Origin of the sequence: Rheinheimera riviphila (assembly GCF_004005945.1) — a bacterium.
Classification (GTDB): domain Bacteria; phylum Pseudomonadota; class Gammaproteobacteria; order Enterobacterales; family Alteromonadaceae; genus Pararheinheimera; species Pararheinheimera riviphila.
Genome location: NZ_SACS01000001.1, coordinates 230,686 through 461,371 on the forward strand (window position 1 = coordinate 230,686; position 230,686 = coordinate 461,371).

Here is a 230,686-nt window from a genome sequence, read left to right on the forward strand (position 1 = left end):
TCGGCACGCCAGGTGAACCCCATTACAGCAACGTCGGCGCGGAACTGGCCAGTCTGGCGCTGGAGCAGCAGCTTGGCGAACCTTTTGCCAGTTGGTCAACGCGGGAAATTTTCGCACCATTGCAGCTGAAAAATACCAGTTGGCCAGCGCTGGATACCAGCGGCCTGGCGACGACCACCGAGCTGGCACCAGCACAGCTATACATCCCGGCCGGCGATGAGTTACTGCCATTGCCACGCTACAGTTCATCCGATTTTTACGCCGGTTCTTTGCATAGCTCGGCGCATGATTTAGCGCGTTACCTGGCCGCCATCGCCAGCAAAACCCCGCAATATCCGCTGCCTGGTTTTACTGCCGCGAAACAACAAACCGTGCTTGGGCTTAATGTTCCCCGCGTGCCTGGTGCGGAATTTCCGGGCTTGTTCTGGCATAAATCCGGCGATTTTGTTGGTCACACCGGGCTTTTTGTCGGCGCCAACAGCCTGATGTATTACAACTCCGCCACCGAAACCGGACTGGTGCTGCTGCTTAATAGCGATGGTCAGTATTGGTTAGCGCCGGATCCGGCAAAAACCCAAGCTTATGAAATCGCTTTGTATCAGTTGGCCGGGCAACTTTACCGCCATGCGTTAGCGCTTTAACCCAGCCACTCACCTTTTACCACAGGATTTTTGTATGCAAACTCAATGTTTTTTCACCACCGGCGCGGCGTTACCGAAATCGTTCCGGTTGTCTTTGGTGGTAGCTTGTCTGGCGTTGTCGCAGCCGCTGCAAGCCGCAGCGAGTGCCGAAGAACCAACGATTGAACCCGCTCTTGAATCCAATATCGAGCGCCTCAGTGTGCAGGGCAAAAAACTTGATTCGGATACCGAACCGACCGCTGCCACGGTGCAGCTACTTTCGGTGGCGGGACTGCTCAACGATCCGCTATCAGCAGTGTTCAGTTTACCGGGTGTGGTGTATGCCGATGGCGATTATGGTGGCGCGCCAGCAGTGCGTGGCTCGTCACCGGGCGACAATGCGTTTTTAATTGACGGACTGCCGGCCGGCTACCTGTTCCATATTTTCGGCAACAGCATCCTCAATGAAAATTTGCTGCAGGATTTTCAGCTCCATCCGGCAGCTTTTGGCGCCGAATACGGCAATGCCACCGGCGGCGTGTTTGCCGCTAAGCTGCGCAATCCAAGGCAGCAGGATATCGGTGGTATTGCCGATCTAAGTTTTATGCAATCGGGTTTGCTCATCGAAGGCGCTGTCACCGAGACGCAGGCGTTTTATACGTCGTACCGGCAAAGCAATCTGCAGTATTTTTTCAAAAAAGGCGATGAGCTGGACGACGATGTCACCTTATACCAGCCGCCAACCAGCTCCGATTATCAGGCGCGCTATTTGTGGCAACCAAACGAGCAGCATCAATTCACGCTGACGGCAGCCGGTGCCCGTGATGAAGCGCGGGCGAATATCGCGAAAAACGCCGAACAAGGCAGAACAGATCCGGATACCATCGGCGATGCTTATATCCACACCCGTTTTGACAGTCAACTGGCGCAATATCAGTATCAGCTGCCGGGTGTTTATCAGCTGCAACTGAGTCTGCAGCAGCTTGACGATCAACAACAAACCGGTTTTGGTGCCGGTCAGTTTATCCGTTATCAAGACAAAACCCGCACCGTGCAGCTGCTGAACCAATGGCAATATCATCTCGATCACCAGCTGCACTTTGGCGTGGAAACCCAGCAGCGCCAGCTGGACTACCGATTTGATGTTGTCCCCTATTATTGCACCGATCATCAACCGGACTGCTTTGCGCAGCGCGGTGAGCGCATTCAGGATTTTGGCGACATCAACTATCGCAGCGATAGCGTTTTTGTCACCGAAAAATGGCAATTATCGCCGGCCTGGAACTGGCAATTAGGTGTTCGGCTGGAGCAACAGGACTATCAGCAACGCGTGTTGCCACAAGGAGAAAAACAACGGTTGGTGTTGCCGCGCAGTCAATTGAGTTTTGCCGCCACCGATCAGCTGGAATTACTGCTCAAAGCAGGTCGTTACAGCAGATTTGGTGATATCGACAGCGTGCTGCCGAAAACCGGTAATCCGGAATTATTGCAACCCAAGGCTGACCATCTGGCGTTTGGCGCCAATTATCAGCTGAATAATCACTGGTCACTGAGCGCTGAAACCTATCTGAAAAAACTCAGTCGCTTGCCGCTGGCATTAACTGAACAGGATGCCGATCAGGCAAAACACTATAGCAACGACACTTCTGGCAAGGCTTATGGCGTGGAATTGTTGTTACGCAAAACGCCAGAAAGTAAAACAGCGGGCGACTTTGACGGCTGGGCATCACTGAGCTGGTCTAAAGCAGATCGCACCGATGAGCGGCGGCAAATCACCACCGAGTATTATCTGGATACGCCGCTGATTGCCAATCTGGTGCTGAACTATCAACTTAGTGAGCGCTGGAAACTGGGCGGGCGGCTGACGGTGCGCTCCGGCGCCAAATACAGTGCGATTGTCGGCAGCAAACCCAACCCTTATAACCCAGGTTACCGGGTGGCTGTCTATGGTGAACACAATGCTGAAACACTACCGCTGTATCACCGGCTGGACTTACAGGCTGACTATGACAGCACGTTGTTTGGTTTACCGGCCACTTACAGCTATGCCATTTTAAATGTACTGAACCGGCGCAATATTTCCGGTTATTACCTGATGGCAGGCAAAGAGGATCAGGCGCAAAGTTATCAAATTCAAGCCGATGAAAATATTGGGATTTTTCCATCAATTGGCATCAAAGTGAAATTCTGAGTTGTTGTTGGTGTGGTCGCAAGTGGCAGCGAATGACACCAACAATATAAAAAATTACACTTTTTAAACATCTACTGCCGAGGCTTAACAGGTATCATTTGCCCGGCATTGATCCAACGGCATACACGCCGCAACTACAACGTGAACGGGAAAGTCGTCGATGGGTACATCGTTACACCAAAAGGTTCCTGCATGAATACGCTTAGCCGGTGGCTGTTTGGTTTGATCATCAGCACTTGCAGTGGTGTAACCCAAGCGGACACGTCTATAGCAGAACGTTGGTTCGAAGACCTCGAAGGCACGTTGTATCTAGGCGTTGGCAAAGGTTATCACCATACGTTGGTGCCTGGTTTGGATCAGGAGCAGGACATTAACCAGGGCCTGTTGTTTGTAGTCACCGGTGAACTGACCTGGGGTAATTTTTTTATCGAAACGCCGATGCACCGCCGGGGAGCGCATGTTTACAGCGCTTCCGTTGGCTATCGTTTTTATCAGCACCAAGAACACAGCTGGGATCTGATCGCCAGCAATTACAATGTCTGGATCCCGGATAATAAAGTCAGCCAAGCGAACCCACAGCTGGCGGGCCTGCAGATCCGTAATAACGATTCGCTGAATTCGCTGCGCTATCAATATCAGGCCAAACAACATGTCATAGGCGTCGAAGCCGGGCTGGATCTGGTTAGCCATCATGGTGCTATTGGCCGGATCAGCTACAGCTATTTGTTACCATGGCGCAATCTGGACCTGTATCTGAATGCCGCTTTGACCGTCGAACCGGCCAAAGTCGTGAATTATTATTATGGCGTTGCCCCCGTCGAAGCGACAGCGGATCTACCGCAGTACCGCGCTGGCGCCGGCCTTAAAACCCATCTTGGCGTGTCGGCGATTTATCCACTGGCCGAACACTGGCAACTGGACGGCAGTATTGGGGTGAACCTGTTCAGCAGCAGTTATCTGGACAGCCCGCTGGTCAGCCGCTCGCATGAACAAGTCACCATTCTGATGGTGCGTTATGTGTTTTAGCCGTCAGTGCTGCTGGATACTGCTGATCAGTGCCCTATTGCTGCATTGTACCGGCGTTGGCGCGACCGAAGCCGTTGCCGTGGTGCTTAAAATGACCCCGGATACCTGTGTCAGTCTGCAACAAGGCCGCACTTGCTACAGTAAAGTGACCGCCCGCTGGCACAGTAATCAACCGCTGGACTTGTGTCTGGCGATCGACGATCAGGTGCTGCAATGCTGGAAACAACAGCAACAAGGCCAGCATCAGTTTGAATTTGCCGCGGCCTCAACCAGCGTGGTGCGTTTGCTGCAAGATCAACAGCCGCTGGCGCAGGCGCAGATCGAAGTCAATTGGGTGCACAAAGCATCCAGAGCCAAGCGGCACTGGCGCTTGTTTTAGGAGTCGACATGAGCGGTTACGGCAGGGTGTTATTGGTTGAAGATGATTTGTCGCTGGCCAGTTGGGTGACCGATTACCTGCAACAAAAAGGCTATCAGGTGATTCATCATAGCCGCGGCGACACGGTCATGCCTGCGATGGCGCAACTGCAGGTCGACGTGATTTTACTCGATTTAATGTTGCCGGGGATCAATGGCCTGGAGCTGTGTCGTTTGTTACGCCAGCAGTACGCCCTGCCCATTCTGATGTTGACCGCACAAGGCGAAGAAATGGATGAAGTGCTGGGCTTACAGCTGGGCGCCACCGATTATCTGATCAAACCGGTACGGCCCAGAGTGTTGCTGGCCAGAATTGAAGCGGCGCTGCGTAACCGGGTGCCGGTGACTGAACCGGCCGTGCTGCCGCAAACCAGGTTGCAATTTGCGCAGCTGGACATTTGTGCCGAAGCGCAGCGGGTGTTGTTGTTTGGCGAAGAAGTGGTGCTTACCAGCGCCGAATTTAGTTTGTTATGGTTTCTGGCGAGCCGTGCCGGTCAGATCTGTAGCCGCGATCAGGTGTTTCTGGCGCTCAAAGGCCGCGAACACGACGGACTCGATCGGCGTTTTGATGTGATGGTGTCGGTGCTGCGGAAAAAGCTGGCCGATGACGCCACTAATCCCAAACGGATCAAAACGGTGTGGGGCAAAGGGTATTTGTTTGTCGCTGACGGCTGGCAACAGCGATGAGCTGCCACATCAAGCCAAGCTGGATAAAACAAAGCCGGATAAAACTAGCATGCTGAAACTGTCGTTAAGTCTGATGCTGTCGGCGATTTGTGCCTTGTTTTTGCTGGGCGGCTTGCTGGATCAACTGGCCGGCCCGGCAGAACCTGCCGCCAGCTCCGATCAGCAATTAATGCCGCTATTAGTGCAGCAACTGGCACTGGCGGCTGATCAACAAAGTGCCGAAAAATTAGAAGATTGGGTCACTCAACAAGCCACAGCCTGGCAGCTACCGATCCGGCTGGAAAGCGCAGCAAACCTGGCGTTACCTTCTGAATTACAACAACAATTACACCAACCTGCCGGTTTACAACTGGCGGCAGCTGATCATCATTATGTGCTCAAAGCCTTAAATGCTCATCCCGACTGGCTGCTCCGTCTGCAATGGCCCTTTCAGCCCGACACGCATCCGGCAGACTTGTGGCTGACGTTGTCGTTGTACGGCGGAATTTGTTTGATCATGTTGTTCTGGCTGCTGCCACTGACCCGGCGCTTATGGTTACTGAATCAAACCACGGCGCAATTTGGCCAGGGCGATTTAACCGCGCGGCTGGCGCCTTCGGCCTGGTCTTATATTCCGGCACTGGAGCAAAGCTTTAATCAGATGGCAGCACAAATCACCCAGCTGCTGGCCGACAACCAATTGCTGGCGAGTTCGTTGTCGCATGACCTTCGCACACCGCTGGCTTGTTTTCGGTTTGGTCTGGACGCAGCGCTGGAATGTGCTGATCCGAAGCAAAAAGACTATTACTTGCGCCGGCTGGAACAAGATTTAGACCGGATGGAAGCGATGGTGAATGCCTTTTTAGAATACGCCAGCATGTCACGCCAACAGCAACAGCTGAGTTTTAGCAAAGTCGAACTGCGCAGCTGCTGTCGTCAGGTGGCGGAACAATGCCAGCCGCTGCTGCAGCGGCAACAGCTGGAGTTACGGTTGAATCTGACCGGCAGTGATATCTGGCTGGAACAAGCCAATCTGCATTATTTGCAACGGGCATTGTTAAATGTGCTGCACAATGCCTGTCGATTTGCCAATCACACACTGGCGCTGCAAATTGAACTGCACCATGGCGAAGCCTGGATTTTAATCAGCGATGACGGACCTGGCATTGCGCCGGATGATGCTGAGCGGATTTTTCAGCCGTTTGTCCGGCTGGATCAGACCAGCGACACCGTGGCATCAACCCAATTTGGGCTTGGCTTGGCGATAGTGCAGCGGATTGTCAGTTGGCATCAAGGGCAGGTCAGTGTGCAGCAGGCGGAAACGGGCGGCGCTTGTTTTGTGCTGAAGCTGCCGTTACAGCGCCAAGCCCAGTCCTGACATGTGATGGTGTCATCGTAACCACTGCTGCAACAAAGCCACCCGTTGTGGCCGTTGGAACAGCTGATACAGCTCCAGCCACTGCTGTACGCTCATCCAGGGAATGCCTTGTCGTCTTTGCAATTGCGACTCATCAAAGGGCCAGCTGATGAGCTCACCAGCGTCGAGCACGGCAATGTCCGCCATCAAATCAAGTTGGGTGCCGTCAGCAGCAACAAAACAAGCGAAACAACGGCTTTGGTACCGCGGATGGGGCGCGACTGCCACCTGGTGCAGCGTGCGGCTTAACATCGTGGAAATCGAGTTAAAATCGCTGGCAGCACAGACCAAATCCACATCCCGCGCCTGGCTTAACAAACCAAGTTCACACAACAATAAACTGCCGCCAACGCCAAAGCGGAACTGCTGCAGCTCGGGCAGCAGCTGTGTTAGCAAGGTAAAAGCTGGCAGCTTTGCAAGCAGATGCTGTGGGTCTGTTGCAAGCTGACTGTCATCTGCTGTGGATGTCTCCATTCGTCCTGCTCCAATCGTTCTAATAGAAAAGCCGCACGTATGCGGCTTCGTCATCAATGATCGTTATTCGTTGTACGCCATTAAGGCTTATGCTGACCAGGCTTTTTCTTATTCGCCAGATTAGCCCGCGCCTTTAACAACCGTTCACGTTTGTAGGTCTGATGCGGTGTTAAATTGCTACGACGTTCCGCAAATGGGTTTTCGCCACCGCGGAATTCAACGCGAACCGGCGTTCCCATCATCTGCAAGGATTTACGGAAATAGTTCATCAGATAACGTTTATACGAATCTGGTAAATCTTCCACCTGATTACCGTGAATGACAATCAGCGGCGGGTTATAACCACCGGCGTGGGCATATTTCAGCTTCACGCGACGGCCTTTCACCAAAGGCGGTTGGTGATCTTCCTGCGCCATAGTCATGATTTTAGTCAAAAGCGCTGTACTGACGCGGCGGGTGGCCGAATCAAAAGCTTCTTCCACTGATTCAAATAAATTACCGACCCCAGAGCCATGCAAAGCAGAGATAAAATGCAAGCGAGCGAAGTCGATAAAACCTAACCGGCGGTCCAGTTCACGTTTCACTTCATCTTTGATGCTGTCGTTCAGGCCATCCCATTTGTTGACGGCGATCACCAACGAACGGCCGGAATTAAGCACAAAACCTAAAATGCTTAAATCCTGATCAGAAATGCCTTGCTGCGCGTCCAGCACCAAAATCACCACATTGGCATCTTCAATCGCCTGCAGCGTTTTGACTACTGAGAATTTTTCCACTACATCGTCAATTTTGCCGCGACGACGCACACCAGCGGTGTCTATCAGGGTGTATTTACGATCGCCCCGCTCCATCGGAATATAAATCGAATCGCGGGTGGTGCCTGGCATATCAAACACGATAACGCGTTCTTCACCCAGGATCCGGTTGGTCAAAGTCGATTTACCAACATTCGGCCGGCCAACAATGGCCAGTTTGATGTGTAAATCACGCGCTAGTTTTTCAGCGTCTTCATCCACCGGTTCCAGCGGTTCACCGGCTTCATAAGCTGCTAAACGGGCAGCTTGTGACTCAGATAACAACGGCACCAACGCCTGTTGCAGCAGATTCGTCACGCCTCGGCCATGTGCCGCGGCGATTGGGTACACTTCACCAATGCCTAAACTATAAAAATCGGCAATGGCGGTATCGGCATCTAAACCATCGGTTTTATTTGCAACAACAAACACTTTTTTGTTGATGCGGCGAATATGATTGGCAATGGCGCTATCGGCTCCGTTCACACCGGTACGGGCATCCACCATAAACAGCACGATATCGGCTTCATCGATGGCGCGCAGCGACTGCTCGGCCATTTCCAGTTCAATGCCTTCTTCACTGCCGTCGATACCACCGGTATCGACCACAATAAATTCCAGACCTTCATAATCAACCGAGCCGTATTTACGGTCCCGGGTTAACCCTGGAAAATCCGCCACTAAAGCATCGCGGGTGCGGGTAAGACGGTTAAATAATGTAGATTTGCCGACATTTGGACGGCCAACCAGGGCGACTACCGGTAACATGGAATTTCCTCAATCTTCTAGAGTGAACCAAGATGGTTCATTTGACCTTAGGGTCACATCAAACAGTATGTACCCTCAGTTTTTGCAGCTGCAATGACTGATGGGTATACCCGTCATCCTTGAAGATGCGGGGTTGTTGGCCTCCATCACGAACCCCAGTCACATAGGACTACTATGCTCCTGGGGCTTCGTTCAGTTGCCGCCTACCCGCATCTTCAATGATTTTGGGTATACCAGCGTTCTGAAAAACACTGGGCTACAAACTAAAAAAACAGGCCTGCGAACAGGCCTGTTTCTGCACTTATTTCGGGCAGGCCTTATTCAGGCAAATTCAGCAAGGTGAGCTCACCGTTGCGACTTTGCAGTAATAAATATTCGCTGGTTGCAACAGCTTCGGCATAAAAGCCTGAACTGTCAAACTCGTGACGTGCCAGATACTCGCCATTGGTTTTGTCAAACCAGTGCAGATTACCTTCGGCATCACCCACCACCAGATATTTTTTGTATACCGTTGGTGCGGTGACAAAATGACGATGTAACACCAGTTGCGCCCAGGTTTCGAGGCCGCTACGGGCATCAATAGCGTACATTTTACCCACAGAATCAACCAGGTACAGCACATCATCTTCCAGAGTCATAGCGCGGAAACTGGCGTATTCACGCTTCCACACTTCACGGCCGGTACGTAAATCAAGTGCCACTAACTGACCGTTGTAGGCGATGGCAAATACTTTTCCATCATGCACAATCGGCGTTGCGTCGACGTCGATGATCCGGGCTAAATCAGTTGCACCTTTGGCCAGTGCCACAGGTTCTTCCCAAGCCGGTACACCTTTATCAGAAATCAGCGCCCCAACTTTACCGTTGCCGGTGCCAAAAACCACACCACCGTTGGCGGCCGCGACCTGGCTGATGCCACGCAAAGTTAACAGGCCATTTTCGGTTTCGTGCATCCAGCGTTGTTCGCCGGTATCAGGTTGCAGCGCGAAAATACGGCCACCACCGGTGCTGACCAACACTAAACCTTCGGCCGCTACCGGTGCCGCCAATACTTCGCCACCCACTTTCACCGACCAGACTTTCTCGCCGGTTAATGGATTCAGCGCAACCACCACACCGTCTTCAGTACCAACCAGCACTTTGTCGAAACCGACCGAGACTGCACCACCAATTTTCGCAGAACGACCATTCCACCAATGACTCCAACCACCAAACAGCGGCGCATCGTCACCATCGCGTAAATCAATCGACCATAACTCGCTGCCACTGCTTAAATCAAAAGCTGCCACTTCACCATCACGGCTAGCTGCAAAGACTTTATTGTCAAAAATGGCCGGTTTGAGCTGCACATCATAATGATCGATGCCATCACCAACTGAGCTACTCCAGACTTCCTGCGGTTCCACTTTATTCGTGATTTCCGGCAGCGTTGGCTCGTCATCTTCTTTGGAAGAACAAGCTGAAAGGGCTAACAGCAGAAGTACCGCTACGCCGACAGGTTTTACCGATAACTTCACATCAACCTCTTAACTGGCAACATGGGCCAGTTCGTTCAATTTCACTTGTAACAGCGGATTTTTACCGTCTTCGACAGCAGCTAAAGCGGCTTGATATGCGGCTTTGGCTTTGGCTTCGTCACCAGACTTCAGCAACACATCACCTTTTAACTCTTGCTGCTGTGCAGTAAAGCTTGTTGGTAAAGTGGCGTTTAAAGTGCTAAGAGCAGCGTCAAAATTGCCTTGCTCAGTTTGAACCCGCGCCAACCGCAGTGTGGCAACGGCGATGATTTCAGGAGTTTTGGTATTGGCAACAACCCAGGACAACTGCTTTTCAGCCACGCCATAATCTTTGGCCAGCACAGCTTCTTTCGCCGCCAACAACGCGGTCAGCACGGCATAAGAACTGCCTGGATTTGCTTCAATAAAGGTTTGGGCTTCAATCAGCCAGGCCGGTTTATCAGTACCTTCTGCCCCGACTTTTTCAATCAAAGCGGCATATTGTGAAGATTGGCCCTCAATAGAGGCAACTTGTTGTGACTGGTAATAGCGAAAGCCATATAAACCGGCTAAACCAATCACCACACCGGCGATAATAGAGACGCCATTTTGTTTCCAGAAACGCTTAATCGCTTCGACTTGTTGTTCTTCGGTATTGTAAATTTCCATCGTTTACTCCGTTACGACTGCAAAAGCACGGTGGCTAAATCAGCGATGTCGACTGTAGTTTGTGGTTTTTCGGCACGCAGCCATTTTAAGGTCAGCTGGCCAGCGGCAAGTTCAGTGTCACCGAGCAACAACCCAATTTCTGCACCGGACTTATCGGCGCGCTTCAGTTGTTTTTTCAGGTTTCCGCCACCGCAGTGCAGCACAATTCGCTTGCCTGGCAAGATGTTGCGCAGCTGTTCGGCAATCGAAACTGCAGCAAGTTCCGCAGCTTCGCCAAGCGGCATCAGATAAAGGTCTGCATTGTTGCTGACTGCGGGCACTAAGTCCAGACTTTGCAGCAATAACACCAGCCGTTCCATGCCCATGGCAAAGCCGACGGCCGGCGTCGCTTTGCCGCCCAGCTGTTCGACTAAACCATCATAACGACCACCGGCGCATACGGTGCCCTGTGATCCTAAGTTGGTGGTCACCCACTCAAATACAGTACGGTTGTAATAATCCAGACCCCGCACCAAACGCGGATTAATCTCAAAACTAATGCCAGCGGCCGTTAACCGCTGCTTTAAACCGGTTAAATGCGCGGCAGATTCTTCATCTAAATGATCCAGCAGTTGTGGCGCGTTGGCCAGCATTTCCGCCATTGCCGGGTTTTTACTGTCTAACACCCGCAACGGATTGCTGTACAGACGGCGCTGACTATCTTCATCCAGCAGCTCTTTGTGCTGTTCCAGATAAGCCACTAATAAATCACGGTAAGCAGCGCGCGCCGCGTTCGAACCCAGCGAATTAAGCTCAAGCTTTACAAAAGGCGTTAAGCCGAGTTTTTGCCACAATCTCGCAGTCAGTACGATGACTTCAGCATCAATGTCCGGGCCCTGCATGCCAAAAACTTCCAGACCAAACTGGTGAAACTGGCGATAACGGCCTTTTTGCGGCCGCTCGTGGCGGAACATCGGCCCCATATACCACAACCGTTGTTCCTGGTTATACAGCAAACCGTTTTGATTGGCAGCGCGTACACAAACAGCGGTGCCTTCTGGTCTTAACGTCAGGCTGTCACCATTGCGATCGGCAAAAGTGTACATTTCTTTTTCAACGATATCGGTCACTTCGCCAATGGAGCGTTTGAACAATTCGGTCATTTCGACAATCGGAAAGCGGATTTCTTCATATCCATAACTGGCAACAATGCTACGCAGCTGCTGTTCCAGATATTGCCAGACCGGCGTTTCCTGCGGCAGACAATCGTTCATCCCGCGGATGGCTTGAATTTCTTTAGACACTTTAACTGACTCTTATTTAACTGTTTTTTAGCGGCTCCGGTTCACCGGATCCTATATTGACCGATAAGGTCATGCGCTTTTACTTAGGCCTACTAACCCAACTCAGTCAACTTGTTTGATATCAATCAGTTGCTTTTGCTGCGCCAAATACAAACGCACTTGTTGCTCTAACTGTTCGGCGACACTTTCGTTGTCGATGCGCAGCTTTTGCCGCTCACCTTTCAGATAAAAACCACTTTTACGATTGGCGCCAGCCACCCCTAAATCGGAGATCAGGGCTTCGCCCGGGCCATTCACCACGCACCCTATCACAGATACGGTCAGCGGATCGATGACATCTTCCAGCCGTTGCTCCAACTCGTTCATGGTTTTGATCACATCAAATTCTTGCCGCGAACAGCTGGGGCAAGCAATAAAATTGATGCCACGCGAACGAATACGCAGCGACTTTAAAATATCAAACGCCACTTTCACTTCTTCAACCGGATCGGCCGCCAGCGAAATCCGAATGGTATCGCCAATGCCTTCGGCCAGCAGCATGCCGAGACCAATGGCAGATTTGACCGAACCCGAACGCAAACCACCGGCTTCGGTAATGCCTAAATGCAGTGGTTGTTCAATTTGTTTGGCCAGCAAGCGATACGCACCAACGGCTAAAAACACGTCGGAGGCTTTAACACTGACTTTAAAATTATGAAAATTCAGCCGGTCCAGAATTTCAACATGGCGCATCGCCGATTCGACCAAAGCTTCCGGGGTTGGTTCGCCATATTTCTCTTGTAAATCAGCTTCTAACGAACCGCCGTTGACGCCAATCCGGATTGGAATATTTTTATCCCGCGCTGCATCGACCACGGCGCGAATGCGATCTTCACGGCCGATATTGCCCGGGTTAATCCGTAAACAATCGACACCATATTCGGCGACTTTTAACGCGATGCGATAATCAAAATGAATGTCCGCCACCAGCGGAATGGGCGATTGCAGTTTGATCAGCTTAAAAGCTTCGGCCGCTTCCATCGTTGGTACCGACACCCGGACCAAATCGGCACCGGCGTTGGCGATGGCCTGAATTTGCGCCAGTGTGGCGGCAACGTCCGTGGTTTTGGTGTTGGTCATCGACTGCACGGCAATCGGCGCATCGCCACCAATCAATACATTACCGACACTAATTTGTTTCGACTTACGGCGGATAATTGGACTTTCTGAAAACATGTTAAGGCTGTCCATCTAAAGTTAAACGTGCGACTTGTCCGGCTTTATAGCCCGACAAATCAACAGCTGTTTGATTCAGCTGTAGGCTAGCGGCCGCAGCATTGCCAAGCGTGACACTGATTGGTAATTGCCCGGTTAACTGCAACGATTGCCCAGCCGACTGAATGCCATACGCCAGACGCTTGCCGGACGCATCCTGCACTGTGACCCAGCATTCAGCGCTGAAGGTAAGTTGTAACTGTGCCGTGCTGCCTGCGACCGGCGGTTCGGTTGATGCTGCAGGTGCGTTAGCGGTGAGCTGGGTTGTTGTCACAGGCTCGGCAGTTGGTCCGGTGCTGGTTGCCAGATCCGCCTGTTGGGCGGTGTTTGCAGCAACTTCAGTTGTTTGCAGCTGGCTGGTCACTGTTGGACCGGTAACTGCTGAATTGTTTGTCGGCGGCAACGTTGTTTCTATTGTTGCCGTAGGTTCCGTTGTCACCGCAGCCGGCTCATCCGCAGGGCTTTTTTGTTTTGCCGTAGGCGATGTTACTTCGGCTGATGAAGTCGTCAATTCGGAGTCAACTGGCTGGGTACTGACATCGTCGGCCTGGGCGGTATGACTTGATGGTAAAGTCGTTTGCAAAGCGGCAGGCTCGCCACTGACCCGATATTCCGGAACCACCGATACCGGTTGCGAATCCAGCCAATGGGTTTGCCAGAACCAGACTAAAAACAATCCAATCAGCAACACCACCAGCAAATAAGTGGCCAGCATAAAACGGTTGTCCACCGCATCGAGGCGGTTTTTCTTCGAGAAACTGTGCATCGGCTTGGCTTGATTGCGCAGGTAAGCCGTCTGCAATTCGAAATTTTGGAGAATTTCGCTTTCCGACAACTTCAACAGTCGGGCATAAGCCCGTAAATAACCACGCATAAAAGTCACCGAAACGGCCGGATCCCATTGTTCAGCTTCAATTTGCTCAATCTGACTGACTTTCAGCCGCAGATGAGTCGCCACATCAGCGGTGGTCAGCCCTTTTAATTCGCGGCTTTGCTTTAAGAGTGCGCCAACACTATCGGCTTGTGCTTCTGCTGTTTTACTCATAATGATGGTAGTGCCGGATCCCTGAGATAAATGGTTTGGCCAATCGACAGCGGTTGATCTGCGGTCATATTGTTCCACTTCAATAGCGTATCAAGTTTGATGTTGTATTTATAGGAAATACTGAACCAGGATTCGCCGTCAGCCACCTGATAGGAAGCTGGCGCTGGCTCGGTGGAATTTGCTAGCTGCGATTTCTTCGGTCCACTTTGTACTGCGTCTGCAGCAGCCGATAACCGTAACTCCTGCCCCATGACAATCAGTGCTGCATCGTCGAGTTGATTCAATTCCTGCAATTCGGGCACCGATAACCGGTAACGACTGGCAATATTGTACAAAGTGTCACCGGCGCCAACCTTGTGGGTCAGAACCTCTGTGCTTGCGGCTGCTTCTGTCTGTGCGACCTGCTCCGGATCCGGCAAGCTGCTTTGAGCCTGACTCGCCACATCATCAGCCACTGTTGCTGTATTTGTTGCTGCAACTTCTGGCTCTGAAATTTCACCGGTTGCGGCTGATTCTGTCGGTAAAACAACGGCGGTAGTCGGCTGTTCTTCCGGTAAGGTCGCCACGGGCGTCAAGGCGGCAGTCACTTCCGAAGAAGTCTGCAGATTTTCGGCTTCTGCGGGTAAATCTGACATTTCGTCGCGTGGCCGCTGTTGCTCCGCAGTTTCAGTCACTTGACTTGCGAAAGTCGGTACTGGCGCTGCAGCAACTGCCAAAGACGTGGCAGCTGCACCAGCAGACGAAGACTTACGTTTTACAATCTTCATTTTAGGTTTGTCGGGCATATCGACTTGATCAGCGGGCGTGGTTAGCAACGTGGCTTTGTACGCTTGCTTCATTTGTTCTGGCTTGCTCTGGCTAAAGTCACTGCTCAGTAACATCGCCGCTTCGCTGCTGCCCGGATAAACGGACAACAGGAATTTCTCAGCAGTTTGTTGTTCAACAGCATCACCACTATGATAAGCCACCAAATAGCGAATTAAAGTCGCTTCCGGCGATACCTGCCCCATCTGATGTAACCGGGCTTGCCATTTTTTCGCTTCGGTTAAATTGCCCATGGCGTATTCAATCACCGCCATATTGTAAAGTGATGAGGTACGGTTACTGTTGTGTTGTAACGACTGACGCAAAAACTGTTGATAACGCAGGTAATCTTTTTGGGCTAAAGCGCAAAAGGCCAGGTTTTCATAGCTGTCGGCGACCCGGATATAGCCCGGTCGCTTAATTGCAGCTTGCAGTAATTCTTCGGCTTCAGTGTACTTATTGATTTGACAGAGGAAAGAGCCAAAGTTGTTGTAGGTATCGGCATTGTTGCTGTCTTTACGCAACGAAGCGCGGTAAGCATCTTCCGCTTGATCAAGTTCGCCAACTTGCTGGAAATAATAGGCTAAGGCATTGTCGACGTCTGACATGTCGGGGGCCAACTGCTTGGCTTTTTCCAGATTGTACTTGGCTTGTGACGTGTCGCCACGCTGCAAATAATTGAGCCCCAAAGACATCCGGGTCCGGGCTGCTTCTTTCATATCGGTGCGCGGGCTGCCCACCCGATCGGTATCGACGACGGTCGATTCCGACACACAGCCACTGAGCAACGTCAGACAGAACACACTGGCAACAACCAACTTATTTTGCATTTTGATGCGAAAATCCTTGTAGTTATCGGACAATTTTTACAGCAATTTCCTCGCCTTTCAGCTGCTTTTTCGCCAGACGTTTGGTGCGGTCAATCACATCACCAACCAACTGACCACAGGCGGCATCAATATCGTCACCACGGGTTTTGCGAACCATCACGGTGTAACCGTGCTCCTGCAACACCTTGTTAAAACGGTCGATCCTGGAATTACTGGACCGCTTGTAAGGTGAACCCGGGTAAGGGTTAAACGGGATCAGGTTAATTTTTGACGGTGTATCCCGCAAGGCATGAGCCAGTTCATGTGCCTGTTCCATGCTGTCATTGATCCCGTCCAGCATCACATATTCAACTGTTACTTTATCATTGGCTCTGGAGTCTTGCACATAACGCTTGGCCGAGGCGAGAAATTCTTCCATCGGGTACTTTTTATTAACAGGAACCAGCTGATCACGCAACTCATTATTCGGCGCATGTAACGAAATGGCCAAGGCGACATCGATTTTATCTTTCAGTAAATCAAGGGCCGGCACCACACCTGAGGTACTTAAAGTGACGCGGCGTTTCGACAGGCCAAAACCATAATCTTCCATCATCAGATCCATGGCCGGCACCACATTGTTCAGATTCAGCAGGGGCTCACCCATGCCCATCATCACCACGTTCGTCACAGGCTTGACGCCGGTGTCGCCGTAAGAGCCAATAATCTGCCCCACCCGCCACACCTGGCCAATAATTTCCGACACCGTCAGATTGCGGTTAAAGCCCTGCTGCGCAGTGGAGCAGAAAGTACAATCCAGCGCACAACCGACCTGCGATGAAACACATAAAGTACGGCGATCTTTTTCCGGGATCCAAACGGTTTCAACTTCCTGGCCGCCTTTGAGTCCCATCACAAACTTGATCGTGCCATCAGCACTGTCCTGACGCGTCACCACAACAGGGGCTTCAATCACGCAGTTGCGTTTTAATTTTTCACGCAGGTCTTTGTTAATATTGGTCATTTTGTCGAAGTCGTCGACACAGAAATGGTAAATCCACTTCATCAACTGATCGGCACGGAAGGCTTTTTCGCCCAGCGATACCAACAGTTCTTTCATCTGTTCGCGTGTTAAATCTAACAGATTCACTTTGTTATCAACTGTGGACATTTCTGGGCACTCCTCGGGCAACTTCAAACGTACTAAGACTGGATTTTGTTTGGTCCATCAGGCTATTGAGACAAACAAAATACAACCGGGTTCATTGGGTACAAATAGACAGAAAGGGGGCTAAGCCCCCTTTGCAGTATATACCCTTCATCCTTGAAAATTCGGGGTTGTTGGCCGCCTTCGTTCACCCCAGTCACTTAGAACAGCTAAGCTCCTGGGGATTCACTCAGTTGCCGCCTACCCGAATCTTCAATGATTTTGGGTATAAACCCACATCCTTTGAAATTGCAGGGCTGTGGGTCGTTGCTGCGTTTCACTTCAGCTTATCGTGTACGGGCACACAGCTCAGCATCAGTGAAGAAAAACGCGATTTCACGGGCAGCAGAAGCAGCAGCGTCTGAACCGTGAACAGCGTTTTCGTCGATGCTGGCAGCATAATCGCCACGCAGAGTGCCGGCAGCAGCATCTTTAGGATTGGTCGCGCCCATGATTTCGCGGTTTTTACGCACGGCATCTTCACCTTCAAGAACCTGAACCATTACCGGGCCAGATGTCATGAAAGATACTAATGCATTGAAGAAAGGACGTTCTTTGTGTTCGCCGTAGAAGCCTTCAGCTTGTTCACGGCTCAGGTGCAGCATTTTTGCAGCGACGATACGCAGGCCTGCAGATTCGAAACGGTGGTAGATTGCACCGATGTGGTTTTTGGCAACTGCGTCAGGTTTTACGATTGAAAAAGTACGTTCTAAGGCCATCGAAGACTCCATTAATAACTGGTTAAAATTTAGCGGCCGCGAATTATACGCTATTGCCAGACAAATGCCTATTTCTCAAAATAACATTTCTGGCTGCCACTTCGCGCCAGCATATATCTTGCTGCAGGCAAATGACAAAGTGACGACAGCCAGAGCGCCAAGGCGTTTGGCTTTTCGCAATTCAGATTTGATTGCACTCAGATTTAATTGCACTCAGATTTAATTGCACTTCAGGCGGGCAAAAAAAGGAGCTGCAAGCAGCTCCGATTTAAGGATTATCTTGAAAGTAACATTCGGGTTTAGAATTTAGCCAGCACTTTGACCGTGCCATCAACCGCGGCAGCATCGATATAACCAATAGCCGCAGCATCGGCAGCAACAGCTGCTTTCATTTCCGCATCAGAGGTTAACTCTTTGGGCGGTGTGCCCTTGCCGGTAAAAACTAATTTTGACCAATACGCTTTCATCTGACTGGACGATTTACTCAGTACTTTACTGTCAAATTCACCACGGGCTGGAGCAGATTCTGCCAAATTCAAAGGTGTGGCTTTGCTGCCATTATTAAAGGTTGTGCCACGGCCAGTGAACAGCCTGGTAATCTCAGCCTGATCAACAGTCGCAGCGTTAGACGGGTGAACAATGACTGCAACTTCGGCCATCGCAGAAGTTACGGTCATTGCTGTGGTCAGGGTCATCACTTTTAACCAGTTCATGGTTGTCTCCAATACTTAAAATACTAAATCTATACCCAGAGTGATAGCCTTGCTGTCACCCGCGACTTGTCCACCATTAAAACCATCATCGGTGACATCGTCGAATTGAAATTTAAACGCCGCCGAACTGTGGAAATCCCAGCGCACCCCCACACTGGTGGTGCTGTGAACTTCACCTTCGGAATCAAAATCGGCATAGGAAATATAAGGGGTCCATTGCTCTATCCGGTAACCTGCTGAAATCAGGTAGGTATCAAAATCACCACCATCCAGCGTCAGCCGATTCACTTCCGACAACAATAGCCAGTTGTTGTAATCGATGTTGGCAGAGAATCCGGCGAAGTTGCCGCGTCTGGTATCTTTACCGTTCCATAATACCGGTACACCATCTCGATACCGTTGATTCTCATAAGTCATATAAGTGAAACGCAAATCCAGCCAATCGCGGTTAAAGCTCAGCACACCACCGATAATATCTTTCCAGATTTCCCGGATCGGTGTAGAGCCAAAAAACTCCGACAACAATTTGTTTTCACCGTCGTCTTCCCTACCGGTATAGAGATTGCCCGACATCGCCCAATCGCCAAGCTGGTAATTAAACTGCGCATTGACGCCGGTATAATTAAAAATTTGCCAGGTGTAGTTGTCCGCGGCTGGGCGCACCCACAAATAAGCGTAACTGACATCAAAGAAATCAGAATAATAATACAGCGGTAAACGTTTTTTACCGGCCTGAATGGTCCAGTGTTCGTTCAGCTCGTAAGAGACATAAGCCCATTCAAAACCAGCTTCAAAATCGTCAGCACCACGACCCACCAGCTGCACAGTGGCGGTGAGGCCTTCTGTTAAGTCAGCGGTCATTTGCAAACCAAATTTCGAATCCGGTTTAAATGTCCATTCATCTTCATACACACCGACGGTTGGATAATTCGCCAGAAAAGTCGGGCCTAAGCCAAACTCCGGCACACCGGTACCGCTGGTCAGTTTCCCACCCATCACCGATGCAAATCCGGAAATATTCACCTCTGCCTGCACTGAATGACTGCACAAAGCCGCAATTGCAGTCACGAGCAATACCTTCTTCATATCTTCTCCTCAGTCTCGTCAATCAGCGGTTGAAAGCCGGGTTTCAAATACCCGTTATCCTTGAAGATTCGGGGTATAACCTTAGAAGACTAAGTCCACACCGATGGCAATCAGGCTGTCTTTTTGGTTGGTCATATTATTTTCGGACGACGTCAGTTCTACTTTAAACGCTGCGGCAGGATGGAAGTCATAGCGCATACCGACATTCCAGCTGGTATTTTCAAATTCCTGTCCCATCACAATCGAAGCAATAGGCAGCAATAACGGGAAGTTCGCCGGTAGCCCAGCGTAAATTTCTGGCTTGGCATCGTCTTCGTCTTTTTCGTATGAAATGTAAGGGGTCAGACTATCAAAGCGATGACCCAATGAAACATAATAAGAATCCTGATTGGCGTAGAAGGTATCTTTGACTTTGACATGGGTGTATTCCGCCACCATTAACCAGTCGTTGCGGTCATAGTTCATCCCCAAACCAAAAAAGCTGCCATCATCTTCATCAAAATCAATGGCCTTCACGATTGAGTTCAAACCTACCCCATTTAACGCATTAAACAGCGGGTTAAACACCGGCGCATCAACGGTGACAGCACCGACCAGATAGGCCACTCGCACCGACAACCAATCCTGACTCAGCTCCCAGCTGGCACCCATAATGTTGTTAATCTGCGCTGGCGCTTTGGTGCCTTGCAGCGTGACTTCACCATCATAAGCACCAAACACCAGCTGAATATTGGATTGCATATCGCGGATGGTGCCAGAGTGATACAACGACACACCTTCAATGGTATCAAAGCCTAAGTCATAAACACTTTGTGGTGTGCGCAACCAGTCGTAGGCGTACCCGACATCACGGAAATCCGAGTATTTGTAGAACGGAGTACGTAAACGGCCAGCATTTAAGCGCCAGGCGTCATCCAGTTGATAAGTTAAAAAAGCCCATTCAAATTCAGCATCAAAATCGTTATTGCCGCGGGCCATCAGTTGGGCAGTTACAGAAAGTTTTTCACCGAGATCAGATTGAAATTGCACCGCAAACAAACTTTCGTTTTTGAAATCAATTTCATCGGTATAACCGTAAAGCGAATCGCCACTGCCTGCTTTACCGGCCTTGATCGAGGCAAAACCATTAATGTTCACCTCGGCCTTTGCTGCTGTACTACACAAAGCTACAGCGACCATGGTCGCTAAAAACGTTTTTTTCATCAGAACATCTCCAGTCACTTAAGGCTTTACTCTCACTAGCGTAGCCAACGAGTTTAAAAAAACCAGCGAATTCAAAACTATAAATTTAGTTCCCGACTCGGCTGAAATATTTGGGGGCGGGACTTTATATTAACTTTCAGAGGTTTACAACAATTTGAGCGGATAAAAACAACAACGCCGAATAAATGCTCCCGACATTTTCAGCACGCCCGTTATCCATGGACATAGAAGCGGGCCTATACAAAAAAACCAGCCATGGCGGCTGGTTTTGGAATATCAAGAAAAACATCAAGTTAAAACAGGTACATCAAATATACCTGCAACTTATCAGCGGTTTTAACGAGAAAAACGACTGATATTGGTCACGCACTTAATGCCCTTCGCTGACCATATTGACAGTGTATTTTGGAATTTCCACCACCAGATCTTCATCAGCAATACGCGCCTGACAACCTAAACGTGATTCCGGCTCCAGACCCCAGGCTTTATCCAGCATGTCTTCTTCGAGCTCGTCACTTTCATTCAGGCTGCGAAAACCTTCCCGCACAATGATATGGCAAGTGGTACAGGCACAGGATTTTTCGCAGGCATGTTCAATCGAAATGCCATTACGCAGTGCAACATCCAGCACGGTTTCGCCTTTTTCGGCTTTGAGCGCAGCACCGTCCGGACAGAGCTCAGCATGGGGTAAAAAGATAATTTGTGGCATGTTACACCTCGTCGACTTTATGCCCTTGCAGGGCTTGCCGGATTGAATTGTCCATCCGGCGGGCGGCAAACTCGTCGGTGATATGATTGGTTTTATCAATAGCCGCTTTAATCGCAGCGGTATCGTCGCCCTGACTGACGACTTTAAGCGCTGATAACGCTTGTTCGATGTCCAGTAACTCGGCCGAACCCAGCAAATGCGCGTCGGCGGAAATAGCGGCACTGACTGCTTCCCACACCCGACTCGCTTCAACCTGCTGTTCACGCAGTAAACGTTGTTGCATGTCGTGCTTGGCATACTGCATCGAGCTTTGGATCATCGTGGCGACCTGGTCGTCCGATAAACCATAAGAAGGTTTCACCTGAATACTGGCTGTCACACCGCTCGACTTCTCTTGCGCTGTGACGCTGAGTAAACCATCGGCATCGACCTGGAATGTCACCCGGATATGCGCACCACCGGCAGCCATTGGCGGAATGTCAGTCAGATTAAACTTCGCCAGTGAGCGGCAATGATCAACCAACTCGCGCTCGCCTTGCAGCACATGCAATGACATCGCGGTCTGACCGTCTTTAAAGGTGGTAAATTCCTGCGCCCGCGCCACCGGAATAATGGTGTTGCGTGGAATAATTTTCTCAACCAAGCCGCCCATGGTTTCTAAACCAAGCGACAGTGGGATCACATCCAGCAATAAAGTGTCGGTGTCGGATTTATTGCCAACCAGCACATTGGCCTGGATGGCAGCGCCAATGGCGACCACTTTATCCGGATCAATTGAGGTTAACGGCTCAGCGGCAAAAAACTCGCCGACCGCCGTGCGCACTAAAGGCACTCGCGTCGAACCGCCGACCATCACCACTTTCGCCACTTCATCGGCGTTTAAACCGGCGTCACGTAAGGTTTGTTTACAGGCGCGGATAGTTTTACGCACCAACGGCTGAATTAAACTGTCGAATTGTTCGCGGCTTAAACTGAGCGCTAACGTGCCGTTGGCAGTTGGTAACTCAAATGCGTAGCTGTCGTGCGCAGAAAGTTGTTCTTTAATCTGCCGCGCCAATTGCAGATGCTGACGCAGGCTTTGATGTGATAATTGTGCTTCACCGCTTTGTTGCTGCAGCCATTGCACGACAGCGTGATCAAAATCATCACCACCGAGCGCCGAATCACCACCGGTGGCCAGTACTTCAAACACACCGCGCTTTAAACGCAAAATAGAAATATCAAAGGTGCCGCCACCTAAGTCATACACGGCAACCACACCTTCCTGACCGGAATCCAGGCCATAAGCCAGCGCAGCAGCGGTCGGCTCGTTCAATAACCGCAGCACATTTAAACCAGCCAGTTTAGCGGCATCTTTGGTGGCTTGACGCTGCGCATCATCAAAATATGCGGGTACCGTGATGACCACACCCATCAGCTCGCCACCTAAGGTTTGGCTCGCGGTATCGGCCAGCGTGGCCAGAATTTCGGCGGAAATTTCGACCGGGTTTTTCACGCCTTGGGCGGTATCAATCGCCACCAGACCTTGCTGATCCACCAATAAATACGGCAGTTGTTGCGCTTGCGCCACAGTTTCAGCATAACCACGGCCCATCAGGCGTTTCACCGAAAAAATACTGTTATGCGGATCGGCAATGGCCGCAGCAATAGCCGCTTTACCAACTACCACTTTATCTGCCAGGTACTGCACTACCGACGGCAACATGTCGTCACCGGCGGCGTTTTGCAAGGTCCGCGCCTCGCCACTGCGCACAGTAGCAACCAGCGAATTGGTGGTGCCGAGGTCAATACCTGCAGCGAGCTTATGTTGATGCGGCGCGGCGCTTTGGCCAGGTTCAGCGATTTGTAATAAAGCCATAGTGGGATTTAATCTTGTAGTTGCTGTTCGATTAACTCCAGCTCATGCTGCAGTTTAAAGAAAAATTTAAGTTTGCGGATTATATCAGCCGCTTGCAGATCCTGCTCGTGGTGATTGGCTTCCAGCGCTTGCGCCAGTAGCTTAAGCAGGACATTTTTCTGCTGTTGGATTTGTTGTTCAGCTTCGTCAATGAGTGCGTATGGATCAGAAGAATGCAGAATATCGCCCAGCAATTCGCGCAGTTCCATTTGTTGCATCAGAAAGCCGGTATCGGTGAAGCTACGCTGTTCATGGCTGATTTTCACGCCACGCAGCGCCAGTAAATGCTCGGCTCGAAGCAAAGGCTGTTTCAGGCTGTGATAAGCGTCATTGATATTGGCAGCTTGTTGCACCGCGAGTAATCGATCACGCTCGGAACCCGCGGCAAAGTTGTCCGGATGAAAATTCCGTTGCAGTTCTAAATAGCGGGTACCAAGCTCAGTCAGATCAAGATCAAACTGCGCCGGCACCTGAAACAGCTGGAAATAATTCATCGAACCGCCAAATCAGACCGTAAAACTTTCGCCGCAACCACATTCGCCATTGACGTTCGGGTTATTAAATTGAAACCCTTCGTTCAGGCCTTCTTTGACAAAATCCAGCTGAGTGCCGTCGATATAGACCAGGCTTTTGCCATCGACAATCAATTTCAGATCGTCATGGTCAAACACCTGATCGTCGTCGTTCAGTTCGTCGACAAACTCCAGCACATAAGCAAGGCCAGAGCAGCCGGTGGTTTTCACGCCAACCCGCAAACCTAAACCTTTGCCGCGGTTGGTCAGAAAGCTGCGAACCCGATCGGCAGCAGCTGCAGTCATCGAAATCGCCATAACTACTTAGCTCCCGTGACGAGATTTATAGTCAGCAATCGCCGCTTTAATGGCATCTTCCGCCAGAATTGAGCAGTGAATTTTCACCGGTGGTAACGCCAGTTCCTGCGCGATATCGGTGTTTTTAATCAATGCTGCTTCGTCCAGGCTTTTGCCTTTGACCCATTCAGTCACTAAGGAGCTGGAAGCGATCGCACTGCCACAGCCGTAAGTCTTGAACTTGGCATCTTCGATAATGCCGTCAGCACTGACTTTGATTTGCAGTTTCATCACATCGCCGCACGCCGGAGCGCCAACCATGCCGGTAGCAACAGTCGGGTCATCTTTGGCAAAAGCGCCAACGTTACGTGGATTTTCGTAGTGATCTATTACTTTTTCGCTATAAGCCATGATTTGTTACCTCGTTCAACTGCACTACTCCCTTATACCCGTCATCTTTGAAGATGCAGGTATAAGTAGAGCGCCAAAGGGTGGTCGATTAAAAATTAATGCGCCACCCAGGCTACTGTATTTAAATCCACACCATCTTTGTACATGTCCCACAGCGGCGACATGGCTCGAAGCTTATCAATGGCTTCGTGCACAATTTTAATGGTGTGATCAATCTGTTGTTCGGTAGTGAAACGACCGATGCTGAAACGAATGGAGCTATGCGCTAATTCGTCAGTCAGACCTAAAGCCCGCAATACGTAAGAAGGTTCTAAACTGGCTGAAGTACAAGCGGAGCCAGACGACACGGCGATATCTTTCAGCGCCATAATCAACGACTCACCTTCGACATAGTTAAAGCTGATATTGGTAATACCTGGGACCCGATGGGTGGCATCACCATTTAAAAACACTTGTTCGATGTCCTGAATGCCATCCCACAACCGCTGACGCAAGGTGGCAAAACGGGCATTTTCAGCCGCCATTTCCAGTTTAGCAATCCGGAATGCTTCGCCCATCGCGACGATTTGATGCGTAGGTAAAGTACCTGAACGCATGCCACGTTCATGGCCGCCACCGTGGGTTTGGGCTTCTAACCGGATCCGTGGTTTACGACGCACATACAAGGCACCGATGCCTTTAGGGCCATAAATTTTATGCGCAGAAAACGACATTAAATCGACTTTTAACGCTTGTAAGTCGATCTCAACTTTGCCTGCGGCCTGGGCTGAATCGACATGGAACACCGTACCGTTGGCACGGCATAACTCGCCAATCGCCGCGATATCCTGAATCACACCGATTTCGTTGTTGACGAACATCACGCTCACGACAGTGGTATCCGGACGCATGGCGGCTTTGAGTTTATCTAAATCTAATAAACCGCTGGCTTCAACTTCTAAATAGGTCACTTCAAAACCTTCGCGCTCTAAGGCACGCATGGTGTCTAAAGTGGCTTTATGTTCGGTTTTGCAGGTAATTAAGTGTTTACCCTTTTTGTGGTAAAACTGCGCGGCGCCTTTGATGGCTAAGTTGTTGGATTCAGTCGCGCCTGAAGTAAAAACGATTTCGCGTGGATCGGCATTGATGAGGTCAGCAATCTGACTGCGGGCAATTTCCACCGCTTCTTCAGCTTGCCAGCCGAAACGGTGTGAGCGTGATGCCGGGTTACCAAAGTCACCATCCATCGTCAGGAATTGCATCATTTTTTCGGCCACACGCGGGTCAACCGGGGTGGTAGCGGCGTAATCTAAATAAATCGGTAACTTCATGCTCTGCTCCGTCTGCAGCCTACAGCTGGCAGCTGACTTCAATTTCAGTTTCAGGGTTCTTTAATTTGCGGTTGTCCTGCCGCTTGGCCACGCTTTGAATTTCATTCTGGCTGACCAATTCACCCAAAGTGATCTGGGTTAAAAAATCTTCAATCCGGGTACTCAAGTCGCTCCACAGGGTGTGGGTCAGGCATTTGGCGCCGCCCTGACAATCCGATTTCCCCTGACAGCGGGTTGCATCAACAGATTCGTCCACTGCACTGATCACTTCGGATACCGAAATTTCAGCGGCTGGACGACCCAACTGATAACCACCACCAGGTCCGCGGACACTGCTGACTAAACCATGTTTACGTAACCGGGCAAATAATTGTTCAAGATAAGATAAGGAAATTTCCTGTCGCGCCGAAATGTCGGCCAGTGGCACCGGCCCGGCGTTGGTATGTAAAGCAACATCCAACATGGCTGTCACGGCATACCGTCCCTTTGATGTTAACCGCATCTGATCTCCACTTCACTTCGACCACAGAATGGCGCAAATTGTACATTCCTGACTGATTTAGTCAAGTATTAAAGCCGAGTAAAACACTCAGGTATTATTTACAATGACTCTTCAATCGCGTCGTGGTCAAATGGTCGGATCAAACTCTTCATGGGCTTTTTTGCGTTGTTCCGCTGCTTCGCGCTCAGCTGCTAAAAAAGCTTCATCAATGATATTCATTGTCGGCACCGCATCACAGACATTGCCGCCAAGCTGGTTCACACTCTGGCATAACTCAGCCACTTTATTATCGAGGCAATGGATGTGATCCAGCATCCGGCCGATGGCATTGGCGACCGGATCCGGGTTATCGCTGGCGACGGCATAAGCATCAAAGCCAAATTTTTTCGCGAGGTTCTGCCGTTCTTCACTGACATGCGAATCTTGTTTGGCGACTATTCTTCCGGGGATCCCCACCACAGTAGCGCCAGGTGGCACGTCTTTCACCACCACCGCATTCGAGCCAATCCGCGCATTTTCGCCGACATACAATGGACCTAATACTTTGGCGCCGGCGCCGATGACCACATTGTTGCCCAAAGTCGGATGGCGTTTGCCCGGATTCCAGCTGGTGCCGCCTAAAGTCACGCCATGGTACAACGTGACGTCATCGCCGATTTCAGCAGTTTCGCCAATCACCACGCCCATGCCATGGTCGATAAAAAACCGGCGGCCAATTTTGGCGCCTGGGTGAATTTCGACCCCGGTTAACCAGCGGGCGATGGTACTTAAAAAACGTGCCAGCCATTTCCAGCCCGCGCGCCACAAGCGGTGATTCATCCGGTGCCACCAGATGGCGTGCAATCCCGGATAGTTAGTCAACACTTCAAAAGCACTACGCGCCGCCGGATCGCGGTCAAATACACTACGAATATCTTCTTTAATGCCAGCAAACATACAATGTCCTTGTGCCCAAAAGGCCTGCGCCACTAGATTACTCGGTTGGATTGTCCAGCTTATGCTTACGCTGCATCGAGGTTAAAATGCCACGTAAGATATTTAATTCAGCATCTTCCGGCCGCGCCCGGGTAAACAACCGCTTTAATTTGGTCATCACGACACCTGGATGTTGTTTGATGATAAAACCGGTGTCGTTGAGAGTTTGTTCTAAATGCTGATAAAAACGCTCCATCTGTTCGGAGCTTGGGTATATCGTGTCGTCAGCGGCAACGGTCTGCGGTTTGGCCGCTAACGCAGCGACCCGCACTTCGTACGTGACAATTTGCACCGCCATCGCCAGATTCAAAGAACTGTATTCGGGATTCGCAGGAATGCAGACGTGGAAATTACACAGTTGCAGCTCTTCATTACTTAAACCACTACTTTCGCGGCCGAATACCAGCGCCACCGGTTTTTGCTGAGCTTCAATCACCGCCTTTTCACCACATTCGCGCGGCTCCAGCATCGGCCAGGATAAAGTGCGGGAACGGGCACTGGCGCCAACAATCAGGCCACAATCACTAATTGCGTCTTCCAGTTTTTCCACAACTTTAGCATTGGCCAGTACTTCGCTGGCGCCTGCTGATAGTGCATATGCCTGACCATCTGGCAGCTCTTTGGGCGACACCAGCCATAACTGGCTTAAACCCATGGTTTTCATCGCCCGGGCTACCGAACCAATATTGCCGGTGTGCGTGGTACCAACCAATACAATACGGATTTGATCTAACATGATGTAGGCGCTCCGGAGCTGCATCGCGCGACAAATGCATAGTTTTTGACATAGCTTTTTAAAAAAGTGCGGCATTTTAGCATAAGCAAATGCCAACTGTGCAGCAAAATCAGCAGTCTGGACTGCTATAACAATGCAAATCCCACGACTATACCGCTTGGCCGGCGATTCGACGCATTTCACAATCTATTTTTGGTGGCTGGTCGTACCTAAGGCGGCAAATATCAGTTTACGACTGCAAAGCGCAGTCAGGTTTGCTAAACTAGCGCCGCTCTGTTTCAGAGCCTCTTTTCAACAATAAGGATTAAACGCATGAAAGCTTTGACCCCGTTCGTTGTACTCTCCACGTTATTATTCTCTGCAGCACCGGCCGTCGCCGCCACTGCCAACGAAGCCGCCATTCAGGCAGCAGTTAATCATCCGGTGCGTAGCGCCGCCAACAAAGCCCGTGACGTGCATCGTCATCCGGTTGAAACTTTAAGTTTTTTTGAAGTCACCCCAAAAAGCACTGTTGTTGAAGTGTCTCCAGGCGGTGGCTGGTATACCGAAATTCTGGCGCCGTTATTAAAAGCCGAAGGCAAATATTACGCCGCCCATCAACCGGCTGATTCAACATCTGAATATGCCAAAAAATCATTGGCCGCTTATCAGGCTAAATTAGCTGCTGATCCGGTATTTAGCAGTGTGACCGTCACTGGTTTTGCCGCCGACAAAGCATATGAAATTGCCCCTGCCGGTTCTGCCGATGTAGTGGTGACTTTCCGTAACCTGCACAACTGGTATATGCAAAAAGGCGAAGAAAGCCTGCTGACCGCCTATAAAAGCTTTTACGCCGCGCTGAAACCAGGTGGCGTGTTAGGTGTAGTTGAACACCGTCTGCCAGAAGCCAAAGCAGCTGGCGATTGGACCAAATCTGGTTATATGCCACAAAGCCTGGCGGTGAAAGTCGCGTTGCAAGCCGGTTTTGTGCTGGAAGGCACCAGCGAAGTGAACGCCAATCCAAAAGATACCGCTGATCACCCGGAAGGTGTTTGGACGTTACCGCCAGTGTTGGCGTTAAAAGAAAAAGACAAAGCTAAATATCAGGCGATTGGCGAAAGCGACCGGATGACGTTGAAATTCCGTAAGCCTAAAGCTTAATCATTTGATGCTGCGTAATTCGTAAACTTAAAGCTTAATAAGTGGATCCTTCAATGAAAGTTCTTGTGATAGGCGGCGGTGGCCGCGAACACGCTCTGGCGTGGAAAGCTGCACAATCGCCAAACGTCAGCCAGGTGTTCGTGGCGCCGGGTAATGCCGGTACTGCGCTGGAATCCAATCTGCAAAACGTCGCAATTGCTGCTGACGATGTGCCGGCGCTGTTAGCGTTTGCGCAGCAAGAGCAGATTGCGCTGACCATTGTTGGCCCGGAAGCGCCATTAGCACGTGGCGTGGTGGATAGTTTCCGCGCTCAGGGCTTGGCGATTTTTGGCCCGACTAAAGCAGCAGCACAGCTGGAAAGTTCCAAAGCTTTTGCCAAAGACTTCCTGGCCCGCCACCAGATCCCAACCGCCAGTTACGGTACTTTCAGCGATGTATCTGATGCTAAAGCTTATGTCGCCGAACAAGGCACACCAATCGTGATCAAGGCCGATGGTTTAGCGGCAGGTAAAGGCGTGATTATCGCCCAGACCGAAGCTGAAGCTTTTGCGGCGATTGAAGATATGTTGTCCGGCAACAAGTTTGGCGATGCCGGCAGCCGCGTGGTGATTGAAGAGTTTTTAGTCGGCGAAGAAGCGTCTTTTATTGTGATGGTCGATGGCAAAAACGCTTTGGCTTTTGCTTCTAGTCAGGATCATAAAGCACGCGACGACGCCGACAAAGGCCCGAACACCGGTGGTATGGGCGCATATTCGCCAGCCCCGGTGGTAACACCAGCGGTGCATGATTGGGTGATGTCACAGGTGATTTATCCAACAGTGAATGGCATGGCAGCTGAAGGTACTGTTTATACTGGCTTTTTGTACGCCGGTTTAATGGTAGCGCCAAACGGCACCTGCAAAGTACTGGAATTTAACTGCCGTTTTGGCGATCCGGAAACCCAACCGATTATGCTGCGCTTGCAGTCTGATTTGGTGGAACTGTGCCAAAACGCCGTTGATGGCAAGCTTGATCAAACCCAGATCCAGTTCGACAGCCGCGCTGCTGTGGGTGTGGTGTTGGCAGCAGGTGGCTACCCGGATGATTATCGCAAAGGTGATGTCATTTCAGGTCTGCCACAAGCGGATAACCTGGAAGCTAAAGTGTTTCATGCCGGTACCAAACTTGACGATGGCAAAGTGCTGACCGCCGGTGGCCGGGTGCTTTGTGCCACGGCTTTAGGCGCGAATGTCACTGCAGCGCAACAAGCGGCCTATCAGCTGGTTGACCAAATTCACTGGGACGGTGTGTTTAGCCGTCGGGATATTGGGTATCGGGCTATTGCGCGCGAGCAACAAGCCTAAACAAACTGATAACGACTGGCCGGATCCAAAGTTCGGCCAGCTTATTTCTAAGCTGTTCTGCCCCGCCCCACTTGCCAAAAACCTGAACTTGATTAAGCTGGTTCGCATATTCGCTATTCACTCTTCTGTTCCTGTCAGGAAATTCCGATGCAAACACTCAAATTCCACTGCCTGGTTTTACCTTTTGCTGTCAGTTTATTGTCATGGCAAGTTGCTGCCAGTTGCACCACCGATTTTACCCCAGTGTCACAAATTCAGGGCGATGGCACCCAAAGCCCGCTTACCGGCAAAACCCTGACCACCCAGGGTGTAGTGCTCGGCACGATTTATCCGGGCAGCAAACAACCGTCATTACTGATCCAAAGCCTGAAGGCTGATAGCAATCCAACGACTGCTGAAGCTTTAATGATTGCCGACAGTCAGTTAGCTGCGCTGTATCAACCAGGTCAGTTGCTGCAACTCACTGGCACCGTGCGCGAACTTGGTAAAATGACCGCGCTCACTAACATAACCGCCAGCGCAATTTGTGCCGAACAACAGCCTTTGCCAAAACTGCAACTGCAGCTGCCGGTCAAACAACTCACCGACTGGGAAGCGTTAGAGGGTCAATATCTGGTGTTTCCGCAAACGCTGGTCGTCAACGACAGTTATCCGTTGGCGCGTTACGGTGAAATTCTGTTGGCTGATCGGCGGTTGATGGTCGCCACTGAAGTCACAAAACCGGGCGCAGAAGCGCAGGCTTTTGAAAAACAACAACAGCTGCATGAAATTTGGTTGGATGACCACAGCATCAGGCAAAATCCAGAGCCGATCCCGTTCCCAACCGGTGGTTTATCGGCTGAGAAATCAGTGCGGGTTGGCGATGAAGTACGTGGCATTGAAGGCTTTTTAGTGCAAACCAAAGCCGGTTATCGTTTGTTGCCAACCAAAGCACCGGAGTTTAATAGCGCCAATCCACGGAGCAACACGCCAACAGCCAAACCTGAGGGAGCACTGCGGGTTGCCAGTTTTAACGTGCTGAACTTTTTCACCGGCGCCGGGCAAACGCCACAATTTCCGACCAAACGTGGCGCCAGCAATGCCGACGAACTGGTACGCCAGCAAGGCAAAATGATCGCAGCGTTAAGTGCGATGGATGCGGATATTATTGGTTTACTGGAAGTTGAGAACAACGGCTATGCCGCTGATGGCGCTTTAGCCACCATAGTGCGGCTGCTGAATGAAAAGCTCGGCAGCACGAAATTTGCTTTTGTGGAGACTGCTGAAAAACCGGGTACTGACCAAATTAAAGTGGCACTGATTTACCGTATCGCCAGCGTCAAACCTGTCGGGCAACCGGCCATTAATTTAACCGGGCCTTTTGTGCGCGGCAGCCGTGCGCCACTGGCACAAAGTTTTGTGCATCAGGGTTCGAGCACTGAGTTGTTGGTGAGCGTTAATCACTTTAAATCTAAAGGCAGTTGCCCGAAATTACCTGGCGCGGACAACGATAACAACGATGGTCAGTCGTGCTGGAATGCGGCACGGGTTATCGCCGCCAAAACGCTGGCCAGCTGGTTAGCCACGCAACCAACCGGACAAAAAACGACCCATCAGCTGGTGATTGGTGATTTAAATGCCTATCGGCTAGAAGATCCGGTCACCACGCTGGAACAAGCGGGTTGGCAGCATTTGCCTGGTGCCGAGCCAAAAACTGCGGCAGCGCATTGGTCTTATGTCTACAAAGGCCGCTCGGGCAGTTTGGATCACGCGTTAGCGACAAAAACTCTGGCGGAAAAACTGGTGCAGTTTGAACATTGGCATATCAACGCCGATGAACCGGCGGTGCTGGATTACAATACCGAGCACAAGTCAAAAGCACAGCAGAAAAACTTATATGCACCAACACCGTTCCGGTCTTCAGATCACGATCCGCTGGTGATGGATTTTAAGTTTTAAGGCTGAGCAAGTTATGCGGCGTACTAGCCTTTGGCTGAGTACGCCCTACAATTTTTACATTTTAAAACAATGTGTTAAACGTATTAAGCCCTGTAGAGCGGACTCGGCCGAAGGCTAGTCCGCCAATAACACAGCATCAAACATAGTTTGATGACTCAACCACTCACCGTCAACACAGCCCGCACCATCATTGTCACCAAACAACCAACACCGATACTCCAAACCATCGAACGCAATAACGCTTTATCCATTAAATACAATAAGATGTACCCAACACGGCACGACACAAACCCCCAGGCCAAACCCTGCATCACGCCATCATAGTTGCCGGCAATCACACAGCTGAGTAACGCCGCCAGAAACAGCTGCAAGGCCTCAAAGCTATTGTAATGGGCTCCAGTAGCACGTTGGCCCAGCCCTTCCAATTTCGCTTGTTGCGCCCGTGGATGGTGATTGTCATATCCACCCAACTGATGCATGGCTTTAGCGACCGGAATTTTTGCCAGATAGGGCAACAACGCAACTACTAATAACGCCAGTAATAACGCGCTCATGGTTTCACCGCTGCAGGCTGACAGACAAAGGCCAGCTGTTTTTGATCAATACTGAAACTAAAACGGCTGATACTGCCGTCACAGTGCTCGCTTAAATCCAGCCAGCGCTGCCAACGTTTGTCACCGGGCTGCCAGCTGTGAAGTTTCTGTCCGGCTGACGCGATGAGTAAATCCCGGTTCCACCAGCGAAAATCCTGCGCAGTTTCCGGCAATAACACCAGCTGCGCGCTCTGCTGCATGTTCTGGGTTTCATACATTTTGAGCGCTAGCCGCTCGCCTTTACGTTCACTGAAATAGCCTTCGTTGGTGCCAGGACGCCAGGCCAAACCACGACCGATATTGCGCGCCAAGGTGGTGAGATCGCCGTTGCTGTTACGATAGGCTATTTGATGATCTGCTTCATCTTTGCCCAGAATAAACAGCAATACATCATCGGCCGGTCCCCAGGCGTGATAACCCACGCCAACCACTTCGGGCAACATCACTGCTGGCTCGCCGGTCACTGGTAACCGCCATAACCGTTGTTTGCCATCCGCTTCCACCACCACCGCCGACAATGCTTGATCGGCTGGCAGCACCGTTGGCGAATATTCGCTTAATGCTGTGTTTTGAAACAAATCGAGGGTGCCGGTTTTAATATCGTAGCGGGCAATGTCCATCTGACTTTTCTCACCACTGCCCTGCTGCGAGGTGAAGTACAACTGAGTACCGGTCAGATTAAAGGCCGGTTGATTGTGGTAACCGACATTGGCATTTACTTTTTTGACGTTGGCGATTTTGCCATCCAGCAAATCGGCCAGATACACATCATAAGTTGGGATTGCGGTTGGCGCTGGTGTCGGAACAGCCGCCGGAACAGCTGCAGTCGTAGCGGTCTGGGCGCAAGCGTTACTGCACAAAGCGGCAACGAAAATAAATACAGAACAATGAGTTAAAGCTGACATCTGACGTCCTATCCAATGAGCCGGTGGCGACACCACCGAAAAGCGGTTGCGGAACTTTCACTTTATCCTTTATGGTAGGTTCAGGGCAATTATAGATAAGAGCAAAAATGTCAGATAAAAATCCAATTATTGCCGTGACCGGTTCCAGTGGTGCGGGCACCAGCACCACCACCAATTCTTTTTCGCATATTTTCAGAAGCTTAGGCATTGATGCCGCTTTGGTCGAAGGCGATTGTTTTCACCGTTTCAGCCGTCCGGAAATGGATGTCGCGGTGCGAAAAGCCAAAGAACAAGGCAAGTACATCAGCTATTTTGGCGCTGAGGCCAACGACTTTGGCGCACTGGAAAATTGCTTTGCCCATTATGCCGAACATGGCATTTCCAAAGTCCGACGTTATTTGCATACCTTTGATGAAGCCGTACCCTATAACCAACTGCCGGGCACTTTTACGCCATGGCAGGATTTGCGGCCTGATACCGATTTATTGTTTTATGAAGGCCTGCACGGTGGCGTGGTCACCGAAGACAATAATGTGGCGCAGCATGTTGATTTGCTGATCGGCATGGTGCCGATCGTGAACTTAGAGTGGATCCAGAAAATCATCCGCGACACGTCAGAGCGTGGCCATTCGCGCGAAGCGGTACAAGCCAGCATCGTGCGCAGCATGGACGATTACATTAACCACATTACGCCGCAGTTTTCCCGTACCCATATCAATTTCCAGCGCGTGCCAACAGTGGATACGTCGAACCCATTCAGTGCTAAGGATATTCCATCCCTGGATGAAAGTTTTGTGGTGATCCGCTTTCGTGGCATCAAACACGTCGATTTCCCCTATTACCTGCAAATGATCAACGGCTCTTTTATGTCGCGGGTCAATACGTTGGTAGTCCCGGGAGGCAAGATGGGGTTGGCGATGGAGCTGATTTTAACACCGCTGATTGAAGAATTAATGCTAAAACGCCGTCAGGCGCGTGGGCAGATTAACTGGCTGGAATAACGTTTTTCGGGCTGAAAATGTCGGTCAGGATTTAAAAAGTTCGCTTTGCAACACGCAAAGCGAACCTTTAAGGTACTGCAAAGCTTTTTGGTTAAGCCCAGTTCAGAATGACTTTCCCAGACTGTCCAGAACACATAATCTCAAAACCCTGCTGGAAATCGGCCATTGGCATTTCGTGGGTGATGATTGGGGTTAAATCTAAACCGGACTGAATTAAACTGGCCATTTTATACCAGGTTTCAAACATCTCGCGGCCATAAATGCCTTTGATAATCAAACCTTTAAAAATGACTTTATTCCAGTCCACCGCCATATCTGAAGGTGGAATACCGAGCATGGCAATTTTGCCGCCATGGTTCATGGTATCGAGCATTAAGCGGAATGCTGAAGGCACACCCGACATTTCCAGACCGACATCAAAACCTTCGGTCATGCCAAGCTCAGCCATCACTGTTTTTAAATCTTCTTTACTGACATCAACTGTGCGGGTGGCACCCATTTTTTTCGCCAGTTCCAGTCGGAACGGGTTCACATCGGTGATCACCACATGCCGGGCACCAACATGACGCGCCACTGCAGCCGCCATAATACCGATCGGGCCAGCGCCGCTGATCAGTACATCTTCGCCAACCAAATCAAACGACAGCGCCGTGTGTACCGCATTACCGAACGGGTCAAAAATAGCAGCGATGCTGTCCGGAATATTGTCCGGAATTTTAAATACGTTAAAGGCCGGGATCACCAGATATTCAGCAAAACTGCCCTGCCGATTGACACCAACACCAATGGTATTACGGCATAAATGCACCCGGCCTGCGCGGCAGTTACGACAATGGCCACAGACTAAATGGCCTTCGCCGGACACCCGGTCGCCGATCACAAAACCACGCACTTCCGACCCCATGCCGACCACTTCGCCAACATATTCATGGCCAACCACCATACCGTGCGGAATAGTGTTTTGCGCCCATTCGTCCCATTTAAAAATATGGACGTCGGTGCCACAAATGGCAGTTTTGCGGATTTTAATCAGCACATCGTTCGGGCCAACTTCCGGCATCGGCACTTCAGTTTGCCAAATACCCGGTTCTGCTTTTAATTTCGCTAATGCTTTCATGCTGTTACCTCAGGCGATGACGCCCATATCTTTACCGATCCGAATAAAAGCGTCGATGGCTTTATCCAGCTGTGCTTTGCTGTGTGCAGCAGAAATCTGGGTGCGGATACGCGCCTGACCTTTTGGCACCACTGGGAACGAGAAACCAACCACATAAATGCCTTGCTCCAGCATGCGACGGGCGAACTCTGACGCCACTTTGGCATCGCCCAACATCACCGGAATAATGGCGTGATCTTTACCCGCCAGGGTAAAACCGGCAGCCGACATTTTTTCGCGGAAATAGGCGGCGTTATCCCACAGCTTAGCGCGTAGATCATCACCTTGCGCCAGCATTTCCAGCACTTTAATCGACGCCGTGACAATCGAAGGTGCCAGACTGTTCGAAAACAAATACGGGCGTGAACGCTGACGCAGCCATTCAATCACTTCTTTTTTACCTGAAGTATAACCACCAGAGGCACCGCCTAATGCTTTACCAAGGGTGCCGGTAATGATGTCAACGCGTTCTAATACATCGCAATATTCGTGAGTACCGCGGCCTTTTTTACCTACAAAACCAACGGCATGGCTGTCATCAACCATCACCAGTGCGTTGTATTTGTCGGCGAGATCGCACACTGATTTTAAGTCTGCAATCACCCCATCCATTGAAAACACGCCATCGGTAGCAATCAATTTATAACGAGCGCCGTCGGCATCCGCTTGTTGTAACTGTGCTTCTAACTCGGCCATGTTGTTGTTGGCGTAGCGGTAGCGTTTGGCTTTACACAAGCGTACGCCATCGATGATTGAAGCATGATTCAGCGCATCAGAAATCACCGCATCTTCAGCACCTAAAATGGTTTCAAACAAACCACCGTTGGCGTCAAAACAGCTGGAATACAGAATGGTATCTTCGGTGCCTAAAAATTCACTGATTTTTGCTTCGAGTTGTTTGTGAATGTCCTGAGTACCGCAGATAAACCGCACCGAGGCGACGCCAAAACCATGGCTGTCGAGACCTTGTTGCGCGGCTTGAATTAACTCGTTGGAATTAGCCAAACCTAAGTAGTTGTTCGCACAGAAGTTTAAAACTTGCTGACCAGCAACGGTCACGTCTGAAAATTGTTGTGAAGTGATAATACGCTCGGCTTTGTATAAACCTTCGTTTTTCACGTCATCGATTTGTTGTTGGATATGACTAAGGAAAGAGGTGGTACGCATAAAGCCCTCCTGTAGGGGGTTAAGGCTATACCCGTCATCCTTGAAGATGCGGGGTAAATTAGATAAAAACGCGGCCATTGTAATAGTGAAAGCAGTTGAAAGCAGCGCTTTTTTTCGTCTTTACGGCAGATTACCAAGATGGTCAGAGCAGCACCGGCGCGAATGGTCGTGACGGTGCGGTCTGAAATTTGTCAGTTCAGCATCATTTGACCGGCAAGGTGCTGATAATGCTGCTGCAGTTTCTGAATGCGCGGCATCGCCTGGTCGGTGGCATAAGGTTTAAATAACAACAACACCTTTAACACGCCCTGATAAGCTTGTTGTTGATCAATAGCGGCATGTGGCGCCTGGGTTTTTAAATAACTGATCCAAAACGTCACCACCAGTTTGATGGTATGGGCAAAAGTCGGAATATCCTGCTCATCAATCGCAATCACTTCTGCCTGTTTTAACGCCTGCAGTACCGAAATCACTTTGTTCAGCACGCCCTTTTGCACCAGCAGATAATCCTGTTGTAAAGCTTGATCGCGCGCCAGAATATCCGGCAGATTGGCGTAGAAAAAATGAAAACGCCACATCAGTTCAAACACCACATCTAAGTATTGCGCCAACGCATCCAAGGCTTCTGAAGCACGGCTGGGCGGCTGAATTCGATTATCCAGCAGCTTGGCGTACTCTTTGAAAATATGCCGGACTATGTCTTCTTTATTACGAAAGTGGTAATACAAATTACCGGGGCTGATGCCAAGATGGGCTGCAATATGATTGGTGGTGATCTGCCGTTCGCCCTGCTGATTAAACAGTTCAATACTGGCCTGCAGAATTTTGTCTTTGGTGCGTAGCTTCTTGTCCATAACCGGCATGGGCTTATTTTTTTATGAATTATTTTGATATAGTAACGCCAAACCGATGAAAAACTCTAGAGCACAGTTAGCCGACCTCCGGCCCGGTGCTTTTTTCGCCACAGGGATAACGACAACCATATGAAAAACAAGGCGATTTACCCAGGAACTTTCGACCCACTGACCAATGGCCACGCCGATTTAGTGGTGCGCGCCGCCCGTATTTTTGATGAAGTGATTCTGGCTGTAGCCTCAAACCCCAGTAAACAACCATTATTCAGTCTGGCCGAGCGGGTGTCTTTGGCCGAACAGGCGTTTGTCGATTACCCCAATGTGCGGGTGCTTGGTTTTTCTGGTTTATTGGCGCAATTTGCCAAAGATCAAAACGCGCAAATTTTATTGCGGGGCGTGCGGGCGGTGGCGGACTTTGAGTACGAGTTTCAGCTAGCCAGCATGAACCGGCAACTGAACCCGGATTTAGATAGTTTATTTATGACGCCATCGGAGAAAAATACTTTTATTTCCTCGACTTTAGTCAAAGAAGTGGCCAAACATGGCGGCGATGTGTCGCGTTTTGTGCCTGCCCATGTTGAAACTGCCTTGAAGTTAAAATTAACCCCATGAAAAAACTTGCTGCACTCTGCCTGCTGTCGCTTGCGCCAACCGCTTTTGCCACGCCTTGGCTGGATACTTCCGATAATTATCTGCGCCAGTCTCTGCAAACCTTGGCACAAGCTGGTTTGCTGACCGGCCCCATCAATACTTACCCTATTATGTGGAAAAACATCGCCATTGATTTGAATAAAATTGATGTCAATCAGGTGGAACCACAGCTGCGTTTTGCGGTGCTGCATTTGAAGTCGGCACTGGATACCAATCGCGCCACCCACAGCCGAGGTGTTAAATTAAGCTATAACTCGCACGACACCCATGTGCAGAGTTTTGGCGAGCAGTATTTTGAAAAGGCGGCGATCACCCTCTTTAATGAAGTTCAGGGAGACAACTGGGCCGGACGCTTGCAACTGACTTACCGTGATGAATTTGCCACAGCAACACCTATCACTGGCGTTACCGCAGAAAGCCAGAAATTGGTCGCTGACGGTAGTTACGTGGCCGGAATTTGGGGCAACTGGGTGTTGGCTTTGGATCAAGATTCTGTCTGGTGGGGGCCGGGTCAACAAAGCAGTTTGTTGTTAAGCAACAACGCAAGACCCATTGCTGCAGTGCGATTAAGCCGTCACAGCTGGCAAGCAGATACGCGGCCATGGCTGCAATGGTTAGGCCCATGGAATATCACCACTTTTGTCGGCCAGGACGCCGAAATGGAAAAGCTATTTTCCAGTGATGAGCCTAATAACACCAAATACTGGGGCGGTCGCGCCACCATTCGGCCCTGGCCTGCAGTGGAACTTGGCCTCAGCCGTGTGATCCAATGGGGCGGCACCGGGCGCAGTAATTCCTTTACCACCTTATGGGATTTAGTCAGTTACGACAAAACCGATGAAATTCCGGCCGATCAACGTGCCGCTTTGGATTTAAGTTATCACCTGCAGGCTTTTGGCTGGCCACTGACCGCTTACGCCGAAATAGCCGATGACGACAACCAATCCGGTCTGCCCGACAAAGCACTGTCTTTATTTGGCGTGCGCAGTTATTGGGGCGAGCAAAACGCCATTCATACCCTGAACCTGGAATATTCCGACACTTTCCTCGATTGTGAAAACAGCCTGCAGCGCGGCAATTGCGCCTATCAGGGTGAAGTGTTTCCACAAGGTTATCGTCGGTTTGAGCGGGTGATCGGCAGTGGTTATGGCGCGGATGCCAGAGTACTCAGTGCCGGTTATCAGTATCAGACGTTGGGCGGCATCAGCTGGTCCGGGCATCTGTATCGTGCTGCTTTTTATGATGAAAAGCTACCGGGGCAACTGGCATCTGACGCAGTATGGCAGCTAAAAATGGAACATCGCCGGCCGATGATGAAAGGCTTATTAAGCATTCAGCTGCGGTTAGCGGAAAAATCTGACTTCAGGCCAGAGTTTGACCAAAGCTTTAGTGTGGCGGGCAGCTGGGAATACCGGTATTGATTGCCAGATCAACATGGGTACTAGGATACTGCTCTTATCTCACAAAGCGAGCGTCAGCTGGATATACCCAAAATCATTGAAGTTGCAGGTAGGCGACAAGTGAGCGAGACCCCAGGAGCATAGTTGTCCTATGTGACTGGGGCGAGTGAGCGAAGGCAACAACCCTGCGGCTTCAAGGATGCCGGGTATAAAAGTTATAGCTTAATAAAAATCTTCTTCCGATACAGCACCAGCGACACCAGCCAGAATAACAGTACGTGCAACAGCGCAAACACCAACGACGCTAACTTTTCCGGCAATACAGTTGCCAGCAAATCAAACCCGAACTGATACACTGACAGCGCCTGCCCTGCTTGTTGCCAGACCAGGAATTCGCTAATGATCACCGCCCAAATCCAGGACAACATATAAATAAACAATGGGTTAGAACCATAAATCCGTAGTGGTTCCGCCACAGCGCGCCAGCCTTTGATGTCGACCAGCCACACCATCAGTGCCAATAACCACACCAGCAAACCACCACTGAGCGCGACATAACTGCCGGTCCACAAGGCTTTGTTAATCGGGCAATAATAACTGCTGCCAAGCGCTAACAATACCAGCACGGCGCCGACCGCCAATAACCAGCGCAAGCCTTGTTGCTGATTGCGATCAGTAAGTCCTGCCGCGACCCAATAGCCGAGCAACACATTCACCACCGCCGGCAGGCAACTTAAAATGCCTTCCGGATCAAACGCGATGCCAAAACCCTGATACAAATGGGCGGCGCCAAAGACAGCTAAATCGAGTTGCCGGACAATATTGCCTTCCAGGCTGTATGGATCGGCACCCAGTTGCAGCAACAGCCAATAACCAACGAGCAACGCCGCTGCGACTAAGGGTAATTTCAGCTGCAGCGCACCCGCTGCGTTATTGCCGCGTCTGAGCATCAAAATCAGCAACGCTGCCGCGGCATAACACACCGCAATCCGCTGTAATACGCCCATCACCCGCAGGGTGGCAAACTCCTGCCCCCAGAACCAATTAAGGAACACACCGCATAAAAACATCAGCGCACTACGTTTGAAAATTTTAAGCACCGTCGCCCGGTCGAGACTGGCGTGTTTAAAGGCGTAAAACATCGCGGCGCCCACCACAAATAAAAACCCCGGAAACACAATGTCAGCGAAGGTAAAACCATGCCAGGGTGCATGTAACAACGGGCTATACACATGCGACCAGGAACCCGGTGTATTGACCAGGATCATCAGCGCAATGGCTAAACCACGCAGCGCATCAAGCGCGACAAAACGAACAGGTTGTTGCATCAGAAACTCCGGAAATTTGCAGTCAGCCAAAGCGAAAACGCCAGTGCGGACACACTGGCGTTGATAGAGACATCAGTTAAAAAATCTTTTACCACTGACGGATTTTATGACCTTTAAAGGCATAAAACAGGATAAATGCATAACAAGGCAACATCACCCAATAAGCCAGTTGTGAGTCACCTGAACTATGGGCGAAATAACCATAGACCAAGGGTAATAATGCGCCACCGGCAATGCCCATGATCAACAAGGCAGAAGCGGTTGCGGTGAATTTACCTAGACCTTCCAGCGCCAAAGGCCAAACTGCAGGCCACACCAACGCATTGGCAAAACCTAACAAAGCTAAAAATACAATGGTATCCGGCACTGTTGGTACACCTAACCAACCGAATAAAACTGCAGAAAGCTGATGACTTTCTGCCGAACCAAACATCACGCCTAAGGTAAACAGCATGCCAAAAATGGCCGAGCCCTGCAGCGCCTGTGATTGTGATAAGTACTTTGGAATGCAGCTCACACCAACCAGATAACCCAGCACCATAAAGGCCATCGTATAAGAGGTCAGTGCGCCAAAATTCGCCACATTTAGGTTCTGACCATACAAACCAATGGTATCGCCGGCAATCACTTCAACCCCAACATAAACAAATAAGGCGACAACGCCGAGCACCAGTTGCGGGAAATGCAGTACCGAAGTTTGGCTCTGAGTCCCTGCGGCAACAGTGTCATTTTCCAGCTCTGGTTCAGGTAACGGCGAAAACTTCACAAAGGCCATCAGCACCACCAGTGCAATGGTCATATACACGTACGGCACCACCAGACGATTGGATAATTCAGCGATCCGACCGGCTTTTTCTGTATCGCTTAATGCGGCCAGTGCTGCCGGGGTGAATTGATCCATACCAGTCAGGATCACCGCCGTAAAGACTAACGGCACCACAAAACCGGCACCTTTATTCACCAGCCCCATAATACTGATGCGAAAGGCAGCACTTTCCCGTGGTCCAATACAGACAATATAAGGGTTCGAAGCGGTTTGCAGAATGGTCAGGCCGGTGCCTAAAGTGAACAAAGCGATTAAAAACAAGCCGTAATAACTGGTTTGCGCCGCCGGAATAAATAACACCGCACCAACCGCCATAATGCCTAGTCCGGCCACCATGCCATTTTTGTAACCGATCCGGTTCAGCAGCATCGACATCGGTAGCGCCATCACCACATAAGCGATATAAAACGCAAAAGTCACCAATAGTGCCTGGAACTCGTTCAGTTCACAGACAATTTTTAAGAATGGGATCAACGACCCATTAAGCCAGGTGACGAAGCCGAACACAAAAAACAAAGTGCCGATGATGACCATCGGCAGCAAGGTATTTTTACCCTGCTCTTTTTGAATTACCATTTCCATTTCAACCTCTGTTGCTTGAGTTGTTGTTATTGTTATCTGGTGCTCGTTGTCGGCGCCAGTATTTTGTCTTGCAAAAAATATTCGAAATCTACAACTGTAATTCGCCACCAATCCAACATTGTTGGGTCACTCCGGCGTCATCCAGCAACACCAAATCAGCACGATAGCCCGGCGCAATCCGGCCCATGGTGCTCGCTTGGCCAATAAATTCAGCCGGATATAAACTTGCCATTCGCAGCGCTTCGCCCTGCTCAACACCAAGTTCAGTTACCGCATATTGCACCGCGCCCGCCATATCCAATACCGAACCGGCCAGCTGGCCACTTTCGGCGGTTAACTTATTGCCGCTGCGTGTGACTTTGCCATCAAAAAATGCAAATTCAGTATCGGTGGTACCTACCGGTGACATCGCATCCGTCACGATGATTAACTTACCACGTGGTTTGGAGGCCAGCGCCAGTTTGGCCGCGGTTGGATGGACATGGTGACCGTCGAAAATAATGCCACACCAGGTGTCAGGATCCGCCAGCGCCACCCCAACCATACCGGGCTCGCGTGACGTCAGCGGCGACATGGCGTTATATAAATGGGTAAAACCAGTAGCGCCTGCGGCAATTGCGGCTTCCACCACGGCACCTTCAGCATTGGAATGGCCAAGGCAAACAATCACATTCAGTGCCACCAACTGCGAAATTTGCGCCGGGGAGATATTTTCCGGCGCTACAGTCACCATTTTTACGCCAAGATCAGTACGGGCATAAATTGCCAGTTCCTGCTCCGACAAAGGCCGGATATGCGCCACCGGATGTACGCCTTTTTTTGGCACCGATAAATGCGGGCCTTCAAAATGCACACCGAGCACGCCAGGCAATTTGCTAGCGATGGCGCTGGCGATGACATCAGCGGTTTGTTGCATCACAGCGACTGAGTCGGTGATCACTGTTGGTAACAATGCAGTACTGCCAAAACCGGCGTGCGCTTTGACCATAGTGCGCAAAGTTTGTAAGGTCGGTGCGGTATTAAATAAAGCGCCACCGCCACCGTTGACCTGCACATCGATAAAGCCCGGCACCAGCGTCAGATTTTGCACTTCGTTGACGTTGGCGGCTGTGACCGAGTGAATCAAACCATTGCTGAAACTGACCCGCACATTGTGTTGCCAGTTTTCACCATCAAATAACTTCGCGACCGCAATCTGTTCTGTACTCACGCTATTTCCTGTTAGTTCTGCTGTTTTGGGCTTGCGAATGAATCAATCACTTCAAAAGCATTCGAAAGACAAAATACACTCTTCATAAATATTTGAAAAGCCATTCCACCAACATCAAACCGTTTTCGTCACCTTGTTTAACCCCGGTGGTGCATCCGGATTCACACCACGACTCCGTGCTACCGCCTCTACATCCAGATAGAATCGTTGTAACACTAATAAAGGTAACACTCGCGGATGCGTCACTAAAGCACCGTGATCTAAATGTACCAGACTGGCACCCCGGCTTTGTACTTCATTAATTTGTGCTTTGTGTGCGGCATAAGCTTCGTCGTGCACTGTCACATCAATAATGGCGAATTGATCTTTGACCAGTGTTACCGGGCCATGCAAAAACTCGGCGCTGGAAAAAGCTTCGGCATGAATGCCACAGACTTCCTTTAGTTTTAGCGCAATTTCGCGGGCGATGGCATAACCAGGACCACGACCCAGCACCACACCATGCTTCACATTCGCCACACCTTCAGGTGTCAGCTGCGCCGGTAACGCTTGTGCCTGTAACAGCAGTTCTGGCAACGCATTCACAGCACTTAATAATTCTGGCTGCTCTGACCAAACAGCAACCAACTGCAATAAGGCGCTTAAAGTGGCGAGATAGCTTTTTGTCGCCGCCACCGCTTTTTCCGGGCCGACAAATAACGGCACCACAAAATCAGCTTGTTCCGCTAAAGGCGACGTTGTGTCGTTCACTAAAGCCACCACCATCGCGCCGGCCGCTTTGGCCATTGCCACTTGCGCCAGAATATCCGGGCTACGACCGGATTGTGAAATCACCAGCACCAAGGCGTCCGCAAGTTGCAGTTGTTTGTTGTAAACGCTGGCTATCGATGGCGCCGAGTGCACGACCGGTAAACCAATTTCAATTTCAATCAGATACTTGGCAAATACACCGGCGTGATCAGAAGATCCACGGCCGACCATATACACAAACTTTGGTGCACGTTGGTTGATCTGGCTGACAATAGCGGCGATGGTGCTGCTGTTAGCAGCGAGCTGCTCGCGAATACGGGCCGGGGCTTCAGCGGCTTCTTGCGCCATAATAGTCGGGGTCATTTGCTGTTACTCACTTCTTCAGTTAACGATTGCCGTTTTGGCGGAATTTAATAAAGCTTGTTGCTGACGGGCATACCAGATAGCACCAAATTCCGGTGCTGCCAGCGCTGGCGTGATCTGCTGCTGCACGGCGGCATCAAGATATGGCACTACTTTATAAGCCAGACCACCAATCATCGAAAATCGAGGTGGCTTTAGTTCAAACAGTTTCAGCGCGATTTGATTAATAAAAGCAGCGCCTTGTTGTACCACTTTCAACGCCGTCGCATCACCTTGCTCGGCAGCAGTAAACACCAGTGGCGCATAACGGGCATACACAGTCGGGGTTGCGTGCATAAAATGGCTGACGATATCGAGTGTCGCGCTGGTACCGATGGCTTCAGCCAGTAAATCGCTGAGTAAAGTGGGCGCAATCAGCTGATCTTTGCTGAGCAGAACCTGATGCACCAGTTGCATGCCAAACCAGGCACCGCTGCCATTATCGCCATATGGGAAACCGTGGCCGCCGATATCCAGCAACTTGCCTTTGACATCCGCCAGACCACAGGAACCGGTGCCGGCGATAATCACCGCACCATCAGCGCCATCATGCGCGCCGATACAAGCAATGTGTAAATCACTGGTTAGATGAAATGCGGCAAATGGATGTTGCCATTCGGAAAATAACTTGAAGTACTGTGGCATATTGACGCCGGCCAGACCCGCGCCGACGATCAGTCGCGACATGTCGTTAAACGTCATGCCTGCGGCAGTTAAGGCTTGTTGAGTGGCGGTTAAAATGGAATCAGTTGCCACTTTCATCCCGCGCAAAGGATTCGCAGGCCCACCCAGACCTTCGCCTAATAGTTGATTGTCAGCAGTGACCAACACCACGCGACACTTACTGCCACCACCGTCAATGCCAAGATATAAAGGCCCCTGTTGCCCTGAACTGTTACTCATCCACCAACCTCTTTGCATCACTGCTGCTCTTGCCAGTACGCTGTGATTTTTTTACTTGCGTACCAGTGCTGGAAAAATGTACATTACCTGAATTGACAGCGTTGTCATTTTTCAGTTCAGCATATAATAATTTTGACAAATAACAAGACCCTTGTTTAAAAATCAAACTGAAAAATGTAATAAAACTACAGAAAATTATAAATAACTGTCTGATTTCAGCAACTTATCAATTCAACTTTGATTGATTTTGCAGCACACTGCGCGCTAGGTCGGATATTTAAAACAGCCAGGGTTGAAAAAAACGCTGGCAATTGTCACAGGGGATGTTTTGATGAATACAGCACTAACGCGCTTCGCAGCGCTGTTCGCCCTTTTCCAAAGCCCGTTGCTTCTGGCACAGAATTTTACCGGACAACAGCAACTACAGCAGTTCGCCAGCAAGGCCAAACTGGAATTCGCAATTGAAAGTAACTTTCACACCGGCGGACCTGTCGGGCTTATCAAGCTGCAAAATAGTTCTGACATCGCCCTAGCTCCGGGACGCGGCAACTGGCAGATTTATATCCATGCCATCCGGAAATTAACTGATGCCGTCCCGTCTGGCCTGCAGATTGAACATGTGCAAGGTGATTTACACCGGATAACGGCCACTAGCGGATTTAAAGGCCTGGCTGCAGGTCAGCAGCTGGAACTGCGATTTATCGCTTCATCGTCACTGATCAGTTTCTCCGATTTTATGCCACGCGCTTTTATCGTGGCGGGCTCGTTGCAACCGGAGTTGTTCGCCAATACCGACAGCGAACAGCTGAGCCAGTTTGTCGCGCCCTTTGCTAAACCGGAACAACAGTTACGCTATGCCAAACCGAAACCGGATTTATATCCAATCGCCACTGCCAGCAGCCGCTTTTCGCAAAACCAGCTGGTGAACGAAGGCGATCTGACCAGCCAGGCCGTGCAAGACCGCATCATGCCAACACCGAAAAAAGCGGTCTATGCCAAAGGCCGTACCGAGGTGAACAGCAATTGGCAGATCAATTTCCAAGGGCGTTTAACCACTGAAGCCACTTATTTACAGCAACAGCTGGCCGCCGCGGGTCTCACTCTAAAAAGCCAAAGTGGCGTCAACGAGCAACATCAGCAGAAAATTGTGCTGATGGTCGACCCAAAAATCTCCGGCGCCGAACGTTATCAGCTGGATATTAATGCCGACAGTATTCTGATCCGCGGTTCCGACAATGCCGGTGCCTTTTATGGTTTGCAGTCATTGCTGAGTTTAATTCCGGTGCAGCTAAGTAAGGGCGTTGCCAGTTTACCCAGAGTGTCGGTGGATGATGCGCCACGCTATCGTTGGCGCGGTATGCATTACGATATGGCGCGTAACTTTCATGGCAAAGACGTGACGTTGCGGCTGATTGAACAAATGGCCCGCTACAAACTGAATAAACTGCACCTGCATCTGACTGAAGATGAAGGCTGGCGACTGGAAATTCCGGGGCTGCCAGAACTTACTGAAATTGGCGCCAAACGTTGTTTTGATTTAACCGAGCAACGGTGTCTGTTGACGCAGCTCGGCACCGGGCCACATGCCTCGGGCTCTGGTAATGGCTATTACAGCACCGCTGATTTTATTGAAATTCTGAAGTTTGCGGCTGCCCGTCATATTGAAATTGTGCCGGAAATTGATATGCCTGGCCACGCCCGCGCCGCCATCAAGTCGATGGAAGCAAGGTATAAAAAATTGCTGGCACAAGGTAAAACCGAAGAAGCCCGCCGTTATTTACTGAGCGATCCAGCCGACAAATCCAAGTATATGACGGTCCAAAGTTACACCGACAACTCGGTCAATGTCTGCATGGAATCCAGCTATGCCTTTATTGATAAAGTGGTGTACGAACTGCAACAAATGTATCGTCAGGCCGGCATTAAGCTTAATACCTATCATATGGGTGGCGATGAAGTGGGTGTTGGATCCTGGGAAGGCTCGCCTGCCTGTCAGGCGTTATTCGCTAAAAACCTACCTGCAGTTGCCGGCGTTGCCGATCTGAAACCTTATTTCGTCAGCCGCGTCGCTGCGATGCTGCATAGTCGGCAACTGGCATTGGCAGGCTGGGAAGATGGTTTGATGTACGACAAGCTGAATACCTTTAACCGCGACCAGTTCGCCAATAATCAAGTGATCGCCAACGTCTGGGACAATATCTGGGAATTCGGCGTCGGCGACCGTGCGAACCGGTTGGCCAATGCCGGTTATCAGGTGATTTTGTCGCATGGCACCCATTTGTATTTTGATCATCCACAAGAAGCACATCCGGAAGAGCGTGGTTATTACTGGGCAACCCGTTATAGCGACAACGCCAGAGTCTTCGGTTATATGCCAGATGAACTTTATGCCAACGCCGACAAAACCCGTGATGGCGAAGTCATTACCGATTTGGAAGCTCTGATTGGACGCGCTTTACCGGCATTGGAAAAACCGGAAAACATTATTGGGATGCAAGGGCAGTTGTGGTCAGAAACGGTTCGCACCGCCACGCAGCTGGAACAGATGATATATCCACGGTTGTTGCCGTTGGCCGAACGCGCCTGGCATCAGGCTAGTTGGGAAGGTGCAACGGCCGATAGCAAAAGACGCGACGCGGACTGGCAACATTTCGCCCGGGTCATGGCGCAACGTGAATTACCAAAATTGAGCAAAGCCGGTGTTAGCTATTATCTACCACCGCCGGGCGCAGTGGTGATTGACGATGAACTCAAAGCCAATAGCTCGATGCCCGGACTCAGCATTGAATACAGTCTGGATCAAGGGCAGAGTTGGTTGCCGTATGCGGTCAGTGCGACAGAAGGTATTAAAGTAAAATCTAACGCCTTAGCTGGCGGCAAAGTTTGGCTGCGGACTAAAAGTGCATCCGGAGACGTGAGCCGGGTGACGACGACGGACTAACTTAGCCGCCTGACTAACTTAACTGACTGTAGCGCACTGTCCAATCCGGTTATTGCCGGATTGGACAGTGAAAGTTCGGGAAGTTTTTTGTCACCCGATGCTGCTAAAGCCCGGTATGACCAAGAATTTGCGACATCACTGCTGTTGCCCGTTGGGCGGTATGGCCGGTCGACGGATGTTGTCTCTGCCCTGCCAGCTGCCGCGCGATATTTTCCACATGAAATTGTTGAATGTGTGGCGGATGATCAATCTGCAACGAGGTGGTATTGGTCGCAGTTTTTAACACCAGCGGCTGCTCATCAAACACCGAAAACCGAATGCTACCTAGACTACCAATAATTTCGACGTCATCACGTCGGCTATCCGCAGCAAAATTCCAGAAACCACTGCCGCTGGTCTGACTGCCATCTGCCTGCCTTGCAAACAGCCAACAAGCAGTCACCGCATCTTCAGCGGCATATAAACCTTGCTGATTCAGCGCTATGCCTTGCACCTGCGTGATATCACCGAGTAAATACATGAATAAATCAAGGCCATGGCTTGCCAGATCCACAAAATAGCCACCTCCAGCCTGCGCCGGATCGGTACGCCAATTCGTTTGTCCGTTTTGATCGGCGATATTTGGCTGTCGGCTAAAAGCCCAATGAACATGCCGCACAGCACCAATCAGTCCTTGTTGCAACCATTGTTGAACCTGCACAAACCTCGGCAACGAGCGCCGGTAATAAGCGACAAATAGCGGCTGCCCTGCTTGTTCAAAAGCAGCCACCATTTGCGCACATTCGGTTTCATCAAGCGCCATCGGCTTTTCAACACAACAGATTTTACCGGCAGCAGCTACTTTTAGCGCATAAAACAAATGGCTGTCCGGTGGTGTCGCGATATAAACCGCATCAATTTCAGGATGTTGGATCAATTCATCAGCATCGCTGAACCACAATGGTACCTGATGACGCCGGGCATAATCTGCAGCTTTAACCGCATCACGGCGCATCACCGCGTGCAGCGAAAAACCTGCTGCTTGCTGATAAGCCGGGCCACTTTTGACTTCAGTGACATTACCACACCCAATTATTCCCCAACGGATTGTCGACTTTGGCATCTTGTTGCTCTTTTTTTGCTATTTATTGCTGATCTTTGTAGTTGCTGCTGTTACTGCTAAATAGATTTCACAATTCTATATTATCGGGAATTGCGCAGGATCGGAAAAAAAATCCAGCACATATCCGCAGCCATAAAAATAAGATCATCAATTTATAATAAAAATATTAAATAAAAAATTATCAACTCAAAGAATATAGATAGTGACTCAAACACAATTATTGAATTTAGATAGATAATATAAAAATGAGAAATAAAAAAACAGGACACAATAAATGTATCCTGTAAAGACCCTTGGATAAGGATTGGCAAATAAAACACAACATCCGTGTCAGCTGGCAGAGATTGTTACCAACTACCAATAACAATCGCTGTAGGGAGATAGAAAATGAACTGACTCCAGCACTTCAGCCCATCCGACAACAGAATAGTAACGATAAATGACAACGTTGTCATCATGTTTTTTGTATTTTTTTTCAGCAACATTGACCCGCATGCGGACATCAGCGTCGTCGAACGACACCTAATAAAGAACAACTGTAAAAACATAATCTATACATTTGATAAATATAAAGAATTTATCAAATGTATATCATTAACCGCCTCCAGTTTTGCTCTACGCTTGCCCTCGGCCAAAACCATTGCCTGCGCAAAACCGCGCATTTATAAAACAGGAGATTGTATGATGTTAAAAAGCATTGCTATCGCTACTTTATTATTCAGTACCGGCGCGATAGCCGCAGATAAAACAACCAGTATGAGCGTCGAAGAATTCCAGCAAAGCCATGTTATTCAAAATTGTGGTTATTGGGTCGAGCGGGAGATCGAAGTTTGTGATGAGCGGGTCGTCTATGACAATGAAGCTTACAAACAATGTAACTACAACCGGACTTACACCACCAGCCCCAGTATGTTTCCAACAACGTACAGCATCAGCATGGCGGTCAATGCACAATGTTACAACGACAAAACGCTGGGGGTTCCGGGCCACACTCCGCATGCGGTCTATGCTCTGAGCGGCGAAGAAATTAAATATCGCCAGGTCAGCCGAACTGAACGTTACAACTGCCGCATCGAAACCAGAATGGTTTGGGTACCGGGAAATCCAAGAACTTGTGGCAATCCGGATTACTAACATCGGATTTCAATAAAAAAGGGGGCCCCCTGCTTCGCCCCCCTTTGTTCTATCGATGATTCGTTCACAAATCACTTGCAAACGAATGTTTTCCAAGCAACTAAACTACCGCTGTCACGCCGTTTTTAAGATGTTTATCCCGCTCTTTGCTGTGCCGCTTGTTTTAATGCATCCAGCCAGGCCCGGTGTGGCATAAATTCACGACTGGCGCCGGCCACCAACTGCTGATTACTCTGCAATAATTCCTCGCTGCGCCTGATTTCATAAGGCGTTAACGGTTGTAGTTGGGTCTGGAACTTCATGCCATAAAGCACATACAAAAAGTTTTTCTCGTTGAATAAATCAAAACGGCTGAAAAAATCACTTTGTTGTGGCGGACGCAATTTAAACATCGCCAGCCGGTTTTTTAATTGCGCCGAGAGCTTTGATTCATCGCGGTTGTCTTGCCAGAACGCTGAGTCCTGACGATCCGACAGAAAATAATGCAATTTGATAAAGTCGACCACGCCGTCCCAGACATAACGCAGCACTTGATTGTAATAAGGCTGGCAAACTGTGACATCGGCGAGATGACGAGGGAAATGCCGTGCCAATAACTCAGCGGCAAAATCAGTCACCAGAATAGACGTCGCTTCCAATGGCTCGACGAACCCCTGCGCCAAGCCTAAAGCAACACAGTTGCCGAGCCAGAATTGTTCGCGATAACCAATCGGCATCGGAATTTGCCGTGGGGCAAAAGTGGCCGGATCCAGCCCCAAATAACTAGCAAATTCACGCCGTGCTTCATCGTCAGACATATGTTTACTGGAATACACAAAACCGGTGCCGCGGCGGCTGGTGAGCGGAATATCCCAGATCCAGCCTGCGGCATGCGCGGTCGCTGTGGTGTAAGGTGGCAGTGACTGGCCATCAGTCAGTGGAATTTGTTGCACCAGCGCCCGATCGGTCAGCAGTTCATCGGCCTTACTGATAAAAGGAACTTTTAAAGTTTTATCAATCAGGATGGAGGCAAACCCACTGCAATCAACATAAAAATCAAAATGCAGCTGGTCGCCGTTGCTGGTATTCAGGCAACGGATCAACCCTTGTTCGTCAGTTTCTGCGCCGGTCACGGTGGCAATCTGATGCACAACCCGAAAACGTTGTTTGGCGTTTTTTGCCAACAAGGCAGCAAATTTCAGCGCATTAAAATGATAAGCGTAGGCCAGCGGCCCCTGATATTCGGCTGAACTGCGTTGTTTTGGCGCCAGCCCAAGTTCAGCAATCCGCGCCTGAATGCCGATATCGTCAAACGGCAATTTGTCTTGCTGCGTCAGCCAATACGGCGAAATATCAAAACCCGCCGGATAGGGGCTGTCAAAAGGATGGTAATAGTGATTGTCGCCGTGAGTTTCCTTGTCCAGCCAATCGACAAACTTAATGCCTTGCTTAAAAGTTGTGTCACATTGCAGCAATAATTCAGCTTCAGAAATGCCAAACCGTTCCAGGCCTTTCATGACATAAGGCACGGTGCCTTCACCCACACCAATTGTTGGCACATCGGCCGATTCAATCACGGTGATTTGCACCTCCGGATCGGCGCGTAGTTCATGGCCTAAATGATTGGCCGCTAACCAGCCCGCAGTGCCGGCGCCGACAATGGCAATTTTTTTAATTTTCATCTGCAAGTACCAACTATAAAAACATTTGCCAGGATCAAAGCTGCGTTTGCCAAATGCCCGGCTCAACCTGTCGGGTACAACTGGCGCGCAGTCATTAATACGACAACTTCACCAACCTCTGGTATTGAGCGACAAACGCAGTATTTCACATTTTGTTCAGATAAAAAAACCAGCCGAAGCTGGTTTTTTTTCAAGGAAACTTAGCTTAGAAGCTGTAGTTTACACCCAGTTTGTAGGTGGTTTCGCCTTTGAATGACCAGGTTGGAAAACCGTCCTGCAACGCAGGTTTCACTTCAGTACCAACAGCAGCAGCACCGTACTGCACATCGTCTTCAGCCGTCATGTTGACAATTTCCAGACGCACTTTGGCGTAGTCGGTCACGTTCCAGCCCAAAGTCAGGTCCAGCGTGCCGAAATCGTCGTGCATGCGGTTACCGTAATATTTACCGTATTCACGCACCATGTACTCTGAACGCCAGTTATACGCCAGACGCGCTGAGTATTCATGGTCTTCCCAGAAGCCAACGAGGTTAGCACTGTGTTTGGAAGATTCAGTAAATACCGACAGACGGTCGGTGTAAACTTCAGCCGGTGCATCAGCTTCGGCAAAAGTGTAGTTGCTTGCAATACCAAAACCGTTACCAAATGCATGGTTCAGCTGTAACTCGATACCATCAATAGTACCGCCACCAGCGTTCACATAAGTGTTGACGGTCCAGTTATCAGCAGGCACCAGCAGGTCGTTGTTCACCGCACCGATTTTCTGGTTGAACTTGGTATTCGCAACGATGAAGTTGCTGATATCTTTAACAAAATAGGTCGCAGATACCATGTTGCTCGGGCCGTAGTAATATTCAAGGCTTAAGTCAGCCTGTGAAGATTTCATTGGATCCAGGCCTGGGTTACCAAAGGTAATTTGCTCGTTGCCACGACGGTCATCCGGATAACCAGAGATACTAGCCGTGAACAAGGTGTCATAGGTCGGACGGGTAATGGCCTGACCTGCAGACAAACGCAACATCACATCAGCAGCTAAATCGAAAGTCACGTTGAAGCTTGGTAATACGTCGCTGTAATCACCATTTACTTGCTCGATATTTGCGCTCCAGCCGGTGTTCACGCCCAGACCATCGGATGAAACACCATCGATGACATGGCCTGAAGATTTGACTTCAGTGCTGATGTAACGCAGACCAAAGTTACCGCGGAAACCTTCACCGGCAAATGAGAACATGCCGTAAAGTGACGTGTTATCTTCGGCGATTTTGCCATAACCAGGACGGCTGTAACCGAACTTGCTGACCAGCGAATTGGTCGCGTTGATCATCGCATTCACATCACCTTTCGGGATGGTATAACCGGCATAACCTAAATCCATAGTGCCGTTGTACAGGTCACTGGTTTTAAATTCATTTTTCTTACTTGGGTCGTAAATGGCACGGTATTCAGAACGCTCGAATTCGTGGCTGGTAAAACGCACGCCAGTTTCGAATTTGTTCAGCACGCCAAGGTCCAGATCGTAATCGGCATCTAACTGCAGATATTGTTCTTCATCTGAGTTCGGGCCGCGGGTACCAGTCCAGGTAGAGGTGCCAACCGTGGTATCCAGTTGCGCCTGACTGAAGCTCATATCACGGCCGTTGATAGCAATCTGATTACCAGTCGCATCAACCTGACCCGCCCATTTCACCTGGCCAAACTTGTCACCCCACCAACCGTAACCAAAGTTAGCAGTCATTTCGGTGCCGCCTTCCGCTTTGGTGCTACCGGCCAGACCTGTTAAGGTAAAACCGTCGCCGGAATATTTGGCATTAAACTCGAACGAGTCTGAGGTCATTTCGCCTAAACGTGCCCAGTTCTGGAAGAACACTTTTGATGCACGGCTGTCTGGCGTATTGCTCACCACACAGACACCAGCGGCGTTGAATTTAGTACAGTTCGATGGACCGTCACCCCAATCGGTGTCGGTATTGATGTACATGTTGGCACCGAGGCTATCAGCACCCAGTGTCATCGTCATCAAGTGTGCGCCAAGCTCAATTTTATCGTTCGGGCGGAACTGGAACGTAGCATCCAGTGCTTCGCGGGTTTGTTCCTGCAGGAAGCTTGACGGCTGGATCGATGAACGATTGCCCCAGTCCAGATCGGCTTCAGTACCACGACGTAAATATTCGCGGTCAACATAAGCAGCAGAAACTAATACACCGAAGGTTTCATCAGCATTTTTCCAGCTGTATAAGCCAGAAAGTTCAGGCGCCACATTTTCGTTGACGCTGCCGTACTCGCCTTTCACCGACACAAATGCAGTGTTTGCAAACATGTCCAGCGGCTTACGGGTTTTAACGATAACAGTACCACCGATACCGCCTTCAACCAGGTTTGCCTGAGTTGACTTGTACACTTCCATGCCACCGATCAGTTCTGGTGGCAGTAATGAATAGTTAAATGAACGGTCGATGTTCATTTGGTCGTACCAACCAGTTGATGCAACGTTCTGACCGTTTAAGGTGGTCAAAGTCATCAATGGATCAGTACCACGGATCGTGACCGAGCTGCCCTGACCAAAAGTACGGCCGACCGTAACACCGGCAATACGGCCCAGCGCCTGACCGACGTCAGAATCCGGTAATTGACCGATGTCTTCTGCAGAAACCGCGTCAACCACAGCGTCAGCGAAACGTTTGGTGTTGAGTGAATCGCTCAGTGAGCGGCGGATACCACGGACTTCGATAACTTCAACGTTTTGTTCTTTGGCACCATCATTCGCTGCGGCAGCTTGCTGAGCAAAGGCTGGCATTGTTAATGCTGCAACCCCTGCTACTAAACCGAGCTTAACTGCCAATGCACATTTATTCATTTTAGTGTGCGACATGAGCTTCTCCCATTCCTGTTTCTTATCGTGTGCGATGTGTTTTTTGTTGTCCTGCAATGACAGCGTTGTCATTGAAATTCAACATACACAAAAAGATTTTGATTTGCAAACCCCTTTCGTTGAAATTTTAGCCGAATTTTCAGGTCTGTGATCTGAGTCATCCCTCGGTATTTATGAATTTTCTAATTTAGGTTTGAGATTTCATGGTGCGACATAAATTACAAATTATTGATTTAATTGAAAATAATATTCATTACAAAATCATGTATGCGCTTACTGCTTAATTTTTGATAAATAAATAATTGCCGTCCGGACAAAAAAGATGTATCCCTAAGTTTAAATTTCCTTACAAATTGACCATCGCTGTCATTTGTCCCAGGAGCTAAGGCCATAACAGAAAAAATAATAGCCTGAATCAGCCATTTAAGCTCCGCTGCCACGTCACATTTTGTTTAGGGTAAAACGGATGAAAATAACCATTAATGACGTTGCCAAATTGGCCGGAGTTTCGATCAAGACCGTGTCCAGGGTGATGAACAATGAGCCTTCGGTAAAGCAGGCAACGCTCGATAAAGTGACGGCGGCCATCAGCCAGCTGAACTATCAACCGAATGCAGCAGCCCGGAATTTGGCGAGTACCCGCTCTTATAGCATCGGTTACATTTATGACAACCCAAACGCCTATTATGTGATTGATATGCAAAAGGGTTTATTGGAAGCCTGTCGCAAACACGGCTACGAATTACTGATCCACCCAACCAACGCCAAGTCAGTTGGCATTGTGCAGGAAGTGATTGATTTAGTGCAGCATGCGCGTTTAGCCGGCATTGTGCTGACGCCACCGTTTTCCGAAATGCCGGAAATCGCCGAAGCCCTCGACAGTATTGGCGTGGACTTTGTGCGGATCATCTCTGGCTCGACCCCATCGCCAAAATTAACCAACTGCGTGCTGGTCGACGACTTCACCGCGGCCTTTAAAATTACCAATCATTTACTGGAATTGGGTCACACCGACATCGCCTTTTTATGCGGTGATGAAGAGCACAGTTCCAGTGGTGAACGGTTGGCTGGCTTCAAAGCAGCGCTGACTAAACGCGGTATTCAGGCGAATCCGAAATATATTGTGCCGGGTAGTTATTCGTTTGAATCGGGTGTTAAAGGCGCGAAGACCTTGCTGGCGTTAGGGCACAAGCCGACCGCCATTTTTGCCTGTAACGATGAAATCGCCGCTGGCGCCTTATTCAGCGCGCGGTTGTCGAATGTGGAAATTCCGCAGCAGTTGTCGATTGTTGGTTTCGAGAACAGCCCGTTCTCGCGCCAGACCTGGCCGCCACTGACCACGGCGCATCAGCCCAACAGCACTATTGCGTTGCAGGCAGCCGAATTGCTGTTCCGCCATGCCAGGCCTGGGGTACATCTGGCCAACACCGAACAACAGCCGGTATTTATTCCGGAATTGTTGGTACGGGAATCGACAGCCGTTTGTCCGGCGACTCGCAACTAAACGACATGCAACCAACCTGCGAACGTTCTCTTCAATCGTTGCCAGCCTGACAGCGCGAGCCAAAAATAATGCTGCACCGACAAAAAAGCCCCGCTGAATGAGCCAGGCGGGGCTTTTTTAATGTGCAGAGTTAACGCGCGTTACGGCGCAACCATCTGCATCATCAGAGCGGACAAGTACCCACCATAAGTGCCCAAGGCATAACCAAGCACCGCCAGCAACACGCCAACCGGGGCTAAAGCCGGGTGGAAGGCTGCCGCTACGATTGGCGCTGAAGCAGCACCACCGATATTCGACTGACTACCAACCGCCATATAAAACGCCGGCGCTTTGAGTAAACGTAACATGCCAAACATCAATAAGCCGTGGAAGCTGATCCAGACAAAGCCCGCCAGGAACATCACCGGATAATCCATCACTGCGGTAATATCCATATGCATACCAATGGTCGCGACCAGCACATACACCAGCACTGAGCCTACTTTTGACGCGCCGACCGATTCCAATTCGCGCACTTTAGTGAAGGACAGCAACAAGCCAAAAGTCGTCGCTAACACCACAATCCAGAAGAAGTTGCTGGTCAGGCTATACATTGCCAGTTCCGGGGCATTTGTTTTGATATAAGGCACAATATAATCAGTCATCCAATGCGCCAGACCTGACAGACCAAAACCAACTGCCAGCAGTTTAATCAAATCGGCGGTGGTTGGATTACGTGAATTTTCTGCCTGATATTTTTCGATTTTAATTTTTAATGCTTCAATCGCGGTGGTGTCGGCGCCATTGGCTTTATCGATACGATTGGCGTTGGCCGCCATCCACAGCAAAATCGCCATCCAGCAGTTCGCAACAACCACATCAACGGTGATCATCACCGAGAAAATCTCACCGCTCGGCTGGAACACTTCTTTCATCGCCGCCTGGTTGGCGCTACCACCGATCCAGCTACCGGCAATCGTGGCCATACCACGCCATGCTGCATCGGCGCCTTCGCCACCCATTTGTTCCGGGAAAATACTGCCGACTGTCGCCAGCGCCAACGGGCCACCAAAAATAACGCCAATGGTGCCGGTTAAAAACAGCGCCAGCGCCTTAGGACCAAGACCCATAATGGCTTTAAAATCAATACTTAAAGTAAAGAGAATCAAACACACTGGTAACAAATAGGCTGACGCCATTTTGTACAGCTGCGAGCTGTCACCATCAATAATGCCAAAGGTATTAAACAACGACGGGATGAAATAACACAGCAGCACCGAAGGCACATATTTATAAAACTTCTGCCAACCTGGATGGCTGCTTTGACTGGTATGAAACACAAAACCGAGCGTCAGGGCGAGTAAGCCCAGCACCACGGCATCATTGGTAATTAAAGCGGTTGATTGCATCAGCAGATCCCCAACTGTTATTCGTGGACAAGGTTAACGTCGCAATGCAGCATCTTGGAAACTTAACCAGCTCACTGCAACTGTGGCAGTGAAATGTGGCTTAACGCAGTTTTTCTCAGGCTAAAATCGCTTGGTTGACCTAACTAATATTTTTTTATTTGAACGCAATCTAGCATAGAACTTGGCTTTGGCAAAGCTGGTCGGCCAGTTTGACGCTCTGATGCTATTTTTTTGTGATAAGCGGTAAAAGTATAGGTTAACTCAGCTGAAATTTAGGTATGTTCAGCCCGACATTTGTACAGCTGGTTAAAATCGCACCACAGCAACAAGGTCGATTACAGCCTTGGACATAGCACTAAAGTAGCGTTGCACCTCGCCCTTGCCATCACTAGCATCGATGGACATCAACGCGACGAAAGCTTAGGTCCCGAGTCGCGATCCAGTTAGTAATAAGGAAATCCAAATGAAAGTGTTAATTACCGGTGGCGGTGGTGGCATCGGTTTTGCGGTCGCGACCGAATTTGCCAAGGCGGGTTACGAAGTCATGCTGGCGGATTTAAATGCTGAACTGGTTCACAGTAAAGTGGCAGAGCTGACGGCAAACGGCCACCAAGCCAGCGCTGTGCTGCTGGATTTAAATTCACAACAATCGATTGAACAAACCGCAGCCGCTGTCGGCGCTGTTGATGTGCTGATTAACAATGCCGGCATTCAACATGTTGCCAGACTGGAAGATTTCCCGGAACAAAAATGGCAACAACTGCTGCAAGTGATGCTGACCGGTCCGGCCATGCTCAGCAAAGCGTTACTGCCCGGTATGCGTGAGCGTAATTTTGGTCGGATCATCAATATTGGTTCTATTCATGCGCTGGTTGCTTCACCGTTTAAATCGGCTTATGTCGCGGCCAAACATGGTTTATTGGGTTTTAGCAAAGTCGTGGCGCTGGAAAACGGCGATATCAACTTCACCATTAATACTATTTGCCCGGCTTATGTCCGCACACCATTGGTGGAATCGCAAATTGCCGCACAGTGCAAAGAGCACAATCTCACCGAGCAGCAGGTGATTGAGCAAATTATGCTGGCGCCAATGCCACAAAAAGCCTTTATTGGCGTGGATGAAATTGCGGCCACTGCATTGTTCTTATGCCAGCCGGCAACCCGCCATATGACAGCGCAAACGCTGGTGCTGGACGGCGGCTGGACAGCCCGCTGACAATCCTGAAAAACTCAGGCACAATCAGGTACTTCTTTACATGATACAAGCGCCGCCGATGATTTTATCGCAGGGTCATATTGGCCTCGGCACCATTGCTGCTTTGTCACTGTTGTACCTGGTGGTGCTGTACAGCGTTGGTCGGCTGGGTCGGCGTATTACCGGCCATCATCCGCTGGCGCCTTGGGTTTTTAGTTTCGCGTTAGCCATTTATTGCACGTCGTGGGCTTTTTATGGCGTGACGGCGCAAGCAGCGGTGAATGGTTGGTGGATCCCACCGACTTATATCGGGTCCTTACTGCTGTTCTGGTTTGGCTTTGGCCTGATCGCCCGCATTGCGATTGCTTGTCGTCGTTATCGCATTACTTCCGTCGCCGACTTTATCGCCACCCGCTTTGGCCATTCGCGCTTACTTGCCGTACTCACCACGCTGATTGTGCTCACTGCCGTCATTCCTTACATTGCTTTGCAGCTGCAAGCGGTGTCGACCAGCATCAACGCGCTGGTGGTCAGGGGCGACAATCTGCATTGGTATCAGGACACCGGCCTGTACGTCAGTTTATGGCTGGCAGTCTTTGCGATGTTGTTTGTGGGCCGCAGCGCCAAAGCGCATCAACCCAATCCCGGATTGATGACCGCCATCGCCTTCGAATCTTTGGTGAAACTGCTGGCACTACTCAGCGTCGGTATTTTTGTCTGTTGGGGTTTGTTTGACGGGATCGGCAGCATTTTCAGTCAGGCGGCAACCCATCAGGCGGTGAATCAATTACAACAACAAGCCTTGCCAACATCGGTGTATTGGATCCACGTGCTACTGGGGTTTGTGGCGACTTTATGTTTACCACGGCAGTTTCACGTTAATTTTGTCGAAATTCAGCACTTACGCCATCTGCATTTATCGCGGCTGGTGTTTCCAATTTATTTATTACTGATGAGCGTGTTTACGCTGCCAATCGCACTGGCCGGTCTGATGTTATTAGGACCAGACGCCAATATTGATTTAGTGGTGCTGCAGTTGCCGTTATCGGCCAACCGCACCGATATGGCGCTATTGGCTTACTTGGGTGGGTTTTCCGCCGCCACCAGTATGGTGATTGTCGCCACCGTAGTGCTGGGCATAATGATCACCAACGATTTACTGACACCGTTGATTTATCGCCAACAACAACCAGTCGACGGCAGCCCAAGGATCAAAATCGCCACCTTACGCCGGATCTCGATGCTGACGGTGCTGGCGCTGGGGTATTTGTATTACCGCTGGATTGGCACTGAAACCGGTTTAGCCCAGCTGGGACTGATGGCGTTTGCGCTGATCGCACAGTTATCACCGGCACTGATTTTGGGCCTTACCAGCCGTAAAGTAAATCGACAGGGCGCCATCGCTGGTTTAAGCAGTGGCGCTATGCTGTGGGCTTATATTTTGTTGCTGCCTGAATTAGCGCGTGCCGGTTTACTCAATTGGGACTGGCTGACGCAAGGCCCGTTTGCGGTCAGCTGGTTGGCACCCACGGCGCTGTTTGGCGGCCAGTTCGATAATGTCAGCCTTGGTGTGTTGCTCAGTCTATCGGTGAATGTCGCGATGTTGCTGTTGGTCAGTCAGCTGAGTAATACCCGTGTTGGCGAATGGCTGGAAAGTGGCCGTTTTTTACGCCGGTCGCTGAAAACTGAAATTGTGCCGGTGCCACAGTTGACGGTGCAGGATTGTTATTTGTTGGTGCGCCGTTTTGCCGGTGAGCGCGAAGCACGGCAGTTGTTGCAACGGTATCTGAAAACCAGCGATCCGGCACTGGATAAACTGGCGGCACCGAATTTATTGCAAGGGGTTGAGCGTTCACTGGCAGCGGTGGTTGGTGGGGCTTCGATGCGGCTGCTACTCAATGCAGCCAGCAAAAACAGTCAGTTACCGCTCGAATCCGTCGCGCGTTTTGTCGATGAAGCCAGTCAGGTATTTTTGTTTAATCAGGCGCTCTTGCGTGCCACCATCGACAATATCAGTATGGGCATCAGTGTCGTTGATGCTGATTTACGCATTCTGGCCTGGAATCAGCGTTATCTGGAAATGTTCGCTTACCCACCTGGTTTGGTCGAAGTTGGTAAACCAGTGGCGGAGCTTATTCGTTATAACGCCGAACGTGGCTGGTTTACCCAGGCAGCAACCCCAGGCGCCGCAGCGGAGCCGATGTTAGATCCACAGGCGATGTCGCAGGAAATCAATAAAAGGCTGAACTTTTTACGCCAGGGTAGCAGCTATAAATTTCAGCGCCGTCAGCCCGATGGCCGGGTGTTTGAGATGCAAGGCAACCCGCTGCCGGGTGGTGGTTTTGTCACCACCTACAGCGATGTCAGCTCCTTTATTGAAGTACAGCAAGAGCTAGAGCAAAGTAATGACACGCTGGAGCAACGGGTACTGAGCCGCACCAGCGAGCTGGAACTCCTCAACCAGCAACTGGCCCAAGCCAAGCAACAACTGGAAGAACAAACCACCAGCAAAAACCGTTTTTTCGCCGCCGCCAGCCATGATTTGTTACAACCGTTTAATGCAGCCGCGCTGTTTTGTGGTTTGATCCGCGAACAAGCAAATGACGACAATGTGCGTGATTTAAGTAAAAATCTGGCCGCCTCTTTAAATTCGGCTGAAGAACTACTGGCAAGTATTCTGGAACTCACCAAGTTGGATTCAGGTGTGGTGCGGGCGCAACCAGGGCCTGTCGCGCTGCGGCAAATTCTGGATCAAATTGCCCGCGAAGCCGCGTTATTGGCCGGTGACAAAGGCCTGCAATTTCACTACCGGCCAAGTCAGCTTAATGTGCTGACCGATGAGCGGCTATTAAGGCGGGTGGTACAGAATCTGGTCAGTAACGCCATTCGCTACACCAACTCCGGTAAAATTCTGCTGGGCGTGCGGCGCTGCCGGGATGCAACAGGCAAACCGGCTTTGCGGATAGAGGTCCATGACACCGGCGTCGGCATTGACGAAGCAGTACAAGGGCAGATTTTCCAGGAATTTCAGCAAGGTCCACAAGCCGATCACAAAGGGCTAGGCATTGGACTCGCAATCAGTCAACGCATCAGCTTGTTGCTGCAACATCCGCTGACCTTAACATCGACGCTGGGGCGTGGTAGTTGTTTTGCCGTAGAGCTGCCAATCACCACCCAACAAACCAGCACGCCGCAAAGCACACGCTTGCCGGAACCTGGCGCGAACTTCGCTGGTAAACGGATTTTGCTATTGGATAACGAACCGCAACTGTTAAACGCTGTGGCCGAATTGCTGCGCAGCTGGCAATGTGAAGTGTTGGCGATGAGTCAGCCCAGCGAGGCCATTGCGTTATTGCAACAAGGCCCGGCTCCGGATTTACTACTGTTTGATTATCATCTGGACCAAGGCGCTACCGGCGTCGAGGTTGCTACGCAGCTACAGCAACATTTTGGCGTGCAATGCCCGGTCGTGATCCACTCGGCCGATCAACAACAACAAACCCGCGATCACGCGCTCAATGCCGGTTTTCACTTTATGCTCAAACCGCTAAAAGCAGCGACGTTAAAAAGATTGCTGCAACGGCTGTTGCGCTAATGAAGATGGACATATACCCGTCATCCTTGAAGATTCGGGGTTGTTGCCTTCGCTCGTTCGCCCCAGTCACATAGGACAACTATGCTCCTGGGGTCTCACTCTCTCGTCGCCTACCCGAATCTTCAATGATTTTGGGTATATACCCAAGCAACCTGAAGATGCGTTTTCAGCGCTGCGTCACGGAAGCGAATGTCGCACAGTACCGCAACTTCCTTCGGACGGGCAATTTCAAAGTTCCAATTAAAAAAAATAACTAGACGTAATCCACAAGGAACCTAACAATATCGCGTTGAAGTCAGTGAAAATTTCTGTTTCGCAACGAACGATGCGGCAATCAATCATTTAATCTTTGAGCTGACGTGTACCCAATTATCAGCAACCGGGATCCTCCATGCGCCATGATATTCAGGGACTGCGGGCCATCGCAGTACTGGCAGTAGTCATTTTTCATATCGTCCCTTATAGCCTGACCGGCGGGTATCTGGGTGTTGATATGTTCTTTGTTATTTCCGGTTACGTGATCAGTCTGAAAATACACAACGAAGTAAAACTACAAAAATTTCACCTGCTGGATTTTTACCTACATCGGTTGAAACGATTGCTACCGGCCTTATTCGTGCTATTAGTCGTTACAACAATGTTGGCTCTAATCATTTTGCTACCGTTTGAACTTCGGCAATTTTCGATGAATTTGGTGGGGTCACTTTTTTTCGTCACCAATTTTATGCTGATGACTCAGGATGGTTATTTTGATCAGTCTTCCGAAAACAACCCATTATTGCATTTATGGTCATTAGCTGTTGAAGAACATTATTACCTGTTTTTCCCACTGTTTTTTATCTGGCTGCTGAGAAAACCGATCTATGCTCAAGTTTTATTGCTGCTGTTACTGACCTTTATTTTCTTTGCTGCCGGAGTATGGTGGGTTTTCTTCGACCGGGATGTAGCATTTTATTTATCACCATTGCGGTTTTATCAGTTTTTAGCAGGTGTGATCTGTGCTTGCTACCTCCCCGCTTTGACTACTCCGTCTAAATTCCGATCGGCTCTGGCAATCAGTAGTCTCGTTACTCTGGTCGCTTGTTTCTGGTTTTACAATAAAGCGACGCCATCCCCTGGCTGGCCATCGTTAATCCCCACGATTGCAACAATGCTGCTGCTTTACTGCGCACATCAAAGTGCAATTCTGAATCTGCTGCTAAGTAACCGGATGATGGTCATTTTAGGAAACGCTTCATACTCCATTTATCTGTGGCACTGGCCAATTATCGTTTATTACAAGCTCGCCATCACGGCACAAATCAACTTGGCAAAAGTGTTCCTGCTGCTATTTCTGTCAATCTTCGTCGGTTATTTAAGCTGGTATTTCATCGAACAACCATTTCGCAATCGTGGACGGCTTGCCGGTAAACACCTTTATCGAGCCCCAAGAGTCATCGGGTGCTGTTGTTTCGCTGCACTCTTTGTGCTGGCCTTTCTGATCTATCTGCAGCAAGGTTTTCCGCAACGATTCAGCGCAGAACAAGTGCGGTTTGCGTCTTTCCTGAATTACGACAGTAGCGACTACCGGCGTCAGCAGTGTTTTTTAACCAACGCGTCCACCAGCTTTTTAGAATTTAATACTGAAAGCTGTCTGACATTATCCGATGAAAAACCTAATGTGTTGCTGGTCGGTGACAGCCACTCCGCTCATCTTTATAGTGCGTTCCAACAACTTTTCCCACAGGTCAATGTACTCCAGGTTTCTGCATCGGGCTGTAAACCACTGATCCCCCTTACAGGCCGGAAACATTGCGTCGGCCTGATGGAGTGGTTATATCATCAACAGCTAAATTCAGGGTTGTCTGTTGATGGCATCGTGTTAGCGGCCTTGTGGAACAAAGATGATCTACAAAAAATGCAGCAGACGGTAACATTGTTAAAAACCTATGCACCAGTATTTGTCGTAGGTCCAAGTATTCAGTATTCACAGGCGTTACCAAGACTATTGAGTAATTACCCTCCGGTGCAACTTGCACAACAATTCAGTAATTATCAAAAAATAAAGCGGCTAGATAGTGATTATCAGGCTGAAATTCCAGCGATGGGAGCGGGTTACATATCGCTCTATCAGCAGCTATGCCCGAACGATCAATGCCATACGTTGACTGCCAGCCAAATACCTGTGCAGTGGGATACCAGTCATTTTACCAAGCCCGGAGCCATGATGCTGGTTCAACCAGCGTTTAGTTCGATGGTTGAGCAAGTTAGCCAGCACGGACTCCGCACTACAATACAAGCTACGCCCAAATAATTACAAATGTCTGGGTGTAGCAGCAACTAGTTTTGCTAAGCGGGTATATAAGGTTATTTGTCGGGAAGCGAGCATCGCAATATGCCAATTTAGCTTTTAACATTCCACCAGCATAAAAGCCTTTAAATGCATGTTTACATTGCAATCTGCCTCGCAAAAACACTGATAGAACGCTTCGTTTTAAGCGAAAGGTCGATGAAGATGTTACTCTGAATATTCTCGCCCTCGCTTTGTTCGCCGCAGGAGCTTTTTGATGTCACAAATTGTCAGCAATACCGCTATTAGCCGTGCTTTATTAGTGCTTATTCTGGCGGCCGGGGTGTTTTTCTTTATTGGTTTTCTGGTGCCGGTACTGGCTGCGCTGATCATCTGTTTTGCCAGTTGGCCGCTATTTTCAAGGTTAAAACACTATTGCCGCGAGAGCTCAATGCTGGCAGCCACTGTTGCGCTGATCCTGATGGTGATTGGTCTGGTGATCCCGCTGGCGTTGGTATTTTCGTATGCGATGGACGAAATTCGTGGCTGGATTTTCTGGCTGACCAGCGTCAATGAATATGGCTCGCCGGTGCCTGCCTGGATCAACGCCCTGCCCTGGGTTGGTGAAACCCTGGCCGAACAATGGCAATTGTATTTGGGCCAGCCGCATCAGCTCGGACAAGTCATCAGTATGATTAGCGGCGAGCAACTCGGTGGCATTTCACGTTGGGTGCTGACCTTTGGCTGGAACACTGCCGGTTTATTCCTAACTTTGTTGTTTATGCTGATCACCTTATTTTTCCTTTATAAAGACGGTGAGCGCCTGGCTTGTCAGCTCGATACCGTCGGCGAGCGGATTTTACCCAGTCGCTGGAATCGTTTTTCCCGTGTGGTGCCGGCAACGGTCAGCTCGACGGTCATTGGCATGACCATTATCGCCATTGGTGAAGGATTGGTGCTCGGTACCGCATATTGGATTGCCGGCGTGCCGTCGCCGGTGGCTTTTGGCGTCCTGACCGGCTTTATGGCATTGATCCCGGGCGGTGCGCCGCTGGCCTTTACGTTGCTTTCGGTGTATCTGGTGGGCACCGGCGATTTGACCGCGGGTGTGGGCTTATTTTTATGGGGCAGTATCGAGCTGTTTATTGTCGATAAAACCATCAGGCCCAACCTGGTTGGCGGCCCGGTGAAACTGCCATTTTTACCGACCTTTTTTGGCCTGATCGGCGGTGTGCAAACCATGGGCATGGTCGGGTTATTTATTGGCCCGGTGTTAATGGCTTTGCTGGTGGCGATTTGGCGGGAATGGCTACATGAAGAAGATGATCCCGCAGCGCAGGTTTTAACTGATTAACTGTCAGGTATATTCGATTTTATCTTATGAGCACTCGTCAGGTACTATGGCCTTGTTCCGTAACTTGCTGATCGCTGCTGCAGTTTCACAGTTCTGCAGCAGAATTTATCAGACACTGACGTACGAGCACTGGTGATGTAGTAGCGTATACCCAAAATCATTGGAGATTCGGGTAGGCGGCAACTGAACGAAGCCCCAGGAGCATAGCTGTTCTATGTGACTGGGGTTCGTGAAGGCGGCCAACCCCCCCTAATCTTCAAGGATGAAGGGTATATCCATCACAAGGCTTTTTGCCCCGCCCACTGTGCCGGGGCTTTTTTTATGCTGCTTTTTAAAACCTTTTCTTCGGTTTTAGTCTTCACTATCTTGGCGGAATTTCAGCTGCACGCCTTTGATAAAGTTGCGTAACACCTGATCCTGACAAGCGCGGAAATGGTGATGATCCGGCCGGCGGAAAAATGCGCTCAGTTCGTGTTTGCTTAAGCGAAAATCTGACAGTAACAACAACGCCAGAATATCTTCATCTTTTAAATCCAACGCGATTTTCAGTTTTCGAAACACAATGTTGTGATTCAGTTTTTGCTCTGGTTCTGGTTGTGGACCATCTTTGCGACCACGTTTTTCGATAATCAGACCATTCAGAAATATCGCCAACTCAGGATCGGCAATCGCGACAAAAGCAGCGTCATCGTCTTTTTTCAGCCAGTCACTGATTTGGGCGCGGCTGACTTCAAGGCCACCGTGCGCAAAAATCTTGATCATCGTACTGTCGTTAAAATCAAAGGCGTAACGCAGCCGGCGTAAAGTCTGGTTATTGGTCACAACGATATCCTGAAAAGGGTGCACTGCAATATTGCAGTGACGAAGTCAAAAAACAGCTGACACTGTAGCAGATTTTCAGCTGAAAATCCGCGCTGCTGTGCCTTCGGTTCAGCTTGAATAAGGCGCAGCACTTAAGTTCAACATCACCCCCCCGGCATAACTAAAGGCTGACGGCGCGCTCTTCCATGCTATAGTCGGCAACAGAAGGTTATTTGTTGCAGGTGTTGTTGTTGAAAAAAATCGCTGTGTTTGTGGATGTACAAAACATCTATTACACCTGTCGCCAGGCTTATGGCAGACAGTTTAACTACCGTCGTTTCTGGCAACAATTGCAGCATCAGGGCGATATTGTACAGGCGACTGCTTATGCCATTGACAGAGCGGATGACCAACAACGTAAGTTTCAGGACGCCCTGCGCCACATCGGTTTTACCGTTAAACTGAAACCATTTATTCAGCGCAGCGATGGCAGCGCCAAGGGCGATTGGGATGTCGGCATCACCATTGATGTGCTGCAACAAGCTGAAGCAGTTGATGAAATTGTGTTGTTGTCTGGTGATGGTGATTTTGACTTATTGCTACAGGCCATCCGCCAACGTTTTCAATGCAAAAGCACTGTGTATGGCGTACCTGGCCTGACAGCACATGCGCTTATTAATAGCGCCGATAGTTATCAGCCAATTGCCGACGATCTGTTAGGTGGCTGACGGCACCACAGCTTCGGCATAAAGCTGCACCTGATCCCGCCCTTGTTGCTTGGCCTGGTACAGCGCTTTATCTGCCTGCGCGAATAAGCTGCTGTAGTCCTGGCCCGGTTGATACTGACTGACGCCAAAACTGGCGCTGATCTGGGTTAAATCGGCAATCCTGACCAGCCGTAACTGCGCCAGGATCCGCCCGGCAATCAACGCGGCAGCTTCGGCACTGGTATCGGGTAACAACAGCACAAACTCATCGCCACCATAACGCGCCAGCAAATCGCTGGGACGCAAATAGTGCCGGGTGATCTGGCAGACAGTGGCCAACGCCTGATCGCCAACTTGATGGCCATATGCGTCGTTAATCTGTTTAAAGTGATCAACATCAAATAACACCAGCGACAGCGGTAAACCGGTGTGCTGATGCCGCAAAATCTCCAGACCGGCTTGTTGTTCCAGCCATTCGCGGGTGGCGGTTTGGGTCAGGCTGTCGGTAAACGCCACTTGCCGTAGCCGGATGTTGTCTTCAATCAGCGCCGGTAACGACAGACCAAATAAGGTGTTGGCGGCAATCACCGTCACCGCAAACTGGTACACCATCACAAATTCCATCAAACCAAACAAATGCACCCAAAGCACAATCAGCGTACTGCTGATGGCGACGCTGATCACATTCACAAAAGCAGATTCGGTGCAGGCAAGCCACATATGCGGGATCAGCAGAAAAAAGATCGCAAAGGCACTATTGGCCGAATGGGTCAGTTTGACCAGGAACATCACTGCCGTCAGCAAGGCAATATTGAGCAGGATTTTGACACTGACCCGTCGGCTCCAACGCAGTTGTTGCAGCCCGGCGACATCGGTTAAGCGAAACAACGCCGAAGGTTTAAACCGCGTCAGCACCGCAAACAGCAAAGGGGCAATTACCACCACCCCAGCTAAATCGCCAATCCAGAACGGCAACCAGGTGCTTTCAACCTGACTGAATGGCAACATCCGGCACAGCACCAGCTGCACGATTACCAGCACCGAAGCAGCCAAGGCACTGCCAGCGGCGATGAGTAAAAATTGCAGCACCAGTTTTGGAAAGTGCCGTTGCCCCCGACTTGCCAGCACCCGCAATAACCAGGCACCAACACCATAGGGTAGGATATGCGCGAGCCCAAACAGCAAACCGGCTTGCAGCGTTTGATTAAAATTCAGGGGTAACTGATATAACTGCACGCTAAAAAAGGTAATCAGCACACATGCGATCAGCAGTGCCGGAATTGCCCGCAGTCCTAGCACTAACATTGCAGCGAACGTCAGACCAGCACTTGGAAACCAGACACTGGCATGTTCGGTATATTCGACTAACCGGCCACACTGCCAGACCAATAACCATAACAATAACAAAGCCAGATCTCGGCACAGCGCCGACCGCTGCAATAACTGCATCAATCTTCCGGACTGGGAATTCGCTGCTACCGCTGGTTCTGCGTTACCGCTCATCACAAATTTCAACCTACCACAAAAATCAGGAGGCGGACTTAGGCCCGCTAAAAACCTACCTTAGCAGCTAATGCCGCAGACAGTGAACCCTTTAGTAGAAATTTCATCCGCGATTGAGCCGGGTCTTTTACGACCAGCGAACAGCCGTTAGAGGTTGTCCGGCAGTTTTAGTTTTTCAAATAAAATACCGGCCAAAGTGCGGTTATTGACTTCCAGTTTGCGCAAAATCGCCGACACATGTTGCTTAACGGTGGTTTCCTGCACATTCATTTCATAGGCGATTTGTTTATTCAGCAAGCCATCGGCAATCATCTTCAGCACCCGAAATTGCTGTGGGGTCAGCTGTTCCAGGCGACTGGCAAAATCCTGGTCAATCAAATCTTTGGCCTGCGCCACGGCAGTTTGCAGTTCCGCCGGTAACCAGCGATCACCGTTCAGCACCGCCGCCACCGCATCGGACAACACTTCCAGTGGTGCTGATTTAGGTAAATATGCAGCTGCGCCTAGTTGCAAGGCTTGTTTAATCACGGCGGGATCTTCAATCGCCGACACCATCAACACGCTGATATCCGGATATTCGGTACGAAGTGCGGTCAGGCCGGCAAAACCTTCGGCATCCGGTAGTTTTAAATCCAGTAAAATCAGCTGGGTATCGGGGTTGGTGCGAAGCAGTGGCCACAGCTGCGCCATACTATGGGCCTGGAACAGCTCGGCCGAAGGTCCAAGAATAGTTTGCAACGCTTGTGACAGGGCAACACGAAACAGCGGGTGGTCGTCAGCAATAATGGCAATCATCAGTGGCCGTCTGGTAAGTTCGGGACAACAAGCATCATGAACCGGGGCTCGTGCCCCGGCAACATGTTTTTAGAACCGGTATTAAAACCAGTGTTAGAACCGGTAGCCAACAGACAAGCTCACAGTCCGTGGATCAGCGTAATAACCGGTAATGGTTTGCTCGCCAGCGAGCAGTGCAAAGTTGTAACCGGCAATCCGTACTTCTTTATTGCCTAAGTTACGACCCTGCAGTGACACATCCCAGTGACCGTCCGGGGCATACCAGGTGGCACCGGCGTTAAACAAGGTGTAGCTGCCAAAATCCAGCATCGAAGGCAGTTCGAAAATCTGCGTGTCGCTGCGGTGTGACATTGCCGCGTTGAGCACCAGCTCGCCACCGCCCACTTCCATCACATACTTACCACCAAAAGTACCGGTGAGTTTTGGCGTGTTGGCGAATGACCACAGGTTAGAAACATCAATCACTGATTGCGACGGAATATCAAACACCCGTACTTCATCAAAATTGGCGTCGGTGTAGCCGACAATCAGATTCAGTTGCAACGCATCTGTTGCTGCGAGTGTTGCTTCCAGCTCCAGACCATCAATACTGGCACTGGCAGCATTGAGCACTTGTGAAGCGACATTATTGCCAACAGCGCGCTGTACTGTCACTTGCATATCATCATAAGCCGAGCTGAACACTGCGGCGTTTAAGCGCAGCCGACGTTCAAACCATTCACTTTTGACACCCAATTCAAAGGTATCGACTGTTTCTGGCTGGTATGGCTGATCGGCGCTTGGGTTTAAGCTTTTCACCGCGCGCATATCAAAACCACCGGATTTAAAACCGTCGGTGTAGCTGCCGTAATACATCACGCTGTCAGTCGCCTGAAATTCAAAGCCCACCCGGGGTGAAAAATGATTAAAGCTGGCGCTGTTTTCGAAGTTCGTTTGCACCTGTAACACCGTGCCGCCACTGACCCGTGGGTGTTTGTTGCCTAAGTACATAAAGCGGAACACATTGGCGTCTTTGTCATCTTTGGTGTAACGACCACCCAAGGTGAAGGACCACTGGTCACTGTACTGGTAAGAGCCTTGTGCATAAGCGGCGATGGAATCGGTATCGACACAACCCCCGTTTTCCACCGTCACACCAGCACCGGCAACGATTACAGTGCCAAAAGCGCCACAAGCTTCGCCGTTAAAGCTATACAGACCAGAAGCAAATTTCAATTTATCGCTGTTGTACAGGAACTGCAGCTCGTGCGAGGTTTGTTCGTCTTCATAAAACGCCGGCACGTCTAACGAGGCTAAACGGGTCGAGTCAAAGTCGATATTGGTGTCCGTCACGCCTTCACGTTTCGCCGAGACTGCTTTGATGGTCCAGTCGGCATTGACATCCCAGGTCATGGTCAATGACTGACCGCTGGTTTCGACCGAGTTGTCTTCCGGCATTGAGGTATTGGAATCAAAGACGTTGCTTGGTGGCGCTTCTTTGGTCAGTAAACTTGGTGTCAGACGATGGCCACCTTTGGAATTTGAATCATCCTGAGTGTCATCGGCGGCAAAGGCAAACCGTAAATTATCCATAGCCTGATATTGCAGGCTGATGCGACCGGTGACGATATCTTTATCGTAGTTTTCCGCGCCGGTATTTAAATAAGTACCAAAACCATCACGTTGATAAACAGCACCGGCAGCGCCGATAAACAGTTTGTCGGTAATGGCGGTTTGACCGGACAGTTTTAAATCTTGTTGGCCGTAACTGCCTAAAGTACCACGCACCGCGAATTCATTATCGCCACTCAGTGCTTTGGTGACATATTTCACCGCACCACCAATGGTGTTGCGGCCGTATAAAGTCCCTTGTGGGCCGCGCAATACTTCGATGCGTTCCACGTCATAAATATCCAACGCTGCGCCTTGTGGCCGCGCCATATAGACGTCGTCGATATAAATACCGACACCTGGTTCAAAACCCCACAGCGGATCTTGCTGGCCGATGCCGCGAATGTACGCTGTTAAGGTGCTGTTGGTGCCACGCGACACTTGTAACGTGGTATTCGGCGAGTACTGCTGCACTGAAGTGATGTTCTCAATGCCTTTTTGTTTTAAGTCTTCAGCACCGATGGATGTGACGGCAACCGGCACCGTTTGTAGATTTTCGGCAGTGCGCCGGGCTGTGACCTGGATCACTTCCAGCGCGGCAGACTCTTTGTCTTTGGCTGCTGCTTGTTGCTGGGCAGCGGCTGGTAATGCCGCGCCAAACAGCACACAACTGATGGCAACGGCGAGTAAAGTAGGTTGTAAGGCTTTGTTATTGTTATGGGCCATAAGGCTTCTCCTGCTGATCGGCTATCTTATTTGTAAATTATGTTTGGTTCAATTTTTGGTAAAAACGTATTTGGTTGTGAGGTGTATACCCAAAATCATTGAAGTTGCAGGTAGGCGACAAGTGATTGAGACCCCAGGAGCATAGTTGTCCTATGTGACTGGGGCGAAAGCACGAAGTCAACAACCCTGCAGCTTCAATGATGAAGGGGATTGTTGTCTCTACTTTAGGCCTATCTGACCAAATGTTAATCTGTACCTTAGTACTATAGAGATGTGAAGGCGGATAGATCAGACTGCAGAAAAAGCGAAGAAGGATGTTTTTATGCTCGATGCTGCTCTGGGTTCGATGCTTGGCATGGCAGGTCTGCTGGCGGGTTTATTGCTGCTGATTTTGCTGACCATGCGTGGGTTTAACCTGTTTATTCTGGCGCCGCTCTGTGCCTTGCTGGTGGCGGTGACCAATGGTATTCCATTCTGGCAGACGGCTGGTAGCACTGATTTTATCCACGGTTATATGAATGGTTTTGCTGGTTTTGTCAGCGCCTGGTTTTTAATGTTTTTATTAGGTTCTTTGTTCGGCAAACTGATGGAACATACCGGCGCTGCTGATGCGGTGGCGCTCGCGATCATCAACAAACTGGGGAAAGCCCACGCCGTGGCGGCAGTCGTTTTAGCCTGTGCGGTGCTCACTTATGGTGGCGTCAGCGTGTTTGTGGTGGCGTTTTCGGCGTACCCGATGGCGGTGAGTTTATTTAAAGACGCCAATCTACCGAGGCGGTTTATTCCGGCCGCCCTTGGCTTGGGTTCGGTGACCTTCACCATGACCTCAGCCGGTTCGCCGGAAATTCAAAACTGGATCCCGATCCAATATTTAAAAACCTCACCTTATGCCGGCTGGGAAGTCAGCTTAGTCGTCGCAATTTTTATGGCCGCAGTTGGTTATGCCTGGCTGCGCAATATGATTAACAACGCCGTCGCCAAGGGTGAAAAGTTTGAAGGACGCGACAGCGACCCAATCGTCGGTGGCCGTGCGCTGCCGCATCCAATGCTGGGGATTATTCCATTGTTGGTGGTGCTGGGTTTATCCAACTGGCTGCATCATAGTCTGCAACAAGCGGCGCTCATTGTTGCTCTTAGCGGTGGCGTACTGACCTTGTATTTATTAAATCGACGGTATGTGCAGAACCTGGACAAAGCACTGAATGATGGTGTCACCGGCGCGTTAATGGCGATAGGCAACACCGCCGCTGTGGTCGGTTTTGGTAGCGTCGCCAAGTTAACGCCGGCCTTTGATGCCGTGGTGCAACAAATGACCCATCTGCCGGGCCCTGAACTGTTAGGCGCTGCTGTTGCCGTCAGCGTGATCGCCGGTATCACTGGCTCTGCCTCCGGTGGACAAGTGATTGCACTACCAGAAATCGCCCCGACTTATCTCGAACGAGGAGTGGACGCCGAACAATTGCACCGGGTGGTCGCCATTTCATCAGGCGCTTTGGATTCACTGCCGCATAACGGTTATGTGGTGACCACTATTCGTGCTATCTGTGGTGAATCGCACCAAAATGCTTATGGCCCGGTGGCGATTGTGACGGTGATTGTGCCGCTGTTTGGCACTTTGCTGGCGATTGGTTTATTTGAATTGTTTTAACCGGAGTTGCTGATGTCTGTTTATATGTGCTCGTTTGATCTTGCAAAGCAACATCGTATTGCAAAACCCGGTTTTTGGCTGACTCTGGCGTTGTTACTGAATCTGTCGCTGCTGCTGTTTATGTTCCAGGCCGCCGCGGCAGAACCTTTGTTAGTCAAAAAACAAGCCTTTGAAATCAGTAACTTTAGAACCCAAAACCAGCAAACCATCAGCAAAGTGCGGGTTGGCTGGGAAGCCTATGGCAAACTCAACGCCGATAAATCCAACGTCATTCTGATCACTCATTATTTTTCCGGCACTTCGCATGCCGCTGGTAAATATCTGCCTCAAGACGCAGTACCAGGCTATTGGGACGCCATTATTGGCCCGGGCAAAGCCATTGATACGAATAAGTTTTATGTTATCAGCAGCGATACTTTGGTCAATGCGAATGTCAAAGACCCTCATGTCATTACCACAGGTCCGGCAACGATCAACCCCGCAACCGGCAAGCCCTATGGGCTGAGCTTTCCGGTCGTGACGATCCGTGATTTTGTTGAAGTGCAGCGTGCTTTGCTCGATAGCCTTGGTATCAACAAACTCTATGCAGTGATTGGGCCTTCGATGGGTTCCTTTCAGGCGATTGAATGGGCCACTGTTTACCCGGAACGGGTGCAGCGGTTAGTGCCGGCCATTGGCACTGCCTATATCGACGCCTGGACCGCAGTGCGATTGGAGCGTTGGGCGCAACCCATTAAAAACGACCCACACTGGCAACAAGGTGATTATTACGGTAAAACGCAGCAACCGGAAGCAGGCCTCGCCCGTGCATTGGCGTATATCACTCAGGATGCCTCCAACCCACAAGGTTTTAACAGCCGCTATCCAGACATAGCAACGGATGCTGCCGCGCATCAGGATATTCTGGCCGAGCCACTGGCCTGGCAACAGCTGCTGGCACAAGCCAAATTAAGGGCGGTGCAGCAGGACGCTAATCATTTGCTGTATCTGGTACGCGCATCGCAACTATGGCGCGCCGGAATGGGCGATAACTGGCAACAAAGTATCAGACAAATCAAAGCCAAAACTTTATTTTTACCTGCCACCGGTGACTTATTATTGCCGCCAGCAATGGCAAAACTTAGTCAACAACAGCTGCAAGCTACGGGAAATCAGGCGACGCTCACGGAAATTCCGGGGCAATGGGGTCATTTAGATGGGGTTTTGGGGATTCAGGCGGTGGGTTCGCAGCTGGCAGAGTTTCTGACACAGCCTTAATGTTGATTATCATGGTGCTTTGTTGTTCTGCTTTGTTTGACGGCTTAGTTTTGCGGCTCTGTTGTTTTGGCAACTCCCTGCCAGTTGCGACCAGACTGATGCCTTCAGCCTGGTCGCTTTTTTATTACAGCGTAAAACGCGAAACCGCCTGTGTCAGCCCGCTGGATAAGGCTTTTAACTCATGCGCGACTTTGCTGCTGTGCTGAGTCGCTTCGCTATTTTGCGCCGACATACCGGCAATTCGCTCGATATGCCCAGCTACTTCCTGACTGGCCGCATTTTGCTCATTCAGACTTAACGAAATTTGCTCAATCACGCTTAGCACTTGCTTAAAGCTTTGTTGAATTTCCGCGATGGCGCTGCCCGCTTGCGCCGCCAGCTCCACGCCTTGATTTACTTGCACCACGCCGGTGCCCATTTGGCCAACGGCATCAGAAGTACCGGATAAAATCAGCCCAATCATGCCGGAAATTTCGCTAGTTGATTGGGTGGTCCGCTGCGCTAGCATCCGCACTTCATCGGCCACCACCGCAAAACCACGGCCTTGTTCACCAGCTCGCGCCGCTTCTATCGCCGCATTGAGTGCCAGTAAGTTGGTTTGGTCGGCAATACCTTTGATGACACTAACAATATTGGAAATTTGTTCGGACTGTTTCCCCAGCTCTTCCATCCGGTTCGACGCCGTGCGCACCACCACGGCAATCCGCTCCATACTGGCCACGGTATTGTTAATCACGGTGCCGCTTTGTTCGGCACGCTTACCGGAATCGGTGGCAATTTGATGTGCTTCTGATGAACTGCCGGACACATGATTAATACTGACACTCAGCTCTTCCACCGCTGCTGCAATCGACGATGAAGCCCGCGATTGTTCATTGGCAGAGGCATTGAGCTCTTCAGCGGTTGAAGCGACCACTGAACTGGCTGAACTTAATTCGCCAGCCGCATGTTTAATTTCGCCCAGTAACTGACAAAGCTGGGTTTGCATCACATCAAGCCCCGCCAGCAATTCGGCAACTTCATCACCACCGCTGCTATCGATGCGGTTGTTTAGGCGCCCACCTGCGACTGCCGCCACCAGATTTTTCGCCACCGCGAGCCGTTGTTGCAGGGTGTTTTTCATATAAATTGCCATGCCAATGGCGACCACTAAAATCAGTACACCGCCAACAATCAAACTGGTAAAAGCCAGGCTTTTTGCCGCAGCAGCATCAGTGCTGCGGGTTTTCAGCTGAGCCCGCTCCACATCCATAAATTCGTCCAGCTCGGCGCGGATTTTATCCATATACATTTTGCCTTTGCCTTCAGACACAAATGCAATCACCTGCTGGCGTTTCACCGGATCATCACCCGCGTCGCGACGCTGAGTTACCGCAGGCTCAATCGCATTTTCGAGCCACTGTTGGTACTGTTCTTCGATATCATCGACCAAAGCGGACTGCGCAGTATTACCGCGCATATAGTGTTTTAGTTGTGAAAGTTCGGCCTCGGCGCCTTTTTTACCGTCAAAGTAAGGAGCTAAAAAGCTTTCCTGACCGGTGATCACAAAACCGCGTTGCCCGGATTCAATGTTCATTAAATCTGCCGCTAGTAAGGTTCCTGTGCGGATAACATCATAGGTCTGTTCATTCAGCTCAACCGCGGTCTGCATTTTTTGCATGCTGCTTAAAGAGGCCAAAGTCGATAATAAGACTAACAACAATACAATTCCAAACGACAACATTAACTTCTTAATTAAGGTCATAGCGATTCCTATTTTGGCTTTGAGGCAGACAAGCAAACGGATGACTGGCAAAGTCAGGCATGAAACGTCCGTGGCTTGTGATGATGACGGCTGGGGGATCTGAATTGTTACAGTAACGGAGCCCTCATCGACCAGCATAGCCTAATTTGCCAGCCGAAACCGTTTAGCGGCGCTTAAACTGTAATTAATTCCAACCCTGAAGCTTTCTAAGATAGCGGATCAGTGATGAGCTTAATGTTGAACATTCCTTTTGCGGCGGAACATTCAGTTTATTCGGACAGAACCCAGCTATAATAACCACCATCTGAGTCTTATCTTTTCCTGTTGTATGCATGTATGTAGTCTGATTGGATCTAGCCTGCTTGGCTTGTTGCTGTTTAGTAGCACTGCGCTTGCGACGGTGCCGCTGAAATTTTGTTATGAAGATAAAGTCCTGTTTCCCTATTATCTGGGCAGTGGTGCCCTGATCCCGGCCGATCGGCCTGGCGCGAGTATCGAACATTTAAAATTATTAATGCAAAAGGTGCCGCAACTGCAGCTAGAACTGGTGCGGATGCCCTGGAAACGCTGTCTGGCAGCGATGGCGAATAACGAAGTCGACGCCATCATCGCCAGTTATCATCCGGAGCGGGCCGAGTTTGTCCGGTATCCACTGTTGCAACAACAGCCTGATCCCAAACGCGCATTTGCCGAACATCAAACTTGCTTGGTCAGTCGTGAAGACGCCGAATGGAGTTGGGATGGCAAGCAGATTATTGGTGGTAATGAAATTGTGATTGGCCGACCGCTGGGTTATGCCGCCATCACCAGCCCGGTCGGACAGAAGTTTCAGATGCACTACACCCTGTCCGGCACCATGGATTTAGACTTGCTGAAAAAAGGCCGCATTAACGCCGTCACCACTTTATGCAATATCAATGGTCAACCTTTTATCTCCAGTTTTATTGTAGAGCGTGGCTTAAAAGTGCTTTATCCGCCGCTTTATAGCAACACCGGTTATCTGGTATTCAGTGTCGATTTTTATCAAAGACAACAAGCTTTGGCCACGTTGTTATGGGAACAACTGGCAGTACATAAAGGCTCTGATATCTATCAGCGTTATCTGAACGAGCAATAACGGCGATGGTTGCGTCTGGATTTAGGCCTGATTCACTGTTCTGGCAAAACAAACCAAATCATCAATTTGCACGCGGATGCCAATCATTTCACCCAGTTGATGCTGGTGGTGGCTCGGCGCCAGGCAGCTGATCTGCTCATTTGAGCCTTGTGCAAAGTCTCCCACCTGCAGCTGATACAACATATGAGCGCCCCGAAAAGCCCGGCTCAGCACTTTTGCCCGTAGCGGACTGGCATCGTCATGCAGAATATCATCCGGTCGTACCAATACATCGACGGCGCAGCCTGCGTCGAAGCCGGTGTGCTGCGGTTGTTGGAACACGCCAAGACAAGTTTTCACCTGAAATCCATCGAGCATGTCACCGCGGATCAAATCGCCCTGACCGATAAAATCGGCGACAAAACGGTTGGCCGGTTGATGATACAGCTGATACGGCGTGCCCCATTGTTGCAAGCTGCCGTGCGCCATCACGCCAATCCAGTCGGCCATGGCAAAAGCTTCGTGCTGGTCGTGAGTCACCATCACCGCTGTAATATTCAGCTGCTTTAAAATGCCACGGATATCCCGCGCTAGGCTGTCGCGTAGGTCTGCATCTAAACCGGAAAATGGTTCATCCAACAGCAATAACCGCGGCTCTGGCGCCAAAGCGCGGGCCAGCGCCACCCGCTGTTGCTGACCACCCGACAGCTGATGAATATAACGCCCCGCCATACCGGATAACCCAACCAGCTGTAGCAGTTGCTGCATTTTTTGCTGTTGTTGTGCTTTCGGTTGGCGCCACAAGCCAAAACAGATATTGTCGCCCACGGTTAAATGCGGGAACAACGCGTAATCCTGAAACACCACGCCAATTTGACGTTGCTCCGGGTTTTGCTGCACACCCAGCGCACTAACAACTTCGCCCGCGACCAGCACCTGGCCCTGACTCACCGGTTCAAAACCGGCGATGGCACGCAGCAAACTGGTTTTACCGGAACCGGACGGGCCGACCAGACAGCCTATTTCACCGGCTTGTAGCGTAAAACTGATGGCTTTGACCACCTGCGATGATTGATAAGCAACACTGACCTGCTGCAGCTGTAACATGGTTATTCCTTGTTCGGTGTTTTATCCAGTGCTTTTGCCAGCAACATTACCGGCACCAACCCGACCAGAACTATGGTTAAAGCAGGCAAAGCGGCTGCCGCCAAGCGCTCGTCGGATGCCAGCTCAAAACTGCGCACCGCTAAGGTATTAAAATTAAATGGCCGCAGTAACAACGTTGCCGGCAGTTCTTTCAGCACATCGACAAACACCAGCAAGAGCGCGCTGAGCACCGAGCCGCGTAATAACGGCACGTGTACCCGCCACAACACTTGCCGCGCATTCAGACCTAAGGATCGCGCCGCTTGATCCATGCTGGGCTTTATTTGCCCGAGCCCGGCTTCAATGCCTTGCAACGCCACCGCCAGAAAACGCACCGCATAGGCCAGCAATAATGCAAACAAAGTCCCGGAAAACAATAAGCCGCTGCGAATACCAAACTGCTGCTCCAGCCATAAATCGAGCTGATTATCGACCGCACCCAGCGGCAACATCACGCCAATCGCAATCACCGTGCCGGGAATGGCATAACCCATGCCCGACATCCGCACCATCAGCTGCACCAGCCAATGTTTATGCAGCCGCATGCCATAAGCCAGCAGCAGCGCCAGCGAAACCACGAGTACAGCAGAGCCCAGCGCCAGACTAAAGCTGTGCCACAACAAGCGGCCAAATTCGGCACTAAATAGCGTTGGCCATTGCGCAAGCGCCCAGAGCGCCAGTTGCGATGCCGGTATGGCAAAACCCAACAGCAATGGCAGCAGTGCCAGTATCAAAGCCAAAAGCGCTTTAAAACCAGAAAGTTGTGTGTACCGCACCTGTTGGTGCGCTTGCCCTGAATAATAAAAATGCAGTTGTTTACGTGAAGCCAGTTCCAGATAAATGAGGAGCACCACCATGCTGCACAACAGCGCCGCCAGCTGCGCAGCGCCTTGCTGCTGGCCCATGCCAAACCAGGTGCGGAAAATACCGGTGGTTAAGGTCGGCACGCCAAAATATTGCACAGTGCCGTAGTCGGCAAAGGCTTCCATCATCGCCAGCGCCATGCCAGTCACCAGCGCTGGCCGCGCCATCGGCAAGGTCACCCGGAAAAAATGCTGTCTGCGGTTCAGCCCCAAACTAAGACTCGCTTCGGCCAACCGCTGCGACTGTGCGGCAAAGGCTGTGCGCGCCAGCAAATAAACGTAGGGATATAGCACCAGCGACAGCAACACCACGGCGCCGCCTAAGGAGCGGATTTCAGGAAAATAATACTGGCCATAACGCCAGTTGAAGGTCTCGCGCAGCAGGCTTTGCACTGGGCCGGCAAAATCTAACAGGCCGGTGTAAGTATAAGCAATGATATAGGCTGGCATTGCCAATGGCAGCAACAATGCCCACTGCAGGATGTTTCGCCCGGGGAAACGATAAAAAACCACCAGCCAGGCCAAAGTGGTGCCAATGAATAAAGCGCCTGTGCCAACGCCAAATGCCAGCAACAAAGAATTTTGCAGGTAATCCGGCAATACTGTGCTGGTTAAATGCTGCCACAATTGCCAATCCGGTTGCAGCGCACTCTGCAACACCACCAACAGTGGTGTACAGAGCAGAAGACACAACAATAGCAACGGCAGTTGCCGCAGACTTAAGTTATAACGCATGCAAGCTGACCGCTGCGACCGACAGTTGCAATAACGTCAGCACCAATACTTGAACAGAAAGCTCCACCAGGCTTATTTCCAACCCGCCTGGTCCATCAACAGCAGCGCTTTGCTGTTGAGCTCACCCAGTTTCACCAGCGGCAACGGATCCGCTTTAAAAGTGCCAAAACTTTCCAGCACCGGGCTCCACTTCACACCAGCCAACACCGGATATTCGTGGTTGGCAGTGGCATACCAATTTTGCGCTTCAGGTTGCACCATATACTCGATCAACTGCTGCGCTGCGGCTTTGTTTGGCGCATGTTTTGCCACGCCAGCGCCGGAGATATTAATGTGTGCGCCACGGTCGTTCTGATTAGGCCAAAACACTTTCACTTGTTTTGCCGCTTTGGCGTCAGCCGGTTCGTCAAACATGCCGGCCAGGTAATAAGTATTGGCGATGGCGATATCACAAACCCCAGCCGCTGCGGCTTTAATCTGGTCGCGATCACCACCTTTGGGCGGCTGCGCAAAATTCGCTACCAGACCTTTGGCAAAAGCCAAGGTTTTTTCTTCGCCAATACTGGCAATCATCGCCGCCAGCATCGACTGGTTGTAGATATTGTCAGACGAACGGATACAAATACGGCCGCGCCACTGGTCTGACGCTAAATCTTCCAGTGTCGATAATTGTTTTGGGTCTACTTTGCCTGGAATATACAGCACCGGCCGCGCCCGCATCGTCAGTCCGAACCAATGCTGCGCTGGATCGCGTAAATGTGCCGGGATCGCTGCGTTCAAAGCTTGCGAAGCAATCGGCTGCAACAACCCCTGAGTCTGTGCCCGGTACAAGCGGCCGACATCGGTGCTAATCAGCACATCGGCTGGACTATTGCGCCCTTCACTGGCCATCCGGCTAATCAGCTCATCAGGCTTACCGGTAATTAAATTCACTTGAATACCGGTTTGGGCGCTGAACTTATCCAGCACCGGCTTAATCAATTCTTCCTGACGCGCCGAATAGACATTCACCTGCGCAGAAGCTGCATGGGTAGAAAAAGTGGCAATAGCGGAAAAGGTCGAGAGTCCGGAAAATAACAAGGCCAGCACAGCATGTTTCATGGGTTGCTCCTTTGATTTAAAAAACGCGCAATTGAGGCTGTCGACAAACAGCGCCAACTTTCGAGACGCTAGTATAAACATGAATACAAATGGTTCTCAAAAATTCGTCGCAGCGTTTGTGGGAACAAGCTGATTAATCACAGGGTATCATCCGTTAATCCCATGTCGGGCGGGATGGGTTGCCAGTTGGCCGCTGCTTCGCCTATGCTACAAACCACTTTTGAAATTTCAGGTAGATAACGATGAAATTCACCAGCACGATCAGTATTTTAGCATTATTTACGACAGCCACGATCGCCGCGCCTACCCCACTTACCGCCGAAAAAGTCTGGCAAGTGGCCAGACCGTCTGGTTTAACGGTGTCGCCGGATGGCCAACGTGCCATATTCAGCCTGACCAAATTTGACCTGACTACCGACAAAGGCAACGCTGATTTACAGTTGCTGGAACTGGGTAGTGGCAAGATGACGGCGCTGACCAGCCATGCTGACAACGACACGCAACCGGCCTGGAGCCCGGACGGCCGCCAGGTGGCATTTCTGTCCAAACGCGGCGCCGACCAAAATCAGTTAATGCTGATCAATGTGTTTGGCGGTGAAGCCAAAGCGCTGACCGATTTACCGGTTGCAGTGACAGCGCCAACCTGGTTTAACGATGGCAAAAAGATTTTGTTTGTGGCCGAAGTGCCCAAAGATTTTGACGGCGATTTTAACAAATTAAAAACCAGGCTCGAAGCGGAGAAAAAGCAAAAAACTACCGCCAAGATCAGTGAAAACCGGGTTTATCGGTTTTGGGACCATTTTTTAGATGAAGGGAGTTTCCCGCAATTTTTCAGTCTGGACGTGGCAAGCGGTGACATTCGCCAGCTCTCCGCAGGCTTTAATAAAATCATGAATTTGCAGGGGAACCCGCAGTTTGATTTATCGCCGGATAACAAAACCATTGCAGTGTCGGCCAATAGTTCCGAGCCTCCGTACAACCGGCTGAACCAGGATATCTATTTATTAAGCACCGACGGCAGCGGCCAAGCGGACAACATCACCAGCGCCAATCAAGCCGATGACAGCAACCCGGTGTTTAGCTCGGATGGCAAAACTTTGGTGTACGGCGCGCAAAAACGGCTTGATTTTAACAATGACAACGTCAAGCTGACCCATTTTGACCTGACGAAAAAAACCGCCACCGTGCTGGCCGCCAATGTTGATCTGTCGCCAACCGACTGGTATTTCTCCAAAGACGGCAGCATGCTGTATTTCACGGCTGACGATAAAGCCAAACAATCGTTGTTTTCAGTGCCCACCCAGGGCGGCGCGGTGAAACAAGTGTTGCGTCAGGGCAGTAATGAGCAATTCCAGCTGGCCGGTCCACAGCAGTTTGTGCTGGTGCAACACAGCATGAGCCAGATGCCGGAAATTTTCCTGCTCGACAATAAAAGCCGCACCTTAAAACAAATCAGCCAGCTCAATACCGCACTGCAACAACAAACCAGTTGGGGCAAAGTGGAAGAAGTGTCATTTGCCGGTTCGGACGGCAAACCGGTGCAAATGTTTATTACCTATCCGCCTGATTTTGATACCAATAAACGCTGGCCGTTACTGAATGTGCTGCATGGTGGCCCGCATAGCTACTCTGGCGACAATTTTGGTTATCGCTGGAATTCCCAGGTGTTTGCCGCTGCCGGTTATGTAGTGATCCAACCGAACTTCCACGGCTCCAGCAGCTTCGGTGAAGCTTTTACCGCCTCAATTCATGGCGATCACGCCACCAAACCTTTTTATGATTCCGAAGCCGCCGTTGACTATATGGTGTCGCGCGGTTTTATCGACGAAAGCCGGATGGCCGCTGCAGGCGGTAGTTATGGCGGTTATCTGGTGAACTGGGTTGCCGGTCATAGCAGCAAATACAAAACGCTGATCAGCCACGCCGGCGTCTACAACCTGATGGGGCAATTCTCATCGGACATTACCCAGAATCGCTCTGAAGCTTATGGCGGTTCACCTTGGCAAAATACCGCGTCGATGCAGTCAATGAATCCGGCCATGTTCGCTGATAAATTCCAGACACCGATGCTGGTGTTACATGGTGAGCTGGATTACCGGGTGCCGGTCACTCAGGGGCTGGAACTGTATGGTGTGCTCAAAGGTAAAGGGGTTGAAGCACGGTTGGTGTATTTCCCCAATGAAAACCACTGGATTTTAAAGCCAAATAATTCATTGCTGTGGTACCGGGAATTTACTGGCTGGCTGGAGCGTTATATTGGCAAAGGTGCGACGCCTTAGTCCACTAAGCCCCCTAAAAACAAGGCAAGTTATTGATGTTGCAGTCTTATCAGCAGCAGGTCGAAAGTGGCCTGCTGCGCTTTGATGAAGCGCAGTGGCAAGTGCTGCAACAGCTGGCTGTGTTGGCCGGTCAGCTTGATGGCAAGCTTGATGGAGCTGGCGAGAGCAACAAGACAGGCCACCTGCCGCCCCAAGGCCTGTATATTTATGGCCCGGTGGGTCGAGGCAAAACCATGCTGATGGATTTGTTCTACCAGCAACTGGCCACCACGCAAAAAATCCGGCTGCATTTTCATCATTTTATGGCGCGGGTGCATCAGGAGTTACATCAACTCAGCGGCCAGCCAGAGCCACTGCGGCGCATCGCCAAAACCTGGGCGGCGCGTTATCAAATTCTGTGTTTTGATGAGTTTTTCGTCACCGATATCGGCGATGCCATGTTGCTTGGCACCTTGTGGCGTGAACTGTTCGCGCTGAAAGTAGTATTGGTTGCAACCTCGAACTCAGCGCCTGCGGATCTGTACGCCAACGGTTTACAACGCAGCCGGTTTTTACCGGCTATCACACTGCTGGAACAACATTGTCAGTTGTTTGCCCTTGATCACGGTGTCGACTACCGGCGTTTGCAACAACATCCGATGCGTTTTTATTTACAGCAGTCAGCCCCCGGCCAATTAGCCGAGCTAGCGACAACACACTTCGGACCTTTGCAGCCGATGTCGAAAATCCGGCTGCTAGAGCGGGACATCCCCTGTTTATGGCGCAACGAGGTTATCATCGGTTTTGATTTTATGGCGCTGTGCAGCGGTCCACGCAGTCAGCTCGATTATATGGCACTGGCCAGTCAATTCCGGGCGATTGCAGTAACTGATGTGCCGCAATTTACCAAAGTATCAGACACCGCTATTTTGCATGGCGTCGAGGAAAATTATCAGCGCGAACCGCAGGATATGTTTGTCAGCAAGCTCGATAACGAGGCCAGGCGTTTTATTGCATTAGTCGATGAATGTTACGAGCGGCAAACCTTATTGCTACTGAGCGCCGAAGTGGCCATTGCCGAGTTGTATCAGGCCAGCCAGCTGAGTTTCGCCTTTGAAAGAACCATTTCCAGGCTCCATCAAATGCAAAGCTGGACGCCGGTCAATTTCGCCAGGTGATTGACTGCACTCTCCCTCAACACCCCTGTAACTTCAAGGATGAAGGGTATTAAATTTGCTCAAAGCGTTAAAGCGGTAAATACTCAAAGCTCAGTAAAAATTAGCCAGAGGTGATGGAGTGCGAACAGGCATTTGGTGTTGCATGCTGCTTGCGCTGGTACCCTGCCATCTTGGCGCCTCCACTTTGGTGCAACAGGTTTACAGCCGCTTTATTCCACTGGAACAAACTCAGGCGCATACTTCGTCCACGGCCATGGTGCAGGATCGTTCCGGCCAAATCTGGCTTGGCACCCAACACGGTTTATATCGCTTTAACGGCACTGACGTAAAACTGTTCCGCGCCGACCCTACCAATCCCAATACTTTATCTGCCGATTGGGTCAGTTCACTGCTGATCGACCATCAGGGCACGCTGTGGATCGGCACCCGTTATGCCGGATTAAACCGCTTTGATGCAGACACCGAACGCTTTGAACGGATTGCGCAGCCGATCACCAACCACGCCGGAGTTTCCGCCGAAATTTCGGTGCTGTATCAGGATCCGAAGCTGCAAATTTGGGTTGGCAGCTACGGCTCCGGCCTGTTCCGCTGGGATCCCAAGCTACAGCAACTGGAACATTTAGCCTTGCCGGATCAAGTCGATGGCGTGTCCAGTTTGCATCTGAACGATGTGATGATGGATGAACAAGGGTTGTTATGGTTAGCGGCGGGAGATGCGCCGGTGCGCACTATGGCCGGCGCCAGTGGTGGGTTAATCCGTTGGCAACAGTCCACCAAGCAACTAACGGGTTTTCTGAAAACCGCAGATAACGTGCTGATTGGCTCCGTGAACAAACTGCGGCAAAGCGCCGATGGTACTTTGTTACTGGCCAGTTTCAGTGGTGGCTTACTGCAAATGGCAAAAAATCAGCCACGACCGGTCAGTCACATCCAACCAGAAACCTTAAAGTTGGCACAACTGACCGATATGTTGATCGATCCGCAAGGTGGTCTCTGGCTCGCCAGTTTTAATGCCGGACTCTGGTACCAACCAACACCGGACGCGCCCTGGCAACACTTCCAGCATTTGCCGCAGTTCAGCACTGGCCTGCCAAGTAACAATCTTTATGCATTGATGCTCGACCGTCAGGGCACGTTGTGGACCGTCAGCCAAACCCGCATCAGTGGTTTAAGCCGTTTTTCCAAACAAGTGCAGACCTTACCGTATGTCAGCGACCAACCCAATCTGTTGCCGGTGGGTGATGTGTTGGGTATTGATGCGGTCAATTTTGAAAAGGTCTGGCTGGCCAATCGGGATGGCGGGCTGATGCTGTTTAATCCAACCACCAAACAGCTGCAACATGTGACGCCGCCGCTAGAAGAATTAGCTTTTTCGGTACGCCAAGTGGTTGAAGATCAGCAGCAACGGCTGTGGGTCGGGACCGAAACAGGGTTGTGGCAGTATCAAAGTGACACCGGGCAATGGCAAAAAACACCGTTATTGCGGCACAGTCTGCAACAACCGGTGATTAAATCGCTGTTTGAAGACCAGCAACAGCGGTTGTGGATCGGCACCCGCGGCCATGGCTTATTTATGCTGGATGCTGCGCGCAAAAACCTGCGCCGTTATCACAGCCATGGCCAACCTACGTTTCCTTTTGATGACGTCAGTATGGTGTATCAGGACAGTTTTGATGGTTTATGGGTCGGTTCTGCCGATCAGGGGCTGGTGCGGCTCGACCCCGCCAGCGGCCAATTTCAACGCTGGCAGCAGCAACAGGCCAGCATTCACGGTTTGCAATTTAATGGGATCCAACTGATTGTTGAAGAAAACCAACAGCTATGGGTTCACGCGGGCAATGTGCGGCACCGGTTGATCCGCCAGCAAGGTCAGCCGACAAAAGTGCTTGGGTTTAAACCCTATCTGACCGACGACGATATGGACACTGAACTCGAACAAGCCGCGTTATTCCGCTTGCTGTACCGCAAACATTGGCTGAGTGGCGCCGCCAGTTACCTGAATTTAGACGAAAGTCTTGGCATGCAAAGCGTTACCTGGGTTGGTTCATGGGACAGTCTCGACGGTCATATTTTTCGTGGTGGCAAAGAAGGCATGGACTATTTCCGCATCGCTGATTTACCAAAAGACTGGCCACTCAGCCCGCTGGAACTGACCAACCTGAGTTTGTTTAATCAGATGATCCCTCCGGCGCAGCAAGAAAGTCTGCAGTTATTGCCTGTGGTGATTGGCGCACTGGACAAACTTCAGCTGTTATATCAACAAGATATGTTCAGCATTCACTTTGCAGCTGCCGAATTTGTATTGCCGCGCCAGCTGGAATATCGTTATCAACTCGCCGGTTTTGACCGCGACTGGATCCTGGCACAAAGACCCGTTGCCACCTACACCCGACTGCCACCCGGCACCTATACCTTTGAGGTTGAAGCCCGCATCAGCGGTGGCAGCTGGCAGACCGCACGGCGACTACCAGTACACATTTTACCACCCTGGTGGATGACCTGGTGGTTTCGCAGCGGCTTGGTGGCGCTTGTGCTTTTCACCGGTTGGGCCTGGTATCAGCAAAAAATGACCCGGCAACTGGAGATGCGGCGCAAGCTCGAGCTGCTGGTAACGCAGCGCACCGAAGAGCTCAGTCATAAAACCGACCAGCTGCAGGAAAAACATCAGGCATTACAACGCTCTTATCAGGACGTGACACTATTGCAGCAAATCAGTACCGAAATCACCGCATCACTGGATTTAAAACAAGTGCTGACCCGCTGTCATCACCATTTAAGCGAAATTCTGGATGCGCATGTGCTGCTGATTGGTATTTATCGCGAGACCGAGCATAAACTCGATTTTGCCTTCTGGATGGAAGACAACCAGTTAGCGCCGCGTTTTGATATTGATTTAGAACAAAATTGGGCACCGGGGGTGATTTGTTTTAACAAACAACAGGAAATTCTGATTGGTAGTAATCAAGATTTTCTGCATTATCTGCCACAAATCCCAGAGCCACTGTACGGCAAATTAACCCAGTCGGTACTGTATTTCCCGTTGACGGTCAGTGGTAAACCGGTTGGGGTGTTCTCGGTGCAGAGCTTAGAGCCACATGCCTACAGCGAATCGCAAATCGCTTTACTGAGAACACTCGCCAGTTATGTCGCTATTTCTGTCGCCAACGCTGATTCGTTTGAGCAATTGCAACTAACCCAACAACAGCTGATCACGCAGGAAAAAATGGCCAGTTTAGGCGCGCTGGTCGCAGGCGTAGCGCACGAAATTAATACGCCGTTGGGTATTTGTGTCACGGCTTCCAGTCATTTACAAACCGAACTTGAACATATTCAGCAAGCACTCGACAGTAAAAATATTCAGCAAAGCCAGTTCCAGCGCTTTTTACAACACCTGCGTGAAGGACTTAAGATCCTGCAGGTGAATACCGCACGTGCCGCAGATTTAGTGCAGAGTTTTAAACAAGTCTCTGTTGATCAATCCAACGTCTCCTTGCGGGAATTTTCCCTGCGCAGTTATCTGCAAGACGTGTTACTAACCCTGAAACCACAACTGCACAAAGCCGGTTGTGCGCTGGATTTCCAATGTCCGGACGATATTGAGCTTTATACCGATCCCGGCGCTATCGCGCAGATTATTACCAATCTGGTGCTGAATTCGTTATTGCACGGCGTCAATCAGGTGCCGGACCCACAGATAAAAATCAGTTTTCTGCAGGAAGGCCGGATGGTGATTCTGAAGTTTGGAGACAATGGCGTCGGCATGGATCAACGCGCGTTAGCGCATATCTTCGAGCCTTTTTACACCACCAAACGCAACAAAGGCGGCACCGGCCTCGGCACCCATATTGTCTTTAATCTGGTCAGTGGCAGCCTAAAAGGTCAAATCGACGTCCAAAGTACACCCGGCGCCGGCCTGCATTACAAAATCAGCTTTCCGGCACGGCGGGATTACTAGCTATGTTTTTAGCCGGTGGCGCGACCAAGATAAGCGGCAAAATCCGGCACCGATCGCTGATAATCTTCCTGTAGCAGCGTCGAGTGCACAATAAAATCGGCGGTTGCTGTATTACAGGCCACCGGAATATTCCACACCACCGCCAGTCGGATCAACGCTTTTACATCCGGATCATGCGGTTGCGACGACAACGGATCCCAGAAAAACACCAGCCAATCGATTTTTTGCTCGGCAATGAGTGCACCAATTTGCTGGTCACCACCCAAAGGCCCGCTCGCTAAACAATGTACTGACAACTGCAACGCTTCAGAAATCAACCGCCCGGTGGTGCCGGTGGCGTAGAGCTGTTTCTCTTTAAAAAAACCGGCGTGCTGCTGTACCCAGGCCAGCAGTTCCGCTTTTTTCCCATCGTGGGCGACCAAGGCTATCGATTTCATAGGTTTATCCTGTGGAGTGTAGAAGACCACTTCAATGCAAAATTGACCAAAGGTCAACAGGCTCTAATATTCATGGCAAAAAAAAGCCCGGCGATTAGCCGGGCAAACAACCAAGGTCCACGTAAAACTCAGTTATTGGCTCACGACGATGCGTTTCATCGCTGTCATGTAACCACGTAAGGTTTTGCCGACGATTTCCACCGGATGTTGGCGGATAGCGTCATTCACTTCAATCAGGCGGATGTTGTCGACGCCATTCCCTTGTGGGGAGCTAGCGGCATTCACACCCTTACCCAGCAATTCAGGGCTGATGGTATTCACCAGCTCGCGCAGCATTGGCACTGCAGCGTTAGCAAACAGATAGTTACCGTATTCAGCGGTATCGCTGATCACCACGTTCATCTCATACAGACGTTTGCGGGCGATGGTGTTGGCAATCAGCGGCGTCTCATGTAACGACTCGTAATAAGCTGATTCTTCAACAATACCGGCTTCTACCATGGTATCAAACGCCAGTTCGACCCCGGCTTTGACCATCGCCACCAACAAAATAGCGCGGTCGAAATAATCTTGTTCGGCGATATGTTCAGCGGATACCGGCGCATTTTCGAAACCGCTTTGACGGGTTTCTTCACGCCAGCCAAGCAATTGTTTGTCATCATTTGCCCAGTCGGCCATCATAGTTTCAGAAAACTTACCGGCAATGATGTCGTCCATATGTTTGGCAAACAGTGGCTGCAAAATGCCTTTGAGCTGCTCAGCCAAATCAAAAGCTTTGATTTTCGCCGGGTTCGACAGGCGGTCCATCATATTGGTGATGCCACCATGCTTCAGCGCTTCGGTAATGGTTTCCCAGCCAAACTGAATGAGCTTGGCGGCATAACCTGCTTCGTAACCATCAGCAACCAGCTTGTCATAAGCCAGAATGGCGCCGGTTTGTAACATGCCGCAAAGAATGGTCTGTTCGCCCATTAAGTCCGATTTCACTTCAGCGACGAAACTTGATTCCAGGACACCAGCACGGTCACCGCCAGTGGCAGAAGCGTAAGCTTTGGCAATTGCCAGACCCTGACCTTTTGGATCGTTTTCCGGGTGTACCGCGATCAAAGTCGGCACGCCAAAACCTCGTTTGTATTCTTCCCGCACTTCGGTGCCAGGACATTTTGGCGCCACCATCACGACTGTGATGTCTTTACGAATTTGGTTACCTTCTTCAACGATATTAAAACCGTGTGAGTAAGCCAAAGTCGCACCTTGTTTCATCAACGGCATCACCGCTTTTACCACTGAGGTATGCTGTTTATCCGGCGTCAAATTTAATACTAAATCAGCCGTTGGAATTAAATCTTCGTAAGTGCCCACTACAAAGCCATTTTCGCTGGCTTGCAGGAAAGATTTGCGCTTTTGGCTAATTGCATCAGCACGCAGGGCATAAGAAATATCTAAGCCAGAATCGCGCATGTTCAGGCCTTGGTTCAGACCCTGAGCACCACAACCAACAATGACAATTTTCCAGCCTTTTAACAGGTTACAACCATCAGCAAATTCTTCTTTTTGCATGAAACGACATTTGCCCAGCTGTTTTAACTGCTGACGCAGATTCAGAGTATTGAAATAATTAGCCATGATTGCGTACCTAAAATTAGTTTCTTTGCCTGCATCGCGCTAAGCGCTGATACGTTAGGGCAGAACAGCGGCTTATGTTGCTTACGTCAGGTAAGCGATTCAAGCAGCGCTGTTTTGATGAGGCGAGAATAAGCTGTTGTTCACGTTGCGTGAAGTGATATATTCACAATATAGTATTTCACTTTTTGCAATCATCAATTAAAGCCGCTGTTTGCCTTGATCAGATTGCAGTGCACAGCCATCAATACGGGGTTTACCATTTATGGATATCCGCAGCGCCCAATTGTTTCAGCATCTGGCCAGTAGTTTGAATTTCAGTAAAACCAGCGAGCAACTCTATGTATCTCCGTCAACTTTGACGCGGATAATTCAGCGGTTGGAAGATGATTTGGGCGTGCAACTGTTTAGCCGCGACAACCGATCAGTCCGCTTAACCCCTGCCGGCGTGCGTTTTCAGCAGTTTGTGAAAAAGTACTTAGAAGACTGGCATCAGCTGCAGGTCGATTTAGCGCTTACCAGTGACGAGTTACAAGGCCAGCTGCGGTTATTCTGTACCGTCACCGCCAGTTATAGTCATTTGCCGGATATTTTGGATAAATTCAGGTTGCTCTGCCCCAAAGCCGAAATTCAGCTCACCACCGGCGATGCCGCTGCGGCGCTGGAAAAAGTCAAAAACGACGAAGCTGATGTCGCCCTTGCGGTCTATCCGCCACATTTACCGCTGAATATCGCTTTTGCCAGCATCGCCAAATTACCGCTGCAGCTCATCGCACCTACGATCCCATGTAAAACCAATGACTTACTGGCACTCAATCCCATTCCATGGCATGAAATCCCGATGATCGTGCCCGATCACGGCCCGGCGCGCGCCAGGCTGGATCAATGGCTGAAAACCGCAGGTTTTAGCCCTTTGGTGGTAGCCAAAGTAGAAGGTCACGAAGCGATGGTCAGTATGGTGGCGCTTGGTAGCGGCGTGGCTATTGCCCCGGATGCGGTGGTGCAAAACAGCCCGGTGCGCGAACGGGTGCGCGCAGTGCAGCTGGACTATCAGTTTGAACCTTTTGAACTGGGCATTTGTATGCAATCCAAACGGCTGCATGAGCCTTTAATGCGGGCATTTTGGCAGGTTGCGGCAGATAAAAAACCGTTTGAGCCAGATATTCATCGATGATGGTGCGGAAATTACGACGGTTACAGTGCAGTGCCCCCTGCTTGAGCCGACAAGCTAAATGTAGTCCCCAAAATAAAAAACCGACATCAAAGTCGGTTTTTTAACGTATCACTCTGCAATGATGAACGCTGGTTTATTTAATCACCCGCAAATGCGAAGGCTTTTTCGGTTTACCGGCTTCCTCAGCTTTTGTCGCTGGCGCAGCAGTATCGCTAGCGGCATCAACCAGATCGTCATCGGCTAACTCTTCGGCGTACAACTCATCATCCAGCATTTCATCTTCGTCTTCTTCCGGCGTAAACATGGTGCCGGCACCATTTTCACGGGCGTAAATGGCTAGCACCGAGCGCTGCGGAATATAAAGTGCAAACGGGCTACCACCAAAACGGGCGCTAAAAGTCACGGCGTCATTGCCCAGCAACAAGTTACCCACTGCTGAAGGATTGATATTCAGCACAATCTGACCATTTTGCACATGTTGGGTCGGTACTTTGACACCGGCCATCGTAGCATCTACCACCAGATAAGGCGTTAGGTTGTTATCGACAATCCACTCATAAAAGGCACGTAGCAAATAAGGCCGGTTCGGCGTCATTTTCAGATCATCTGTCATTGCTTAATACCTCGCACCACGGCGAATTTCCCGCTCGGCATCGGTCAGCGATTGCTGAAAGCCATCACGTTCAAATAACCGGATCATATAGTTTTTCAAATCTTTGCTGCCAGGACCGGAAATCTCAATCCCGAACACAGGTAAACGCCACAACAGTGCTGACATATAAGTATCCAGCAGACTGTATTCTTCGCTCATAAAATAAGGTGTTTCCTGAAACAGCGGCGCAATGGACAACAGGCTTTCACGCAAGTCACGCCGAGCTTCGGCAGCATCGTCGCCATCCTGCAGAATTTTTTCGGCCAGACCGTACCAGTCGTGTTTGATCCGATACATCATCAACCGGGTTTTGCCACGCTCGACCGGGTACACCGGCAACAACGGTGGATGCGGGAAACGCTCGTCCAGGTATTCCATAATAATGTCGGCCTGGTACAGCGCTAAATCACGATCCATTAAAGTCGGTAACGAACCATAAGGATTCACTTCGTAGACGTCTTCCGGCAAATTATCGCGACTAACCAGCAATATATCCGCAGTGACACCTTTTTCTGCCAGTACCATTCTGACCTGATGGCTGCTCATCTCGTCGGCAGCCGTAAACAACGTCATCGCAGCACGTCTGTTGGCAGATATCGCCATGAATTCCTCCGGTAAATTTAAAACGGCAAAGGGGCCACCAGGCCCCTTATCGGTCAGTCAATGCTGACTTAATGAACATCTTTCCAATATTCTTTCTTCAGCAAGAATGCCAGAACAAAGAAGATCAATAAGAAAATCATGACTTTAATACCCAGGCTACGCGATTCCAGTTTGGAAGGCTCGCCGGTGTATTCAAGGTAGTTGACCAAATCGGCAACCGCGCGATCGTACTCTTCAGTACTGAGCTCGCCAGTTCCGTCAGTGACAATACCGACATACACTTCTTTTGATTCACCATCAACCAGCCGTGTTTCATGCTGTTTGCTTGGCACGCCTTGCAGCTCCTGCAACACGTGTGGCATACCGACCAGCGGGAACACTTCATTGTTCACGCCAAATGGGCGGCTTGGATCAACATAAAAAGAGCGTAAATAGGTATAGAGCCAATCCGGGCCACGCACCCGCGCCACATTACTTAAGTCTGGTGGCGCAGCACCAAACCATCTGGCTAAGTCAGTTTTAGGTGCGGCGTTTTTGATATGGTCACCGACCTTTTTTGCGGTAAAAGCCAGTTGCTCCATGCCCACTTCATCCGGAATACCGAGGTCACGGAAAGTCCGTGAATAACGCTGATATTCCATCTGGTGACAACCCAGACAATAGTTCTGATACATCCGTGCGCCACGTTGTAACGACTCTTTATCCGTCAGGTCAATCGGTGCTTTGTCCAGGTGAACAACGTGACCGCTCGCTGCTAAAGCAGCGGATGATGCGACCAGTGCCACTGCTGCCAATAACTGTTTCAGCATTATGTTAACCTCACAGGCAATGGTTTAGTTTTTTCGTTTTTGCTGTACAACCACAGCAAGCCGAAGAACGCAAAATAAGTGAAAGAGAAAATTTGCGCCAACAGGGTATAGGTCGGTGTCGCAGGCAATACACCCAGCACGCCTAATACCACAAAGCTGATACAGAAATTCACCAGGTTCCATTTGTGCAGCGCACTGCGGTAACGCATTGAACGCACCGGGCAACGGTCTAACCATGGCAACAACGCCAGGAAAATAATCGCCAGGAACATAAAGATCGCGCCAAACAACTGATCAGGAACTGCCCGTAAAATTGCATAGAACGGCGTGAAATACCAAACCGGAGCAATGTGATCAGGAGTCTTCATTGGGTTTGCCGGTTCAAAGTTTGGCGGCTCCAGCAAGAATCCACCGCCTTCAGGGGCGAAGAAAATCACACCACAGAACACCAGTAAGAAACCAACCACACCGACAATATCTTTTACCGTGTAATACGGATGGAATGGGATCGCATCAACGATGATCTTTTTACCACCCTTGGTGAAGTATTCATGGAAAGTGAATTTATCAGACACGTTGTTTTCAACCGGCTGACCGTCGTTTGGACGTTTAACATCAATCCCATCCGGGTTGTTTGAACCGACTTCATGCAGCGCAATAATGTGCAGGAACACCAGAATCACCAACACCAAAGGTAAGGCAATAACGTGTAAAGCGAAGAAACGGTTTAAAGTTGCACCGGAAATAACGTAGTCACCGCGGATCCACAGGGTTAAATCTTCACCAATTCCCGGAATAACCCCGAAAATGGAGATAATGACCTGAGCGCCCCAGAACGACATTTGGCCCCATGGCAGCAAATAACCCATAAAGGCTTCAGCCATCAGCACCACGAAAATTAACATGCCGAAAATCCACAGTAATTCCCGTGGTTTCTGATAAGAGCCGTACATCATGCCACGCAGCATGTGCAGGTAAACCACCACGAAGAAAGCTGACGCGCCGGTACTGTGCATATAACGCAACAACCAGCCGTAATCGACGTCCCGCATGATGTATTCAACTGAGGCAAAAGCACGCTCGGCAGAAGGTTCGAAGTTCATTGTTAACCAAATACCGGTCAGGATTTGGTTGACCAGCACTAACATCGCTAAACTGCCGAAGAAGTACCAGAAGTTGAAGTTTTTTGGTGCCGGATATTGCATCACATGGAGGTTCATTTTCTCCATAAACGGCATGCGATATTCAATCCAACTCATTAGATTTTTAAACATCAGACAGTCCCCTCGTCAGCACCGATAAGCAGCACAGTGTCATTTTCGCTGAGCATATATGGTGGGATCATCAGGTTTTTCGGCGCCGGAACACCAGCGAACACCCGACCCGCCATATCGTAGGTGGAACCATGGCATGGGCAGAAGAAACCTGAAGCGATACCTTCGACATGTGCGTCAAAGTCATTCATTTTATAGGTAGGGGAGCAGCCAAGGTGAGTACAGATACCAACAGCAACAAACAATTCCGGCTTTTTCGAGCGATGTTGATTCTTTGCATAATCCGGCTGTTGCGGATCTTCAGAACCTGGATCCCGCAGGTTTGGCTCAACCTTCGTCAGGGTTTCAAGCATCTCTGGGGTTCGTTTTACGACCCAAACCGGTTTACCGCGCCATTCAACCCGAATTAGCTGGCCTGGTTCGAGTTTACTGATATTCGCCGTCACAGCTGCACCAGCTTGTTTGGCTTTTTCACTCGGGTTCCAGGAAGCTATAAAGGGAACAGCGACTCCAACTGCACCAACGCCACCTACTACTGAGGTTGCGATAGTGAGGAAGCGACGGCGACCATGATCAACTGGCGCATTGCTCATCCACTCATCTCCACGTTAAAGCTTAAATTATAAGCAATTTAAGCTGCTGAATTTCAGCGATTATTATAAGTTGCAAAATACCGAGGATCATAATGAAAAGCCCTGCCTGATACAAGGATAAAGGCTGAATCTCTTGGTTTCACAGAGCTATTTTTTCGGCTTTTTATTGATCCGCCAGCAGCCAGACCACAGGAAGCAGGAAATTTACAAGATGCTAACTGCCAGCATGACGATGGTCCCGATATAAACAGCCAAAACTATAGCAGCCAGCTGCAAAAAAAGCGCAATCGAAAATCGATTAATCACGCCGACATGGCTGAAACTGCTAAATAAAATGCAAAAAAAACCCAGCACTTGGCTGGGTTTTTTGCAGTAAAAACGAATTAACGTTTTGAGTACTGTGGACGTTTACGGGCTTTATGCAGACCGACTTTCTTACGTTCAACTTTACGCGCATCACGGGTTACGAAACCGGCTTTACGCAGTGCTGGACGCAGAGTTTCGTCGAACTCCATCAGTGCACGGGTGATACCGTGACGGATAGCACCGGCTTGACCAGAAATACCACCACCTTTAACAGTGATGTACATGTCAAACTTGCCAACCATTTCAACTAACTCTAATGGTTGCATCACAACCATACGAGCAGTTTCACGACCGAAGTATTCAGTGATAGTGCGTTGGTTGATAACGATGTTACCAGCGCCCGCTTTCAGGAATACACGTGCTGTAGAGGTCTTACGACGACCAGTACCGTAATATTGATTCTGTGCCATTATCGATATGCTCCGGTTAGATGTCTAAAACTTGTGGTTGCTGGGCAGCATGTTGATGCTCTGCGCCTGCATACACTTTCAACTTACGGAACATAGCGCGACCCAGTGGACCTTTAGGCAGCATGCCTTTGATCGCAGTCTCAAGCACCATCTCAGGTTTCTTTTCCAGCAGCTTCTCGAAAGTGATTTCTTTGATGCCACCTGGGAAACCAGAGTGAGAGTAGTACTTTTTGTTTTTCGCTTTGTTACCAGTTACAGTCACTTTGTCAGCGTTAACTACAATGATGTAGTCGCCGGTGTCAACGTGTGGCGTGTATTCTGGCTTGTGCTTTCCGCGTAAACGAAGAGCGATTTCAGTTGAGATACGACCCAGGGTTTTGCCTGCGGCATCAACAACGAACCAGTCGCGTGTTACGGTTTCTGGTTTAGCAGTAAAAGTTTTCATCAAACTATCCAAAAAAATTATCAGTTACACCTCACATAACCTTCGGGCAAAGATTATGTCGTTTATCGAACCCCTTCGAGTTCATCAAACTGCCAGGCTACGGCAGATTCAGGCTGTAACGTGGGCCGGTGGCGGATTATATAGAGAAGCTTGGGTAAAAAATAGCTGTTTTGCAAAAAAAGTCAGCAATTGCCGCCAGATAAATTGAGCGTTAGGGTAAATGAGCCAACGACAGATAATCATGCGATTGCATCTCCTGCAACCGGCTTAAGCAGCGCCTAAATTCAAAGGCTAAAATCCCTTGGCTATAAAGCTGCTCCATCGGCAGCGAAGCCGAGATAATCAGCTTCACTTTACGCTCATAAAATTCGTCCACCAAGGCGATAAAACGCCGAGCCACGTCATCATTACTTTGTCCCATCGGCGTCACTTTGGATAACAACACCGTATGGTAAATTTTGCTCAGTTCCATGTAGTCATATTGGCTGCGGGCCGATTCGCAAAGCTCGGAAAACTCAAACCAAACGATCCCTTCCGCTTCCCAGCAAGTCTTTAACGGCCGGTGCGCGATTTCAACAATGGCTTGTTGCTGACGCGGCTCCATCGATAACGCATTAAAATAATTCAATAAATTCTGATCAGCTGCACTGTCGAGCGGATAATGATAAATTTCTGCCTGGGTTAAAGTGCGTAACCGATAGTCAATGCCGCTATCGACATTAACTACTTGGGTATATTGTTTAATCAAAGCAATGGCTGGTAAAAACCGGGCACGTTGCAAGCCATTTTTATACAAACCATCCGGTTCAATATTGGATGTCGCCACCAGCGTAATGCCCCGGGCAAATAAAGCCTGCATCAAGGTGCCTAAAATCATCGCGTCGGTAATGTCCGAGACAAAAAACTCATCAAAGCAAATGATATCGATCTGTTGTTTAAAGCTATCCGCAACCAACTCTAACGGATTTGACTGCCCCGCTAACGCCGTCAGCTCTTCATGCACTTTGTGCATAAAGCGGTGAAAGTGAATGCGCATTTTGCGGTTGGTCGGTAAACACTCATAAAATGTGTCGACCAGGTAGGTTTTGCCGCGGCCAACGCCACCCCAAAAGTACAAACCCTGCAATGGCTGTGGTTGGATCTGTTTGCCGGTCAATTTCTGCCAGAAGCTTAGCTTCGCCGGCTCTTGCTGACAAAAATCATCATATAGACGTTGTAGTTGCTTCACAGCATGTTGCTGGGCAGCATCAAACTGAAAATCATCGCGGGTCAGGTCTTGTTGATATTTTTGCTGCGGCGTCGTCATGCGGGTGTCTTCGTGCTGCTTTTTGGAATATCAGCAAACCATCTGACATTCAGGCCAATAAGAATAGCTGTTATAGTAACACGCCTTACCACTCTGGATAAGAAGTTAGGTTACACTAGAAAGGATTTAAGTAGTTTCAGGAGTCGTTATGAGTATATCCATTGCGTTAATCTGGCTGGTGGCCGGAATTGTGATCGGCGCCATCGCCAGCCGTTTTTATAGCCTTCGGCAATTTAATCAACACAAACTGCAGCTTGAACTGGATGAAAGCCGCCAGCAACTGCAACAGTACCGCTCCGATGTGTCCAGTCACCTCGACACCACCCACCAGCTGATGTCGCAACTGCAGGACAATTATGAAAAAATTGCCCGTCATATGGCACGCACCAAAATGCAGCTGATTGAACGGCCGGGTTTTTCGCAAGACACCGATTTAAACTATTTGTCGACCGACACCGCTGAGCATATCCGGATGTCGCTTGGTAAAATTGATGAAAAACGTCGCAAAAAAGTTGAGCCTCAAGCTGAACAACCACTTGATTATGCGGGTCATTCCAGCGGCATCATGAAAACATTCCCCGCACAAAAAAATTCAGGCGTTTGAAACTTTTTGCAAAATGATGAGTCTCTGTAGGCACTGTTCCTATGGAGACCATCACGATATGAAAATGAAGTTATCTGTGCTCACCGCCAGCCTGCTGGCTGCTTCTTTGTTCACCCATTCTTCTTATGTATCTGCCAAAATTCCGTTTTTTGGTGCCGAAGCCGGTCAGAAAATGCCGAGTCTGGCGCCAATGCTGGAAAAAATCACCCCGGCAGTCGTCAACATTAATGTCGCAGGCAACCGCGAAGTCAGACAACGGATGCCGGACGCTTTTCAACAATTTTTCGACCAAGGTGAATTACGCCGCGAGCAACCGTTTCGTGGCCTGGGTTCAGGCGTGATTATTGATGCCAAAAAGGGCTATGTAGTGACGAATGCCCATGTGGTGAATCAGGCCGATGAGATCCGTGTCACCCTCACCGATGGCCGCAGTTTTGAAGCGAAAAAAATCGGCGAAGATCCGGCAAGCGATGTCGCGCTACTGCAAATTAACGCTGACAACCTGACTGAAATTAAAATCTCCGATTCTGACAACTTGCGGGTCGGTGATTTTACCATTGCCATCGGTAACCCCTTTGGTCTGGGTCAAACCGTCACTTCAGGTATGGTTAGTGCCTTGGGCCGTGGTGGTTTGGATAGCGAAAAATATGAAGACTTTATTCAAACCGATGCTGCCATTAACAGCGGCAACTCCGGTGGTGCACTGGTCAATTTACGCGGTGAACTGATTGGGATTAATACTGCCATTATCGGCCCTGCCGGTGGCAATGTCGGGATTGGTTTTGCCATTCCGTCAACCATGATGAAAAACCTGGTCAGCCAGATTATTGAATTCGGTGAGGTAAAACGCGGCATCCTCGGCGTTGAAGGCAACGATTTAAATGAAGATATCGCCAAAGCGATGAAGGTGAAATCGACCAAAGGTGTATTTATCGGCCGGGTGACACCAGACAGTGGCTCCGACAAAGCCGGGCTGCGTTCTGGTGATGTGATCGTCAGCCTGAACGGCAAAACAATCCAGTCGATGTCAGAATTAAGGGCCAAAGTGGGTTCGATGGGCGTGGGTAAATCGGTGAAAATCGGTGTGCTGCGTGAGGATAAACAGCTGAGTTTTGATGTGAAGTTATCTGAATCGGATCAAGCCAATGTTACGGCGGGCACGATGCACGAGATGCTGGCCGGTGCCAGTTTCTCTAATGGAAAAACTCAGGACGGCACTGCCGGTGTGATGTTGACGGAAGTTGCAGAACGCTCACCTGCAGCCCAACTAGGTTTGCAAAAAGGAGACGTGATCATTGGTGTTGCCCGCACCAAAGTGAGCAATGTCGCAGAGCTACGGGACATCCTGAGCAAAGCCAAAGGTGTGATCGCGCTACAGGTACAACGCGAAAACGCAGTCTATTATGTGTTAATCCGTTAATAGCCTCCCTCTGACCACTCAGGCTCAACAGGCAGTCCTTGCCTGAGTCTGAGTGGTATTTTGCAACATTTTTCTGCTACATCTTCGCCCACTTCAATGCTATGCTTCTTCGATTCTGACTGTTCTGAATAAATTAAATTAATGAAATCGCTGATTTTTATCATTCGAAGCATTGCTTATGGTTTAGCACTGGCTTTGCTTTGGCTGTTGCTGTTCCAACAAAATGGCGTCACTCAGCTTAATCAGTGGCTTCAACCACAAAATCAGGAACAGTCGGCCATTTCTTATGCCAAAGCAGTGCGTGCCGCTGCGCCTGCCGTAGTCAATGTGTATACCGTCACTACCCAGCAAGATCCCCGCTCTTATCAGAGACGTATTATCCAGAATCAGTCTTTAGGTTCAGGCGTCATCATGCGCGCGGATGGATATATTCTGACGAACTACCATGTGGTCAACGGCGCTGATCAAATCGTGGTTGCGTTGCAAGATGGCCGCCAACTTGAGGCCGTGTTGATTGGTCAGGACCGGTTGACTGACTTAGCCGTACTTTACGTCAAAGCCGATAATTTACCGGTGATCCCACAACTACCGGACATCGAACCGCAGGTTGGTGATTTAGTGCTGGCCATCGGCAACCCATTAAATCTGGGGCAGTCGATTACCCAAGGCATTATCAGCGCGACAGGTCGTGCCGGCCTCAGCACCAATACTTACACTGATTTTATGCAAATGGACGCGGCCATCAATGCCGGCAACTCTGGTGGCGCTTTAGTCAACAGCAATGGCATTTTAGTCGGCATCAACACTGCTGCCTTTCAGCGCCAACGTAATCTGGAAGTGCAGGGTATTTTCTTTGCGGTGCCGTATAAACTGGCCTTTACCGTGATGGAGAAACTGATTAGCCACGGCCGGGTGGTGCGTGGTTATTTAGGTTTAAGCGGTGAGCCAGTCATTAATTCGTCAGGTGAACGGCAGTTCTCAACAGCACAAAAGTTCTATGGTATGAAAATTACCGATGTTGAAAACCTTGGTCCTGCCGCCGTTTCTGGTCTATTGGCCGATGATATTATGCTTGAAATTCAAGGGGTCATGCTCACCAGCGTCAATCAGGCGCTGGACATCGTTGCCGAATCTGTTCCAGATACCGATGTGCAAATCGTGATTGAACGGCGTGGGCAACGGATGGTTATTCCAACCCGCATTGGTACCCGATTGGATACCGAATAGGCACATTAATCTCCGGTGCATAAAAAAACCGCCAGTTGGCGGTTTTTTTATGGCTTCAACCAAGTTTTAGGCTGGAGCATTAATCCTCTCAATTTTCGCGCCTAACGCCTGCAGTTTATGCTCAATTTGCTCATAACCACGGTCGATGTGATAAATCCGATCGACAATGGTATTGCCACTCGCCACCAGACCTGCGATCACCAGACTGGCAGATGCGCGTAAATCGGTTGCCATCACCTGTGCGCCGGTGAGCTGTGTGGTGTGCTGACACAAGGCATTATTGCCTTCGAGCTGAATCAACGCACCCATCCGTTGTAATTCCGGCACGTGCATAAAGCGATTTTCAAAAATCGTTTCGGTGACCACACCAACACCTTCAGCCAGCACATTCAGTACCGTGAACTGCGCTTGCATATCAGTTGGGAAACCTGGATGTGGCGTGGTTTTCACATTCACTGATTTTAACTGACGGCCGGTCATATTCAGCCGGATCCAGTCATCGCCGGTGGTGACTTCAGCACCCGCTTCACGCAGCTTTTCTAATACCACTTCCAGTTCACCCGGATCAGTATTACGGCAAGTTACATCACCGCCAGTGACGGCTGCAGCCACCAAAAATGTCCCGGTTTCAATCCGATCCGGTAGTACCCGATGCTCAGCGCCAATTAGGCGCTCCACACCTTCAATTTTAATCGTCGCACTACCGGCACCAGTAATTTTCGCACCCATCGCAGATAAGTACGTTGCTAAATCGACCACTTCCGGCTCGCGGGCGGCGTTTTCGATAATGGTCACGCCATCGGCCAGCACCGCTGCCATCAGCAGGTTTTCGGTGCCGGTAACACTGACCATATCCATCGCGATATGCGCACCTTTTAACCGGTCTGCTTTGGCTTTGATATAACCATTTTCGACACTGATCTGCGCGCCCATTTTACGCAGGCCTTCGATGTGTAAATTGACCGGCCGGGCGCCAATGGCACAACCGCCTGGCAACGAAACTTCGGCATGGCCAAAGCGCGCCAGCAACGGGCCTAAGGCTAAGATAGAAGCACGCATGGTCCGCACTAATTCGTACGGAGCCATTTGGCTATGAATGTGACTGGCGTCAACAGTGACGCTGTCACCATCACGCTGCACTGCTGCACCGAACATGGTCAGCAATTTAAAGGTGGTATCGATATCACGCAACACCGGTACGTTGCTGATCACTGACGGTTGTTCAGCCAGTATGGTCGCGAATAAAATAGGTAATGCGGCGTTTTTGGCACCAGAAATCGTGACGTCGCCATTCAGGGTGGCGCCCCCTGTGACTAAAAATTGTTGCATTTAATTCGACACCGCAGGAGGGTTAAGGAGTTTTTCGCGACGCCATTGCACCGGCGTGAACGCTTTGATCGACAACGCATGGATAGAACCATCGGCAATTTCAGCCATCAGCGGTGCATACACCAGTTGTTGTTGTTTCACCCGGCTTACGCCATCAAAACAGTCACCCACTGCGGTAACAGCATAATGACTACCATCAGCCGTGACATAGACTTCAGCCAGCTGCAGCTGCTCAGTCAGACGTTGTTCGATTTGTTTACAATCCATCAATTGACCTGCTCAGTCGGAACACACCGTTGGCTCTGCGGCAATAAATGCTGAAACAACATAATTGCTGTAGGCGAAATCGGTCTGTTACAAAGAAAAATAACCCGGCGATTGGCCGGGTTTTCTGATTATTCAGCTTGAAAGCAGCGTGCGCTACTTAGGATCATTGATCCTTGACCAAGGCGCTTAGTATATCCAAAGCGCTGGCTAATTTCAGCTAATCCGTTGGTAAAAGTGCCAACACATCACTGACGCTTGCCAAAGATCTAAGTTGTTCAGGCATTTGCTGAAACTTCAGAGTGATCCCAAGTTGTTGGGCTTTTGCCAGTTGCTGGATCAGCCAAGCAAGTCCTGCGGTATCCACATGCAACAAACCACCCAGGTCAAACACCGCTTGTTTTGGCATTGTCGTCAGCAACTTAAATGGCCAGTAGGCAACAACGGTGTGGCAATTGAGCTCACCGACAAATTGCAACACGGCGCCATTTTGCTTAATTTCAAGCATCTTTCTTTTTCTCAGGCGCTTTGATTGGCGCTTTGGCTTTTTCTTCCAGTAAGGCTGCTACGCTTAACAAACCTTGCTGACGGATCAGGCTACCCAATTCCGACCTTTTGCTGTCAAGCAATGAAATGCCTTCAGCAACCATGTCGTAAACCAGCCAGGTATTGGTATCTTTCATCCGGCGTAATTTAAATTCAATTTTGATATCTGGTTTGCCAGGGTCGATAACGCGGGTTTTGATGGTAATAATTTTGCGTTGTTTATCAACCGGTTGACCTGGCTCTATAATCACTTTTTGATTGGTGTATTGGGTAAACACACCAGCATAAGTACCAACCATATAGTTCTGGAACGCCGTGACAAAAGTGTTGAAGTCTTCTTTTGGCACGGTATTGAGTTTCACGCTTTGGCCAATCACATAACCAGCGGCATAACGGCTGTCGATGTAAGGCACCAGCTCTTCGCTGACGATGGTGCGCAGCACTTCAGCGTTTTGCTTTATTTTCGGCTGATCAGCGGCAATGCGCTGAAAAGTTTTGTCAGCCAGAACTTCCATCATTTTATACGGGTCGTCATAGGTTGGCACTGCAGCAGTATTTGCCTGAGTGCTAAAACCGGCGGTGGCTAACAGCAGAGCGCTGACCAAAGTTGCAAATAATTTCATTATTGATTCCCACGATTAAATAAGAACTGACCAATCAGCTCTTCCAGTACGATTGCGGATTTGGTGTCTTCAATACGATCACCATTGCCAAGAATTTCCACGTTTTCGTCGACGAACCCAGGTTGTAAGCCAATGTACTGCTCGCCCAACAAACCTGAGGTCAAAATCGCCAGTGAACTGGTCTCAGGGAAGTTGTTGTAACTACTATTAATTTCGAGCGTCACGACCGGCTGGAACTGTTCAGGATCCAGGTGAATATTGGCAACACGGCCAACAACCACACCACCGACTTTCACCGGCGAGCGGACTTTTAAACCACCAATATTGTCAAAGGTTGCCAGCAACTGATAACTTTGATCGGAACCGGCGACACCGGCATTGGCCACTTTTAACGCCAATAACATTAAAGCGGCAATCGAAAGCGCTACAAAAGCGCCGACTAAAATTTCTAATTTACGCGTGGTCATTTTCTCATCCACCAAACATGACAGCAGTTAATACAAAATCAAAACCCAAAACTGCCAGTGACGCTGTCACCACAGTTTGAGTTGTCGCCCGACTGATCCCTTCCGAAGTCGGAACCGCATCAAATCCTTTGTGCAGCGCAATCACTGTCACCAAAAACGCAAATACCGTACTTTTGATAATCCCGTTCAGGACATCCTGTTCAAAATCAACGTTGGCCTGCATCGCTGACCAATAACCGCCCGCATCAACGCCGAGCCAGTCCACACCGACCAAATGACCACCTAAAATACCTACGGCGGTAAAAATCATTGCCAGCAATGGCATGCAGATGACGCCAGCCCAGAGCCGTGGCGCGATGATCCGGCGCAGCGGATCCACCGCCATCATTTCCATCCCCGATAACTGCTCGGTCGCTTTCATCAAACCAATTTCAGCCGTCAGCGCACTACCGGCGCGCCCTGCGAACAATAAGGCGGTCACGACCGGCCCTAATTCCCGCAGCAAACTTAATGCAACCAACGGCCCTAACATTTGCTCGGCGCCAAACTTTGACAGTACGGTGTAACCCTGCAGCGCCAGCACCATGCCGATAAACAGGCCTGATACCACAATAATCAGCAGCGACAACACACCAACCACATAAAACTGTTTGATATATAAAGGCCAGGCTTTAACAAAACGGGGACGCCCCCACAATGCACCAGCCAACATCAGCGTTGCCCGGCCAAACCCCTGAATAGTTTCCAGAGTGGCAGCGCCCAATTGTTGTAATTTATCCAGTATCAAGCTTTTAACTCCATCAGCTCTTGCGCATAATCGGCCGCTTTAAAATGAAACGGTACCGGGCCATCGGCCAGTCCCTGCAAAAACTGTTGCACCAGCGGTGACTCATGCTGACGCAGCTGCTCTGGCGTACCATGACCAATCACCCGGCGTTCCGCGACTACATAAACATAGTCGGCAATGCTCATCACTTCATTAACATCGTGCGAAACCACAATCGACGTCAGCCCCAGTGCATCGTTCAGTGAACGGATAAGCCGCACAATCACGCCCATCGAAATCGGGTCCTGACCGGCAAAAGGTTCATCGTACATAATGAGTTGTGGATCAAGGGCAATAGCCCGGGCTAACGCGGCACGTCGTGCCATACCACCGGAAAGTTCCGCTGGCATTAAATCGCGTGCACCACGCAGGCCAACCGACTCCAGCTTCATCAGCACCATCATCCGGATAATTTCTTCCGGCAATTTGGTATGTTCACGGATTGGGAATGCCACGTTGTCGAATACGGTCATATCGCTAAACAGCGCGCCACTTTGAAACAACATGCTCATTTTTTTGCGGGCCTGATATAAATCACGGCGGCCCAGTGTTGGGATGTCCTGGTCTTCGAACCAGATGTGACCGGCGTCAGGTTTTAACTGACCGCCAATTAAACGCAGCAAGGTGGTTTTACCGATCCCGCTCGGCCCCATGATTGCGGTGACTTTACCACGGGCAAATTGCATGCTCATGTCGTCATAAATCACCCGCTCACCACGGCTGAACGTCAGGTTCTGGATATCAACCAGTGGTTTCGCCACAGCTTTGTCCATCATTGGTTCCAACTTATTTCCCTTTCAAACGCTGATCAGTCAGCTTCACAACAGATATCGATCGCAAAACGGCGCGCAATATAAAGTCGACGCTCTGCGGATGCAACATCGTTGTTGATTCATTCAGCAGATTTTACCTGTTTTACCGGCGGGCGTCCGTATATTAAATTGTAATAATCAGTTGCAAAAATCGAAATGTTTCGCATTTCACGGTTTTTTTTGCAATTCAATGACAGAAGCTGGAAAATATCGATTTCGCCGATACCATCAACAAACACAGGGTTCACACCAGATCGACTTCTTTTAAGATCATGGGGTTGTTTTAGTTGATACTCGTTCGCATTTTGTCGCAGTTAACTGAATATCAGCTTAATAACAGGCCAGGTTTTGCCCCTGCCCCTCTGGAGAATAGACCGTGACCATTGATTATTGTGCCAAAGCACGCCAGGTTTTTGCGATTGAAGCTGCCGCTATCAACGGGCTGAATCAGTATTTGGATCAACAATTTGCCGATGTATGCCAGCAGATGTTCAGCTGCCGCGGTCGGGTGATTGTGGTCGGCATGGGTAAATCAGGTCATATTGCCAACAAGATTGCAGCCACTTTAGCTTCGACCGGCACACCGGCGTTTTTTGTCCATCCCGGCGAAGCCAGCCATGGCGACCTTGGCATGATCACCCAACAAGATATCGTGCTGGCGCTGTCCAACTCAGGCGAAACCCATGAAGTACTGGTGTTAGTACCTGTACTTAAACGACTTGGTATTCAATTAGTGGCGATGACCGGCAACGCCGAATCCACCTTAGCCAAACTCGCCGACTGGCATTTATGCGTCAAAGTTGCGGAAGAAGCCTGCCCGCTTGGCCTGGCGCCAACGGCCAGTACCACCGCGGCGTTGGTGATGGGTGATGCATTGGCGGTTGCGTTATTGGAAGCCCGTGGTTTTTCGGCCGATGATTTTGCGCTGTCGCATCCAGGTGGCAGCCTAGGTCGGCGCTTGCTGCTGCGATTACAAGACGTGATGCATCAAGGCAATCAAATTCCGCTTGTGCCTGCTTCAGCCACAATTAAGGAAGCTTTGTTAGAAATATCAGAAAAAGGGCTCGGGATGACCGCAGTCGTGGCAACCGATGGTACACTCGCTGGTATCTTCACCGATGGTGATTTACGCCGGTTACTGGATTTAAGAATTGATATTCACCAGACCGCCATTGCCGATGTGATGGTTAAAAATTGCATTACTGCCAAACCTGAAATGCTCGCGGCCGAGGCGTTAAAAATTATGGAACAGCGCAAAATTAATGGCTTAATCGTGGTCTCTGCTGCGAATATCCCCGTCGGCGCGATGAATATGCACGATTTGTTGCGTGCAGGAGTGATGTAGTGACTGAGTTAGACAGTAAATTATTCGCCGATTTGTATCAGCCGCTCCCCGCTGGCGTTGCCGAACGGGCGTCCGACATTCGCTTATTAATTTGTGACGTGGATGGGGTTTTCTCCGATGGCCGGATTTACCTCGGCAATCAGGGTGAAGAGCTCAAAGCCTTTCACACCCGCGACGGTTATGGCATTAAAGCATTACGCCATGCCGGCATTGAAGTCGCGGTGATTACCGGACGCAATTCAGATATCGTCAGCGCCCGGATGAAATCACTGACCGTACCTTATGTCTATCAAGGGCAGGAAGATAAAATGCCAGCCTTTGCCAAACTGCAGCAACAACTTGAGCTTTCCCCCACTCAAATTGCCTATATTGGTGACGACCTTTCCGATTGGAATGTGATGCAACATTGTGGTTTAGCCGTTGCAGTGAACGATGCGCACCCATATTTACGCCGACATGCGCATTATACAACGAGTCTGAACGGCGGCTTTGGCGCTGTGCGTGAGCTTTGTGATTTACTGCTGATTTGCCAGCAAAAATTCGCTACTTTTAGCGGCAGCAGCACATGAAAAAACAATTATTCTGGTTTTTGCTGGTGATCATCGGCAGCAGTATTCTGTTTAGTCTGCTGGTTGACGATGACAAACCGCAGACGATGGCGGTGGAAACTGAACTGCAACCGGATTTTGTTGCCTATCAGCTTATCCGCACCAGCTTTGATGCAAAGGGCAATATGTCCGGTATGATCCGGGCCACCCAGATGTCGCATTTTGAACAACTTGGGCAAATTCAGCTGGAAGAACCGGCGTACACTATTTTCGAGCAACTGATGCCAAAATGGCAGGTCAGCAGCAGCAATGGGGTGTTGTATCCTGACGACAAAGTGGTGCTCGAGCAAAACGTCTTGCTGGAGAACCTGAAATCAGGCGAATTATTTAATAAAGTCGAATCAGAACAACTTGAATATGGGTTTGAGCAACAGGTTATTTCTACCAATCAGCAAGTCATAATTTCTGGCGACGGTTTTGCCATCAACGGTCAGGGCGTCAAAGTAAATCTGATCACGCAAAAATTACAGCTACATCAACATAAAGGGACAGTGTACCGTCATGATCAATAAAACCCTGTGGGCACTGCTGTTTAGTCTGTGCGCATTCACTGCTCAGGCGCAAAACAAAGACTTTGTGGAGCCAGTCAGTGTCAATTCCGACAATTTTGATGGCAGTGTGAAAGAGAAAAAACTGATTTACATCGGCAATGTGGTGGTAAAACAAGGCTCATTGCTGATTAAAGCCGATCGGCTGGAAGTCGACAGCTCAGCCGGGCAAGGCAAAGAAGTGTTTATTGCTTTTGGCTCCCCTGCCGTGTACTCACAATTGCTCGATGGCGACAAACCCATTCAGGCAATGGCCAATGAGATTAAATATGATGTCGCTAGCCGCGTGTTGACGCTGACCGGCAAGGCTGAAATCAACCAAAGCGGCAGCCTGGTCAAAAGCGAAAAAATTCAATATGACCTTGAAAAACAAAAATTAAATGCTGAAAGTGGTAAAGACACTGAACGCGTGACTACCATTTTCACTCCTGAGAAAAAATAACTTGAAAACACTTGTCGCCTCTCACCTGGCCAAAAGTTATAAAGGCCGTCAGGTGGTTAAAGATGTCAGCCTGGCAGTGAATGCCGGGCAGATTGTTGGTTTACTTGGCCCGAATGGCGCTGGCAAAACCACGACCTTTTATATGATTGTTGGCCTTGTCCCTTCAGACAAAGGCACGATTTCGTTGGGCGGCAAGGATATTACTTTTGATCCGATCCATGCGCGCGCCCGTCAAGGCATTGGTTATCTGCCGCAGGAGAGTTCCATTTTCCGCAAACTGACGGTGTTTGATAATTTGATGGCCATTTTGCAAACCCGCAAAGACTTATCCGATGATCAACGGGAACAAACCGCAGACGAGCTGCTGGACGAATTTAATATTACCCATATCCGCGGCAGCCTTGGCATGAGTTTATCCGGTGGTGAGCGGCGCAGAGTTGAAATTGCCCGTGCGCTGGCCGCCAATCCGGCGTTTATCTTACTGGACGAACCTTTTGCCGGCGTGGATCCGATCTCAGTACTGGATATCAAGAAAATCATTCAGCATTTACGCAATCGCGGTATTGGCGTGTTGATCACCGACCACAATGTGCGGGAAACCCTTGATGTTTGTGAAATCGCCTACATTGTCAGTCATGGGGAACTGATAGCGTCCGGTTCACCGGCTGAGGTATTAGCAAATCAGCAGGTCAGAGATGTATACCTCGGCGAGCAATTCAGGCTATAGTTAGCAAAAAGCCAGTTCAGACTGGCCGTCAGGAGTGACCAGAAGTACATGAAGCCATCTTTACAACTCCGGCTTGGACAGCAACTTACAATGACCCCTCAACTGCAACAGGCTATTAAGCTGTTACAGTTGTCGACCATTGAATTGCAACAGGAAATACAAGAAGCGCTGGATGCTAACCCGCTGTTGGAAGCGGATGATGAGTTCAATAACTACAACGAAAACAGCAGCACTCCAGAACAAGCCGACCCGCGCGAACAAGCCGAAATCGACAGCTATTCCAGTGACGAACATTTTGAGCCGGAAGTGCCCGATACCAGCGAGGCCATGACCGAACAAAACATCAAAGAAGACTTACCACTCGACAGCAACTGGGACGATATGGTCAGTGCGACGCCGGTGGCAAATACCTATAACGGTGACGAAGATACCGTTTTTCAAGGCGAAACCAGCGAAACTCTGCAAGACTATCTACGCTGGCAAATGCGGTTAACCCCTTTTTCCGAAACCGATTTGACCATTGCCGAAATTATTATCGAAGCCATTGATGGCAACGGTTTGCTGACCATCAGCTGCGAAGACATCCTGGAGTCGCTCGGTTTACCAGAGATCGAAGCCGATGAAGTTGAAGCGGTGATTAAACGCATTCAACTCTTTGATCCGGTTGGTGTGGGCGCCCGCACTATTCAGGAATGTTTATTAGTGCAATTGCGGCAATTTGACCCGGCGACGCCATTTTTGGCCGAAACCTGCGACATTATCCGCAATTACAGCGAATATTTAGCCAATAGAGATTTCCGTTCTTTGATGCGGGTGACTAGACTCAAGGAAGATGACCTGCGCGAAGTGATGCGACTCATTCACAGTCTGAACCCAAGACCTGGTGCTGATGTCATCCGCGAAGAACAGCAGTACACAGTACCGGATGTGTCCGTGAAGAAGGTCAAAGGCCGCTGGATGGTCGAACTGAACCCGGATGCATTCCCGAAAATTAAAATTAATGAGCAGTATGCGGCCATGTCACGAAATGCCCGCAACTCGTCCGACAGCCAGTTTATCCGCTCGCATTTACAGGAAGCAAAATGGTTCCTGAAGAGCCTGGAAAGCCGCAACGAGACGCTGCTGAAAGTTGCCAACTGTATTGTGCAACAGCAACAAGCATTTTTTGAACATGGCGAAGAAGCCATGAAACCGATGGTACTAAACGATGTGGCAGAGATGGTCGGGATGCACGAATCGACCATTTCACGGGTCACGACTCAAAAATTCATGCACACACCCAGAGGAATATTTGAACTTAAGTTCTTCTTCTCCAGTCATGTAAGTACGGAGAGTGGCGGTGAATGTTCATCAACCGCCATCAGGGCTTTTATTAAAAAATTGGTGGCGGCGGAAAATCCTGCAAAGCCGTTAAGCGATAGCAGGATGGCAGAAATTCTTTCTGAACAGGGCATCAACGTAGCACGGCGGACCATCGCCAAATACCGTGAGTCTCTGTACATACCGCCGTCAAATCAGCGCAAGAGCTTGCTATAAGTGCTCACTAAAGAAGGAAATGTCTATGCAAATCAATCTAACTGGTCGTCATGTTGAAATCACTGAAGCACTGAGAGAGTATGTAGACAGCAAGTTTTCAAAACTTGAAAGGCATTTTGACCACATCAACAACGTGCATGTTGTGCTCAATGTGGAGAAATTAAAACAAATTGCCGAAGCAAAAATGCATTTAAATGGCGGAGAGGTGTTTGCAATCAGCGAAGATGATAATATGTACGCAGCCATTGACACACTGATCGATAAACTTGATCGACAAGTCATTAAACATAAAGAAAAAATTTCTCGTCACTGAAATCGGACTTATGAACCTAAGCTCAATGTTATCGAAGGACTGCACAAAAAGTGCGGTCCTTTTTAATAGTAAAAAACGCATTCTGGAATACGTCGCCGAACTTGCTCACAAGCAATTACCGCAGTTACCGGAATCCACTATTTTTGAAGCACTGATGGCCCGGGAGAAGCTGGGCTCCACCGGTATTGGTGGTGGTATTGCCATTCCGCATGGCAAACTCAAAGACGTCACCAGCCCGGTGCTGGTGTTTGTCGTCAGCCAGGATGCCATCCAGTTTGATGCGATTGATAACCAGGCGGTGGATATTTTCTGTGCCATTCTGATCCCGGAAAATCAATGCCAGACGCACCTCACCACCCTCGCCGGCATCGCCCGTTTACTGAGTCAAAAAGATTTGACCCGTAAAATCAGGCATATCGGCTCTGATCAGGAACTGTACCAGTTGCTGCTCACCCACTCCGAATTGGCGGCCAGCAAATGAAACTCCTTGTCGTCAGTGGTCGCTCAGGGTCCGGTAAATCAGTCGCGTTGCGGGTGATGGAAGATTTGGGCTACTACTGTGTCGACAATATTCCGGTCAATTTACTGCCCACACTTGCCAACGCGGTGATGGGACAATACGAGCGGGTAGCCGTCAGTATTGATGTGCGCAACTTGCCACAAGAGCCGGAAGAACTGACTGACATTTTGTCTTATCTGCCACGCAAAGTAGAGCTGACCATTTTATATCTGGATGCTGATCACAGCAGCCTGATTAAAAGATTTAGCGAAACCCGCCGATTACACCCGTTGTCACATCAGGCGATGTCGTTGGATGAAGCCATTCAGCGTGAACAACAACTGTTAGATCCAATCTCCAGTCGCGCCGATTTGTATATCGACACCACTGAACTGAACGTGCATCAGTTGACCGAACAATTACGCGAGCGCATTCTCGGCCAGAAAACCGGCCGTCTGGTGATCTTGTTTGAATCTTTTGGCTTTAAATATGGTATCCCCAAAGATGCCGATTATGTGTTTGATGCGCGGTTTTTACCCAATCCACATTGGGAGCCGGAGCTGAAAATTCTAACTGGCCTGGATCAGCCGGTGAAAGATTATCTGGCTGCGCAGCAAGTGGTTGGGAAATATACTGAGCAAATTAATCAGTTTATCAGTACCTGGTTACCCGATTTAGAGCGGAATAACCGCAGTTATTTAACCATTGCCATTGGGTGTACCGGTGGTCAGCATCGTTCAGTTTATATTGTGGAATGTCTGGCGAAGAGCTTCGGGGCGCTGCGTGAAGATGTACAAATTCGTCATCGGGAGTTGATCAGACATCATGGCAAGTAGTTTTTCCAAGACGGTCACTATCGTCAACCAACTGGGCTTACACGCCCGCGCTGCCACCAAACTGGCGCAATTGTGTCAGCAGTTTGATGCAGCTATCGAACTACAACAAGAAGGTCGTACCGCCGATGCCAGCAGCGTGCTGGCGTTATTGATGCTGGCGAGCAGCAAAGGCAAAACCGTTGAAGTGGTCACCCACGGCAATCAGGCGGAAGCCGCTTTGCAGTCGGTGGTGCTGCTCATTGAAAGTGGTTTTGACGAAGAATAGCCTTATGGCGCAGGTTTTTTGCCAGAGACCTGCATTAAATGCTGATTTTTGGTCACTTCAAGCGCTGCCACTTTCTGATGCATGCCCGCTTTAATCAGCATATAGGCGGTGACCGGCGCTGTGATAAACAAAAACAACGCAATCAGTAACTGCTGCAGACTTAACTCATTTTGGACAAAGTTAAAAAATATCATCGAAGCCAGCACTAAACTGCCGAGGCCAAGCGTCGTTGCTTTGGTAGGCCCATGCAGCCTGGTATAAAAATCCGGTAACTTCACCAGTGCCACAGAGCCCAACAGCACAAAAATCGCCCCAAGCAGCACCAGCACTGCAATCAACCATTCGATCCCGCTCATGCTTTGTCTCCGCCCTTATTCAATGATATCGCCACGCGACATAAATTTGCACACCGCCACCGTACTGACAAATCCCAGCATCGCAATCAGCAGCGCCGCTTCAAAATGTAAATTGCTGGCACCGTAAATACCGTAACACAGCAATAAAGCGATGCTGTTAATGTACATGGTGTCCAAAGCCAATAACCGGTCCGGCATGCTGGAGCCGCGTAATAAGCTCCACAAATTCAGCAGTAAACTCAGGCCAATCAATAACATCGCCACCAACACAATTTGCGTTAACATCCGAACATCTCCTGTAACGGTTGCTCATAACGTTGTTTAATTTCCTGGATAAGCGCAGCCTCATCGCTCAAATCAAGCACATGGATCAGCAGGAAACGCTCACCGACATCTTCATCCGGATCATGTTGATAAGGCAAGATTTCGGCGCTGACGGTGCCGGGCGTCAGCGACACCGTGCACGCCAGAATAGACAACGGTAAAGCTCCACGTAACTCAAGCGGAACCATTACAAAGCCAGGCCTGAGCAGCCGGTTAGGCCCCAGCACAATCCGGATCACCTGCACATTAGCCAGCACAATATCGCCAAGCACTTTCAGCAAATACCAAAATGCTAATCGCCACTGGATAAAAGGTGTTTGCTTGTCCCGAAAACTGGCCGTGATTAAAGGGATCGCCAAAGCCAATATGGTTGCTGCCAGCAGATGCACCGGCGCGACACTGTTGTTTAACAACAGCCACACCACAAATAACATCACGCTGCGGGCCGGGGTTGGGATGAGTTTGTGAGTCCAGCTTGCCATCAATGGTTACCTCCTGCAGTGATCGCAACCAGCGGCATCTCTAGCTGCTGCGCTGTCGCCAGACAAAAATGCATCACCGCATCCCCAAAAATCACCAGCAAAGGGCTACACAGCAGTAAGCCGACCACAGCACCAAGCTGCATGTGCCCAACGCTTTCAGCGCCAGCCTGTTGCCGGTTCAGACGCCAGAACAAAGTACTACCGGCGCGGGTTAATGCGATGAGTACCAATAGGCTGCTGCACAATAGCACCGACCAGAGCGCGACTTTATCAGCAGTCCCGGTCGCCGCTTGTAATAACCAGATTTTGCCAACAAAACCCGATAACGGCGGCATGCCAACGACCGCCAAAGCCGCCACAATAAATAAAGTCCCGAGCAACAGCGGTTGTTGCAACGGCCTGCCCGAGACCAGACGATCCGCGACGGTTCCCCGCTGCTGTGCAATGACATCTGCCAGTAAAAACAGCGCTGCCGCAATCAACGTTGAGTGCAGGCAATAATAAAGGACCGCTGCGATTGCAGGCACAGTGCCAATCGCCAGCACACTGATTAAACTGCCAACCGACACCAGCACCAGATAGGCCACCAGTTTTTTCAGACTTTGCGCCGCCACCACGCCAATCGCGGCCAGAAGCAAAGTTGCCAAACCTGCCAGCCACAGAAGTTGCTGACCAAAATCATGCAGTGGCGTGCCGGGATCAGCAAACAAGGTGCCAAACACCCGCAACAAACAATAAACGCCAATTTTGGTCATCACCGCAAACATCGCCGCCACTGCCGGTGCTGCTGATGAATAAGCCGAAGGTAACCAGAAATGTAGCGGTAAAACGGCGGCTTTCAGACCAAACACCAGCAATAACATACCGGCGGCAGCCTTCACTAACAACAGCTGTGACGGCTCCAGCTGACTGATCCGCAGCGCCATATCGGCGATGTTTAAAGTACCAAGCACTGCGTACAACAAGGCCAGCGCCAGTAAAAATACCGCAGAACCGGCTAAATTCAGCAACACATAATGTAAACCAGCCCGTGCCCTGGCTTTGCCACCACCATGCATTAACAAGCCATAAGACGAAATCAGCAGCACTTCAAAAAACACAAACAGGTTAAATAAATCGCCGGTCAGAAAAGCCCCGTTGATCCCCATCAGCAAAAAATGCAGTAGCGGGTGATAAAATGCGCCCAGACCATCTTCGCCGCCCAGACTAAACAACCAGGCTGCCAGCGCCAGCACCGCCGCCAGCAGCACAAACATCGCCGCCAGCCGGTCGTGCACCAGCACAATGCCAAAAGGTTGTGGCCAATTGCCTAATAAGTAAAAACTGCTGGCTCCGGTCGAGCTTTCGACCAGCCCCAACACACTGATCACCAGCAATAACAGCAAACCCGCACCGCTAAACCAGCGCTGGCGCGATAACTTCGCCTGAAAAGGTGGTAGTAACAACAGCGCCGCGCTCAGCAATGGCACTAAGATAGGAAGAATGGGCAGATGTTGCATCATGCGCTGTCCTCCTGTGATTTGCCGCTGTTGCCGTCGACATGGTCATTGCCCAGATCCGCCCGGGCGCGAATGGCCAGGATCACCAGAAAAGCGGTCATCGCAAAACCAATCACAATTGCAGTCAATACCAAGGCTTGCGGTAGCGGATCGCTGTAAATGTCAGAACGCCCCAACACCGCACCTTTACCGGCAGTTAAACCGCCACTGACAAAAATAAACAGATTCACCGCATAGGACAACATAGTTAAGCCCAGCATCACCGCAAAAGTACGGGCCCGCAGCAGCATCAGCACGCCACAAGCGGTTAAGACGCCAATCACAATCGACATCAACAGTTCCATCATGATGGTTCCTTCTGCACGGGATTATGCACCGGGCGGTAGCGGGTAGTGATTTTGCCAAGGTTGGCCAAAATCAGCAGGCTGGCGCCGACCACGGTTAAATACACCCCTAAATCAAAAGCAATGGCGCTGGCCAGCTCAATTTGCCCAATCAGCGGCAGCTCAAAATAATCAAACCAGGACGTCAGGAACGGCCGGTCGAACAGCCAGCTGGCGAGACCCGTGACCGTCGCCAGTAAAATACCAACGGCAATTAAGGTGGAATACTCCACTTTCAGCCTCGGCTTGACCCAATCCACGCCCTTGGCCACGTACTGTAAAATCATCGCTACCGCGGTGATCAGGCCTGCGACAAAACCGCCACCCGGTAAATTGTGGCCACGGAAAAAGATATACACCGACACTATCAACGCCAGCGGCAACAACGCCTGTGAAATCACCGCTAACAGCAATGGATGGCGATCTTTGGACCACAACCGCCCTTCGCCATCGGCGCTTGCCATAAACCGCGGAATGCCGGTCAGTAATTTCAGAATACCCAGCGCCGCAATGCCAAGCACGGTGATTTCGCCCAAGGTGTCAAAACCACGGAAATCAACCAGGATCACATTCACCACATTGGTACCGCCACCACCAGATTTAGCGTTTTGCAGGAAATAGCTGGAAATGGAAGCTGCATCATGGGTCATCATGGCGTAAGCCAGGCTACCGACCACCACCCCAATGGCTGACGCCAGCGTAAAATCACGCACCAAATGCCCGGAGCTCGATTGTTTCACTGACTTATGCGGCAAGAAATACAGCGCCAGCATCAACAGCACCACCGTCACCACTTCGACCGAGAGCTGCGTTAACGCCAGATCCGGTGCCGAAAAGCGCACAAACGCCAGACTGACCATCAAGCCAACCACAGAGATCATCACCAGCGCCAACAACCGTTGTCGTACCAGCAATACGGTTGCCACAGCCGCCACCAACAGCAAAATAGCGCCAACGACGACCATGGCGTCGAATGGCAAAGCCGCACGTTGGCCACGTAGTTGTTGCAGCTCTAACAAAGGCGCACCAGCCAAAGCCAGCAAGGCTAGTAATAACAATAAGATGTAACGCTGAAATGACCCGTTTTCGATTTTTTCAATACTATGGCGACAGCGCCGCACCAGCCGCTGAATAAAAGCCTCAAACCGGTAAATGGCTTTGGTTTCATTAAACCCTGCCTGAAACATAAACAAAGCTTTGCGGTTGATATATAACAGAATGCCACCGACCAAAGCCACCACACTCATCAGCAACGGCACATTGAAACCATGCCAAATCGCCAGACTATAAGCCGGTGGCGGCGCCGCCAGTACCGCTACTGCGGCTTGTTGTAGCAAACTGCCAATGATCAGTTCCGGGAACACCCCAACCAGCACACAAAGCGCCACCAGAATTTCCATTGGCACCCGCATATACCGCGGTGGTTCGTGGGGAGTTTTGGTCAGCCCAATCGGCTGGCCATTAAAAAATACATCGTGAATAAAACGCGCTGAATAAGCGACCGCAAATATCGCCGCCACCGTCGCCAGCACCGGGATCAGCCAACTTAACGAACCCAGCACACCTTGATGCAGGGTTTGGGTAAAGAACATTTCTTTGGATAAAAATCCGTTGAGTAAAGGAACCCCAGCCATCGACGCAGAAGCGACCATCGCGAGTGTGGCGGTGACCGGCATAAAACCCCATAAACCGTTGATCTTTCGCATATCCCGCGAGCCGGTTTCATGGTCAATAATGCCGGCGGTCATAAACAAAGACGCTTTAAAAATGGCATGGTTGATGATGTGAAAAATCGCAGCAACCGCGGCGAGATCGGTATCCAGCCCTAATAGCAGCGTGATTAAACCTAAATGCGAAATGGTGGAATAGGCCAGTAAACCTTTAATATCGTGTTGGAACAACGCAAAATACGCGCCGACCAACAAGGTGGATAAACCCGTCAGGGTGACGGTTAAAAACCATAACTCGGTCCCCGACAACAACGGATACAACCGCGCCAACAGAAAAATCCCGGCTTTGACCATCGTCGCTGAATGCAAATAAGCACTAACCGGCGTGGGTGCAGCCATGGCATTAGGCAACCAAAAATGAAATGGAAACTGCGCCGATTTGGTAAAAGCACCCAGCAACACCAGCAATAACACCACCGGATAAACTGCGTGCTGCTGCAATGTCGCTGTTTGCGGGAGTATTTCAGATAACTCGTAACTGCCTAAAATCTGACCGATCAGCAAAATACCAGCCAGTAGTGCCAAACCACCGGCCGCCGTGACCGTTAACGCCATCCGCGCGCCTTTGCGGGCGTCCGGCTGATGCGACCAATAGCTAATCAGTAAAAACGAACTGATACTGGTCAGTTCCCAGAAAAACCACATCTGCAACAAATTACCGGACAACACAATGCCCAGCATCGCCAGCATAAACAGCAGCAAAAAGGCGTAAAAACGCGGCATCGAATCCCGTGCTGACAAATAATAACGGGCGTACAAAATAACCAGTAGACCAATGCCGAGGATCAGTAACGTGAATAACAGCGACAGTCCATCCAGTTGCAAACTGAAATTCAGACCTAGTAGCGGTAACCACGTAAAACCATAACGAATGACTTCACCGGCCAGCACAGCAGGGATCAGCGGCACCAATAACGCCAGCGCCAACGCCGGAAACAACGCAACAGCCAACGCCTGATAACTACGCGACCAGGGCCTGGCAGCTAACGCCATCAGGCAGCCAAATAACGGCATTAACAAGATCCAAAACAAGGTCATCACAAATTTGGTTCCTCTGTACTGTGAACCTTGGGCACTGTTCAGCGGTTCAATGGATGGTAGCGGTTGATGAATCATTTAATAGATCAGGATCAACCCTGAATACAGCAGAAAATTATATGGCCTTTGTTAGGTTGGTTTTAAACCTCTTAACCGATAGACAGGGCGTTTTACAGGATAAAACGCCCGGCTATCGCCATTTTTAATGGCCGACGCTGCCAGCAGCACCTGGCACATAATGTTCAATCCAGCCCATTTGATACAACCATTGGGTCGCTTCCGGCAGTACCACAGCCGTACAGAACAAACCAACAATGGTTAACACGATAGTGTATGGCAACGCCATCCACACCATTTTGACATAAGACAATCTGATCAACGGCGCCAGAGCACTGGTTAACAAAAACAGAAATGCCGCTTGCCCATTGGGCGTCGCCACGCTTGGCAAATTAGTCCCGGTGTTAATGGCAATCGCCAGTAACTCAAATTGCTCCCGTGAGATTTTTCCTGCTTCCCAGGCGGCTTTGACTTCGTTGATATAAACCGTACCCACAAATACGTTGTCACTGACCGTCGACAACAAGCCATTTGCCAGAAATAACACGGCCAATTGCTGTTGACCGTCAAAGGTCAGTACCCAGCTAATCACCGGCGTAAACAAATGCTGGTCGATAATCACCGCAACCACAGCGAAAAAAACCACCAGTAACGCGGTAAACGGCAACGCTTCTTTAAAAGCATTGCCAATTGCATGCTCGTCAGTGACCCCACAAAAGGTGGTGGCCAGCACAATCACCATCAGACCAATTAAACCGACAGACGCGATATGCAGGCTCAGACACAGGATCAGCAGCACGGCAATAATACCTTGCACCCATAACTTCGCTACATCATTGGTGGTCAGTTTGGCAGTTTGATAGTTGTCATAGGCAATTAACACATCCTGCACGGCCTCAGGAAGTTTGATACCAAAATCAAACAGCTTAAATTTTTCAACTGCCACTGTCGTGAGTAAGCCGGCAATCAGCACCGGAGCAGACACTGCAGCCATCCGTAAAGCAAATTCAGCAAAGTCCCAACCAACTGCAGCAGCGATAATCAGGTTTTGTGGCTCGCCAACCATCGTCGACACCCCGCCCAAAGCAGTACCAACCCCGGCATGCATCAACAAATTACGTAAAAATCCGCGAAATGCGTCTAAATCGCTGCGCGACAGTTCAGCAACTTCGTTGTCTGCGCTGGGGTCATGTTGATCAACAAAACCTTTACCGGACGAAATTTTATGGTAAATCGCATAAAAGCCAACCACCACCGCAATAATCACCGCGACAACGGTTAAGGCATCCAAAAAAGCGGATAAAAATGCCGACATAAAGGCAAATGCCAGCGAAATGCCAATTTTAGAGCGTACCCTGATCAGTAATTTAGTGAATACAAACAACAGCAAGTCTTTGACGAAGTGAATACCGGCCACCATAAACACCAGCAGCAAAATAACCTCAACATTGACCGTTACTTCGTGCATTACTTTTGCGGTACTTGTCATTCCCATCGCAATTGCCTGCAGCGTTATTAATCCGCCGGGTTGCAGTGGGTAACATTTTAATGCCATCGCCAGCGTAAAAATGAACTCAATTACTAATAACCATCCAGCGAGATAAGGCTGATTAATAAAGACAATTGGATTGATAAACAAAAACGCGATGATGGTCAGTTTGTACCAATTTGGTGACTGTCCAAGGAAATTTGTATAAATGGCGAGCGCCATGCCTGATGCTTTCATACCTTGTACCCACAGTTTTTATTATCGAATAATCGGCGTGCAGAAGCAGTTCTGACCGTTCAAAGATAGCGTACCTTCACAAAAGTGTATGAGTTTGATCAGCGTAAAAAATGAAAACACGCCAAAAAATGCTATCTATGTCAGGTTCTTATACCGAGTCGAAAACAAATTGTCTATGTTAGGTCGATGAAGATTTTGCTTTAAACCGTTAAACAACTGGAAAACACGGCAGATTTCCATGGCTGGAATAAATGGGTTGCTGGCAACTGTAAAACTGCTGTTGCCAGCCTGAAAATTCTACTGGTGAAGCGGATTTAAGAACGCAAATCCGCTCGACCAGCAGTGATTGAAGGGGCGTTACTTTTGATTAAGGAGCGACAACACAAAGGCATACTCGTCAGCGACTTCAATCATCCGCGAGAAACGACCTGATTTACCGCCATGACCGGCTTCCATATTGGTTCTGAACAACAGTGGGTTTTTATCGGTTTTATGAGTCCGCAGCTTGGCAACCCATTTCGCCGGCTCAAAGTACTGCACTTGTGAATCGTGCAGACCGGTCGTCACCAGAATGGCCGGATAACTTTGTTTTTTCACCTGATCATAAGGCGAATAGGACAACATATAGTCGTAATACTGCTTTTGCTTCGGATTGCCCCACTCGTCAAATTCGTTGGTGGTCAGCGGGATAGACTCGTCCAGCATGGTGGTTACCACATCCACAAAAGGTACATGCGCCGCCAGACCACGGTATTTTTCCGGCGCCATATTGGCAATCGCACCCATCAGCAAACCACCGGCACTACCGCCCATCGCAAACACTTTATCTTGAGCGGCGTATTTTTCTGCCACCAGATAATCAGTCACTGCGATAAAATCGGTGAAGGTATTAATTTTTTTCAGTAACTTGCCATTTTCGTACCAATCGCGGCCCATTTCCTGTCCACCACGGATGTGGGCAATAGCGTAGACAAAACCACGGTCAACCAGCGACAACACGCTGGAGCGGAACGATGGACTGGTCGAGCTACCGTAAGAGCCGTAGGCATATTGATAAAGTGGTGCAGTACCGTCTTTTTTCAGGCCTTTTTTGTACAGCAGGCTGACCGGAATTTTGGTGCCGTCCGCGGCAGTCGCCCACAGTCGTTCGGTTTGATATTGCGTTTTATCAAAACCACCTAACACTTGCTGCTCTTTCAGTAAGCGTTTTTCACCGGTTTGCATATGCACTTCATAAATAGAAGGCGGCGTGGTTAACGAGGTATAGCTATAGCGCAGCCAAGCGGTGTTTTGCTGCGGATTATTGTCCGTTCTTGCGACATAAGCCGGTTCATCTGAGGCCAGATATTGGGCTTTGCTTAAGTCACGCCACGGCATGATCCGGACCCGGTTTAAACCATCGCTGACTTCATTAATCGCCAGATAGTCGGTAAACAACTGAAATGAATCAATAAACACTTTCGGGTCGTGCGCCAGCAACGGCTGCCAACGGCTCCGATCACCAATCTCGTTGTCTTTGACGCTCATCAAACGGAAATTCGGTGCTTGCCAGTCGGTTTTGATGATCCAGCGATCGCCCAAATGGTCGACTTCATATTTAAAATCACGCTGACGCGGCGCAATAGACGCAAATTTACCGCTTTTATCTGAGCTTTTCAGCACCAGCATTTCGTTGGACACGGTGCTACCAAGCCAAATCAGCACATATTGATTGTCGTCGGTATTGCCAACGCCCATATAAAAACTGGTGTCTTTTTCTTCGTACAATAATTCGCTGCTAGCGACGTCTTTACCCAAGGTATGGCGAAGGACTTTATTGCCGAGCAGCGTTTGTTTATCTTTTTCGATAAAAAACAGCTGTTTGCTGTCAGCCGACCAGGCGATCGATGAATCAATACCGCTCAGCACGTCAGGTAAGTCTTTGCCGGTACGTAAATCACGGATTTTCACATTGTAGTTACGACGACCGGTGGTATCTTCGGCATAAGCCAGTAGTTGCTGATCCGGGCTCACCTGATAATTGGCAACCTGATAAAAATCTTTGCCAGCCGCCATTTTGTTCACATCAAGCATAATCTGCTCGGCGCCACCTTTGGCAGGTTTACGGGCATAAATCGGGTACTGTTGACCGGTTTCAAAACGACTGTAGTAGGAATAGTCGCCTTTGACCGCAGGCACTGTGCTGTCATCCTGTTTAATCCGGCCGATGATTTCGTCTGCCAGTTGTTTACTCAATGCCTGATATTGATCGGCATATTGCTGATAATACTTATTTTCTGCATTCAGGTAAGACAAGACTTCCGGCGCCTCGCGTTTATCGTCCCGCAGCCAGTAGTACGGGTCCTGCCGGTCACCGTTGGCAGATTTAACGGTGTAAGGTTTCATCTCGGCAATAGGTGCCGCGCCTTGTGGTGCCGCAGCGAGCTGTAAACTACTGAGCATCAGAATGCTGCAGCTTAAAGTTGGAATTATTTTGGTCATCATGGATTCTCTTCAACATTGCTTCATGTGATTATTGCTTTAAAGACATCAAAAGTTAACATAGCTAAAACACTTCAACCAGTGGTGTGCGACAGATGCGCGAGAATAAGCTGCTGTCGCCGCAAGATGTTTTTCAGTGCAATCCGGCAAAGCTATTCACAAAAGCAAATATTTAGGCTTATATTATAAAGCTCAATAACGTAGAGACATGATCATGGCATTAATGACAGTAACTGAAGTCGCCACTTTTCTGGCCATTCAGGACATCCGGGTAGAACGGCTGGCACGTGAAAATCTGCTGGTTGCCGCAGGTAAAGACGACAATGGCAAACCAATGTTTGATGAAGAAGACGTAAAACGCTACAAGATTCTGGCCGAACGGTTAGGCGGGATTTAGTTAATTTCCCCAAAATCATTGATGCTGTGGCGCGATTCACAGCGTCAAGGATGAAGGGGAAAAGGCGGCAGCAACAGCTGCCGCAGTTTGTCCCTTGCTCGTTGTGCTTTTGCTGCACCATTGGGCAGATTTTTGTACCACAACCAACAAAAACCACTGTAAATCTGCTTCGCCAGCTGCAGCTTTTCCAGCAATGCAGCAGTCGCTTGCTCGCGATGTTCCAGATAATACAACAGCATTTTACTTTCTTCGCTGCGGCTCATTCCCAAATTAATTGATAACGCTGCCAAATCAAAACTACTGTCCGCCAGCTGACAATACTCAAAATCAATCAGCCACAATTTTTGCTGTTGCAGCAGAATATTGCCGCTATGTAAGTCCATATGACATAACACAATATCTTGTGGCAGCCTGACAAATTCCTCTGCGGCAGCCAATAAACGTTGCCAATCAGCATGATCACCCTCAGTCCATGACGCCGCTGGAATATCTGCTTTCAGCTGCTGCAGATACAACACCGCGTCCAGCACCGGCGTTTGCACTTTTAAGCGGTGTAAACTCACCAGCTTATTAATCAGTTGCCACAACTCACCATGATGCAACTGCCAGTCAAAATGTCGGCTATGGGTCAAAAACTCGCTGATCAGCATCCGCTGATGATTATTCAGGCACAAAGGCGCCGGGGCCACATCTACGGCTGCAGCTGCGTGCTGACAACGTAGTTCCTGCTGCCGGCAGACACCTTCGACAAAAGGCGCATAGTGACGCAGCAAATAATGCCCGCGCTGGGTATGAATATAATAATTATCGTTGGTACTGCTGGCCGCCAGCTTTTGCAAAGCCAGCGGCTGATGATTGGCAAAAAACTCTAGCCGCTGACACAGATGCCAGATTTGTTGCTCTGTTGAAGTTGATAACTGCTGCGCCATGCCAGATACCCCACCGCGGCTATCACGGTATAAATCACAAAAAGTGCACTGAAGAAATACAGATCTTTTTGCAGATACATATAAATCGACGCTGCATCAATCACCACCCAGTACAACCAGTTTGACAGTACTTTTTTCGCCACTAACCAGGTGCTGACCACAGCAAAACAACTGATTTGTGAACCTAAATAAGCAAAATCGGTCTCCGTGTAGGTATCCATCAGATACCCCATCACCAAGCCGATGGTACCGGTCGCAGCAATGAGTTTCAGATGTGGCATCCAACCCCATTCGTTGACGATTTGCGGCACGCCGTGGCTTTGTTTGGTTAACCGTTGCCAGTTCAGCCAACCATAAATCGCCATACCGGCATAATACAACTGCAATAGCGCATCGGTAAACAGCTGAGATTGCAGCATAATTTGCAAGGTTAATACGGTACTGACAAAAGCTGCCGGCCAGCACCATAAACTATGGCGAATGGCCAGTACGGTGTAGGACAACGCCATTAACGTTGCCATCAACTCCAGACTGGTCTGCAATTGCCAGCCATTGACAATACCACTCAGCAACTCCGTCATGGCCGTAAGTCACCATGAATAAACTTCACCACAAACACCACTTTGCCATAACGCTCAAACGACCAGCGGATGCAATGCTGTAATGCCTGCATCACCGCATCATATTCGCCAAACACCTGGGTGCTCATGGTATTGGTCAATACGGTTAAGCCAGGCTGCAGATTCAGCTCCTCGATAAATCCCAGGATCGGCGGAATATACTCGGTCGACAGCGGATACTTACTGATTTCAATCGATAGTTGCATACTCACCTCTTAAAACTGATAGCTGGCGCTCACACCGATACGGCGCGGCTCACCAAATTGCTCGTACACGTGGTCTTCATATCCATCCCGTGGGTCGTTAGCAAAATAGAAACCACGCACGCCATAGTCTTCATTCAGCGCGTTGCGGCTCCAAACGGCTACTTCCAGCTGCTCCAGCTGATAACTGACCTTCAGATTCAGCAAATTCATATTGTCAGAGCGGGCCTGGTGCGAGTCTGAGTAATAATACGCGGCTTTATGTTGAACCCCACCATGCACTGTTAGTGCGTCTGTCGCCAGCCATTCCAGCGCCAGACTGAATTGTTGTTGTGGCGCATGTGCTTGTTCACGGCCGGTCATATCAACACCTTTGTCATTCACAAAGTCGCGAATTTCGCTGTGCAGCACGCTGGCGTTGGCAAATAACACCAGCGCCGGGTTAACTTGCAGGCGGTTTTCCATTTCCAGACCGTAGTTGCGGCCACTACCGGCATTGGCCAGAAACCCGATAAACTTGGTGCCACGGTTGATCCAGGAATTCACCTGCATATCATCACGCCACATATAAAAGGCGGCAACGCGACTCACCAATTGCTGTTCTGCCGTCGAGGCTTTGACGCCAAATTCGGTATTCCACAGCGCTTCCGGACCAAAAGTTGGCCGTTGCTGCAGCTGCGCCGCGATATCGGCAAATTCCGGATCCAAAGCTTTGGCCAGCGCTTCACCGTTGACACCACCCACTTTATAACCGCGTGACGCCAGACCGTAAATCAGCGCTTGTGGCGTCAGCTGATAATCCAGGCTGAGTTTACCGCCCCACATCCAGTCGTCGCCATGCTGTACGATCAAGTTCGAATCCTGATAGTCATCGTTGTAACGCTCAGCCCGGACGCCAGCAGTTAAAGTTACATCTGTGGCAAGTTGCTGCTGATATTCGCCATACCAGGCCAGATTCGTGCGCTTTAACTCACTTTGAAACATCGATACGGTCTTGGCAAAATTATCGGCATAGTTGCGGGTGAGATCAGTGTGCTGCGCACTGGCGTAAAAGCCCGATACCCAACTGCCGTCTTTTGCCAGCCAACGCTGGTCAAAGCTCTGGGATTTCCGGTCACGTAAATATTGGTCAGTGGTGGAATAGGCCCATGGATGGATAATTTGAAAACTCCAGTCTTCATCAAAACCATAATCAGATTTGGCGTCCAGCAAGCTCAGCTGGGTGTGTGAATCAGCGACAGTCCAACCGGTATAACTGGCCTTGAAGGCGCCTGCTTTAATATCTTGTTGGTCCTGACCTGGTTGGTCTGACAGCGTGACCCGATTGCGATCCAGCGAAAACGCATCGTAGCCGTTGTCGATATCGTGCCAGTTCAACAACACATCCAGCGTCAGCGTATCGGAAGCTATCACACGCACTTTGCCATGCAGATGGGTTTCATCGATATTGTTGGTGTCTTTACGCTTTAGATAATCGTTCCGGATAAAGCCGTCGGAAGATTGATGCTCGGCGGCAATACGATAGGCGACGGTGTCCGAAATTTTGTCGTTGTGGACCAGGCTCAGTTGGCTGCTGTGATAGTTGGCAAGGGTCGCTGCAAGCTTGGTTTCCCGTTCAAACTGTGGGTCTTGCGACACAAAATTCAGCATGCCCGCCATAGCATTAGCGCCAAAACGGGTCGCTTCCGGGCCACGGAACACTTCCAGTTGCTGTAAATCCAGCAGTGAAGGCAAACCCAATACTGAATAATCGATGCCATCGACCAATAACCCAACCGACGGATTAATAGTATCGACAAATTCACTACGCTCACCAATGCCCCGAACCTGCAGATGACGCCCGCGCGAAGCACCGGCAGCGAAATTCACGTTGCCAATTTGCTGAAGTAAATCATCAAGATGCTGCGACGCCTGACGTTTAGCGTCTTGTTCAGAAACGACAGCCAGGCTGCCGGACATTTGCTGCACCGAACTTTGGCGGAAATCACCTTTGATAGAGATGCGTTCAATGACTGTGCTGTTGTCTGTCGCGTCTACTACATCAGCAATAACAGGAAAAGCCAGGGCACCGTTGATCGATAAAGCAAAAGCGGGGATTGATAAAGCAAGAACGGCAGGTTTTAAACGCATCGACAGACGACTCCAAATTTGATTGAAGGATCATCCGCGTATAAGGAAGTCAAAGACACCATCCCTCCGCCGGCATGATCCGGATCAGGTTCTTAGGGTTCGCCTTGCGGCATCTCAGCTTTCGCACCCCTTGGTTGAGCGCGGCAGTGTAGCGGCTTTTGTCGCGGGTCGCAACTATGGGTCGACCACCGGAAACCTGAGTTGGTGCGCCACAGTTGCGTCCAGCAGAAACTGGCGCGACTCTGAAAATCAGCTAACTTTAACGAACCACTGTTCAGGCCTGCACGATAAGAAAAGGATTAATATGACAAAAAGCTTTTTTATATTCATAGCTTTGGGACTTTTAACAAGCCATACAGTGCTGGCCGAAAGTGCAGATGAAGTGATTTATTCGACGGAAGGGTATTGCGTCTTGGGTAATGAAGGGGTTTCGGAAGATTACCTCAAAGCGTATGCAAAGAAGTTAGGTACCACACCTTCAGCGCGCGTTTGCCATAGTTTTAAAGAAATAGTTGCTGAGGCCCGGCCAAAAGATTGGGACTATCCGGAAGGACGAGCGTACCCTGGCAGTGTGGTCATCTTAAGCCAATCGCAGGTGACCTTGTTGAAATCGCTGAAAAAGACCGAACAATGATGTAGTTACATGCCGTGGCTGCAATGGCAGGCGGCAGGAACTCCCACTCAACAATGTTATGACTGAATATAATTGTCCGAGGTGTATATGGCACTGATATGCCACTGATATGATAGCCTTTTAGTAGACGCAGTTTCAGAGGATGAAGTCTGATGTTACAGAAAAAATCCACACTCATGTTCATATTTGGTACCACCGCAATGCTGTCAGGTCCGAGTCTGGCTGAGACTGGCTGTGTTGCAGTCGCTCCCCAACAGCCATTACCAGCATCATCTTCAGCACGCACGATCAGCAAAATAAACTTTATCCGCCATGATATTTTTGATTTAAGTCATCCGCAGACGGTCTGGTTTCATCGGTTTGCCAATGAATATCATGTGATCACCACCGAACCGACCATCCGCGATGACGTACTTTTTCGTGAAGGCGAACCCCTGGATTTAGCCGTGCTGGCTGAAACTGAACGCTTGCTGCGCAGCAGGCGTTATCTGCGCCAGGCAGAAGTTCAGGTGACAGAGTATTGTGAAAGTAATCAAAGTGTTGTGGTAACAGTAAGCACCTGGGACAACTGGTCGTTGTTACCAAAAATCTCACTAGGCCACGAAGGTGGTGAAACCAAATCAAATATCGGCTTTGCTGAAGACAACCTGCTTGGCACCGGTAATCAACTGCAGGCCGAATATTTCAACGACAGCGAGCGGGACGGCTATCAGCTCAGGTTCTTATCGCCCAATATCGGCGGTAGTCACTGGCAAACTGCGGTGCAATACGCTGACAACTCAGACGGTGAAAGTTATCAGTTTCAGCTGAATAAGCCCTTTTACCGGATCAGCTCAGATTGGGCATTCAATTTTGAACTATCTAAAGAAATCAAAGACATCAGTGAGTATGAACTTGGTGATGAATACAATGAATATCGCAGCAATCGCGATTATGCCGAAGTCAGCGGTGGCTGGAAAATCAGTCATTATGACAATCAGGTGCAACATCTGAATGTTGGGGTGACGCTGGATGATCATCATTTCTTAGCCAACGATGACTCAACCCGGCCGCAACCGGCAGACCGTGATTTATCGCAGATTTGGCTGGGATGGGACTGGTTTCAGTCTGACTACCAGAAAATGTTCAATTTTTTCCAGTTTAATAAAGTAGAAGACATTAACTTTGGCTGGCAAGCCAGCATCCGGCTGGGTAAGTTAAATCAAGGCCTTGGAGCTTACACCACCGGCTGGAACCTGCAGGCCACGCTGGCCAAAAACTGGCAGTTAACACCATCCAGCTGGCTGACTTATCGCAGCGAATATCACCAATTAGAAGGCAAAGCACTCGCCAGCCAACAGCTGTTCAGTAATCAATTACGGCATATTTATCACCTGACAGATCATCAGGTCTGGATCAGCCAGTTCCAATGGAATGTCGGAAAAAACTTGTTCCGCGACCAACGAATTACCATCGGCGGAGATGATGGCATGCGCGCTTTTCCTCTTTATTATCAAACAGGTAATAAATCGGCTATTGCCTCAACTGAATATCGTTACATCACGTCCTGGCATTTGTACCAATTGGTGGATGTTGCCTTAGCCGCATTCGTGGATGCCGGCCGCGCCTGGGATAACCCAGATCGCACAACACCTATCGATAACGATACCTTATATGGGTACGGTGTTGGCGTCAGGTTGTTACCAAGCCACGCCAGCCGCGGCAGTATCATCAGTATTGATTTGTCTAAACCCGTCACGGATAACCCGGAACTGTCGGGTTGGCGCTGGCGGCTGATTGCCAAACGGGATTTCTGATGGCTGCGGGGATGGCCGCCCAAACGGGGCAGCTATCGCTGACAGGTCGGGCAAAAGACCGTACTGCGTTGGCCGAGTCTTAATTCGGTAAGCGTCGTCCCGCATTGCAGGCACGGTTGACCACCGCGGCCGTACACCAGCAATTCTTGTTTAAAGTAACCAGGTTTGCCGTCAACCTGGCTGAAGTCTTTTAAAGTGGTGCCACCTTGGGCGATAGCGCTGGCCAGTGTTTGTTTGACCACCGCAACCAACACATCACATTGCGCCAACGTCAGCTCTTTGGCCGGTTTTGTCGGCAAAATCGCTGCTTTAAACAAGGCTTCATTGGCATAAATGTTCCCCACGCCAACCACCACATGGTTATCCATCAACACCAGTTTGACCGCGGCACTGCGTTTTTTAAAATTCTGCTGTAAATGTTCAGCGGTAAATTCAACTGTTAATGGTTCAGGCCCAAGTGATACCAGCATCGGGTGAATTTCACCTTTAGCCTGCCATAACACAGCGCCAAAGCGGCGGGTGTCATTCAGTCGTAATAAGGTTTGATTGTCCAGCAGCCAGTCGATGTGATCGTGCTTGCCAGGAGGCGTGTGCGCTGGCAGCATTTTCAGATTTCCGGACATGCCTAAATGGATCAAAATATCGCCGGCTGGTAAATGCAGCAGCAGGTATTTCGCCCGTCTTGAAACACCAAGCAGCGGTTGATCACGAAGTGCGATGATTTCATCAGGCACCAGCCAACGTAATTGCCGTTGCCGCACCACGACTTGTTGTAAACGACGATGCTGCAAGTGAGGGGTGATGCCGAGTCTGGAAACTTCTACTTCTGGTAATTCTGGCATCAGGGCCTCTGTTTTTCAGTTGTGTGACTTAGTGACGCAGGGATCAGTTGGTCTGCCTGTGATGTAGTCACTTGGAATATGTCGACAAAACCTTGTTTTTTAAGATAAAAATCTCTGCCATTTTGATAAAGCGCCCATTGCGACACGTTGGTATCGCCAGCGAGCAGCACGGCCACTTTTCGAATTGGCTGAGGTGAAAGTTCGATCTGTTGTGGCCAGGGTTTTAATTCGGTTTGTTGCCACAAATCCGCTAATTCGGCTGGATTGATCCGATCGTCCACCACCGGCTGAAAACGCCAGACCGGACCTGCCTGCTGTAAATCAGTGCGATCAAATTGCAACTGCACCAGCACATAACCATCCGGCACCAATTTAAAAGACTGCAAATGCTGCTGCCGTAATGTCATCAAGTGTTTTGGCGCAAAATAAAACAACAACAGCATCGCTAACACGCTGTAAATGATTACATTATTCCAACCACGCCGACTTAGTGCCATGATAAATACCCAAAATTGCATGCCGTTGCAGTGTAATTCATTGCGCCAAAATCAACTAGCGACGTTCTTTGAAGTTTTGAAGTTTTGAAGTTTTGAAGTTTTGAAGTTTTGAAGTTTTGAAGTTTTGAAGTTTTGAAGTTTTGAAGTTTTGAAGTTTTGAAGGCGTTATAAACACAAAACCCGGCAGTTGCCGGGTTTTGCTTATTCGATTACTTGATTTTCGCTTCTTTGAAAATCACGTGCTTACGCACTTTAGGATCGAACTTTTTGATTTCCATCTTTTCTGGCATGGTGCGCTTGTTTTTATCAGTAGTATAAAAAAAGCCAGTGCCAGCAGTAGAAACTAAACGAATTTTATCGCGCATTTTCTAATCCTTAAACCTTTTGACCTTGCTTACGCAGATCTGCTAAAACTGCATCGATACCATTTTTATCGATGATACGCATAGCGCGCGTAGTTAAGCGCAGAGATACGAAACGGTTTTCGCTTTCAACCCAGAAACGGTGAGTTTGCAGGTTAGGCAGGAAACGGCGCTTTGTTGCGTTGTTGGCGTGTGAACGACGGTTACCTACCATCGGACCTTTACCAGTAATTTGGCATACTCTAGACATGTCGGTGTTTCTCCAAAAATTACATCAGCTCGAGCTATATTCATTCTTCCGGCCAAGAAGAATGCCCCGGATTTCTGAAAGGGCGCAATTTATACACGATCAGCAGGCAAAACTCAAGGCTATTCTAGTCTGGTTTCGCGCAAAAAATGCATGCGATCCTCACAGATCATTAAAGCCAGCCGCGTTCCGCAAAGGAAATCACCTCTGCGTCGCCAACCACAAAATGATCTAGCAACTTAATGTCGACTAAAGCCATGGCTTGAGAAAGACGTTCAGTGATAGCGCGGTCAGCGCGACTCGGCTCAGCAACTCCGGATGGATGATTGTGAGCCAAAATAACGGCGGCGGCATTATGCGCTAAAGCGCTTTGAACTACAATACGCGGATACACTGGCGACGCATCAATTGTGCCGTAAAATAACGGCTCGGCTTTGATCAGCCGGTGTTGGCTGTCTAAATACAACAACATAAAGACTTCACGCTGTTCCATGCCAATACTGTATTGCAGATAATTTTTTACCAAACCAGGTTCGGTAAAGACGGTTTCGCGCTGCAAATTCTCATATAAACAGCGTCGACACAGCTCCAACACCGCCTGAGTTCGCACATATCGGGCCAAACCCAAACCCCTGCAACTACAAAATTTCTGCCGGCTAGCGGCAAAAAGTTGTTTTAAGCTGCCAAATTCACCCAATAATTCCCGTGCCAGGCCCACAGCATCTAACCCGGCGATGCCATTGCCAAGGAATACCGCCAGTAACTCGGAATCAGATAAAGCCGTGGCGCCACGCGCCAGTAATTTTTCCCGCGGCCTGTCAGCTTCCGGCCATTGTTTGATGTTCATGACGCTCGTCCTTGAGTTCTACTTCATGTTATCTTATTGCCACGAATTTCAGGCTCGGTTTTCCCGTTATGACCTCTGTGACTCCTTCCCTGCCGCTGCAGGGCAAAAATATTCTGCTTGGTATCAGCGGCGGTATTGCTGCATATAAAGCAGCGGATTTAGTCCGCCGTTTAAAAGAGCGTGGTGCCGAGGTGCGGGTGATTCTGACCCCGGCCGCAGCTGAATTTATTACGCCTTTGACGTTACAAGCCCTTTCCGGCAATCCGGTTGGCCAGTCTTTATTAGACCCTGCCGCAGAAGCGGCAATGGGCCATATCGAATTGGCGCGTTGGGCCGATTTTATTCTGGTCGCTCCGGCATCTGCCGATGTGATTGCCCGGATTGCTCACGGCATGGCCAACGATTTACTGACCACCTGTATTCTAGCCGCCAGCGCGCCACTGGCCGTTGCACCTGCTATGAATCAGCAGATGTATAAAAACATAGCTACTCAAAATAATTTAGCAACCTTAAAATCACATAAAATTCACATTTATGGCCCAGCAGCAGGTGATCAAGCCTGTGGTGATGTTGGTATGGGACGGATGTTTGAGCCACTGCAGTTGGCCGAGTTGCTGGTTGAGCACTTTCAAACAACGGGCAGTACACCAGCTAAACCACTGACAGGCTTAAAGTTTGTGATCACTGCTGGCCCAACCCGCGAAGCCATTGATCCGGTGCGTTACATCAGCAACCATAGCTCCGGCAAAATGGGTTATGCGCTGGCTGCTGCTGCTGCAAAATTGGGTGCAGAAGTTACATTGATTAGTGGCCCGGTGCAGCTGACAACACCAACCGGAGTTAGCCGGATTGATGTCGCAAGCGCCATCGAGATGCAACAAGCCGCGTTAACCGCAGCTCAAACACATGATATTTTTATCGGTTGTGCCGCGGTAGCGGATTATCGGATGGCGGAAGTAGCGCCACAGAAACTGAAAAAGACCGCAGATAATGATGTGCTGACACTGCAGCTGGTGAAAAATCCGGACATTATCGCAAGCATCGCCGCCTTAACGTCACATCGCCCATATACAGTGGGATTCGCCGCCGAAACAGAACAAGTTGCACAGTATGCGCAGCAAAAATTACTGAATAAAAACTTAGACTTAATTTGTGCCAATGATGTCTCGGTAGCTGGACAAGGCTTTAACAGCGAGCAAAATGCCCTGACTGTTTATGGTCCTCAGTTTGAACAAGCGCTGCCACTGCAAGACAAAAACACCCTGGCACAGGCCCTGATCACTTTGATTGTTGAGCAATACCAAAATGAAAAAAAACATTGAACTGAAAATTCTCGACCCACGCATCGGCACTGAATATCCGTTGCCAGCCTATGCCACGCCAGGTTCTGCCGGCCTGGATTTACGGGCTTTGTTAGATGCGCCGCTGGAATTAAAACCGGGCGAAACCTTTTTGATCCCAACCGGCATCGCTATTCATATTGGTGACCCAAACCTGTGTGCCACAATTCTGCCGCGCTCTGGCCTTGGCCATAAACACGGTATTGTGCTGGGTAATTTAGTCGGTTTAATTGACTCGGATTATCAGGGGCAATTGATGGTTTCAACCTGGAACCGTGGCAATGACAGCTTTACTATTCAACCTGGTGATCGCATTGCGCAGCTGGTGTTTATGCCAGTAGTGCAGGCCGATTTTAGTCTGGTACTGGATTTTGACCAAAGCGAACGTGGCGAAGGTGGTTTTGGCCATTCAGGTCATCACTAAGTGCTGATTTCGGGTCTGATTTCGGGTCAACCATGAGCACTGTGCGCAGCGCCAACCGCAAAGATGAAATTCTGCAAGCCTTAGCGGCAATGCTGGAAAGTCATCCGGGCCAGCGCATCACCACAGCCGCCCTAGCGGCGAAGGTGGGCGTGTCGGAAGCTGCGCTATACCGGCATTTCCCCAGTAAAGCGCGGATGTTTGAGGGGCTGATTGAGTTTATCGAAACGACTTTACTCAATACCATCAATGCGATTTTGCAAGAACACAAACAAACCGAAGTCCGGGTCGAACTGATTTTGCAGATGTTGCTGGTGTTTGCCGATCGCAATCCCGGGATGTGCCGCATTCTGACCGGCGACGCGCTGCAAGGTGAACAAGAGCGACTGCGCGAACGGGTCGCGCTGCTGTTCGACAAGCTGGAATTGCTGCTGCGCCAATGCCTGCGCGAACGCAAGTTACGGGAAGGTAAAGGTTTTATTCAGGACGAAAGCGATCTGGCAAATGTATTGCTGGCGTTTTGCGAAGGCAAAATTCACCAGTTTGTGCGATCTGGGTTTACCCGGGTACCAAGCCAGCAATTTGCTAGTCAGTGGCTGGTACTACGGCAAAGTCTATTTAGTGAAATTCCAAGCGGCCTTTAGCGCATAAAGCCGCCATTAACCGGCAAATTTCTGGTAAATCGCCACACCCCACACTACCGACACCACCGTCAGACTTAAAGTTACAGCGGCCGAGCCCAAATCTTTGGCGCGACCTGATAATTCGTGGCGTTCCAGGCTAACCCGATCGGTCAAAGTTTCAATCGCCGAATTTAACAGCTCAACAATTAATACTAATAGCAGCACCGACACTAACAGCGCCCAATGCTGTGCTGATTGTGCCAGCCAAAACGACAATGGCAGCATAATGATGGCTAAACCAGCTTCCTGCCGAAACGCCGCTTCAAACCGCCAGGCGGCGACAAAACCTTTGCGCGAACATTCAGTTGCTTTCAGAATTCGGCCGAAACCACTGCCATTAGGTTTATTGATCACTGTTTCACCATTGATTTGATTAAAAAATCTGAGATCCGCAACTTTTGGGGTCAGAGTACAACTCTGACCCCATTGATTCCAGCAACAGCTTTATCGCATTGTCAGCTTAAGAAACCCTGAAGCAGCTTAAACCTTCACGCCATATTGCGCGCGATAAGCCGACACCGCTTCCAGATGCTCAACCAGCTCAGGTTTGCCTTGCAGGTAATTAATCAGGTCGTTCAGGCCGATAATCGACACCACTTTGGTCCCAAAATCACGCTCAACTTCTTGAATGGCCGACAATTCACCCTGACCACGCTCCTGCCGATCCAGCGCAATTAATACGCCAGCAAGCTCAGCACCCTGCGCCTGAATGATTTGCATCGATTCACGGATCGCAGTGCCAGCGGTAATCACATCATCCACCAGCAGAATACGGCCTTTGAGTGGCGAGCCGACTAAACTGCCGCCTTCACCATGGGTTTTGGCTTCTTTGCGGTTAAAGCAATAAGGCACATCGCGCTGATGCTGATCAAACAACGCCACCGCTGTGGTGGTGGCAATCGGGATACCTTTATAAGCAGGGCCAAACAGTACGTCGAATGCAATACCGGATTCCTGCACTGCAGCGGCATAAAAACGGCCTAATTTGGCTAAATCGCCGCCGGTATTAAATAAACCGGCATTGAAAAAGTACGGGCTGGTGCGGCCGGATTTCAAAGTGAAAGAGCCAAATTTCAGCACCTGACGACTCAGGGCAAACTCAATAAATTCAATCTGAAAAGCTTTCATGGCAACCTCAGGCTAAAACGCGTTTCTGTTCGTCGATGATTTCACGGATGGCAATTTTTGCCAGCGCCATCATGTCTTGCATTTCTTCAAAGCTAAATGGTGCCGCTTCCGCAGTGCCTTGAATTTCAATGAGTTTGCCGGTTTCAGTCATCACCACGTTCATGTCGGTGTCGGCGGCTGAATCTTCAGTGTATTCAAGATCAGCCACTGCTTCGCCTTTGTAGATCCCAACGGAGACTGCAGCAACCATATACTTTAACGGGTTGGTTTTGATGGTGCCTTTGGCGCGTAAATGGCTTAATGCATCACATAACGCCACACAAGCACCGGAAATAGCGGCGGTGCGGGTGCCACCGTCGGCCTGGATCACGTCACAGTCGAAGGTGATGGTGTTTTCGCCTAATAAGGATAAATCAACAGCGGCGCGCAGGGCACGACCAATTAACCGTTGAATTTCCATAGTACGGCCGCTTTGCTTGCCACGGGCAGCTTCGCGATCGTTGCGGGTGTGGGTGGCGCGTGGCAGCATGCCGTATTCAGCGGTGATCCAACCTTTGCCCTGACCTTTCATAAAGCGCGGCACGCCTTCTTCAACCGAAGCAGTACACAGCACTTTGGTGTTGCCAAATTCCACCAGCACTGAGCCCTCGGCATGCGCGGTGAAACTACGGGTGAAACTGATCGGACGAATTTGACTGGCTGTTCTGCCGCTTGGACGCATGAGGAACCTCTGTTTGCTGAATACACTGAATTTCAATCGGCCATTATAGGGGCATGCGCGCCGTATTGCCATCCGCAGCGCCCTCGCGCCGGTTGTCTGGTGCAAAGTAATTGCGGTTGCAGCTTCAATCAGGACGGGTATACTCAGTTTTTTGCGGTATTTTGCTGCCGTATTCATTGCCATATTTTTGCCATGCTTTGTAAAGGCTGTAGTTGCCAGCAAGCAGCGGTAATTTTTCTATTTAAGGACCTTCCATGATCCATAGCATGACCGCTTTCGCCCGCCACGAAATTAAAGCCAGCTGGGGCAACGCCGTCTGGGAAATCCGCTCAGTTAACCAAAGATATCTCGAGAGTTATTTTCGGTTACCTGAGCAATTTCGCGGTATTGAAGGCCTGCTGCGCGACAAACTGCGCCAAACTTTAAACCGCGGCAAACTGGAAATTAACCTGCGTTACAACGCCGCCAACGCCAGCGGCGAGCTGAAAATTAACGACGCTTTTGCCGCGCAGTTACTGCAATCGGCCCAGCAATTACTGGAAAAATGCCCGCAAGCGCAACTTAATGTTGCCGACATTCTGCGCTGGCCCGGCGTGATGGAAACCCAGGAAGCCGACATGGACAGCCTGCAAACCGAATTGCTGGCCGGTTTTGACATCGCCTTAAAAGATTTCCAGGCCGGCCGTGGCCGTGAAGGCGCCGCCATCGAACAAATGCTGCGCGAACGCCTCGACCAAATCTCCGGCCACGTCGCCACCTTGCGCACCCACTTGCCGCAAGCACTGCAATGGCAACGCGACAAAATGCACACCCGGCTGCAGGAAATTAAAGCCGACATCGACAACAACCGCCTCGAGCAAGAAATGGCCTTCCTCGCCCAAAAATCCGACGTCGCCGAAGAGCTCGACCGCCTCGACGCCCACATCAAAGAAACCCGCCACAGCCTCAAACAAGGCGGAGCCGTCGGCCGCCGCCTCGATTTTATGATGCAGGAATTCAACCGCGAAGCGAATACGTTGTCTTCGAAGGCGATTTCTACGGAGATTACGAATACTGCGGTGGAGCTTAAAGTGCTTATTGAGCAGATGCGGGAGCAAATACAGAACGTCGAATGATGTTTTGGCCCTATTCACACTGCACCAAAAAAACTCTAAGTCACTGATAAAAACATATTTACTGTTTCTCCCGGTTTCACACTAAGCCACCTAGCACCCTTCTGTTTGGTGGCTAAGGTGGTGGCTTGCAACCTTTTTTGCTGATGTCCTCTAAAACTACCCCACTTCGATTCACAGGATTACTCTGGCGCTCCAAGCTATGCGATTTTATACCTCGTACTCCTGCCCGCCGCTTCAGTTCTCACCAAACAGCCCAACTCAACAAGCTGGGCCAGATGTCGACTAGCGGTCGCCGGGCTTACTTTGGCAACTTTGCCGTATTGGCTATTGCTAATTCCTTCGCTGAAATCGCCGTCTAGCAAGCGGTTTAGAACTTTGACTTGCTCTTGACTCAGCCGGGTTTGATCAACCTGTTGCCAGAATCTGGTTTTTTGCAGGGTTTGTTCGATATCGTCCAGCACCTGTCGCAGGCTGGCTGCCAGAGTGTCGAGAAACCAGACCAACCAGGCGGTAATATCAGTATCCCCTTTTTGGCTTTGCTCAAGGACATCATAATAACTGCTGCGTCGCTCCAGGATGGCAACCGACATGGCATAAAAGCGGATGGACTGATGCTCTGCTTGCGCCAATGCGAGATCGGTTAATAACCTTGCTAAACGGCCATTGCCATCCTCCAGCGGATGGATAGTGATAAACCAGAAGTGCGCTATACCAGCACGCAGCAGCGGGTCTAAATTGGCATCTTCCTTCGATGCGTTAAACCAGTCGACAAAGCAATGCAGCTCGCTCTCCAATGCCTGCCGCGGCGGTGCTTCAAAATGCACTTTGGGTCGCTCGATCCTACCTGAGACAACCTGCATTGGCGCGTCGCCGCGAAGCTGCCCGCCCTGCACCCGCTGTACTATTTGCTCTCTCTGAATGAGTGAGCTATCAGACGGAAACAGCCAGGCATGCCATTGCAACAATCGTTCTAGCGTTAATGGCTGCTGCCAATTTCCAACCGCATCAGTCACCATCGCGGCAAGTCCGTCAGACTGGGCTGTCGTCGCAACAGTTTGTGTTTCAGCAATCCCCAGCTTGCGGGCCAATGATGAACGCACTTCACTATGATTCAGGCGCTCGCCTTCAATGGCGCTGGAAGTCAGAATATTTGCCAGCATGTTATCTAATACAGCCTGCTGGTTTTGCTGAATACCCATTTTGCCCAGCAACACGCCCTGCAAAAAATGTAATTGGCGTAACATAGGGGCCAACACCACCTCGTCATAACGAAAAACCTTTAACCCTGCATGCCGCTGACCAGGCCAATCAGGTTGTTGCCAAATCCACATGAGGTAGTTTCCCGCTTTGTGAGGTGAATACAGATATTAATCTAATCATCACATGAGGTGATTGGCAAGATTAATCACCTCATGAAACGTCATTCAGATTGCGATGATTCATTCATCATAAACACCAGTGAAACAAACATCACTGACTTTCCTCCTTCACCAAAGTAAGATTGATTATGGGCACGCCATGCAATATCTATTTTTGTATTGGCTATCTCTATGAAACATCGGAGTGTCTGCCCCAGCTCCGCTTCGCAGCTTGTTGATATCACTGGCTGCCACCAAAACTACAACTTCAGTCGTTGCTGCAACCCTGCCGGTGATACATAGCTCACCTCTTTGCCTTTTTTGCTTTTCGTCGGCATCAACAAATCTTCATCCACCAGGCCATTTAAATAGGTTCTGGCGGTGTTTTCAGTGATATCAAACTCGACTGCGACCTGCTTTGCGGTAAACACTTTACCGGGTTGTTTCAATGCATCTTTGAGCAACTCAAGCTGGCCACGCTTGAGCTTGTGCGACACCGGGCTTTTTTCAATCCACTCGATAAAGTGATAGAAATCCGACTTTTTCGCTGCAATGTGCGCCCGCAGTGCATCAACTGCTTTGATGATCACATCCACTTGATGGTAAATGAAGTACGTCAGATCAAAATCATCGGTCTCGGTGTAAATGTAGGCCGTGTCATAGTCACTCCTTTTTTCTTTGATGAGCTTACTGATAGACACAAACTCAAACAGCCAGTAACCGGAACGCAGCATATACCAGTAAAACAAGGCCCTGGCCGTTCTGCCGTTGCCGTCGCCAAACGGATGGATGTAGCCAATCATGAAATGCAGAATAATGGCTTTGATCACCGGATGAATAAAGCTATTAGCACTTTCCAAATGGTTTTCATTAGCGAACTCGCAAAGCGGGCTGAGCCGTTCTTTCAGCGTGGTGTAACAAGGTGGTGTATGCGCGACCTCGTTATAGATATTGCGTACATCAATCTCGTTGTCTTGTCTAAGTTCACCAGGCTTGGCATCATTATCAATCGCATTAAAAGTTGCGATCTGGTGCAGCTCTAAAATCAGATCAATGGAAAGTTGCTCGTCTTTCTTTTCAACGGCTTTTTTCATCAACAGATAATTATTGAAAATCATCTGTTCCGATTTATCTTTTGGCGTCCTGCTGGTTTCTAACATTTCTTTGGCAACAGCTCTGGTCGTCGATGCCCCCTCCAGCTGTGATGAAGTAATGGCCTCCTCCATCATCAGACTTTTCACCAAATACCTGTCTTTTTCCTTCGCTGTGATGAAAGTTCCATCTCCCAGGTCGTGGCCACCGCCAGTGCTTTTGTCGATGTGATGCAGTTTGGCGAACAGCGACTCAGGCACACAGTAGCTGAAATGTTCACCCTCTTTGTCTGCGCTTTTGTTTGCAAGAAGCATTGGCAGAGTTTTCAACATCGTTTTTCTGGCAAACTTCGTCGCTACCCACGCAGCCTCTTCAGAAATGCCGTTGGGCACCCGCCACATGAACTTATCCCAATGAAGGTAAAGCCCTTCTTCGTTTGTTGCACCGAACTTGCCAAACAAAGCGAAGTACTCAGCAGCAGGCATGCTTTGTAACAGTTCACCCAACGATTTTGGCACTCTTACCCTAGCCATAGCTTTACCTTAAACGCAATTAATATAATTTGAGTTTAATTATCACTGGCAGCATGTCAACGAAAATATTAATTTTTGCGTTTTCATTGTGGCTATTCCAGTGTTTGCTTGCACTTGGTTCTGTTCCGACAGTTTGGATCATCGGTGAACGATGCATTTGTTCTGACGAACGCACCTGAGATTAATTACGCACCTGTGAATCAAAAATCATTGAATCAAAAATCATTGAATCAAAACGGATGAAGACAACTTTCACGAGTCCGCTATTTTGTACCCCATAGCCTTGTAACTTTTCTCACGTTTGGCAAACATCCGCTGCAACATCGGAAAACCGCAATCGACATAGTCGTGGATGGTGACCAAAGTTTTACCGGTAGACTCGCGATGGATCCGACCGGCGTATTGCGCCAGCGCGCCTTTCCAGGCGATGGGCATTGCAAGAAAAAGCGTGTCTAACCTCGGTAGATCAAAACCTTCTCCAATGTATTTTCCGGTGGCAACGACAACTTTGGCCGTCTTTAGATGTTCATTGGCACTTTTGCGGTCGGCAGCCTTCATGGCCCCAGTGAGAATAACCGAATCAATCCCTTTATCTTGCAGCAGACGATGAAGCATTTGCGCGTGTTCACGCCGTTCGGTCAGCACTAATGGATGTCGCTGCGCATCAATACTTTGCAGGATATCCGCCACAATCCGGTGGGTGCGGGACTCATTTTCCACAATGGCTCGATAGGCATCGGTTATTTTCAGTCGCTCTTCAGGTGAAGCTGATTCTAATTTCGCAGCATCATGCAACTGATGGACTTGCACCTCCTGATCGAATTGGTCTTCAGTTTGCGATTTCACTTTATGCCTGATAGGGCCAGCTGCCATGAAGATAATTTTCTGATGGCCGTCTTGGCGTTCTGGTGTCGCGGTCAACCCTAACATATATTTAGCCCGAACTTCGTTTAATACCATTTCAAAACGCGGGGCAGAGACGTGGTGGCATTAATCCACAATCACGTGACCATAATCTTGCACCAGTGACAAAATGCTATTGTCCTTTAAGTTGATCAGACTTTGATAGGTAGCGATATCAATGACACCGGTTGGCTTTTTCTTGCCGCCTGCTATCACGCCAATTTGGGTGTCTGGTAAAAATGCGCTCAGCCTTTCCTGCCATTGCTCCAGCAACTGACGACTATGCACCAGTATGAGCGTATTTACTTTGCGTTTTACAATCATACCTATCGCAGTCACTGTTTTGCCAAATGCGGTCGGCGCATGCAAAGTGCCAGTGTCGTGTTTTGTCATTTCCTTGACAGCAAGTTGCTGGTTTTGCCGCAACGTCAACAGTGGCTTTAAACCAACCAGCTTTTTTCCCACGACTCGTTTGTCATCAAATCGCGGTTCAATTTTACATTCCTGAAGTAACTCAATTGCCTCATCGAGGCAGCCACGTGGCAATGACAGGTAACCTTGTTCAATTCGTGCGCATGAGATAAATCTTGGAATGCCATGGGTGGAAAAACGCAGCCCCTGAGTTTTGAAAAACACCGGATTTGCAAAGCTGGCTAAGCGTCGCAATCTGGCCACCAGGACTGCTGGAGTTTGGTTCAGGTCAAAGTAGATGCGGTCCACTAAAGTGATGGTTAAATGGGATGGAGCATTTTTCAGGATGAACTTATCAGGTTTTGCCGTAAGCTCCCAGGGAGGGCGCTGCTCAATGACTTTCTGCTCTGTCAGTATTGCTGTGGTTGGTGATAGCAGGCTGAGTAATCTGGCTAGCTCTTGTGGTCTGACTCGCTTCATCTGTGCCAGAAATTGCCATTGATCGCCGATTAACCTCAGATCTGCATCTACAAATGAACTATTACCGGCGAGCCTTGCTTCTCGTTGCAAAGGCAAAGCAATCAAGTTGCCAAATCCGCCTTCAGGCAGAATATCCTGATTGGGAAACAATCTGTCATAGGAATCAAACGACAGATGAGGAAAAACTTCCATCGCTTTATCAAGCAGAGCAAAACCCAATAAACGCGCTTGCTGAGCAGACACTTTATCTTCAAAGAAAATCCATAAATGGGCACCGTTACCAGAGCGGGAAATTTCGATGGCATGAGGAATATCAAATTCCACACAAGCCTTCGACATGGCTTTGACTTCATCTTGCCAATGTCCTTTATCGAAATCTGCAGCAAGCAGATAACAGGTGTTGTCGTGCAGCAATGGATACAAACCGACGATTTGCTGGCCTGCCAAATGACGATAGATCACCTGATTGGACAACTCGGTGAATTGCCGGTGCTGGCAATCCTGGCATTTTATACGGGGTTTATGGCAGATCCCCTGCACCCATTCATTCGCGCCATCCTTGGCGCTCACCTTTCAGGCAGTCACCCTGTGCAAAACGGCTCTCCTGCCGTTTTGTCGTTATTACAAGCAACCGCATAGCCACTCCGACCTTGCTTATTTTGCCAGCGGTTGGCAAAAATATCCTGTCGCCCGCGAAACAGGTCGCGAAATATTGCAATTTTTTGATCTTTGGTAAGAATGGCGTCTGAAGTGTAACTCGGTGGCGGTCGAAGCAACTCTTCCTTGCGCGCTAACAGTTGGGACTTTTCATGCTCAATCTCTGCCAGTCTGGCATCGATATCAGCCAGATTGTCAAAATGCTGTGAGCCAACTTGATTTTTAGACATAACAGAATTCATTTTCCTCACTGCTGTAGAATTACGAACGCTGCTCGACCTGAAGTTTCATATTGCGTAAATAAATTTTGCGGTTGAATCGACTCTTTACGATAACTTTGGCATTCACTGGCACCTGAGTGGTTTCACCCTTGTTGTAACGCACCAGTTCATCTGAGGGTTGCCAGGCTACACCTAATCGCTCTAACGCTTGTTCTGATACCGCTTTAAACCCGCCAACAGAAGCTAACATCGGTTTTCCGGTAATACTGCTGATCCGGGCTTTAGCGTATAAGCCGTAACCAATTTTTAGTAACTTACCTTCAGCAACTAATTTCCGGAGCGCTCGCCCAACCTGATCATAACCACCCAGCTGAGCAAAATCAGTACGTAGAAAAACATCCCGCCCTGTGTTAGCAATTTGCTGTTCAACCTGCTGCTTTAGACTGAATTTGGCCACGAGGCGCCTCCAACTGCTACGATTTGTAATTTAACAAAAATACGACAAATCCCCAAGCAAAAATACGACACTTTGTTGTACAGGCTTTAAACAAGCATCCAAGATGACACATGTAAATTGCTCAATATGGTTACCGAATCTGGTGCTGAGACTCCACCGGGTGTGGACTTTAAGTCGACACTTTGAGCTGTCAGGTTTAGAATCAATAGCGATCAATGTTAAGGTGACGAACATGGAAAATAAACTAGCCAAATACGGTGTGGCGGAGCCAGTAAATCGCCCCAAAATCAAGCCTACAAAACAGCTAGATTTGAGCACTCCAGAGGGCCAACGATTGGTCTATTCTGAGGCAAAGTTGATCCTCTCTCAGCATAAGAACACTTTCAAACGCTTGGCTGCCATGTGATGAATCTGATTCATTTTCCCGCAGCTCGGGTGATTGAGATCAATGCTTTTATCCTTGCGACCGAACCAGGCAATAAAGGTGCTCCGGACAAAGGCAAACTGGAGGGTGCACTTTCACGGATCGACAACGCGATGTTGTATGAGGGTCTAGATGACGTTTTCGAAATCGCAGCCAAATATGCGCTAGCAATTGCACAAGCTCATGCTCTCTCTGATGCAAATAAACGGACAGGGTTGATGGTTGCCTTGGAATATTTGTCTCTTAATGATTTCGAAGTTAATGTTGAACGTGAACTCATGGCAGACGCTATGGTCGACCTGGTGTTAGGCACAATCAACGATAAACAGTTTGCTGACCTGCTTTATGACTGTTTCCTCAAAGGCCACAGTTCGGTCTAAGTTCACATTACATCGCGTGACGTATTTATTGCCCATCAAGAACAAAGATGTATCACATCGATAACCCTAACGATCCCCAGAGTAAAAGTTCGTTTGGAAATGCTTGTCGCAGTGAACAATATGGTTACCGAGTCTTGTATAGACTCTACTTGAATATCTGGCTGTTGCTGCGACTGCGGCTTCAAGTTAAGGTAAATCTGAGAAATTTGATGCGGCAATGATGCTCCTGATGCTTCGAAAAAATGATAATGAAGCCCATTTCAAAAGTGCTTAAATTTCAAGCGATTACAACGCCTTTAAAGCACGAGATCGATTCAATCAATAAATTTTTCACTGCGTTTTTGCGCTTTTTTTAGCGAGGGGTAACGTGGGGGGTAGTTATAAAAATAACAACCAAAATAATCTTCAAGATATTGATTTAAATAGATTTAAAAACAGAAAAATACAGGCAGATCCAGAATATTGAATAGTGTTTATTGACGTCCGAAATCGTCCATTACCAATTGTATTTCAATCATTTACCAAAACATAGCATCCACCAACGTCCACTGACACCCACCATTACCCTCCCACTTTAATGGGGGATACTGGCATTTACTCGCCAACCAGTGCGGGATACAGATCATTCTCAACACTTTTACGCGCATAAAATTGGTTTTTTTTACATTTTTATGCGCGTAAAAGTGTGCGTCGGGTTATAGTATTGACCAGTAAACGATCTTTTTGGCAGGAAATATCGATGCAACGCACCTTACTCAACGCCTTGCTGGTGTGGAAAAGCCAAGCCTTGCGTAAACCCTTATTGATTGACGGCGCCAGGCAAACTGGTAAAACTTTTTTGCTGAAAGAACTGTTTGGTAAGACTTTTACCAATGTCCTTCGCATCGACTTTCTGGAAAATCCTGCCTACAAAGAGGCATTTGATGGCTCGCTTTCACCAGATGAGCTGTTGATGAACATTGAGCTGATCACTAACCAAGCGTTTAATCCAACAACCGACTTGTTGATTTTAGATGAGATTGGCGAGTGTGAACGTGCCGTCATTTCGCTCAAATATTTCGCGGAAAAGGCGCCCACTTATTATGTAGCGGCAAGTGGCTCAAATATTGGTTTGTTAAACACTTTTCCCGTGGGTAAAGTCGAGCAATACAACTTACGCCCGTTAACCTTTAAAGAGTTTATTTATGCGTCCCAAGAAGCAGCGTTAATTAAAGCGTTTGATACACAAGCAAATTCTGCTGCTGCGCATGCAAAATTGATGGACAAACTAACAGATTACTTCTTTACGGGTGGCATGCCAGAAGCCGTTGCCGCCTGGTACCAGTTCAAAGAATTGGGCATTTTAGATCGTGTTGAAAAGGTGACTAAAATTCATGCCGATTTAGTCGAAGGCTACCGACGAGATTTTGGTAAATATACCGGTAAGGTTGATGCGACACTGATCGAATCGGTATTCAATAACATCCCTGCACAACTGTCACTGGTGATGGACGAATCAGTTAAACGCTACAAGTTTAAAAATGTCCATGACCGCAAATCCCGCTACAGCGATTTTGAAACCGCGATCCACTGGTTAAAATGCTGTCGCCTGGTGTTGGCAAACTATCCCATTGAAGGAATGCCTAAATCACCGCTTGCCGCCTATAAAAAAGACAATATGGTGAAGCTGTTTCTGTTTGATGTGGGCCTGCTTCACCATATGCTGGGAACGCGCTTTAGAGAAATTAAACAGCAAAACTATGAATATAAAGGATATATTGCTGAGAACTTTGTGCAGCAGGAGCTCACCGCTATTGGCATCGACCCCAGCTACTCTTGGCATGATGCACGTGCCGAAATTGAGTTCATCATTGAAACGAATGAAGGCGATATTGTCCCGGTCGAAGTCAAAAGTGGCAAACGCACCAGGGCTAAATCGCTGGCGTCCTACGTCGAAAAGTGTGCGCCAACCAAAACATTCAAATTAACCGGCACCCAGGGCTCTTCAGCATTAGAGCAAACCAACATAGTGCTGCCGTTGTATTTTACGCAGTATTTGCCAATGAAGGGGTAACGGCGATCCGGAAGTTGGTCTAAGCCTCGATATTTAGTCAGAACGGAGGTAATTCGCTGACGGAATTACCGATCTGCAACCACATGGTAATCAACTCCAGCCATTGTTCAGATCTGTATCATGCAAACGATATCGAAAACCAGCCTGATGCAGGCTGCGGCGTACCAGCATTTCTGGCCTGGTATTTTTGTTTTTGATGGCCTAAAAATCTATTCCTCTGTGCTGCGTCTGAAACACCTCAACAATAAATCACCGAGCTATAGAAACGAAGCGCTTAAGCGAAAATGCTTGAGCGCTTTAACTTACTGGTTCAATCTCAACGATGATTGACGATAAATGTGTCATGACAAATCCCTAATGACGGGATATTGTAATATTGCCCCCCTATAAGGTACTAAAGCCTCGAAATCGTCTGTAATACAGGACAGGATCTAAGGGCATGAAAGGAATCTGATGCAACAACTTGGCATTTATGAGCAATTACTTACCCAGCTGATTGAAAGCCGATTGGATCGTGTACGTTATTACGTTGACGAAAGGCCACTCAGCACGAACGAAGCTGCGAAATGGCTGGCAAATTTTTTAACGCCAATCTTCGAATACGCCATTGCCGCAGTTCCATCTGGCGATTCGCAACTCTACGATCAAATCGATTTGGCCAATAAGCTGTTACTATGGTTAAAACAGCAATTCGCCGAGCAGCAATTCTTTGAAGACAACCTGATTGATTCCCAGGGAAAAATACTCCGCGCAATCTATGACACACAAAATCCAATCGCAGCAAACCTACACGATTATGTTGCGGGCGTTTTTCCACTCACTGGTCTTCGGCAAAGCGAATTGTTTTGCGGCAGTAACGCGGGTATCTCGTTAGAAACCGAGTTGAAACGGGAGATATTGTCAGCTGACAAAATCTACTGGCTGGTGTCATTTATCAAGTGGACCGGGATTCGCATCTTCAGTAAAGAACTCGAAGAATTCACCCAAAGCGGGCGGCAGTTAAAAATCATCACCACGTCGTACATGGGTGCTACCGACGCCAAGGCGGTGGAATATTTAGCCCAGCTCCCCAACACCGAAATCAAACTCAGCTACAACACCAATCGCGAACGCTTGCATGCCAAGAGCTACTTGTTTTTGCGAAATACCGGCTACCACACGGGTTACATTGGTTCTTCCAACCTGTCACATTCGGCATTGACCAGTGGCTTGGAGTGGAATCTCAAAATCACATCTAAAGAGATCCCACATATTATTGAAAAATCACTCAACACCTTCGAAACCTATTGGGCGTCCAAAGAATTTGAATTGTTTGACGGCTCTAAAGCCAGCAAAACCAAACTCAGCCAAGCCTTACAAGCATCCAATACGCAAAAGGAAGAAAACTCGACTTTCTTTTTTGAAGTAAAACCGTACGCGCATCAACGTGATATTTTGGAGCAATTGGCCGTCGAGCGACAGGTACATGGCCGTTACAAAAACTTGGTGGTTGCAGCGACAGGAACCGGCAAAACACTGATCTCTGCCTTTGATTTCGCTCGGTTTTTAAGGGCTAAACCGAACGCAACATTTCTGTTTGTTGCCCACCGCGAAGAGATCTTAAAGCAAGGCAGAAACGCTTACCGCGGCGTACTTCGTAACAGTAATTTTGGTGAATTATGGGTTGGCGGCCAGCAACCTGATCATTATCGACAGTTGTTTGCTTCTATCCAAACACTTAATAGTCAGCTCGATACGTTAAAACTCTCGCATGATTACTACGACTACATCGTGATCGACGAAGTGCATCACGTCACAGCACAAACCTATCGTAAACTGCTGGATCACTTTACACCGCAGATCTTGTTGGGCTTAACCGCCACACCCGAACGACACGATGGCGGTGATGTACTGGCTGATTTTTGCGGCGTGATTGCCGCAGAGATCCGATTGCCTGAAGCGATTAATCAGCGGCACTTGTGCCCATTTCAGTACTTTGCAGTTGATGACGATACCGATCTTCGCAAAATCAGCTGGGCGAGTGGACGTTATGACGTAACACAGCTGACGAACCTGTACACCCACAACAGTAGCCGTTTGCATAAAATCGTGTACGAAATGCAGCGAGTGGTCACTGACATCAATCGGATGCGCGCACTGGCGTTTTGCGTCAGTCGTGATCATGCCAACTACATGGTTCAGCAGTTTCTGCTAAAAGGGATCAAAGCGGACATTCTAATCAGCGACAACAGGGACGAAAGTATTGAAAAACAACAAGCGCTACGAAACGGCACTATCAACGTCTTGTGCGTCGTCAATATCTTTAATGAAGGGGTCGATATCCCTGAAGTCGATACTTTGTTGTTTTTACGGCCAACGGAAAGTTTAACCATTTTCCTGCAACAACTCGGCCGAGGCTTGCGCTTAGCTGACGACAAACAATGCTGCACAGTGCTCGATTTTGTCGGTAATTCGCGCCCTGAATATGACTTTGCCAGCAAATTTCGCGCACTGATTGGTCGCAGCAACAAAGCAATTTCCAATGAAATTGAGCAGGGTTTTCCAAATGCGCCGCTTGGTTGCAGTATTCAACTGAGCAAACAGGCACAGGAACTGGTGTTAGCCAATATCCGACACGCCATTTTTAACGCCGCCCGATTACGCCAAGCAGTGCAGAATTATTCGCAGCACCATAGCGAGCCTTTGAATTTAATTAACTTTTTGCGCTTCAACCCGACTTTAGACATTCAGGCCTTGTATAAACATCGCGGCTGGGTGCAGCTGTTGCAGGAAACAAATGCACTACCAAATTACCACCCTACTCTGCCGGAGCTCAAAGTAGCGGAAGCCAACACGGCCGGTTTTTACACAGCACCTACTGAAGCACTACAAAAAATGTTTAAACGTGCAATTGTGACGCGGTTTCTGGGCTGTGATGACTACCAGTACTTGCAGTATGTCAGGCAGCTCTGTCTGGACGGTTTTAACCTAAGTGACCTACAAGACGTTCGCGCACTGATGTGCCACTACGATTTTTGGCAAGCCACAGGACAGGCAGCTGGGTTTGAAAGTATAAAGACCAGCTTAAAAGCCCTCTCGCAGCCTGAACTATGCCGTGAACTGGCTGAAGTTTTAACCTGGCGGATGCAGCAGATCAAACATCACCAAGCGGCAATTGCTGACTTGCCGGATGTGCCACTGCGTTTGCATGCCCGTTATGCACGTGAGCAAATAATTACCGCTTTTGGCGCTACGACATTTGAAAACCGAGTTGTCGTGCGTGAAGGTGTTTACGTAGTTCAGCAACTTAATATCGAATTATTGTTCGTGACTCTGAATAAAAACCCAAAAGTGTTTTCGCCCAATACCATGTATCACGACTACGCGATTAATGAAGCATTGTTTCATTGGCAATCCCAAAACAGCTCACGACCAGACGCAGGTAGAGGTTTGGAATATATCCAGCACAAAGAAATCGGCAAACGGCTGTTTTTATTCGTACGCGAACAAAGTGATGACGAATTCGGCAACACCATGGGCTTCGTCAACTTCGGCGAAGTCGACTACGTGAGCCACACCGGCTCACAACCGATGAATATAGTATGGCAACTCCGCAATCCAATGCCTGACTTTATGTGGCACGAGACTGCGAAGTTAGCGGTGGGGTAACTGTTCAATCACTACCACCCCGCCACCTGCAAGCGCTGTTTAATCCCTGCCGACTGGAACTGCAGGCTGTAACCTGCGCAGTTGTAGGCGATGTTGGGCAGGGACAGCGCGACTTCGGCAAAGAACCTTTTTTGCTCTGTTTCGCCGTGCCAGGCTTGTTGCCACCAGTCGGTAATTTGATGCCGTTCCAGCTATCGCACCAGTTTTGCTGGTTTCATGGATAGGGTCTTGATATGACGATGGTATCGACACAGAAAAATATCATGTCGAAAAAATTCAAATAAATCGAACAGTTGTACACGTCCTTACGGTATATCAAGTCGCTTTAAGCAGCGAACATCTGTGTACGAGATGATGGCTGATATCATTCTTCCGCTAACAGGCTTAACATCGAATGTGATTGAGATGCCAGAAGGAGCGGAGCGCAAAAAGGCAGCATAGCTGCTTGCTGCACCCGCGATTAGAATGTAGAGATAAATAATTGGAACAACAAACATCTACATTGCTGATTCGAAACCCAATAAATCACCATTATCAGTTAATTATTTAGAATAACACCCCTTATGCCTCATTTGATCACCGTTACCAGTGATTATATTTGAAATTTTTCAAGGCCACTCTATAATCACCAAACATAGTGATTAATGACGACAGAGTTCCTCCTATAATGGCAAAGAGAGTCACCGCTTCAGATATGCCGAGTTCAGCGTTTATCGATAACGCAGAAGTACTGGGGCAACTGATCAAAGCGAAACGAACAAAGCTCGGTATTAAACTAGCCGACTGTGCCGCACTCTGTGGAATTGGCATCAATACCCTGTCACGCATAGAAAACGGGAACGCGAATTGCACATTAGCTGCGGCATTCTCTGTCTTAAACGGCTTGGGCATTAAACTGACTTCGAAAGAGCTGATGCTGATCACGCCCCCATCAAGTGAAGAAGACGAGTGGGTTTGATGATAGTGAACACTGAAGCCTTTAACATGAACGCCTATCAACTGCATGTCAGATATGGCGATGATATCATCGGCACATTGGCACTGGATAACACCACCAGCCTACTGAAACTTAGCTATACGGCGCAGTGGCAGCAACAGGGGTTTGCCATTTCGCCTCATCTGCCGCTGAATAATCAACATACTCCAGAAGTCGCCTACAACTATATTGATAACGTCCTACCCGAGGGCGAAGCGCGAAAACTACTGGCTGAAAACTTGGGTGTTTCTGAAAAAAATGTTTACTCGCAAGTTCGCGCTATTGGTCATGATTTAGCTGGCGCAATAACCTTTAGGCCTGCTCAACAGAGCCAATCAGATGAGAGTCTGCCCATTTTCAGGCTACTTGAAGAGCCAGAGCTCATCGCCCGACTGAATATAAAAGAAGAGTTTGGCTTACTCACATGGGATGACAAACCACGACTCAGCGTGGCTGGTGTACAGGACAAATTAAATGTCTTTCTTGATGAAGCTGGTAACCTTGGCTTTGGTGACGGCTCATTGTGCTCCACTCATATCCTGAAATTTGAACGAAGAAACTGCCCTAACCTCGTGTTGAACGAATTCTTTTGCATGAAACTCTCAACTGCCGTCGGCCTTCCAACCGCAGAAGTGGTATTTAGACGATTCGGTTCTCACCCGGCACTGGTCGTGAAACGATTTGACCGCAAATACGTTTCAGAGACGCAAAAAGTGATGAGACGTCATGTCATCGACGGCTGCCAAGCACTGAATTTACCAAGAGATCACAAATATGAACACAATCTTGGCGATGGCAGAGACGTTCAACACATTCGGGATGGAGCCAGCCTGCCAAAACTGTTTCAGTTTTGCAGGGGCATGTCTTCCCCCGTAGAAAGCACACAATGGCTGATCCTCTGGCAGTTATTCAATTTAATGATCAGCAATTACGACAGCCACGGCAAAAACGTCTCGCTGTACTTCGATAAGCAAAATACCCGATTTACACCCGCCTATGATTTGGTAAATATCGCAATGTTTCCACAGTTTAAGCATGTTTTAGCCATGGCAATTGGGGACCAGTTTGAACCGCAGGATATTCATGGCTATCAGTTAGCTGACTTTGCTGAAACCTGTATGATTGATAAGAAGTTGTTGTCGCGACTGTTCGTCGGGCTTGCAAATAAAGTGATCCAGCAACTCTCTGATCAAGGCTCTGGCAGTATTCTGATCAATCACCTAAAAGAGCAGCCCGATATCACAGCTGACGATATCCAGTATTTTAAGGTCTTAAGTGAGAATATCATCTCACGAACAACTTATCTAAAAGCACAGGCAGTCGAAATTCCGTTTATCACTGTTTAGTTTGAGTAACCCGGCCAAAGTGTTTGGCATACAACAAGGCGACCAAACGGCGTAGACTGAATCCCTAAACGCCAAACTCACCAGCTCATTATCGCCAGTCTTCTTAACAGAGCTTTTTTACCCTGATGCCGGGCAACAAAAAGCTTAAAGCGACGATCAAATTCGGCTTGTTCTGCGTTAAACCGATAGGCGCCAGCAAGTTGCTGCAGATAGTCAGCTGCATTGTCGTAGCCACTGGCACAAAACCGTGCCGCCTGTTGTTCAGCCATTTGCCAAATCGCATCGCGCTCTTGATAAATCTGTGTCAGCTGTTGTGCTTTTTCAACTTGTTCCGCCGCAAATTTTTTCGCCTGAGCAAGCGCTTGTTCCTGCATGTATTGCTGCGCGGCCAGCGCTAAATAAGGCGCCAATATTTCCGGCTCAAGCCAATGGACATAAACCGCTTGTGCAGCCGCTTGCGCTTGGCGGGTCATTGCCAGTGCCTGGCTCAGCGATAACTGATTTTGTTCAAAGAGAGTTGTTAACAACTGATTTTTCTGCAAGTCTGTCAACTGATTGAGCCAGGTCGTCACCTCAAGCCGGGTCTGCAGGACGGAGTGACTTGGATGGTCTGCCAAGACTAAAGACAGCGCTGTTACTGATTCGAAAGGAACATCAAACAATTTGCCAATGGCTCGTTGGGGATCCGTCAACTGCTGAAAATCTAAATGAAGCAATGGGATAGGCGCAGGCTGTTGTTTTAGATGCAAAGCTCGTAGCCACATCAGGTAGATTAAACGCCAATCTCCTTGCATCAGTTCGGCGCGCAGCAACGCCAGATGCGGGAAAAAATCGTTTGTATCGTCCTCGGTAAAATAGTCTTCGTACTCTTCAATTGAAAAAATTAACAATTGCCAGGATTGTGTGTTAACCACATCAATATTGATGTCGCTTTTCGGTAAAAATGCATCGGGAATGGTGCCTGAAGGCAACTTGATGTATACATCGATATTGCCCCAATCTGCATAGTAGAGGCCAATATCAAAATTATTCAACATCACATCCGCTGGCCCAGCTTTTAAGCCACTGTAGTGATACCCAACCTGAAAAGAGTTTGCCGTAATCTCGGCACGGCTTGAAATGGCTCGTAACGCTGACCGTTGTTTGTTATCTAAGTAACCATCCACACATTCAAACCGATAACACTGAAATTCACTCATAAAGCATTTATCACCGTTTTAACTTTGAGACAGGTAACATCTGTCAATGCAGATCCCCAAGCTTTGACTCACAATTTTCAGCCATTGCCCTGCGACGGCTTAATCAACGATTAAGCCGGAATGCCAAGACCTTGATGCAGTCTCCAGATCATTTTTAACGTCAGTGATCTTTTATAGTTCAGGATCTCATAGACACGATTGCTTTTGCCGATCATCGGCTCAAGATCCTTCACTGTTAGACCTTTTCGCTCCATTTCAAACTTGATAGCTTCAACAGGATCCGGTAAATCCAGCTTATAATGTTTTGCTTCATAAGCTTCAAGCAATGTCACCATTACATCCAACTTTTCGCCGTCTGCGGTATCTGCTTCGGCCATCATCAGATTTTCAATTTCCTGGAGTGCCGCACGGTAGTCGGCATCCGTTTTAATCGGTTTGATGTCCATGAATGCTCCTTCGGCAGTTAAATTGTTTGTATGGCGATGTTGTTTTATTGGCTGTGCTGACTTGTAAAAAAACGTATAAGACTCGTCAGAAAAAAGCCTAAAACACCCCAATCTTCATTTTGCGATCTACCAACTCGAGCGTCGCAATCACAACATCACAACGCTTAACTTAGCCCCAAACTAAGGCTAGCATTTAATCGATGTTCAAGCGCATTAAACAGTATAAAGCTCTTGCGCCAACGCCTAAAACCCCTCACTCCAACTCCTGCCTAACCCGTAAAAACCGCGCAAACCTCGGAAGCCCCTTATTGGTAAAACCGTTATAGCGGTAGGTCACCACAGTGCCAATTTTCGGTGGATTTTGGCGCAGCGCGTCGGTTAAACCACTGCCGAGGCCAAACGTTTTGCCTTCGGCGGTTTTTACCACTAAAGCGCCAACCATGCCCTGGTATTTGCCTTTGCCCGGGCGGTAGCCGATGACTTGCGCTTCGGTGTCCTGATAACTTTTCAGTTTCAGTAAATCGCTGCTGCGGCCGGTTTTATAAAGCGCATCCTGATGATGCAGCATCAGGCCTTCGGCGCCTTGTTGTTCCAGCTGGCGCAGTTTTTCCAGCAACTGTGTTTTATTTGCAATCCGAAATTGCGGGATCAGGGTTAAATATGGGCTGTTGTGTTGTTTGATCAGAATTTGCATCGCGCTGATACGCTCGGTAAAGCTGCCGGGAGCGTTTGGTAGTTCAAAGATATGGTATTGAATTTTCTGCCATTCGTGGTCTTGTGGCTGTAATTTACTGACGATACTGAAGGTCGCAGCAAACTGATTGCGGCCGATCCAAAGTTCGCCATCTAAGGCTGTTTTTGGAAAGTCAGCCACAAACCAGATCGGCGCCGCGATGACCTCACCGCCGCGACTGATCAGCTGTTTGCCGTCCCAATAGGCCCGCACGCCATCGAGCTTTTCGCTGATCCAATACTGCTCTACCGCAATACCTTCGCGGTAGACTTCGGCCAGCAACAAATCAGGTTTACTGGCCGCCATCAAGAACAAGCAGCAGAGCAACAGCAGCACACGGCACTTAATTAAATAACACATAAACACACTTTAAGTTAACTTTTAATTAACCAAAAGTGTAGTCAATGCGCCGTGTTCGACAAGCCTGAAATTAACGTAAATGCAACACTACGATTTTACTGCCACGGCTGATGTCGATACTTGCTGCCGCCGTTTTTCTAAAAACAGCCGATCCAAGGTCAAAAACACCACCGGCGTGGTCAGCAACGTCAGGATCTGACTAAAGGCCAGGCCACCAACAATCGCCACCCCCAGCGGCACCCGCAGTTCCGAACCGGTACCAAACCCCAGCAGCAGCGGCACAGCACCTAAAATGGCCGCCAGTGTGGTCATCATGATTGGCCGAAACCGCACTAAACAGGCTTGATGGATAGCTTCTTTGGCGCTTAAACCTTGTTCACGCTGGGCTTGCAGCGCAAAATCGACCATCAGAATGCCGTTTTTCTTCACAATACCAATCAGCAAAATGATGCCAATCAACGCCATAATCGAAAAATCCAGGCCCCAAAGCCATAACAAACCAATGGCGCCAATTGCGGCCGAAGGCAGCGTCGACAGAATAGTGAGTGGGTGAACGAAGCTTTCGTACAACACGCCAAGAATGATATAAACCGCTAATAACGCAGTTAAAATCAGCATCGGCTGACTGGCAAGTGACTCCTGAAACGCCTGCGCAGCGCCCTGGAAATTGCCGCTGACCGCTGCCGGCATATTGAGCTCTGCCCTGGCTTGTTGCAGCGCTTGCACCGCATCGCCCAAAGCGACGCCAGGAGCCAGGTTAAACGACAAGTTCGCTGAAGGCTGCATGCCATGATGCGCAATCACCACCGGGCCACTTTCGGCTGGCAGTACTTTGGCAAAAGACAACAACGGCACCATTTCACCGCTCAGCGGCGATCGCAGGTAAAAATAATTCAGGCTATCGGCGGTGCCCCGCTGCTCCGGACTCACTTCCAAAATGACATTGTATTGATTGGTTTCGGTCTGATATTCGTTAATTTGGCGCTGGCCAAAAGCGTCATACAACGCTTGATCCAAATCGGCGGCGCTAAAACCCAGCCTTGCAGCCGCCTGCCGATCAAGCTCCAACCGGATAATATTGGCATCCCATTGCAGGTCATTGGATAAGTCGGTGAACATCGGATTTTGCCGTAGTTTAGCGGTTAACTTATCGGTCCAACTGGCCAGCTCATTGCTATCCAAAGCTTTCAGCACATACAAATACTGCGCCCGCCCTTGGTTTGCGCCCAGGTTTATATCCTGTGCGGCGCGTAAAAATACTTGTAAACCAGGGATTTGCGCAAACTGCGGTCGTAAGCGGTCAATCACTTCACTGGCCGTGGCGCTGCGATCATCCGGATCGCTCAGCACCACCCACACCCGGCCCGAACCGGTTGAATTGTTACCACCGACCGCATGGTTAAAACCGGTGATATCCGGGTCGTTGCGTAAAATATCTTCCAGCTGCTTGTGCTTGGCAACCATATCTTCATACGAAATATCAGAAGCCGCCTGGGTCGAACCAATCACAAAACCGGTGTCCTGCAACGGGAAAAAGCCTTTGGGGATCATCACAAAACTGGCGACGCTGCCGGCAACCGTCAGGAAAAACACCGCCAGCATGGTGCGTTGATGATCCAATGCCCAGGTCAGCACTTTGTCATAACGGTGCATCAGCCGGTCAAAAAATCCCGGATGCGCCGGGTCATGGTGCGGCGCTTTGTCCATAAAGAGTGACGCCAGTGTTGGCGCCAGGGTTAAACACACCACCACTGAAATTAAAATGGCGGCGGCGGCGGTGAGTGAAAACTCCAGGAATAACCGGCCAATAATGCCGCCCATAAATAGCAGCGGAATAAAGGCAGCAATCAACGACACACTAATAGAAATGACTGTAAAACCAATCTCTTGCGCGCCTTTAAGCGCTGCCTCGGTTTTGCTGTAGCCAAGTTCCAGATACCGGTGAATATTTTCAATCACGACGATGGCATCATCGACGATAAATCCGACCGCAATCACAATCGCCACCAAAGTCAGGTTATTCAGACTAAAGCCAGCCACATACATAAAGGCACAGGTGGCAATCAACGACACCAACAGCACCGCAGTGACGATTAACGTCGCCGACCACTGTCGTAAAAACACTGCCATCACTGCAATCACCAGCACCACTGCAATACCCAAGGTTAGCTCCACTTCGGCCAGTGAGGCGCGAATGGTGCGGGTGCGGTCGTTAAATACTTCGACTTTGATATCGGCTGGCAGCGCGGCCATCAATTGCGGCAAGGCGGCCTGGATCCGATCGGCCGTAGCCACAATATTGGCGCCCGGTTGGCGACGAATAATCAGCGCCACACCAGATTCACCATTAGGCCAAATTTGCACAAAATCGTTTTCAGCGCCCAGTTTCACCTGCGCCACATCACGCAAATACACCGGCGAACCATTGTCATAGCGCACGATCAGCTGGTCATAGTCTTCGACGGTAAACATTTGATCGTTCACCGATAAAGTAGAGACCCGGCTCGCACCAAACAAAGCGCCTTTCGGTTGATTAACACTGGCTTTTTGCACCACAGCACGGATATCCGCCAGCGTCAGACCCGCAGCAGCCAGCACTTCGGGCTTGGCCTGAATGCGAATGGCCGGTTTTTGCTGACCGCCAATAAAAACTTCTCCGACCCCATTAATTTGGCTCATTTGCCGCGCCAGCACGGTTTCGGCCAGATCACTGACTTCGGTGCGCGACAGCGTTTCGGAGGTGACACCAATAATTAAAATCGGGCTATCGGCCGGATTGGCTTTGCGCCAGGTCGGCAAATTGGGCATATCCGGCAGCCTGCCAGCAGCCTGATTCAGCGCTGCCTGAACTTCCTGCGCTGCAGCATCGATGTCTTTTTCCAGCACAAATTGTAGGGTAATGCCGACAGAGCCAAGCGCACTGGTGGAGGTCATTTCGGTAATACCCGGCACCGAGCTTAACGCCACTTCCAGCGGCGTTGCCACTGCCGAAGCCATGGTTTCAGCACTGGCGCCCGGCAGCCGCGCATTCACTTCGATGGTTGGAAAATCGGCTTCAGGCAAAGGCGCAATTGATAAGCGCGGAAAGGCCAGAATGCCCATCAACACCAGCGCGCAAGTGAGCAGCACTGTGCCAATCGGGTGATTCATGCACCAGACAAATAAACCACGGCTGTTCATTGCGCTGTCCCTTTTTTACTAAGTTCAGCGTTGGCTTTCACAATGCCCGTTGCCGCAGGCGTCACTGCAGAAATGGTCGCGCCTGGTCGTAACCGGCTTTGACCATCGACCACCACTTGCTGGCCAGCGCTAACGCCAGTCACCACAGCTAATACGCCTTCGCTATGCAGTAATTGGATTGGCTGCACTGTCGCTTTACCTTGTTCCACTTTCCACACAAAGCTACCTTGCGGCCCTTGTTGCACCGCTTTGACCGGCACCGTCAGCGCCTGCTTTAATTGTTCGGTATTTACCGCCACCACCACCGATTGCGCTGGCCATAACCGGTGATCCGGATTGGCAAAATCAGCTTTAACCCGAATAGTGCCACTGCCGCTGGCCACTCTGTTATCCACCACCGTCAGTTTGCCGGTAGCCAATAATTCGGCACCATCCTGTAAATACGCCTGTACTACAACGGGTTGCTGTTGCCGGATTTGTTGCATCAGCAATTGCAGTTGTGGCAACCGCGCTTGCGGTAACGCCATTTCGACACTGATTGGGTCCAGTTGCACCACCGAAAACAGCCCTTGGCTATCGGAAGGACGCACATAATTGCCGGCATCAACATTACGAATGCCGACCTGGCCGCTGATCGGGGAAATAATTTGGGTAAACGACAACTGCACTTGCTGCGCATGGATGGTGGCCTGAACGCGACGTAATTCAGCTTGTAACTGTTGCACCTGCGCTTGCTGCTGATCTTTTTGCTGCGCCGAAATCGCCTGGCTTTGGCGTAAATCCTGATACCGTTGTAAATCACGTTTGGCACTGTCGAGCTGCGCCTGCACTACATCCAGTTCGGCTTTGGCTTGCGACAGAGCGGCGTTAATGGCCCGGTCGTCAATTCGCGCTACCAGTTGACCTGCTGTGACAAGCTGTCCTTCCTGTACCAGAATTTCCTGCAGCAGCCCGTCCACCTGTGAACGGATCTCGACGCTTTGCTGTGGCTTCACCTGACCCAGTCCGCGCAGCCATACCGGCACGTCCTGCACCTGCACTTGCGCCAGTTGCACCGGTACCGGCGGAGCTGATGATTTTTCCTGTGCCTGAACCATGCCTGCTAACAAACACCAGCCGGTTAATAAGCTTACTGCTACTTTCATCCATTGACTCCATGCGACCGGCATTTTGGCGCCAGTCTATTGTGCATAATCGTATTTACGGTAATTCATACCGACAGCATTCACTGATTCAAACGCCCCGCACCAGAGTCGGGATCAACAGATGCGGTCAATTCCACTATAGCATCGACCAACAACCAAATTCAGATAAGGTCGCGCGCTTTTTGAGGCTTGATTTACCCACCAGACGACAAATAAAAAAGGGCAACCGAAGCTGCCCTGCTCTTACCTTCTTGACCCAAAGCCGTTATTTACCAAGGCAATTTATTTACCGAAGCAATTTATTTACCAAAGCCAGGGGCTTTAATATCAAGCTGCGTCACTTTACCGTAACTGGCGGCCAGCGGCGCTATCGCTTCTGCTTTGCCAATCAGCACCAATTGCAGTTTGTCTTTTGGAAAATAGCTGTTGATCAGTCTTTTGCTATCCGCCAGCGTCAGATTTTCCACTTTGCTTTGAAAACTGTTGATGTAATCTTCAGTAAAACCATACAGATACATATCAGCCAATAATTCAGCTAACGCCGCATTGGTTTCAAATTTTGGTGGGAACTGACCTTTGACATAAGCCTTAGCCGAATCCAGCGTCGCTTGATCCAAACCCTGACTCCACAATTTTTGGTAAGTTTTTAAGGCTAAATCAAGTGCCGCTTTGGTGCTGTCGGTTTTGGTAAAACTGCTGATGGCAAATAAGCCGGCCGCAGAATAACGATCAAAACCAGAACGCGCGCCGTAAGTAAGACCACTGTTAACCCGCAGCTCATCATTCAGCCAGGAGGTAAAACGGCCGCCGAGCACGGTGTTAATCACGCTGATCCCAACATAATCCGGATTAGACTGAGTCACGCCAGGGCCACCAATTAAAAACGTCGTTTCAATGGCATCGCTTTTATCAACCACCAGTACCTGACTTTCGGCAGGCGCTGTTAAAGCCGCCGTTAAATCCAGCACCGGCAGCTTTTGGGTATTTTTCCAGCTGCCTAATAACTGTTGCAGCTGCTGTTTCATCGCTGCCGTTTCAAAATCGCCGGCAACCACGATTGCAGTATTGGCCGGTTGATAATATTTTTGATGAAAAGCAGTTAAATCTTTGCGGGCGATCTGCTTCACCGACTCCGGCTCACCATTTTGAGCATAACCGTATGGGTGTTTGCCAAATACTAAGCGGTGAAAATACTGATCAATCACCTCGCGCGGGCTTTCTTTGGCCTGGGTCAAAGCAGCAATTTCCCGCTGCTGCATTTTTTTAAATTCGGCGTCATCAAAGGCAGGCTGCGTCAACAGCGCTTTGACCAGTGGCAATACAGTAGCACTGTCTTTGGCCATAAAATTCGCTTGCACCATCGAACCTTCCAGCGAAGAACCTGTGCTTAGACTGGCCCCCAGAAAATCAATGGTTTGCTCTATTTCGGTTTTGGTTTTACCACCAGCACCAAGCATCAAACCCTGGGCTGTCAGATACGACAAACCCGCTTTTTGATCATAAATCGCACCGGCTTTCACCACCGCATGCACTGTCACTAGCGGCACTTCGTGTTGTGGTAACAAATACAGCGTTAACCCATTGTCCAAAGTGACTTTTTCGTAGGCCGGTAGTTTAAATTCCGCCGCCTGGACGGTGATTGCCAGCACTGAGCAACACAACAGCGCAGTTCTGGTGACTAAACCAATGATTTTCATAAATCTTTATCCTCTTTGGCATCCAGCACTGCGACCGAGCGGTTGGATTTTTTCAGATAGGTTTGAGCGACACGCTGCACATCCGCAGCCGTGACTTTCTGATAATGTTTTGGCGCATCAAACAAGCGCTGGAAATTGCCAAAATACACTTCATAAGTGCCAATAGTGTCAGACTTGCCGTTGATGGTTTCCATTGCTTGATAGAATTGCATCAAGCGGAAATTTTTTGCTTTTTCAAGCTCTTGCGTCGTCACGCCATCTTTGGCCAGCTTGTTAATTTCAGCAACCAGAGCTTGCTCGAGCTTGGCTGCTGTAACGTCCGGACTCGCCACTGCCATCAGATAAAACAGGTTCGGATCAAACGACATCGGCAAATAACCAAACACTTCCAATGCGATTTGTTTGTCGACCAGATTTTTATACAGTCTGGAGCTGTTGCCTTCACTCAGAATGGAAACCATCAAATCCAGCGCATAATAATCAGCATGTGAGGTTGCCGGGACATGGTGGCCCAGCATCACGTTCGGCGTGCTGACCGAGGCTTTTTGCACGTAAGTGCGACGCTCACCGGTTTGCTCCGGCTCGGTCGTCCGCAGTTTTTCTGGCGCTGGCTGAGCTGGAATTGGCCCAAAATACTGCTCGGCCAGACGCTTCACTTCAGCAAACTTCACCGCCCCTGACACCACCATCACCGCGTTATTCGGTGCGTAATAGGTTTTGTGATATTGCTTTAAATCGTCCAGCGACCAACCTTTGATATCGGATTCATAGCCAATCACCGACCAACGGTACGGATGGGCCTGAAATGCAATGCCTTTAAGCTGTTCGTGCAAGGTGCGAAAATTCGAGTTTTCCAGACCGGTGGTGCGCTCAGAGGCGACAACTCCCCGCTCGCTTTCGACCATTTTGGCGTTAATGTCGAGGTTGGCGATGCGGTCGGCTTCTAAATCAAAAATCGTTTCCGTGGCCGCCGTCGGGAACCAGTTGGTGTACACCGTTAGATCTTCGCTGGTGTAGGCATTGTTGGCGCCACCAGAATTTTCCATGGTGCGGTCGAACATTTTCGGACCATATTTTTTGGCGCCGTTAAACATCATATGTTCGAAAAAATGTGAAATGCCGGTAATGCCAGGACGCTCATTGCGCGAGCCAACTTTCCAGAATAAATAACTGTTGGCATTGGGAATTGAATCATCTTCCAGCACCAGAATTTTCATCCCGTTGTTCAGGGTAAAACTTTGGATCTGGCTACCATCTGTGGCTGCTGCCGGTTGACTGGCCAAAGCCATTCCAAGCATCAACGCCACCAGCGAATATTTCATCTGGAGCTCCTGTGAGTAAAGATCTGTTTTTTTAAATTCGTTTTCGCTGACAGCCTAAACCAACTTACCGGTTCCAAGCCAGTCTGTTTGTTCATTTAGTTGTCACCATGGATTAACCAGAAATGTGCAACTTCAGCGATTTTCACTGCTAGTTTTCTGCTTCTGGGGTTGGCTAAAAACTGCAGTTATGTAACTGACTTCGGGAAGCCGCGCGCTTTATTATTCAACGAAAAAATCAATCCTGAAAAAAAGATCAATATTTTTTCCCTAATAATTCATGTGGTTATTAAAAAATCGGTAATCGAAGCCATTATTCCCGAAAATCTGTCTGGACAGGCCGACAATCCTGATTAATTTTTAATCACCTTTATTTAACAACAAAGTCACAAGGAACAGTGATGAATCGTAACTCTGTCATTTTATTTATTGCGCAGTTTATCGTGCTGGTGATCCTGATTTGTTTTGTCGCCAATTTACCTGCGGTCGAGCAATTTAACTTAAACCAATGCCAGCAGTTACAGGAAGAATTAGAGGGAAACCGCAACCAGCAGCGGAAAGGCTACCGGCTGCGGGATGCTGCAAAAATCAAAGACACTGAGCAGCGACTGCAAAAACAACTGTTTTACCACTGCGAAAAACCTATTGTGACCCAAACAAAAGCCACAGTGCGCCGTCTGTTGCCTACCTCACGTCAGCCGGCCTTTGCACCTGATCGCAGCTTGGCTGGCGATTTTTATGCTTCCACCATCGAAGTGAAAGCCCCCTATCAGGGCAAACAATTATCGGCGTGGCTTGGTTATTATCAGGAACCGCGCTTTTGTTATGGCGTGCGCACCACCAGCGTGATTGTGGAATGTGCCACCCGCCGCCAGCAAGCGATGCAGCAATTTGAGCAAGATTGGCGGCAAGATCCACCCAGCTTGTCCGACCAGCGTTAGCGGTGGTAAGCTCGCTGCACATTAGCGCGCACAACTGCTGGAGCGCGCACAACAGCAGGCACTTTGATGAAATTGAATTTAAAACAAGCAAACCGTGAACTCTGGTGGTTCGGCTGGCGTTATATCCCCCTGATCGGATTTTGCTCACCGACCATTCGCGAAATGACGGCCTCAACATTAGCGGTCAGCATGCCGCATGGCTGGCGGACCAAAAATCATTTGGGCAGTATCTATTTTGGCGCTTTGGCCATCGGCGCCGATTTAGCCGGGGCTTTTTTGGTGTTCAGTAAAGCCAAAGCCCGTGGTGTCAACGCCAACTTTGCCTTTAAAGACGTACAAGGCCAGTTTTTAAAACGGCCGGAAGCTGAAGTCTGGTTTCGCAGCAATGACGGCGCTTTGATTGACGACATGCTGGAAGAGTCGTTAGCGACCGGCCAGCGTATCAATAAAACGGTGGCGGTGACCATTACTTGTCCTTCGTTGCATGGTGATGAACCGATGGCAGTGTTTCAGCTGACGCTGTCGATTAAAGCCACCGCCAAGCGCTGAGTTGATGTTGTGCTTGATTTATCCCCTTCATCCTTGCAGATGCGGGGTTGTTGACCGCGAGCTCTCGCTGGTACGCAACAGTTAAAAGTTTGCAGAGCGCAATCACAGCACGTAAAATCCAGCCTTTGTGTTTATGCAGGCGTTGATATGCACCATTTACCAGGTAATTTATTTATCTTGTCCGCGCCAAGCGGCGCTGGCAAATCCAGCCTTATTCATGCGCTGCTCGGGCAACATCAGGATATGCAACTGAGTGTCTCCCACACCACCCGCGCACCAAGGCCTGGCGAAGTCAATGGTGTGCATTATCACTTTGTCAAAGTCGATGAATTTAAAGCACTGATTGCACAGAATAACTTCTTAGAATGGGCTGAAGTGTTCGGTAACTTCTACGGCACCTCCCGCACCGCGATTGAACATGAACTAGCACAAGGCCGTGATGTGTTTTTAGATATTGACTGGCAAGGCGCGCGGCAAATCAAAGCGCAAGTCCCTTCGGTACTGAGTATTTTTATCCTGCCGCCGAGTGTCGCCGAGCTGGAAAAACGCTTAAATCAGCGTGGTCAGGATAGCCAGGAAGTTATTGCTAAACGCATGCAACAAGCAAAAAGCGAAATCAGCCATGTCACTGAATATGATTATGTTTTAGTGAATGATGATTTCCAGCAATGTTTGTTGCAATTGCAGCAGGTGGTTCTTGGTCAGCGGCTGACGCTACAAAAACAGCAACAACACCAGCAGGCATTGCTGACTGAGTTGTTGGCGAATTAACCGAAATAGCGTAGACTAGTCGGTCTTGTCAGAATTTGAATACCGGAGTGGTAAATGGCTCGCGTAACAGTTGAAGATGCAGTAAATAAAATTGGTAACCGTTTTGATCTGATCCTGGTCGCAGCACGCCGTGCACGCCAATTGTCAGTCGAAGGCAAAGAGCCAATGGTTGATGTTGAAAACGACAAATCAACCGTCGTCGCTCTGCGGGAAATCGAAAAAGGTTATATCACCGCCAATATCCTGGACCAGCAAGAACGTCGCGATCAACTGCAACAGGAAGCATCTGAAATGGCCGCTGTAGCTGCCATCATCGGTACAGAGCAGTAAGCAAAAATTTCGGGCAGCTGAGCACTTCTGGTGTTAATCCAAAGCTCAGCTGCTGAAACCCTCCCTAATTGAGTTTCTCCCCGCAATTGTTTCAGTTATACCCTAAATCATTGACGATGCAGGTAGGCGGCAACTGAGCGAGACCCCAGGAGCATAGCTGTCCTATGTGACTGGGGCGAGTGAAGGCGGCCAACAACCCTGCATCTTCAATGATAACGGGTATAACAGCTGTCCACCGTTGGCAAGCAGACAAAATCCACGTATATTTTAGGCAGATAGCGGGCGTCAGTGTGACTTCCCGATATGGAGCTTATTGCAGTGTATTTATTTGAAGGTCTGAAACAACAGATCAGTGCGTATTTGCCGGCCGAGCAGGTTGCCATGGTGCAACAGGCGTATTTGCTGGCAAGGGATGCACATGCCCCGCAAACCCGCTCCAGTGGTGAACCTTATATTACCCATCCGGTCGCCGTGACCAGCATCCTTGCCGAAATGCGAATGGACCATGAAACGCTGATGGCCGCGTTATTACACGACGTGATTGAAGACACCGAATACAGCAAAGAAGATCTGGAGCAACGTTTTGGCGGCACTGTGGCCGAACTGGTGCAGGGCGTATCCAAACTCGATAAAGTAAAATTCAAAGATATCAAAGAGTTTGAAGTCACCAACCTGCAGAAAATGTTTATGGCAATGACCCAGGACATCCGGGTCATCCTGATCAAACTGGCTGATCGCACCCACAACATGCGCACCATCGGCGCGTTAAAACCAGAAAAACGCCGTCGTATTGCCAAAGAAACCCTGGAGCTGTACGCGCCAATCGCCAACCGACTGGGTATCCACAACATCAAAAACGAACTGGAAGACTGGGGTTTTCGCGCTTTATATCCAATGCGCTACCGGGCTTTGGAAACCGCGGTGAAACAAGCCCGCGGCAACCGTCGTGAAGTAATCGAAAAAATTCAGAGTGAAATTGAAGCGCGGATTGGCCATGCCGGTATCAAAGCCGAAGTGTCTGGTCGCGAAAAACATCTGTACAGCATCTATCGTAAGATGAAAAGCAAAGAGCTGATGTTCAATGATGTGATGGATATTTATGGCTTTCGGGTGTTGGTCGATAGCGTCGACAGCTGCTATCGCATTTTAGGTGTGGTGCATAACCTGTATAAACCGATTGAAATCCGCTTTAAAGATTACATCGCCATTCCCAAACAAAACGGTTATCAGTCGCTGCATACCTCGCTAATTGGCCCACACGGTATTCCGGTCGAAATTCAGATGCGCACCCGTGAAATGGATGAGATGGCCGACAACGGCATCGCCGCGCACTGGAAATACAAAAAGCCCGGTGAACAAGGCGATACTACTGCGCAGATCCGCGCCAGACGCTGGATGCAAAGCCTGCTGGAAATACAGCAAAGCGCCGGCAACACCTACGAATTTGTCGAGAACGTCAAATCCGAGCTGTATCCGGATGAGCTGTATGTGTTTACGCCCAAAGGCAAAATTGTGGAATTACCGATTGGCGCCACAGCCGTTGATTTTGCATATGCCGTGCATACCGACATCGGCAACAAATGTGTTGGCGCGCGGGTTGATCGCAAACCTTACCCCTTAAGTAAACCACTGGAAACCGGTCAAACGGTGGAAGTCATTACCAGCACCGGCGGTAAACCCAATGCCAACTGGCTGAACTATGTGGTCACCAGCCGCGCTATCATGGGCATCCGTAATTACCTGAAAAAACAAGAACAAAGCGAAGCCATTGCACTGGGTAAACGACTGCTGACGTCAGCCCTTGGCGAAGTGCCGTTTGAATCAATAGCGCCGGACAGGGTCGAGCAAGTGCTGCAAAACAGCAAACAAAAAACCCTCGACGAACTTTTTATCGATATTGGGCTTGGTAATCAATTACCGATTGCAGTTGCGCGGCGGATGCTCGGTGAGTTTGATGAAAACAGTAATACCAACGAGGTCCTGCCGTCAAAACCCAAAGCATTTATTGTCGGCTCAGAGGGCATGCTCACCACATTTGCCAAATGTTGCCGACCGATCCCGGGTGATGCCATTGCCGCCAGTGCTTCACCGGGCAAAGGCTTAAATATTCACCGTTCGGAATGTCGGAATATCCGTGGCTGGGAAAAAGAGCCGGGTAAATACTTCCCGGTGCGCTGGGATAAAACCGGCGACAAACAGTTTTTATGTGATATCCGGGTGTTTATTGTCAACAAACAAGGCATGCTGGCGAAACTCACCACTGTGATTGCTGGTCTGGATTCCAATATTCAGGATCTGGCAACGGACGACCGCGATACCGGCGATTATGTGATTAAAATCACCTTATCGGTGCGCGACCGCATCCATCTTGCTAACGTCATGCGCAAAATCCGGGTCACGCCGGATGTGCTGAAAGTCTATCGAAGGAAGTAATAGTCTATGTCTAAAGTTATTATCAGTACTGAAAAAGCCCCTGCCGCCATCGGCACTTATAGCCAGGCGGTTAAGATTGGCACCACGGTGTATTTATCCGGCCAGATCCCACTGGTGCCATCGACCATGCAATTGATTTCGGAAGATTTTGCTGAGCAAGCGGAGCAAGTGTTTCAGAATTTAACCGCCGTTTGCCAGGCTGCCGGTGGCAGCATCAACGATATGGTGAAAGTGAATATTTTCCTGACCGATTTATCCAAATTCGCCACCGTGAATGAGATTATGGCCCGCCATTTCAGCGCGCCGTATCCTGCTCGCGCCGCCGTTCAGGTCAGTGCTTTACCTCGCGCCTCACAAATTGAAATTGATGGCGTGATGGAAGTTCCTTCAACTAACTAACCGATCTGCTGTAGCGATCTGCGTGGAGTTCCAGCTGAAACGACTGAAAACTAAGAGCACACCGGGTTTTGTCAGCGCATGGTGGCAGAGCCCTAAGTGGCTGTTGTGGTTATTCTTTATGGCACTGCCCGCGCAAGCTGAAGTGCCGCAACCAATAGTGCACTGGTGTCTTGACCATTTTCCGCGGTTTCATGAATTTCACGGTCGGAATAAACCAGCAGGTCCTTCGGTCGCCCTGATGGAAGAGCTAGCGCGACGCGCCGGTTTTACCCTTGAATACAGTCTGCGCACCCCTTTAGCGCGCTGTTTACGCCAGATGGAAAATGGCGAAAGCGATCTGATGATCAATCTGAATGCCACGCCCGAACGTGCGGCGATGATGCACTTGATCCCATATAACGAAACCATTCCGGAAACCTTGTATTTACGCGGCGATGATACACGTTTTATCGATCAACTCAGCCAGTTGACACCACTGATTCTGGTCACGGTACGCAACTACAGCTATAACCCAACGCTGATGGCGTTGATGAACGATCAAACCCAACATCACATCGAAGTCGACAGTATTGCGGCTGGTTTTGAGCTGCTGCTGAAAAAACGGGTTGATGGTCTGATTGTGCCGACCCAAAGTTCTTTAGAAGTGATCCGCAATCAGCCACAGCTGCACTATCAATTTCGAAAAGCTAACTTAACCTTTAAATTCCCGACCAAAAGATATATCAACATCGGTCTGTCGAAGAAAAGCAAACACTTGTATCTGAAAGAAAAAATCGAGCACACTGTCGCAGAGATGGTGGCTGACGGTACCGTGCAACGGTTGTACGGCGTGCACCAGCATTTGCAAGAACCAACCTATCTGCTGACCGAGCCCACCAGAAGGCGACCACCGGACTCAAACGGCTGAGGGAGCAATCAGCTGCTTTGCACCAAAAAGCACAGCACAACTTTTAGCGATCATCACTGGCATTCAGGTATTCCCGCTTGTATGCTGATTTTATACATCTTGCCGAGTGGCGACTCAGGGTCAACCTGAAATGTCCTCAACACAGCGGCGGCACCATGCTAAAACTCCCCCGATTATTGCTGATTGATGTCGCTGTGTTGCTCTGCATCAGCTGCAGTATTGTCATGGGTCACGCCAATGCCGCAGCGCCTGAGTTGGAATGGTGTCTTGATGATTTCCCGCCCCGTCACTCCTACCTGCCAGGCCAACAACCCAGCGGTCCGATGGTCGACATGATGCAAAAACTCGCCAGGCAAAGTGGTTTTACACTCAAATTCAGTCCGCCCACCCCTACCGCCCGTTGCTTATTATTGATGCAACAAGGCAAAACTGACTTAATGGCCGGGTTGATGTGGAGCGAACAACGCGAGCAATATATGTTGCTGCTGCCGTTTGACGAGGCCAAATCTGAGACTTTATTTGTCCACAAAGACCAGCCTATTGCCGACGAAAACATGCTGCAAAACCTACAAGTGGCGTTGGTTAAAAGCCGCATCTATAGCAAAGGTTTGATCACCTTACTCGAACAACAGCAAGTCAAAATGCGCAGAGTTGACGATCTGGAGCAAGCCATGGCGATGCTACATTTTAAGCAGATTGACGCTGTTGCCGGCCCACTCCACATCACGGAACGGTTGCTCACACACAATCCCAGATTACAAAGCAGTATTGTGGTGAACGCCTGGCAACCGCCGAGCCGGCGTGAATTACAAAACCATCTGGCGTTATCCAGGATGAGCCCCAATTTCCAACTGCACCTGCAAATTAGTCAGCAGCTGGAAAAGCTGGTGGCGGCAAAAGAAACGCATTTTTATGAATAGCCGCCATCGGCAGCTTCTTCAAACTGGCCTTTTGACGTTAATCCGTTATGATAGCCGGAGCTTTTCCACCGCAGGACACTGATTTTGCAACGAACTTTACTGAGCAATCTGGCCATCGCCGAACTCAAAGGCGTCGGCGCCAAGACCGCTGATTTGCTCAGCAAGCTGGCGATTGAGTCGGTGCAAGACCTGTTATTTCATCTCCCCTTGCGCTACGAAGACCGCACCCGCGTCTGTCCGATTGGCGATGCCTGGCCGCTGCAAAGTGTTAGTTTGCAAGGTGAAGTGGTCAGTAGCGACATCACCTTTGGCAAAAGACGCAGCTGGGTGGTGGTGTTGCGGGATGGCTCCGGCACTTTGACCATCCGCTTTTTTAACTTCAGCGCCGCGCAAAAAAATGCCGTGGTGCCCGGTGTCGTGCTGCGCTGCTTTGGCGAAGTCAAACGCGGCATGCGCGGGGTGGAAATGTTGCACCCTGAATACAAAATCATTAAAGATCAGGAACCTGCAGAAGTCGCAGAAACCCTGACCCCGGTCTACCCCACCACCGAAGGTTTAAAACAAGCCAGTTGGCGTAATCTGACCGATCAAGCGCTGTTGGAACTTCGTCGTTGTAGCCCGGAAGAATTTTTAGCACCGGTGTTGCCGCCGCAAGCCTGGTCATTAAGCCAAGCACTTGGGTATTTACACCGGCCACCACCGGATGCGTCGTTGCAATTATTAGAAGCTGGACAACATCCGGCGCAGCAACGACTGATTTTTGAAGAATTGGTAGCGCAGCAACTGAGTATGTTGCAGCTACGCAGCCACTGCCAGGTGCAACAGGCGCGAAGCTTTGCTGCAGATCAAAAACTCACCCCGGCCTTTTTGGCAAGCTTGCCGTTTGTTCCAACCGGCGCGCAGCAACGGGTGCTGAAAGACATTTTAACCGACCTCGCCAAACCGGAACCGATGCTGCGTTTGGTGCAGGGTGATGTTGGCTCCGGTAAAACGCTGGTAGCGGCGCTCGCTGCCTTGCCAATTATTGCTGCCGGTAGTCAAGTGGGGATGATGGCGCCAACCGAATTACTGGCCGAACAACATGCCAGCACCTTTCGCCGTTGGCTGGAACCGCTGGACATTCAGGTGGCCTGGCTTGGCGGTAAAACCAAAGGTAAAGCCCGTGACACGGAACTGGCGGCTATCGCGAACGGCGAGGCACAGTTTGTGATTGGTACCCACGCCTTGTTTCAGCAGCAGGTGCAGTTTGCTGATTTAGCGCTGGTGATTATCGACGAGCAACACCGCTTTGGTGTGCACCAGCGGCTGGCGCTGCGTGAAAAAGGCAGTCAAAGTGGCTTCTTCCCGCATCAGTTGGTAATGACCGCCACGCCTATTCCGCGCACGCTGGCGATGACTGCTTATGCTGATTTGGATACCTCGGTGATTGATGAATTGCCACCCGGCCGTACGCCGGTCACCACAGTGGTGCTGCCGGATAGTCGCCGCGCCGAAGTCGTTTCGCGGGTCGAAAAAGTGGTGCTGGAACAGCAGCGGCAGGCCTATTGGGTTTGTACCTTGATTGATGAATCTGATGTACTGCAATGTCAGGCTGCTGAAAATACCGCGGTCGAATTAGCCGCCGCACTGCCTGATTTGAAGGTCGGGCTGGTGCATGGCCGCTTAAAAAGCAGCGAAAAACAAGCGGTGATGCAGGCGTTTGCCGCCAACGAAATTCAGCTGTTGGTGGCAACCACAGTGATTGAAGTGGGCGTTGATGTGCCCAACGCCAGCCTGATGATTATTGAAAACCCGGAGCGGCTGGGTCTGGCGCAACTGCATCAGCTGCGCGGTCGGGTGGGTCGTGGCAGCGCGGTGTCGCATTGTGTGCTGCTGTATCACGCGCCATTATCCGGCACAGCGCAGGCGCGGCTTGGGGTATTGCGCGAAAGTAACGATGGTTTTGTCATTGCGCAGCGCGATTTAGAAATTCGTGGCCCGGGTGAGTTACTCGGCACCCGGCAGACTGGTGTTGCTAACTATCGCATCGCCGATTTAACCCGCGATGCAGCATTAATAGCCCCGGCGCAACAAGCAGCGCAGCGACTATGGCAACTGGATAAACGCGCTGCAGAAGGCTTGATCAGACGCTGGCTGGGCTATCGCGATATTTATGCGCAAGCTTGATAAGCTAAAAGTGTCTACTTCTATTCGCTAATACCAATTTTGTAAACAGCTGACACCGACGGATGGGATAACAGCAGCTCTGCTTCGGCCAATAAAACCACAGCATCGACAACACCATCCGGACAAGTTAACGCCAGCTGCAGACAGTCCTGCTCATGAAAATGCGCCACCACAGGTTCAGCGACATCCAGTACCAACGGATGCCGCACATCGTAGCCGCATTGCTCCGCAACTTCAGCCAAAGTCACATCATCATCCGACACATCCACCGCCACATAAAGTTTCAGCATATTTTTCCCTTATTGTGATGTTGCCGCGCGTCGCCCAAGGCGCAATTGATACACCGCATCGAGCGAATACACCAGCAAGGCGGTCCAGATAAAGGCAAAGGTTACCAGCTTACTGCTATCGAGCGGCTCGTGGTAAATAAAGACGCCAAACACAAACATAAAACTTGGGCCAATGTACTGGAAAAAACCCATGGTCGACAATTGCAGCCGCCTTGCTGCGGCGATAAAACACAGCAGCGGTACTGTAGTGACAACACCGGCGGCGACCAACCATAAGTTCAGCGTCAGACTGTTTTCCAATAAATTGGCTGAAGCTGAATCGGCAAACGTTATCCAGTAATAAAGCGCCAGCGGCATTAATAATAAAGATTCCACAAACAAACCACTCAGCGCATCTACCGCCAGCTTTTTGCGAAACAAACCATAAAGCGCAAAACTACTGGCGAGCACCAGCGCCACCCAGGGCAAAGAGCCAAAATACACCAGTTGGATCAGCACCCCGGTAAAGGCCAGCGCCACTGCCGCCCACTGTAATTTACGCAGCCGTTCGCCAAGGAACACCATGCCAAGCAACACGTTTAATAGCGGATTGATGTAATAACCCAAGCTCGCTTCGAGCATATGTTCATTATTGACCGCCCAGATAAATAGCCCCCAATTACCGGCCAGCAACAGGCCAGTCCCCAACATGGCCGCTACCATTTTTGGTTGTTTTAATACCGCCAGCACCCGCGGCCATTGCTGCATCGCGGTTAAGATCAGCGCCAGCAACAAAAACGACCAGACGATGCGATGCAGCAGAATTTCCATGGCCGGCACAAAGTCGATACTTTTAAAATACAGCGGCGCGATGCCCCAGAGCGTATAAGCGCTGGCAGCAAAAATACCACCGACTTTTTGTTCACGAGTTAATTGCATTCACGAGATCCCGGGCGAGGCCAACTTGTAGGAAAAGCATGTCGAAAAAGTTGGCGGGCGAAAAATTGGCGCCAGTGTAGCGGGTTTTACCTGTTGCAGCTTGCTGTTTTGGACTCGAATTTCGCTCAACCGACCAGATAAGTCCCGGTGCCCAGTGCGATATGCACCCCAAGTTCGTTATGTAATTCCATCCGGCAAACACAAACTTTATTGCCGGCGCGAATAACTTCTGCCGTGGCGATAAATTCGCTACCACGACCCGGCCGTAAATAATCACTGCGCATATCAATGGTGCTCATTTTGCCCATCTTCGCTACCAGCACTTCATGCTCGACGCTATTGAGGCGGCGCAGCGCACTGGCAATCGCCATAATGCCGCCAACGGTATCCAGCACAGTGGCAATCACCCCGCCATGCAGAATTTGTTGCACCGGGTTGCCAACTAACTGTGGCGAAAAATCAAAACGCACTTCGGCTTTGTCGGCAGAAAAAGCGGTCACTTTCAGGCCGAGTAAACGGTTAAATGGCATTTGATCAAACACTTCGGCGAGAAAGGGTAATAAGGTGTCGGGCTGCATCGGCGTATTCCTGTGGCAATATTGCACATCACCAAAACTGGTAAGAGCAGTTAATGTAAAGCGCTGTGCCTTTCCTGTAAAGCTGTCCTGTAAAGCTGCGCTGTAAAGCATCTCTGTCACAAGGCAGGTTTAGCGTTTTAACTCAGGATCGCCAAGCACCTCAAACTGCCGCTGCAATCGACTGCCATCACTGGCGGTGATCACCAGCTGATGCTGCCCGGCAGTGGTTTGGATCGCCATCTGATGCGGCATCCGGGTCTGGCCAAGATACTGCTCGTCCAGATGCCAGTACAACAGCGCTTTGTTGTCACGATGTACGGCGCGGAAAATACTTTGTCCCAACTTGCCGTCAAGTTGCAGCGGTAACCGAATTTGACTGTCGCTGCTGGGGTACAGTAAATCGAGGCGTAGATTATGTGGCGCCGCGCTGGTTTGCGACTGTTCCTGCATCTGCTCACAACCCGGCCAGATTGGCGGTAAGCCTTGATATTCCGGATGTTGCGGCTGATAAAAATACGCCATCGCCACCGGCAAAATAAGCCGGGTTTGTTGCTGCCGTGCAACCTCCGGCGCACAACCAGCGGGCAACTGAAACTTGCCGCTTGGATCCAGCCACAGCTGCTGCTGAAAACTGTGGCTGGTCTGCAACTGCCGCTGTGCTGGCATTTCGGTGGTACTGCGTGGGCAGGAAAAGCGCACCCGATAACCGTCGTTGGCGCAGACTTCCACCTGCTGCAACGCGGTGACGGGTTTATTCAGCCAGGGCGCGTCTGGCAACAGTCGAAAGGCATCAAACAACACCGGCCCGGCACTGCGTGCGCCCGCCAGAATGGCGGCTGGTGAGCCATCAGCATTACCGGTCCAGACGCCGATGGTGTAACGACCATTCGAGCCAATCGCCCAGGCATCACGCAAACCAAAGCTGGTGCCGGTTTTCCAGGCGATTTTCTGGCTATTCACATAATCGCGCCAGGAGCCTTCGCTATCCGGCCGTTCGACATTCAGCAAGGTTTGCATCGTTAGATAAGCAGCGCCGCTGCTGATTGGCAGGCTCAGTGTTTCGGCTTTTGGATCTGGGTGAGGCGCCGCAGCGGGAACAGCCGGAAATTGCAGACTTAATAACGGTAGCGATGCCGTAGTATTCGTTTGCGCCGCCAGCTGCATCATCGCTGCATAACTGCGACTCAGTTCAAATAAAGTGGCTTCAGCGCCGCCCAAAATCAGCGACAACCCATAATGATCGGCGCCTTTATTCACCGTACTTAAGCCAAAAGCGGCCAACTGCTGCTTAAACCGGCCAACGCCATATTGATGCAACATCCGCACTGCCGGCACGTTTAACGACTGCGCCAAAGCGTCACCGGCTTTGACCGCACCGCGAAACTGCAAATCAAAATTCACCGGCGCATAACCACCAAATTTACTGGGCACATCGGGTAACAAAGATTCTGAGGTCAGCAGCCCTTCATCCAGCATTAGCGCGTATAAAAAGGGTTTTAAAATACTGCCGGTAGAGCGACGACTTTGAATAATATCGACGGCGCGGCCGTGGGTTGTGGTGTTTGCAGCCTCTGCAGTTGAAGTCTCACCAGCGACACTGGCATTCCCCACATAAGCACGGATTTTCATCTCTTGATGGTCAATCAGCAACAACGCCGAATTATGCACGCCGGAGATCGCCAAAGTCCGCGCATGTCGCGCCAATAAAGCGGTCATTTGTTGTTGGAGTTGCTGGTCCAGATCGGTGTAAAACAGCGGTTGTTGCGGCCATTTGCCGCGTAAGGTTTGCAGCAAATGCGGGCTTTGGGCAGGCCAGCCGGCTGGTTTTTGCGGCAAAGGTTCGAGCAAAGCCAGTTGTAAATCAACCGCTTGCATGGCACCGCGCTGCGCCAGTTTTCGAAGGAGTTGATCGCGTTTGTGCAGTAACACATCAGCGCGCCGGCCGGGGTGAATAAGGCCCGGACTATTCGGCAGTACCGCCAGCAACGCCGCTTCGGCCCAGCTCAGCGCGGCCGGTTCACGACCAAAATACCACCAGCTGGCCGCAGTTAGCCCAACAATATTGCCGCCATAAGGCGCGTGATTAGCGTACAGCTGCAGAATTTGTGGTTTTTCGTAATGCCATTCCAGCTGCATCGCCAGCCGGGTTTCTTGCAGTTTCTGCGTTAAGGTGCGCGGCTGATTACCATACAGCAGCCGCGATACCTGCATGGTGATGGTGCTGGCACCACTTTTAACTTTGCCAGCAACCAGATTGCCCCAAAAAGCCCGCGCTACCGACAGCGGATTGATGCCGGGATGCTGAAAAAAATACTGATCTTCAAAGGCCAATAGCGCGGTTTGATATCGTGTTGGCAGCTCTACCGCCTGATAAGGCAATCGCCATTGCTGATCTTCGGCAATATGCAAATCCAGCAACTGACCTTGCCGGTCGAACAACGCCGTCGACCACTGCGGGCTGGTGAAGCGTAATGGCCAGTCCGGCGCCAGCAGCTGATAACCAAGCCCGCCAAGCAGCAAAAACCCGGCGATCAGCGCGGCCAGATAGCGGCGCTTGATTTGCAGTTTTCGCCACTGATTTGTTCGCGGCTTTGGCCAAGCCTTTCCCAAAGACGGTATGCGCCAACTCAGGGCAGTACCTCCACCCAACGCCCCAGATTATTGGCGCGGATTTTCGGGTTGTACATCGAGCTTGCGGTCCAACCTGGCAAATAATAACGGCCAACAAAACTGGCATTTAAAGTTGCTTGTAACCGGATACTTTCACCTGCCGCCAGCGGGAAAAAGCTTTGCAGCCTGTCATCACCCGCCTGCTGAAAATCCAGTTTGGCCGCTTTGGCATCATCCGACAGCACGGTATTACGCAGTTGCCAGCCCGATGGAAACACCTGCATCAGCGCTAAGTCTTTCACCGGTGCGGCTGTGGTGTTTTTCACGATGATTTGCGCAATAAAATCAGTGCCCTGCCGGATACTGGCCGGATCAATGGCTTGGCCCTGTAAATCGCTAAACTGTACTTGCAACTCTAACCCAGCCGCCTGCGCCAGCTCCTGCCCTTCGGCCGGAATGCCTTGTTGCGTCAGTGTCAGATACAACTCGCTGGTGCCAGTGTTTTTTACAGCAAAAGCATCTGCTTGATAGTCGCTGGTGGCTTCAGTGTAGGCCGGATCGGTCAACTGCCAGACGGTTGCGGCAGCAGCCTGCCCGGTGCTTAAAGTGATTTCAGAAGTGAGATCAGCTACACCCTGCGCCTGACCAAACTGCTGCAACAGCACCGCCATCGCCCAGGCTTTTTCAATAGTGTTATGGCCGTTTTGTTGTTTTAACTGATCAGCTAACTCCAGCGCCAATGACCAGCGCCGCTCCGATTGCTGTAACGCCGCAGCAAGTTCCAGCTGCACTAATTGCTGCAACATCGGCGAATTCAGCACACCAGGCAATTTTTCTTGTGGCGTTCCAGGTAAAGTCCCTTTTTGTAATTGGCCACCCCGTTGCTGCAACGCCAACGCAATATCCGGCAGACTTTGTTCAGCATAAGCCAGTGCCAGGAAATGCTGCGCCAGCGAATGCGATTTCACCGAGCCGCGCAGCAAATCTTCACGCAACCGATTCATCGCACCGACATCAGCATTATCGGCCATCGCCAGCAACCACAACCGCCAACCTTGCAGCACCATCGCATCCGGGCTTTTGCCATTAAAACCGTTGGCGGTCTGACGGCTATTGGCCAGCCAGTTTTTCAGCATGTCCGCAGGCACGCTATGGCCTTGCTGCTGCGCGCGCAGCATAAAATAGCCGGCGTATAAATTGGCCCACTCTTCGACCATAGTGGAACCTGGCCAATAACTAAACTGGCCACTGCCTTGCTGATATTTCCCTAACCGGCGCAGATGTTGTTGAATAGTCTGCTGAATTTTCAGCGACTGCTCTGGCGTTGGTGTTTGATACAAGCTGCGATAAAGCGACGGCAGCACTTTAGACGTTGATTGCTCCAGACACATAAAGGGATATTCATAGAGCTCGAGTTCCAGCCTGGTAAAGCCAAAATCCGGTGAACGACTGGCGGTCAGCCATTGCTCATTGGTGCCCGGCATGCCCAGCTGGTCAGCGCGTGGCTGCCAGCTTTCACCTGGTTTTAACAAGCGGCTGACACTGCGTTGTTGCGGCGAATTGGCACTTCTTACCGGCAAATGAATGACTTCGCTGGCGGTTTGCCCGGCCATACTGGCGCTGACCGTCAGTTTACCCATGCCGAGCAGTTGCTTGGCTTTTACTCTCAACAAAGCCGTTTGTTCACCGGGCTGGCTAAAGGTCAGCGCAGCTTCGGCTTGCAGCACGGTTAATAAATCATCCGTTTGCACCGTGACTTTGACGGTTTGCGGCAAGGTGATTGCTTTGGTTTTATCGGCTTTAGCAGTTTCGCTAAAAAACACCGCCACCGGCAACGCGAATTCTTCGCCCGGTCCAATTAACCGGGGCACCGTGCTTAAAATCGTCAGCGGTTGCGTCACCGTCAGGGTACTTTCCTGCTGACCATAAGCGTAACCGTCACCGGCCACCACCATCACCCGTACCGCGCCCATATAAGGCGGTAATTTGATCTGCTGCGTGGCAGTCTCACCGGCTTTTAAGGTAAGCGGGCCATAAAACTGCACTATTGGCTTAAAGCGCCGTTCACGCTGACCATCGCGTTTCGGAATTAAATCCGAACCACCCACCGCCAGCAGGTGTGACAAGTCCGCACTATAAGCGCCGACCACATCGTCAAACAAATCCCAGGTCCGCACGCCTAGCGCTTCGCGCTGATACAAAGCCGGGTGTGGTTCTGGCACATGAAAATCAGTAATGCCGAGCAAACCTTCGTCGACCAGCGCCAGTGTATAGGTCATGGCGCGACCGGTTTTTTCGGAAATCTCAATGCTGAATTCACTTTCCGGCATCACTTCGGCCGGCGTTTTCAACAGCGGCTCAAGGTGACTTTTTGCGTCGCTGACCGCTAAATTTAAGATGCCGTAACTACGCAGCGGTGTATCACTTTGCCGGTTGTGATGCGGCTGAATTTGTGTCACATGGGCATAGACGTTCGGCACCATGGCGTTGGTGATGGGGATCTCCAGCAAGTCCTGATCTTTTTTCACCGCCACCCAGCGTTTCTCCAGCACTTTGGAACCATTTTCCAGACTCAACAGCACCTTGCGATCCGGGCCTGCCGGTAAATGCACTTTGGCGGTATCGCCGACCTGATAACTGGCGGCATCACTGCTCAGGCTCAGCCTGGTGGCGCCATCGCGGCTGGTACTGTCGCCGTAACCCCAACCGATATAAATTTCTTCGCTGCTACAGTGATTTTCCGGGCTCGCGGCGCTAACACAAGCGGTGAGCCGATAACGACCGGCCGGATAATCTTTGCCATACATCAGCCAGTTAGCGGCGCCTTGCGCGTCCGTCACTAAACTGCGATCTTCAACTTGTTTGAGCTGTTCATCGCTGACATAGTTGGCGTTGTCATCATCCGATTGCTCCCACCACCAACGCCATTTCAGTTGCTGTAACCGCAACTGAATCATACCGTTAGCGACCGGTTTGCCTGCTGGATCAAGCAACATCAACGCAATCGCAGCGCTGGCTTTTTCATCGAGCGTGGAGTGCCTGACTTCTTCCGGCAACTGCAGGCCGACCCATTGCGGGTACGGCAGCACTGTCGTCTGGCGATATTGCGTACTGAACTGGCCGTTCGGCTCAAATACCCGCTGAATAAACATCGCTTTGAGCGCACCTGGGCTTGGTGTATTGAGTTCCGGCTTAAACTCCAGCTGCACCTGGCCGTTGGCGTCCAGTTTGCCTTCAAAAATCTTCTTCGATTCGGCGGCAAATTTGCGGTTCACATCATCAAACTGATAGTTGGCGTAACCTTCAAATTGAGTCTTGGTGGTGGAAAGTTTTAGCTCAACATCGGTTTTTAAATGTTGCGCCAGCGCACCGTTCAGCCAGCTTGAGGTAAGCAGCAGCGGCCGCGCCTCTGCAGAAATCGGTGTTTTGGGTAAATCCAACTCGATTTTTAGCCGATTCGGCAGAATGTTTTCAATTTTCAGCGTCGTATCAAAATAACTGGCGCCGACTTTGGCCACCACATGCCAGTTGCCGGTTGGCGCATCGTCGTCGGTGGCTAAATCAAAACGGTAAAAACCATCCAGTTGCTGACGTTGCACCAGGGTTTTCACTTTTTGACTTTTCGGGTCAAACAGCTCCAGCGTCACCGGGAAATCATCCGGCAGTTGCTGGTTTTTATCCTGCAAAATCAACATTAAATGAATAGCATCACCCGGCCGCCACACATTACGCTCGGCGTAGAAAAAGCCTTTTACACCTTCGGTACTTTTGACGCCGCTAGTATCAAACTGGCCAGTCGGTAAACTTTCATTGGTTGGAATACGCAAATATGCCACGTCCCCATCGGCCTGCGCTTTGAGGTAAAACGGCACCCCTTCCGGTTTGATGGTGGCAAAACCGTTGGTATCCGACACCGCGCTACCAATTTGTTGCTGTTGGTAGTTCATCACGCTGATGTTCTGGCCGGCAGCAGGCTGGCCGGTTTGCAAATTGGTCGTTAACACATGTAGTTGCTGATCGCTGCCGAGTTTACTCAACAGGCCGATATTGGAGGCGATAAACACTTTTGAGGCATTTACATTGTCGTTGTAGCTGGTGAAATAGGCATCTTTACAAGGGTTACGACGTTCGTCCCAGTCGTAATAGCCTTCGGATTGATAAAACCGCCACAAATGCTCCGGAATTTCATCATGCCGCTGATAACTACCTTCGTAATTCAGCCGCTCTAACTCCACCAGCGGCTCACTTTTTAAGGTGGTGTCGCAAGCGTACAAACTATGTTGCGGTAGCACTCTGGCTTCGAGGCGCAAAATGCTGCCGCGGTGTTTACCGACCAACGCGGTCACGTCAAGTTGCACTTGCTGTTTTTCATCCAGCGCCGCAGTTTTTAGCGTGAGTTCATGCTGCGCGATATACCGGCCGACCTCGCGATTGGTGTAATCACTTTGCCAGTTGCGCGGCGCGCCTTGCAAGAACTGGCCGATATTGCTGCTGTAAATTTCAAAAATCTTCAGCTGCACCGCTTTGACATTGGTCACTTCCACCGGGATCAGTAACCGCTCGGCCTGCGGCAGAATAAAACCACCATCGAGGAAGCTGATTTGCGGCAACATTGAGCTAACCTGCAACTCGACCGTCTGATCATTGCCCAGCAACTGGCCATTGCTGGCACCGATTTGCCGGGAAATCCAGATCTTCACTTTTTGTTTGAGCGGTGAATCGGGGAATAATTGCAGTACGTTACCATGCACTTTACTGCGTACCGTCTGGTCGTTCACTTTCACCAGACCGGTGAGGTCTTGTTTGGCCAGCGGCTGCGAAAACCGCAGTTCAAAGCGTTGTTCCTGTTGTTGCTGCACTTGGGAGGTCAGCAAGCTAAATTGCTCTAACGCTGGTATTTCAATGCTTCTTTTGGCGCTAAATTGTTTGTCGCTTAAATTCTTATCGCTAACAGCTTTGGCGTCAGCATTGCTGCTTGCATGGTCCGCTGGCGCATCCTGCCACTGTAACACCATGGTTTGTGCCGCCGTGGTTTTTTCAAGCCCAAGCACAGTAGCGCGCCACAGCCGCGGACTCACCGCCTGCCACTCCAGCGTCAGCGCTTTCTCGGGCTGCTGGCTTACGGCAAACATGCTATTGATTTGGTTTTGCGACACCGGATCCAGCGTATGCACTTCAAATTGATAACTGAGCGCAGAGTTGTTATCGGCTTGCTGGAAACCCACTTCACGCAGGCTGATTTGTTGTGGCAGCACCTGTACTGGATGGCTGAAATCGGTGCTCGGCGTAGTTGCTGGGGTCGTAACAGGAGAATCGAGTAATAAGCCTTGGCGATGTAAGGTCAGCTGCAGTTTTTCACCGGATGGCAAAGGCCCAACCGGGGTTAATTGTAAGGTAGAGGTATCAAGCCACAGAGCGCTGAATTCATGCGCCGGCGCCATGCTCACGCGCTGCAATTCGGTTTTGCCAACCAACGCCGCATCCACCACCGGCCGGTTAAAGCGGTACAGCAGCTTTTGCTCAGCACCGATAAAACCTTGAGGATATTCAGTTAGATACTGTTGCCATTGCTGCAGAGCTGCATCTTGCGAAGCCGCTTGTTCGGTGCTTTGTGAAGAAGCTGTCTGGCCGCGGTCAACAGCTGAGTCCGTGGATGGCAGCCGATTAATCAGCAGCGCCAACCCCGCAATAACCACCGCCACCACCAAGCCGATTAAAGCATGTTGTCGATTCATCATACCGTCCTTGAAATGCGAATTTTGAGCCTGCCATTACTTCGCGAAACTACCCGAAATAAAGCTGTCAGATTAGAGCTCTAGCCTACGGGATAGCGGCATTTTTTGAAATGGCAATGGCGGGGTTGGCGGAAATATATTGGGTAAGACGGTTACCTTTCAAATGACTGTGCAAAAGCAAAGGATCGTAGGAGCAAAGAACCGTAGGGAGTCACTCACCGCGTCAGCGGCAGTGCGCCATAGTCCAATTTAAAGTGGGTGTTCGATGGCGTACTGCCGCTGTCGCGGCGAGTAGCGCCCTACTATTTTTTTAAACAATTCGTTAAGAGCATCTTGGGGTCGGATCAACGTAAAGCGTGCCATCCGACGGGAATTTGAGGGTCAACACAAAATTAAATGCTATGACGGCTTTTGGCAAAACAACACTTGCCAGCGGCTTTGCCGGTAGAATTCAAAAGTATTATTGCGGATAATTCACTTTGTGTCAGCAGCGAAAATTCAGCTTAATTTTGTTCTGACCCTCATAATTTCTGGAATTGTCTGCAGTTGGGCACTCATTCTAAAAAAACCAGACCATGCAACTTTAAGGGCAGAAACTGAGGAAACCGTTATCATGAAAACCGAAGTTCCGGGTATAAACGATTGGCACGGATATCAAGACGATATGGATGCCCATTATGCGTTTAAGGTGTTTTTCGGAAAAACATTAGCAGAAATGCAACCCTGGTTCCGTCAAAGCGTCATCGAACGCACCGATGAATTGCGCTTTATGCCAACCAAGGCGTTTCAGTACTACATCTTCGCCCTTCGTGATTACATTATCGAAAAAAACTACAGCGAAGATGACGATGATTGTGCAGTTGATTGTTTATTTAACCTGGTGCAACAGAAAATAAACTCAGACCCTGGCGCAATTTTGCCGGTGATTGACGAGTTGATACCCGCTTTGCATGTTATTGCTGCTAATGTGGCGATGTACAACATCAACATGGACATCTACGGATCTATCCCACAGCGTCTGCAGTTACTGTTGCAAAGTTACCAACAACTGCATTTGCCCTCTTGATTTCAGAGTCGCCCTCAGGGAGTGAATTTAATGCAAAACCAGACGCTGACCGTTAATGTTTCAGTAGTTGTTGCTCATCCAACAACGCCAACAATGCTGGCTCCTGATTTGGAGCAACACTCAGCCACAGCCGCCGACCATCTGTGAGCGTTAGTTGATAGAGCGGACCGGGTCCTGCGGCCAGATACACCGGCCCATCGCTTAGCTTAAAATGACCTTTTCGGGTCCAATACAAATCAAGACCATTGCGCCGGTAGAGTTGATATTGTTGTAGTGTCCCAGGCACTGCCGTCACGCCATGCCGCGCAATTTCGCCTTGTGTTTGATACCTCAAACCATCAATCTGGATCTGACGTCCTGAAATCGTAATCTTGCTAAACCAGATTTCCGTACAAAGACTTAACCCCACCATTGTTGCAACGACCACCGTCAACAACCATACAGCACGAGGGATTGGCTGAATATGCCGGTGGATCAGCGTAATCGGCACTGCTGGCAGCAGTATACAAACAGCGAACAACAACAAAAATGTCGCTGCTGGTAATTCAAGGTAATAACTAAGCATCGAACTTACCTGTTATTTGTTTGTTTTTTATCATGGAGATGAGTAGTTTGGATTTTCGATTGATCGTCCACTCAGCGGTGCAGACCATGGAATGGCGTCAATTTTGGCAACCAAATCAAAAGTCTTCGCTGCGAAGTTAAATCCCAAAAACTGCACTCATAAGCTTCCTAAGTCAATAGACCAAGCACTACCGAACTGTATATTTTATTTCTATGAGTTTAATAAAGTGTAACTTTATGATGTTTTTTAAAGTCCTGCTCAATACACTTATCAGTGCATGCATCTATCTTCAGAGGCGAGGTTATCGCAAGTGACAACCAGCAAGCGTTTTATTCGGTTAGGTTATGTCGCGCTGTTCGGCGTATTGCTGGTTGCCGCCAACTGGCTATTTGAGGCCGCCTGGTCAGATATCCGAACAGGGCCGTTGCCTGTGCTGTTGGATGATGGTTGGTCGGTGAACCAAACTGCCGCAGGTTTTAATCAAGTCGCTTTGCACCAAACGCTGACGAATGCGCTGGAAGAACCCTTCAACATACACAGTATTATTGTTGAACGTCATGGCAAGCTGGTTGCTGAGTACTATCAAACGGGGCCCGACCGTTCTGTGTATGCATTGTGGTCGCGGCCACAACATTTCGAGCCAACTACTTTGCATGATGTGCGTTCTGTTGGAAAAAGTGTTACCAGCCTGTTATTTGGCATTGCCGCTGCGCAATATCCGCTATTACACCCTGATACTGTTGTTGCTGATCTTTACTCTGATCAGTGTGTATCGCAAAGGCCTGCGCATCAATCCCTGAAAATATCCCACTTGCTGACCATGAGTTCAGGGCTCGACTGGCAGGAAGGTGCTGGTATTGTTGATGATGAAATCCAGATGTTCTGGCGAAAAGACCTGGTTTGTCATGTACTTAATCGTGGAATAACAACTCAACCCGGTGGTAGTTTTGGGTATAACAGTGGTGCAACCGCCTTGCTGGCGGATCTGATTGTCCGGCACTCAGGGTTATCGTTACCGGAATTTGCCGATCGGTTCCTATTGACGCCAATGAACATTAAAGATTGGCAGTGGGCCACTGATTTACATGGGCGGGCAATGGCATTTAATGGTCTGCGACTGCGTCCGCGTGATTTGGTGAAGATCGGCAGGTTGGTACTGAACAACGGCCGCTGGCATGGCCAACAGTTGGTGCCCGAGTCGTGGATCAAGGATTCATTACAACCCCGGCTGGCAACGGGGGTCAGCAATTTTCAATATGGCTATCAGTGGTGGACCGGCACTGTAATTTGGCCGGGGTCGGGGCAAAGTCTGCAGTGGCAGGCTGGTTTTGGCAATGGAGGACAACGATTGTTTGTCGTGCCGGCGTTAGATTTAGTGGTCGTCACCACTGCGGGAGCTTATGGCGACATCGAGACGGCAAAACGGGTGAACTTGTTGTTGCAACAAATCGTCAATACTGTGCTGACCGATGGTTCTAACGAGCATGAACGGTAGTTCGTACTAATTTCAAAAAATAGGCATCTGGCTTTTTGCCTTTTCTGTTCGGATGGTAAAAGGCATTAGACTTGGCCGCTACTTACTTTCCGAAATAAAGTTGTCTGATTAGGGCTCTAGCACTACGGGATGACGGCTTTATTTGAAATGACAATGGCGAGGTTGTTGCGAATATATTGGCCGTAACAATCTTGGTGTAATGGCGTTTTGACAACAAAAAATGTAGAGAAACAAAAGCGTAGGTCGGATAAACGCGAAGCGTGCCATCCGACAGGTTCCCGGCTGGCATTGTTTTGGCACGCGATTTACCCGTCATCCTTGATGATGCGGGGTTGTTGACTTCACTCACGCGCCCAGTCACACAGTACCGCTATGCTCCTGGAACCTCGCGCCTTCGTCGCCTACCCGCATCTTCAATGATTTTGGGCATAGTTGAAGCTGCTTAGATTTAGCTTAATTTTGCTCTGGCGACAATAATACAGTTGTTTATTTCAGCTAGCTTGCAGCTGTTTGCTTTTGACGCCGCATAAATTCCGCAAACAGTGGAACTGTAAAATTGAGATAACCATGATCGGTGCTATACACCATCCCCTTATGAATGATGCTCGCCCTGGTCGGCCCAAGGGATGACAAGGTACGTCCCATTCCTTTGGCAATATCAGCCATGGCATATGGACCGTCACCCAATTCTGACATCGTTTTTACGAATTGAACCTCGGATTTGGTGAGCCGATCAATTCGGACCCTGAAGAATCCCTCATCAAGGGACGCCAGAGTTTCAGCGTACGAATTTTTCACATCACCAAAGGTGATTTCTGGCCCGCCAGCATAGTTCCATGCTGTAGATGCCCACTCCTGCAGGAAGAAAGGATAACCTCGGGTCAGTTCTACGATTTCATTCAGTGCAAGCGCCTCAATTGCAGCCCCCTCGTCGAGTATTGGCTTTTCGACGGCTTGAATGGCCGATGGTCGGTCGAGCGCATCAACCGTTGGGTAAAGAAAGAGTCGTTCGGCATAAGACTTTGCTTCGCCTGCCAGACGAGCGACTTGTGGCAGCCCTGCACCGACAAGTAGCACTGGAAGACCGTCTTGAGACATACGGTGAATAGCAACGATCAGTGCGGATAAATCTGCGTCTGACAGGTACTGAACTTCATCAATCAGCAAGATCCATCCTTTGCCTGCTGCTTGTGCTGCTTGACCAATGACCTCAAAAATGTCCGGCAGGTCATATTGAAGATCTCCACTATCAGCGAGTCCCGGCTCAGGCTCAACGCCAATCTCAACACCTGCAATGTCGATTTTGAAGATAGATGCAAAATTGCGAAGCCCTTTTAACCCACGATTGGCAATATGCTTCGCAGTTTCAACTCCCGAAAGGGAGCGCATTACCTTACGCATTTCCGGGTATAGCAGGCGCGCAAGACTCTCTCGTTCCGGAGACTCGACTTTGGACACTATCAGTCCTTGTTGTTGCGCGATCCTCCCTATTTCGTTTAACAGAACTGTTTTGCCTGTTCCTCTTAAACCCAAGAGCATGATGGAGCGAGCGTTCCGCCCTTTTATGGCACGGCCACATGAAACTCTGGCCGCGTCAAGAATAGTATCACGGCCCGCAAGTTCAGGTGGCCGACTTCCAGCGCCCGGCGCGAATGGGTTGCTGTATGGATCCATATCTACACCCTAATAAATATCAATATCTAGCATAATATATCAATGTATATAAAATATACCTATACATTGGTATATATAGGTATATTTGTCATGATGCAGCGGCACAAGGCCAGTTCCTTTTCTGCCTTTTCATTGCCACTTAGCAAAATACATTCCCCCTCGCTTGTGTAGGTTGTTGCATATATCACCAATTTACGGCAACCGCTTGGTAATCGGATGTTGGCGAAGACGTTGAACCATTCAGATGCACATGGAAAGAAAACAAAGGTTCTGTCGTTGCATCGTGCCTGATGCCTTCTGCATCGAAAACTACCAGTTTAAGACCGATTGGGATGAGCTTCCACCCAGGCCTTTTGCCCATTGCGCCAGATGCAGCCAATCCTGTTTGATACATCTCTGACCAATCAACTGAGGTTCGCTCAAGCTTTATCTTCAAAATGCTTCCTGGCTGAAGAATAGCTGGCAAGCCTTGAGGTAGACTTTCAACAAAACAATTTCCGGCGTTTGTAATGGGGTCAGCAGTCGTCGTAACAACACATGCCCTGTCAATCAATGCTGCCTTATTTCCGGAATTAAAGAATGCAACTTCAAAAACGTAACTTCGGGGACCAATTGAAGGAGCGACCGCTGTGACTGTTAGCTGTGATATTGAACGCAGGCTTTGGTAATAAAATGCTGCAATAGAGACTATCAATGCAAAAGCAGCCATTGTGAGCGAAAGTTTTTCGTTGAGTGTCAGCTTGGGTCTGCGCATCAACTAAAAACTCCAGTTCAAGCGCAAACTCCAAACCCATTGATTCTCCAGCCCCACTTCTCCATGATTCACCCATTGCAACACCGGTTGCAGTAGCAAATCGGGTAGCAGTTGATACTGCCAGTACAACTCGGTCAGGTAGTCTTTCGCTGAATGCTGCTGCGTCACTTCACTGAACATCATCCCGAGCTGGTGTTGCTCAAATTGCCGCACTGCACCGAGCATATGGTGTTGGCGGGTGATGTCGACTTCGTCGTTGAGCGAAGACCAGACTGCGAATAGCGCCCAGTCTTGGTTCAGTTGCAATTGGTAGTTCAGATACCAGCCGGAAATGGCTTTGATTTTGGTTTCGTCGAGTAATTCCCAGTCGCCGCTGTGGTGCCAGAAACCATAAGACCAACGACTATTGGCCGTGACATACCGGCCTTCCACCACGTAAAACTGTTCGGCAAAATCCAGATGGTCGCGTCCGGCAAAGACCCCGCCCATCCACTGAAACCCTTGTCCGGGTTCGTAAAAAACACTGCAGGATAACGCTGGATCATAATAAGTTGGCAAAGCGATCGCGGTTGGCGTGATGCCAAGCGGCGGTGAAATAAAAGTCCCGGCGACCGGCACAAAGGCGAACTCCAGATTCGCATCGACTTGGCCACATTTGGCCCGGGTTTCGGCTGTAAACTGATATTGCACATAGGCTTCGTATATTTTGCTGAATTTCTCGGCATCGATATTGGATATGCCCTGCAGATTTTCCGTCAGCCCTTCGCCATTGTCACCGCGAAAAGCTTTCAGATTACCCGCCACCAGCCAGCGATCGTCGGCCTGCCATTGCCATTCGGCGGTGAATAACAGCCGATGTGCACTGCTATCATCTTGCCGGGTATTGGATGCAACTGAATGATCTGAAAGCAAATTAAAGCTATGTTCGAAACTATTCCCAGAGGCGCAACAGCTGGTCAATCCGACGAAGGTGCCGAGCAGGACAGGAGCTTTCATCGGTGAAGTATCCAACAGAAGATTTGCGATAGGTATAGGAACAAGCTTTCGCGGTGTCAAATCAGTTTCAAAGAGTGCAACAGCTTGTAATCACTGGATCCCTCTACTAAGGTTTGACTGGTTCAGGAATACACACAAAAGGACAACAGGATGCAGATTAAACACAGTGTTACGTTAATTTCCGGCGCCATTCTGAGTTTAGTCATTGTGCTGGTCGCCTCCTCTGTTCGCCTCACCACCGACCTCACCGATTTATTAAGCTTTATCACTGGCCCTGCCTGGTCCACAGCCGATGGCGCGATGGAAGGTACCATTGGCTTACAACAACAAATTATTGCTTTGCAGATGCTGAATCTGCAGCCGGAGCAACGAACCGAACACATGGCACTGCTCGACGCAGGCACCGAAATGGCCGATGAATCAATGGGACGGATGGTGGCGGCGAAGCTGGTCAGCCCGACATCCGTGGCGAAACTGCAGCAAATGAAACAAAGCTTTGATCAGGCCAAAACCAGTTTGTTAGTTGATCCTGCCAATCCTGAACAACTAGCCGCTTTTGGCAAGGAAAGCCGGGAGTTGCTGGCGTTTTTAAGTGCACTGGAAGAAGAAGGTGACAGCACTGTCGAGAAACAATTTGCCGTCAAAGAGCAGCTGGAACAGTGGTCTTATGTCGTCAATGGCGCCGGCCTCATATTTGGCATCCTGATTTGCATCGCGGTCAGCTGGTTTGCCCGCAAGGCCATTTTACGTCCGCTGGATGAAGTGAATCAGAATCTGGCGGAATTAACCCGTGGTGAAGGCGATTTAACGGTGCGGCTTAGCAGTAACCATCACAACGAGTTTGACCAGATTTCACAGTCATTTAATACTTTTGTAGGCAATATCCAGCAACTTATCCGTCAATTACAGCAAAGCAATCAACTGTTGGCCGATAACAGTCAGACCATCCATGTCGCCATCAATACCGTGGTTGAAGGTGGTGATATGCAGCTTAAAGAAACCACGCAAGTCGCCATCACCATCGACCAGATGACGCAAGTGCTGAATGAACTGGCACGGCATGCTGAATCAGCGAGCCTGAATGCCAAGGACTCCGATCAAGCAATTCACTCCGGCGTCGCTGCGGTAGAAGAAGCGCGGGCATCGATGCAAAAAGTGCATCAGGTAGTTGAACAGGCCAGCAGCCAAATTCAGCAGGTGCAGGCCGACAGTCAGGGCATCGTGAAAATGCTGGAAATGATCCGCAGCATCGCTGATCAAACCAATTTATTGGCACTCAATGCCGCTATTGAAGCTGCCCGCGCCGGTGAATCGGGCCGTGGTTTTGCGGTGGTCGCTGACGAGGTGCGGAATCTGGCGTCGCGCACTCAAGCATCCACGGTGGAAATAGAACAGAATATCAGTATGTTAAGTAACGGTTTAAACCGCACTGTGGCGCTGATGAGCCAGGTCAATGCCGAAAGTGATCAGGTGGCTGAGAAAAACCTGTTAGCGCTTAACATGATGCAGGCGATGTCAGAACAAATTAACCTGATGAATCAGCTTAATACCCAGGTCGCAAAAGCGTCTTCCGAACAAGATCATGCCATTCACGATGTCAGCACCAGCATGCGCACTATCAAACAACATGGCGACGATGCGCATCAGCAGGGGTTATTGGTTACAAAAACTTTGGCGCAGCTGCTGGCACAAATTTCTGCGGTGTCACAGCAATTGGTGAAGTTTAAGACCTGAACCGGCTGCAGAACAGGCAGGCTGTTATTGCCGATCCGCTGCTACATCCGTAAGCCGTCCCAGTCGCGTTAGCGGCGACAATAGCACCTTGTTTTGTGGAGAATCGCCAGCCAATGTTATTCTTGAAATTCCCACGGAATTTCCTTTTTAAATATGGCAATTGCTTGCTCTACAAGCTCAAGATCTAGTTCCTTTTTGTAAAGGGTCACCTCTCTTACCTTTTTAGTATCATCTCGAAAGATTTCCAGAAGCATATCTTTACCAGAATAAACTTCGACTCCAATCCCATCCCGAACAGAGCTAACATCACTTGCTACAATGTACTTTTCGAGCTTGGAATACTCATCCATGCTAGTTTCTCTGCGATCCCACATAACGCCCAAAGCCGTGCGACGGTAGGAGCGTAATTAATGGTCTTGTTAGGGTAACTACTCAAATGCGTTACATAAGGTGCCCTGATGGAAGATCATTTGCCACCTCCCATTTATCAGAGACCATATTGAACATCGTAATGAGTAAATAGCGGTTTTCTCACCACCTTTTACCATTACAGCCTTATAAAGTAACTGGGCACAATTTGGCGCTAAATGTCTCAATTCATATTCAGATGCACTGATCTTAGGAGGCAATTCTGATGGCAGACGCTCCAGAGCTTCTTTTTTTCCAAATCGAACTCCAGAACCACCAATTTCAGTGAACTCATCCGCAATTAGTTCATCCAATTCACCGTATGAAGCTCTGGTCTCAGCCTTAAATAACTGCTCTTCTAATTCGATGAGCTTCGCCTTTAAATTTTCCACCATATCTCCGAGTAACCCTAACAGTGCTTTTTAAACGGCGCAAAACCCGTAAGTCGCGGCCGTCTTTTATAACAATTAGTATTTTAAGCTATCTGCTTTTTGAGCTAAATTCAACAATGTACAAACAACAGTAAAGATTTAGGGAACAAGAAAGAAGGCTTTATGCCCGCGAGTTCCGGAAAATTACCTCGTGGTCCACTTCAATGCCGGTTTAAACTTTGGATTCTGAAAGTCTTATCGAGCGCATTTAATACAAAGTTCAAGTCCTTGCGCTTTTCCTCCCCGTAAAGATAATTGGACTCCCCCAGCTCAAAGAGCTGGGTTAATATTTAAGTTCTCACACAAAAATATTTGGAGTCCAACATGCACAAGATAATCACAGGTGTTGATTTAGCAAAAGAAGAAATTCAAGTTTGTGTTTGTAAACACAACAAGGTGCAGTCTAATCAGGCGCAGACACCGACACAGTTTTCTTCTTGGTTAGCTTCGTCAAAACCAATGACTATTGTATTTGAGGCCTGTAGTACATCAAATTATTGGAAGCAAATAGCGCTCAAATACGGGCATGATGCTCGACTTATTTCAGCCAAACTTGTGGCGAGTGTGAGACAAAACCAAAAAACAGATAAAAATGACGCTTTAGCCGTTGCCCAAGCTGCTCAACTTATAGATGTTTCATTTATTAACGGTAAATCAAAAGAGCAACAAGAACTCCAAACGTTGGCTCGTTTACGAGAATTGGCCGTTAAACACAAAGTGGCGATGGAACATCAGATAAAATCGCTTTTGTTAGAATTCAATATTCGGATATCACCACGCCTAGGAGGCTTAAGCGGTGTTGTTCAAGCCGTTTTGGAAGATGCTGAAAACGGCTTTTCAATGGTCTTTCGGGAAGCATTAAAAACAGCGTGGGAACAGCTCCTGCAAAGTATTGATTCGATAAAAAAGTATGATGGTTATCTGGAAAAAGCGGCGAACCAGCATGTGATTTGCAAATCACTACAAGCTTTAGAGGGCGTCGGGCCATTGAATGCGATTAACCTATACATTGCTCTGGGTTGCGGAGAAATGGGGCAATTTAAAAAAGGCCGTGATGCCTCTGCATGTATTGGTTTAACCCCAATTCAGCATACTTCCGGTGGCAAAGTGAAGCTCGGCTCTATCGGCAAGTATGTTAAGAATCACACCGTAAGAAGCTCTTTAGTGTGTGGCTCGATGGCAGTGGTTCAGCAAGTGCTTCGACGCGTTGCTAAAACAAAGAAAGATTTGTGGATACAACAAATGGTCGCGCGTCGAGGAAAACGCCTGAGGGATCCCCACAAATTTTGCAGGCATATCATACCCTTATTTTCCTTACATTTTTCCAGTCCCAATATGCCGCCCAAGCCAGAATTTGCCTGATGGCTGCAAAGATTTCCTCAGTTGTAATTTTCACTCTGGCCAGCCTGCACAATCGTTTACCAAGGTAGTTAAACGATAGCACTCGTCTGTTTTTCACCGTATTGGCCTGAAATTGCAAGTGTTTTCCTGCCAGTTCTGCCGCAAGTCCCAGCATATAATGAAGCCAGTTTGCCAACGCAGCCAGCAGTAACAACACTTCTAATCGCGCTTTATTTTTAGTGCGGTGTGCGTTACTGCCAAGCCCGTATGTCTGGCTTTTCTGATCGCGGAAGGCTTCTTCAATTTGCATCCGAAAACCATACAGTCGGGTAATTTTTTTAGCAAAATCAAAACAGTGTTTCAATGAAGTCACTAACAACCATGGCTCTTTAAATAGCAGATTTTTGTCCCGCTTGTGCAATTTCCAACCAGAGCCGAGCAACACCGCTTTTGTCTGATATTCATGCGCCTTACTCAGCTTCACTTCGCCAAGGTATTGCGCTGTTTTCCGTGCTTTTTTATATACTTTACTGATGCTTACAAATTCATCTTGCCCTGGCAGCTGCACCAAAACCAGGCCACGAACCCGGGCAATATAATCCCAGCCCATGGCCCGAACCTGTTTTAACCAAGGCACTTTGTACCCTGCATCTGTCACGACAACGGGGCGACATTTTTCGGGTAGCATTTCTTTAAGGCGGGTTAAAAAAGCCAGGTGATAGTGCGGGCAGTTGTAATTGGATTCGGTCGTAACCATTTGCAGCAAAGTCAAAGCTCGTCCTTCGAGCGCCATGCTGGCCCGGAGGATAAAGTGGCGTTTCTCACTATCCGCATTACTCCAGTCAACTAGGATAAGTGGCTGTTTTCCCTGAACTAACGAACGAGTCAGGGCGGTATAAAAATAAGGAACATCCTGTTGCATTGCTGTATTACTGAGCAGGCGGTCCGCTCTTTTAATACAGTGTTTTTCAGTCGCAGGGCTATCAATACCACGACCAATTGCAGTGACCGTACACAGCCCGTTTTGCAGCAAGCTTGAAAGTGCGGCACAAACTGATGCCATGCGGCGTTTATGAAAGGATTCAGGGGTGACAAAAGACAAAAAATCGGCGAGCATAGTTTGAACGTTCATGGCAAAGCACCGCGGTCAGGTTTAGTTTTGGCGAACGATCAGATCAGGAACTGCCATGAATGTTCCTTTCTCGCCTAACTATTTGTTTTACCCACACCATTTGTGGGGATTCCTCAGGGAAAACGCTGTACAGCTGTTGCATTGGCCAATAAAACAGTCAGAACAGCCTACGCGATGATAACGAATGGCACAGAATATAAAGCAGAACTTTTGGCTGCTTAAAAAGGTTTGTCAAACAACAAAATGCTCGATAAAAGATGAAAATCAACTTGTTAAGTCAGTGGCTCGCTAAGAGCTTTGAGCTCGCCGTAAAGATTTGACAACAAGTTCGCGTAAATATCATAGAGCCTGGGATAGCTACCCAATCAGAGCTCGTACATAAGCACGCATTTATTCTTTCATCGATAATAATGTTGTTGACAAGGGGGAGTCCACATAAGCGAGCCGCTTTAAAATCTGCGGTTTGAGGTTTTAAGACGGCGCACTGTTTGAGCGGTTCGACGTTAGCGAACCGCGAGTTTGCGCAGTCGCCTCAAACCACTGATTTTATTGCGGGCTTTCGAGCGATCCGGGGTCGCCTTTTGTTGGTTACTTATTTTGGCGAAGCAAAATAAGTAACTCGCCGGAGGCGAAACCTGGGCCATGCCGTTGGCATGAACACAATCAAAATGACCAACAATCCAATTCAGTTAATACCAAATGGGCGATTGCGCTTCGCTTATGCGCCCCTACGCTGTCCGCGAAACTACCACCATGCCGTCAGCATGAAACAAACCAAATCACCATTTACCCGATGGCGCCCAACTAACCGCGCCATGGTTAGAGACAGCCACAGCGCTTTTGATTACAATGCCGCTTTTGCCCACATAGCGAAATCACTTTGACTGATCTGCTGCACAGCACCTTAAAACAATACTTCGGCTACAGCGAATTCCGCTCGGGTCAGACTGAAGTTATTGCGGCGGCAATGCAGGGACAAGATAGTTTTGTGCTGATGCCAACCGGTGGTGGCAAGTCGATGTGTTATCAGCTGCCGGCGCTGTTATTGCCTTATGTTACGGTCGTGGTTTCGCCCTTGATGTCGCTGATGAAGGACCAAGTTGATAGCCTGCAAGCGATGGGTATTGCCGCCGATTTTATCAATAGCAGCCTGAGCCGCGACCAAGTGGTGGACGTGTTCCGCCGCTTACGCCAGCAACAAATCAAACTGTTATATGTGGCGCCGGAGCGCTTGTTGCAACCGCAATTTCTGGAACGGTTGTCGGAAGTCGGTGTCAGTTTATTCGCTATTGATGAAGCGCATTGTGTGTCGCAATGGGGCCACGATTTTCGGCCGGACTATATTGCACTCGCCCAATTAAAACAGCATTTCCCGCAGGTGCCGTTGATGGCGCTGACCGCCACCGCCGATCCGGCAACCCAGCAAGATATCCGCCAGCAGCTGCGTTTAGTCCAGCCTTATACCAGCATCAGCAGTTTTGACCGCCCCAACATTCGTTACACAGTGCAGGAAAAATTCCGCCCCTTCGAGCAGCTTGTAGCGTTACTTAAACAGCAAGAAAATCAAAGCGGTATTGTCTATTGCTCGTCGCGTAAAAAAGTCGATGAGCTGTACCAGCAGCTGAAAAACAAAGGTTTTGCCGTGGGTGCTTACCACGCTGGTTTAACCAATGAAGACCGCGCCAGGGTGCAAGACGAATTTAAACGCGACCATCTGCAGTTAATAGTGGCGACCGTGGCTTTTGGTATGGGCGTCAATAAACCGAATATCCGGTTTGTGGTGCATTTTGATTTACCGCGCACCATTGAAGCTTATTATCAGGAAACCGGTCGCGCCGGACGGGATGGCGTGGCTGCGGAAGCAGTGATGCTGGTCGACCCGGCCGATATTGCCAGGATGCGCAGCTGGATCCAGGCCGAAGAAAATCAGGCGCGCGCCGAAGTCACCATGCAGCGGTTTAATGCGATGGCAGCCTTTGCCGAATCCCAAACCTGCCGCCGGCTGGTACTGCTGAATTATTTTGGCGAGGCTAGTCAAAAACCCTGCGGCAACTGCGATATTTGCCTCGACCCGCCCAAAGGTTTTGATGGCACAGTACTGGCACAAAAAGCACTGTCTTGTGTCTATCGGGTAGGCCAGAGTTTTGGTATGCACCATGTGATTGATGTGCTGCGCGGTAGCCAAAACCAACGCATTCTGGAATTGGGTCAGGATAAATTATCGACTTATGGTATTGGTAAGGAAATCGGCCACGATTATTGGTTGTCGATTTTACGCCAACTGATCCACTACGGCATGTTGCAACAAGATATCACCCAACATTCGGTGCTGAAGTTGCTGCCCGCCGCCAGACCTGTGCTACGCGGTGAACTGGCATTACAACTGGCGGTACCGCGGTTGGTGCCGGCGAAAACTGCCAAGCAAGCAAAAGAGCCGAAAGCGGCGCAAAAACAAGATTACGATCGGGTGCTGTTCAGTAAATTACGCGCCTTGCGCAAACAAATTGCTGAACGTGATGATGTAGCGCCTTTTGTGGTATTCAGCGATGCGACTTTAATTGCCATGTCGCAGCAAATGCCGCAAAACCAAAGCGAATTTTTGGCGGTCAGCGGCGTGGGTCAGACCAAACTCAGTCGTTATGGTGATGATTTCCTGCAATTGATTGCTGATTATCTCGATAGTTAGCCGATGCTGCACACCATGCCGATCAGCCATTTTCATGTCACCCCTGAATTCACCCGTGAATTCACAATAGAACTCGCCACTGAACCCGGAGAAACAATCCCAGTACGGCTGCTACTGACACCAACAGTCGCCGCAGCTTTCGCGGAACCATTTGCGCCACTCAAAGCCTGGCTACACAGCGTCAAAGAATTCAGTCAAATCCAGCCGGAACAAGGCGCGGACTGGATCCAGATCCGCTTTTATTTCCAAATGCAGCCATTTTGTCTGCATTATGAGCACTATAGTGATTGTTACTGGATTGATGCTGACAGTCAGGCCAGCCTTGTGTTACTGTCACAATTGGCTGAGTTTATTGCAAGCATTGAGCATAATCATAGACTTAGCCAGCCTTAATCTTCTTTATTACGCACAAAGTGCAAGCAGCTATCAGAACATGGGAGGTTTGGGTTGTTCACAATATGGTGGCCTACATACCTGTTTTCGGGTCTTTTTTCGGGCCTATTTTCAGGCCAGTTTTCAAGTAAGAATCGCAGCCTGCTTTTGGGTCTTTTTTGCGCCCTGCTGTGGTGCCCGCTTGCGGCGAAGGCTTTCCCGACTGAAACCATCCGCTTTGATGAAAATTTAAAGCAGCAACAACTTTATCCCAAATTACATTATCAAATCACCGATGCCGAATTAGCGGTTGAAGACATCGTATTTGAACCCGAACGGGCGCACGCCTTTTTAACGGTGATGGCGCCGAATCAGGTGTTTCATGTCAACCCGGGGGCGGTCTGGTTTATCGCGCGGCTGCATTATCAGGGTCAACGCGCGACCAAACTGGTCCTCGATTACAATTTCCCATCCGCCGATCTGGTTGAATTTTATACCTTTGACCGGCAAAGCCATGAACTGCATAAGATTAATCGCGCTGGTACCAACCTGCCGTTCAGCGAGCGCCAGCTCAGTAGCCGCAGTTATGCCGTTGAGCTGACGTTTAAAGCCGGTCAGGAATTGGATGTGTTAGTGAAAGTGCAGGATGGCGCTGTGGTGCAATCGCATTTCACCTTAATTCAGCCAGATAAGTTTTATCAGCAGCAACTGACCAGCAACTTATTTGATGGCATTTTGCTTGGGCTGTTGCTGTTGATGGCCGCTTACAACATCTTGTTATATCTGAATATTCGTGAGCAGCTTTACTTGTATTTTGCTGGTTTTTTCCTGTTTTTCACGCTGGTGATTTCCATTCTGAACGGCGCCGGTTTTGCGTTGTTGTGGCCGGAATATCCGGAAGTGAATCCGGCCATTTTTTATGTGGCGGTCGGCGCTTGTCTGGCCTGTTTAAGTTTATCCACCAGCACCATGCTCAATCAAAATCCATCCTGGTGGCTGTGGCTGAATTTACTCTGGTCCGGTTTGTTGTTATTCAGCCCCCTGTATATCGATTTTAACCAGCGCCTGAACTTGCTGTTGCTGGTACTTGGCATGGTGATGGGCAGCAATTTAGTACAGGTCATGCGGCATACATTTAGTGGCAAACCGCGGGCCAGGACGTTCAGCTTAAGCTGGCTGCTGTTTTTTGCGGCAAGTTTAGTGCTGCTGTTGTCGCAGCTCGGGTATTTGTCGGACTCGCGCTTGTGGCAATATTTATTAGTCGCATCCGTCGTTTGCAATATGGCGTTGATGAGTTACGGCCTGGCGCAGCGCATGCAGCTGGCGACTGAACTCACCACCCAAGCGCATCAACAAGCGATTAATTCGTTAAAACAGTATTACGACATTTACCACAACGCGGTGGAAGGCATGTTCACCACCACCATGCATGGCCAGCTGATTGCCGCCAACCGCGCGCTGTTGAATATTCTGGGTTACCAGGAACTGAGCCAGATGGAAATTGACGTCAAACGGTTTGGCATGGCGAAATATTATGCCAACCCGGATGATCGCACCCATATGGTTCGGCAGTTGCAACATAGCAACAATAAAAGCTTTGAATTGCGTGGCTTACGCTCAGATGGCTCGCCGTTCTGGGCGCTGATGTCGGCACGCCTGGCGCATGATGCCAATGGCGAAGCCTTTATTCATGGCTCGGTGATTGACATTACCGAGCAAAAAGTCAGCCACGAACAGTTGGCCTATCTGGCGTCGCACGATCCTCTGACCGGCCTGTATAACCGCCATCATTTCGCCACGCTGGCGCAACAAGCCTGGCAAAGACTACAGGTTGAAAAACACACCAGCGCCATTTTATACATCGACATTGACCAGTTTAAGTTGGTCAACAGCACCTGTAATCACAGTGCCGGTGATGCGTTATTGCTGCAAATCAGCGATCAGCTGAAACGGGCACTAGGCCAAAGTGGCATTCTGGCGCGCCTGGGCGGTGATGAATTTGCCGTGCTGCTGCCGGGTAAAACCGCACAAGAAGCTTTTGCGGTGGCTTATAACCTGCTGGAAGTGGTCAAAGAATTCCGCTTTTTCTGGCAGGACAGCCTGTTTAGTATCAGCGTCAGCATCGGCATGACCGAAATCACTTTTGATGATTTGTCGGCCGAACAAACCATCAAAAAAGCCGACTCCGCCTGTTTTGTCGCCAAAGAAAAAGGCCGCAACCGTATTCATTTGTTCCACCCGGACGATGCCGAATTACAAAAGCAACAAGCCGAAATTCAGTGGGTACAAATTCTGCAACGGGCGCTGGAACACGATAGCTTTGTGCTCTATATGCAGCCAATTCAGGCCATTCAGCATCGGGATACCGTCGCCAATTACGAGCTGTTATTAAGGCTGCGTAGCGACGACAACACCATTATCGCGCCGGGTAACTTTTTAAGCTCGGCCGAGCGTTATGGCCTGATGCCGCAAATTGACCGCTGGGTCATTCGCAACTATTTCCGCTGGCTGGCACAACATCCGCAGCATCTGGACGTACTGGGCCATTGCAGCATCAATTTATCCGGCGCTTCGTTAATCGACCCGCTGTTTAAAGCTTATGTGTTAGCGCTGTTTGAAGAATACAAAATTCCGGCACGCTTTATCTGTTTTGAAATTACCGAAAGTATGGCGATTTTAAATTTACAAAATACCTTAGATTTTATCCATCATTTCAGAAGCTTAGGCTGTCAGTTTGCACTGGATGATTTTGGCAGTGGCTTTTCATCTTATGGCTATCTGAAAAACTTCCCGGTCGATTACATCAAAATTGACGGCAATTTTGTCCGCGATTTACTGACCGACAAATTCGACCGCGCTATCGTCAACTCCATCCATGATGTGGCCGCGGCGATGGGGATTAAAACGGTGGCGGAATATGTTGAGAGCACCGAAATTCTGCTGGAACTGCGCAAAATGGGCGTTGATTATGCGCAGGGTTATGGCATCGCCAAGCCAAAACCGCTGAGCGATTTGTAACCGAAAGTCGATGAAACTTGCCGTTGGCGCTGCGGGATCAGTACAATACGCGCCCCAACTGAGGTAGCACGATGGCAAGGTTAGAACAATTATCACAGCAAGTGCTTGCCGTGATGGCCGAGATTGGTCAGGATTACTCGAAGTATCAACACCATCGCGGGTTATTCTGCCGCAGTGGTTGTGGTGAATGTTGCCAGCATCCGGGCATTGAAGCGACGGTGCTGGAAATGTTGCCGCTGGCGTTCCGGTTGATTGAAGAACAACGCGCCGATCAGGTGCTCAGTGATTTAGCCGAACGTGATGACGCCCGTTGTTACTTTTATCAAAGCCATTCCGAAGATCGTAAACAAGGTCAGTGCAGTGTGTATCAGCAGCGCCCCGGCATTTGCCGCTTCTTTGGTGCTGCGGGGACCACTGGCCGCGCTGGTGAATATCAGCTATCAACCTGTCGTAATATCAAAACCGACCACCCTGCTGCTTACGCCGAGACCCTGATTGCACTGGAATCTGATCCGCCACCGCTCATTCGCCACGGCCAGGAACAAATCCGCCAGCTTGACCCGGAACTCGCCAGCAACCCAATGCCATTAAATCAGGCACTGGCGACGGCGCTGGAAAAGGCTTTGTTTGAGCAGTATTACCAATCAGCAGAGTGATCCAGGTAACCGCTCGCCTTCAACACTCCGACTGGTGACTGACAATAATTTTGCCACTGGCCCGACCGGTTTCGGCATAAGCGATGGCTTCGTTGACGCGCTCAAAGGGGTAAATCCGGTCGATCACCGGACGGATCACTCCGGCGTCAATCAGCGCGCTGATTTGCGCCAGCTGTAATCCACAGGGACGCATCAGCATAAAACGATAACCACATTGGTATTTGCGGGCCACATACCGGACTTTCCAGCTGATGGCGCGGATCCCGAGTCGCAAATAGAGGGGCATCGGCCACTCGCGTGCCAAGATAAGATCCGGTGGACCGGCGACAGAAACTACCATGCCGCCTTGACGCAACACCCGGAACGAGTTCAGTAGCGTGTCACCTCCCAAAGTATCAAAGACCATGTCGAAGTCTTCGAGCATTTGTGAAAAGTCTTGCTGTTGATAATCAATCACTTCGTTGGCGCCTAACGATAGCACCAACGCATGTTTGGGTTTGCTTGCGGTTGCCACCACGTACGCCCCCAGATGCTTCGCCAGCTGCACGGCAAAGGTACCGATGCCACCAGCTCCGGCGTGGATCAGGACTTTCTGACCGGGCTGGATATTCGCGAGATCAACCATCGCTTGTAACGATGTCAGAGCAACCAATGGCATCGCCGCCGCTTCTTCAAAACTCAGGCTAGTGGGTTTTAACGCCACTTCCGATTCATGCACGGCAATTCGCTCGGCAAATGTTCCGATCCGGCGTCGGTTTGGACGAGCATACACCGCGTCGCCAACCTGAAAGCGGCTCACCGCAGCTCCTTTGGCAATCACAATACCAGCCAAATCTGTTCCCATGACCAGCGGAAAGCTGTATTTGACAAGCCGCTTCAACTGCCCTTTGCGTACCCGGATATCAATAGGATTCACACTGGCGGCTTTGATCTCGACCAATACATCGTGATCCCCAGCCACCGGCTCAGTCGCTTGCCCGAATTTAAGTACCTCGGGTCCACCATACGAACCAATAAACCATGCTTTCAAGCAGCCTCCCTGAGCCTCAAAAGTTATGTCACTTTTACCATGGTAGCTGTGCATCGAGACACAGTTTCAGCGACAACATCAACCCAACATACGCCATTTATCGGCATATTTGCACCTGTTTCCCCAATGACCACCGCTGAACCCGCAAATACCGCCATCAGAATCCTAACCCGGCCACCAGGTTCGCGGTTGAAATCTAACTGAAGTCAGCAGCGGCCGATGAGTCATCAACATGCCTGTTGTTATATTTAAGTGATATTCAAGTGGTATTCACGACCCGGACGGCATTCAGCGTACCGGCTCCCCACTTAGAGATTAAGTAGGTGTTTGATTGTACGAAATATAATCAGATCCCACCCCACTGTTTCGCCTGAGCTGACAACTAAAACACATCCACACGCAGCAAATACAACCAGTAGCGCTGCCAGCCAATATCAATTTTTTATCATAATTTTATGGCATTTTTATCAATCTTTGGACTTGGCCGACCTGTAGATTGCTGAATGAGAGATCGCTGAACGTACCGTAAAAATCTGAATTTCCCTTGACTGATGACCACAAAACACCGGAACAGGTGCGCTGGGAGTTGTCAGTTAAGCCTGATGACCTGGCGAGAAAGAGAAAGTACTTTTATGAAAACAGTCCTCAAGAAAGTGATGGTTTTATCTGTGGTCAGCAGCATCAGCTGTATGGCTACAGCGGCTGGTCTTAGTCATCCCAAAGAGCCCGGCCAGCTCCCCACCGGCAAAGACATTTTTGCCAATGAAGATAAGGTTGTCGGTAGTTTCTACGCTGCCGGTGACAAACAAGGTCTGCTTGACCAGATCACTAAACTGAATCAACTACTGAGCTCTGACAAAGCCATCTCCAAAGCTGATGCCCGTTATTATCTGGCACTCTCGAGTTACCGGCTTGGCCTTGTTGACTACAAAAATGCCAAAACCCACTTACAGAAATGTATTGATGAGACCAACGGCATTGTGACAACCGATGCTCAATATACCGAAGCTTACATTCTTACTGCAGCCTGCTCCAATTCACTGATTGGCAATATGCCGGAACGCACCATGGAATTGTCGCTGGCCGGGCGCACCGCATTGCAACGCGCTGCGGAGCTGGAACCTGCGAACCCTCGTCTACTGTATATCCAGGCCGTAACGGCGCTTTACACTCCCCCACAATTCGGCGGCGGCTTACCCAGAGCCAGCACTTTGCTGGAGCAGTCTATTCAGCAATTCGAAGCCAAAGCCGCGGATAAAACCAAAGCATACCCGCGCTGGGGGCTTGATGAAGCTTATGTCTGGACCGGCGTCATCTTTTCGGTCAACGGCAAGAATACCGAAGCCATTGCTGCACTTGAGAAATCGTTGGATGTGTCACAAAGCAGCTGGGTGAAAACTCAACTACTGCCAACACTAAAACGGGGTAGTTCCATCGGGCCACACTTCGGGCTGCAGTTGTCAAACTAAACAAAAAAAGTGAAGGGAACCTATGTCACCGCAGATCCAATCCTCGGCTATCAATCAGCACTATATGACCTTGCCGTACCAGGTCACGAACTATGAAAGTAAAGGTTACGAAGAAATTAACTCCTATTACTACCCTCGTGGCCCTATCAAAAGGGTGGTCAGCTATTTCCGCGGTTCTGGTGGACTTATCATGTATACCGGTAATTGCGAGTTTTATGAATTTGATCATATTGCCCGCGATGTCCTTGGCCGTAATTCATTTGAAAGTAGCGTCCAACGAACCATTTTTGGCGGTGGTAAAGGCTTTGACCTGCCGACCATGATGGCATCGTCCCTGGGCGAAGTGGTTGAACGGGCGATGGGCAGCCTGGTGTCGTTTGAATATGACGACAAGATAGTATACGGCAGCTACCACACCCTCACCGGTCAAGGCTACCACTGTATGCACCCGGCCGAATTACCCTTATTTGCCGACGAACAATACGCTACAACCGGCTTTCAGTATGACAAATTCACCGAAAGTACTTTTACCGGCTGGGTCAAAGGCTGCTATTTGCTGGACGAAGAAAAAATCATTTGGGTGCCTTCGCAGATTGTTATGCCTTTCAGTATGTTACATCCAAAAGAGCGGATGTTCTGCTATGCCACCAGTGGCGGGTTGTCGACCCACATCACCAAAGAGCTTGCCGTTTACCATGGTATTTCGGAAGTGCTGGAGCGGGACGCCGTCAACGTACACTGGAATACCGGTCACGCCCCGCAAATTATTGAATTAGATTGCATTCCAAACGACTACCGGGTGCGGCGTATCCTCGCCCATGCCCAAACCCTGGTTGATGATATCAAATTGTATTTACACAGCACTGATATCGAAGGTTTTTATACCGTCACTGCCGTTGGTTTTATGAAAGGCTTTAACAAGTACAACTACATCTCAGGTGGAGGTGGTGGTTTGTCTATTGAAGACGCCATTTTATCAGCGCTGGGCGAGTTCGCTCAGGCTGAAGGCAGCAGCCGCATTATTCTGAATTGTCCGCAGTGGGCCTATTCGGAGCGGGTCAAAGAACTATTCTTTGTGGAAGAGGATGTGCCGGTAGAAAAATTCGACATCTTCTATAAAGTTATTGGCCATTATGGTTATCCATCACATGCTAAAAATCTGCAGTGGTATTTGGAAGGCTCCGGTACTGTCAAATTATCCGAACTGATGGAAAACAAAAAACTGTCAGGCCATACCAAATACGAAAAAATCCTGAACATTACTAAAGCACACAATCTTGACCCAATATTCTTTGATTTCACCTTACCTTGCCTGAATATAGTTCGGCTGCACAAGGTATTTATCAAAGGATTAACTCCTCCCTATTTACATTCAATGCCATCTTATGGTGTAGACAGATATTACGAACTACCACAAAAATTGAACTGGAAAGATCGAAAACTAACATTCGATGATTTGACAAAGTCGCCTCAACCCTATCCTTGATGATTCCAGCCATCAGGCCAGGTATCTTCTGCTGTGGATGCTTGCTTTACTAAGCAAGTGAGCTTTACAAAAAGCGAAAATATTTTCGCATGGAAATTCATACTCACAAAACGAGGAAATTACAATGAAATTAGCAAAAACTTCAATGTTCGACCATCGCTATGAATCAGGTATGGCGTTCGCTCCAGGCGGCTGTAACTGCTGGTGTTGCTGCTCATGCTCATGCTCTGGCGGCTCAGAAGAGATGCAAGAACAATAAATTTGAGCTCGATACAATTGCCGGTTTCGCAATATGAAACTGGCATTTGTAGCAATTGCCGGTTTCAGCAGTAAGAAACTGGCATTTGTAACAAATGGCTATTCAATCATGGTTGGAACAAAAGAATCACAAGGTAGATATCAATGACGCAGGAAGACGCAAAGTATCAAATCAATCCGCATGTAAGAGTGATCCACGTAACGCCAAATGAAATTCTGGTCAAACATAGCGCCAGGTCTTTCTTTTCTAAATCATGGACTGACAAAGGCCGCACCGGATTGTTAGGTCGCCTTATTAATCATATGAATGGCCAACACAGTTTAAAAGAACTTCATGAAAACGGGGTGATCAAACCTGACGAATATGCGAGCACCTTACAACTGGTCAATGAACTGGTAGAAGAACATATTCTGATCAAGCCGGAACATGATTTAGTCGATGTATATTTAAAGGTGATTCAAGGCGCCGAAACTTCTCTGTCCGATAAACGCATTGGCATTATTGGCTGCGGCCAGGCTGGCAGCCGAATTGCCAAACAACTGGCACAATGTGGCATTAAATATTTATTGTTGTCCGGTGATTCCAAGGTTCACAACGCGACATCACTGCAACGTTTTCTGAGTATTGAACCTGGTTTTGTGACGGAAGGCGCAGCTGTTGCTGATTGCCTGGCAGCAAGCCTGAAGCAATATGATTTGGCCAGCATCTCAACAATCACTGAAGACAGTTTTTCTAAAGAAAATATCCGGGCCGTATTTGAACAATGTGATCTGGTGGTTGCGGCATTAGATGAATACATGCAATCCATTTTGCATACCATCAACCAACAGGCACTCGAAGCAGAAAAACCTTGGGCCCTGACCGTATTCGATGGCTCTGAAGGCATTGCCGGTCCGATTTTTGTACCAGGGGATACTTGTTGTTTTAACGAATTTGAACTGCAGGGTGTCGCCGCCGCAGGTTCATTAAAACGTGACGTCATCACTTATTATGACGCGGTCAATGCCACTGGCCAGCCAGATCTTGGTTTTGCCCCTTCACCATATATCGATGTAGTGACCGGACAGCTGACCTCAGGATTACTGAATTATCTGACCACCGGCCGTAGTTTTCTGGTCAGCCGTGCTATCCGCACTGACTTTGAACGGATGTCAGTCGACTACGAAGATATCAAACGGATCCCACGTTGTTCTGCCTGCACACCGTTTCGTCCATTTCGCAATGTGTTCCTGTAAGAGGAGGATCAGGTATGCCATTTACAGATCCAGCGGACTATTTCCTCGGTCAGCGCACCACGGCAGAAGGTACTTTCATGCCTCCAATCAACAGTGTCGACCTGTTGCCGGAGATCCATCGGGAGTTTCAATGTCGCTTTGGCGAGCTGTCGGTGAACGCCGCCGAGTTTTATCATGAAAACTCCAAAGTGGTGCGCAGCTCAACCCGACGCCTCGCGCAAAACCAGGAAAGTATCGCCAGTTTTATTCAGCACTATATCGATACTCCCTACAACTACAGCCCGGACACCGTATCGGATATCAACCAGAGCCCGATTTTGCCGGCTTTTCACTGGCGGCAACAGGTGCCAGCGGCGATTCATCAGCTTGGGATCAAAGATTACCTGAAGTATTTCGCGCTGGACGCTTATGTCCTGTCGGGGAATCAGCTACGCAAGGTACTGCCAAACAAACAAATTCTGGTAAAAGACCGGGTATTTGGTGACGACAAACTGAAAAAACTGGCCGATGCCTTTTACGGCCCTGACCGCGACGCCGGCCAGAAATTTGAACATTTTGTGTTTTTTGTCGGTTGTCCATGGCGTTACATGATGCTGTACGGACCGAAGGGCTATCGGAAAATGTTGGTGGATTTAGGTCACATCCTGTGTGGGTTGCAACCGGAAATTGAGCGGGGCGAACTTTGCCCGGTGGAATATTTCTATGACAACGAGATTGATCGGTTCCTTGATCTGGATGGCATCGAACAGTCGGTACAATTTGTGTTGGGTGTCCCCACCCCATTAAACGGAAGCAATTCTCATGAGTAATGCCGAAGTTGTAAACAATGCCGCATGTCAAATCACTGCGCTCAACAAGAACGACCATTTGCTGCGGCAGCTATCTTCTGAACACAGAGCCGTGATTGATGTCTATGTACAGCGTGCACTGGCCAGGCAACAGGAAGAACTGCCGGTGACACCGTTGTCGCTGGCACATGACGGCTTGAAACTGGACCCGGAAATGGGTAAGCAGGTGATGAACAATATCCTGTTTTCCGACCGGCCAGGTTACACCGAATCTTCACCGTCGGAGCAATTCATCGCGTTGCCACCGCCACAAGAAGCTTCGGCTGAATCTTATGCCGCGTTGTTAAAACGGCGCAAGTCACTGCGCGATTATACCGATGCGCCGATCAGTCTGGCTGAGCTGAGCTCGATCTGCCACTTGGCGGCTGGGGTGAAAAACCGTTTTAAAACAAATAGTAACCAGACCATACCTTACGCGCCTTTTACACCAACGGGTGGCGGCTTACTCAGTATGCACCTGTATTATGCCGCGTTAAATACCGAAGGATTGAGTCGGGGTATTTACCGGTATCGTGCAGAAAAACATGCCATGCAAGTCGTTAGCCTTGGGGAAATTCGCGGCCGGATTTTTGAAATTGCATCCTTCCAGGACTGGATCGCCCGTTCGGCCGGAATTTTTATTCTGGTCAGCGATCTCGACCGTGTGCAGTGGAAATACGAAGACCGCGCCTACCGTCTGACCCATATGGATGCCGGAGTGTTGGGGCAAAGCGTGCATCTGACCGCAACCTCACTCAACCTTGGTTCCTGCATGGTGTTTGGTTTTCTTGATGATGAAATGAATCAGTTGCTGGGTATTGATGGTGACCGGCAGTTTGTGTCGTTGATCATCCCGGTGGGTCATCCGATCACCGATTATTCCGCGGTGTAAGGGCCAATGGCATGAGCCTGGTGATCCTGAGCTTTCCGCTGATCCTGGTGTTGTACTTTGCATGCATTATCTGGGTTTTACAGCTGATGAATGCAAAGGCAACACAAGTCCTGCAGGACTATAGCGCATTGTTCTATGGATTGTTGCTGTTGGCGTTGATCTGTGGGCTAGCCACACAACCAGATGGGCGATGGATGCCGGCAACACCGCAGATACCGCAGTCATGGCAAACGATCTGGTTATGTTTGCTGGCTTTGCTGTCCGGGTATGGTTTATTCAAAGCTGAAGGTTGGTTGATCGCCAAGCTATCGTCTGGCAAAGCGCAGGCCCACCAAGCAGTGCGCCATCAGGCCGGACACTGGTGGATACTGCCGGTGATGGTGCTGATTGTGGTCATCGAAGAGCTGATCTGGCGTGGATATTTGCCATCCAACATCAACGAACAATGGCAAATCGGCGGGCTGGCGGCGGCCATCACAGCCTCGGTTGCTTTTGGATTACACCATCTGTTTTATGGCTGGATCCACGTGCTGCTGAAGAGTGGTTATGGCTTGCTCTGGCTGCTGTTTTATCAGGCAACCGGTACTTTATGGGCGCCGGTGTTGTCGCATCTGGCGTTTAATGTTGCGGTGTACTACTGCCGTGACAAAAACGCGGTGTTGTCTCCCTGTCCGGAAAAAAAGGCTGTGTAACATGAGTTTTGCAGTAACCAGTTTTGAGAATGTCAGTAAATCATTTGCAAAGGTGAAGGCGCTGACGTCGGTCAGTTTTCAGGTCGAGCCGGGCAGAGTACTGGCCATTCTTGGCCGGAATGGTGCCGGCAAAACGACCTTGATCAACCTGATTGTCGGTTTGCTTGGACCCGATCAGGGACAAGTCCGGTTGTTAGGTAGACAACCGCCATACGATGCAATCACCCGCACCCGCATTGCTTTTGCTTCCCAGCGGTTGGCGTTATTTCACAATCTCAGTGTCCGCGAGAATCTGCAGTTGTTCGCCAGCTTACAGGGATTACAGGGCGAGCTGTTGCAGCAAAGGATCAGTGTCGTGTCGACACAACTTGAGCTGCAACAGGTCATGCATTATCGCATCAAGGCTTGCTCTGAAGGCATGAAACGCCGGGTGCATCTGGCCGTGGCATTGCTGGCCGATGCTGAACTTTATCTGTTTGATGAGCCGACAGCTGGTGTCGATATTCAAAGCCGCCACAGTATTCTTCAGGTGGTGGCAGAGCTGAAAAAGCAAGGTAAAGCAATTATCTACACCACACACTACATCGAAGAAGCTGAAAAAGTCTGTGACGATGTGCTGATCCTGGAACGAGGGCAAGTCATGGCCAGCGGCGCCTTACCGGATTTAGTCAAAATGTATGGCGGCCAAAGCAGGATTTCATACAAAAATAGCGAAAACGGTGAAATTCAGTATCTGGCCTGTGAGGAACCTGCTTCAGAAATCAGCAAGTTAATGCAAAAGGGCTTTCAATTGCTGGATTTAACGGTGTTACCGCCACGGCTCGAAGATGTGTTATCCAATCTAGTTCAGGAGAAAGTGCAGCATGCATAAGGTCGTGCAATTGATCAAAAAAGATCTGCTGCTGTTGTGGCGGGAACCAGCCAACTTAGTGCTTATTTTGCTGATTCCGCTGTTAATGGCGACCATTTTTGGTGGCATTTACGGCAACGACAGTCACAAAAGTAAAGTCACCCTTGCTGTGGTTGATGAAGATGGCAGCGCTGAAAGTGCCGCCTTTGTCAGCCTGCTGGCTGCCCGTCCCGATTTGCATATTAGCCAGCTTAATCTCGAAGCCGCCCGCCAATCCACCCGGCTTGGGCAGCATGTCGCTTATATGCAAATCGAAACCGGTTTTGCGACCGGCATTCAACAATTCCCGTTTGGTCAGCAGACACCGGTCATCCGCTTGGTTGCCGATCCAAAACGGCAGGCGATCACCGGATATATGACGGGCGTCACCATGCAAACGGTGATGCAACTGATTGAAAACCGGCTGGGTGGCGCAAGTACCGGATCAACCAACATGAATTTACAGCCGGTCAGTGTCAAAGCTGAAAACATTGAAGTCTCCCCTGCCATGCCACTGAACGCCTTCAGTGTGACCGTGCCGCAGGCAGTGTTGTGGTCCATCCTGGCTTCGGTTGCCATTATGAGTGCAGGTTTAGCCACTGAAAGGTCACAACAAATCATGTTACGGCTGAAAGTCACCGCGGTATCAATGCAGATGATCGTGCTGTCCAAAATACTGTCCTGCATGACGATGATCCTGATGTCGACCACGTTGCTATTTTTGTTCGGCACCGTTACTTTTGATTTAAATATTCAATCTCTATCCATGCTGAGCCTTGCCATCTGGTGCTCTGCCTTCTGCTTTGCCGGCATCATCATGGCATTAGGCACCCTCGGCGGCAGCCCCGGAGCCATCTCAGGGGCGGTCTGGACTGTTATGATCATTTTCGCCATGTTAGGCGGCGGCATGGTGCCACAATTTATGATGCCGGAGTGGCTGGCAATCGCCAGTCACCTGAGCCCAGGTAAATGGGCAATCCAGCTGATGGAAGGTGCCATCTGGCGTGACTATTCCTGGCAGGACGCGCTGCTGCCAGCGCTGATTTTGGTGATTCTAGGGACTCTCGGTTGTGCCGCAGGCATCCGTAATTTAAGGAACGAACGCTATTTATGAGTGAACGGAATGAACAAACTCAACCCGAGACTGATCACGAACGGCTTGCTGCCCGGCAACATCTGGTCGCCAAACTCCATCAGTTTGAAGGAAACCATCCACCACCACAGTCAAAGGTGACATGGCATAAGTGGTTAGGATTGTTAGCTATTTTATCAATTTTCACCGCTGTAAATTACGCTCTGTTGCAGATCGACAGCAGCACCGCATTAAAGTCCACCCCGCCAGTCGTCACTGCAGCAGTGACTACGCAACAAACGACCAGCACCACATCAGCTCAGGCCGGGCAACCTCTTCCAGGGGCGCAGCCAGAACAATCCACCAACGCCGCTGACGATTTGCGCCTTGAGGCGTCAGGTTATGCGGTCGCACCAGACAGCGCGACGGTATCGTCAAACATCACTGGCCGCGTCAGCAGTGTCTTGGTCGAACTCGGTGACAAAGTGACGGCGGGTCAAGCGGTGGCAACACTCGATGACCGGCAGGCCCGCATTGAGCTGAATATCAATAAAATGAGCCTGCAGTCCGAACTCGCGATGAAAAAGCACCGCCAAAACGACCTGCAACTGGCACGTATTTTTGCCCAAAGGGCGGAAACCCTGCAAGCCAACAAAGCCATCAGTTCGGGCGAATCAGAACGGGTACTTAGCGACCTCCTCGCCAAAGAAATTGCGCTGGAGCAGGTCGAACAATCAGTCCAGATTCTGCAGAACAAAATTGCACTGAATGAAAAACTGCTGGAAGACCTGATTATCCGGGCACCATTTAATGGCACTGTCACAGCACTTAGTGCCAATGTTGGTGAAATCATTTCGCCGGTCTCAGCGGGCGGTACTTACACCCGCTCCGGCATCTGCACTATTGCTGATATGGAAGGTATCGAATTTCACTTTGACGTCAACGAGCGCTTTTTGCCACAAGTCAGCCAGAGTCAGTTGGTTGAAGTCAGTCTGGTGTCAGATCCCTCCCTTAAAATCAAAGCCAGAGTAAAACAAATTGCCCCGACCACTGACAATCAAACCGGTACCGTGGTGGTCATTGTCGAACCCGTCAGTGCTTTTAATGGTGTCAATCCGGGCGCGACCGCGACCGGCGCCTTTTATGCCGGCAACGAGCAAATCGCGGCCCGGCCACCACAACAAGATCCAGCACAACCCATGCTTCCTGCCATTCCAGCGAAGGGGAACTAGTCATGTTTTTACAAATCAATCAGTTGGCTAAGCATTATCAAAAAGGACAAACCCTGATCACCGCGCTGGACGATGTCAGCCTGAATGTCGACCAGGGTGAATTTATTGCGCTGACCGGCCCCTCGGGATCCGGTAAAACCACGCTGCTGAATATTATTGGCGGTCTGGATGTGCAGGACAGCGGCAGCGTGTTGATTGGCGGACAACCACAAATCCGCGGCAACGATCGGGAATCATCAGCCTGGCGGGCGCAGAACGTTGGTTTTGTGTTTCAATTCAGCAATTTGTTGCCGTTTCTGACTGCCGCTCAAAATGTCGAATTACCCCTGCTATTAACCTCACTTTCGACAAAAGAACGGGCATCCAGGGTTTCAGCGGCATTGGAATTGGTGGGATTGGCGGAACGGGCGGGTCACAAACCGGCGGAATTGTCGGGTGGTCAGGAACAACGGGTCGCCATCGCCCGTGCTTTTGTCAGTGCACCCAAACTGATGTTGTGCGACGAACCCACCGGCGATCTTGATCGTAAATCCGCACAGTCGATTCTGGAATTACTGAACACCCTCAAAAGCGAATTTAACAAAACCATCATTATGGTGACCCACGATATGGAAGCCGCAGCAGCGACCGACCGTCAGGTCGTACTGGACAAAGGCAAATTGCGGCTGGCCGGGCAACCACTGCCGGACGGCACTTTTAAAGCCGCGGGAGTTCGCTAAATGACGTTGTGGTTTCTGGTGACCCGAAATCTGCTGCGCCGGCCGCTGCGGCTGGTATTAACAGTGTTGCCGATGTGTCTGGCCTTTGTCGGTTTCAGCATTATTATCGGGATCGACAACGCGTACGACGTTGAATACGAACTGGATGAAAAACAGCGGGTGGTCACCATTAACCGTCAGTCGATTGTCCAGCCGTTAAACGAGTCTTCGGTCGCTCGTATCCGCGAACTACCGCACACAACAGCCGTAACTTTTGTCACCTGGTTTGGCGGTTATTTTCAAAAGCCTGATCAGGTTTTTTCGCAATATGCTGTTGATTTGGATAGCTACTTTAAAGTTTTTCCGGACATTCAACTGTCTGCCGAAGCCGAGCAAGTGTGGTTACAAGACCCAAGAGCGGTGTTAATCACCCCACAATTGGCGGCGCGATTTAACTGGCGACCCGGCGATAAAATTACCCTGACCACATCCATCTGGACCCGTAAAAATTTCTCCAATGACTGGACCTTTATTGTCGCCGGCGAATATACGCCAGAAGCCGGCACCGAACCGGAAGCTTTGCTGCTAAAGCATAAGTTTCTTGATCAAAACCGCTTATTTGGTCGTGGACTTTCGAGCTTTTTTGTCACCCGCGTTGCCGATGGGGTGGATACCGTGACGGCAATGAATACCATTGATGCATTATTTGAAAACAGCAAAACCCCGACTTTCACCTCAAAAGAAAGCTCATTTGCCGAATCGTTCCGCCGTCAGCTCGGCGATTTAGCATTGATGACCAAGCTGGTACTGGCCATTGCCATTCTGGTGGTATTTTTGTTGACCTCAAGCTCGATGGCGCAGTCGGTCGTCGAGCGTAAACGCGAGCTGGCGATATTCAGCGCTATTGGTTTTTCCCGGTTAAAAATTGCAGCGTTATTACTGGCAGAAAATATTCTGATTGTCTGTGCCGCGATGACCATTGCAGTTGTCGTGACCGGGGTCACTGCGTGGTCGTTGCAAGCATTGCTAACGGATGGCCCCTTTGCCGATATCGAACTTCGGACCGGCGATATTTTGCAAATCGCGGCCGTTGCAGTATCGCTTGGCATGGCGGGTGCGTTTTTTCCACTGCTCCAGGTTTTGCGAAAAGATCTGGCCATCCATCTGAAGTCGGCGGTGTAACATGCATATGTTCTGGAAATGTCTGTGGCTGGATCTGCAAAGTTCCGCCAGCCGCAAGTATGAAGTGCTGTCTATACTCCTGTGCTCGGCTTGCCTGGCATTGATTATTCTGGTGTTTTCGTCCTTGCGCTCCGGACTTGCCGGAATGCTGCAAGCCGCGGGTTCTGACACTGTGGTGATTGTGCTTGGTAATGGTTCTGACAGCGAAGTGATTAGTTCTTTTAATACTACCCAACTGGACAGCCTACGCACTGCGATCAAAGCCGACTTTGGTTCACACATCAGCGTTTCAGCTGAATTATTTACCAATATCAGAGCTGGTATCAGCGCCGATGGTCAGGCAAACATTGTCGCAGTAAGGGGTGTTGGCCCCATCGCCCTTGATCAGCAACGTAATATCGCAGTGCTGTCCGGACGAATGTTTCAACAGGGTAAACGCGAGTTGCTGGTCGGTAAGGCGTTGGCGGCGCGTAACCCCTGGTTGCAATTGGATCAAAAAATTGCCCTTGGCAGCCTGGAATGGACTGTGGTTGGGGTGTTCTCGTCTGATGAAAAGGTGGCTGAATCCGAAGTATGGGGTGATGTACAACTGCTGCAGGATGCTTACAACAGACCCGGCATTTTTAACTCAATCCGGCTTGGCGCTCCAGATGCAGCGGCGGCTCAGGCGCTGGTGACGCAGCTAAACCAAAACAGTGACAACACCAGTGTCCGCGCCCGCAGCCAACGTGATTATTATGCCCGTCAGATCGATGAAATGACTGGTTTTACTGACATTATCGCCATCCCCAGCATCGCCATTTTGCTGCTGGCAACCGGTTTTTCAGCCCTGCAAAGTATGCACACCATGATGGAAGCACGCCGGAGAGAAACTGCCGTATTAAGGGCTATTGGTTATCCGGCGGTTTTATTGTCACTCAGCGTATTCTCTCTGGCCGTTCTGCTGAGTATCAGCGGAGCGTTAACGGGGGTGCTGAGTGCCTTGTTGCTGTTTAGTCAGGTCAAAGCGGTGGTAATGAATCATGCCAGTCTGAGCGAAATTGTGTTCCCGTTTGCTGTGACCGCCAGCGGGCTTTGGTACTGCGCACTGGCGACACTGACCATCGCGGTGATAGGCGGTTTTCCGGCGGCGCTGATGACGCTACGCATGCAAATATGCAACGCCATTCGTAAGAACTAACAGAACCACCACAAGGAATTTGACGATGTTGGATGCGGACTATTTTTTAGCACTGGAAGCACAACTATGGCAGGCGAAAGTGACACGGGATGTAACCGCTGTGCATGCTGCGATTGCGGCGTTAAAGGCGCAGTCGTTTGCCGCTGAAGATGAATGCTGGCGTAGTTATTATATTGCTTACGCCCTGCTGATTTGCTGCCAGCTGGGTGAAGATGCAAAAGAGCATGCCAAAGCGGCGACAGAAATCCTGAAGCAAGCCCATGGCTCTGATCAACAAAGTGCCGAGTTTTACACCCTGGTCGCCAGCAGTTACGGCCATCTGGCTGCAGCCACCCAGGATCCGATTGCCAAAGCCAGAGCCGGTCTGATGTCCGATAGCCTTTATAAACACGCACTGGAAGCCGATGCCAACAATCCACGCACCTGCCTGATCCAGGGTTTATCGTATTTACACAAACCCAGGCTGGTCGGCGGCAGTAAGAAAAAAGCCATGGCCCTGTTTGAAAAAGCGGTCAGCCTGTTTCAGCGCTCCAAAAATACTGCGGCAGCCTGGCCGGCATGGGGCCAGCAGGATGCCATGTACTGGCTGGCGCACTGTTATTTACATTTTAATGAATTTGGCAAAGCCAGCGCCCTCACCGAGCAGTTAATTGCCAGCGATGCTGATTTTGGCTGGGCCAGTTCGCTGCAGAAAAAAATCCAGCAAAAAATGCACGGCTGAAGCAGCAGGCATGGTGAGGAGTTGATCGTGAAATTAACACAAGGCCTGGCTTTCCTGTGGTGCATGTTCCTGTCATCGCCGGTGCTCAGTGCGACTGCAACCGTATCCAAAACACTGCCGTTGGTGAAAATACAACCTGAAATTTATCATGGCGTTGGAGAACTTGATCAACTGAAACTGGCCGCAGACTTTCAGCGCAGACGACAGCTCGGCTGGCAAATCGGCTGGCAGATTATGGGGCCGGCGCAGCAACAACAAGGCTTTGGTTTTACCATCCTGCATGATTTCGCTTCAGTCTGGCAGACCTGGTATTCCAAAGATGAAATTGAACGTTTGCTGCAGCAGGTCAAGCCAACCGATGAACTGACCGAAAACGGTCTGAGTCAGAATGCAGCGCGTCAGCTCGTCAGAACACTTCAACGCAGCAAAGCACCGGATTTTGACCCGGCACCGTTATCCGGTGGTTTTCAGCAATTTTCGCCAGCGGCTTATAACCTCGATTATGCACTGCATATCCTGCAGAACTTTCGCAAAATTGCCAGCTGTCCGGTGGTCACCAATGAACTGATGGATACCCTGCCGCAGACGCAAACATCACATTCGAATTGTATTCCGGAATTTCCACCACATGCCGTGATGATGAAGCTGGCTTGGGGCGAAGCCAATAAAACCGGACCGGACGGGCCTTATTACGAAGCGATGATCAAAGACCTGAGTGAAACAGGCATGACCAATGTCCTGAAGCTGAGCTCGGATTGGCTGGATGCAGGCGTTTATCAGTTAAATCAAAAAAATGCGTATATGCTGCACACACCGGACACACAGAAAACGTATGTGTTAAAAGGTTTTCATATCGTGACCAAAGAGCTCAAAGATTGGGTGTGGATCTCGTTTACCTGGCAACCGGAACCCGGATCAGGGTTTGGCCAAGACCGGCCGGATTATATCAAAGGCGCTTATCGGAATTACATCATGGGCATCACGGTACATGAACTGGAACTGGATCCAACACCGGGCATCGGGGCAGACGGTCGGCCATTATTTGCAACGTTGTCAGGGGCTTTTAAAGATTTCAGCAACAAGGGCCACAACATCAGCTGGAACTCAAATCCATTTATTGAAGGTCCGGATTCCACCAGCAATTGCATCAGTTGCCATCAGGGACAATTTGCCACCGGCAAGTTCGGCCCGCACCTCAAACGCAAACATTTTCCGTTTGACTACACCTTTGGTACGCAAAACCCGGAAGCACTATTGATGCCACGGGTGTCATTTCGCAAAGCAATTAATCAGGCAGCCAGGGCAGTGGCGCAGCCGGTGGCGAAAATAACCTCAGCCGACAATACCACCACGCCTTAGCCTGCTGCAGTTGGGTTAATCTGACTGCTGTCCGATATCCAGCAAACCATACCGCTCAATTTTCTTCAGCAATCCCTGGCGGGATAAACCTAAAGCGCGGGCGGCCTGACTGCGGTTGCCTTGACTCTGCTGTAAGGCACTCATTAATAAACTGATTTCCAGATTTCGCACTTGTTCATCCAGCGACAAGCCCGTGGCAAGCTCGGCACCTGCCGCCGCTGACAATGGTGAACCGCCAGCAGCACCAGGCAGTTGGTTACTTTGAGCAGGCATTCCGGCATCCATATGCAGCAATTCAATATCAGATAACTGCACCACACCATGTTGCGAAATCGCCACCACACTTTCCAGGGTGTTTTTCAGCTCGCGCACATTGCCGGGCCAGCTGCGTTGTAAAAACCACTGCAGCGCTGGTACTGCCAATGTTAACGACTGATTTGCGGCGCCACCTTTGGGCTGGGCTTGCGCCAACTGCTGTAAAAAATGCTGAATCAACAACGGAATATCTTCACGGCGATCATCCAGCGCCGGCGTTTCCAGCGTGATGCCTTTGATCCGGTAATAGAGATCTTCGCGAAATTTGCCTTGCGCGACTAGATCCGGCAACACCGCATTGGTAGCGCTGACGAGGCGCACGTCAATCCGTTTTTGCTCGCGGCCGCCAACCGGATAATAAGTACCTTCCTGCAATACCCGCAGCATTTTTACCTGCATGGGTAGCGGCATTTCGCCGATTTCATCCAAAAACAATGTGCCGCCATTGGCCATCGCCAGCAGCCCTTGCCGGTCTTTGTCCGCACCGGTAAAAGCGCCTTTCATATAGCCAAATAACTCGCTTTCCAATAAATCGGCCGGAATGGCGCCACAATGCACCGACACAAAAGGCCCATTGGCGCGCAAGCTTAGTTGATGTAACGCCCGTGAAATCACTTCTTTACCGGTACCGGAAGGCCCGGTCACCAGCACCCGCACTTCAGTCGGGGCTATGCGCTGAATTAAGGTGCGAATAGTATCCATTTGCCGCGAAACACCAACCAACGTCTGCAAAGCACCGGGTGTACTGCTCTGGCGTTTTAACTTGGTTAATTCCAGTTCCAGCTGATGCTTGCTGATGGCGCGTTTCACCACCACCGCCAACAAATCCGGGTCCACCGGCTTGGCGATAAAGTCCCAGGCACCCAGCGAAATCGCCTGCAACGCCAGTTCACGATCGGCATGGCCGGTCAGAATAATCACCGGTTGCGCGTTTAGTTCGGGCAAAGCGGTTAAGGTTGCCGCAGGGTCAAACAACGGCGGTAACGACAAATCGAGCAGCAATAAATCAAACGGCGTTTTTGCCAATAACTGCCGCGCCTGAGTTAAATCAGCGGCGCTGCTGACCTGATAACCTTGCTGGGTTAAAAACCGCTCTGCCAATAACCGGAATGCCGGCTCATCATCGACCAGCAGAATTCTGGCCACTTCAAATCTTTCCAGACTCATTGCTGTGTTTCCTGTAATCGGGTGTTGTTTGTTGCATCCGTCAGCTGTGGCAAACGTATTTCAAAACTGACCGGCCAGCCTAAATCAGTGCGATGGCGAATTTGCCCCTGATGGGCGTCGATGATCCGCTGCACTATCGCCAGACCCAAACCGCTGCCTCCGGCTCTTTTACTGACAAAGGGCCGGAATAAGGTTTGAGTTAACGCGTCGTCCAAGGCTGGGCCGTTATTGTGCAGCCGGATCACGACCTCTGAACCGGTTAATTCCGCGCTAATCAACACCGCGCCATCCGGCTGATTGCGAACAAAGGCCAGCGCGTTATCGAGCAGATTAATAAACACTTGCTGCAAGCGGTGTGGATCGGCGTTCAGCTGCAATCCGGCTGGAACCTGCAGCTCAATTTTGACCTGCTGCCAGTCAAACTGGCTGCTTAAGCTTTGCAACAAGGTATGTAAATCAATAGCTTGAAGCTGTAAATGTAAACGACCGGCGTACACCAACATATCGGCAATCAGCCGGTCGGCACGTTTCAGCTGGCTTTGAATATGGCCGCGCAGTTCGGCGTCGACACCAGCGGACGCCATCGAAATAATATTCAGTGGATTACGTAATTCATGCGCCATCGCCGCCGCTAAAGCGCCAAGTTCTACCAGATGTTGCTGGCTAAGCCGTTGTTTTTCTGCGGACGCCAGCGCTAGTGCCCGATGCAAATTGGTACAACTGCTGACCAGTAAGGAACCAAAAACTTCAGTCAACAGACGAAGACCCGGTGGTAAATCAGCCTGCCCCTGCAACGAAAACTGCCATTGTTGTTGCTGTTCACGACAACAAAACACAAACTGCGGCGCCCGGTCATTGGCCGCAGTAGTGATAGCGTCAGCTGTGGGACCCGTCGCAGTTTGCGTAGCCAGCACGGCCGAAGTCGCCAGCAACACGCCATCACTATGAATTTCCACTAACAATGGCTGTTTTAGCGGTTTACTAATCAACTGGCTGGCCGTATGTGCCAGTTGCTGCCAATCCTGTGCTTGTTGCAAATCACTAAGCCAGTGGCTGACCATCTGTTCACTGAGTTGTACACCGGGGTAGATCAGCCGTTCAGCCAAACGGCTGACCGGACGGTAACTGGCAGCGGCCAGCAGCAGTAACAGACTGGAATATAACCATAATTGCCAGCCCGGCACTGCGGTTAACGCCGGCATGCCAAGCTGCCCGAAGACGACACTGATCAGCCCCATCAGCAGCAGCAACAACAACCCCATTGCAAGTACCAACAAGGCTCGGCTGGCAAATGCGTTCACCGCCAGCATCTGATACCGCACCACGCTGTACACCAGCAGCACCACATAACCCGGCAATAACAACATCGGGTACGGAAACCAGTTCAGTGAAAATGATGGAAACACAAAGCTGGTCGCCAATAACAAACCTAAACCAGCGGTCATGGCGATGGCGGCAATCGAACGGCGCTTATTACCATGGTGCTGCAAAAAACCTTGCCATAACACCAAGTGCGCCACGATGCCGAGCAGCACAGTGCAGGCCAGATTCAACCAACCCCAACGCTCGAATACAAAAAATTGTGGTAATTGCCCGACGCTCGTCAGCGAGGCCGATGGGTTAGACCAGCTGATTAACGTGACAATCAGCGCGCCGAAAAATAGCATCGGTGATAGTTTTTTCAGCTGCAATAACCAGTTTTTACTCTGGGTGGTCACCACAAATTGCAGTGCAAAATGTAAATAAAACGCCGGCATCAGCGGATTTGACAGCACCAGCGCTTTACCAAGCACCCGAAAATCAACCAGCAGTGCCAGATGGCCAGCGCTCCATAAAGTCAGCATCAGACAAAAACCGGCCAGTGGCGATAACACCGGCTGAAACCTGGCGTGCCACCACAACCAGATGGCGGTCCAGAGCGCACAAAATCCGGTGACGGCCATTGTCAGGCCAAAAACCAGTTGCTGATCCATATTACTCCTGTCAACAATGTGTACAGATGCTTAAGCCGCGAAGCGTAAACGAAGTTCACACCCACCGCAACTGCTGCAAAAAATATTGATATAGATCAAACATCTGCAGTTTATTTGGTGATGGCCTGATTCTGGCATTTCAGCGGTTAATCGCAGACTGCAAAACACTGCAAACTGAACTGTAATTAACCGGAGTGTGTTTCATGGATATCTCATTGTTGTTGCTGGAGTTAATGACGGTATTGCTGCTGTTGGCATCAGGTGTTGGTTTAAGCCGGTTGCCATTATGGCTACAAAGGGTCAGTAGCAGCGGGAGGAACCATTAATGGATTTTGACAGTGTCCAGCTCTCCGCCATTTTATCGCGGATCCAGTTTGCCTTTACCGTCAGCTTTCACATCATTTTTCCATCCATCACCATTGGCCTGGCCACGCTGATTGCGCTGTGGGAAGGTTTATGGCTGAAAACCGGCAACCCGTTATATCTGCAATTGGCCAAATTCTGGATCAAACCTTTTGCCATCACTTTTGGGATGGGCGTGGTGTCGGGTATTGTGCTCAGTTATGAATTTGGTACCAACTTTTCGAAATTCTCTGAACTAACCGGCGCGGTGCTTGGGCCTTTGATGGCCTACGAAGTGCTGACGGCGTTTTTCCTCGAAGCCGGTTTTCTGGGTGTAATGTTATTCGGTTGGCAACGGGTCAGCGCCAAACTACACTTTTTTGCCAGCTGCACCGTAGCCCTTGGCACCTGGATCTCAGCCTTTTGGATCATCGCCGCCAACAGCTGGATGCACACCCCAGCAGGTCACGTCATCGTCGATGGCAAGTTTGAAGTAGCCAGCTGGCTGGAAGTGATTTTTAACCCATCTATGCCCTACCGCTTAACCCATATGCTGCTGGCGACTTTTTTAACCGCCACTTTTGTGGTGATGGCGACCAGCGCCTGGTATTTACGCCGCCAACAGCATCAGGCGTTTGCCCGGAAAAGTTTGTCGCTCACTTTATGGCTGGCGCTGGTGTTGGCACCGTTGCAAGCGGTGGTTGGTGATTTTCACGGTCTGAATGTGAAAGAACATCAGCCAATCAAACTGGCGGCAATGGAGGGTATTTGGGCCGAACGTGAAGCCAATGTGCCGCTGCTGCTGTTCGCCATTCCGGATCCAAAAAATGAAACCAACCACTTCGAAGTGAAAATACCAGGCCTGGCCAGTTTGATCCTGACCCATGACTGGCATGGTGAACTGCCTGGGCTGAAATCGGTGCCTAAAGCCGACCGGCCGAATGTGCCGCTGGTGTTCTTTTCCTTTCGCATCATGGTCGGCCTGGGCGTGCTGATGATCTTCATCGCAGTCGCCGGATTATGGCTGCGCTGGCGCGGCACGCTGTATCAAAGCCGTTGGTTTTTAACTTTGTGCAGTTTTATGGCGCCAAGTGGCGTGATTGCAGTGCTGGCTGGTTGGTATGTGGTGGAAGTCGGCCGTCAACCCTGGTTGGTACAAGGATTGGTACGCACCATGGATGTAGTCTCACCGCTGCCGCCAGAGCGGGTGTTGCTGTCGCTGAGTTTGTTTGTGATCACCTACAGCCTGTTGTTTGGCGTCTACCTGTATTTTTTCCGCAAGCTGATTAAAAAAGGCCCACCGAGCCTCGACGAATTACAACAGCTGCAAATTGGCGTCAAAGCCTCGGGTTATGCGGTGTCGTTTACCAAAGCGCTGGCTGCTGACACGCCGCAGGCACAGAGCAACACTTCACAAGAAGGAAAAATCTGATGGATCTCGCACTGTTTTACTTCCTGCTGCTTGGCTTTGCCATTTTGATGTACGTGTTGCTCGATGGCTTCGATTTAGGCATCGGCATTTTGTACCCCTGGTTTAATTCAGACGCCGAGCACGACCATCTAATGCGATCTGTCGCACATGTGTGGGATGGCAATGAAACCTGGTTAGTGTTTGGCGGAGTGATTTTATTCGGTGCTTTTCCGGCCGCGTATGCGCTGCTGCTGTCGACGCTGTACTTGCCGATTATGCTGATGCTGATTGGCCTGATTTTTCGTGGTGTGGCTTTTGAATATCGTTTTAAATCAAACACCTCAAAAAAATGGTGGAGCCGAGCTTTTTCCTTGGGTTCAACCTTGGCGGCCTTTTGTCAGGGGCTGATGTTAGGTGCTTTGGTGCAGGGTGTACCGGCCGATAGTATCAGTCAGTCCAGCCTGGTATTGCTGACGCCTTTCACATTGCTGACTGGACTGGCGGTGGTCGCGGGTTATGCTTTGCTGGCTTGCGCTTATCTGGTGATGAAAAGCCGCGGCGCCATTCAGCATAAGGCCGCGCAACGCGGCCGGGCGCTGGTGTGGGTGGTGATGCTGGCGATGGCGGTGGTCAGTTTATGGACGGCGCTTGGCAGTGAACAAATCTGGTTACGCTGGTTCGGCGGCTGGCATGCTTTAGCTCTGTTACCGCTGCCATTATTGGCGTTAATGGCGGCTCGTTTGTTGTACCGTGATTTAGGACGGGTGCGCAAAAGCTATCATCAGGCGCGGGATGTGGTTGAAAAACATGAAGATCGACCATTTTGGCTGGCGGTCAGTTTGTTTGTACTGGCGTTTATGGGGTTATTGGTCAGCCTGTTTCCAGCATTATTACCGGGCCAGCTGAGCTACATGCAGGCAGTGGCGCCTGATGCCAGTTTATGGTTTATGTTGCCGGGGGTTTTAATCTTTGTGCCGCTGATCTTGGCCTATACCCTCTGGGGTTACCGGATTTTTGCCGGTAAAGTTGAAGATTATGAGCAGGGGTATTAAATGATCAACCAGATTTTCCATCAGCTCACGAAACAATGGCTAAATCCGCAGCCGGATCCCTCAAAAAACTTGCAACTGGTCGGACAAATTTCCGTCATTGGTCGCAAATTTAAACAAATTTCCAGCGCCAAATTGAGCAACTGGCAGTGGTTTTTGTTGCTTTATGTTGCCGGAACCGGCTGCTTGCTGTTACTGGTGACTTTTTTGAAATTTGCTATGAAATTGATTTAAATCAATACAATTGGCAGCAATTTAAGCCTATGTTTGACAGGGTTCAGATAGAATTTGTCGAAAACGTCCGCAAGTATTGCTGCCCTCCCTCTCATCTTAATCGATTTTCCTGCCTCGTTTTGCCTCTTGCATTTTGAAATATGCCGCTGCTATAGTCAGTCCATGGCAGTGTTGTACCGCCACGAACAGGATCGACAATGATGCGTTGGTTAAACTTCTCGATAATCCTTCTTTACCTCAGCATTCTGCTGTCGCCGCCTGTCAAAGCGGTCACGCAGAGCCGGGTAGATTTGGTTGGGAGCGGGTTATCCTTTCAAAACGCTATCATGCCACTGGCGAAACATTTACCAAGCCAGTTTGCATCTCACTCAGACACGCCGGATGACGGCGCGGTTCTAACTCCAGATGTTGTCACTGTCAGCAGCCCAGGTGTCACCCTGCTCTCAGCCGCATTACCTGCACTACATTCTTCAGCCAGATTACTGGCACAACCTCGCGCTCCACCAAGCCTCAGCTAATTATTCACCTGATTTAGATTTTTTTAAATTGTCGTGTTGGGCACATAGGCTCGCACCTATTCAGTGATTAGATTATTTGCAGTGACTGCCTCCTGAGTCATTGCTATTGAGGTTATTATGAGAAAATTAACTGTTTATACCCTTGATCAAGTTGACCATTTAGTTCAGCCAGCTGAGTTTCAGGACGCGACTTTGACGTCGCCGGCTTTAAGTATTTTCACCGATTTTCGTACCAGCAATCCAATGTTACTCGATGCCGACACCAATGCGGTGGAAGCAGATGACATGATGCGCCAGGAGCATAGCTGGTTAAAACTGGTGGTCGACCGCCAGCAGGAAATGGTTGGTGTACTGAGTAACGACCACTTCACCAGTCAGTACCTGATGCAACATGTCAGCAAAGATGTGAAAGCAAAAGATCTGCGGGTTGCCGATTTAATGCGACCACGTGAAGCTGTGATGGCATTGTCATATCAACAAATTCAGCACTGTACAGTCGGTGATGTGCTGCATACGCTGCAGCAAAAAGGTGAAGCTTATTGTGTGGTGATTGACCGCGATAGCCACCAGATCCGCGGCATCATTTCTGTCCGTGATATCACCAACCGTCTGCACTTAAGCCCGGTTAAAATTGAAAAAACACCGGCTTTGCTGAATATGTTTGACCGGATGTATGCCTGATTAGCTTCGCAGCAAACAACAAGCATACCAAGGGCTGCATTTGCAGCCCTTTTTTATTGCAGTATCTTGAAATAATCGCGGTAATGAACAACCGTGGTTTCGGGATCCGATGTCGGTTTAAGGCTGATAATTATCGCCCTGCATCCGATACATCAGATCCGTTAAGTACTGGATCCCATTTTCCGCTGACAAGGCGTTGATCGGCGCTTGCCCCATGGTGTAGGCATTGCTGCTGGTTAACCACTGTGCAAACAGTTGATCAGAGCCAAAACAGGACAATCCTTGTTGGTAAAACTGATCCGCCTGATATGCATCAATCGCATGAGAACGGATCAATCTGAGTGCATTTTCTGAAACTGTGGCCATCGCATCACCTCCGGTAAGTGGAAGATTAACTATAGTCCACTTCCTGCAACTGCAACGACCACCAGCCCTTGACTGTACTATATGCGCAAACCCTACTTTACAGTTATCCGTCTGGTGTTCAAAACTGACAAACCCGGATATCAGAAATATCGGATCCAGCGCCAGCTGCTGCGTTTTTTAAAAGCGGCGAACCAGCGGGTCGGCGGATACAACAGTAGCGCAAGCATCAGCGACATCAGCCACACCCAACGAATATCGGGCACGCCATATAAAGACCCGTGATTAGCCCCAAATTGCCACAACAACAGCTGATAAATCAGCAACAACACGTATAGATGTAGCAAGTAGAAAAACATCGGCGCCGCGCCAAAATCCGCGAACACCCGACGTACCACAGCAGGCATTGGTCGCTCAAACCAGCATAATAGCAAACACATCAGGCCCAGCGTCAGCAGCAGGAAATTCAACGAAGGTGGATATTTGGTCACATTGAATATATCCATCACCGTCAATACCAGCGTTGGTTGCGCCTGCCACGGCAGGGTTTCACCATAAAGATTGAAGCCACGCAGCAGGACAAATAACAACAATGCCGCAACACCAGCACGCAACAATATACGCTGCCGTTGTTGTGGATCTGTCAGTTTGCTAAATAATGGCCCGGTCAGATAACCGAGCACAATCACCCCAATCCAGGGCAATAATGGATAACTGACTTTCACTTTCAGTGCCCCTTCGCTCACCAGATAATTGCGATCATGCAGCAATGTCCAGAGGCTATAACCCCACTCACCGGGTAAAAAACTAATGGGTGTCAGCAGGTTATGTCCAAACAGTAACGTCAGTGCAATCAACCACAGTAGGGTGCGTGGTAACACCGACAACAGCGCCAGCGCCAACATACAAAGGCCAATCACCCAAATCACCTGCAACCACAAGGTATGGTAAGCGCCCATCCAGGCGAAATTGACCAGCGTGAGTTCCAGCAGAATTAAAAACAGCCCGCGTTTGATTAAAAACTGCCGGACATCCCGCGGCACAGGCGACTGATGTTGATACAACCAGGCCGATAACCCGGTCAGAAAGATAAACACCGGCGCGCACAAATGCGCCGCCAGCCGGCTGAAAAACAAACCAGCTTCGGTGCTGGCGATGTCCATTGGATCGCTGACCTGCAGATGCAATAGCACCCGCTCGCGCACATGGTCCAGCAACATAATCAGCATCACCAAACCACGCAGCATATCGATACTGTTGATGCGTTGCCGAACCGGCATCTGTTGGGTCGTCAGCGGCGAAGGGCAAGAAGAAGCGGTCATTTCAATATGTCCCTTAGAAATCATATCTCAGACTCAAACGCACACTGCGCGGCTCACCCGGCACCGACCACAAGGCCGAATAAGAGCTTTGGATGTAATGGCGGTCAAACAGATTGTCGAGCACCGCTTCCAATTGCCAGTGTTGGTTCAGCTCGACCGACGTAAACAACGACCATAAGGTAAAAGAAGGCAGCTGATACGACGGCTGCACTGAATCACCCAGCCGCGCACTGCTGTAACGCAAGCGACTTCCGATTTTCGCAGGATAATCAGCCAGTTGCAGTTGCTGCGTCAAGGTGGCGCTGAAGGTATGTTTGGGCACATTCACCAACCGGCTCCCCGCTGGTACCACAATACCCCAATCCAGATTCACTGCATCCACTACAGTTCTGGTATCCAGATAACTGTACGATAAAATAGCCTGTAAACTGTCGGTCAGCATGCTTTGTACGTCCAATTCCAGCCCCTGACTTCTGGCTTTACCCAGTGGCGCGGAAAAGCCTTCATTGATAGGATCCGAAGTGAGGATATTGGACTTCTTCGCATCAAATAGCGCCAAAGTGCCGTTGAACCCGGCGAGCTGGAACTTCAGGCCAAGTTCCGCCGACTGGCTTTGCTCAGGCGCAAAAGCATCACCATAAAAATCCGTACCGCTTAATGGCAAAAAGCCTTCAGAATAACTGCTGTAGATACTCAATTCAGGGTTCAGCACATACACCAGGCCGATGCGAGGCGACAGCTGCTGATCGGAAGTTTTGGCCAGACTGTCTTTCAGCCGTTCATGAATTTCTTGCTGATATTGATCAAACCGCAGCCCAAGCATCAGCCGCCAAGCCGCCGATAATTCCAGTTGATCCTGTAAATACACGCCGTAGGCCTGCTGCTGTTCAGAGTTTTCATAAAGCACCGCTAACGCGCCCGGTGTTGCCACGCAATATTGCGGCTGATGAATGTCCAGCGCATAACTGCCTTTCGCACCCCGATAACGCTGCAATTGGGTAAATAACTGGTAGTCGTAACCGTCTGCACCCAGCAGTAGTTGGTGGGTGATGCCCAGTAAGTTGGCAGTGCCGCTGAATTCAAAGCGCAGCATCACATCCTCGGACTGATAATCACGATAACGCCGTTGCCGCGACAATGTGCTGCCATCATCAAACAACGACTGACGGGCACGGGCGAGCTCCGCATCGGAGGAAAACCCCTGTAAATCGGAGGTGCGTAGTGCCATCCCACTGTTAAAAGACCATCCGGCATTCAACTGTTTTTGATAGGTCAGTTGATGTCCAAGCGCACTGATTTCGGTAGGCCCATCAGCAGGTTCGCCGAGATAACGGCTACGCGGTACCGTGTTAAAATCACCATTGAGCACCACCAAACCGCGGTCAAATAGCTGATCTTGTTCTAGATATTCAAATTCATACAACAACGAGCTATCGGCATCAATTTGCCAGAGTAGCGATGGCGTCAGCACCTGTTTATCGCTGGTGACTTTGTCACGGAAACTGCCATAATCCTGCACCGCGCCACTGAGCCTAAACGCCAGTTGGTCGGTTACAGCGTCGGTAAAATCCCCCTCCAACCGATGCTGCGAAAAACTGCCACTACTGAGTTTCAGATAACCTTCACTGGCAAATTGTGGTTTGCGGGTGACCATATTAATGGTCCCGCCGGGTTCAGAGCGGCCATACAAAGCCGAGCCAGGGCCTTTTAAAATTTCCACATAGGCAATGTTAGATACATCGCGATGACCGCTAAAGCCACGGCCAGCGCTAAAACCGTTGATGAGATAACCCGACGGCATATTTTCATTACCCGGAAAACCGCGTAGCGAAAAGCTATCCCACAAGCCACCACCATTGTTTTGTCTGGCAATACTGGCGGACAAATCCAAAGCGTCCTGAAACCGGCTGATCGCTAAATCTTGTAGCAATTCTCTGTCAATCAGCTGAATCGCCTGCGGCAATTCATTGTCCGGCACATTGCCACGATAAGCTTGATGAT

Annotated in this window: 203 protein-coding genes, 1 pseudogene and 1 riboswitch (2 of these 205 running past the window's edge); of the genes and pseudogenes, 91 read left to right on the forward strand and 113 right to left on the reverse strand. The window is 49.7% G+C overall.

All coding sequences use genetic code 11. From position 1 onward, the window contains the following. From EOE67_RS00965 to EOE67_RS00990, 6 genes are all read left to right on the forward strand, one after another. Positions 1-641, forward strand: the final stretch of a protein-coding gene (locus EOE67_RS00965) for a serine hydrolase (RefSeq protein ID WP_127697189.1). Its footprint begins 1,915 nt before the window's first position; 641 of the gene's 2,556 nt are visible here — the last part of the coding sequence; its start codon lies off the left edge, out of view; it ends in the stop codon at positions 639-641. A 34-nt stretch (positions 642-675) separates the two neighbouring features. Next, entirely contained in the window at positions 676-2,811 is a 2,136-nt protein-coding gene (locus EOE67_RS00970) for a TonB-dependent receptor (RefSeq protein ID WP_127697190.1), read from the forward strand. Positions 2,812-3,003: 192 nt separating this feature from the next. Further along, a complete protein-coding gene (locus EOE67_RS00975) occupies positions 3,004-3,837 on the forward strand; it encodes a MipA/OmpV family protein (protein WP_127697191.1) in 834 nt (277 codons plus the stop codon). After that, positions 3,827-4,216 carry a DUF3019 domain-containing protein gene (locus tag EOE67_RS00980; protein WP_127697192.1) on the forward strand — a complete coding sequence of 130 codons (390 nt, stop codon included), beginning with the start codon at positions 3,827-3,829 and terminating at the stop codon, positions 4,214-4,216. The genes EOE67_RS00975 and EOE67_RS00980 overlap by 11 nt, the downstream gene beginning before the upstream one ends. Positions 4,217-4,224: 8 nt before the next feature. Then, positions 4,225-4,941 (forward strand): response regulator, encoded by a 717-nt coding sequence (locus EOE67_RS00985; RefSeq protein WP_127697193.1) that lies wholly within the window; start codon positions 4,225-4,227, stop codon positions 4,939-4,941. Then, complete coding sequence (locus EOE67_RS00990) at positions 4,913-6,298, forward strand: sensor histidine kinase (protein ID WP_164852183.1); 1,386 nt, start codon at positions 4,913-4,915, stop codon at positions 6,296-6,298. The genes EOE67_RS00985 and EOE67_RS00990 overlap by 29 nt, the downstream gene beginning before the upstream one ends. Positions 6,299-6,310: 12 nt before the next feature. Here EOE67_RS00990 and EOE67_RS00995 read toward each other — a convergent pair whose 3' ends face one another. The 22 genes from EOE67_RS00995 to trmJ all read right to left on the reverse strand — a co-directional run bounded on the left by EOE67_RS00995 (position 6,311) and on the right by trmJ (position 28,010). After that, positions 6,311-6,811, reverse strand: coding sequence for a hypothetical protein (locus tag EOE67_RS00995; protein ID WP_127697195.1), 501 nt, complete (start codon positions 6,809-6,811; stop codon positions 6,311-6,313). 80 nt (positions 6,812-6,891) lie between these two features. Further along, positions 6,892-8,373 carry a ribosome biogenesis GTPase Der gene (der, locus tag EOE67_RS01000; RefSeq protein WP_127697196.1) on the reverse strand — a complete coding sequence of 494 codons (1,482 nt, stop codon included), beginning with the start codon at positions 8,371-8,373 and terminating at the stop codon, positions 6,892-6,894. Positions 8,374-8,690: 317 nt separating this feature from the next. Then, positions 8,691-9,890, reverse strand: a complete 1,200-nt coding sequence (gene bamB, locus EOE67_RS01005; protein WP_127697197.1) for an outer membrane protein assembly factor BamB — start codon at positions 9,888-9,890, stop codon at positions 8,691-8,693. Positions 9,891-9,899: 9 nt separating this feature from the next. Further along, the gene (locus EOE67_RS01010; protein WP_127697198.1) at positions 9,900-10,538 is read right to left on the reverse strand and encodes a YfgM family protein; all 639 of its coding nucleotides are present in this window, start codon (positions 10,536-10,538) and stop codon (positions 9,900-9,902) included. Positions 10,539-10,549: 11 nt separating this feature from the next. Then, positions 10,550-11,821 carry a histidine--tRNA ligase gene (gene hisS / locus EOE67_RS01015; protein ID WP_127697199.1) on the reverse strand — a complete coding sequence of 424 codons (1,272 nt, stop codon included), beginning with the start codon at positions 11,819-11,821 and terminating at the stop codon, positions 10,550-10,552. Between the two features lie 102 nt (positions 11,822-11,923). Beyond that, complete coding sequence (gene ispG / locus EOE67_RS01020) at positions 11,924-13,036, reverse strand: flavodoxin-dependent (E)-4-hydroxy-3-methylbut-2-enyl-diphosphate synthase (RefSeq protein WP_127697200.1); 1,113 nt, start codon at positions 13,034-13,036, stop codon at positions 11,924-11,926. A gap of 1 nt (position 13,037) precedes the next feature. Then, positions 13,038-14,120: a RodZ domain-containing protein gene (locus tag EOE67_RS01025; protein ID WP_127697201.1), complete on the reverse strand. Its 1,083-nt coding sequence runs from the start codon at positions 14,118-14,120 to the stop codon at positions 13,038-13,040. Then, positions 14,117-15,754, reverse strand: coding sequence for a type IV pilus biogenesis/stability protein PilW (pilW, locus tag EOE67_RS01030; RefSeq protein WP_127697202.1), 1,638 nt, complete (start codon positions 15,752-15,754; stop codon positions 14,117-14,119). The genes EOE67_RS01025 and pilW overlap by 4 nt, the downstream gene beginning before the upstream one ends. Positions 15,755-15,776: 22 nt before the next feature. After that, complete coding sequence (gene rlmN, locus EOE67_RS01035; RefSeq protein ID WP_127697203.1) at positions 15,777-16,904, reverse strand: dual-specificity RNA methyltransferase RlmN; 1,128 nt, start codon at positions 16,902-16,904, stop codon at positions 15,777-15,779. 323 nt (positions 16,905-17,227) lie between these two features. After that, positions 17,228-17,659, reverse strand: coding sequence for a nucleoside-diphosphate kinase (ndk, locus tag EOE67_RS01040; RefSeq protein WP_068067494.1), 432 nt, complete (start codon positions 17,657-17,659; stop codon positions 17,228-17,230). A gap of 299 nt (positions 17,660-17,958) precedes the next feature. Further along, positions 17,959-18,372, reverse strand: coding sequence for a type 2 periplasmic-binding domain-containing protein (locus EOE67_RS01045; RefSeq protein ID WP_127697204.1), 414 nt, complete (start codon positions 18,370-18,372; stop codon positions 17,959-17,961). A 15-nt stretch (positions 18,373-18,387) separates the two neighbouring features. Beyond that, positions 18,388-19,458, reverse strand: coding sequence for a porin (locus tag EOE67_RS01050; protein ID WP_127697205.1), 1,071 nt, complete (start codon positions 19,456-19,458; stop codon positions 18,388-18,390). Between the two features lie 81 nt (positions 19,459-19,539). Continuing rightward, on the reverse strand, positions 19,540-20,661 hold the full coding sequence (locus EOE67_RS01055; RefSeq protein WP_240652663.1) for a porin: 1,122 nt from the start codon (positions 20,659-20,661) through the stop codon (positions 19,540-19,542). A 370-nt stretch (positions 20,662-21,031) separates the two neighbouring features. Next, a complete protein-coding gene (gene fdx / locus EOE67_RS01060; RefSeq protein ID WP_127697206.1) occupies positions 21,032-21,370 on the reverse strand; it encodes an ISC system 2Fe-2S type ferredoxin in 339 nt (112 codons plus the stop codon). Between the two features lies 1 nt (position 21,371). Further along, on the reverse strand, positions 21,372-23,228 hold the full coding sequence (hscA, locus tag EOE67_RS01065) for a Fe-S protein assembly chaperone HscA (RefSeq protein ID WP_127697207.1): 1,857 nt from the start codon (positions 23,226-23,228) through the stop codon (positions 21,372-21,374). An 8-nt stretch (positions 23,229-23,236) separates the two neighbouring features. Next, positions 23,237-23,761: a co-chaperone HscB gene (gene hscB / locus EOE67_RS01070; RefSeq protein WP_127697208.1), complete on the reverse strand. Its 525-nt coding sequence runs from the start codon at positions 23,759-23,761 to the stop codon at positions 23,237-23,239. A gap of 12 nt (positions 23,762-23,773) precedes the next feature. Then, a complete protein-coding gene (gene iscA, locus EOE67_RS01075) occupies positions 23,774-24,097 on the reverse strand; it encodes an iron-sulfur cluster assembly protein IscA (RefSeq protein WP_127697209.1) in 324 nt (107 codons plus the stop codon). Between the two features lie 6 nt (positions 24,098-24,103). Continuing rightward, complete coding sequence (gene iscU / locus EOE67_RS01080) at positions 24,104-24,487, reverse strand: Fe-S cluster assembly scaffold IscU (RefSeq protein ID WP_068067517.1); 384 nt, start codon at positions 24,485-24,487, stop codon at positions 24,104-24,106. 95 nt (positions 24,488-24,582) lie between these two features. After that, entirely contained in the window at positions 24,583-25,797 is a 1,215-nt protein-coding gene (locus tag EOE67_RS01085) for an IscS subfamily cysteine desulfurase (RefSeq protein WP_127697210.1), read from the reverse strand. 19 nt (positions 25,798-25,816) lie between these two features. Further along, positions 25,817-26,299, reverse strand: coding sequence for a Fe-S cluster assembly transcriptional regulator IscR (gene iscR, locus EOE67_RS01090; RefSeq protein ID WP_068067523.1), 483 nt, complete (start codon positions 26,297-26,299; stop codon positions 25,817-25,819). Positions 26,300-26,425: 126 nt separating this feature from the next. Continuing rightward, positions 26,426-27,268: a serine O-acetyltransferase gene (gene cysE, locus EOE67_RS01095; RefSeq protein WP_276317426.1), complete on the reverse strand. Its 843-nt coding sequence runs from the start codon at positions 27,266-27,268 to the stop codon at positions 26,426-26,428. 4 nt (positions 27,269-27,272) lie between these two features. After that, positions 27,273-28,010, reverse strand: a complete 738-nt coding sequence (gene trmJ, locus EOE67_RS01100) for a tRNA (cytosine(32)/uridine(32)-2'-O)-methyltransferase TrmJ (RefSeq protein ID WP_127697212.1) — start codon at positions 28,008-28,010, stop codon at positions 27,273-27,275. Between the two features lie 312 nt (positions 28,011-28,322). Between trmJ and EOE67_RS01105 the strand changes: the two genes are divergently transcribed. The 3 genes from EOE67_RS01105 to EOE67_RS01115 all read left to right on the forward strand — a co-directional run bounded on the left by EOE67_RS01105 (position 28,323) and on the right by EOE67_RS01115 (position 32,431). Then, positions 28,323-29,150, forward strand: coding sequence for a class I SAM-dependent methyltransferase (locus EOE67_RS01105; protein ID WP_127697213.1), 828 nt, complete (start codon positions 28,323-28,325; stop codon positions 29,148-29,150). A gap of 53 nt (positions 29,151-29,203) precedes the next feature. After that, the gene (purD, locus tag EOE67_RS01110; RefSeq protein ID WP_127697214.1) at positions 29,204-30,493 is read left to right on the forward strand and encodes a phosphoribosylamine--glycine ligase; all 1,290 of its coding nucleotides are present in this window, start codon (positions 29,204-29,206) and stop codon (positions 30,491-30,493) included. A 147-nt stretch (positions 30,494-30,640) separates the two neighbouring features. After that, positions 30,641-32,431 carry an ExeM/NucH family extracellular endonuclease gene (locus EOE67_RS01115; RefSeq protein WP_127697215.1) on the forward strand — a complete coding sequence of 597 codons (1,791 nt, stop codon included), beginning with the start codon at positions 30,641-30,643 and terminating at the stop codon, positions 32,429-32,431. A 155-nt stretch (positions 32,432-32,586) separates the two neighbouring features. Here EOE67_RS01115 and EOE67_RS01120 read toward each other — a convergent pair whose 3' ends face one another. Both EOE67_RS01120 and EOE67_RS01125 read right to left on the reverse strand, forming a co-directional pair. Next, positions 32,587-32,985, reverse strand: a complete 399-nt coding sequence (locus tag EOE67_RS01120) for an MAPEG family protein (RefSeq protein WP_127697216.1) — start codon at positions 32,983-32,985, stop codon at positions 32,587-32,589. Then, a complete protein-coding gene (locus tag EOE67_RS01125; RefSeq protein ID WP_127697217.1) occupies positions 32,982-33,929 on the reverse strand; it encodes a TolB family protein in 948 nt (315 codons plus the stop codon). Before EOE67_RS01125 ends, EOE67_RS01120 begins: the two co-directional genes overlap by 4 nt. 107 nt (positions 33,930-34,036) lie before the next feature. On the opposite strand from EOE67_RS01125, the gene EOE67_RS01130 reads away from it, so the two are divergent. Further along, the gene (locus tag EOE67_RS01130) at positions 34,037-34,930 is read left to right on the forward strand and encodes a phosphoribulokinase (protein ID WP_068067545.1); all 894 of its coding nucleotides are present in this window, start codon (positions 34,037-34,039) and stop codon (positions 34,928-34,930) included. Positions 34,931-35,021: 91 nt separating this feature from the next. Here the strand turns inward: EOE67_RS01130 and tdh are convergent, their stop codons facing one another. The 3 genes from tdh to EOE67_RS01145 all read right to left on the reverse strand — a co-directional run bounded on the left by tdh (position 35,022) and on the right by EOE67_RS01145 (position 38,107). Next, a complete protein-coding gene (gene tdh / locus EOE67_RS01135; protein ID WP_127697218.1) occupies positions 35,022-36,047 on the reverse strand; it encodes an L-threonine 3-dehydrogenase in 1,026 nt (341 codons plus the stop codon). A gap of 9 nt (positions 36,048-36,056) precedes the next feature. Continuing rightward, complete coding sequence (locus EOE67_RS01140; protein WP_127697219.1) at positions 36,057-37,253, reverse strand: glycine C-acetyltransferase; 1,197 nt, start codon at positions 37,251-37,253, stop codon at positions 36,057-36,059. 191 nt (positions 37,254-37,444) lie between these two features. Next, positions 37,445-38,107 (reverse strand): TetR/AcrR family transcriptional regulator, encoded by a 663-nt coding sequence (locus EOE67_RS01145; protein WP_127697220.1) that lies wholly within the window; start codon positions 38,105-38,107, stop codon positions 37,445-37,447. Positions 38,108-38,236: 129 nt separating this feature from the next. Here EOE67_RS01145 and coaD point away from each other — a divergent pair, with 129 nt between their 5' ends. Continuing rightward, positions 38,237-38,719, forward strand: a complete 483-nt coding sequence (gene coaD, locus EOE67_RS01150; protein WP_127697221.1) for a pantetheine-phosphate adenylyltransferase — start codon at positions 38,237-38,239, stop codon at positions 38,717-38,719. Then, the gene (locus tag EOE67_RS01155; RefSeq protein ID WP_127697222.1) at positions 38,716-40,179 is read left to right on the forward strand and encodes a capsule assembly Wzi family protein; all 1,464 of its coding nucleotides are present in this window, start codon (positions 38,716-38,718) and stop codon (positions 40,177-40,179) included. Before coaD ends, EOE67_RS01155 begins: the two co-directional genes overlap by 4 nt. A gap of 194 nt (positions 40,180-40,373) precedes the next feature. On the opposite strand, the gene EOE67_RS01160 is transcribed toward EOE67_RS01155, so the two are convergent. The 5 genes from EOE67_RS01160 to nagK form a co-directional block, all read right to left on the reverse strand. Next, complete coding sequence (locus EOE67_RS01160; protein ID WP_127697223.1) at positions 40,374-41,486, reverse strand: acyltransferase family protein; 1,113 nt, start codon at positions 41,484-41,486, stop codon at positions 40,374-40,376. An 88-nt stretch (positions 41,487-41,574) separates the two neighbouring features. Continuing rightward, positions 41,575-42,894, reverse strand: a complete 1,320-nt coding sequence (locus EOE67_RS01165; protein WP_206099389.1) for a sugar MFS transporter — start codon at positions 42,892-42,894, stop codon at positions 41,575-41,577. 88 nt (positions 42,895-42,982) lie between these two features. Further along, the gene (gene nagA / locus EOE67_RS01170; RefSeq protein WP_127697224.1) at positions 42,983-44,104 is read right to left on the reverse strand and encodes an N-acetylglucosamine-6-phosphate deacetylase; all 1,122 of its coding nucleotides are present in this window, start codon (positions 44,102-44,104) and stop codon (positions 42,983-42,985) included. Positions 44,105-44,218: 114 nt separating this feature from the next. Continuing rightward, positions 44,219-45,217: a glucosamine-6-phosphate deaminase NagB-II gene (nagB-II, locus tag EOE67_RS01175; protein ID WP_127697225.1), complete on the reverse strand. Its 999-nt coding sequence runs from the start codon at positions 45,215-45,217 to the stop codon at positions 44,219-44,221. Between the two features lie 18 nt (positions 45,218-45,235). Next, the gene (gene nagK, locus EOE67_RS01180) at positions 45,236-46,159 is read right to left on the reverse strand and encodes an N-acetylglucosamine kinase (protein WP_127697226.1); all 924 of its coding nucleotides are present in this window, start codon (positions 46,157-46,159) and stop codon (positions 45,236-45,238) included. Between the two features lie 331 nt (positions 46,160-46,490). Between nagK and EOE67_RS01185 the strand changes: the two genes are divergently transcribed. Next, positions 46,491-49,100, forward strand: coding sequence for a family 20 glycosylhydrolase (locus EOE67_RS01185; RefSeq protein WP_127697227.1), 2,610 nt, complete (start codon positions 46,491-46,493; stop codon positions 49,098-49,100). Positions 49,101-49,203: 103 nt separating this feature from the next. On the opposite strand, the gene EOE67_RS01190 is transcribed toward EOE67_RS01185, so the two are convergent. Then, complete coding sequence (locus EOE67_RS01190) at positions 49,204-50,202, reverse strand: Gfo/Idh/MocA family protein (protein ID WP_127697228.1); 999 nt, start codon at positions 50,200-50,202, stop codon at positions 49,204-49,206. Between the two features lie 681 nt (positions 50,203-50,883). Here EOE67_RS01190 and EOE67_RS01195 point away from each other — a divergent pair. Further along, entirely contained in the window at positions 50,884-51,336 is a 453-nt protein-coding gene (locus EOE67_RS01195; protein ID WP_127697229.1) for a hypothetical protein, read from the forward strand. Positions 51,337-51,470: 134 nt separating this feature from the next. On the opposite strand, the gene EOE67_RS01200 is transcribed toward EOE67_RS01195, so the two are convergent. Together EOE67_RS01200 and EOE67_RS01205 are read right to left on the reverse strand one after the other, a co-directional pair. After that, positions 51,471-52,997, reverse strand: a complete 1,527-nt coding sequence (locus tag EOE67_RS01200) for a tryptophan halogenase family protein (protein ID WP_127697230.1) — start codon at positions 52,995-52,997, stop codon at positions 51,471-51,473. 205 nt (positions 52,998-53,202) lie between these two features. Continuing rightward, the gene (locus EOE67_RS01205) at positions 53,203-55,869 is read right to left on the reverse strand and encodes a TonB-dependent receptor (protein WP_127697231.1); all 2,667 of its coding nucleotides are present in this window, start codon (positions 55,867-55,869) and stop codon (positions 53,203-53,205) included. Between the two features lie 466 nt (positions 55,870-56,335). Between EOE67_RS01205 and EOE67_RS01210 the strand changes: the two genes are divergently transcribed. Next, the gene (locus EOE67_RS01210) at positions 56,336-57,373 is read left to right on the forward strand and encodes a LacI family DNA-binding transcriptional regulator (protein ID WP_127697232.1); all 1,038 of its coding nucleotides are present in this window, start codon (positions 56,336-56,338) and stop codon (positions 57,371-57,373) included. Positions 57,374-57,513: 140 nt separating this feature from the next. Here the strand turns inward: EOE67_RS01210 and EOE67_RS01215 are convergent, their stop codons facing one another. Beyond that, positions 57,514-58,761, reverse strand: coding sequence for a DUF819 family protein (locus EOE67_RS01215; RefSeq protein ID WP_127697233.1), 1,248 nt, complete (start codon positions 58,759-58,761; stop codon positions 57,514-57,516). Between the two features lie 463 nt (positions 58,762-59,224). Between EOE67_RS01215 and EOE67_RS01220 the strand changes: the two genes are divergently transcribed. The 4 genes from EOE67_RS01220 (at position 59,225) to EOE67_RS01235 (ending at position 67,174) form a co-directional block, all read left to right on the forward strand. Beyond that, on the forward strand, positions 59,225-59,977 hold the full coding sequence (locus EOE67_RS01220) for a 3-hydroxybutyrate dehydrogenase (protein ID WP_127697234.1): 753 nt from the start codon (positions 59,225-59,227) through the stop codon (positions 59,975-59,977). 40 nt (positions 59,978-60,017) lie between these two features. Continuing rightward, positions 60,018-63,551, forward strand: a complete 3,534-nt coding sequence (locus EOE67_RS01225; RefSeq protein WP_240652664.1) for a PAS domain-containing hybrid sensor histidine kinase/response regulator — start codon at positions 60,018-60,020, stop codon at positions 63,549-63,551. 391 nt (positions 63,552-63,942) lie between these two features. Beyond that, positions 63,943-65,844 carry an acyltransferase family protein gene (locus tag EOE67_RS01230; RefSeq protein WP_127697235.1) on the forward strand — a complete coding sequence of 634 codons (1,902 nt, stop codon included), beginning with the start codon at positions 63,943-63,945 and terminating at the stop codon, positions 65,842-65,844. A 253-nt stretch (positions 65,845-66,097) separates the two neighbouring features. Beyond that, on the forward strand, positions 66,098-67,174 hold the full coding sequence (locus EOE67_RS01235) for an AI-2E family transporter (RefSeq protein ID WP_127697236.1): 1,077 nt from the start codon (positions 66,098-66,100) through the stop codon (positions 67,172-67,174). Between the two features lie 351 nt (positions 67,175-67,525). On the opposite strand, the gene EOE67_RS01240 is transcribed toward EOE67_RS01235, so the two are convergent. Further along, the gene (locus EOE67_RS01240) at positions 67,526-67,996 is read right to left on the reverse strand and encodes a YehS family protein (protein ID WP_127697237.1); all 471 of its coding nucleotides are present in this window, start codon (positions 67,994-67,996) and stop codon (positions 67,526-67,528) included. Between the two features lie 221 nt (positions 67,997-68,217). On the opposite strand from EOE67_RS01240, the gene EOE67_RS01245 reads away from it, so the two are divergent. Beyond that, entirely contained in the window at positions 68,218-68,703 is a 486-nt protein-coding gene (locus EOE67_RS01245) for a LabA-like NYN domain-containing protein (RefSeq protein ID WP_420849751.1), read from the forward strand. Here EOE67_RS01245 and EOE67_RS01250 read toward each other — a convergent pair. The 3 genes from EOE67_RS01250 to EOE67_RS01260 all read right to left on the reverse strand — a co-directional run bounded on the left by EOE67_RS01250 (position 68,692) and on the right by EOE67_RS01260 (position 73,296). Then, positions 68,692-70,131: a GGDEF domain-containing protein gene (locus EOE67_RS01250; protein WP_127697238.1), complete on the reverse strand. Its 1,440-nt coding sequence runs from the start codon at positions 70,129-70,131 to the stop codon at positions 68,692-68,694. The genes EOE67_RS01245 and EOE67_RS01250 overlap by 12 nt on opposite strands. Positions 70,132-70,332: 201 nt before the next feature. Beyond that, positions 70,333-70,980, reverse strand: a complete 648-nt coding sequence (locus EOE67_RS01255; RefSeq protein WP_127697239.1) for a response regulator — start codon at positions 70,978-70,980, stop codon at positions 70,333-70,335. Positions 70,981-71,073: 93 nt separating this feature from the next. Further along, positions 71,074-73,296: a TonB-dependent receptor gene (locus EOE67_RS01260; protein WP_127697240.1), complete on the reverse strand. Its 2,223-nt coding sequence runs from the start codon at positions 73,294-73,296 to the stop codon at positions 71,074-71,076. A 322-nt stretch (positions 73,297-73,618) separates the two neighbouring features. Between EOE67_RS01260 and EOE67_RS01265 the strand changes: the two genes are divergently transcribed. Both EOE67_RS01265 and EOE67_RS01270 read left to right on the forward strand, forming a co-directional pair. Further along, on the forward strand, positions 73,619-74,944 hold the full coding sequence (locus EOE67_RS01265) for a GntP family permease (RefSeq protein WP_240652665.1): 1,326 nt from the start codon (positions 73,619-73,621) through the stop codon (positions 74,942-74,944). A gap of 12 nt (positions 74,945-74,956) precedes the next feature. Beyond that, entirely contained in the window at positions 74,957-76,201 is a 1,245-nt protein-coding gene (locus tag EOE67_RS01270; protein ID WP_240652666.1) for an E22 family MetX-like putative esterase, read from the forward strand. 124 nt (positions 76,202-76,325) lie between these two features. Here EOE67_RS01270 and EOE67_RS01275 read toward each other — a convergent pair whose 3' ends face one another. Beyond that, a complete protein-coding gene (locus EOE67_RS01275) occupies positions 76,326-77,945 on the reverse strand; it encodes a methyl-accepting chemotaxis protein (RefSeq protein WP_164852184.1) in 1,620 nt (539 codons plus the stop codon). 367 nt (positions 77,946-78,312) lie between these two features. Between EOE67_RS01275 and EOE67_RS01280 the strand changes: the two genes are divergently transcribed. Then, positions 78,313-79,062, forward strand: coding sequence for a type 2 periplasmic-binding domain-containing protein (locus tag EOE67_RS01280; RefSeq protein ID WP_127697242.1), 750 nt, complete (start codon positions 78,313-78,315; stop codon positions 79,060-79,062). Between the two features lie 21 nt (positions 79,063-79,083). On the opposite strand, the gene EOE67_RS01285 is transcribed toward EOE67_RS01280, so the two are convergent. From EOE67_RS01285 to EOE67_RS01295, 3 genes are all read right to left on the reverse strand, one after another. Next, positions 79,084-80,148: an ABC transporter ATP-binding protein gene (locus EOE67_RS01285; RefSeq protein WP_127697243.1), complete on the reverse strand. Its 1,065-nt coding sequence runs from the start codon at positions 80,146-80,148 to the stop codon at positions 79,084-79,086. Positions 80,149-80,150: 2 nt separating this feature from the next. Continuing rightward, the gene (locus tag EOE67_RS01290) at positions 80,151-81,785 is read right to left on the reverse strand and encodes an ABC transporter permease (RefSeq protein WP_127697244.1); all 1,635 of its coding nucleotides are present in this window, start codon (positions 81,783-81,785) and stop codon (positions 80,151-80,153) included. Positions 81,786-81,857: 72 nt separating this feature from the next. Beyond that, the gene (locus tag EOE67_RS01295) at positions 81,858-82,886 is read right to left on the reverse strand and encodes a Fe(3+) ABC transporter substrate-binding protein (protein WP_127697245.1); all 1,029 of its coding nucleotides are present in this window, start codon (positions 82,884-82,886) and stop codon (positions 81,858-81,860) included. A 242-nt stretch (positions 82,887-83,128) separates the two neighbouring features. On the opposite strand from EOE67_RS01295, the gene EOE67_RS01300 reads away from it, so the two are divergent. The 3 genes from EOE67_RS01300 to EOE67_RS01310 all read left to right on the forward strand — a co-directional run bounded on the left by EOE67_RS01300 (position 83,129) and on the right by EOE67_RS01310 (position 90,277). Beyond that, the gene (locus EOE67_RS01300; protein WP_127697246.1) at positions 83,129-85,165 is read left to right on the forward strand and encodes a S9 family peptidase; all 2,037 of its coding nucleotides are present in this window, start codon (positions 83,129-83,131) and stop codon (positions 85,163-85,165) included. 35 nt (positions 85,166-85,200) lie between these two features. Further along, positions 85,201-86,322 (forward strand): cell division protein ZapE, encoded by a 1,122-nt coding sequence (gene zapE / locus EOE67_RS01305; protein WP_127697247.1) that lies wholly within the window; start codon positions 85,201-85,203, stop codon positions 86,320-86,322. A gap of 142 nt (positions 86,323-86,464) precedes the next feature. Then, positions 86,465-90,277, forward strand: a complete 3,813-nt coding sequence (locus EOE67_RS01310; protein WP_127697248.1) for a two-component regulator propeller domain-containing protein — start codon at positions 86,465-86,467, stop codon at positions 90,275-90,277. An 8-nt stretch (positions 90,278-90,285) separates the two neighbouring features. Here the strand turns inward: EOE67_RS01310 and EOE67_RS01315 are convergent, their stop codons facing one another. Next, on the reverse strand, positions 90,286-90,714 hold the full coding sequence (locus EOE67_RS01315) for a methylglyoxal synthase (RefSeq protein ID WP_127697249.1): 429 nt from the start codon (positions 90,712-90,714) through the stop codon (positions 90,286-90,288). Positions 90,715-90,846: 132 nt separating this feature from the next. Beyond that, positions 90,847-92,340 carry a ketol-acid reductoisomerase gene (gene ilvC, locus EOE67_RS01320; RefSeq protein ID WP_127697250.1) on the reverse strand — a complete coding sequence of 498 codons (1,494 nt, stop codon included), beginning with the start codon at positions 92,338-92,340 and terminating at the stop codon, positions 90,847-90,849. 262 nt (positions 92,341-92,602) lie between these two features. On the opposite strand from ilvC, the gene ilvY reads away from it, so the two are divergent. Then, complete coding sequence (ilvY, locus tag EOE67_RS01325; protein ID WP_127697251.1) at positions 92,603-93,511, forward strand: HTH-type transcriptional activator IlvY; 909 nt, start codon at positions 92,603-92,605, stop codon at positions 93,509-93,511. Positions 93,512-93,644: 133 nt separating this feature from the next. Here the strand turns inward: ilvY and EOE67_RS01330 are convergent, their stop codons facing one another. The 8 genes from EOE67_RS01330 to zapE (EOE67_RS01365) form a co-directional block, all read right to left on the reverse strand. Continuing rightward, positions 93,645-94,124 carry a ClpXP protease specificity-enhancing factor gene (locus tag EOE67_RS01330; protein WP_127697252.1) on the reverse strand — a complete coding sequence of 160 codons (480 nt, stop codon included), beginning with the start codon at positions 94,122-94,124 and terminating at the stop codon, positions 93,645-93,647. A gap of 3 nt (positions 94,125-94,127) precedes the next feature. Beyond that, positions 94,128-94,766 carry a stringent starvation protein SspA gene (sspA, locus tag EOE67_RS01335; RefSeq protein WP_127697253.1) on the reverse strand — a complete coding sequence of 213 codons (639 nt, stop codon included), beginning with the start codon at positions 94,764-94,766 and terminating at the stop codon, positions 94,128-94,130. Between the two features lie 68 nt (positions 94,767-94,834). Beyond that, on the reverse strand, positions 94,835-95,575 hold the full coding sequence (locus EOE67_RS01340) for a cytochrome c1 (RefSeq protein WP_127697254.1): 741 nt from the start codon (positions 95,573-95,575) through the stop codon (positions 94,835-94,837). Further along, complete coding sequence (locus EOE67_RS01345) at positions 95,575-96,849, reverse strand: cytochrome b (RefSeq protein ID WP_127697255.1); 1,275 nt, start codon at positions 96,847-96,849, stop codon at positions 95,575-95,577. Before EOE67_RS01345 ends, EOE67_RS01340 begins: the two co-directional genes overlap by 1 nt. Beyond that, on the reverse strand, positions 96,849-97,442 hold the full coding sequence (gene petA / locus EOE67_RS01350; RefSeq protein ID WP_068067651.1) for a ubiquinol-cytochrome c reductase iron-sulfur subunit: 594 nt from the start codon (positions 97,440-97,442) through the stop codon (positions 96,849-96,851). The genes EOE67_RS01345 and petA overlap by 1 nt, the downstream gene beginning before the upstream one ends. Positions 97,443-97,825: 383 nt before the next feature. Beyond that, a complete protein-coding gene (gene rpsI / locus EOE67_RS01355) occupies positions 97,826-98,218 on the reverse strand; it encodes a 30S ribosomal protein S9 (protein ID WP_068067653.1) in 393 nt (130 codons plus the stop codon). 16 nt (positions 98,219-98,234) lie between these two features. After that, positions 98,235-98,663, reverse strand: a complete 429-nt coding sequence (gene rplM / locus EOE67_RS01360) for a 50S ribosomal protein L13 (protein ID WP_127697256.1) — start codon at positions 98,661-98,663, stop codon at positions 98,235-98,237. Positions 98,664-98,874: 211 nt separating this feature from the next. Then, on the reverse strand, positions 98,875-99,969 hold the full coding sequence (zapE, locus tag EOE67_RS01365) for a cell division protein ZapE (protein WP_127697257.1): 1,095 nt from the start codon (positions 99,967-99,969) through the stop codon (positions 98,875-98,877). Between the two features lie 148 nt (positions 99,970-100,117). Between zapE (EOE67_RS01365) and EOE67_RS01370 the strand changes: the two genes are divergently transcribed. The 3 genes from EOE67_RS01370 to EOE67_RS01380 all read left to right on the forward strand — a co-directional run bounded on the left by EOE67_RS01370 (position 100,118) and on the right by EOE67_RS01380 (position 103,220). Further along, a complete protein-coding gene (locus EOE67_RS01370; protein WP_127697258.1) occupies positions 100,118-100,573 on the forward strand; it encodes a Z-ring associated ZapG family protein in 456 nt (151 codons plus the stop codon). 64 nt (positions 100,574-100,637) lie between these two features. Continuing rightward, the gene (locus tag EOE67_RS01375; protein WP_240652667.1) at positions 100,638-101,993 is read left to right on the forward strand and encodes a Do family serine endopeptidase; all 1,356 of its coding nucleotides are present in this window, start codon (positions 100,638-100,640) and stop codon (positions 101,991-101,993) included. Positions 101,994-102,134: 141 nt separating this feature from the next. Next, positions 102,135-103,220, forward strand: a complete 1,086-nt coding sequence (locus EOE67_RS01380) for a trypsin-like peptidase domain-containing protein (protein WP_127697260.1) — start codon at positions 102,135-102,137, stop codon at positions 103,218-103,220. A 66-nt stretch (positions 103,221-103,286) separates the two neighbouring features. Here EOE67_RS01380 and murA read toward each other — a convergent pair whose 3' ends face one another. The 7 genes from murA to mlaF form a co-directional block, all read right to left on the reverse strand. Continuing rightward, positions 103,287-104,549 carry a UDP-N-acetylglucosamine 1-carboxyvinyltransferase gene (gene murA / locus EOE67_RS01385; protein WP_127697261.1) on the reverse strand — a complete coding sequence of 421 codons (1,263 nt, stop codon included), beginning with the start codon at positions 104,547-104,549 and terminating at the stop codon, positions 103,287-103,289. Next, positions 104,550-104,816: a BolA family protein gene (locus tag EOE67_RS01390; RefSeq protein ID WP_127697262.1), complete on the reverse strand. Its 267-nt coding sequence runs from the start codon at positions 104,814-104,816 to the stop codon at positions 104,550-104,552. A gap of 217 nt (positions 104,817-105,033) precedes the next feature. Continuing rightward, complete coding sequence (locus EOE67_RS01395; RefSeq protein ID WP_127697263.1) at positions 105,034-105,321, reverse strand: STAS domain-containing protein; 288 nt, start codon at positions 105,319-105,321, stop codon at positions 105,034-105,036. Next, the gene (locus tag EOE67_RS01400) at positions 105,314-105,982 is read right to left on the reverse strand and encodes an MlaC/ttg2D family ABC transporter substrate-binding protein (protein WP_127697264.1); all 669 of its coding nucleotides are present in this window, start codon (positions 105,980-105,982) and stop codon (positions 105,314-105,316) included. Before EOE67_RS01400 ends, EOE67_RS01395 begins: the two co-directional genes overlap by 8 nt. Further along, positions 105,982-106,449 (reverse strand): outer membrane lipid asymmetry maintenance protein MlaD, encoded by a 468-nt coding sequence (gene mlaD, locus EOE67_RS01405; protein WP_127697265.1) that lies wholly within the window; start codon positions 106,447-106,449, stop codon positions 105,982-105,984. Before mlaD ends, EOE67_RS01400 begins: the two co-directional genes overlap by 1 nt. Positions 106,450-106,453: 4 nt before the next feature. After that, positions 106,454-107,236 (reverse strand): lipid asymmetry maintenance ABC transporter permease subunit MlaE, encoded by a 783-nt coding sequence (gene mlaE / locus EOE67_RS01410; RefSeq protein WP_127697266.1) that lies wholly within the window; start codon positions 107,234-107,236, stop codon positions 106,454-106,456. Continuing rightward, a complete protein-coding gene (gene mlaF, locus EOE67_RS01415) occupies positions 107,233-108,051 on the reverse strand; it encodes a phospholipid ABC transporter ATP-binding protein MlaF (protein ID WP_231916771.1) in 819 nt (272 codons plus the stop codon). The genes mlaE and mlaF overlap by 4 nt, the downstream gene beginning before the upstream one ends. A 412-nt stretch (positions 108,052-108,463) precedes the next feature. Here mlaF and EOE67_RS01420 point away from each other — a divergent pair, with 412 nt between their 5' ends. The 10 genes from EOE67_RS01420 to EOE67_RS01465 are packed head-to-tail and all read left to right on the forward strand — an operon-like array spanning position 108,464 to position 115,206. Continuing rightward, positions 108,464-109,432 (forward strand): KpsF/GutQ family sugar-phosphate isomerase, encoded by a 969-nt coding sequence (locus EOE67_RS01420; protein WP_276317427.1) that lies wholly within the window; start codon positions 108,464-108,466, stop codon positions 109,430-109,432. Then, positions 109,432-110,001 carry a 3-deoxy-manno-octulosonate-8-phosphatase KdsC gene (gene kdsC / locus EOE67_RS01425; protein ID WP_206099390.1) on the forward strand — a complete coding sequence of 190 codons (570 nt, stop codon included), beginning with the start codon at positions 109,432-109,434 and terminating at the stop codon, positions 109,999-110,001. Before EOE67_RS01420 ends, kdsC begins: the two co-directional genes overlap by 1 nt. Beyond that, entirely contained in the window at positions 109,998-110,552 is a 555-nt protein-coding gene (gene lptC, locus EOE67_RS01430) for an LPS export ABC transporter periplasmic protein LptC (protein WP_127697267.1), read from the forward strand. Before kdsC ends, lptC begins: the two co-directional genes overlap by 4 nt. Beyond that, a complete protein-coding gene (lptA, locus tag EOE67_RS01435; protein ID WP_127697268.1) occupies positions 110,542-111,030 on the forward strand; it encodes a lipopolysaccharide transport periplasmic protein LptA in 489 nt (162 codons plus the stop codon). The genes lptC and lptA overlap by 11 nt, the downstream gene beginning before the upstream one ends. Position 111,031: 1 nt before the next feature. Then, on the forward strand, positions 111,032-111,757 hold the full coding sequence (gene lptB / locus EOE67_RS01440; RefSeq protein WP_127697269.1) for an LPS export ABC transporter ATP-binding protein: 726 nt from the start codon (positions 111,032-111,034) through the stop codon (positions 111,755-111,757). Between the two features lie 48 nt (positions 111,758-111,805). Continuing rightward, positions 111,806-113,293 carry an RNA polymerase factor sigma-54 gene (locus EOE67_RS01445; protein WP_127697270.1) on the forward strand — a complete coding sequence of 496 codons (1,488 nt, stop codon included), beginning with the start codon at positions 111,806-111,808 and terminating at the stop codon, positions 113,291-113,293. A gap of 25 nt (positions 113,294-113,318) precedes the next feature. Next, positions 113,319-113,606, forward strand: coding sequence for a ribosome hibernation promoting factor (hpf, locus tag EOE67_RS01450; protein ID WP_068067705.1), 288 nt, complete (start codon positions 113,319-113,321; stop codon positions 113,604-113,606). A gap of 10 nt (positions 113,607-113,616) precedes the next feature. Continuing rightward, the gene (gene ptsN, locus EOE67_RS01455) at positions 113,617-114,087 is read left to right on the forward strand and encodes a PTS IIA-like nitrogen regulatory protein PtsN (protein ID WP_164852185.1); all 471 of its coding nucleotides are present in this window, start codon (positions 113,617-113,619) and stop codon (positions 114,085-114,087) included. After that, positions 114,084-114,941 (forward strand): RNase adapter RapZ, encoded by an 858-nt coding sequence (rapZ, locus tag EOE67_RS01460; protein WP_127697271.1) that lies wholly within the window; start codon positions 114,084-114,086, stop codon positions 114,939-114,941. Before ptsN ends, rapZ begins: the two co-directional genes overlap by 4 nt. Continuing rightward, positions 114,931-115,206 (forward strand): HPr family phosphocarrier protein, encoded by a 276-nt coding sequence (locus EOE67_RS01465; protein ID WP_127697272.1) that lies wholly within the window; start codon positions 114,931-114,933, stop codon positions 115,204-115,206. Before rapZ ends, EOE67_RS01465 begins: the two co-directional genes overlap by 11 nt. A 2-nt stretch (positions 115,207-115,208) precedes the next feature. Here the strand turns inward: EOE67_RS01465 and EOE67_RS01470 are convergent, their stop codons facing one another. The 8 genes from EOE67_RS01470 to EOE67_RS01505 form a co-directional block, all read right to left on the reverse strand. Next, complete coding sequence (locus tag EOE67_RS01470) at positions 115,209-115,562, reverse strand: Na+/H+ antiporter subunit G (protein WP_127697273.1); 354 nt, start codon at positions 115,560-115,562, stop codon at positions 115,209-115,211. A gap of 15 nt (positions 115,563-115,577) precedes the next feature. After that, complete coding sequence (locus tag EOE67_RS01475) at positions 115,578-115,847, reverse strand: K+/H+ antiporter subunit F (protein WP_127697274.1); 270 nt, start codon at positions 115,845-115,847, stop codon at positions 115,578-115,580. Next, positions 115,841-116,368, reverse strand: a complete 528-nt coding sequence (locus tag EOE67_RS01480; protein WP_127697275.1) for a Na+/H+ antiporter subunit E — start codon at positions 116,366-116,368, stop codon at positions 115,841-115,843. Before EOE67_RS01480 ends, EOE67_RS01475 begins: the two co-directional genes overlap by 7 nt. Beyond that, entirely contained in the window at positions 116,368-117,870 is a 1,503-nt protein-coding gene (locus tag EOE67_RS01485) for a monovalent cation/H+ antiporter subunit D (RefSeq protein WP_127697276.1), read from the reverse strand. Before EOE67_RS01485 ends, EOE67_RS01480 begins: the two co-directional genes overlap by 1 nt. Further along, positions 117,867-118,211, reverse strand: coding sequence for a Na+/H+ antiporter subunit C (locus EOE67_RS01490; RefSeq protein WP_127697457.1), 345 nt, complete (start codon positions 118,209-118,211; stop codon positions 117,867-117,869). The genes EOE67_RS01485 and EOE67_RS01490 overlap by 4 nt, the downstream gene beginning before the upstream one ends. Then, positions 118,211-121,018 carry a monovalent cation/H+ antiporter subunit A gene (locus tag EOE67_RS01495; RefSeq protein ID WP_127697458.1) on the reverse strand — a complete coding sequence of 936 codons (2,808 nt, stop codon included), beginning with the start codon at positions 121,016-121,018 and terminating at the stop codon, positions 118,211-118,213. Before EOE67_RS01495 ends, EOE67_RS01490 begins: the two co-directional genes overlap by 1 nt. Positions 121,019-121,220: 202 nt before the next feature. Next, positions 121,221-122,801 (reverse strand): sodium/proton antiporter NhaB, encoded by a 1,581-nt coding sequence (nhaB, locus tag EOE67_RS01500; RefSeq protein ID WP_127697277.1) that lies wholly within the window; start codon positions 122,799-122,801, stop codon positions 121,221-121,223. 357 nt (positions 122,802-123,158) lie between these two features. Beyond that, positions 123,159-125,285 (reverse strand): S9 family peptidase, encoded by a 2,127-nt coding sequence (locus EOE67_RS01505; RefSeq protein ID WP_240652669.1) that lies wholly within the window; start codon positions 125,283-125,285, stop codon positions 123,159-123,161. Between the two features lie 211 nt (positions 125,286-125,496). On the opposite strand from EOE67_RS01505, the gene EOE67_RS01510 reads away from it, so the two are divergent. Beyond that, positions 125,497-125,679: a helix-turn-helix domain-containing protein gene (locus EOE67_RS01510; RefSeq protein ID WP_068068185.1), complete on the forward strand. Its 183-nt coding sequence runs from the start codon at positions 125,497-125,499 to the stop codon at positions 125,677-125,679. Positions 125,680-125,723: 44 nt separating this feature from the next. Here the strand turns inward: EOE67_RS01510 and EOE67_RS01515 are convergent, their stop codons facing one another. The 4 genes from EOE67_RS01515 to EOE67_RS01530 are packed head-to-tail and all read right to left on the reverse strand — an operon-like array spanning position 125,724 to position 129,561. Further along, positions 125,724-126,608: a phosphotransferase family protein gene (locus EOE67_RS01515; protein ID WP_127697278.1), complete on the reverse strand. Its 885-nt coding sequence runs from the start codon at positions 126,606-126,608 to the stop codon at positions 125,724-125,726. Beyond that, complete coding sequence (pnuC, locus tag EOE67_RS01520) at positions 126,548-127,189, reverse strand: nicotinamide riboside transporter PnuC (RefSeq protein WP_127697279.1); 642 nt, start codon at positions 127,187-127,189, stop codon at positions 126,548-126,550. Before pnuC ends, EOE67_RS01515 begins: the two co-directional genes overlap by 61 nt. After that, positions 127,186-127,434: a hypothetical protein gene (locus EOE67_RS01525; RefSeq protein ID WP_127697280.1), complete on the reverse strand. Its 249-nt coding sequence runs from the start codon at positions 127,432-127,434 to the stop codon at positions 127,186-127,188. The genes pnuC and EOE67_RS01525 overlap by 4 nt, the downstream gene beginning before the upstream one ends. A 9-nt stretch (positions 127,435-127,443) precedes the next feature. Next, on the reverse strand, positions 127,444-129,561 hold the full coding sequence (locus EOE67_RS01530; RefSeq protein WP_127697281.1) for a TonB-dependent receptor: 2,118 nt from the start codon (positions 129,559-129,561) through the stop codon (positions 127,444-127,446). Between the two features lie 44 nt (positions 129,562-129,605). Next, positions 129,606-129,702: riboswitch (TPP riboswitch) on the reverse strand. Between the two features lie 163 nt (positions 129,703-129,865). On the opposite strand from EOE67_RS01530, the gene EOE67_RS01535 reads away from it, so the two are divergent. Both EOE67_RS01535 and EOE67_RS01540 read left to right on the forward strand, forming a co-directional pair. Beyond that, complete coding sequence (locus EOE67_RS01535; RefSeq protein WP_127697282.1) at positions 129,866-130,195, forward strand: hypothetical protein; 330 nt, start codon at positions 129,866-129,868, stop codon at positions 130,193-130,195. 152 nt (positions 130,196-130,347) lie between these two features. After that, positions 130,348-131,991, forward strand: coding sequence for a BamA/TamA family outer membrane protein (locus EOE67_RS01540; RefSeq protein ID WP_127697283.1), 1,644 nt, complete (start codon positions 130,348-130,350; stop codon positions 131,989-131,991). A 32-nt stretch (positions 131,992-132,023) separates the two neighbouring features. On the opposite strand, the gene mutM is transcribed toward EOE67_RS01540, so the two are convergent. The 5 genes from mutM to radC form a co-directional block, all read right to left on the reverse strand. Next, on the reverse strand, positions 132,024-132,833 hold the full coding sequence (gene mutM / locus EOE67_RS01545) for a bifunctional DNA-formamidopyrimidine glycosylase/DNA-(apurinic or apyrimidinic site) lyase (protein WP_127697284.1): 810 nt from the start codon (positions 132,831-132,833) through the stop codon (positions 132,024-132,026). Then, positions 132,833-133,330, reverse strand: coding sequence for a hypothetical protein (locus tag EOE67_RS01550; protein ID WP_127697285.1), 498 nt, complete (start codon positions 133,328-133,330; stop codon positions 132,833-132,835). Before EOE67_RS01550 ends, mutM begins: the two co-directional genes overlap by 1 nt. A 209-nt stretch (positions 133,331-133,539) precedes the next feature. Next, positions 133,540-133,695 (reverse strand): 50S ribosomal protein L33, encoded by a 156-nt coding sequence (gene rpmG / locus EOE67_RS01555; RefSeq protein ID WP_068067767.1) that lies wholly within the window; start codon positions 133,693-133,695, stop codon positions 133,540-133,542. A gap of 10 nt (positions 133,696-133,705) precedes the next feature. Next, positions 133,706-133,942: a 50S ribosomal protein L28 gene (gene rpmB / locus EOE67_RS01560; protein ID WP_068067773.1), complete on the reverse strand. Its 237-nt coding sequence runs from the start codon at positions 133,940-133,942 to the stop codon at positions 133,706-133,708. Between the two features lie 169 nt (positions 133,943-134,111). Beyond that, complete coding sequence (gene radC, locus EOE67_RS01565) at positions 134,112-134,786, reverse strand: RadC family protein (RefSeq protein ID WP_127697286.1); 675 nt, start codon at positions 134,784-134,786, stop codon at positions 134,112-134,114. Positions 134,787-134,854: 68 nt separating this feature from the next. Here radC and coaBC point away from each other — a divergent pair, with 68 nt between their 5' ends. Genes coaBC through slmA form a run of 3 tightly spaced genes read left to right on the forward strand, consistent with a single transcriptional unit; the run spans position 134,855 to position 137,191 of the window. Next, on the forward strand, positions 134,855-136,108 hold the full coding sequence (gene coaBC, locus EOE67_RS01570; RefSeq protein ID WP_127697287.1) for a bifunctional phosphopantothenoylcysteine decarboxylase/phosphopantothenate--cysteine ligase CoaBC: 1,254 nt from the start codon (positions 134,855-134,857) through the stop codon (positions 136,106-136,108). After that, a complete protein-coding gene (dut, locus tag EOE67_RS01575; RefSeq protein WP_127697288.1) occupies positions 136,092-136,550 on the forward strand; it encodes a dUTP diphosphatase in 459 nt (152 codons plus the stop codon). The genes coaBC and dut overlap by 17 nt, the downstream gene beginning before the upstream one ends. 32 nt (positions 136,551-136,582) lie before the next feature. Beyond that, positions 136,583-137,191: a nucleoid occlusion factor SlmA gene (gene slmA, locus EOE67_RS01580; protein ID WP_127697289.1), complete on the forward strand. Its 609-nt coding sequence runs from the start codon at positions 136,583-136,585 to the stop codon at positions 137,189-137,191. 15 nt (positions 137,192-137,206) lie between these two features. Here the strand turns inward: slmA and EOE67_RS01585 are convergent, their stop codons facing one another. The 3 genes from EOE67_RS01585 to rph form a co-directional block, all read right to left on the reverse strand. Beyond that, entirely contained in the window at positions 137,207-137,584 is a 378-nt protein-coding gene (locus EOE67_RS01585; protein ID WP_338069025.1) for a diacylglycerol kinase, read from the reverse strand. Positions 137,585-137,710: 126 nt separating this feature from the next. After that, positions 137,711-138,358: an orotate phosphoribosyltransferase gene (gene pyrE / locus EOE67_RS01590; RefSeq protein WP_127697290.1), complete on the reverse strand. Its 648-nt coding sequence runs from the start codon at positions 138,356-138,358 to the stop codon at positions 137,711-137,713. Positions 138,359-138,365: 7 nt separating this feature from the next. Continuing rightward, positions 138,366-139,079 (reverse strand): ribonuclease PH, encoded by a 714-nt coding sequence (gene rph / locus EOE67_RS01595; protein WP_127697291.1) that lies wholly within the window; start codon positions 139,077-139,079, stop codon positions 138,366-138,368. A 254-nt stretch (positions 139,080-139,333) separates the two neighbouring features. On the opposite strand from rph, the gene EOE67_RS01600 reads away from it, so the two are divergent. Further along, positions 139,334-140,194: a YicC/YloC family endoribonuclease gene (locus EOE67_RS01600; RefSeq protein WP_127697292.1), complete on the forward strand. Its 861-nt coding sequence runs from the start codon at positions 139,334-139,336 to the stop codon at positions 140,192-140,194. A gap of 197 nt (positions 140,195-140,391) precedes the next feature. Here the strand turns inward: EOE67_RS01600 and EOE67_RS01605 are convergent, their stop codons facing one another. The 6 genes from EOE67_RS01605 to EOE67_RS01620 all read right to left on the reverse strand — a co-directional run bounded on the left by EOE67_RS01605 (position 140,392) and on the right by EOE67_RS01620 (position 146,306). Continuing rightward, positions 140,392-141,525, reverse strand: a complete 1,134-nt coding sequence (locus EOE67_RS01605) for a Fic family protein (RefSeq protein ID WP_127697293.1) — start codon at positions 141,523-141,525, stop codon at positions 140,392-140,394. A 287-nt stretch (positions 141,526-141,812) separates the two neighbouring features. Next, positions 141,813-143,177, reverse strand: a complete 1,365-nt coding sequence (locus tag EOE67_RS01610) for a Fic family protein (protein WP_127697294.1) — start codon at positions 143,175-143,177, stop codon at positions 141,813-141,815. Between the two features lie 252 nt (positions 143,178-143,429). After that, a complete protein-coding gene (locus tag EOE67_RS20765; protein ID WP_240652670.1) occupies positions 143,430-144,137 on the reverse strand; it encodes a DEAD/DEAH box helicase in 708 nt (235 codons plus the stop codon). Positions 144,138-144,167: 30 nt separating this feature from the next. Further along, positions 144,168-145,541: a TOTE conflict system archaeo-eukaryotic primase domain-containing protein gene (locus EOE67_RS20770; RefSeq protein WP_420849748.1), complete on the reverse strand. Its 1,374-nt coding sequence runs from the start codon at positions 145,539-145,541 to the stop codon at positions 144,168-144,170. Positions 145,542-145,552: 11 nt separating this feature from the next. After that, positions 145,553-145,870: a TOTE conflict system archaeo-eukaryotic primase domain-containing protein gene (locus tag EOE67_RS21060; protein ID WP_420849749.1), complete on the reverse strand. Its 318-nt coding sequence runs from the start codon at positions 145,868-145,870 to the stop codon at positions 145,553-145,555. Between the two features lie 19 nt (positions 145,871-145,889). Continuing rightward, a complete protein-coding gene (locus EOE67_RS01620) occupies positions 145,890-146,306 on the reverse strand; it encodes a conjugal transfer protein (protein WP_127697295.1) in 417 nt (138 codons plus the stop codon). A 232-nt stretch (positions 146,307-146,538) separates the two neighbouring features. On the opposite strand from EOE67_RS01620, the gene EOE67_RS01625 reads away from it, so the two are divergent. The 3 genes from EOE67_RS01625 (at position 146,539) to EOE67_RS01635 (ending at position 149,163) form a co-directional block, all read left to right on the forward strand. Then, a complete protein-coding gene (locus EOE67_RS01625; protein ID WP_127697296.1) occupies positions 146,539-146,712 on the forward strand; it encodes an acetyltransferase in 174 nt (57 codons plus the stop codon). Beyond that, positions 146,712-147,110 (forward strand): type II toxin-antitoxin system death-on-curing family toxin, encoded by a 399-nt coding sequence (locus tag EOE67_RS01630; RefSeq protein ID WP_127697297.1) that lies wholly within the window; start codon positions 146,712-146,714, stop codon positions 147,108-147,110. Before EOE67_RS01625 ends, EOE67_RS01630 begins: the two co-directional genes overlap by 1 nt. Positions 147,111-147,849: 739 nt before the next feature. After that, positions 147,850-149,163, forward strand: a complete 1,314-nt coding sequence (locus EOE67_RS01635) for an ATP-binding protein (RefSeq protein WP_127697298.1) — start codon at positions 147,850-147,852, stop codon at positions 149,161-149,163. Between the two features lie 90 nt (positions 149,164-149,253). On the opposite strand, the gene EOE67_RS20645 is transcribed toward EOE67_RS01635, so the two are convergent. Continuing rightward, complete coding sequence (locus tag EOE67_RS20645) at positions 149,254-149,361, reverse strand: hypothetical protein (protein WP_206099408.1); 108 nt, start codon at positions 149,359-149,361, stop codon at positions 149,254-149,256. A gap of 255 nt (positions 149,362-149,616) precedes the next feature. Between EOE67_RS20645 and EOE67_RS01645 the strand changes: the two genes are divergently transcribed. The 3 genes from EOE67_RS01645 (at position 149,617) to EOE67_RS01655 (ending at position 155,133) form a co-directional block, all read left to right on the forward strand. Next, a complete protein-coding gene (locus tag EOE67_RS01645) occupies positions 149,617-152,811 on the forward strand; it encodes a DEAD/DEAH box helicase (protein ID WP_127697299.1) in 3,195 nt (1,064 codons plus the stop codon). A 667-nt stretch (positions 152,812-153,478) separates the two neighbouring features. After that, positions 153,479-153,769, forward strand: a complete 291-nt coding sequence (locus EOE67_RS01650) for a helix-turn-helix domain-containing protein (RefSeq protein WP_127697300.1) — start codon at positions 153,479-153,481, stop codon at positions 153,767-153,769. A 26-nt stretch (positions 153,770-153,795) separates the two neighbouring features. Continuing rightward, positions 153,796-155,133: a HipA domain-containing protein gene (locus tag EOE67_RS01655; protein WP_127697301.1), complete on the forward strand. Its 1,338-nt coding sequence runs from the start codon at positions 153,796-153,798 to the stop codon at positions 155,131-155,133. Between the two features lie 77 nt (positions 155,134-155,210). Here the strand turns inward: EOE67_RS01655 and EOE67_RS01660 are convergent, their stop codons facing one another. The 7 genes from EOE67_RS01660 to EOE67_RS01690 all read right to left on the reverse strand — a co-directional run bounded on the left by EOE67_RS01660 (position 155,211) and on the right by EOE67_RS01690 (position 165,215). Beyond that, the gene (locus tag EOE67_RS01660) at positions 155,211-156,332 is read right to left on the reverse strand and encodes a hypothetical protein (protein ID WP_127697302.1); all 1,122 of its coding nucleotides are present in this window, start codon (positions 156,330-156,332) and stop codon (positions 155,211-155,213) included. 110 nt (positions 156,333-156,442) lie between these two features. Further along, complete coding sequence (locus EOE67_RS01665; protein ID WP_127697303.1) at positions 156,443-156,778, reverse strand: helix-turn-helix domain-containing protein; 336 nt, start codon at positions 156,776-156,778, stop codon at positions 156,443-156,445. Between the two features lie 253 nt (positions 156,779-157,031). Continuing rightward, complete coding sequence (locus EOE67_RS01670; protein WP_127697304.1) at positions 157,032-157,871, reverse strand: DNA ligase; 840 nt, start codon at positions 157,869-157,871, stop codon at positions 157,032-157,034. Positions 157,872-157,958: 87 nt separating this feature from the next. Further along, positions 157,959-161,051: a multidrug efflux RND transporter permease subunit gene (locus EOE67_RS01675; protein ID WP_127697305.1), complete on the reverse strand. Its 3,093-nt coding sequence runs from the start codon at positions 161,049-161,051 to the stop codon at positions 157,959-157,961. Continuing rightward, the gene (locus EOE67_RS01680) at positions 161,048-162,196 is read right to left on the reverse strand and encodes an efflux RND transporter periplasmic adaptor subunit (RefSeq protein ID WP_206099391.1); all 1,149 of its coding nucleotides are present in this window, start codon (positions 162,194-162,196) and stop codon (positions 161,048-161,050) included. Before EOE67_RS01680 ends, EOE67_RS01675 begins: the two co-directional genes overlap by 4 nt. Positions 162,197-162,495: 299 nt before the next feature. Beyond that, complete coding sequence (locus EOE67_RS01685; RefSeq protein ID WP_127697306.1) at positions 162,496-163,893, reverse strand: M16 family metallopeptidase; 1,398 nt, start codon at positions 163,891-163,893, stop codon at positions 162,496-162,498. Further along, complete coding sequence (locus EOE67_RS01690; RefSeq protein WP_127697307.1) at positions 163,890-165,215, reverse strand: M16 family metallopeptidase; 1,326 nt, start codon at positions 165,213-165,215, stop codon at positions 163,890-163,892. The genes EOE67_RS01685 and EOE67_RS01690 overlap by 4 nt, the downstream gene beginning before the upstream one ends. 398 nt (positions 165,216-165,613) lie before the next feature. Between EOE67_RS01690 and EOE67_RS01695 the strand changes: the two genes are divergently transcribed. The 9 genes from EOE67_RS01695 (at position 165,614) to recG (ending at position 174,628) form a co-directional block, all read left to right on the forward strand. Further along, entirely contained in the window at positions 165,614-166,153 is a 540-nt protein-coding gene (locus EOE67_RS01695; protein ID WP_127697308.1) for a hypothetical protein, read from the forward strand. 66 nt (positions 166,154-166,219) lie between these two features. Next, positions 166,220-166,702: a hotdog family protein gene (locus EOE67_RS01700; RefSeq protein WP_127697309.1), complete on the forward strand. Its 483-nt coding sequence runs from the start codon at positions 166,220-166,222 to the stop codon at positions 166,700-166,702. Between the two features lie 147 nt (positions 166,703-166,849). Continuing rightward, positions 166,850-167,473 carry a guanylate kinase gene (gene gmk, locus EOE67_RS01705; protein ID WP_127697310.1) on the forward strand — a complete coding sequence of 208 codons (624 nt, stop codon included), beginning with the start codon at positions 166,850-166,852 and terminating at the stop codon, positions 167,471-167,473. A gap of 54 nt (positions 167,474-167,527) precedes the next feature. Then, complete coding sequence (gene rpoZ / locus EOE67_RS01710; RefSeq protein WP_127697311.1) at positions 167,528-167,803, forward strand: DNA-directed RNA polymerase subunit omega; 276 nt, start codon at positions 167,528-167,530, stop codon at positions 167,801-167,803. Between the two features lie 318 nt (positions 167,804-168,121). Next, a complete protein-coding gene (gene spoT / locus EOE67_RS01715) occupies positions 168,122-170,236 on the forward strand; it encodes a bifunctional GTP diphosphokinase/guanosine-3',5'-bis pyrophosphate 3'-pyrophosphohydrolase (protein ID WP_127697312.1) in 2,115 nt (704 codons plus the stop codon). 6 nt (positions 170,237-170,242) lie between these two features. Then, the gene (locus tag EOE67_RS01720; protein WP_127697313.1) at positions 170,243-170,635 is read left to right on the forward strand and encodes a RidA family protein; all 393 of its coding nucleotides are present in this window, start codon (positions 170,243-170,245) and stop codon (positions 170,633-170,635) included. Positions 170,636-170,657: 22 nt separating this feature from the next. Continuing rightward, positions 170,658-171,542: a substrate-binding periplasmic protein gene (locus tag EOE67_RS01725; RefSeq protein WP_127697314.1), complete on the forward strand. Its 885-nt coding sequence runs from the start codon at positions 170,658-170,660 to the stop codon at positions 171,540-171,542. Between the two features lie 155 nt (positions 171,543-171,697). After that, positions 171,698-172,462, forward strand: a complete 765-nt coding sequence (locus EOE67_RS01730) for a transporter substrate-binding domain-containing protein (protein ID WP_127697315.1) — start codon at positions 171,698-171,700, stop codon at positions 172,460-172,462. Between the two features lie 84 nt (positions 172,463-172,546). Next, a complete protein-coding gene (gene recG / locus EOE67_RS01735) occupies positions 172,547-174,628 on the forward strand; it encodes an ATP-dependent DNA helicase RecG (protein ID WP_127697316.1) in 2,082 nt (693 codons plus the stop codon). Positions 174,629-174,648: 20 nt separating this feature from the next. Here the strand turns inward: recG and EOE67_RS01740 are convergent, their stop codons facing one another. The 5 genes from EOE67_RS01740 to EOE67_RS01760 all read right to left on the reverse strand — a co-directional run bounded on the left by EOE67_RS01740 (position 174,649) and on the right by EOE67_RS01760 (position 184,759). Continuing rightward, entirely contained in the window at positions 174,649-174,918 is a 270-nt protein-coding gene (locus EOE67_RS01740) for a hypothetical protein (RefSeq protein WP_127697317.1), read from the reverse strand. Between the two features lie 9 nt (positions 174,919-174,927). Continuing rightward, positions 174,928-175,836, reverse strand: coding sequence for an EamA family transporter RarD (rarD, locus tag EOE67_RS01745; RefSeq protein WP_127697318.1), 909 nt, complete (start codon positions 175,834-175,836; stop codon positions 174,928-174,930). Between the two features lie 125 nt (positions 175,837-175,961). Beyond that, positions 175,962-176,414, reverse strand: coding sequence for a thioesterase family protein (locus EOE67_RS01750; RefSeq protein ID WP_127697319.1), 453 nt, complete (start codon positions 176,412-176,414; stop codon positions 175,962-175,964). A 129-nt stretch (positions 176,415-176,543) separates the two neighbouring features. Next, the gene (gene pbpC, locus EOE67_RS01755) at positions 176,544-179,024 is read right to left on the reverse strand and encodes a penicillin-binding protein 1C (protein ID WP_206099393.1); all 2,481 of its coding nucleotides are present in this window, start codon (positions 179,022-179,024) and stop codon (positions 176,544-176,546) included. Positions 179,025-179,041: 17 nt separating this feature from the next. Beyond that, positions 179,042-184,759, reverse strand: coding sequence for an alpha-2-macroglobulin family protein (locus tag EOE67_RS01760; RefSeq protein WP_164852187.1), 5,718 nt, complete (start codon positions 184,757-184,759; stop codon positions 179,042-179,044). A gap of 481 nt (positions 184,760-185,240) precedes the next feature. On the opposite strand from EOE67_RS01760, the gene EOE67_RS01765 reads away from it, so the two are divergent. Beyond that, entirely contained in the window at positions 185,241-185,825 is a 585-nt protein-coding gene (locus EOE67_RS01765) for a hypothetical protein (protein WP_240652672.1), read from the forward strand. A 52-nt stretch (positions 185,826-185,877) separates the two neighbouring features. On the opposite strand, the gene EOE67_RS01770 is transcribed toward EOE67_RS01765, so the two are convergent. Next, the gene (locus EOE67_RS01770; protein ID WP_127697321.1) at positions 185,878-186,390 is read right to left on the reverse strand and encodes a hypothetical protein; all 513 of its coding nucleotides are present in this window, start codon (positions 186,388-186,390) and stop codon (positions 185,878-185,880) included. A 310-nt stretch (positions 186,391-186,700) separates the two neighbouring features. Here EOE67_RS01770 and EOE67_RS01775 point away from each other — a divergent pair, with 310 nt between their 5' ends. Then, positions 186,701-187,885 carry a serine hydrolase domain-containing protein gene (locus EOE67_RS01775; protein WP_164852188.1) on the forward strand — a complete coding sequence of 395 codons (1,185 nt, stop codon included), beginning with the start codon at positions 186,701-186,703 and terminating at the stop codon, positions 187,883-187,885. Between the two features lie 495 nt (positions 187,886-188,380). Here EOE67_RS01775 and EOE67_RS01780 read toward each other — a convergent pair whose 3' ends face one another. From EOE67_RS01780 to EOE67_RS01790, 3 genes are all read right to left on the reverse strand, one after another. Continuing rightward, positions 188,381-189,559: an ATP-binding protein gene (locus EOE67_RS01780; protein WP_127697323.1), complete on the reverse strand. Its 1,179-nt coding sequence runs from the start codon at positions 189,557-189,559 to the stop codon at positions 188,381-188,383. Between the two features lie 184 nt (positions 189,560-189,743). Continuing rightward, the gene (locus EOE67_RS01785; RefSeq protein ID WP_127697324.1) at positions 189,744-190,313 is read right to left on the reverse strand and encodes a hypothetical protein; all 570 of its coding nucleotides are present in this window, start codon (positions 190,311-190,313) and stop codon (positions 189,744-189,746) included. A 3-nt stretch (positions 190,314-190,316) separates the two neighbouring features. Next, the gene (locus EOE67_RS01790; RefSeq protein WP_127697325.1) at positions 190,317-191,309 is read right to left on the reverse strand and encodes a carbohydrate porin; all 993 of its coding nucleotides are present in this window, start codon (positions 191,307-191,309) and stop codon (positions 190,317-190,319) included. 150 nt (positions 191,310-191,459) lie between these two features. Between EOE67_RS01790 and EOE67_RS01795 the strand changes: the two genes are divergently transcribed. Then, the gene (locus EOE67_RS01795) at positions 191,460-193,043 is read left to right on the forward strand and encodes a methyl-accepting chemotaxis protein (RefSeq protein WP_127697326.1); all 1,584 of its coding nucleotides are present in this window, start codon (positions 191,460-191,462) and stop codon (positions 193,041-193,043) included. A 116-nt stretch (positions 193,044-193,159) separates the two neighbouring features. On the opposite strand, the gene EOE67_RS01800 is transcribed toward EOE67_RS01795, so the two are convergent. Both EOE67_RS01800 and EOE67_RS01805 read right to left on the reverse strand, forming a co-directional pair. Next, complete coding sequence (locus tag EOE67_RS01800) at positions 193,160-193,393, reverse strand: hypothetical protein (protein WP_127697327.1); 234 nt, start codon at positions 193,391-193,393, stop codon at positions 193,160-193,162. Positions 193,394-193,471: 78 nt separating this feature from the next. After that, on the reverse strand, positions 193,472-193,843 hold the full coding sequence (locus tag EOE67_RS01805; RefSeq protein WP_127697328.1) for a nuclear transport factor 2 family protein: 372 nt from the start codon (positions 193,841-193,843) through the stop codon (positions 193,472-193,474). A gap of 363 nt (positions 193,844-194,206) precedes the next feature. Between EOE67_RS01805 and EOE67_RS01810 the strand changes: the two genes are divergently transcribed. Further along, positions 194,207-195,244 carry an IS110 family RNA-guided transposase gene (locus tag EOE67_RS01810; RefSeq protein WP_240652673.1) on the forward strand — a complete coding sequence of 346 codons (1,038 nt, stop codon included), beginning with the start codon at positions 194,207-194,209 and terminating at the stop codon, positions 195,242-195,244. On the opposite strand, the gene EOE67_RS01815 is transcribed toward EOE67_RS01810, so the two are convergent. Next, positions 195,180-196,355 carry an IS4 family transposase gene (locus EOE67_RS01815; RefSeq protein ID WP_127697329.1) on the reverse strand — a complete coding sequence of 392 codons (1,176 nt, stop codon included), beginning with the start codon at positions 196,353-196,355 and terminating at the stop codon, positions 195,180-195,182. The genes EOE67_RS01810 and EOE67_RS01815 overlap by 65 nt on opposite strands. A gap of 114 nt (positions 196,356-196,469) precedes the next feature. Here EOE67_RS01815 and EOE67_RS01820 point away from each other — a divergent pair. From EOE67_RS01820 to EOE67_RS01840, 5 genes and pseudogenes are all read left to right on the forward strand, one after another. Continuing rightward, positions 196,470-196,577 (forward strand): annotated as a pseudogene (locus EOE67_RS01820) (IS110 family transposase); the annotation flags it as partial. Positions 196,578-197,235: 658 nt separating this feature from the next. Next, positions 197,236-199,041, forward strand: a complete 1,806-nt coding sequence (recQ, locus tag EOE67_RS01825; protein ID WP_127697330.1) for a DNA helicase RecQ — start codon at positions 197,236-197,238, stop codon at positions 199,039-199,041. A gap of 3 nt (positions 199,042-199,044) precedes the next feature. Further along, the gene (locus tag EOE67_RS01830) at positions 199,045-199,434 is read left to right on the forward strand and encodes a DUF3630 family protein (protein WP_127697331.1); all 390 of its coding nucleotides are present in this window, start codon (positions 199,045-199,047) and stop codon (positions 199,432-199,434) included. 147 nt (positions 199,435-199,581) lie between these two features. Beyond that, entirely contained in the window at positions 199,582-202,431 is a 2,850-nt protein-coding gene (locus EOE67_RS01835; RefSeq protein WP_164852189.1) for an EAL domain-containing protein, read from the forward strand. 71 nt (positions 202,432-202,502) lie between these two features. Then, positions 202,503-203,087 carry a YkgJ family cysteine cluster protein gene (locus tag EOE67_RS01840; RefSeq protein WP_127697333.1) on the forward strand — a complete coding sequence of 195 codons (585 nt, stop codon included), beginning with the start codon at positions 202,503-202,505 and terminating at the stop codon, positions 203,085-203,087. A gap of 19 nt (positions 203,088-203,106) precedes the next feature. On the opposite strand, the gene EOE67_RS01845 is transcribed toward EOE67_RS01840, so the two are convergent. Next, positions 203,107-204,117: an NADP-dependent oxidoreductase gene (locus EOE67_RS01845; RefSeq protein WP_206099394.1), complete on the reverse strand. Its 1,011-nt coding sequence runs from the start codon at positions 204,115-204,117 to the stop codon at positions 203,107-203,109. A 632-nt stretch (positions 204,118-204,749) separates the two neighbouring features. Here EOE67_RS01845 and EOE67_RS01850 point away from each other — a divergent pair. From EOE67_RS01850 to EOE67_RS01915, 14 genes are all read left to right on the forward strand, one after another. Beyond that, positions 204,750-205,586, forward strand: coding sequence for a tetratricopeptide repeat protein (locus EOE67_RS01850; RefSeq protein ID WP_127697335.1), 837 nt, complete (start codon positions 204,750-204,752; stop codon positions 205,584-205,586). A gap of 22 nt (positions 205,587-205,608) precedes the next feature. Further along, on the forward strand, positions 205,609-207,072 hold the full coding sequence (locus EOE67_RS01855; RefSeq protein ID WP_127697336.1) for a YcaO-like family protein: 1,464 nt from the start codon (positions 205,609-205,611) through the stop codon (positions 207,070-207,072). A gap of 402 nt (positions 207,073-207,474) precedes the next feature. Further along, positions 207,475-208,566, forward strand: a complete 1,092-nt coding sequence (locus tag EOE67_RS01860; RefSeq protein ID WP_127697337.1) for a ThiF family adenylyltransferase — start codon at positions 207,475-207,477, stop codon at positions 208,564-208,566. 14 nt (positions 208,567-208,580) lie between these two features. Further along, complete coding sequence (locus EOE67_RS01865) at positions 208,581-209,375, forward strand: nitroreductase family protein (protein WP_127697338.1); 795 nt, start codon at positions 208,581-208,583, stop codon at positions 209,373-209,375. Further along, a complete protein-coding gene (locus EOE67_RS01870; protein WP_127697339.1) occupies positions 209,368-210,285 on the forward strand; it encodes a SagB/ThcOx family dehydrogenase in 918 nt (305 codons plus the stop codon). The genes EOE67_RS01865 and EOE67_RS01870 overlap by 8 nt, the downstream gene beginning before the upstream one ends. Positions 210,286-210,296: 11 nt before the next feature. After that, entirely contained in the window at positions 210,297-210,977 is a 681-nt protein-coding gene (locus tag EOE67_RS01875) for a CPBP family intramembrane glutamic endopeptidase (protein ID WP_127697340.1), read from the forward strand. A 1-nt stretch (position 210,978) separates the two neighbouring features. Continuing rightward, positions 210,979-211,848 carry an ABC transporter ATP-binding protein gene (locus EOE67_RS01880; RefSeq protein ID WP_164852190.1) on the forward strand — a complete coding sequence of 290 codons (870 nt, stop codon included), beginning with the start codon at positions 210,979-210,981 and terminating at the stop codon, positions 211,846-211,848. Then, positions 211,841-212,980, forward strand: a complete 1,140-nt coding sequence (locus EOE67_RS01885; protein WP_127697342.1) for an ABC transporter permease — start codon at positions 211,841-211,843, stop codon at positions 212,978-212,980. Before EOE67_RS01880 ends, EOE67_RS01885 begins: the two co-directional genes overlap by 8 nt. Next, entirely contained in the window at positions 212,977-214,170 is a 1,194-nt protein-coding gene (locus tag EOE67_RS01890; RefSeq protein ID WP_127697343.1) for an efflux RND transporter periplasmic adaptor subunit, read from the forward strand. Before EOE67_RS01885 ends, EOE67_RS01890 begins: the two co-directional genes overlap by 4 nt. Positions 214,171-214,172: 2 nt before the next feature. Next, positions 214,173-214,889 (forward strand): ABC transporter ATP-binding protein, encoded by a 717-nt coding sequence (locus tag EOE67_RS01895; RefSeq protein WP_127697344.1) that lies wholly within the window; start codon positions 214,173-214,175, stop codon positions 214,887-214,889. Further along, a complete protein-coding gene (locus tag EOE67_RS01900) occupies positions 214,890-216,050 on the forward strand; it encodes an ABC transporter permease (protein ID WP_127697345.1) in 1,161 nt (386 codons plus the stop codon). A 1-nt stretch (position 216,051) separates the two neighbouring features. Next, on the forward strand, positions 216,052-217,230 hold the full coding sequence (locus EOE67_RS01905) for an ABC transporter permease (RefSeq protein WP_127697346.1): 1,179 nt from the start codon (positions 216,052-216,054) through the stop codon (positions 217,228-217,230). A 25-nt stretch (positions 217,231-217,255) separates the two neighbouring features. After that, a complete protein-coding gene (locus EOE67_RS01910) occupies positions 217,256-217,951 on the forward strand; it encodes a tetratricopeptide repeat protein (RefSeq protein WP_127697347.1) in 696 nt (231 codons plus the stop codon). Between the two features lie 27 nt (positions 217,952-217,978). Then, entirely contained in the window at positions 217,979-219,310 is a 1,332-nt protein-coding gene (locus EOE67_RS01915; RefSeq protein ID WP_127697348.1) for a hypothetical protein, read from the forward strand. Between the two features lie 15 nt (positions 219,311-219,325). On the opposite strand, the gene EOE67_RS01920 is transcribed toward EOE67_RS01915, so the two are convergent. After that, positions 219,326-220,792 (reverse strand): sigma-54-dependent transcriptional regulator, encoded by a 1,467-nt coding sequence (locus EOE67_RS01920; RefSeq protein ID WP_127697349.1) that lies wholly within the window; start codon positions 220,790-220,792, stop codon positions 219,326-219,328. Beyond that, positions 220,789-222,765, reverse strand: coding sequence for a sensor histidine kinase (locus tag EOE67_RS01925; RefSeq protein ID WP_164852191.1), 1,977 nt, complete (start codon positions 222,763-222,765; stop codon positions 220,789-220,791). The genes EOE67_RS01920 and EOE67_RS01925 overlap by 4 nt, the downstream gene beginning before the upstream one ends. A 203-nt stretch (positions 222,766-222,968) precedes the next feature. Here EOE67_RS01925 and EOE67_RS20945 point away from each other — a divergent pair, with 203 nt between their 5' ends. From EOE67_RS20945 to EOE67_RS01950, 6 genes are all read left to right on the forward strand, one after another. Then, the gene (locus EOE67_RS20945; RefSeq protein WP_276317428.1) at positions 222,969-223,091 is read left to right on the forward strand and encodes a hypothetical protein; all 123 of its coding nucleotides are present in this window, start codon (positions 222,969-222,971) and stop codon (positions 223,089-223,091) included. Further along, on the forward strand, positions 223,091-224,539 hold the full coding sequence (locus tag EOE67_RS01930) for a cytochrome ubiquinol oxidase subunit I (RefSeq protein ID WP_127697350.1): 1,449 nt from the start codon (positions 223,091-223,093) through the stop codon (positions 224,537-224,539). The genes EOE67_RS20945 and EOE67_RS01930 overlap by 1 nt, the downstream gene beginning before the upstream one ends. Continuing rightward, positions 224,539-225,570 carry a cytochrome d ubiquinol oxidase subunit II gene (cydB, locus tag EOE67_RS01935; RefSeq protein WP_127697351.1) on the forward strand — a complete coding sequence of 344 codons (1,032 nt, stop codon included), beginning with the start codon at positions 224,539-224,541 and terminating at the stop codon, positions 225,568-225,570. The genes EOE67_RS01930 and cydB overlap by 1 nt, the downstream gene beginning before the upstream one ends. Further along, positions 225,571-225,801, forward strand: a complete 231-nt coding sequence (locus EOE67_RS01940; RefSeq protein ID WP_127697352.1) for a hypothetical protein — start codon at positions 225,571-225,573, stop codon at positions 225,799-225,801. Positions 225,802-225,998: 197 nt separating this feature from the next. Next, complete coding sequence (locus EOE67_RS01945) at positions 225,999-226,319, forward strand: hypothetical protein (protein ID WP_127697353.1); 321 nt, start codon at positions 225,999-226,001, stop codon at positions 226,317-226,319. Positions 226,320-226,436: 117 nt separating this feature from the next. After that, entirely contained in the window at positions 226,437-227,000 is a 564-nt protein-coding gene (locus EOE67_RS01950) for a CBS domain-containing protein (protein ID WP_127697354.1), read from the forward strand. A 117-nt stretch (positions 227,001-227,117) separates the two neighbouring features. Here the strand turns inward: EOE67_RS01950 and EOE67_RS01955 are convergent, their stop codons facing one another. From EOE67_RS01955 to EOE67_RS01965, 3 genes are all read right to left on the reverse strand, one after another. Further along, positions 227,118-227,366, reverse strand: a complete 249-nt coding sequence (locus EOE67_RS01955) for an antitoxin Xre/MbcA/ParS toxin-binding domain-containing protein (protein ID WP_068067914.1) — start codon at positions 227,364-227,366, stop codon at positions 227,118-227,120. A 140-nt stretch (positions 227,367-227,506) separates the two neighbouring features. Beyond that, positions 227,507-228,685 (reverse strand): acetyltransferase domain-containing protein, encoded by a 1,179-nt coding sequence (locus EOE67_RS01960; RefSeq protein WP_127697355.1) that lies wholly within the window; start codon positions 228,683-228,685, stop codon positions 227,507-227,509. 13 nt (positions 228,686-228,698) lie between these two features. Further along, positions 228,699-230,686 carry the 3' portion of a TonB-dependent siderophore receptor gene (locus EOE67_RS01965; RefSeq protein ID WP_240652674.1) on the reverse strand. It continues 148 nt past the right edge of the window, so only the last 1,988 of its 2,136 coding nucleotides appear in the window; its start codon lies off the right edge, out of view; the stop codon is at positions 228,699-228,701.

Excerpts from the sequence above, each read along its gene's own strand:
- EOE67_RS00970 (WP_127697190.1), top strand. The coding sequence starts at position 676 with ATGCAAACTCAATGTTTTTTCACCACCGGCGCGGCGTTACCGAAATCG.
- EOE67_RS00975 (WP_127697191.1), top strand. The coding sequence starts at position 3,004 with ATGAATACGCTTAGCCGGTGGCTGTTTGGTTTGATCATCAGCACTTGC.
- EOE67_RS00980 (WP_127697192.1), top strand. The coding sequence starts at position 3,827 with ATGTGTTTTAGCCGTCAGTGCTGCTGGATACTGCTGATCAGTGCCCTA.
- EOE67_RS00985 (WP_127697193.1), top strand. The coding sequence starts at position 4,225 with ATGAGCGGTTACGGCAGGGTGTTATTGGTTGAAGATGATTTGTCGCTG.
- EOE67_RS00995 (WP_127697195.1), bottom strand. The coding sequence starts at position 6,811 with ATGGAGACATCCACAGCAGATGACAGTCAGCTTGCAACAGACCCACAG.
- der (WP_127697196.1), bottom strand. The coding sequence starts at position 8,373 with ATGTTACCGGTAGTCGCCCTGGTTGGCCGTCCAAATGTCGGCAAATCT.
- EOE67_RS01010 (WP_127697198.1), bottom strand. The coding sequence starts at position 10,538 with ATGGAAATTTACAATACCGAAGAACAACAAGTCGAAGCGATTAAGCGT.
- ispG (WP_127697200.1), bottom strand. The coding sequence starts at position 13,036 with ATGTTTTCAGAAAGTCCAATTATCCGCCGTAAGTCGAAACAAATTAGT.
- EOE67_RS01025 (WP_127697201.1), bottom strand. The coding sequence starts at position 14,120 with ATGAGTAAAACAGCAGAAGCACAAGCCGATAGTGTTGGCGCACTCTTA.
- pilW (WP_127697202.1), bottom strand. The coding sequence starts at position 15,754 with ATGCAAAATAAGTTGGTTGTTGCCAGTGTGTTCTGTCTGACGTTGCTC.
- rlmN (WP_127697203.1), bottom strand. The coding sequence starts at position 16,904 with ATGTCCACAGTTGATAACAAAGTGAATCTGTTAGATTTAACACGCGAA.
- ndk (WP_068067494.1), bottom strand. The coding sequence starts at position 17,659 with ATGGCCTTAGAACGTACTTTTTCAATCGTAAAACCTGACGCAGTTGCC.
- EOE67_RS01045 (WP_127697204.1), bottom strand. The coding sequence starts at position 18,372 with ATGAACTGGTTAAAAGTGATGACCCTGACCACAGCAATGACCGTAACT.
- EOE67_RS01050 (WP_127697205.1), bottom strand. The coding sequence starts at position 19,458 with ATGAAGAAGGTATTGCTCGTGACTGCAATTGCGGCTTTGTGCAGTCAT.
- EOE67_RS01055 (WP_240652663.1), bottom strand. The coding sequence starts at position 20,661 with ATGAAAAAAACGTTTTTAGCGACCATGGTCGCTGTAGCTTTGTGTAGT.
- fdx (WP_127697206.1), bottom strand. The coding sequence starts at position 21,370 with ATGCCACAAATTATCTTTTTACCCCATGCTGAGCTCTGTCCGGACGGT.
- hscA (WP_127697207.1), bottom strand. The coding sequence starts at position 23,228 with ATGGCTTTATTACAAATCGCTGAACCTGGCCAAAGCGCCGCGCCGCAT.
- hscB (WP_127697208.1), bottom strand. The coding sequence starts at position 23,761 with ATGAATTATTTCCAGCTGTTTCAGGTGCCGGCGCAGTTTGATCTTGAT.
- iscA (WP_127697209.1), bottom strand. The coding sequence starts at position 24,097 with ATGGCGATTTCGATGACTGCAGCTGCTGCCGATCGGGTTCGCAGCTTT.
- iscU (WP_068067517.1), bottom strand. The coding sequence starts at position 24,487 with ATGGCTTATAGCGAAAAAGTAATAGATCACTACGAAAATCCACGTAAC.
- EOE67_RS01085 (WP_127697210.1), bottom strand. The coding sequence starts at position 25,797 with ATGAAGTTACCGATTTATTTAGATTACGCCGCTACCACCCCGGTTGAC.
- iscR (WP_068067523.1), bottom strand. The coding sequence starts at position 26,299 with ATGCGGTTAACATCAAAGGGACGGTATGCCGTGACAGCCATGTTGGAT.
- trmJ (WP_127697212.1), bottom strand. The coding sequence starts at position 28,010 with ATGTTAGATCAAATCCGTATTGTATTGGTTGGTACCACGCACACCGGC.
- EOE67_RS01105 (WP_127697213.1), top strand. The coding sequence starts at position 28,323 with ATGAAAGCTTTGACCCCGTTCGTTGTACTCTCCACGTTATTATTCTCT.
- purD (WP_127697214.1), top strand. The coding sequence starts at position 29,204 with ATGAAAGTTCTTGTGATAGGCGGCGGTGGCCGCGAACACGCTCTGGCG.
- EOE67_RS01115 (WP_127697215.1), top strand. The coding sequence starts at position 30,641 with ATGCAAACACTCAAATTCCACTGCCTGGTTTTACCTTTTGCTGTCAGT.
- EOE67_RS01120 (WP_127697216.1), bottom strand. The coding sequence starts at position 32,985 with ATGAGCGCGTTATTACTGGCGTTATTAGTAGTTGCGTTGTTGCCCTAT.
- EOE67_RS01125 (WP_127697217.1), bottom strand. The coding sequence starts at position 33,929 with ATGTCAGCTTTAACTCATTGTTCTGTATTTATTTTCGTTGCCGCTTTG.
- EOE67_RS01130 (WP_068067545.1), top strand. The coding sequence starts at position 34,037 with ATGTCAGATAAAAATCCAATTATTGCCGTGACCGGTTCCAGTGGTGCG.
- tdh (WP_127697218.1), bottom strand. The coding sequence starts at position 36,047 with ATGAAAGCATTAGCGAAATTAAAAGCAGAACCGGGTATTTGGCAAACT.
- EOE67_RS01140 (WP_127697219.1), bottom strand. The coding sequence starts at position 37,253 with ATGCGTACCACCTCTTTCCTTAGTCATATCCAACAACAAATCGATGAC.
- EOE67_RS01145 (WP_127697220.1), bottom strand. The coding sequence starts at position 38,107 with ATGGACAAGAAGCTACGCACCAAAGACAAAATTCTGCAGGCCAGTATT.
- coaD (WP_127697221.1), top strand. The coding sequence starts at position 38,237 with ATGAAAAACAAGGCGATTTACCCAGGAACTTTCGACCCACTGACCAAT.
- EOE67_RS01155 (WP_127697222.1), top strand. The coding sequence starts at position 38,716 with ATGAAAAAACTTGCTGCACTCTGCCTGCTGTCGCTTGCGCCAACCGCT.
- EOE67_RS01160 (WP_127697223.1), bottom strand. The coding sequence starts at position 41,486 with ATGCAACAACCTGTTCGTTTTGTCGCGCTTGATGCGCTGCGTGGTTTA.
- EOE67_RS01165 (WP_206099389.1), bottom strand. The coding sequence starts at position 42,894 with ATGGAAATGGTAATTCAAAAAGAGCAGGGTAAAAATACCTTGCTGCCG.
- nagB-II (WP_127697225.1), bottom strand. The coding sequence starts at position 45,217 with ATGACCCCGACTATTATGGCGCAAGAAGCCGCTGAAGCCCCGGCCCGT.
- nagK (WP_127697226.1), bottom strand. The coding sequence starts at position 46,159 with ATGAGTAACAGTTCAGGGCAACAGGGGCCTTTATATCTTGGCATTGAC.
- EOE67_RS01185 (WP_127697227.1), top strand. The coding sequence starts at position 46,491 with ATGAATACAGCACTAACGCGCTTCGCAGCGCTGTTCGCCCTTTTCCAA.
- EOE67_RS01190 (WP_127697228.1), bottom strand. The coding sequence starts at position 50,202 with ATGCCAAAGTCGACAATCCGTTGGGGAATAATTGGGTGTGGTAATGTC.
- EOE67_RS01195 (WP_127697229.1), top strand. The coding sequence starts at position 50,884 with ATGATGTTAAAAAGCATTGCTATCGCTACTTTATTATTCAGTACCGGC.
- EOE67_RS01200 (WP_127697230.1), bottom strand. The coding sequence starts at position 52,997 with ATGAAAATTAAAAAAATTGCCATTGTCGGCGCCGGCACTGCGGGCTGG.
- EOE67_RS01205 (WP_127697231.1), bottom strand. The coding sequence starts at position 55,869 with ATGTCGCACACTAAAATGAATAAATGTGCATTGGCAGTTAAGCTCGGT.
- EOE67_RS01210 (WP_127697232.1), top strand. The coding sequence starts at position 56,336 with ATGAAAATAACCATTAATGACGTTGCCAAATTGGCCGGAGTTTCGATC.
- EOE67_RS01215 (WP_127697233.1), bottom strand. The coding sequence starts at position 58,761 with ATGCAATCAACCGCTTTAATTACCAATGATGCCGTGGTGCTGGGCTTA.
- EOE67_RS01220 (WP_127697234.1), top strand. The coding sequence starts at position 59,225 with ATGAAAGTGTTAATTACCGGTGGCGGTGGTGGCATCGGTTTTGCGGTC.
- EOE67_RS01225 (WP_240652664.1), top strand. The coding sequence starts at position 60,018 with ATGATACAAGCGCCGCCGATGATTTTATCGCAGGGTCATATTGGCCTC.
- EOE67_RS01230 (WP_127697235.1), top strand. The coding sequence starts at position 63,943 with ATGCGCCATGATATTCAGGGACTGCGGGCCATCGCAGTACTGGCAGTA.
- EOE67_RS01235 (WP_127697236.1), top strand. The coding sequence starts at position 66,098 with ATGTCACAAATTGTCAGCAATACCGCTATTAGCCGTGCTTTATTAGTG.
- EOE67_RS01250 (WP_127697238.1), bottom strand. The coding sequence starts at position 70,131 with ATGCAGTTATTGCAGCGGTCGGCGCTGTGCCGAGATCTGGCTTTGTTA.
- EOE67_RS01255 (WP_127697239.1), bottom strand. The coding sequence starts at position 70,980 with ATGATTGCCATTATTGCTGACGACCACCCGCTGTTTCGTGTTGCCCTG.
- EOE67_RS01260 (WP_127697240.1), bottom strand. The coding sequence starts at position 73,296 with ATGGCCCATAACAATAACAAAGCCTTACAACCTACTTTACTCGCCGTT.
- EOE67_RS01265 (WP_240652665.1), top strand. The coding sequence starts at position 73,619 with ATGCTCGATGCTGCTCTGGGTTCGATGCTTGGCATGGCAGGTCTGCTG.
- EOE67_RS01270 (WP_240652666.1), top strand. The coding sequence starts at position 74,957 with ATGTCTGTTTATATGTGCTCGTTTGATCTTGCAAAGCAACATCGTATT.
- EOE67_RS01275 (WP_164852184.1), bottom strand. The coding sequence starts at position 77,945 with ATGACCTTAATTAAGAAGTTAATGTTGTCGTTTGGAATTGTATTGTTG.
- EOE67_RS01285 (WP_127697243.1), bottom strand. The coding sequence starts at position 80,148 with ATGTTACAGCTGCAGCAGGTCAGTGTTGCTTATCAATCATCGCAGGTG.
- EOE67_RS01290 (WP_127697244.1), bottom strand. The coding sequence starts at position 81,785 with ATGCGTTATAACTTAAGTCTGCGGCAACTGCCGTTGCTATTGTTGTGT.
- EOE67_RS01295 (WP_127697245.1), bottom strand. The coding sequence starts at position 82,886 with ATGAAACATGCTGTGCTGGCCTTGTTATTTTCCGGACTCTCGACCTTT.
- EOE67_RS01300 (WP_127697246.1), top strand. The coding sequence starts at position 83,129 with ATGAAATTCACCAGCACGATCAGTATTTTAGCATTATTTACGACAGCC.
- zapE (WP_127697247.1), top strand. The coding sequence starts at position 85,201 with ATGTTGCAGTCTTATCAGCAGCAGGTCGAAAGTGGCCTGCTGCGCTTT.
- EOE67_RS01310 (WP_127697248.1), top strand. The coding sequence starts at position 86,465 with ATGCTGCTTGCGCTGGTACCCTGCCATCTTGGCGCCTCCACTTTGGTG.
- EOE67_RS01315 (WP_127697249.1), bottom strand. The coding sequence starts at position 90,714 with ATGAAATCGATAGCCTTGGTCGCCCACGATGGGAAAAAAGCGGAACTG.
- ilvC (WP_127697250.1), bottom strand. The coding sequence starts at position 92,340 with ATGGCTAATTATTTCAATACTCTGAATCTGCGTCAGCAGTTAAAACAG.
- ilvY (WP_127697251.1), top strand. The coding sequence starts at position 92,603 with ATGGATATCCGCAGCGCCCAATTGTTTCAGCATCTGGCCAGTAGTTTG.
- EOE67_RS01330 (WP_127697252.1), bottom strand. The coding sequence starts at position 94,124 with ATGACAGATGATCTGAAAATGACGCCGAACCGGCCTTATTTGCTACGT.
- sspA (WP_127697253.1), bottom strand. The coding sequence starts at position 94,766 with ATGGCGATATCTGCCAACAGACGTGCTGCGATGACGTTGTTTACGGCT.
- EOE67_RS01340 (WP_127697254.1), bottom strand. The coding sequence starts at position 95,575 with ATGCTGAAACAGTTATTGGCAGCAGTGGCACTGGTCGCATCATCCGCT.
- EOE67_RS01345 (WP_127697255.1), bottom strand. The coding sequence starts at position 96,849 with ATGTTTAAAAATCTAATGAGTTGGATTGAATATCGCATGCCGTTTATG.
- petA (WP_068067651.1), bottom strand. The coding sequence starts at position 97,442 with ATGAGCAATGCGCCAGTTGATCATGGTCGCCGTCGCTTCCTCACTATC.
- rpsI (WP_068067653.1), bottom strand. The coding sequence starts at position 98,218 with ATGGCACAGAATCAATATTACGGTACTGGTCGTCGTAAGACCTCTACA.
- rplM (WP_127697256.1), bottom strand. The coding sequence starts at position 98,663 with ATGAAAACTTTTACTGCTAAACCAGAAACCGTAACACGCGACTGGTTC.
- zapE (WP_127697257.1), bottom strand. The coding sequence starts at position 99,969 with ATGACGACGCCGCAGCAAAAATATCAACAAGACCTGACCCGCGATGAT.
- EOE67_RS01370 (WP_127697258.1), top strand. The coding sequence starts at position 100,118 with ATGAGTATATCCATTGCGTTAATCTGGCTGGTGGCCGGAATTGTGATC.
- EOE67_RS01375 (WP_240652667.1), top strand. The coding sequence starts at position 100,638 with ATGAAGTTATCTGTGCTCACCGCCAGCCTGCTGGCTGCTTCTTTGTTC.
- EOE67_RS01380 (WP_127697260.1), top strand. The coding sequence starts at position 102,135 with ATGAAATCGCTGATTTTTATCATTCGAAGCATTGCTTATGGTTTAGCA.
- murA (WP_127697261.1), bottom strand. The coding sequence starts at position 104,549 with ATGCAACAATTTTTAGTCACAGGGGGCGCCACCCTGAATGGCGACGTC.
- EOE67_RS01390 (WP_127697262.1), bottom strand. The coding sequence starts at position 104,816 with ATGGATTGTAAACAAATCGAACAACGTCTGACTGAGCAGCTGCAGCTG.
- EOE67_RS01395 (WP_127697263.1), bottom strand. The coding sequence starts at position 105,321 with ATGCTTGAAATTAAGCAAAATGGCGCCGTGTTGCAATTTGTCGGTGAG.
- EOE67_RS01400 (WP_127697264.1), bottom strand. The coding sequence starts at position 105,982 with ATGAAATTATTTGCAACTTTGGTCAGCGCTCTGCTGTTAGCCACCGCC.
- mlaD (WP_127697265.1), bottom strand. The coding sequence starts at position 106,449 with ATGACCACGCGTAAATTAGAAATTTTAGTCGGCGCTTTTGTAGCGCTT.
- mlaF (WP_231916771.1), bottom strand. The coding sequence starts at position 108,051 with ATGATGGACAAAGCTGTGGCGAAACCACTGGTTGATATCCAGAACCTG.
- lptC (WP_127697267.1), top strand. The coding sequence starts at position 109,998 with ATGAAAAAACAATTATTCTGGTTTTTGCTGGTGATCATCGGCAGCAGT.
- lptA (WP_127697268.1), top strand. The coding sequence starts at position 110,542 with ATGATCAATAAAACCCTGTGGGCACTGCTGTTTAGTCTGTGCGCATTC.
- EOE67_RS01445 (WP_127697270.1), top strand. The coding sequence starts at position 111,806 with ATGAAGCCATCTTTACAACTCCGGCTTGGACAGCAACTTACAATGACC.
- hpf (WP_068067705.1), top strand. The coding sequence starts at position 113,319 with ATGCAAATCAATCTAACTGGTCGTCATGTTGAAATCACTGAAGCACTG.
- ptsN (WP_164852185.1), top strand. The coding sequence starts at position 113,617 with ATGAACCTAAGCTCAATGTTATCGAAGGACTGCACAAAAAGTGCGGTC.
- rapZ (WP_127697271.1), top strand. The coding sequence starts at position 114,084 with ATGAAACTCCTTGTCGTCAGTGGTCGCTCAGGGTCCGGTAAATCAGTC.
- EOE67_RS01465 (WP_127697272.1), top strand. The coding sequence starts at position 114,931 with ATGGCAAGTAGTTTTTCCAAGACGGTCACTATCGTCAACCAACTGGGC.
- EOE67_RS01470 (WP_127697273.1), bottom strand. The coding sequence starts at position 115,562 with ATGAGCGGGATCGAATGGTTGATTGCAGTGCTGGTGCTGCTTGGGGCG.
- EOE67_RS01475 (WP_127697274.1), bottom strand. The coding sequence starts at position 115,847 with ATGTTAACGCAAATTGTGTTGGTGGCGATGTTATTGATTGGCCTGAGT.
- EOE67_RS01480 (WP_127697275.1), bottom strand. The coding sequence starts at position 116,368 with ATGGCAAGCTGGACTCACAAACTCATCCCAACCCCGGCCCGCAGCGTG.
- EOE67_RS01485 (WP_127697276.1), bottom strand. The coding sequence starts at position 117,870 with ATGATGCAACATCTGCCCATTCTTCCTATCTTAGTGCCATTGCTGAGC.
- EOE67_RS01490 (WP_127697457.1), bottom strand. The coding sequence starts at position 118,211 with ATGGAACTGTTGATGTCGATTGTGATTGGCGTCTTAACCGCTTGTGGC.
- EOE67_RS01495 (WP_127697458.1), bottom strand. The coding sequence starts at position 121,018 with ATGACCTTGTTTTGGATCTTGTTAATGCCGTTATTTGGCTGCCTGATG.
- nhaB (WP_127697277.1), bottom strand. The coding sequence starts at position 122,801 with ATGAAAGCATCAGGCATGGCGCTCGCCATTTATACAAATTTCCTTGGA.
- EOE67_RS01505 (WP_240652669.1), bottom strand. The coding sequence starts at position 125,285 with ATGATGACCAAAATAATTCCAACTTTAAGCTGCAGCATTCTGATGCTC.
- EOE67_RS01510 (WP_068068185.1), top strand. The coding sequence starts at position 125,497 with ATGGCATTAATGACAGTAACTGAAGTCGCCACTTTTCTGGCCATTCAG.
- EOE67_RS01515 (WP_127697278.1), bottom strand. The coding sequence starts at position 126,608 with ATGGCGCAGCAGTTATCAACTTCAACAGAGCAACAAATCTGGCATCTG.
- pnuC (WP_127697279.1), bottom strand. The coding sequence starts at position 127,189 with ATGACGGAGTTGCTGAGTGGTATTGTCAATGGCTGGCAATTGCAGACC.
- EOE67_RS01525 (WP_127697280.1), bottom strand. The coding sequence starts at position 127,434 with ATGCAACTATCGATTGAAATCAGTAAGTATCCGCTGTCGACCGAGTAT.
- EOE67_RS01530 (WP_127697281.1), bottom strand. The coding sequence starts at position 129,561 with ATGCGTTTAAAACCTGCCGTTCTTGCTTTATCAATCCCCGCTTTTGCT.
- EOE67_RS01535 (WP_127697282.1), top strand. The coding sequence starts at position 129,866 with ATGACAAAAAGCTTTTTTATATTCATAGCTTTGGGACTTTTAACAAGC.
- EOE67_RS01540 (WP_127697283.1), top strand. The coding sequence starts at position 130,348 with ATGTTACAGAAAAAATCCACACTCATGTTCATATTTGGTACCACCGCA.
- mutM (WP_127697284.1), bottom strand. The coding sequence starts at position 132,833 with ATGCCAGAATTACCAGAAGTAGAAGTTTCCAGACTCGGCATCACCCCT.
- EOE67_RS01550 (WP_127697285.1), bottom strand. The coding sequence starts at position 133,330 with ATGGCACTAAGTCGGCGTGGTTGGAATAATGTAATCATTTACAGCGTG.
- rpmG (WP_068067767.1), bottom strand. The coding sequence starts at position 133,695 with ATGCGCGATAAAATTCGTTTAGTTTCTACTGCTGGCACTGGCTTTTTT.
- rpmB (WP_068067773.1), bottom strand. The coding sequence starts at position 133,942 with ATGTCTAGAGTATGCCAAATTACTGGTAAAGGTCCGATGGTAGGTAAC.
- radC (WP_127697286.1), bottom strand. The coding sequence starts at position 134,786 with ATGAACATCAAACAATGGCCGGAAGCTGACAGGCCGCGGGAAAAATTA.
- coaBC (WP_127697287.1), top strand. The coding sequence starts at position 134,855 with ATGACCTCTGTGACTCCTTCCCTGCCGCTGCAGGGCAAAAATATTCTG.
- dut (WP_127697288.1), top strand. The coding sequence starts at position 136,092 with ATGAAAAAAAACATTGAACTGAAAATTCTCGACCCACGCATCGGCACT.
- slmA (WP_127697289.1), top strand. The coding sequence starts at position 136,583 with ATGAGCACTGTGCGCAGCGCCAACCGCAAAGATGAAATTCTGCAAGCC.
- pyrE (WP_127697290.1), bottom strand. The coding sequence starts at position 138,358 with ATGAAAGCTTTTCAGATTGAATTTATTGAGTTTGCCCTGAGTCGTCAG.
- rph (WP_127697291.1), bottom strand. The coding sequence starts at position 139,079 with ATGCGTCCAAGCGGCAGAACAGCCAGTCAAATTCGTCCGATCAGTTTC.
- EOE67_RS01600 (WP_127697292.1), top strand. The coding sequence starts at position 139,334 with ATGATCCATAGCATGACCGCTTTCGCCCGCCACGAAATTAAAGCCAGC.
- EOE67_RS01605 (WP_127697293.1), bottom strand. The coding sequence starts at position 141,525 with ATGTGGATTTGGCAACAACCTGATTGGCCTGGTCAGCGGCATGCAGGG.
- EOE67_RS01610 (WP_127697294.1), bottom strand. The coding sequence starts at position 143,177 with ATGGCTAGGGTAAGAGTGCCAAAATCGTTGGGTGAACTGTTACAAAGC.
- EOE67_RS20765 (WP_240652670.1), bottom strand. The coding sequence starts at position 144,137 with ATGGTATTAAACGAAGTTCGGGCTAAATATATGTTAGGGTTGACCGCG.
- EOE67_RS21060 (WP_420849749.1), bottom strand. The coding sequence starts at position 145,870 with ATGAATTCTGTTATGTCTAAAAATCAAGTTGGCTCACAGCATTTTGAC.
- EOE67_RS01625 (WP_127697296.1), top strand. The coding sequence starts at position 146,539 with ATGGAAAATAAACTAGCCAAATACGGTGTGGCGGAGCCAGTAAATCGC.
- EOE67_RS01630 (WP_127697297.1), top strand. The coding sequence starts at position 146,712 with ATGAATCTGATTCATTTTCCCGCAGCTCGGGTGATTGAGATCAATGCT.
- EOE67_RS01635 (WP_127697298.1), top strand. The coding sequence starts at position 147,850 with ATGCAACGCACCTTACTCAACGCCTTGCTGGTGTGGAAAAGCCAAGCC.
- EOE67_RS01645 (WP_127697299.1), top strand. The coding sequence starts at position 149,617 with ATGCAACAACTTGGCATTTATGAGCAATTACTTACCCAGCTGATTGAA.
- EOE67_RS01650 (WP_127697300.1), top strand. The coding sequence starts at position 153,479 with ATGGCAAAGAGAGTCACCGCTTCAGATATGCCGAGTTCAGCGTTTATC.
- EOE67_RS01655 (WP_127697301.1), top strand. The coding sequence starts at position 153,796 with ATGAACGCCTATCAACTGCATGTCAGATATGGCGATGATATCATCGGC.
- EOE67_RS01660 (WP_127697302.1), bottom strand. The coding sequence starts at position 156,332 with ATGAGTGAATTTCAGTGTTATCGGTTTGAATGTGTGGATGGTTACTTA.
- EOE67_RS01665 (WP_127697303.1), bottom strand. The coding sequence starts at position 156,778 with ATGGACATCAAACCGATTAAAACGGATGCCGACTACCGTGCGGCACTC.
- EOE67_RS01670 (WP_127697304.1), bottom strand. The coding sequence starts at position 157,871 with ATGTGTTATTTAATTAAGTGCCGTGTGCTGCTGTTGCTCTGCTGCTTG.
- EOE67_RS01675 (WP_127697305.1), bottom strand. The coding sequence starts at position 161,051 with ATGAACAGCCGTGGTTTATTTGTCTGGTGCATGAATCACCCGATTGGC.
- EOE67_RS01680 (WP_206099391.1), bottom strand. The coding sequence starts at position 162,196 with ATGAAAGTAGCAGTAAGCTTATTAACCGGCTGGTGTTTGTTAGCAGGC.
- EOE67_RS01685 (WP_127697306.1), bottom strand. The coding sequence starts at position 163,893 with ATGAAAATCATTGGTTTAGTCACCAGAACTGCGCTGTTGTGTTGCTCA.
- EOE67_RS01690 (WP_127697307.1), bottom strand. The coding sequence starts at position 165,215 with ATGAAATATTCGCTGGTGGCGTTGATGCTTGGAATGGCTTTGGCCAGT.
- EOE67_RS01695 (WP_127697308.1), top strand. The coding sequence starts at position 165,614 with ATGAATCGTAACTCTGTCATTTTATTTATTGCGCAGTTTATCGTGCTG.
- EOE67_RS01700 (WP_127697309.1), top strand. The coding sequence starts at position 166,220 with ATGAAATTGAATTTAAAACAAGCAAACCGTGAACTCTGGTGGTTCGGC.
- gmk (WP_127697310.1), top strand. The coding sequence starts at position 166,850 with ATGCACCATTTACCAGGTAATTTATTTATCTTGTCCGCGCCAAGCGGC.
- rpoZ (WP_127697311.1), top strand. The coding sequence starts at position 167,528 with ATGGCTCGCGTAACAGTTGAAGATGCAGTAAATAAAATTGGTAACCGT.
- EOE67_RS01720 (WP_127697313.1), top strand. The coding sequence starts at position 170,243 with ATGTCTAAAGTTATTATCAGTACTGAAAAAGCCCCTGCCGCCATCGGC.
- EOE67_RS01730 (WP_127697315.1), top strand. The coding sequence starts at position 171,698 with ATGCTAAAACTCCCCCGATTATTGCTGATTGATGTCGCTGTGTTGCTC.
- EOE67_RS01740 (WP_127697317.1), bottom strand. The coding sequence starts at position 174,918 with ATGCTGAAACTTTATGTGGCGGTGGATGTGTCGGATGATGATGTGACT.
- rarD (WP_127697318.1), bottom strand. The coding sequence starts at position 175,836 with ATGCAATTAACTCGTGAACAAAAAGTCGGTGGTATTTTTGCTGCCAGC.
- EOE67_RS01750 (WP_127697319.1), bottom strand. The coding sequence starts at position 176,414 with ATGCAGCCCGACACCTTATTACCCTTTCTCGCCGAAGTGTTTGATCAA.
- EOE67_RS01760 (WP_164852187.1), bottom strand. The coding sequence starts at position 184,759 with ATGAATCGACAACATGCTTTAATCGGCTTGGTGGTGGCGGTGGTTATT.
- EOE67_RS01770 (WP_127697321.1), bottom strand. The coding sequence starts at position 186,390 with ATGCTTAGTTATTACCTTGAATTACCAGCAGCGACATTTTTGTTGTTG.
- EOE67_RS01780 (WP_127697323.1), bottom strand. The coding sequence starts at position 189,559 with ATGGATCCATACAGCAACCCATTCGCGCCGGGCGCTGGAAGTCGGCCA.
- EOE67_RS01785 (WP_127697324.1), bottom strand. The coding sequence starts at position 190,313 with ATGCGCAGACCCAAGCTGACACTCAACGAAAAACTTTCGCTCACAATG.
- EOE67_RS01790 (WP_127697325.1), bottom strand. The coding sequence starts at position 191,309 with ATGAAAGCTCCTGTCCTGCTCGGCACCTTCGTCGGATTGACCAGCTGT.
- EOE67_RS01795 (WP_127697326.1), top strand. The coding sequence starts at position 191,460 with ATGCAGATTAAACACAGTGTTACGTTAATTTCCGGCGCCATTCTGAGT.
- EOE67_RS01800 (WP_127697327.1), bottom strand. The coding sequence starts at position 193,393 with ATGGATGAGTATTCCAAGCTCGAAAAGTACATTGTAGCAAGTGATGTT.
- EOE67_RS01810 (WP_240652673.1), top strand. The coding sequence starts at position 194,207 with ATGCACAAGATAATCACAGGTGTTGATTTAGCAAAAGAAGAAATTCAA.
- EOE67_RS01815 (WP_127697329.1), bottom strand. The coding sequence starts at position 196,355 with ATGAACGTTCAAACTATGCTCGCCGATTTTTTGTCTTTTGTCACCCCT.
- EOE67_RS01830 (WP_127697331.1), top strand. The coding sequence starts at position 199,045 with ATGCTGCACACCATGCCGATCAGCCATTTTCATGTCACCCCTGAATTC.
- EOE67_RS01840 (WP_127697333.1), top strand. The coding sequence starts at position 202,503 with ATGGCAAGGTTAGAACAATTATCACAGCAAGTGCTTGCCGTGATGGCC.
- EOE67_RS01850 (WP_127697335.1), top strand. The coding sequence starts at position 204,750 with ATGAAAACAGTCCTCAAGAAAGTGATGGTTTTATCTGTGGTCAGCAGC.
- EOE67_RS01855 (WP_127697336.1), top strand. The coding sequence starts at position 205,609 with ATGTCACCGCAGATCCAATCCTCGGCTATCAATCAGCACTATATGACC.
- EOE67_RS01860 (WP_127697337.1), top strand. The coding sequence starts at position 207,475 with ATGACGCAGGAAGACGCAAAGTATCAAATCAATCCGCATGTAAGAGTG.
- EOE67_RS01865 (WP_127697338.1), top strand. The coding sequence starts at position 208,581 with ATGCCATTTACAGATCCAGCGGACTATTTCCTCGGTCAGCGCACCACG.
- EOE67_RS01870 (WP_127697339.1), top strand. The coding sequence starts at position 209,368 with ATGAGTAATGCCGAAGTTGTAAACAATGCCGCATGTCAAATCACTGCG.
- EOE67_RS01875 (WP_127697340.1), top strand. The coding sequence starts at position 210,297 with ATGAGCCTGGTGATCCTGAGCTTTCCGCTGATCCTGGTGTTGTACTTT.
- EOE67_RS01880 (WP_164852190.1), top strand. The coding sequence starts at position 210,979 with ATGAGTTTTGCAGTAACCAGTTTTGAGAATGTCAGTAAATCATTTGCA.
- EOE67_RS01885 (WP_127697342.1), top strand. The coding sequence starts at position 211,841 with ATGCATAAGGTCGTGCAATTGATCAAAAAAGATCTGCTGCTGTTGTGG.
- EOE67_RS01890 (WP_127697343.1), top strand. The coding sequence starts at position 212,977 with ATGAGTGAACGGAATGAACAAACTCAACCCGAGACTGATCACGAACGG.
- EOE67_RS01895 (WP_127697344.1), top strand. The coding sequence starts at position 214,173 with ATGTTTTTACAAATCAATCAGTTGGCTAAGCATTATCAAAAAGGACAA.
- EOE67_RS01900 (WP_127697345.1), top strand. The coding sequence starts at position 214,890 with ATGACGTTGTGGTTTCTGGTGACCCGAAATCTGCTGCGCCGGCCGCTG.
- EOE67_RS01905 (WP_127697346.1), top strand. The coding sequence starts at position 216,052 with ATGCATATGTTCTGGAAATGTCTGTGGCTGGATCTGCAAAGTTCCGCC.
- EOE67_RS01910 (WP_127697347.1), top strand. The coding sequence starts at position 217,256 with ATGTTGGATGCGGACTATTTTTTAGCACTGGAAGCACAACTATGGCAG.
- EOE67_RS01920 (WP_127697349.1), bottom strand. The coding sequence starts at position 220,792 with ATGAGTCTGGAAAGATTTGAAGTGGCCAGAATTCTGCTGGTCGATGAT.
- EOE67_RS01925 (WP_164852191.1), bottom strand. The coding sequence starts at position 222,765 with ATGGATCAGCAACTGGTTTTTGGCCTGACAATGGCCGTCACCGGATTT.
- EOE67_RS20945 (WP_276317428.1), top strand. The coding sequence starts at position 222,969 with ATGGATATCTCATTGTTGTTGCTGGAGTTAATGACGGTATTGCTGCTG.
- EOE67_RS01930 (WP_127697350.1), top strand. The coding sequence starts at position 223,091 with ATGGATTTTGACAGTGTCCAGCTCTCCGCCATTTTATCGCGGATCCAG.
- cydB (WP_127697351.1), top strand. The coding sequence starts at position 224,539 with ATGGATCTCGCACTGTTTTACTTCCTGCTGCTTGGCTTTGCCATTTTG.
- EOE67_RS01940 (WP_127697352.1), top strand. The coding sequence starts at position 225,571 with ATGATCAACCAGATTTTCCATCAGCTCACGAAACAATGGCTAAATCCG.
- EOE67_RS01945 (WP_127697353.1), top strand. The coding sequence starts at position 225,999 with ATGATGCGTTGGTTAAACTTCTCGATAATCCTTCTTTACCTCAGCATT.
- EOE67_RS01950 (WP_127697354.1), top strand. The coding sequence starts at position 226,437 with ATGAGAAAATTAACTGTTTATACCCTTGATCAAGTTGACCATTTAGTT.
- EOE67_RS01955 (WP_068067914.1), bottom strand. The coding sequence starts at position 227,366 with ATGGCCACAGTTTCAGAAAATGCACTCAGATTGATCCGTTCTCATGCG.
- EOE67_RS01960 (WP_127697355.1), bottom strand. The coding sequence starts at position 228,685 with ATGACCGCTTCTTCTTGCCCTTCGCCGCTGACGACCCAACAGATGCCG.